Origin of the sequence: Pseudomonas sp. Z3-6, from assembly GCF_051131985.1 — a bacterium.
GTDB classification, from domain to species: Bacteria; Pseudomonadota; Gammaproteobacteria; order Pseudomonadales; family Pseudomonadaceae; genus Aquipseudomonas; species Aquipseudomonas zanjanensis.
Genome location: NZ_CP071644.1, coordinates 6,261,674 through 6,492,359 on the forward strand (window position 1 = coordinate 6,261,674; position 230,686 = coordinate 6,492,359).

At 61.7% G+C, this 230,686-nt stretch carries 195 protein-coding genes, 2 tRNA genes, 4 pseudogenes and 1 riboswitch (2 of these 202 cut by a window edge); of the genes and pseudogenes, 89 read left to right on the forward strand and 112 right to left on the reverse strand.

What is annotated here, in order from left to right:
- Positions 1-216, forward strand: the final stretch of a protein-coding gene (locus tag J3P88_RS27065) for a FecCD family ABC transporter permease (RefSeq protein WP_434572668.1). It extends 795 nt beyond the left edge of the window; the window shows 216 of its 1,011 coding nt (coding positions 796-1,011); its start codon lies beyond the left edge, outside the window; it ends in the stop codon at positions 214-216.
- Here the strand turns inward: J3P88_RS27065 and J3P88_RS27070 are convergent.
- The gene (locus J3P88_RS27070) at positions 191-1,726 is read right to left on the reverse strand and encodes a class I SAM-dependent methyltransferase (RefSeq protein WP_434572670.1); all 1,536 of its coding nucleotides are present in this window, start codon (positions 1,724-1,726) and stop codon (positions 191-193) included. The genes J3P88_RS27065 and J3P88_RS27070 overlap by 26 nt on opposite strands.
- Positions 1,727-1,997: 271 nt before the next feature.
- On the opposite strand from J3P88_RS27070, the gene urtA reads away from it, so the two are divergent.
- From urtA to ureC, 11 genes are all read left to right on the forward strand, one after another.
- Positions 1,998-3,263 (forward strand): urea ABC transporter substrate-binding protein, encoded by a 1,266-nt coding sequence (gene urtA, locus J3P88_RS27075; RefSeq protein WP_186730036.1) that lies wholly within the window; start codon positions 1,998-2,000, stop codon positions 3,261-3,263.
- Between the two features lie 167 nt (positions 3,264-3,430).
- Positions 3,431-4,933 (forward strand): urea ABC transporter permease subunit UrtB, encoded by a 1,503-nt coding sequence (gene urtB, locus J3P88_RS27080; protein WP_434572672.1) that lies wholly within the window; start codon positions 3,431-3,433, stop codon positions 4,931-4,933.
- On the forward strand, positions 4,933-6,012 hold the full coding sequence (urtC, locus tag J3P88_RS27085; RefSeq protein ID WP_434572674.1) for an urea ABC transporter permease subunit UrtC: 1,080 nt from the start codon (positions 4,933-4,935) through the stop codon (positions 6,010-6,012). Before urtB ends, urtC begins: the two co-directional genes overlap by 1 nt.
- A complete protein-coding gene (urtD, locus tag J3P88_RS27090; protein ID WP_250964081.1) occupies positions 6,009-6,869 on the forward strand; it encodes an urea ABC transporter ATP-binding protein UrtD in 861 nt (286 codons plus the stop codon). Before urtC ends, urtD begins: the two co-directional genes overlap by 4 nt.
- Before the next feature lie 133 nt (positions 6,870-7,002).
- Complete coding sequence (gene urtE / locus J3P88_RS27095; protein WP_434572676.1) at positions 7,003-7,701, forward strand: urea ABC transporter ATP-binding subunit UrtE; 699 nt, start codon at positions 7,003-7,005, stop codon at positions 7,699-7,701.
- A 30-nt stretch (positions 7,702-7,731) separates the two neighbouring features.
- A complete protein-coding gene (locus J3P88_RS27100; protein ID WP_434572678.1) occupies positions 7,732-8,574 on the forward strand; it encodes an urease accessory protein UreD in 843 nt (280 codons plus the stop codon).
- Between the two features lie 196 nt (positions 8,575-8,770).
- On the forward strand, positions 8,771-9,073 hold the full coding sequence (gene ureA, locus J3P88_RS27105) for an urease subunit gamma (protein ID WP_003186301.1): 303 nt from the start codon (positions 8,771-8,773) through the stop codon (positions 9,071-9,073).
- Between the two features lie 9 nt (positions 9,074-9,082).
- A complete protein-coding gene (locus J3P88_RS27110; protein WP_434572680.1) occupies positions 9,083-9,616 on the forward strand; it encodes a GNAT family N-acetyltransferase in 534 nt (177 codons plus the stop codon).
- A 7-nt stretch (positions 9,617-9,623) separates the two neighbouring features.
- Complete coding sequence (locus tag J3P88_RS27115; RefSeq protein ID WP_053118001.1) at positions 9,624-10,157, forward strand: GNAT family N-acetyltransferase; 534 nt, start codon at positions 9,624-9,626, stop codon at positions 10,155-10,157.
- Entirely contained in the window at positions 10,154-10,462 is a 309-nt protein-coding gene (locus J3P88_RS27120; RefSeq protein WP_046064368.1) for an urease subunit beta, read from the forward strand. The genes J3P88_RS27115 and J3P88_RS27120 overlap by 4 nt, the downstream gene beginning before the upstream one ends.
- A 156-nt stretch (positions 10,463-10,618) precedes the next feature.
- Positions 10,619-12,319, forward strand: coding sequence for an urease subunit alpha (ureC, locus tag J3P88_RS27125; protein ID WP_063325175.1), 1,701 nt, complete (start codon positions 10,619-10,621; stop codon positions 12,317-12,319).
- A 145-nt stretch (positions 12,320-12,464) separates the two neighbouring features.
- On the opposite strand, the gene J3P88_RS27130 is transcribed toward ureC, so the two are convergent.
- From J3P88_RS27130 to J3P88_RS27140, 3 genes are all read right to left on the reverse strand, one after another.
- Entirely contained in the window at positions 12,465-17,513 is a 5,049-nt protein-coding gene (locus J3P88_RS27130; protein ID WP_434572683.1) for an NEL-type E3 ubiquitin ligase domain-containing protein, read from the reverse strand.
- Positions 17,514-17,624: 111 nt separating this feature from the next.
- Complete coding sequence (locus J3P88_RS27135; protein ID WP_434572685.1) at positions 17,625-17,924, reverse strand: chaperone modulator CbpM; 300 nt, start codon at positions 17,922-17,924, stop codon at positions 17,625-17,627.
- A gap of 288 nt (positions 17,925-18,212) precedes the next feature.
- Positions 18,213-19,151: a DnaJ C-terminal domain-containing protein gene (locus J3P88_RS27140; protein WP_434572687.1), complete on the reverse strand. Its 939-nt coding sequence runs from the start codon at positions 19,149-19,151 to the stop codon at positions 18,213-18,215.
- Positions 19,152-19,446: 295 nt separating this feature from the next.
- Here J3P88_RS27140 and J3P88_RS27145 point away from each other — a divergent pair, with 295 nt between their 5' ends.
- Positions 19,447-20,721, forward strand: coding sequence for an Hsp70 family protein (locus tag J3P88_RS27145; RefSeq protein WP_434572689.1), 1,275 nt, complete (start codon positions 19,447-19,449; stop codon positions 20,719-20,721).
- A 135-nt stretch (positions 20,722-20,856) separates the two neighbouring features.
- Here J3P88_RS27145 and J3P88_RS27150 read toward each other — a convergent pair whose 3' ends face one another.
- The 4 genes from J3P88_RS27150 to J3P88_RS27165 form a co-directional block, all read right to left on the reverse strand.
- Positions 20,857-21,870, reverse strand: a complete 1,014-nt coding sequence (locus J3P88_RS27150) for an AI-2E family transporter (protein ID WP_186707795.1) — start codon at positions 21,868-21,870, stop codon at positions 20,857-20,859.
- A 233-nt stretch (positions 21,871-22,103) separates the two neighbouring features.
- On the reverse strand, positions 22,104-22,376 hold the full coding sequence (locus tag J3P88_RS27155) for a PsiF family protein (RefSeq protein ID WP_186707797.1): 273 nt from the start codon (positions 22,374-22,376) through the stop codon (positions 22,104-22,106).
- Between the two features lie 206 nt (positions 22,377-22,582).
- Complete coding sequence (locus tag J3P88_RS27160; protein WP_434572692.1) at positions 22,583-23,473, reverse strand: alpha/beta fold hydrolase; 891 nt, start codon at positions 23,471-23,473, stop codon at positions 22,583-22,585.
- A gap of 118 nt (positions 23,474-23,591) precedes the next feature.
- Complete coding sequence (locus tag J3P88_RS27165) at positions 23,592-24,230, reverse strand: FMN-dependent NADH-azoreductase (protein WP_434572694.1); 639 nt, start codon at positions 24,228-24,230, stop codon at positions 23,592-23,594.
- Between the two features lie 138 nt (positions 24,231-24,368).
- Between J3P88_RS27165 and J3P88_RS27170 the strand changes: the two genes are divergently transcribed.
- Both J3P88_RS27170 and J3P88_RS27175 read left to right on the forward strand, forming a co-directional pair.
- A complete protein-coding gene (locus J3P88_RS27170) occupies positions 24,369-25,310 on the forward strand; it encodes a LysR substrate-binding domain-containing protein (protein WP_411386364.1) in 942 nt (313 codons plus the stop codon).
- Between the two features lie 57 nt (positions 25,311-25,367).
- Complete coding sequence (locus J3P88_RS27175; protein ID WP_434572696.1) at positions 25,368-25,898, forward strand: ferritin-like domain-containing protein; 531 nt, start codon at positions 25,368-25,370, stop codon at positions 25,896-25,898.
- Positions 25,899-26,027: 129 nt separating this feature from the next.
- On the opposite strand, the gene J3P88_RS27180 is transcribed toward J3P88_RS27175, so the two are convergent.
- Entirely contained in the window at positions 26,028-28,103 is a 2,076-nt protein-coding gene (locus tag J3P88_RS27180; protein ID WP_434572698.1) for an AsmA family protein, read from the reverse strand.
- A gap of 376 nt (positions 28,104-28,479) precedes the next feature.
- Here J3P88_RS27180 and J3P88_RS27185 point away from each other — a divergent pair, with 376 nt between their 5' ends.
- The 11 genes from J3P88_RS27185 to J3P88_RS27235 all read left to right on the forward strand — a co-directional run bounded on the left by J3P88_RS27185 (position 28,480) and on the right by J3P88_RS27235 (position 37,493).
- Complete coding sequence (locus J3P88_RS27185) at positions 28,480-28,974, forward strand: hypothetical protein (RefSeq protein WP_186707810.1); 495 nt, start codon at positions 28,480-28,482, stop codon at positions 28,972-28,974.
- Positions 28,975-29,131: 157 nt separating this feature from the next.
- On the forward strand, positions 29,132-29,764 hold the full coding sequence (locus tag J3P88_RS27190; protein WP_434576625.1) for a TetR family transcriptional regulator: 633 nt from the start codon (positions 29,132-29,134) through the stop codon (positions 29,762-29,764).
- 275 nt (positions 29,765-30,039) lie between these two features.
- Positions 30,040-30,570 (forward strand): hypothetical protein, encoded by a 531-nt coding sequence (locus J3P88_RS27195; RefSeq protein WP_434572701.1) that lies wholly within the window; start codon positions 30,040-30,042, stop codon positions 30,568-30,570.
- Positions 30,567-31,976: a PAAR domain-containing protein gene (locus J3P88_RS27200; RefSeq protein WP_434572702.1), complete on the forward strand. Its 1,410-nt coding sequence runs from the start codon at positions 30,567-30,569 to the stop codon at positions 31,974-31,976. The genes J3P88_RS27195 and J3P88_RS27200 overlap by 4 nt, the downstream gene beginning before the upstream one ends.
- Positions 31,973-32,362 carry a hypothetical protein gene (locus tag J3P88_RS27205; RefSeq protein ID WP_339478432.1) on the forward strand — a complete coding sequence of 130 codons (390 nt, stop codon included), beginning with the start codon at positions 31,973-31,975 and terminating at the stop codon, positions 32,360-32,362. The genes J3P88_RS27200 and J3P88_RS27205 overlap by 4 nt, the downstream gene beginning before the upstream one ends.
- Positions 32,363-32,856: 494 nt before the next feature.
- The gene (locus J3P88_RS27210) at positions 32,857-33,240 is read left to right on the forward strand and encodes a DUF6124 family protein (RefSeq protein ID WP_434572704.1); all 384 of its coding nucleotides are present in this window, start codon (positions 32,857-32,859) and stop codon (positions 33,238-33,240) included.
- Positions 33,241-33,728: 488 nt separating this feature from the next.
- On the forward strand, positions 33,729-34,229 hold the full coding sequence (ureE, locus tag J3P88_RS27215) for an urease accessory protein UreE (RefSeq protein ID WP_057448286.1): 501 nt from the start codon (positions 33,729-33,731) through the stop codon (positions 34,227-34,229).
- Positions 34,226-34,900: an urease accessory protein UreF gene (locus tag J3P88_RS27220; protein WP_434572707.1), complete on the forward strand. Its 675-nt coding sequence runs from the start codon at positions 34,226-34,228 to the stop codon at positions 34,898-34,900. Before ureE ends, J3P88_RS27220 begins: the two co-directional genes overlap by 4 nt.
- Before the next feature lie 9 nt (positions 34,901-34,909).
- Entirely contained in the window at positions 34,910-35,524 is a 615-nt protein-coding gene (ureG, locus tag J3P88_RS27225) for an urease accessory protein UreG (RefSeq protein ID WP_060739393.1), read from the forward strand.
- 30 nt (positions 35,525-35,554) lie between these two features.
- Positions 35,555-36,127 carry a HupE/UreJ family protein gene (locus J3P88_RS27230; protein WP_434572709.1) on the forward strand — a complete coding sequence of 191 codons (573 nt, stop codon included), beginning with the start codon at positions 35,555-35,557 and terminating at the stop codon, positions 36,125-36,127.
- Positions 36,128-36,359: 232 nt separating this feature from the next.
- Entirely contained in the window at positions 36,360-37,493 is a 1,134-nt protein-coding gene (locus J3P88_RS27235) for an AGE family epimerase/isomerase (protein WP_434572711.1), read from the forward strand.
- Between the two features lie 137 nt (positions 37,494-37,630).
- Here the strand turns inward: J3P88_RS27235 and J3P88_RS27240 are convergent, their stop codons facing one another.
- The 8 genes from J3P88_RS27240 to amaB all read right to left on the reverse strand — a co-directional run bounded on the left by J3P88_RS27240 (position 37,631) and on the right by amaB (position 47,720).
- Positions 37,631-38,395 carry an SDR family oxidoreductase gene (locus J3P88_RS27240; protein ID WP_186707822.1) on the reverse strand — a complete coding sequence of 255 codons (765 nt, stop codon included), beginning with the start codon at positions 38,393-38,395 and terminating at the stop codon, positions 37,631-37,633.
- A gap of 852 nt (positions 38,396-39,247) precedes the next feature.
- Positions 39,248-39,964: an ABC transporter ATP-binding protein gene (locus tag J3P88_RS27245; RefSeq protein WP_018606262.1), complete on the reverse strand. Its 717-nt coding sequence runs from the start codon at positions 39,962-39,964 to the stop codon at positions 39,248-39,250.
- On the reverse strand, positions 39,961-40,833 hold the full coding sequence (locus tag J3P88_RS27250) for an ABC transporter ATP-binding protein (RefSeq protein WP_434572714.1): 873 nt from the start codon (positions 40,831-40,833) through the stop codon (positions 39,961-39,963). The genes J3P88_RS27245 and J3P88_RS27250 overlap by 4 nt, the downstream gene beginning before the upstream one ends.
- A complete protein-coding gene (gene livM, locus J3P88_RS27255; RefSeq protein WP_186707824.1) occupies positions 40,830-42,110 on the reverse strand; it encodes a high-affinity branched-chain amino acid ABC transporter permease LivM in 1,281 nt (426 codons plus the stop codon). Before livM ends, J3P88_RS27250 begins: the two co-directional genes overlap by 4 nt.
- 2 nt (positions 42,111-42,112) lie before the next feature.
- Positions 42,113-43,027 carry an ABC transporter permease subunit gene (locus J3P88_RS27260; RefSeq protein ID WP_053117953.1) on the reverse strand — a complete coding sequence of 305 codons (915 nt, stop codon included), beginning with the start codon at positions 43,025-43,027 and terminating at the stop codon, positions 42,113-42,115.
- Positions 43,028-43,280: 253 nt separating this feature from the next.
- A complete protein-coding gene (locus J3P88_RS27265; RefSeq protein WP_186707826.1) occupies positions 43,281-44,417 on the reverse strand; it encodes a branched-chain amino acid ABC transporter substrate-binding protein in 1,137 nt (378 codons plus the stop codon).
- A 370-nt stretch (positions 44,418-44,787) separates the two neighbouring features.
- A complete protein-coding gene (gene amaA / locus J3P88_RS27270) occupies positions 44,788-46,071 on the reverse strand; it encodes an L-pipecolate oxidase (RefSeq protein ID WP_434572717.1) in 1,284 nt (427 codons plus the stop codon).
- Between the two features lie 158 nt (positions 46,072-46,229).
- Entirely contained in the window at positions 46,230-47,720 is a 1,491-nt protein-coding gene (amaB, locus tag J3P88_RS27275; protein ID WP_434572719.1) for an L-piperidine-6-carboxylate dehydrogenase, read from the reverse strand.
- 179 nt (positions 47,721-47,899) lie between these two features.
- Between amaB and J3P88_RS27280 the strand changes: the two genes are divergently transcribed.
- From J3P88_RS27280 to nadE, 3 genes are all read left to right on the forward strand, one after another.
- Positions 47,900-48,808, forward strand: coding sequence for a LysR family transcriptional regulator (locus J3P88_RS27280; protein ID WP_411386352.1), 909 nt, complete (start codon positions 47,900-47,902; stop codon positions 48,806-48,808).
- 247 nt (positions 48,809-49,055) lie between these two features.
- On the forward strand, positions 49,056-50,282 hold the full coding sequence (pncB, locus tag J3P88_RS27285; protein ID WP_186707835.1) for a nicotinate phosphoribosyltransferase: 1,227 nt from the start codon (positions 49,056-49,058) through the stop codon (positions 50,280-50,282).
- Positions 50,283-50,286: 4 nt separating this feature from the next.
- Positions 50,287-51,114 (forward strand): ammonia-dependent NAD(+) synthetase, encoded by an 828-nt coding sequence (nadE, locus tag J3P88_RS27290; RefSeq protein WP_411386351.1) that lies wholly within the window; start codon positions 50,287-50,289, stop codon positions 51,112-51,114.
- 262 nt (positions 51,115-51,376) lie between these two features.
- On the opposite strand, the gene azu is transcribed toward nadE, so the two are convergent.
- Positions 51,377-51,823: an azurin gene (gene azu, locus J3P88_RS27295; protein ID WP_434572722.1), complete on the reverse strand. Its 447-nt coding sequence runs from the start codon at positions 51,821-51,823 to the stop codon at positions 51,377-51,379.
- Positions 51,824-52,164: 341 nt separating this feature from the next.
- Between azu and J3P88_RS27300 the strand changes: the two genes are divergently transcribed.
- Complete coding sequence (locus J3P88_RS27300) at positions 52,165-52,752, forward strand: TIGR00730 family Rossman fold protein (protein WP_434572724.1); 588 nt, start codon at positions 52,165-52,167, stop codon at positions 52,750-52,752.
- Positions 52,753-52,820: 68 nt separating this feature from the next.
- Positions 52,821-53,006 carry a hypothetical protein gene (locus J3P88_RS27305; RefSeq protein ID WP_186707843.1) on the forward strand — a complete coding sequence of 62 codons (186 nt, stop codon included), beginning with the start codon at positions 52,821-52,823 and terminating at the stop codon, positions 53,004-53,006.
- 73 nt (positions 53,007-53,079) lie between these two features.
- On the opposite strand, the gene J3P88_RS27310 is transcribed toward J3P88_RS27305, so the two are convergent.
- The 14 genes from J3P88_RS27310 to rnr all read right to left on the reverse strand — a co-directional run bounded on the left by J3P88_RS27310 (position 53,080) and on the right by rnr (position 72,106).
- A complete protein-coding gene (locus J3P88_RS27310; RefSeq protein WP_434572726.1) occupies positions 53,080-53,457 on the reverse strand; it encodes an NUDIX hydrolase in 378 nt (125 codons plus the stop codon).
- Between the two features lie 149 nt (positions 53,458-53,606).
- Positions 53,607-54,500, reverse strand: a complete 894-nt coding sequence (locus J3P88_RS27315) for a transglutaminase family protein (protein ID WP_434572728.1) — start codon at positions 54,498-54,500, stop codon at positions 53,607-53,609.
- Positions 54,500-56,986 (reverse strand): circularly permuted type 2 ATP-grasp protein, encoded by a 2,487-nt coding sequence (locus tag J3P88_RS27320; protein ID WP_186707849.1) that lies wholly within the window; start codon positions 56,984-56,986, stop codon positions 54,500-54,502. Before J3P88_RS27320 ends, J3P88_RS27315 begins: the two co-directional genes overlap by 1 nt.
- 208 nt (positions 56,987-57,194) lie before the next feature.
- Positions 57,195-60,488, reverse strand: coding sequence for a DUF2126 domain-containing protein (locus tag J3P88_RS27325; protein ID WP_434572730.1), 3,294 nt, complete (start codon positions 60,486-60,488; stop codon positions 57,195-57,197).
- Between the two features lie 174 nt (positions 60,489-60,662).
- Positions 60,663-61,124 (reverse strand): hypothetical protein, encoded by a 462-nt coding sequence (locus J3P88_RS27330; RefSeq protein WP_434572732.1) that lies wholly within the window; start codon positions 61,122-61,124, stop codon positions 60,663-60,665.
- Entirely contained in the window at positions 61,121-62,041 is a 921-nt protein-coding gene (locus J3P88_RS27335; RefSeq protein ID WP_434572734.1) for an NAD synthetase, read from the reverse strand. The genes J3P88_RS27330 and J3P88_RS27335 overlap by 4 nt, the downstream gene beginning before the upstream one ends.
- A 284-nt stretch (positions 62,042-62,325) precedes the next feature.
- Positions 62,326-64,626, reverse strand: coding sequence for a YgiQ family radical SAM protein (locus tag J3P88_RS27340; RefSeq protein ID WP_186707857.1), 2,301 nt, complete (start codon positions 64,624-64,626; stop codon positions 62,326-62,328).
- A 189-nt stretch (positions 64,627-64,815) separates the two neighbouring features.
- A complete protein-coding gene (gene dnaB, locus J3P88_RS27345) occupies positions 64,816-66,213 on the reverse strand; it encodes a replicative DNA helicase (RefSeq protein WP_027911801.1) in 1,398 nt (465 codons plus the stop codon).
- A 117-nt stretch (positions 66,214-66,330) separates the two neighbouring features.
- Complete coding sequence (gene rplI, locus J3P88_RS27350; protein WP_003186385.1) at positions 66,331-66,777, reverse strand: 50S ribosomal protein L9; 447 nt, start codon at positions 66,775-66,777, stop codon at positions 66,331-66,333.
- 18 nt (positions 66,778-66,795) lie between these two features.
- Positions 66,796-67,689: a hypothetical protein gene (locus J3P88_RS27355; protein ID WP_024618455.1), complete on the reverse strand. Its 894-nt coding sequence runs from the start codon at positions 67,687-67,689 to the stop codon at positions 66,796-66,798.
- Between the two features lie 36 nt (positions 67,690-67,725).
- Complete coding sequence (gene rpsR / locus J3P88_RS27360; RefSeq protein ID WP_002551829.1) at positions 67,726-67,956, reverse strand: 30S ribosomal protein S18; 231 nt, start codon at positions 67,954-67,956, stop codon at positions 67,726-67,728.
- A gap of 28 nt (positions 67,957-67,984) precedes the next feature.
- A complete protein-coding gene (gene rpsF / locus J3P88_RS27365) occupies positions 67,985-68,413 on the reverse strand; it encodes a 30S ribosomal protein S6 (protein ID WP_003186395.1) in 429 nt (142 codons plus the stop codon).
- A gap of 307 nt (positions 68,414-68,720) precedes the next feature.
- Positions 68,721-69,479, reverse strand: coding sequence for a 23S rRNA (guanosine(2251)-2'-O)-methyltransferase RlmB (gene rlmB / locus J3P88_RS27370; RefSeq protein ID WP_060739416.1), 759 nt, complete (start codon positions 69,477-69,479; stop codon positions 68,721-68,723).
- The gene (gene rnr / locus J3P88_RS27375) at positions 69,476-72,106 is read right to left on the reverse strand and encodes a ribonuclease R (RefSeq protein WP_186707859.1); all 2,631 of its coding nucleotides are present in this window, start codon (positions 72,104-72,106) and stop codon (positions 69,476-69,478) included. The genes rlmB and rnr overlap by 4 nt, the downstream gene beginning before the upstream one ends.
- Before the next feature lie 227 nt (positions 72,107-72,333).
- Here rnr and J3P88_RS27380 point away from each other — a divergent pair.
- Positions 72,334-72,420 (forward strand) — tRNA-Leu (locus tag J3P88_RS27380).
- Positions 72,421-72,596: 176 nt separating this feature from the next.
- Positions 72,597-72,683, forward strand: a tRNA-Leu gene (locus J3P88_RS27385).
- Positions 72,684-72,906: 223 nt separating this feature from the next.
- On the opposite strand, the gene J3P88_RS27390 is transcribed toward J3P88_RS27385, so the two are convergent.
- The 13 genes and pseudogenes from J3P88_RS27390 to J3P88_RS27450 form a co-directional block, all read right to left on the reverse strand.
- Complete coding sequence (locus J3P88_RS27390) at positions 72,907-73,791, reverse strand: methyl-accepting chemotaxis protein (RefSeq protein ID WP_434576627.1); 885 nt, start codon at positions 73,789-73,791, stop codon at positions 72,907-72,909.
- 21 nt (positions 73,792-73,812) lie between these two features.
- Positions 73,813-74,505: pseudogene (locus tag J3P88_RS27395) on the reverse strand (methyl-accepting chemotaxis protein); the annotation flags it as partial.
- A 486-nt stretch (positions 74,506-74,991) separates the two neighbouring features.
- Entirely contained in the window at positions 74,992-76,284 is a 1,293-nt protein-coding gene (locus J3P88_RS27400; RefSeq protein ID WP_003186407.1) for an adenylosuccinate synthase, read from the reverse strand.
- A 54-nt stretch (positions 76,285-76,338) separates the two neighbouring features.
- The gene (locus J3P88_RS27405; RefSeq protein WP_186707978.1) at positions 76,339-77,526 is read right to left on the reverse strand and encodes an ATP phosphoribosyltransferase regulatory subunit; all 1,188 of its coding nucleotides are present in this window, start codon (positions 77,524-77,526) and stop codon (positions 76,339-76,341) included.
- A 326-nt stretch (positions 77,527-77,852) separates the two neighbouring features.
- A complete protein-coding gene (gene hflC, locus J3P88_RS27410; RefSeq protein ID WP_053117908.1) occupies positions 77,853-78,722 on the reverse strand; it encodes a protease modulator HflC in 870 nt (289 codons plus the stop codon).
- The gene (gene hflK / locus J3P88_RS27415; RefSeq protein ID WP_186707980.1) at positions 78,722-79,894 is read right to left on the reverse strand and encodes an FtsH protease activity modulator HflK; all 1,173 of its coding nucleotides are present in this window, start codon (positions 79,892-79,894) and stop codon (positions 78,722-78,724) included. Before hflK ends, hflC begins: the two co-directional genes overlap by 1 nt.
- An 85-nt stretch (positions 79,895-79,979) precedes the next feature.
- Positions 79,980-81,281, reverse strand: a complete 1,302-nt coding sequence (gene hflX, locus J3P88_RS27420) for a ribosome rescue GTPase HflX (RefSeq protein ID WP_053117904.1) — start codon at positions 81,279-81,281, stop codon at positions 79,980-79,982.
- Between the two features lie 12 nt (positions 81,282-81,293).
- Positions 81,294-81,554, reverse strand: a complete 261-nt coding sequence (hfq, locus tag J3P88_RS27425) for an RNA chaperone Hfq (RefSeq protein WP_003186419.1) — start codon at positions 81,552-81,554, stop codon at positions 81,294-81,296.
- A 91-nt stretch (positions 81,555-81,645) separates the two neighbouring features.
- Entirely contained in the window at positions 81,646-82,617 is a 972-nt protein-coding gene (miaA, locus tag J3P88_RS27430; protein WP_434572740.1) for a tRNA (adenosine(37)-N6)-dimethylallyltransferase MiaA, read from the reverse strand.
- Positions 82,617-84,530, reverse strand: a complete 1,914-nt coding sequence (gene mutL, locus J3P88_RS27435) for a DNA mismatch repair endonuclease MutL (protein ID WP_434572742.1) — start codon at positions 84,528-84,530, stop codon at positions 82,617-82,619. The genes miaA and mutL overlap by 1 nt, the downstream gene beginning before the upstream one ends.
- Positions 84,527-85,957, reverse strand: coding sequence for an N-acetylmuramoyl-L-alanine amidase (locus tag J3P88_RS27440; protein ID WP_186707988.1), 1,431 nt, complete (start codon positions 85,955-85,957; stop codon positions 84,527-84,529). Before J3P88_RS27440 ends, mutL begins: the two co-directional genes overlap by 4 nt.
- A 3-nt stretch (positions 85,958-85,960) precedes the next feature.
- On the reverse strand, positions 85,961-86,428 hold the full coding sequence (tsaE, locus tag J3P88_RS27445; protein ID WP_186730683.1) for a tRNA (adenosine(37)-N6)-threonylcarbamoyltransferase complex ATPase subunit type 1 TsaE: 468 nt from the start codon (positions 86,426-86,428) through the stop codon (positions 85,961-85,963).
- A pseudogene (locus tag J3P88_RS27450) lies at positions 86,416-87,914 on the reverse strand (NAD(P)H-hydrate dehydratase). Before J3P88_RS27450 ends, tsaE begins: the two are co-directional and overlap by 13 nt.
- 63 nt (positions 87,915-87,977) lie before the next feature.
- Here J3P88_RS27450 and queG point away from each other — a divergent pair.
- Positions 87,978-89,057 (forward strand): tRNA epoxyqueuosine(34) reductase QueG, encoded by a 1,080-nt coding sequence (gene queG, locus J3P88_RS27455; protein WP_434572745.1) that lies wholly within the window; start codon positions 87,978-87,980, stop codon positions 89,055-89,057.
- Here the strand turns inward: queG and J3P88_RS27460 are convergent.
- Both J3P88_RS27460 and orn read right to left on the reverse strand, forming a co-directional pair.
- On the reverse strand, positions 89,039-89,653 hold the full coding sequence (locus J3P88_RS27460; RefSeq protein ID WP_186708082.1) for a TRIC cation channel family protein: 615 nt from the start codon (positions 89,651-89,653) through the stop codon (positions 89,039-89,041). The two genes, queG and J3P88_RS27460, sit on opposite strands and share 19 nt — an antisense overlap.
- 233 nt (positions 89,654-89,886) lie before the next feature.
- Positions 89,887-90,429 (reverse strand): oligoribonuclease, encoded by a 543-nt coding sequence (gene orn / locus J3P88_RS27465; RefSeq protein WP_186730685.1) that lies wholly within the window; start codon positions 90,427-90,429, stop codon positions 89,887-89,889.
- Between the two features lie 109 nt (positions 90,430-90,538).
- Here orn and rsgA point away from each other — a divergent pair, with 109 nt between their 5' ends.
- A complete protein-coding gene (rsgA, locus tag J3P88_RS27470; protein WP_072407102.1) occupies positions 90,539-91,570 on the forward strand; it encodes a small ribosomal subunit biogenesis GTPase RsgA in 1,032 nt (343 codons plus the stop codon).
- 220 nt (positions 91,571-91,790) lie between these two features.
- Here the strand turns inward: rsgA and motB are convergent, their stop codons facing one another.
- Positions 91,791-92,837 carry a flagellar motor protein MotB gene (gene motB / locus J3P88_RS27475; protein ID WP_434572748.1) on the reverse strand — a complete coding sequence of 349 codons (1,047 nt, stop codon included), beginning with the start codon at positions 92,835-92,837 and terminating at the stop codon, positions 91,791-91,793.
- Between the two features lie 3 nt (positions 92,838-92,840).
- Positions 92,841-93,692 (reverse strand): flagellar motor stator protein MotA, encoded by an 852-nt coding sequence (gene motA, locus J3P88_RS27480; protein ID WP_186707998.1) that lies wholly within the window; start codon positions 93,690-93,692, stop codon positions 92,841-92,843.
- A 166-nt stretch (positions 93,693-93,858) separates the two neighbouring features.
- On the opposite strand from motA, the gene J3P88_RS27485 reads away from it, so the two are divergent.
- From J3P88_RS27485 to J3P88_RS27510, 6 genes are all read left to right on the forward strand, one after another.
- Complete coding sequence (locus tag J3P88_RS27485; protein WP_434572750.1) at positions 93,859-95,397, forward strand: HDOD domain-containing protein; 1,539 nt, start codon at positions 93,859-93,861, stop codon at positions 95,395-95,397.
- A 42-nt stretch (positions 95,398-95,439) separates the two neighbouring features.
- Positions 95,440-96,255, forward strand: a complete 816-nt coding sequence (rhdA, locus tag J3P88_RS27490; protein WP_434572752.1) for a thiosulfate sulfurtransferase — start codon at positions 95,440-95,442, stop codon at positions 96,253-96,255.
- 19 nt (positions 96,256-96,274) lie between these two features.
- Positions 96,275-97,135 carry an archaetidylserine decarboxylase gene (gene asd, locus J3P88_RS27495; RefSeq protein WP_186708005.1) on the forward strand — a complete coding sequence of 287 codons (861 nt, stop codon included), beginning with the start codon at positions 96,275-96,277 and terminating at the stop codon, positions 97,133-97,135.
- A gap of 107 nt (positions 97,136-97,242) precedes the next feature.
- A complete protein-coding gene (locus J3P88_RS27500) occupies positions 97,243-98,463 on the forward strand; it encodes an O-antigen ligase family protein (protein ID WP_434572754.1) in 1,221 nt (406 codons plus the stop codon).
- Entirely contained in the window at positions 98,453-99,031 is a 579-nt protein-coding gene (locus tag J3P88_RS27505; RefSeq protein ID WP_434572756.1) for a serine acetyltransferase, read from the forward strand. Before J3P88_RS27500 ends, J3P88_RS27505 begins: the two co-directional genes overlap by 11 nt.
- 90 nt (positions 99,032-99,121) lie before the next feature.
- Entirely contained in the window at positions 99,122-100,882 is a 1,761-nt protein-coding gene (locus J3P88_RS27510; protein WP_186708011.1) for a molecular chaperone, read from the forward strand.
- A gap of 171 nt (positions 100,883-101,053) precedes the next feature.
- Here J3P88_RS27510 and serB read toward each other — a convergent pair whose 3' ends face one another.
- Positions 101,054-102,268, reverse strand: a complete 1,215-nt coding sequence (gene serB, locus J3P88_RS27515) for a phosphoserine phosphatase SerB (RefSeq protein WP_053117868.1) — start codon at positions 102,266-102,268, stop codon at positions 101,054-101,056.
- 133 nt (positions 102,269-102,401) lie between these two features.
- Here serB and J3P88_RS27520 point away from each other — a divergent pair, with 133 nt between their 5' ends.
- Positions 102,402-103,916 carry an AhpA/YtjB family protein gene (locus J3P88_RS27520; protein WP_434572759.1) on the forward strand — a complete coding sequence of 505 codons (1,515 nt, stop codon included), beginning with the start codon at positions 102,402-102,404 and terminating at the stop codon, positions 103,914-103,916.
- Positions 103,917-104,172: 256 nt separating this feature from the next.
- Here J3P88_RS27520 and J3P88_RS27525 read toward each other — a convergent pair whose 3' ends face one another.
- The 9 genes from J3P88_RS27525 to J3P88_RS27565 form a co-directional block, all read right to left on the reverse strand.
- Positions 104,173-104,880: a PqiC family protein gene (locus J3P88_RS27525; protein ID WP_186708017.1), complete on the reverse strand. Its 708-nt coding sequence runs from the start codon at positions 104,878-104,880 to the stop codon at positions 104,173-104,175.
- A 179-nt stretch (positions 104,881-105,059) separates the two neighbouring features.
- Complete coding sequence (gene parC, locus J3P88_RS27530; RefSeq protein ID WP_411386333.1) at positions 105,060-107,324, reverse strand: DNA topoisomerase IV subunit A; 2,265 nt, start codon at positions 107,322-107,324, stop codon at positions 105,060-105,062.
- Between the two features lie 10 nt (positions 107,325-107,334).
- Positions 107,335-107,856, reverse strand: coding sequence for a retropepsin-like aspartic protease family protein (locus J3P88_RS27535; RefSeq protein ID WP_434572762.1), 522 nt, complete (start codon positions 107,854-107,856; stop codon positions 107,335-107,337).
- Positions 107,853-108,839 (reverse strand): esterase-like activity of phytase family protein, encoded by a 987-nt coding sequence (locus J3P88_RS27540; RefSeq protein ID WP_434572764.1) that lies wholly within the window; start codon positions 108,837-108,839, stop codon positions 107,853-107,855. Before J3P88_RS27540 ends, J3P88_RS27535 begins: the two co-directional genes overlap by 4 nt.
- Positions 108,839-110,743, reverse strand: coding sequence for a DNA topoisomerase IV subunit B (gene parE, locus J3P88_RS27545; protein ID WP_053181455.1), 1,905 nt, complete (start codon positions 110,741-110,743; stop codon positions 108,839-108,841). Before parE ends, J3P88_RS27540 begins: the two co-directional genes overlap by 1 nt.
- A 41-nt stretch (positions 110,744-110,784) precedes the next feature.
- Positions 110,785-111,393 (reverse strand): YqiA/YcfP family alpha/beta fold hydrolase, encoded by a 609-nt coding sequence (locus J3P88_RS27550; RefSeq protein ID WP_198726995.1) that lies wholly within the window; start codon positions 111,391-111,393, stop codon positions 110,785-110,787.
- Between the two features lie 1,456 nt (positions 111,394-112,849).
- A complete protein-coding gene (gene cpdA, locus J3P88_RS27555) occupies positions 112,850-113,665 on the reverse strand; it encodes a 3',5'-cyclic-AMP phosphodiesterase (protein ID WP_186708027.1) in 816 nt (271 codons plus the stop codon).
- 99 nt (positions 113,666-113,764) lie between these two features.
- On the reverse strand, positions 113,765-114,217 hold the full coding sequence (locus J3P88_RS27560) for a DUF1249 domain-containing protein (protein WP_092205313.1): 453 nt from the start codon (positions 114,215-114,217) through the stop codon (positions 113,765-113,767).
- Positions 114,208-114,825 (reverse strand): NUDIX domain-containing protein, encoded by a 618-nt coding sequence (locus J3P88_RS27565; RefSeq protein ID WP_186708029.1) that lies wholly within the window; start codon positions 114,823-114,825, stop codon positions 114,208-114,210. The genes J3P88_RS27560 and J3P88_RS27565 overlap by 10 nt, the downstream gene beginning before the upstream one ends.
- Positions 114,826-115,039: 214 nt before the next feature.
- Between J3P88_RS27565 and J3P88_RS27570 the strand changes: the two genes are divergently transcribed.
- On the forward strand, positions 115,040-115,786 hold the full coding sequence (locus J3P88_RS27570) for a DUF3298 domain-containing protein (protein ID WP_186708031.1): 747 nt from the start codon (positions 115,040-115,042) through the stop codon (positions 115,784-115,786).
- On the opposite strand, the gene cytX is transcribed toward J3P88_RS27570, so the two are convergent.
- Entirely contained in the window at positions 115,755-117,047 is a 1,293-nt protein-coding gene (gene cytX, locus J3P88_RS27575; protein ID WP_434572768.1) for a putative hydroxymethylpyrimidine transporter CytX, read from the reverse strand. The two genes, J3P88_RS27570 and cytX, sit on opposite strands and share 32 nt — an antisense overlap.
- 171 nt (positions 117,048-117,218) lie before the next feature.
- On the reverse strand, positions 117,219-119,108 hold the full coding sequence (thiC, locus tag J3P88_RS27580; RefSeq protein WP_186708035.1) for a phosphomethylpyrimidine synthase ThiC: 1,890 nt from the start codon (positions 119,106-119,108) through the stop codon (positions 117,219-117,221).
- A gap of 161 nt (positions 119,109-119,269) precedes the next feature.
- Positions 119,270-119,375: riboswitch (TPP riboswitch) on the reverse strand.
- A gap of 156 nt (positions 119,376-119,531) precedes the next feature.
- On the opposite strand from thiC, the gene J3P88_RS27585 reads away from it, so the two are divergent.
- A complete protein-coding gene (locus J3P88_RS27585) occupies positions 119,532-120,971 on the forward strand; it encodes a TolC family outer membrane protein (RefSeq protein ID WP_186708037.1) in 1,440 nt (479 codons plus the stop codon).
- Positions 120,972-121,159: 188 nt separating this feature from the next.
- Here the strand turns inward: J3P88_RS27585 and waaA are convergent, their stop codons facing one another.
- The gene (gene waaA, locus J3P88_RS27590; RefSeq protein WP_434572770.1) at positions 121,160-122,434 is read right to left on the reverse strand and encodes a lipid IV(A) 3-deoxy-D-manno-octulosonic acid transferase; all 1,275 of its coding nucleotides are present in this window, start codon (positions 122,432-122,434) and stop codon (positions 121,160-121,162) included.
- Between the two features lie 22 nt (positions 122,435-122,456).
- On the reverse strand, positions 122,457-123,347 hold the full coding sequence (locus J3P88_RS27595) for a LysR family transcriptional regulator (RefSeq protein ID WP_434572772.1): 891 nt from the start codon (positions 123,345-123,347) through the stop codon (positions 122,457-122,459).
- 103 nt (positions 123,348-123,450) lie between these two features.
- Here J3P88_RS27595 and J3P88_RS27600 point away from each other — a divergent pair, with 103 nt between their 5' ends.
- The 4 genes from J3P88_RS27600 to J3P88_RS27615 all read left to right on the forward strand — a co-directional run bounded on the left by J3P88_RS27600 (position 123,451) and on the right by J3P88_RS27615 (position 127,028).
- Positions 123,451-123,783 carry a DMT family transporter gene (locus J3P88_RS27600; RefSeq protein ID WP_046065574.1) on the forward strand — a complete coding sequence of 111 codons (333 nt, stop codon included), beginning with the start codon at positions 123,451-123,453 and terminating at the stop codon, positions 123,781-123,783.
- Between the two features lie 260 nt (positions 123,784-124,043).
- On the forward strand, positions 124,044-125,219 hold the full coding sequence (locus tag J3P88_RS27605; RefSeq protein WP_434572775.1) for an NAD(P)/FAD-dependent oxidoreductase: 1,176 nt from the start codon (positions 124,044-124,046) through the stop codon (positions 125,217-125,219).
- The gene (locus J3P88_RS27610) at positions 125,216-126,028 is read left to right on the forward strand and encodes an aldo/keto reductase (protein WP_186708045.1); all 813 of its coding nucleotides are present in this window, start codon (positions 125,216-125,218) and stop codon (positions 126,026-126,028) included. Before J3P88_RS27605 ends, J3P88_RS27610 begins: the two co-directional genes overlap by 4 nt.
- Positions 126,029-126,062: 34 nt before the next feature.
- Positions 126,063-127,028, forward strand: a complete 966-nt coding sequence (locus tag J3P88_RS27615; RefSeq protein ID WP_053117832.1) for a hypothetical protein — start codon at positions 126,063-126,065, stop codon at positions 127,026-127,028.
- A 164-nt stretch (positions 127,029-127,192) separates the two neighbouring features.
- Here the strand turns inward: J3P88_RS27615 and hldE are convergent, their stop codons facing one another.
- From hldE to J3P88_RS27650, 7 genes are all read right to left on the reverse strand, one after another.
- Positions 127,193-128,614, reverse strand: coding sequence for a bifunctional D-glycero-beta-D-manno-heptose-7-phosphate kinase/D-glycero-beta-D-manno-heptose 1-phosphate adenylyltransferase HldE (gene hldE / locus J3P88_RS27620; protein WP_186708047.1), 1,422 nt, complete (start codon positions 128,612-128,614; stop codon positions 127,193-127,195).
- A 94-nt stretch (positions 128,615-128,708) separates the two neighbouring features.
- Positions 128,709-129,311 carry an adenylyl-sulfate kinase gene (gene cysC, locus J3P88_RS27625; RefSeq protein WP_434576629.1) on the reverse strand — a complete coding sequence of 201 codons (603 nt, stop codon included), beginning with the start codon at positions 129,309-129,311 and terminating at the stop codon, positions 128,709-128,711.
- Between the two features lie 80 nt (positions 129,312-129,391).
- On the reverse strand, positions 129,392-130,825 hold the full coding sequence (locus tag J3P88_RS27630) for a PIG-L deacetylase family protein (protein WP_434572778.1): 1,434 nt from the start codon (positions 130,823-130,825) through the stop codon (positions 129,392-129,394).
- Positions 130,826-130,862: 37 nt separating this feature from the next.
- Positions 130,863-131,759: a GNAT family N-acetyltransferase gene (locus J3P88_RS27635; RefSeq protein ID WP_434576631.1), complete on the reverse strand. Its 897-nt coding sequence runs from the start codon at positions 131,757-131,759 to the stop codon at positions 130,863-130,865.
- Positions 131,759-133,549, reverse strand: a complete 1,791-nt coding sequence (msbA, locus tag J3P88_RS27640) for a lipid A export permease/ATP-binding protein MsbA (protein ID WP_434572780.1) — start codon at positions 133,547-133,549, stop codon at positions 131,759-131,761. The genes J3P88_RS27635 and msbA overlap by 1 nt, the downstream gene beginning before the upstream one ends.
- A gap of 133 nt (positions 133,550-133,682) precedes the next feature.
- Positions 133,683-134,879: an O-antigen ligase family protein gene (locus J3P88_RS27645; RefSeq protein WP_434572782.1), complete on the reverse strand. Its 1,197-nt coding sequence runs from the start codon at positions 134,877-134,879 to the stop codon at positions 133,683-133,685.
- Positions 134,880-135,986, reverse strand: coding sequence for a capsular polysaccharide export protein, LipB/KpsS family (locus tag J3P88_RS27650; RefSeq protein WP_434572783.1), 1,107 nt, complete (start codon positions 135,984-135,986; stop codon positions 134,880-134,882).
- A gap of 153 nt (positions 135,987-136,139) precedes the next feature.
- Between J3P88_RS27650 and J3P88_RS27655 the strand changes: the two genes are divergently transcribed.
- Positions 136,140-136,772, forward strand: a complete 633-nt coding sequence (locus J3P88_RS27655; protein ID WP_434572785.1) for a toluene tolerance protein — start codon at positions 136,140-136,142, stop codon at positions 136,770-136,772.
- Between the two features lie 8 nt (positions 136,773-136,780).
- On the opposite strand, the gene J3P88_RS27660 is transcribed toward J3P88_RS27655, so the two are convergent.
- From J3P88_RS27660 to glnE, 11 genes are all read right to left on the reverse strand, one after another.
- Positions 136,781-138,067 (reverse strand): capsule biosynthesis protein, encoded by a 1,287-nt coding sequence (locus tag J3P88_RS27660; protein ID WP_434572787.1) that lies wholly within the window; start codon positions 138,065-138,067, stop codon positions 136,781-136,783.
- Complete coding sequence (locus tag J3P88_RS27665) at positions 138,064-138,969, reverse strand: glycosyltransferase family 2 protein (protein WP_186708063.1); 906 nt, start codon at positions 138,967-138,969, stop codon at positions 138,064-138,066. Before J3P88_RS27665 ends, J3P88_RS27660 begins: the two co-directional genes overlap by 4 nt.
- Positions 138,962-140,710: a carbamoyltransferase C-terminal domain-containing protein gene (locus tag J3P88_RS27670; protein WP_186708065.1), complete on the reverse strand. Its 1,749-nt coding sequence runs from the start codon at positions 140,708-140,710 to the stop codon at positions 138,962-138,964. Before J3P88_RS27670 ends, J3P88_RS27665 begins: the two co-directional genes overlap by 8 nt.
- A 366-nt stretch (positions 140,711-141,076) precedes the next feature.
- Entirely contained in the window at positions 141,077-142,537 is a 1,461-nt protein-coding gene (locus tag J3P88_RS27675) for a lipopolysaccharide kinase InaA family protein (RefSeq protein ID WP_434572790.1), read from the reverse strand.
- Positions 142,537-143,289, reverse strand: a complete 753-nt coding sequence (locus J3P88_RS27680) for a lipopolysaccharide kinase InaA family protein (protein WP_434572792.1) — start codon at positions 143,287-143,289, stop codon at positions 142,537-142,539. The genes J3P88_RS27675 and J3P88_RS27680 overlap by 1 nt, the downstream gene beginning before the upstream one ends.
- Positions 143,286-144,020, reverse strand: a complete 735-nt coding sequence (locus J3P88_RS27685) for a lipopolysaccharide kinase InaA family protein (RefSeq protein WP_250962795.1) — start codon at positions 144,018-144,020, stop codon at positions 143,286-143,288. The genes J3P88_RS27680 and J3P88_RS27685 overlap by 4 nt, the downstream gene beginning before the upstream one ends.
- Entirely contained in the window at positions 144,020-144,826 is an 807-nt protein-coding gene (rfaP, locus tag J3P88_RS27690) for a lipopolysaccharide core heptose(I) kinase RfaP (RefSeq protein WP_186708074.1), read from the reverse strand. The genes J3P88_RS27685 and rfaP overlap by 1 nt, the downstream gene beginning before the upstream one ends.
- A complete protein-coding gene (locus tag J3P88_RS27695) occupies positions 144,823-145,947 on the reverse strand; it encodes a glycosyltransferase family 4 protein (RefSeq protein WP_186708076.1) in 1,125 nt (374 codons plus the stop codon). Before J3P88_RS27695 ends, rfaP begins: the two co-directional genes overlap by 4 nt.
- Entirely contained in the window at positions 145,947-147,005 is a 1,059-nt protein-coding gene (gene waaC, locus J3P88_RS27700; protein WP_186729492.1) for a lipopolysaccharide heptosyltransferase I, read from the reverse strand. Before waaC ends, J3P88_RS27695 begins: the two co-directional genes overlap by 1 nt.
- Position 147,006: 1 nt before the next feature.
- A complete protein-coding gene (waaF, locus tag J3P88_RS27705; protein ID WP_186708080.1) occupies positions 147,007-148,041 on the reverse strand; it encodes a lipopolysaccharide heptosyltransferase II in 1,035 nt (344 codons plus the stop codon).
- A gap of 799 nt (positions 148,042-148,840) precedes the next feature.
- Positions 148,841-151,780, reverse strand: coding sequence for a bifunctional [glutamate--ammonia ligase]-adenylyl-L-tyrosine phosphorylase/[glutamate--ammonia-ligase] adenylyltransferase (gene glnE / locus J3P88_RS27710; RefSeq protein ID WP_434572795.1), 2,940 nt, complete (start codon positions 151,778-151,780; stop codon positions 148,841-148,843).
- A gap of 382 nt (positions 151,781-152,162) precedes the next feature.
- Here glnE and aceE point away from each other — a divergent pair, with 382 nt between their 5' ends.
- The 5 genes from aceE to msrA all read left to right on the forward strand — a co-directional run bounded on the left by aceE (position 152,163) and on the right by msrA (position 161,935).
- Complete coding sequence (aceE, locus tag J3P88_RS27715; RefSeq protein ID WP_053117793.1) at positions 152,163-154,808, forward strand: pyruvate dehydrogenase (acetyl-transferring), homodimeric type; 2,646 nt, start codon at positions 152,163-152,165, stop codon at positions 154,806-154,808.
- Positions 154,809-154,819: 11 nt separating this feature from the next.
- A complete protein-coding gene (gene aceF, locus J3P88_RS27720; RefSeq protein WP_434572797.1) occupies positions 154,820-156,448 on the forward strand; it encodes a dihydrolipoyllysine-residue acetyltransferase in 1,629 nt (542 codons plus the stop codon).
- Positions 156,449-156,935: 487 nt separating this feature from the next.
- A complete protein-coding gene (locus J3P88_RS27725) occupies positions 156,936-158,327 on the forward strand; it encodes an alkaline phosphatase D family protein (RefSeq protein WP_434572798.1) in 1,392 nt (463 codons plus the stop codon).
- A 182-nt stretch (positions 158,328-158,509) separates the two neighbouring features.
- Entirely contained in the window at positions 158,510-161,203 is a 2,694-nt protein-coding gene (locus J3P88_RS27730; protein ID WP_434572799.1) for a putative bifunctional diguanylate cyclase/phosphodiesterase, read from the forward strand.
- A gap of 84 nt (positions 161,204-161,287) precedes the next feature.
- Positions 161,288-161,935, forward strand: coding sequence for a peptide-methionine (S)-S-oxide reductase MsrA (msrA, locus tag J3P88_RS27735; protein WP_186706022.1), 648 nt, complete (start codon positions 161,288-161,290; stop codon positions 161,933-161,935).
- 273 nt (positions 161,936-162,208) lie between these two features.
- On the opposite strand, the gene J3P88_RS27740 is transcribed toward msrA, so the two are convergent.
- From J3P88_RS27740 to J3P88_RS27750, 3 genes are all read right to left on the reverse strand, one after another.
- Entirely contained in the window at positions 162,209-163,048 is an 840-nt protein-coding gene (locus tag J3P88_RS27740; protein WP_186706023.1) for a 23S rRNA (adenine(2030)-N(6))-methyltransferase RlmJ, read from the reverse strand.
- A gap of 81 nt (positions 163,049-163,129) precedes the next feature.
- The gene (locus J3P88_RS27745; protein ID WP_434572802.1) at positions 163,130-163,861 is read right to left on the reverse strand and encodes a DUF4123 domain-containing protein; all 732 of its coding nucleotides are present in this window, start codon (positions 163,859-163,861) and stop codon (positions 163,130-163,132) included.
- Positions 163,858-165,903 (reverse strand): type VI secretion system tip protein VgrG, encoded by a 2,046-nt coding sequence (locus J3P88_RS27750; RefSeq protein ID WP_434572803.1) that lies wholly within the window; start codon positions 165,901-165,903, stop codon positions 163,858-163,860. The genes J3P88_RS27745 and J3P88_RS27750 overlap by 4 nt, the downstream gene beginning before the upstream one ends.
- 266 nt (positions 165,904-166,169) lie before the next feature.
- On the opposite strand from J3P88_RS27750, the gene J3P88_RS27755 reads away from it, so the two are divergent.
- Complete coding sequence (locus J3P88_RS27755) at positions 166,170-166,664, forward strand: DUF2165 family protein (protein WP_186706026.1); 495 nt, start codon at positions 166,170-166,172, stop codon at positions 166,662-166,664.
- 71 nt (positions 166,665-166,735) lie between these two features.
- On the opposite strand, the gene putP is transcribed toward J3P88_RS27755, so the two are convergent.
- Positions 166,736-168,220: a sodium/proline symporter PutP gene (gene putP / locus J3P88_RS27760; protein WP_186706027.1), complete on the reverse strand. Its 1,485-nt coding sequence runs from the start codon at positions 168,218-168,220 to the stop codon at positions 166,736-166,738.
- Positions 168,221-168,682: 462 nt separating this feature from the next.
- Between putP and putA the strand changes: the two genes are divergently transcribed.
- Positions 168,683-172,636 (forward strand): trifunctional transcriptional regulator/proline dehydrogenase/L-glutamate gamma-semialdehyde dehydrogenase, encoded by a 3,954-nt coding sequence (gene putA / locus J3P88_RS27765; protein WP_434572805.1) that lies wholly within the window; start codon positions 168,683-168,685, stop codon positions 172,634-172,636.
- Positions 172,637-172,938: 302 nt separating this feature from the next.
- A complete protein-coding gene (locus tag J3P88_RS27770; protein ID WP_434572807.1) occupies positions 172,939-174,741 on the forward strand; it encodes an acyl-CoA dehydrogenase in 1,803 nt (600 codons plus the stop codon).
- Between the two features lie 208 nt (positions 174,742-174,949).
- Here J3P88_RS27770 and J3P88_RS27775 read toward each other — a convergent pair whose 3' ends face one another.
- Both J3P88_RS27775 and J3P88_RS27780 read right to left on the reverse strand, forming a co-directional pair.
- Positions 174,950-175,252 carry a cell division protein ZapA gene (locus J3P88_RS27775; protein ID WP_186706030.1) on the reverse strand — a complete coding sequence of 101 codons (303 nt, stop codon included), beginning with the start codon at positions 175,250-175,252 and terminating at the stop codon, positions 174,950-174,952.
- The gene (locus J3P88_RS27780) at positions 175,249-175,479 is read right to left on the reverse strand and encodes a hypothetical protein (RefSeq protein ID WP_434572809.1); all 231 of its coding nucleotides are present in this window, start codon (positions 175,477-175,479) and stop codon (positions 175,249-175,251) included. Before J3P88_RS27780 ends, J3P88_RS27775 begins: the two co-directional genes overlap by 4 nt.
- A 324-nt stretch (positions 175,480-175,803) precedes the next feature.
- Between J3P88_RS27780 and J3P88_RS27785 the strand changes: the two are divergent.
- The 5 genes and pseudogenes from J3P88_RS27785 to selO all read left to right on the forward strand — a co-directional run.
- A pseudogene (locus J3P88_RS27785) lies at positions 175,804-176,460 on the forward strand (MCP four helix bundle domain-containing protein); the annotation flags it as partial.
- 303 nt (positions 176,461-176,763) lie between these two features.
- A pseudogene (locus tag J3P88_RS27790) lies at positions 176,764-177,363 on the forward strand (methyl-accepting chemotaxis protein); the annotation flags it as partial.
- 282 nt (positions 177,364-177,645) lie between these two features.
- Positions 177,646-179,388 (forward strand): potassium/proton antiporter, encoded by a 1,743-nt coding sequence (locus J3P88_RS27795; RefSeq protein WP_186706033.1) that lies wholly within the window; start codon positions 177,646-177,648, stop codon positions 179,386-179,388.
- Positions 179,389-179,422: 34 nt separating this feature from the next.
- The gene (gene mscK, locus J3P88_RS27800; RefSeq protein WP_186706034.1) at positions 179,423-182,785 is read left to right on the forward strand and encodes a mechanosensitive channel MscK; all 3,363 of its coding nucleotides are present in this window, start codon (positions 179,423-179,425) and stop codon (positions 182,783-182,785) included.
- A 37-nt stretch (positions 182,786-182,822) separates the two neighbouring features.
- Positions 182,823-184,286 carry a protein adenylyltransferase SelO gene (gene selO, locus J3P88_RS27805; protein ID WP_434572812.1) on the forward strand — a complete coding sequence of 488 codons (1,464 nt, stop codon included), beginning with the start codon at positions 182,823-182,825 and terminating at the stop codon, positions 184,284-184,286.
- A gap of 162 nt (positions 184,287-184,448) precedes the next feature.
- Here the strand turns inward: selO and J3P88_RS27810 are convergent, their stop codons facing one another.
- From J3P88_RS27810 to J3P88_RS27820, 3 genes are all read right to left on the reverse strand, one after another.
- On the reverse strand, positions 184,449-184,850 hold the full coding sequence (locus tag J3P88_RS27810) for a helix-turn-helix domain-containing protein (protein ID WP_434572814.1): 402 nt from the start codon (positions 184,848-184,850) through the stop codon (positions 184,449-184,451).
- Between the two features lie 236 nt (positions 184,851-185,086).
- Positions 185,087-185,365, reverse strand: coding sequence for a hypothetical protein (locus J3P88_RS27815; RefSeq protein WP_434572815.1), 279 nt, complete (start codon positions 185,363-185,365; stop codon positions 185,087-185,089).
- Between the two features lie 247 nt (positions 185,366-185,612).
- Positions 185,613-186,518 (reverse strand): LysR family transcriptional regulator, encoded by a 906-nt coding sequence (locus J3P88_RS27820; RefSeq protein WP_217884362.1) that lies wholly within the window; start codon positions 186,516-186,518, stop codon positions 185,613-185,615.
- 204 nt (positions 186,519-186,722) lie between these two features.
- Here J3P88_RS27820 and ycaC point away from each other — a divergent pair, with 204 nt between their 5' ends.
- Both ycaC and trxC read left to right on the forward strand, forming a co-directional pair.
- Positions 186,723-187,349: an isochorismate family cysteine hydrolase YcaC gene (ycaC, locus tag J3P88_RS27825; RefSeq protein WP_018603387.1), complete on the forward strand. Its 627-nt coding sequence runs from the start codon at positions 186,723-186,725 to the stop codon at positions 187,347-187,349.
- Between the two features lie 174 nt (positions 187,350-187,523).
- On the forward strand, positions 187,524-187,946 hold the full coding sequence (gene trxC, locus J3P88_RS27830; RefSeq protein ID WP_434572817.1) for a thioredoxin TrxC: 423 nt from the start codon (positions 187,524-187,526) through the stop codon (positions 187,944-187,946).
- 152 nt (positions 187,947-188,098) lie between these two features.
- Here trxC and J3P88_RS27835 read toward each other — a convergent pair whose 3' ends face one another.
- On the reverse strand, positions 188,099-188,869 hold the full coding sequence (locus tag J3P88_RS27835; RefSeq protein ID WP_186706040.1) for a ParA family protein: 771 nt from the start codon (positions 188,867-188,869) through the stop codon (positions 188,099-188,101).
- 360 nt (positions 188,870-189,229) lie between these two features.
- On the opposite strand from J3P88_RS27835, the gene J3P88_RS27840 reads away from it, so the two are divergent.
- From J3P88_RS27840 to queC, 21 genes are all read left to right on the forward strand, one after another.
- Positions 189,230-189,949: a beta-ketoacyl synthase chain length factor gene (locus J3P88_RS27840; RefSeq protein WP_186706041.1), complete on the forward strand. Its 720-nt coding sequence runs from the start codon at positions 189,230-189,232 to the stop codon at positions 189,947-189,949.
- Positions 189,925-190,734 (forward strand): lysophospholipid acyltransferase family protein, encoded by an 810-nt coding sequence (locus J3P88_RS27845; protein WP_186729476.1) that lies wholly within the window; start codon positions 189,925-189,927, stop codon positions 190,732-190,734. The genes J3P88_RS27840 and J3P88_RS27845 overlap by 25 nt, the downstream gene beginning before the upstream one ends.
- On the forward strand, positions 190,715-190,972 hold the full coding sequence (locus J3P88_RS27850) for a phosphopantetheine-binding protein (RefSeq protein ID WP_411386297.1): 258 nt from the start codon (positions 190,715-190,717) through the stop codon (positions 190,970-190,972). Before J3P88_RS27845 ends, J3P88_RS27850 begins: the two co-directional genes overlap by 20 nt.
- Before the next feature lie 8 nt (positions 190,973-190,980).
- The gene (locus tag J3P88_RS27855) at positions 190,981-191,235 is read left to right on the forward strand and encodes an acyl carrier protein (protein WP_186706044.1); all 255 of its coding nucleotides are present in this window, start codon (positions 190,981-190,983) and stop codon (positions 191,233-191,235) included.
- Positions 191,232-191,777 carry a hypothetical protein gene (locus tag J3P88_RS27860; RefSeq protein ID WP_434572820.1) on the forward strand — a complete coding sequence of 182 codons (546 nt, stop codon included), beginning with the start codon at positions 191,232-191,234 and terminating at the stop codon, positions 191,775-191,777. Before J3P88_RS27855 ends, J3P88_RS27860 begins: the two co-directional genes overlap by 4 nt.
- Entirely contained in the window at positions 191,774-193,453 is a 1,680-nt protein-coding gene (locus J3P88_RS27865) for an AMP-binding protein (protein ID WP_434572822.1), read from the forward strand. Before J3P88_RS27860 ends, J3P88_RS27865 begins: the two co-directional genes overlap by 4 nt.
- A gap of 146 nt (positions 193,454-193,599) precedes the next feature.
- Entirely contained in the window at positions 193,600-194,334 is a 735-nt protein-coding gene (locus tag J3P88_RS27870; RefSeq protein WP_434572824.1) for a glycosyltransferase family 2 protein, read from the forward strand.
- The gene (locus J3P88_RS27875) at positions 194,331-195,275 is read left to right on the forward strand and encodes a glycosyl transferase (RefSeq protein ID WP_186706048.1); all 945 of its coding nucleotides are present in this window, start codon (positions 194,331-194,333) and stop codon (positions 195,273-195,275) included. Before J3P88_RS27870 ends, J3P88_RS27875 begins: the two co-directional genes overlap by 4 nt.
- Entirely contained in the window at positions 195,256-196,800 is a 1,545-nt protein-coding gene (locus J3P88_RS27880; RefSeq protein ID WP_186729472.1) for an HAL/PAL/TAL family ammonia-lyase, read from the forward strand. The genes J3P88_RS27875 and J3P88_RS27880 overlap by 20 nt, the downstream gene beginning before the upstream one ends.
- The gene (locus J3P88_RS27885; RefSeq protein ID WP_186706050.1) at positions 196,793-197,218 is read left to right on the forward strand and encodes an acyl-CoA thioesterase; all 426 of its coding nucleotides are present in this window, start codon (positions 196,793-196,795) and stop codon (positions 197,216-197,218) included. Before J3P88_RS27880 ends, J3P88_RS27885 begins: the two co-directional genes overlap by 8 nt.
- Positions 197,215-197,808, forward strand: coding sequence for a LolA family protein (locus J3P88_RS27890; protein ID WP_434572827.1), 594 nt, complete (start codon positions 197,215-197,217; stop codon positions 197,806-197,808). The genes J3P88_RS27885 and J3P88_RS27890 overlap by 4 nt, the downstream gene beginning before the upstream one ends.
- Positions 197,792-200,131: an MMPL family transporter gene (locus tag J3P88_RS27895; RefSeq protein WP_434572829.1), complete on the forward strand. Its 2,340-nt coding sequence runs from the start codon at positions 197,792-197,794 to the stop codon at positions 200,129-200,131. The genes J3P88_RS27890 and J3P88_RS27895 overlap by 17 nt, the downstream gene beginning before the upstream one ends.
- A 23-nt stretch (positions 200,132-200,154) precedes the next feature.
- A complete protein-coding gene (locus tag J3P88_RS27900) occupies positions 200,155-201,414 on the forward strand; it encodes an NAD(P)/FAD-dependent oxidoreductase (protein ID WP_434572831.1) in 1,260 nt (419 codons plus the stop codon).
- Entirely contained in the window at positions 201,411-202,139 is a 729-nt protein-coding gene (locus J3P88_RS27905; protein WP_434572833.1) for a class I SAM-dependent methyltransferase, read from the forward strand. Before J3P88_RS27900 ends, J3P88_RS27905 begins: the two co-directional genes overlap by 4 nt.
- A complete protein-coding gene (locus tag J3P88_RS27910) occupies positions 202,136-202,618 on the forward strand; it encodes a DUF3261 domain-containing protein (protein ID WP_434572835.1) in 483 nt (160 codons plus the stop codon). Before J3P88_RS27905 ends, J3P88_RS27910 begins: the two co-directional genes overlap by 4 nt.
- Before the next feature lie 196 nt (positions 202,619-202,814).
- A complete protein-coding gene (locus J3P88_RS27915) occupies positions 202,815-204,011 on the forward strand; it encodes a beta-ketoacyl-[acyl-carrier-protein] synthase family protein (protein ID WP_434572836.1) in 1,197 nt (398 codons plus the stop codon).
- Complete coding sequence (locus J3P88_RS27920) at positions 204,008-204,475, forward strand: ApeP family dehydratase (RefSeq protein ID WP_186706057.1); 468 nt, start codon at positions 204,008-204,010, stop codon at positions 204,473-204,475. The genes J3P88_RS27915 and J3P88_RS27920 overlap by 4 nt, the downstream gene beginning before the upstream one ends.
- Positions 204,472-205,200: a 3-oxoacyl-ACP reductase FabG gene (fabG, locus tag J3P88_RS27925; protein WP_186706058.1), complete on the forward strand. Its 729-nt coding sequence runs from the start codon at positions 204,472-204,474 to the stop codon at positions 205,198-205,200. Before J3P88_RS27920 ends, fabG begins: the two co-directional genes overlap by 4 nt.
- The gene (locus tag J3P88_RS27930) at positions 205,200-206,426 is read left to right on the forward strand and encodes a beta-ketoacyl-ACP synthase (protein WP_434572839.1); all 1,227 of its coding nucleotides are present in this window, start codon (positions 205,200-205,202) and stop codon (positions 206,424-206,426) included. The genes fabG and J3P88_RS27930 overlap by 1 nt, the downstream gene beginning before the upstream one ends.
- A gap of 32 nt (positions 206,427-206,458) precedes the next feature.
- Positions 206,459-206,905 (forward strand): excinuclease, encoded by a 447-nt coding sequence (locus tag J3P88_RS27935; RefSeq protein WP_250962275.1) that lies wholly within the window; start codon positions 206,459-206,461, stop codon positions 206,903-206,905.
- Between the two features lie 680 nt (positions 206,906-207,585).
- Entirely contained in the window at positions 207,586-208,281 is a 696-nt protein-coding gene (queC, locus tag J3P88_RS27940) for a 7-cyano-7-deazaguanine synthase QueC (protein WP_434576634.1), read from the forward strand.
- Between the two features lie 41 nt (positions 208,282-208,322).
- On the opposite strand, the gene J3P88_RS27945 is transcribed toward queC, so the two are convergent.
- A complete protein-coding gene (locus J3P88_RS27945) occupies positions 208,323-209,201 on the reverse strand; it encodes a queuosine precursor transporter (RefSeq protein WP_434572841.1) in 879 nt (292 codons plus the stop codon).
- Positions 209,191-209,790, reverse strand: coding sequence for a helix-turn-helix transcriptional regulator (locus tag J3P88_RS27950; protein WP_434572843.1), 600 nt, complete (start codon positions 209,788-209,790; stop codon positions 209,191-209,193). The genes J3P88_RS27945 and J3P88_RS27950 overlap by 11 nt, the downstream gene beginning before the upstream one ends.
- Before the next feature lie 435 nt (positions 209,791-210,225).
- Here J3P88_RS27950 and J3P88_RS27955 point away from each other — a divergent pair, with 435 nt between their 5' ends.
- Positions 210,226-210,570, forward strand: a complete 345-nt coding sequence (locus J3P88_RS27955; protein WP_434572845.1) for a DUF6124 family protein — start codon at positions 210,226-210,228, stop codon at positions 210,568-210,570.
- Positions 210,571-210,597: 27 nt separating this feature from the next.
- Positions 210,598-210,849 carry a hypothetical protein gene (locus tag J3P88_RS27960; RefSeq protein ID WP_434572847.1) on the forward strand — a complete coding sequence of 84 codons (252 nt, stop codon included), beginning with the start codon at positions 210,598-210,600 and terminating at the stop codon, positions 210,847-210,849.
- A 77-nt stretch (positions 210,850-210,926) separates the two neighbouring features.
- Here the strand turns inward: J3P88_RS27960 and J3P88_RS27965 are convergent, their stop codons facing one another.
- The 3 genes from J3P88_RS27965 to J3P88_RS27975 form a co-directional block, all read right to left on the reverse strand.
- Positions 210,927-211,112, reverse strand: coding sequence for a hypothetical protein (locus J3P88_RS27965; RefSeq protein WP_434572849.1), 186 nt, complete (start codon positions 211,110-211,112; stop codon positions 210,927-210,929).
- Between the two features lie 200 nt (positions 211,113-211,312).
- Positions 211,313-212,641 carry a PAAR domain-containing protein gene (locus J3P88_RS27970; protein WP_434572851.1) on the reverse strand — a complete coding sequence of 443 codons (1,329 nt, stop codon included), beginning with the start codon at positions 212,639-212,641 and terminating at the stop codon, positions 211,313-211,315.
- Positions 212,642-212,718: 77 nt separating this feature from the next.
- Positions 212,719-213,252 carry a hypothetical protein gene (locus tag J3P88_RS27975; protein ID WP_434572852.1) on the reverse strand — a complete coding sequence of 178 codons (534 nt, stop codon included), beginning with the start codon at positions 213,250-213,252 and terminating at the stop codon, positions 212,719-212,721.
- Between the two features lie 398 nt (positions 213,253-213,650).
- Between J3P88_RS27975 and J3P88_RS27980 the strand changes: the two genes are divergently transcribed.
- Complete coding sequence (locus J3P88_RS27980) at positions 213,651-214,625, forward strand: alpha/beta fold hydrolase (protein WP_434572854.1); 975 nt, start codon at positions 213,651-213,653, stop codon at positions 214,623-214,625.
- 145 nt (positions 214,626-214,770) lie between these two features.
- On the opposite strand, the gene J3P88_RS27985 is transcribed toward J3P88_RS27980, so the two are convergent.
- Positions 214,771-215,214 (reverse strand): DUF2846 domain-containing protein, encoded by a 444-nt coding sequence (locus J3P88_RS27985; RefSeq protein ID WP_186706062.1) that lies wholly within the window; start codon positions 215,212-215,214, stop codon positions 214,771-214,773.
- A 123-nt stretch (positions 215,215-215,337) separates the two neighbouring features.
- Entirely contained in the window at positions 215,338-216,243 is a 906-nt protein-coding gene (locus tag J3P88_RS27990) for a LysR substrate-binding domain-containing protein (RefSeq protein ID WP_434572856.1), read from the reverse strand.
- 141 nt (positions 216,244-216,384) lie between these two features.
- Between J3P88_RS27990 and J3P88_RS27995 the strand changes: the two genes are divergently transcribed.
- Entirely contained in the window at positions 216,385-217,641 is a 1,257-nt protein-coding gene (locus tag J3P88_RS27995; protein WP_434576636.1) for an MFS transporter, read from the forward strand.
- A 211-nt stretch (positions 217,642-217,852) separates the two neighbouring features.
- Here the strand turns inward: J3P88_RS27995 and gspM are convergent, their stop codons facing one another.
- From gspM to hemE, 14 genes are all read right to left on the reverse strand, one after another.
- Entirely contained in the window at positions 217,853-218,308 is a 456-nt protein-coding gene (gspM, locus tag J3P88_RS28000; protein ID WP_434572857.1) for a type II secretion system protein GspM, read from the reverse strand.
- Positions 218,308-219,411, reverse strand: coding sequence for a type II secretion system protein GspL (gspL, locus tag J3P88_RS28005; protein WP_434572859.1), 1,104 nt, complete (start codon positions 219,409-219,411; stop codon positions 218,308-218,310). The genes gspM and gspL overlap by 1 nt, the downstream gene beginning before the upstream one ends.
- Positions 219,411-220,256: a type II secretion system protein GspK gene (locus J3P88_RS28010; protein ID WP_434572861.1), complete on the reverse strand. Its 846-nt coding sequence runs from the start codon at positions 220,254-220,256 to the stop codon at positions 219,411-219,413. The genes gspL and J3P88_RS28010 overlap by 1 nt, the downstream gene beginning before the upstream one ends.
- The gene (locus J3P88_RS28015; protein ID WP_434572863.1) at positions 220,253-220,786 is read right to left on the reverse strand and encodes a type II secretion system protein GspJ; all 534 of its coding nucleotides are present in this window, start codon (positions 220,784-220,786) and stop codon (positions 220,253-220,255) included. Before J3P88_RS28015 ends, J3P88_RS28010 begins: the two co-directional genes overlap by 4 nt.
- Positions 220,779-221,165, reverse strand: a complete 387-nt coding sequence (gene gspI, locus J3P88_RS28020; RefSeq protein ID WP_434572865.1) for a type II secretion system minor pseudopilin GspI — start codon at positions 221,163-221,165, stop codon at positions 220,779-220,781. The genes J3P88_RS28015 and gspI overlap by 8 nt, the downstream gene beginning before the upstream one ends.
- On the reverse strand, positions 221,158-221,625 hold the full coding sequence (gene gspH / locus J3P88_RS28025) for a type II secretion system minor pseudopilin GspH (protein ID WP_434572867.1): 468 nt from the start codon (positions 221,623-221,625) through the stop codon (positions 221,158-221,160). Before gspH ends, gspI begins: the two co-directional genes overlap by 8 nt.
- 2 nt (positions 221,626-221,627) lie before the next feature.
- Complete coding sequence (gene gspG, locus J3P88_RS28030; protein ID WP_434572869.1) at positions 221,628-222,086, reverse strand: type II secretion system major pseudopilin GspG; 459 nt, start codon at positions 222,084-222,086, stop codon at positions 221,628-221,630.
- Between the two features lie 3 nt (positions 222,087-222,089).
- Positions 222,090-223,298, reverse strand: a complete 1,209-nt coding sequence (gene gspF / locus J3P88_RS28035; protein WP_434572871.1) for a type II secretion system inner membrane protein GspF — start codon at positions 223,296-223,298, stop codon at positions 222,090-222,092.
- A 4-nt stretch (positions 223,299-223,302) separates the two neighbouring features.
- Positions 223,303-224,721: a type II secretion system ATPase GspE gene (gspE, locus tag J3P88_RS28040; RefSeq protein WP_434576637.1), complete on the reverse strand. Its 1,419-nt coding sequence runs from the start codon at positions 224,719-224,721 to the stop codon at positions 223,303-223,305.
- Between the two features lie 50 nt (positions 224,722-224,771).
- Complete coding sequence (gspD, locus tag J3P88_RS28045) at positions 224,772-226,697, reverse strand: type II secretion system secretin GspD (RefSeq protein ID WP_434572872.1); 1,926 nt, start codon at positions 226,695-226,697, stop codon at positions 224,772-224,774.
- A gap of 8 nt (positions 226,698-226,705) precedes the next feature.
- Complete coding sequence (locus J3P88_RS28050) at positions 226,706-227,233, reverse strand: type II secretion system protein N (protein ID WP_434572874.1); 528 nt, start codon at positions 227,231-227,233, stop codon at positions 226,706-226,708.
- Positions 227,230-227,778 carry a cytochrome b gene (locus J3P88_RS28055; protein WP_434572876.1) on the reverse strand — a complete coding sequence of 183 codons (549 nt, stop codon included), beginning with the start codon at positions 227,776-227,778 and terminating at the stop codon, positions 227,230-227,232. The genes J3P88_RS28050 and J3P88_RS28055 overlap by 4 nt, the downstream gene beginning before the upstream one ends.
- 67 nt (positions 227,779-227,845) lie before the next feature.
- Complete coding sequence (gbpA, locus tag J3P88_RS28060; RefSeq protein WP_434572878.1) at positions 227,846-229,309, reverse strand: N-acetylglucosamine-binding protein GbpA; 1,464 nt, start codon at positions 229,307-229,309, stop codon at positions 227,846-227,848.
- 328 nt (positions 229,310-229,637) lie between these two features.
- On the reverse strand, positions 229,638-230,686 hold the 3' portion of the coding sequence (hemE, locus tag J3P88_RS28065; RefSeq protein ID WP_434572880.1) for a uroporphyrinogen decarboxylase. The gene runs 19 nt beyond the window's last position; only the last 1,049 of its 1,068 coding nucleotides appear in the window; its start codon lies beyond the right edge, outside the window; it ends in the stop codon at positions 229,638-229,640.

Sequence of the window (230,686 nt, forward strand, 5' to 3'; positions counted from 1 at the left end):
GGTTTTGTCGGGCTGATGGTGCCGCACATTGCCCGGCGCCTGGTGGGCGCCGAGCATCGGCGGCTACTGCCGGCTTGCGTGCTGCTCGGCAGCCTGTTCCTGGTGTGGGTGGACGTGGCGGCCCGCACGTTGATCGCGCCGGAGGACTTGCCGATTGGGGTCGCCACAGCCGCTATCGGCGGACTGTTCTTTATCGGTCTGATGCGCCGTCGCTGAAAAGATGCTTCTTTTTGTAGACGCCGAATAGCTCGGTCCCAAGGCCTCCATTGCGAAAATGCTCGAGCTCCGCTCGCACCAGTTCAATCACTAAGGCCCGGTCTTCAGCTTGTTCAAGATTGAAATTCCCGCTGTAGGCAAGATTCACCATTCGCCAGAGGAAGCAGTTGGTGCGGTAAACGTCTACCGGCTTCAGCCAACGCTCAAGGAGCGCGGTAATCTCCTCGCTTCGAATCCCCTCGAAACAACCAATCGAATGGTCCTTGTCCGGAATGACAGCATCGACAACCTGAGTGTCGGCATTGAGTCGGTAGCGCGCCGGCAAGGAAGAGAATACGGCGTCAGCGGCGATTATTGCGTCGGGCCACAAGCGATTGCCATTACGTCCCACGGCCTCCCCCACACTCCAGAACTCTCCATCATTTTTCAAACTACGGGAGATAAAGCGCATGACCTTTTCCAGTTCTACCAAATGATGCAATGCCGACACACAAATAATGACATCCCACTGTTCACCGGTAGGCACCAGGTTATTCGCATCCGCCACGATCAAATCGAGGTGGATCCCTGGCGGAAACTGCTTTGCGGCGATTTGAAGCAGATCTTCATTGATATCCAGCAACGACCATTCCACGCCTTCGGGAACAGCCGCTGACAAACCGGCCTCTATCCGCGCGGCGCCACTGCAGATCGACAAGACCTTTATCGCCCCGTGGTCCGTGACTTTCCGGCGTAGCCTCGCTTGAAAATCAGGCGGCATTTGCGGGACGTTCACCCTCAGCAGACGCGTCGCATAAGCGTAGGCGGCCTCTCCTTCAAACGGCTCCAAAATGACCATGTCAGCCGGCGCACCAGGCCCTTGCGCCTGAACCGGTCCATTTAATCGGCGGACGGCGCGAGCAACGCCCATTGCCGTTTCACTCTGTCGCTCCTGGACGTTTGCATAGAACTCATTTCGGTAGACGCTGCTGAAGTGTGCGATCTCGTTTTTCATGCGCATGGGTTGATGGGTTTTCGCCAGAAGCGCTTTTATTTCCCACTGTCTGGCTATGCACAGGTCAGCGATCGCCAGCCAATCTGCCGTTGGATCGTTCTTCGCCCCAGGCCCACACGCTACCAGGAGACGGCCACGCTTGCCCGCCAACCAAGCCAGATCCAAATCCACCGTCCTCCATTCCGACGCGGTATAGCCTCCGCCAACATGAAACGTTCCAAGTTGAAATTCGGCTTGAGCTTGATCATCGAAAAAAACAACTGAGCAGGTGAGGCCATCCGAACTGATGCTGGGTAGAGCCGCCGAAAAACGAACGTGCAAGGTTGTATCAGCAAACACCTGCAACTCGCTGCTTCGAAGGTGCTCTCCAGCGGTGAGAATCAGCGAATACCTGCCTTCTCTCAAATGCGTCACATGCATCCATTTCGGGTGCTCGGCCGGTTTAACGCCAGGCAATACGTCAAAAACCGCCGTCTCGTCGAGAAGAAAACTGCTCGTAGCGCCAGAATCATTCAAACGGATTTCCCCTGTTCAGAATGGCAGAAGAGTCAGCATAGTCGGGCGGTCGAAAATCTCACCTTGAATTGGCCCACATCCACGCCCCAATGCGGAGCGCCGTATTGCACCAGCGTCCGCGAGATGGTCGTTGATGGTGCATTGTCGTTTCCTCTCCCGCCGCCAACCCCGCATTTCAAAGCTCTTTGCCCGACCGGGCACATCCCTTGCAAAAGCGCCTTCAGCGTTTGCATCTGCCACCTAAAACTCATAAGTCCATGGAGATCGCACAATGAAGCGTCGTAGCTTGATCAAGGCTTTTACACTCTCGGCAAGTATTGCCGCGATGGGCATGGCCTGGACCGTCCAGGCCGCCGAGACCATCAAGGTCGGCATCTTGCATTCGCTGTCCGGCACCATGGCGATCTCCGAGACGTCCCTCAAGGACATGGCGTTGATGACCATCGACGAGATCAACGCCAAGGGTGGTGTGAACGGCAAGAAGCTCGAAGCGGTGGTCGTGGACCCGGCGTCGAACTGGCCGCTGTTCGCCGAAAAGGGCCGGCAGTTGCTGACCCAGGACAAGGTCGCCGTGGTGTTCGGCTGCTGGACCTCGGTGTCGCGCAAATCCGTGTTGCCGGTATTCGAAGAACTCAATGGCCTGCTGTTCTACCCGGTGCAATACGAAGGCGAAGAGATGTCGCCCAACGTGTTCTACACCGGCGCGGCGCCAAACCAGCAGGCAATTCCGGCGGTGGAATACCTGATGAGCGAAGAAGGCGGCAGCGCCAAGCGTTATTTCCTGCTGGGCACCGACTACGTCTACCCGCGCACCACCAACAAGATCCTGCGTTCGTTCCTGCACGCCAAAGGCGTGGCGGACAAGGACATCGAAGAGGTCTATACCCCGTTCGGCCACAGCGATTACCAGACCATCGTGGCCAACATCAAGAAATTCTCGGCCGGTGGCAAGACCGCGGTCATCTCCACCGTGAACGGCGACTCCAACGTGCCGTTCTACAAAGAACTGGCGAACCAGGGCCTGAAGGCCACCGACGTACCGGTCGTGGCGTTCTCGGTGGGCGAAGAAGAACTGCGCGGCATCGACACCAAACCACTGGTGGGCAACCTGGCGGCGTGGAACTACTTCGAATCCGTGGATAACCCGGCGAACAAGAAATTCGTCGATTCCTGGAAAGCCTACGCCAAGGCCAAGAACCTGCCGGGCGCCGACAAAGCGGTGACCAACGACCCGATGGAGGCCACCTACGTCGGCATCCACATGTGGGCGCAAGCGGTGGAAAAAGCCAAGTCCACCGACGTCGACAAAGTCCGCGAAGCCCTGGCCGGCCAGACCTTCGCCGCACCGTCGGGCTACACCCTGACCATGGACAAGACCAACCACCACCTGCACAAGCCGGTGATGATCGGCGAGATCCAGGCCGACGGTCAGTTCAACGTGGTCTGGCAGACCGAAGGGCCGATCCGCGCGCAACCGTGGAGCCCGTTCATCGCCGGCAACGACAAGAAGCCTGACTATGCGGTGAAGAGCAACTGAGCCCATGGGTGTCGGGCTTGAGCATGACGCTCAGGTCCGACACAACTCCCTTGTGGGAGCGGGCTTGCTCGCGAATGCGGAGTGTCAGTCAAAGTTGTTCTGCCTGACCCACCGCCTTCGCGAGCAAGCCCGCTCCCACAAAAGAAGTTTTGCGCAAGGCCAACAATATGCCCACCGCCCTCTACCGCCTCATCCTCGCCCTGGCACTGCTGTTGCCACTGACGACCCATGCCGGCGACGCCGAAGACTTCGTCGCCGCCAACCCGACCCAGCAGGCCAAGCTCCTGGAAGCCTGGGCCGCGCAGCCGGAGCCTGAGCGTGTCGAACTGATCAACGCCCTGCAACAAGGCCAGTTGACCGTCGACGGCCAACCCAAGACCCTGCGCCTGAACAACCGCTTGCGCGGGCTGATCGAAACCGCCCTGGCCAGTCATCAATTACTCGCTGTGGATGCCCGCGTACGCCTGGCCGCCGCGCAGCAACTGCAAAAAAGCGCCCGCCCGGCGCAACTGGCGTTTCTCGATCGGCAATTGGCCGGCGAGCAGGACGAAGACGTACACGCCGCCCTGAGCCTGGCCCTGGCGAACCTGCAACTGGTGGACACCAACCCCAACGTGCGCCTGGCCGCCGTCCGCCTGCTGGGGGAAACCGGCGACCCGCTGGCCCGCACCCGCCTGGAAGGACTGCTCGAACCCGGCGTCGAAACCGATGCCGCCGTGCGCACCGCCGCTGAGACCAGCCTCAGCCAGGTCAAGCGCAAGCTCCTGGTGGGCGAATTGCTGGGCCAGGCGTTCAGCGGCATGTCCCTGGGCTCGATTTTGCTGCTCGCCGCCCTCGGCCTGGCGATCACCTTCGGCCTGCTGGGGGTGATCAACATGGCCCACGGCGAGATGCTCATGCTCGGCGCCTACTCCACCTACGTGGTGCAGATGCTGTTCCAGCGCTTCGCCCCGAACGCCATCGAGTTCTATCCGCTGATCGCTTTGCCGGTGGCGTTTTTTATCACCGCCGCCATCGGCATGGCCCTGGAGCGCACGGTGATCCGCCACCTCTACGGACGGCCGTTGGAAACCCTGCTCGCCACCTGGGGCATCAGCCTGATGCTGATCCAATTGGTGCGCCTGGTGTTCGGCGCGCAGAACGTCGAAGTCGCCAACCCAGCGTGGCTGTCGGGCGGGATCCAGGTGTTGCCGAACCTGGTGTTGCCGTACAACCGCATCGTGATCATCGCCTTCGCGCTGTTCGTGGTGGCGCTGACCTGGCTGCTGCTGAACAAGACGCGCCTGGGCCTGAACGTCCGCGCGGTGACCCAGAACCGCAACATGGCCGCCTGCTGCGGCGTGCCCACCGGGCGCGTGGACATGCTCGCCTTCGGCCTCGGCTCGGGCATCGCCGGGCTCGGGGGCGTGGCCCTGAGCCAGATCGGCAACGTCGGGCCGGACCTGGGCCAGAGCTACATCATCGACTCGTTCCTGGTGGTGGTGCTCGGCGGCGTCGGCCAGTTGGCCGGCAGTGTGTTCGCCGCGTTCGGCCTGGGCATCGCCAACAAGATCCTTGAACCGCAGATCGGCGCCGTGCTCGGCAAGATCCTGATCCTCGCGCTGATCATTCTGTTCATCCAGAAGCGTCCGCAAGGCCTCTTCGCGCTCAAAGGACGGGTAATCGACTGATGAACCAGCCCCTGATGCTCACGGCCACGCAAAAGGCCGGCCCCAAAGTCACCCTCGCCGTCGGCGCGCTGATCCTCGCCGTGCTGCTGAGCCTGCCGCTGCTGTCGCTGCTGGCGGCGGACCATCCGCTGCACGTCTCGGCCTACACCCTGACCCTGGTGGGCAAGATTCTCTGCTATGCCATCGTCGCCTTGGCGCTGGACCTGGTCTGGGGCTACGCCGGCTTGCTCTCCCTGGGCCACGGTTTGTTCTTCGCCCTGGGCGGCTATGCCATGGGCATGTACCTGATGCGCCAGGCCGCCGGGGATGGCTTGCCGGCATTCATGACCTTCCTGTCGTGGTCCGAGTTGCCCTGGTACTGGGCCGGCACCGACAGTTTCCTCTGGGCGATGTGCCTGGTGGTGCTGGCGCCGGGTTTGCTCGCCTTGGTGTTTGGTTTCTTCGCCTTCCGCTCGCGGATCAAGGGCGTGTATTTCTCGATCATGACCCAGGCCCTGACCTTCGCCGGAATGTTGCTGTTCTTCCGCAACGAAACCGGGTTTGGCGGCAATAACGGCTTCACCAACTTCCGTTCGATCCTGGGTTTTGGCATCACCGAGCCAGGCACCCGGGCGGTGCTGTTTTTCGCCACGGTGTTGCTGCTGGTGACGAGCCTGTTCATCGGCTGGCGCCTGGCCCGCAGCAAGTTCGGCCGGGTGCTGACCGCCCTGCGCGACGCGGAAAACCGCCTGATGTTCTGCGGCTACGATCCCCGGGGGTTCAAGCTGTTCGTCTGGGTCTTGAGCGCGGTGTTGTGCGGTTTGGCCGGGGCGTTGTATGTGCCGCAGGTGGGCATCATCAACCCCAGCGAAATGTCGCCGACCAACTCCATCGAAGCCGCCGTGTGGGTCGCCCTCGGCGGGCGCGGCACGTTGATCGGGCCGTTGCTGGGCGCCGGTGTGGTCAATGGCATGAAGAGCTGGTTCACCGTGGCGTTTCCTGAGTATTGGCTGTTCTTCCTCGGCGCCCTGTTCATCGTCGTGACCCTGTACCTGCCCAAAGGTGTGATCGGGCTGCTGAAGAAAAGGGGCGAACAATGAGAATCACTCCAACGGCGGATTTCATGCTCGAACCGATTCTTGAACCCAACAAAGATCAAGGCAGCAGCCGCGACGCCATCGGCCTCGGCCAGGCGGCCGGCGTGGGCCTGAACACCCGCCACGGCACCATCCTGACCCTGGAAGACATCAGCGTCAGCTTCGATGGTTTCAAGGCCTTGAACGATTTGAACCTGTACATCGGCGTCGGTGAGTTGCGCTGCATCATCGGCCCCAACGGCGCGGGCAAAACCACGTTGATGGATGTCATCACCGGCAAGACCCGCCCCAGCCACGGCAAGGCCTGGTTCGGCGAGACCCTCGATCTGACGACCATGAGCGAAGTACAGATCGCCCAGGCCGGCATCGGTCGCAAGTTCCAGAAACCGACGGTGTTCGAAGCCCTGAGCGTGTTCGAGAACCTGGAGCTGGCGCTCAAGACCGACAAATCGGTGTGGGCCAGCTTGCGGGCAAGACTGACCGGCGAGCAGCACGACCGCATCAACGAAGTGCTCGAGACCATCCGTCTCACCACCTCGGTCAACCGCGCCGCCGGGCTGTTGTCCCACGGCCAGAAGCAGTTCCTGGAGATCGGCATGCTGTTGGTGCAGGACCCGCAATTGCTGCTGCTCGACGAACCGGTGGCGGGCATGACCGACGCGGAAACCGAGTTCACCGCCGAGCTGTTCAAGTCCCTGGCGGGCAAGCATTCGCTGATGGTGGTAGAGCACGACATGGGCTTCGTCGGCGCAATCGCCGACCACGTCACCGTGTTGCACCAGGGCAGCGTGCTGGCTGAAGGGTCGCTGGAACAGGTGCAGGACAATGAGCGGGTGATCGAGGTTTACCTCGGTCGCTAGATCGACAAACACGTTCCCCCTGTGGGAGCGGGCTTGCTCGCGAATGCGCAGTGTCAGTCAAAGTTGTTCTGCCTGACTCACCGCTTTCGCGAGCAAGCCCGCTCCCACAAGGGACTTAAGGGGAATTCAAGACATGCTGCAAGTCGACAAACTGCACCAGTACTACGGCGGTAGCCACATCCTGCGCGGCCTGTCGTTCGACGCCAAGGTCGGCGAGGTGACCTGCCTGCTGGGGCGCAACGGCGTGGGCAAGACCACCCTGCTCAAATGCCTGATGGGCCTGCTGCCGGCCAAGGAGGGCGCGGTGAATTGGGAAGGCAAGGCCATCACCACGTTCAAGCCGCACCAACGGGTGCACGCCGGCATTGCCTACGTGCCCCAGGGCCGGGAGATTTTTGGGCGGCTGACGGTGGAAGAAAACCTGCTGATGGGCCTGTCGCGCTTTCCGGGTTCAGAAGCCAAGGAAGTGCCGGCCTTTATCTACGAACTGTTTCCGGTGCTGCTGCAGATGAAACAACGCCGGGGCGGTGACCTGTCCGGCGGCCAGCAACAGCAGCTCGCCATCGGCCGGGCCCTGGCCAGTCGGCCGCGCCTGCTGATCCTCGACGAGCCCACCGAAGGCATCCAGCCGTCGGTGATCAAGGAGATCGGCGCGGTGATCAAGAAACTGGCGGCCCGGGGCGACATGGCGATTTTGCTGGTGGAGCAGTTCTACGACTTCGCCGCCGAGCTGGCCGATCATTACCTGGTGATGTCCCGGGGCGAGATCGTGCAGCAGGGGCGCGGAGAAAATATGGAAGCCGAGGGTGTGCGCGGGCTGGTTACGATCTAGTCTTAGCGTCCCGACGATCATCAGAAAATCATGAATCTACCTGTATCGCCTCAAGCCCTGTTCACCCCCAGCTGGCATGCCGAGCTGGACTTGGGTTACGCCCGATTCGGCGACTGCACACGCCCGGTACAGCGCCGCCACAAAGGCCCGTTGCGGGTGCAGAAGCACTTGTACGCCGAAGGGCCCGAGGTGTGCCAGCACATCATCGTCCACCCGCCCGGCGGGATTGCCGGCGGTGATCGCCTGGACATCTCCGCCCAGGTCGGCACGGGCGCCTGGGCACAACTGACCAGCCCCGGCGCGGCCAAGTGGTACCGCGCCGCCGGCCCGGCGTACCAGCAACTGACCCTGAGCGTGGCCTCCGGCGCGACCCTGGAATGGCTGCCCCAGGAAACCATCGTCTTCAGTGCGGCCCAGGCCGAGCTCAGCACGGGCATCGACCTGCACGGCGATGCCCGGTTGTTCTACTGGGACATGGTTGCCCTCGGCCGACCGGCCAGCGGCGAGCGGTTCGACCTGGGGCACTTTCAATCGCGGCTGGATATTCGCCGCGACGGTGAGTTGTTGTGGCATGAGCGCCAACGCATCGTTGGTGCTGATGGGCTGCTCGACTCGCCCATCGGGCTGGGCGGCGATCCGGTGTTCGCCACGTTGCTGGTGACCGGCGAGATCGACAGTGAACTGCTTGAACGCTGCCGATCCCTGGGCCATGCCGTGCGCGGCGACCTGACCCAACTGCCCGGTTTGCTCGTGGCCCGTTGCCTGGCGAGCGAGGCGCTGCTGGCGCGGGGGTGGTTGATTGAGTTGTGGCGTTTGCTCAGGCCTGCATTGCTCGGAAGAGAAGCCATGCCACCGAGAATCTGGAGTACCTGAATTTGCTTTTACCTGTGGGAGCAATGGTATGAAGCATGAGTTTCTGTGGGAGCAAAGCTTGCTCGCGATGGCCACGCCTCGGTCGACCAGAAAGACCGCGTTATCGTTCATCGCGAGCAAGCTTTGCTCCCACAGGCCTGTTCCCACTGGTAGCTGTGTTTAACGCAAAAATTTTATCTGCCCTTATGGATTGCACATGGACCTGACCCCACGCGAAAAAGACAAGATGCTGATCTTCACCGCCGGCCTCGTCGCCGAACGGCGGTTGGCCCGGGGCTTGAAGCTCAACTACCCGGAGGCCATGGCCTACATCTCCGCCGCGCTGCTCGAAGGCGCCCGCGACGGCCAGACCGTCGCCGAGCTGATGCACTACGGCACCACGCTGCTGAGCCGCGAGCAGGTGATGGAAGGCATCCCGGAAATGATTCCGGAAATCCAGGTGGAGGCGACGTTTCCCGACGGCACCAAACTGGTCACCGTCCATCAACCCATCGCCTGAGGCCACGCCATGACTGCCCACGTTCGTGACGCCCATGCCGCCGACCTGCCGGCGATCCGCGACATCTACAACGACGCCGTGCTCAACACCACAGCGATCTGGAACGAACAAGCCGTGGACCTGGGCAATCGCCAGGCCTGGTTCAGCGCCCGGCAAACCCAGGGCTACCCGGTGCTGGTGGCCGTCGACGCCGAGGACAACGTGCTCGGCTACGCTTCCTTCGGCGACTGGCGGCCGTTCGACGGCTTCCGCCACACCGTGGAGCATTCGGTGTACGTGCGCAGCGATCAACGCGGCAAGGGCCTTGGCCCGCTGCTGATGGACACGCTGATCGAACGCGCCAGGGCCTGCGACAAACACGTCATGGTCGCCGCCATCGAAAGTGGCAACGCAGCGTCGATTCGACTGCATGAGCGGGCCGGTTTCGTGATCACCGGGCAGATGCCCGAGGTGGGGACCAAGTTCGGCCGCTGGCTGGACCTGACCTTCATGCAGTTGAACCTCAACCCCGGGGCGCTACCGCCTGCCGTCAACAAGGAGTGAAACGCCAATGAACGCCGCCCAGTTGCGTCGAGTCCACGCCGAGAGCTTTGCGCATTATCGCCAGGGCCTGATCGATCTGTTGCTCGACGCCGTCGGCTACGGCGCCAGCGTAGGGTTCATGGCCGATCTCGATGCCGTCCAGGCCCGCGCCTATTTCGACGAGGTCCAGGCCAGCCTCAACCAGGGCCACCTGCTGCTGTGGGTGGTGGTCAAGGATGAACAAGTGCAGGCCAGCGTCCAGCTTGCCCTGTGCCAGAAGCCCAACGGCCTCAACCGTGCCGAAGTGCAGAAGCTGCTGGTGCGCGGCGAGGCGCGCCGCCGGGGCCTGGGCCAGCAATTGATGAGCGCCCTGGAACTCGGCGCCCGCCAGCACAAGCGTGGCCTGCTGTACCTCGACACCGAAGCCGGTTCCGAGGCCGAGGCGTTCTACCGCGCCATGGGCTACACCCGCGTTGGTGAACTGCCCGACTACTGCCAGAGCCCGGACGGCACCTACAGCCCGACCGCCATTTACTACAAGACTTTGGGGCAACCGCAATGATTCCAGGGCAATACCAGGTCCAGCCTGGCGACATCGAACTCAACGTCGGCCGCCGTACCCTCACGCTGAACGTCGCCAACAGCGGCGACCGGCCCATCCAGGTCGGCTCGCACTATCACTTTTTCGAAACCAACGACGCCCTGACCTTCGACCGCGCCGCCAGCCGTGGCATGCGCCTGAACATCCCGGCCGGCACTGCCGTGCGCTTCGAACCGGGCCAGAGCCGCGAGGTGGAGTTGGTGGACCTGGCCGGGCACCGCCGGGTGTTCGGGTTTGCCGGGCGGGTCATGGGCGAATTGGACTGAAGCGCCTCTGTGGCGAGGGAGCTTGCTCCCGCTGGGCTGCGCAGCAGCCCCAAAAACCCAGGGCCGCTGCGCGCTGGAGCGCCAGCCCGGCCCAGCGGGAGCAAGCTCCCTCGCCACAATGGACTGCATACGACTTAAGAACCTCAAGGCGAGCACATGAAGATTTCGAGACAAGCCTACGCCGACATGTTCGGCCCCACCGTCGGCGACAAGGTCCGCCTGGCCGACACCGAGTTGTGGATCGAAGTGGAGAAGGACTTCACCACCTACGGCGAAGAAGTGAAGTTCGGCGGCGGCAAGGTGATTCGCGACGGCATGGGCCAGAGCCAATTGTTGGCCGCCGAGGTCGTCGACACGCTGATCACCAACGCGCTGATCATCGACCACTGGGGCATCGTCAAGGCCGATGTCGGCCTCAAGGACGGGCGCATCGCCGCCATCGGCAAGGCCGGCAACCCGGACATCCAGCCCGACGTGACCATCGCCATCGGCGCCAGCACCGAAGTGATTGCTGGTGAAGGCATGATCCTCACCGCCGGCGGCATCGACACCCACATCCACTTCATCTGCCCACAGCAGATCGAAGAAGCGCTGATGAGCGGCGTCACCACCATGATCGGCGGCGGCACGGGTCCGGCCACCGGGACCAACGCCACCACCTGCACGTCCGGGCCGTGGCACTTGGCGCGCATGCTCCAGGCCGCCGATGCCTTCCCGATGAACATCGGCTTCACCGGCAAGGGCAACGCCAGCCTGCCGGAGCCGCTGATCGAGCAAGTCAAGGCCGGCGCCATCGGCCTGAAGCTGCACGAAGACTGGGGCACCACCCCGGCGGCCATCGACAACTGCCTGAGCGTGGCCGACCAGTACGACGTGCAGGTGGCGATCCACACCGACACCCTCAACGAGTCCGGTTTCGTCGAAACCACCCTGGCCGCGTTCAAGGGTCGCACCATCCACACCTACCACACCGAAGGCGCTGGGGGCGGACATGCGCCGGACATCATCAAGGCCTGCGGTTTCCCCAACGTGCTGCCCAGCTCCACCAACCCGACCCGGCCGTTCACCCGCAACACCATCGACGAACACCTGGACATGTTGATGGTCTGCCATCACCTGGACCCGAGCATTGCCGAGGACGTGGCGTTCGCCGAAAGCCGCATTCGTCGCGAGACCATCGCCGCCGAAGACATCCTCCACGACCTCGGCGCCTTCTCGATGATCAGCTCCGACAGCCAGGCCATGGGCCGCGTCGGCGAAGTCATCACGCGCACCTGGCAGACCGCCGACAAGATGAAAAAGCAACGCGGCGCCCTGCCCGGCGACGGCGAAGGCAACGACAATTTCCGCATCAAGCGCTACATCGCCAAGTACACCATCAACCCGGCGATCACCCACGGCATCAGCCATGAAGTGGGTTCCATCGAGGTGGGGAAATGGGCCGATCTGGTGCTGTGGCGCCCGGCATTCTTCGGCGTCAAGCCAACGCTGATCCTCAAGGGTGGGGCGATTGCCGCCAGCCTGATGGGCGATGCCAACGCCTCGATCCCGACACCGCAACCGGTGCACTACCGACCGATGTTCGCCAGCTTTGGCGGCTCGCGACATGCCACCAGCCTGACCTTCATCAGCCAGGCCGCCGCCGAGGCCGGGTTGCCGGAACAGCTTGGGCTGAAGAAAAGAATCGCCGTGGTCAAAGGCTGCCGCGATGTGCAGAAAACCGACCTGATCCACAACGACTACCTGCCGAGCATCGACGTCGACCCGCAGACCTATCAGGTCAAGGCCGACGGCGTGTTGCTGTGGTGCGAACCGGCCGAGGTGCTGCCGATGGCGCAGCGTTATTTCCTGTTCTGAACAACACCATTTTGTGGCGGGGGCGCTTCTGTGGCGAGGGGATTCAGCCCAACGGGGCGGTGCGACGTTTCGCTGAATCCCCTCGCCACAAATGAGTCCCCCACCACAGTTTTCATTCCGGCCTGAAGTGCCGGGTCAGATTCGCTTACAGATCGGTACCTGCCGTCAGCGTATCCAGCTCATCTTGAGTCAACGACTGGATCAGTTCCGCCTCCTTGATCTTGCGTTGCAAATCCAAGGCCTCGGACTGGCTGACATAAGCCGAATCTTCCAGCGTTCCGGCGGCCTTCGCCTCATCCAGTTCAATCTGGCGAGTGATGAAAGGCTCGCTCAACACCTGGAAGGACGACGCGTATGCCTGCTTCACGTAATCGACCCAGAAATCCCGGCCTGCCAACGACTGGAACTCGCTAGGTGAGTCATCCAGGGCGAGAATATCGGCCGCCGCCGTGTCGAGCATGGCCTCGGTAACATTGGCCATCTGGATAAATCGTCCGCTTTTTGGCTGCCCCGGCAACGCCAGGCGATCCTTGAGGCCCACTCGGTAAGCCAGGCGAACCTCAACCTCTTCTATCAGCCTCAACTGCTCGACCCGCTGAACGGCCGTGAGATTGCGGTTGGCATTCACCGCATCGCGACGTCCCTGAATGTCACGCAGGGCAATGCGTTCCACTTCATCGAGGCGAAACAGTCCCCTGGCCAGCCGGATCAAGGTTGCAGGCTCATCTGCCCCGGCAGTCTTGGCGTTGTGGATCATCAGTTTGATTTCAAGATAGCTGAACGATAACGATGCACGATCCTCGCACGCCGGCTCGCCGGCCAGTTCGAACAGCTGACGTCGCAGATCCGTGGATTCGCTGGCCGCTTCGAGCATTTGCCAGACACGGCCCTGGAGGTCCGAATAATTTTCCTCGCCTTGATAAGACTCGGCCAATCGGTTCAACAGCTCAAAGAACTCCAGGGATCGAGGTTCGCTCTCCAAGCTACGCCATATTGCCTGCCTGCTGCGCCGTTGATCGCCAGGCAAGTTTCGCAACCATGGCTCAACGTTGTCTGGCCTCGCCACCACGCGCGGTTCAAGCTCGAACGCGCCCGGTCGGCGCAAGATGACCCATTCGGGATGAGACTCACGGAGGTCCAACCAATAATTACGCAAGCGAGCCGCGGTGTCCTCCCCAATCGGATTACCTTGGATAAAAGTCATTCCATTGAGGCGTGCCGCGGCGTGAACCTCATCGGCCGGCGGGTCGATCAATGAGTCCGGCACGTCGAGCAACCGGTTGTCACGCAAATCAAGCAGCTCCATCGGCTGATTACGCAGCCCGGTGGGCCAGGTGTCGATGCCGGTTCCCCTCAACATCAATCCACGCAAGTCGGGCATTCTGCTGAAATCCGGCAACCGTGCCAGAGGGTTCCGGTCCAGTTGCAATATTTTGAGCCGAGTGAGGTTGCCAAGAATCTCTGTTTCGCCAGGCATCAGGCTGATCCGGTTCGATTGCAAGTACAGCCTGGTGAGACTATCCATCGTTTCCAGAGAGGGCGGGAGCTCACTTATCCGGTTGTGGGACATGTCCAACCAGCGAAGGGAGGAGAACCCAAAGAGAAAATCCTCGCTCACTTGCGACAACCTCATGCCTCGCAACTTCAACGAAGCCACGTGGCCGAAGTCAGCCGTCAGTTGCGGCAAGACGCCTACCTGGAGTCCGGAAAGATCGAGTTCGTAACCTAACCTGCTGCCATCCTGCGCGGACACGCTCGGCGCCTGACGTCTCCAGCAGCGCTTGATCCGTCGAGCCGCCTCGGCCTTGAGCTCTGCAGGTATCGGCAGAGGCCGGTCATGACCGACCTCGATCAATGTGCCAGAGGTTACCCATCGATCCAGATCCCGCTTCAGCATGTCCAGTTGCACTTTACGGCGCTGAAGCTCTGCAACGGCGCCATCACCCAATGAATCCAGCAAGGCTCGCACTTGCGCCGGCCTATAGTCCGGGTACAACTCGAGCACTCGCGACTCGGGCGATCGCACCAGTCCCAATCGCTCCCGCAGGCCGCTCATGGGATAACCCAACCTGTCCGACGCCAGGCGCATCGGCGATTGAAAAAACGGTTTGACCGGACGCTGCTTCAGCGTTTTTGCCAACACATCCCGCCCCAATGGCGCAGCGCCGATAGCCTCTTTCAAAAGCCCATCCTGATGAATGGAAGGCCTGCCCATGGCCTGGCGCTCGGCATCCGGAAGGGCGCGCTGCAAAGCCACGTAGAGGTTATCCCAATTGCTTAGGTCATTGCCGGCGTTGTCGTAAGCCTTATACAAGTTGTCGCGCTTGACCAGGGTCTTGAGCTGCGTCGACTCTTGCGGCCCGATACTGTCGATCAACGCGCCTGTAGTGCTGTTGTCGCGCAACTCGATACGCACCGTGTCGCTCCAGCCGGACAAGGTTTTCAAGGTGGCCAGGGCCAGTCGAGGCGTGTCCGGCGTGGCCAGCGTGTCCTGGTACAACCCCTCGTAGGCCCGGTTCAAACGCACCTTCTGCTGGAAATGACGCAGCTCTTCGGCGATGCGCGGTGGGATGGGTTTGGTCTGGAACGCGTCGGCGAAACTCCAGCGGGCCATCTGCTGGACTTCCACATCGCTGGCATGGTTCATCATCTGGTCGATGGCCGCTGCGGGGACCGAGGGGAACCGGGACTTGATCAGCGTGACACGCGGGTCGCTCGACACATCGCCCTTGGCGTAGTAGTCATTGAACAGCTGTGCTTTCTCACGCACCGCCACCTCGGCAAGGTTTCTTCTGAATTGCCGGACCCGGGCTGGCATATTCGTTTTCGCAATCGCCGGAGTCGTGCCGGCCAATAGATCATCACCCGCGGCATCCACCGCTTCGATCAGATTCCGGGGAAAAGACGATGTGTAGATCTTCGCGTCGGTGATAAGGACATCACGCAGCGGAGCTGCTCCGTCCGGGTCTGCGGCATGCTCCCAGAGGAGCTTGCCCGAAGGATCCACCACCTTGAGCTTCAAGCCCTTAGGCCACGGGCCGTAACTTGTCAGCAGATGTAGTTGGATCATTGGACTGGCCTGCTCATGCAGCAGCGGGTCCTCGCTGTTTATCTGCGTGACGAAATTATCCACCTGGCGGGAGATGTCGAAGCGTTTGATCGTGTCCGCCAGCGCCACAGGCAACGGTTCACCTTCGACATGCAGCCGCCGCAATACAGCTTCGGTCGTACCGCTGGCGACGCGGATCTGCTCCAGTTGCGTATCGCTGAAGCCCTTGACGCCATGGCCGAGCCGGCGCATGAGGGGCGTCCCCTCCCAGCTCTGGGGTTGTTCCAGCTCGTGGCTCCAGGCACCGCTGCCGTTGTGTGTCAGTGCGGGCTGATACGCATCGGGGCGGGAGGGATGGCGAATGCGATAACGATCGGTCGCGCGCTCCCGTTGCACCTCATAGTTCGTACCGTCCAATGGCAGGATTCGCCGGCCATTGACCCGATGCAGCCCAAGGCCATCCGGGGTCGAGGACACAGGCGGCTGCAGCTCGCTCTCGTAGCTCGCCAGGTCGGGGCGCCAGAGGCGCGATTCGCCATTGGCCAGCGTAACAGGCTCCAATTGATTCACAGTTTCCGACGGCACGATCCGGGGCAACACTTTGGCGCCTGCGGCGGCAAAGGCGACGTTGAGCGCCAGGCTCGAAAAGTGTGCCCACATTTCCTGGACCTCATCCTGCTCGAAACTTTCAATGCCTTCGAATGCCTCGTCAAGCATCTCCACCGCCCACACGGTCATCATCACCGGCCCAAGGCCTGGCACCACGAATGCGGCCATGTTGAGCACGTCCAGCAACGTGTTTTTCCAGCTGTCCAGACGCGCCATGCGGGCTTTCTTATCTTCCTCACCGGTAGGCACCGCCGTTGCGCGCGCGTCCGCCAGGATCTTCGCTATCTGCCTGTGGCGTAACGTTTCCCATAACGGGTCACGCAGTAGCGACGCCTCCATGGGGAGGCTGCGCAAATCGACCTTGGGCACAAAATCAGCGTGTAGATTGGCCTGTGGAGAAGGGCGATAAAAATGGTTGAACCGTTCGAAAAAGCCCCCTTGCTCGCGCACGGGCACGAAACGGCTAAAAAAACGACGGTACTCAACGCCGTGCAGACGGCGTCGCAGCTCCACCATGAACTCGGCGCTGGACGTGTACTCCTTGACGGGATGTTCCGGATCGTCCGGCAGGTAGGCCACCACCCGTTCGACCCGGTTGCTGCGCTCGCGCTCCGGGCCAATCAGCAAGGGGCCGACCAATTCGACGTCGAGGACTTTGAGCGACGCAACAGTCACTGCTCGGCCATCCAGCTTGACTCCGCTTTGACCGCTGATCACCTGCTGGAGCATTCGATAAGTGTCCTGGCGGATATCCGACTTCGACCAAGCGATTTCAGTGCTGATAGCCAGTAACTGTCTGTGATGCTCGCGCAGTTGCTGATCCAACTGGCTCCGGGCCGGACCATCGTTGGGTTGCAGGATTGCCTTGATATGCGCCTGATATTGTTGCCCTAAGTCCAGCTTGCGGCATAGCTTGATGAACGCTTCGGGGGCAATCGGCAAGGCTCCCGCACGGACGGACTGCAGGGTATGACTCAACGTGCCGTCGACGGACATCGGCGTCGTGGTGATGAAGTGGCAGTCATCACAGTCCAGCTTGTGCTCTTCTTCGGGTTCGAAATTGGCCAGCGCCGCGTCCAGTAGCGAGCTGCCCCGGTACTGGTAGGTATCGAACGCTTCCCCCGTCAGACGGTGGAGCAGGTCGCTGCCCAGATCGGTACGCGTCTTGAGGGCGAACTTGCGGGCGAAGTAAACCTTACGCACGTCAAGGGTGCGCTTGAAAGTCTGCTCGATAGCCACGCGAAGCAAGGGTTCGGCAAAATCCCGGATATCCCGGACACTGCCCAACGCTGCGTCGACCTGGTTCATGACCTTGCAGTACTGCTCATGGCTACGCTTGAGGCCGGCCCTGGCCTGGTGGGTGGCTTTCAAATACCAGTCTGGTATTTGCAACGAATGGTTGCCCAGCGCCACTTGCCGCTGAAGGCTGGCTGCGATGTAACAGGGGGAAACGCGGTTCTTGAGCAAATCGTAATGCTCACCGCGCGTTTCGGAAGACGAAGTCTTTTCGGGGCTGATAACAATGGTTTCAGGCATACCGGATCATCCTTGATGTGGAAAACCCGAAGCCTAGCCAGTGCCCTGGCGACGAATGTGGTAACTATTTACCGCATGTGCGACAGGACATGACATGCAAGACACATGTCGTCAGTCCACCCAACGCCCCAGTTGCTGTCGCAGCCTGCGGTTCTCGCTACGCAGTTGTTGCACTTCTTCCAGCAAGTCCAGCGCCAGGGCGACGCCGTCCCATTCCAACTCCAACTCGCGCCGCAGCTTCGCCGCGCGTCGCGCCAGGACCAGTTCGTAATCGGTAAAACGCCAATCCGTCGGGGCCGCGCCGTGGGGCTCGAGGATTCCATGCTCGACGATTTCGATCACATGGACATCGGCCAATGCGGCGGCTTCGCAGAATTCCAGCAGGTTCAGTTCAATGATCGGGGTGTTCATGGTCTGCTTCTCCCAATGCTTTAACTGTCGAGTCTAGCCAGGATTGTGGCAAGGCTGGCTGTGGCTGTGGCTGTGGCTGTGGCTGTGGCTGTGGCTGTGGCTGTGGCTGTGGCTGTGGCTGTGGCTGTGGCGAGGGAGCTTGCTCCCGCTCGGCTGCGCAGCAGTCGTAAAACCTGCCTACCGGTTTTTCCTGGCGCACCGTGTCGAATGGTTCTGGGGCTGCTTCGCAGCCCAGCGGGAGCAAGCTCCCTCGCCACGGGGTTGTGTTGCCAGGCCTGTGATTACCGGTCAGAAATTCTCCCGCGGGTCGAACGCGGCTTTCTTCGCCAATTCAGCCCACAGCGCCTTGACCGCTTCGTCGCCGGCCTTGGGCATCACGGCCTTGAGTTGCACGAACAGGTAGCCGCGCTCGCCGGCCTTGTTGCGCAGGCCGTGGCCCTTGGCGCGCATGCGCTGGCCGTTCTGGCTGCCGGCCGGCACCTTGAGGTTGATCTTGCCGGTGAGGGTCGGCACCGCGACCTCGGTGCCCAGCGCCAATTCCCATGGCGCCAGGGGCAAGGTGATGATCAAGTCCTGGCCTTCGACGTCGAACTTGGGGTGCGGCGCGAAACGAATGGTCAGGTACAAGTCACCATTGGCGCCACCACCGATTCCCGGCGCGCCCTGGCCCTTGAGGCGGATACGCTCGCCATCGGTCACGCCCAGCGGGATCTTCACGTTCAGGCTCTTGCTGGTGTTGCTCACGTGCTGGCCCGCCGCGTTGTATTGCGGCACCTGGAAGGTGACCTTCTTCGACTCGTTCGACAGGGTTTCTTCCAGGAAAATCGGTAATTCCATTTCCACGTCTTGCCCTCGACGGCCGGCGCTGCGACCTGACTGTCCGCCGCCGAAACCCGGCCCGCGATTACCGAAAATCGAACTGAAGAAGTCCGAGAAATCCCCCGTGTCCTGGCCACCGAAACCGCCCCGGCTCTGCCAACCCGGCGGGCCCTGGAACGGCTGGCCATGCTGGCCATAGCGGCGCAGGTCGTCGTACTCGGCGCGCTTGTCGGCGCTTTTCAGCGCTTCATAGGCTTCGGAGACGTCCTTGAACTTGGTCTCGGCGTCTTTTTCCTTGCTCACATCCGGGTGGTACTTGCGCGCCAGCTTGCGGTAGGCAGCCTTGATCGTGCTGTCATCCGCCGTCGGCTCAACACCCAGGATCTTGTAATAGTCTTTGAAGTCCATCTAAGCATCACCATCCGTTATCGATGTCGCACCGCCACGCACAGCTTGCCCGGATGACCGGACAGCGGGTTGACCGACCTCAAGATTGGGACCGGGCGGCACGTCAGAAGTTTATCGGCAGCCGGTGGCGGTTCTTGTGCCCACCCTGTGGCTACCAGGCTCATGCCAGCAAGTTTGGGGGTGCAACGCTGTCTTTCAAGGCCAACGATTGCGAATTAGCAGATAACCGGCCTTCGAATCCGCGCCGCACTGACATACACTGCGCGGCCGTTTTTTCAACTGGAACCCGAAAGACATGAAAAACGCATCCCCGGCCCGTGCCTGCGGCATCGACTTTGGCACGTCCAACTCCACCGTCGGCTGGCTGCGCCCCGGCATGGAAACGTTGATCGCGCTGGAGGACGACAAGATCACCCTGCCCTCGGTGGTCTTTTTCAATCTCGAGGAACGCCGCCCGGTGTACGGCCGCCTGGCCCTGCACGAGTACCTGGAAGGCTACGAAGGCCGGCTGATGCGCTCGCTCAAGAGCCTGCTGGGTTCCAAGCTGATCAAGCACGACACCAGCGTGTTGGGCACGGCCATGCCGTTCAAGGATCTGCTGGGGCTGTTCATCGGCCAGTTGAAGCAACGCGCCGAAGCCGCCGCCGGTCGGGAATTCGAAGAAGTGGTGCTGGGGCGCCCGGTGTTTTTCGTCGACGACGATGAACTGGCCGACCAGGAAGCGGAAAACACCCTGGTGGACGTTGCCCGTGCCATCGGCTTCAAGGAAGTCTCCTTCCAGTACGAGCCTATCGCAGCGGCCTTCGATTATGAATCGACCATCGAGAAAGAAGAGCTGGTGCTGATCGTCGACATCGGCGGCGGGACCTCGGACTTCTCCCTGGTGCGCCTGTCGCCCGAGCGGCGTATGCATGACAACCGTCACGCTGACATCCTCGCCACCGGTGGCGTGCACATCGGCGGGACCGATTTCGACAAGCAACTCTCCCTGGCCGGCCTGATGCCGCTGTTCGGCTACGGCAGCCGCATGAAAAGCGGTGCCTACATGCCCACCAGCCACCACATGAACCTGGCGACCTGGCATACCATCAACGCGGTGTACTCGCAAAAGTCCACCCTGGCCCTGGGCAGCATGCGCTACGACATCGAAGACACCGGCGGCATCGACCGGCTGTTCAAGCTGATCGAACAGCGCGCCGGGCACTGGCTGGCGATGGAAGTGGAAGAAACCAAGATCCAGCTGACCCACGCCGACCAGCGCCATTTGCTCCTGGACCGGATCGAGCCGGGCCTGAGCGTGGACCTGAGCCGGGCGATGTTCGAGTCGGCCATCGACGGCCTGCTGGAGCGGGTGCGCGGCAGCGTCACGCAGTTGCTCAACGACGCCAACGTGCGGGTCGATAAGGTCGACACGGTGTTCTTCACCGGCGGTTCCAGCGGCATCCCGGCGCTGCGCAACAGCGTCTCGGCGATGCTGCCCCAGGCGCGGCATGTGGAAGGCAATATCTTCGGCAGCATTGGCAGCGGGTTGGCGATCGAGGCGATGAAGCGGTATGGGAGCCAGGTCTGATCCGAGACCGAGGCGCCCCCTTCGCGAGCAAGCCCGCTCCCACAGTTTGACCGAGTTCTTTCAGAAGAAATGCGATCGAACTGTGGGAGCGGGCTTGCTCGCGAAAGCGGTAGATCAATCAACACAACTTCCGGATCAAACCATCCCCACCTGCTTCAACTCGCTCTTGAGGTACGCATAATAAATCGGCCCCGCCACCACCCCCGGCAAGCCGAACGCGGCTTCGAACACCAGCATCGCCATGAGCAATTCCCAGGACTTGGCGCTGATCTGCCCGCCAACGATACGGGCGTTGAGGAAGTATTCGAGCTTGTGGATCACGATCAGGTAACCCAGCGCCGCCACCGCCACCCAGATCGACAACGACAAGGCGACGATGGTGATCAGGGTGTTGGACATCAGGTTGCCAATCACCGGCAGCAGCCCCAGCAGGAACGTCATCACGATCAGGGTCTTGGTCAGCGGTAGCTGGATGCCGAACAGCGGCAGCACCACCGCCAGGAAAATCCCGGTGAAGAAGGTGTTGAGCAGGGAAATCTTGATCTGGGCGAAGACGATGTTGCGAAACGCCTTGACCAGCAGGTTCAGGCGATCGAACAGCGCTGCGGCCAGGGGCTTGCGCTTGGTCAGGTCGGGAATGCGCTGCAGGGCAACGATGGCCCCCAGCACCATGCCGATCAGCAAGGTCACGAACATGTGGGCAGCGTCCTTGCCCACCAGTTGCAGGTCGCTCAGGTGCTTGCTCACCCAGTCGCCGATTGCCACTCGAAACTCGGCAGCGCTGGCCGGTAGGTAGGCGTCGATGAACGGCGGTAATTGTCCACGGGCGCGGTCGACCACCGTCATGAACTTGTCCAGGGACGCGCCTGGGTTTTCTGCTTCATGGAGCAGGAAACTGAAGGCCCCGGCGAAAATCAACGAAAGCACACTGACCACCAGCGTGCCGAGCAACGCCACTGCCAGCCAGCGGGCACGGCGGCCTTCGATCAGGCGCTGCAACTGCGGGGTGAGCATGTTGACCAGCTCGAACACCAGCAGCCCGGCCAGCAAGCTCGGCAACAGGCGCAGCGGCAGCACCAGCAACAACCCACCAAAAATGATCACCCAACTGATCACCAACAACACATGACGCTGAGAAAACGTTGGCATACAGCCTCAGGACAAAACCGCGTGAAAGGATCGGCAGTCTGCCAGCGATCCGCTGGCAGCACTAGGGATTGTGTCGGCCGACCTTCGTCGCAGTTCAGGGCTTTTTTGTAACTTTTGCGTCGGCCCCATCGCGAGCAGGCTCGCTCCCACAGTGGATCGGCGTTGGCCTGCCCATGTGGGAGCGAGCCTGCTCCGGGCGGCGATCCGACGATGGGGCCCCACAGATCCAACACTTATTTTTTCTTCAGGCACTCACTCATGAACGCCTTTCGCGCATCGCCCTTCAGCGCCTGCTCGGTGGCGGTGGCGTTGCAGCTTTTCATGCGCTCCTGCGGGGTAGCCTTGAGGCAATTGCTCATGAACGCCTTGCGCTCGTCGCCCTTGAGCGCCTTGGCGGTGGCGTCGGCATTGCAGGTGGTCATCTTGCTCTGCTGCGCCGTCTCGGCGAAGCCCTGGGAACACAGCAGCAAACCGATCATCAACAAAGGCACACGAAGCATCTTCATGGTGTTTCTCCTGGCTGCCACACGAGGGGGTGGCGATGGGGTGGAGTGTAGACAACGCCTGTTACACCTCCCAAGAGATTCTCGGCGCCTGAACAACCGCTTTCGCGAGCAAGCCCGCTCCCACATTCGATCGAGTTTCTTCAGAAAGAATGCGGTCAATGTGGGAGCGGGCTTGCTCGCGAAGAACGATAACGCGGTCCAACGGGCTACACCCCGGCAGCCTTCAACCGCTCGGCATGCTCGACAAACAACCGAATCGGCTCGGCCCCCTTGCCCACCAGCCCCAGCGACTGGTTGACGATGTCGAAGTGGTCCAGCGGATAGTCGTCGCCGATGACCGTGCCCAGGTGGGAGCTGTAGCGTCCGACCAAGCCGTCGCATTGCCCCGCTTCCCGGACAAAGGTGCGGGCAAATAAACGGCACGTGCGGTGGGTGCCGTCGAACAGGTTGCGCCCTTTATCGGTGATGCCCGGCTGCAAGGTGCCGGACCACGAGTAATAGCGCACGCCATTGACCTCTTCCGGCCCCTGCCCGCCCCAAGTGACCGGCAAGCCCTGTGGATAACGTTGGTTGAACAGCGCCACGCCAGCAGTGGTCAGGGAGACGTGGGACGCTTGGAGGTCCACCGGCAGCTTCGGCCCGCGATAGCCGGTGTCCAGCAGGCTCATCAGGACGTTGATCAGGCGTAGCACGGCACTGAGCATGCGGCCCTTGGCGCTGTCGGCCGGGTAATGGCGCTGCAGGTAATCAGCCAGTTCGGAACCGTGGTTGGGGCCGGCCACCGACGTGACCGACGCCACCAGGTCCGGACGCTTGGCGGCTGCATAACGGGCGGTGAGGCTGCCCTGGCTGTGGCCGATCAGGTTGACCTTCTGCGCACCGGTTTGCCGCAGGATGTCGTCGATCACTGCCAGCAACTGCTCGCCGCGCACCTCGGACGAATGCAACGGCGAAACCTTTACCGCCACCACCACGGCCCCACCGCGACGCAACGCCGAGACGATGCCATACCAGTACGGATACAGCACCAGACGGATGAACCCGAGCATGCCTGGGACCAGCACCAGAGGGTAACGAGTGGCGCAGCGTTGCGACATGGCGACATCCTTGATCAAGAGGGGTCAGCATCGGTACTGATGATGACCAGTCTATGACACCCGGATGAATCCGTGGCGAGGGCGCTTGCTCCCGCTGGGCTGCGCAGCCGCCCCTTTCTCAAAACGTCCGCGCCAGCGCCAGCAAACGCTCCTCGGCCTCGGCGCAGGACAACGCAAAACTGCGCTCGGCCGACTCTTCGCCTTCGGCGGCCACCACCGTCACATCGGTGATGCCGATGAATCCCAGCACGGTGCGCAACAGCGTGTCGGCGTGGTTCATGCTCTCCAATTGGCCGCCGGGGCCAAAACCGAAATCACCGCGACTGGTCACGATCAGCGCCTTCTTGCCCAGCACCAGCGGCTCGTAGTGCGACACGCCGTTATCCAGGCTGTGATTGAACGTCAGCCCGATGCGCACGATCTGGTCGATCCAGGCCTTCACGCCGCTGGGCACGCTGAAGTTATGCATGGGCGCGGCGATCACCAATCGGTCATGGGCTTGCAGCTCCTCGACCAAGGCGTCGCTCAGGGCCAGGTCCGCCTGCATGATCAACGGTCGATTCTGGGGCTCGGGGTAGAACGCCGCCGCGATAAAGGCTTCGTTGACCGGCGGTATCACCGTCCGTCCGACCTCGCGGCGGGACAATTGGGATTGCGGGTTCGCGGCCTGCCACGCCGAAACAAACGCCTCGGCCAGGCGCCGGGAATGAGAACGCTCGCCACGGGGACTGCCATGCACCACAAGAATCTTGCTCATCTGAATCTCCTTTTATGCGGCTACAATCAACACTGCTTGTGCGGCGCAGATTGAAGCCCGATGCTGCCAGCAGACAAATGAGCGTTAGCTCATCTGGATGAGTTAATTTCATCCGTAGCGTTTTTCAGGAGAATCCGAATGTTCGCCAACCTGCCGCTCAACGCCCTGCGCGCCTTCGAATCCGCCGCGCGGTTGCTCAGTTTCAAGGCGGCTGCGGCGGAGTTATCGGTGACGCCTACAGCGATCTCCCACCAGATTCGAGCGCTGGAGAGCTGGCTGGGGCTGGTCCTGTTCGAACGCCTGCCCCGCCAGGTTCGCCTCACCGACGGCGGGCAACGCTTGTTCCACAGCTTGCACGGGGCCTTGCTGGAAGTAGCGCAAAGCGTCGATACCTTGCGCCCGCAACGCAGCACCACCCACCTGACCCTGTCCACCACCGCCGCGTTTGCCGCCCTGTGGCTGGTGCCTCGCCTGGGGCGCTTTTATGCGCGCCACCCGAACATCAACGTGCGCCTGGACACCCATTGCGAGGTGATCGACCTGCACCAGGACGCCAGCGTCGACCTGGTGGTGCGCTACAGCCTCGACGCCTACCCGAACCTGTACGGCATGTGCCTGTTCGATGAAAGCTTCGGGGTCTATGGCTCGCCTGAACAGGTGGCCCTGGCGGCCCGGCAGCCGCCGACGCTGATCAGCGTGCGCTGGCACAACTCCAAGCTGTACGCCCATGGTTGGGATGCCTGGTGCGCCCAGGCCGGGGAAACCTGGCTCACCCGTCAGCCGTGCATCCGCGAGTACGACGAGGAGCACTACGCCTTGCAAGCCGCGATCGCCGGGCAGGGCCTGGTGCTGGCGAGCAATATCCTCGCGTCGCAAAGCATCGCCAGCGGCTTGCTGGTGGGCTATCGCCCGGACGTCCAGGTCAGCGGCGCCGGCTATAGCGCCCTGTGCGTCCCGGGCCGCGAACGCCATCCGCCGGTGCGGGCGTTCTTCCAGTGGTTGGGGGAGGAGGCGCGACTGTCCGGTTATGCGCTGAAAAATTCAGTAAAACTTTTTCAAGACCGCGTCACTCACATTTAGAGTGATCGCGCCAGCACAGCGTGACGCCTCAACCGGATCAGCCTCCAGGAGAACGAGATGAGCGACATGCACTTATCCGATGTAACCACCCTGCGCGAACGGGCACGGCAGAACGTGCAGAACGGCGCCGTGACCGAAGGCTACTGCGCCGATCGCCAAGAGGTCATACGCCTGCTCAACGAAGCGCTGGCCACCGAACTGGTTTGCGTGTTGCGCTACAAGCGCCACTACTTCATGGCCACCGGTCTCAAGGCCAGCGTGGCCGCCAGTGAGTTCCTCGAGCATGCGAACCAGGAAGCCGAACACGCCGACACACTCGCCGAGCGCATCGTGCAGTTGGGCGGCGAGCCGGAGTTCAACCCCGACCTGTTGACCCGCAATTCCCACGCCCAATACATAGCGGGCAACACCCTCAAGGAAATGGTGTACGAGGACTTGGTGGCCGAACGGATCGCCATCGACAGCTACCGGGAAATCATCCAATACATTGGCGAAAAAGACCCGACCACCCGGCGCATCTTCGAAGACATCCTGGCCCAGGAAGAGGAGCATGCCGATGACATGGCCGATATTCTGGCTGATCTCTGATACACCTGAGGGCCCCTTCGCGAGCAAGCCCGCTCCCACAGTTGAACCGCATTTCTCTGAAGGAACTTGGTCAACTGTGGGAGCGGGCTTGCTCGCGAAAGGGCCCTAAGCTTCATAACAATTCGCCGGCTACCGGGTCGGCTTGACCGTCACCGGCGCCTTGCCCGCCTTCATCTGTTCCAACAGCGGCGCGCACTGGTTCGGCTCTCCGCCGCTGGGCGCCACCAGCGCCAGCAATCCGGCCGCCGGCGCGGCGATCACGCCCAACGCCACCATCCCGGCACCGCGCAGCATCAGGGGTACGGCCTTGACCCCAGCGGCGGGCTTGGAGAACGTGCCCCGCACATACAAGGGCGAACGCAGGGAAATCAGGCGCCAGCCCTTGGACTCTGGAGTGATGGTCAGGTCCAACTTTTCACTCGCCATATTCGCCGTGCCGTCGATGTAGATGATCGCGTTCTCGGTATCGAACACGAACAGGCGCGTGGTCGCCAGGCCCGTCTTGATGTCGAAGTCGGCTGCCGCGCAGTTGATCTTCACTTCCTTGTCGCCAAAGATTTTCCCTACCACGTAGTTACCAACGTTCAGCCCCGCCAGCTCCATCAATTCCCGACTGATGGCGCCATCGTTGATGAGCATTTTCAGCGTGCCGTTGGAGGTGCCCAGCAACGCCGCCACCGAATTGCCGCGCCCGGCGATGTCGGCATCGCCATTCAATTCGCCGAAGCTGGTTTTCATCGGCTCGAAACCCGGGAACAATTGCTTGAGCTTGAACCCCCGCGCCGTCAGCTTCGCCTGGCCTTCCAGCGGCCGGGTGCGCCCGTTGAGGCGGATCTGTGCATCGAGGCGGCCACCGGCCACACCGAAACGCAGGGGCTCAAGACTCAACTGCCCGTCGTTGAGCACCAGATGGGTATACAGGTCGGTGAACGGCAGCTGCTCGCTATGGACAATGCGTTTGCCGGTGAACTCCACATCGGCGTCCATCACGCGCCAACGCTCGGTGCGAAACTCTTCTACGGGCAAGACCTTGCCGGTCGGCTGTTTGCTGGCGCCGCCGCGGGCCTTTTGCTCGGTGTTGGAGTCAGCACCGATCAACGGCGCCAAGTCGCTGAACAGCAGTTGATTGGAGACCAGCGCGCCACTGAGTTTGGGCCGCGGCTGACTGGCGACGTAAGCCAGGTCGCCATGGATATCGCTGTCGCCGATCTTGCCGTTGAACCCCTCATAGCGAAACAGCGCCCCACCCGGGTCATGCAGTTTGGCGATCAAGCGGCCATCGGTGGCGTAAGGCGGTGAGTCCGGCAGGGTCACGCCGGTCAGTGGGTAGAGCTGGGCGAGGCTGGTGCCCGCCAGTTTCAGGCGCAAGTCCAGGGCCCCGAGGTTCAGCGGATCGGTGAGGGTGCCCGCCAGTTCGACACGGGTGTCACCGACCTTCGCCTGGGCCTGGAGTGGAAAAGGTCGTGACGCATCCTTCAGTGCCAGCAAGCCACCGACCTTGCCGGAGCCGGTCAGGTTTTGCCCGTGATACTGCCCGTTGACCTTGAAGGCGAACGCGTAGTCCTGTGGCGTCGCGCCTTGGTCCTGGGCTTTTTTCGCGGCTTTGTCACCGACGATATCGCTGAACGGAATGGGTTTGCCCAACGGGTCGATCAACAGGTCGAGGCGGGTCTTGAGTGTCTGGTCGTCAAGGGTGACGTGCCCCTTGTCGAAACCAATGGCGCCAATGTCCACCACCCAGCTGGACGGCTCCGCGTCCGGGTCTTTCGGATCGAATTGGAAGGTCCAGTTGGCGCGACCGTCCGCCAGGCGTTGCAGATTGGCGTTGGGCTCCACCAGGTCGATGCGTGGAATCACCACTCGCCGGGCCAGCAAGGCCAGAGGCGAAACGCGCAGCTCGACACGCTTGAGCGTGACCATTTGCGGCGTTTTCGACCAATCCGGGTTACCCAGGCTCAAATCTTCGGCCACCACATGGGGCCACGGCAACCAGGCGCGCCAGCCACCTTCTTCCGGCTCACGCTGCCAGATCACCGCCAGGTTGCCGTTGATGGCGAAGGGACGATGCAATTCCTCGGAAACCTTGGCATTGAGCGGGGGCTTGATGCGGTTCCAGTCGAAGAAGGCGATGACCAGCACCAGCACCGCCAGCAGGACAACAAGGCTGGCAAAGCTCCAGGCGAGGATTTTCGAGGTGCGCGTCATGCACAAGGCTCCTGATGACAAGTCAGCGTCCGCAACCGCGGCGCTGTTTTAAATACGAACCTGCACCGGTTCGTCATGAAGGGTTGGACTGGCGAAACGGCCAACAGGTGCCGATGAACGGCACAAAAAGATGCCAGGATTCTGACTGATCGGCCAACAAACTGTTACCGCCCCCGCACATTTGCGAGGCAGCGATGGGTACAAAATACCCACCACGGTGCAAAACAGCACCTTGGAAACGCCCGTTCTAGAGCCTTCGCCGCGAACAATCAATTCCGTTGATTATTACCATTGCGTTTATGAACTTTTATATCGACTTATCGAGAGTAGCATTGCCCTCGTACCCACTTTATCGCCCTTCCAAGGAGCAACGATCATGAAACGCCAATTACTGATGAGCCTGTCCCTTTCACTGCTGGCCTCTACTGCCTTCGCACTGCCAGCCTCCGAACAAGCCACGCCACAGGTCAAGGACAGCCATTCTGTCTACAGCCAGACGGTTGCCGAAGGTGGACGTGATCGCCTGGAAGAAAAAGGCCTGGCCGAAGACGGTTATGACCGTACCAAGCAGAGTGATACCGTGGCAGCTGACGGTTCCGACCGCACTCCAGGTCAAACCCTGGCAGCTGATGGTTCCGACCGCACTCCAGGCCAAACCTTGGCAGCCGACGGTTCCGACCGCACTCCAGGCCAAACCTTGGCAGCCGACGGTTCCGACCGCACTCCGGGTCAAACCCTGGCAGCCGATGGTTCCGACCGCACTCCAGGCCAAACCCTCGCTGAAGACGGTTCTTCGCGCACTAAAATGGGCGATACCGTGGCCGAAGGCGGTGGTGATCGTGTGATCGAACGCAACAGCACCGTGAGCTGAGCCCATGGTGGCCCAGAAAAAAGCCCGATTCCTGCAATCGGGCTTTTGACTTTTCAAGCCCTTCGTTTTCCCCGCCCGATCCCCCTCTACCGTTCGACGTCGGCAAAGCCGATTTGCTAGAGTGCACCGCTCCCGTGAATCAGAAGTCAGCCTTGTGATGCTGCCCCGCGCCGAACAGAAACAACAGACACGCATTGCCCTGATGGACGCAGCCCGTCATTTGATGGAGTGCGGCCGGGGATTCGGCAGCCTGAGCCTGCGAGAAGTCGCCAGGACGGCGGGCATCGTGCCCACCGGGTTCTATCGGCACTTCGAGGACATGGACCAACTGGGCCTGGCACTGGTCAGCGAAGTCGGCCAGACCTTCCGCGAAACCATCCGCCTGGTCCGCCACAACGAATTCGTCATGGGTGGCATCATCGATGCGTCGGTACGGATCTTTCTCGATGTGGTTCAAGTCAACCGATCCCAATTCCTGTTCCTGGCCCGCGAGCAATACGGCGGCTCCCTGCCGGTGCGCCAGGCCATTGCTCAATTGCGCGAAGACATCAGCTCGGACCTGGCCGACGACCTGGCGTTGATGCCCAAGCTGCAGCACCTGGACCTGGCCGCCCTGGGCGTGATGGCCGATCTTATCGTCAAGAGCGTGTTCGCCACCCTGCCGGACATCATCGACCCACCCGCCCAAGCCCTCCCCGAACACCTCACGCCCCAGGCGAAGATGACCCAGCAACTGCGATTCATCTTCATTGGCCTCAAGCATTGGCAGGGGCTGGGCAGTACCGAATAACTGTCAGCATGCCTCCTTTGTGGGAGCGAGCCTGCTCGCGATAGCGGCGTCTCAGCCCCCTGATTGCTCACCTGGCACACCGCCTCCCGAAAAACCACGCAACAGATACTTTCGATGTAGGAAAAGGTGCATCTTGGCCTACGAACTTTCCTATTCGCTGCAAATGCGCCCCACGCCGGGATTGCCCGCTATCAGCGGCTCATCGTCTTATTCATCGCTTCCAAGACCTGTCAACGCGGCCTTGCGTACGACGTCTTTGTATAGGAGCCATGAAAATGACTGCACCCTTGCTATCCCACCACACCAATGAAGCCTCTCTTGAATACCTGAGCCATCTCGACGATCCCTACTTTGAGCCGGATCGGTTGGAGGGTTGCGTCGAAGAAGTCGCGACACTGCTTAGACAACAACAGGCTTACGTCAAAGCCCATCCGCCACTCGGTATTTACCGACTGGCCGCCGAGGGTAGTCAGACCCGGGACGGCGGAACGATCCAACATGCTTCATCACCGTTTGAATTCAAGATGGATGGCCGCACGCTACGCGCCGCCCAGAAAGGCGATCACGTCGTGTATGCCGATGGCAGCACGGCGCGGATCGTCACCGGGGCCGGTGAAAGCAACAGCGATGTTGCACTGGTCGGCAGCCGTCTGAGCAACGGCGACGAAATCATCAATACGCCCCAAGACATAGCGGTTCTCATCGTCCGCAAAGGCGTGTCGAACGCAGAAGATTTTTTGCCCGCAGTAGGGCCAGCTGAGGGCCGCCGTCTGCGCCGGAATGAGATGAAGGAGAACATGCAATGACCGAGGGTTACTTCATCGGTCAGGGCGACAAGACCTCTTGCGGCGGGAAAGTGCTGGATGGCGATGACAGGGTCAACATGTTTGGCCTGCTGCATGCCCGCGAAGGTGACCGCGTCTCGTGTGGAAAGGACGGGAAAACTTATCAGATCAAAGGTGGCATCGGGCACATTGTCAGCCATGGCAAACACATGGCCGGAACGCTCGATAGCCATAGTACCTGCCCCTGCAAAGCGCAACTGATCCCTTCGGTATTCTGGGCCACCTATGAAGGTGCGAATTCTGCACCGCAAGCCAGCCGAGCCGCTCAGCCGGCTCCACAGCCCGCGACCAGCGCTCCAACTGCTTCACGCCAATCGTTTTCAGCCCCATCAATCAACCCTCCGCCCCCAACATCTACCCGCGTAGAACCCCAGGAACCGGGATTCTACGTTGTGCCCAAAAGCGTGACCCGCGAAGCGCTGGAGGCCACGTTGTTCCCGTCACCCGACCCGGCGGTGATGCGCAAATTCCGCGCATTGAATCCTTATCGCGATGTGGTCAAGGCCGGTTCGATGATCGTGCTGAGCGATCCGAACAATCACCTATGCACCCGCGAAGAGGCGCAGGTGATGGCGGCGGCGCAAACAGTGAATACCGCGCTCGATGACCTGACCGCCGAGCAAGCCGACTTCATGCACCGCCACGCGGCTGAGATCGCCAGCTTCACCGGCCAGACCTCTACTTGGCTTGGCGTAAGCGCGGTGATGATGGAAAAACACCTGACCAGCTTGCGCGACACGCTGCAAGCCATGGAACGCTTGCACCAGGAAAGCTATCGCCAACACGGCCACCTCAAATCAGCGCAGTTTTTCACCGAGCGTAAGCTCCTGCTCGCCCAGCTGGATGCCCACCTGCTGAACTCCACCCGCCTGCGCGGCCATACGACCCTGGGCGACCATCCCAAACTGAAAACCGCCCTGGGCATTTCGAGCCGTAGCTTAGTGCACCACTGGAACAAGGCCGGAGCACCGGGGCAGATACCGGGGTATGCGACCCACGTCGAGAGCACCAGCCGAGCAGCGAAATATATGCAGATGGGCGGGTATATCGGGATTGGAGTTGGTGGGGTGTCTTCGTTATTAGCTGTTCAGGACGTGTGTAACGGAGGCTCTGAGGCGGCTTGTGAGAGAATTAAGTTCACTGAAGGAGGAAAATTCGGCCTATCTACCGTTGGTGGCGCTTGGGGTGGAAATTTAGGTTTATCAGCCAGCGGGCCGCTTTGCTTGGCGCTTGGAGCCTCTACTGGTATCGGAGGTGTGATTTGTGTCGCGGCCGTAGTGGGCGTTGGTGCTTGGGCGGGTACAGCTGTTGGAAGTATGGGAGGCGAAAAAATAGGTGACGTTATGTACGAGATAGCTTTGCCATGACGCTGGGGGAGTTCTGGAACTCTTCGCTGTCTGACTGGATTGTGTTGGCTATGATCCCTATGAACCTTGCGTGCTTGACATTCAGTTTGTACCTAATTCGCCATCATTTGAACCCCATGATGGATGCCTTGAAAAACAGCCGCTTCATATACCTTTGGGCTCCCGCTTGGCGAAATCGAGGCTACTTTGGGGGATTTGTGCTGCTGAGTAAAATTGCCGGGATGGTGATTTTTTCAAATGCGTATATCCGCATCGGGGATGTGGACCCCGTTGATGTCAAACATTTCCCACCCTATCTGAAACGTCTTCTCATCATTGATAGAACGTTGATGGCTTTTACTTTGGCATGGATGGGCATCGTAGCCGTGCTGATCAAGCTCAGATAACACCTGGGTTCCAAGTCGAACCAAGCTCAATCTCGATCCACATTCACTGTGAGAACGAGTTCCCATAGTTGATGGCTACTTGCCCCCTCGCTCCACCAGACATTCAAAATCGCAACTTTCGGCAGCCCCTACGCAATTTCTGTAGGAGCTGCCGACGGCTACGATCTTCCGGTGCTTTTCCCCGCCAAACCCTCGGACATTTCCTTCAACACGCGGGGCTGTTCATGAACTAGGCAGCGCTCTATGGCGCGGCTAACCTCTGTTCGTCATCGCAAAAACGGTGATACGGACGTGCAAGTCCGGTCTAGGAGCGTATTCGTTATGGCTATTCGCCGAGCATTTTTCTATGCTCGCTGACTATTATGGCGGCTGCGCGTGGGAGATCTTCGGGTCTGCCGGGTTCCTGGACCGGTCTTGCACACCTACGTACAGCTGCCACCCATTTTTCGACGTGCAATCGGAGGGTGCCGGCTCCACTTCCAGGAATTTTCACTATGTTCAAAGCAACTCCGAATCCGCCAAAAAGCGGCCACAAATCCCGCGTCCAAGCGCAGGAAGAAAAAAAGCTCGATGACGCCGCCACCCGCGCCCTCGACTACTACCTCAAGCCCAAGCCCACCTCACCGCCCGAACCCGATAAAAACCAGCTCTTCATCGTGTCCCCTCACATAGACACCGAAACCCTGCTCGCCAACGCCTCCGAAGACCTGCTCTCCATCAGCACCATCGCCGCCGACCTGGCCGACGATGTGGACGACTCACGCCGCTGCGTCGCCTTGGCGATCAGTCGCATGGCCGATGGGGTGCAGTTGCTGGTCGAGCGGGCGTTGGATCATCTGGAAACCAAGGAGATGGCGGCGCCTGGGGCCAAGGGATAGCGCCTTGCTTTGATGCGAGCTGGGCCGACGCCATCGCGAGCAAGCTCGCTCCCACAGGGTTTTGTGTAGAGCCGAATATCAAGTTCAACACCAATCCATTGTGGGAGCGGGCTTGCTCGCGAAAGCGGTGGATCAGACATATTGATGTCGACTGACACGCCGCCTTCGCGAGCAAGCCCGCTCCCATAGGGTTCTGAGTCGAACCGAATCTCAAGCTCAACACCAATCCATTGTGGGAGCGGGCTTGCTCGCGAAAGCGGTGGATCAGACATATTGATGTCGACTGACACGCCGCCTTCGCGAGCAAGCCCGCTCCCACAGACGCTTTTGTGTTGGTCGCAAAATGGTGCACAGCCCCACGACGCGCACCAACATGGCACGCAATCCGCCCCATCCTGAAACGCCATCCCCAGATATTTCCTACACCCCCTTCGATTGGCAAGCCCCTTGCTCTAAACACAGCACCGTTCATTGCTGGAAGCACTCCGATGCTGGTGATTCACCGCAGAATCGACACTCAACCGCGCTGGGACGCAGAGCTGCACCTGACCTTCGACGCCCGCAGCAAAAGCCGTCTGCGCTGTTTCAGTGCCGAAGGTGAAGACGTCGGGTTGTTCCTGGAGCGAGGCCAGCCGCCGCTGTACGACGGTGAGTGCCTGCAGGCCGAAGATGGGCGCATCGTGCGCGTTTGCGCCCGCGCCGAACAATTGCTGCATGTCACCTGCGCCAATGCCTTCGAACTGACCCGCGCCGCCTACCACCTGGGCAATCGCCACGTGGCCCTGCAAGTGGGCGATGGCTGGTTGCGCCTGCTGGACGATTACGTGCTCAAGGCGATGCTCGAACAACTGGGCGCCCGCGCCGAAGCCATCGAAGCCCCGTTCCAGCCGGAACACGGCGCCTATGGCGGCGGCCATCATCATTCCCGGCACGGCGACGAAGACTTCAACTACGCGCCGCGCCTGCATCAATTTGGCGTGCGCACATGAACCCGGCCTGGGCGCTGCTGCGTCTGGCCAGCCCGCAGTTGCCGATTGGCGGCTACAGCTACTCCCAGGGTCTGGAAATGGCGGTGGACAACGGCCAGGTGAAAAAACCCGACGATGCGCGGCGCTGGATCAGCGACCAATTGCTGTTGAACCTGGCACGCTTCGAAGCGCCCCTGCTGCTGGCACACTGCACCGCAGCCGCCGCTAACGATTGGGACACGCTGCGGCAACGCTGTGAAGAGCACCGCGCCAGCCGGGAAACCCGCGAGCTGTACCAGGAGAGCCGGCAGATGGGCTACTCGTTGCAACAATTGCTCGCGGGCCTGCCGGAACTCGACCGCGCCGCGCGAGGCTTTCTCGAACAGCACAGCGAACCGCACCTGGCACTGGGCTGGGCCCTGGCCGCCCGCGCCTGGCAGATCGCCCCCCAGGATGCCCTCGCCGCCTGGCTGTGGAGCTGGCTGGAAAACCAACTGGCGGTGCTGATGAAAACCCTGCCCCTGGGCCAGCAAGCGGCCCAGCGCCTGACCAGCGAACTGCTGCCGCTGTTGCAACAGGCCCAGCACGACGCCTCGAACATCGACCCCGACCATTACGGCAGCGCCGCGTTTGGCCTGTCCCTGGCGTGCATGGCCCATGAGCGCCAGTACAGCCGTCTGTTCCGTTCCTAGGAGACACACATGAACACACAACCTCTGCGCGTCGGTATCGGCGGCCCGGTGGGCTCCGGCAAGACCGCCCTGACCCTGGCCCTGTGCCTGGCTCTACGTGAACGCTACAACCTGGCGGTGGTCACCAACGACATCTACACCCGCGAAGACGCCGACTTCCTGGTGCGCAACGAAGCCCTGGCGCCGGAGCGGATCATCGGCGTGGAAACCGGCGGCTGCCCGCACACGGCGATTCGCGAAGATGCCTCGATCAACCTCGAGGCGGTGGACCAGTTGAACCGGCGCTTTCCGGGCTTGGACCTGATTCTGGTGGAGTCGGGCGGCGACAACCTGTCGGCGACCTTCAGCCCGGAGCTGTCGGACCTGACGATCTATGTGATCGACGTTTCCGCCGGGGACAAGCTGCCGCGCAAGGGCGGGCCGGGCATTTGCAAATCCGACCTGCTGGTGATCAACAAGATCGACCTGGCGCCGCTGGTGGGCGCGTCCCTGGAGATGATGGACAGCGACACCCGGCGGATGCGCAACGGCAAGCCCTTCGTGTTCAGCAACCAGAAGACCGGCCAGGGCCTGGACGACATCATCGCCTTCATCGAGCGCCAGGGTCTGCTGAGCGCCGCCTGATTTTCCGACTGACCACAAGGAAGCTTATCCATGACCTTCAAACGCCTCTTCGGTGCTCTTGCCCTGCTGCTGACCCCGGCCCTGGCCTTCGCCCACCCCGGCCACGGCGACAATGGCCTGATCGCCGGCCTCGGCCACCCCATCGGCGGGCTCGACCATTTGCTGGCGATGCTGGCGGTCGGCTTGTGGGCCGCACAACAACAAGGCGCCGCGCGCTGGGCGCTGCCCTGCACCTTCGTGGGTACGATGCTGCTGGGCGGCCTGCTGGGCTTTGAAGGCCTGAACCTGCCGGCGCTGGAAAGCGGGATCGCCGCCTCGGTGTTGGCCCTGGGCCTGGCGGTGGCACTGGCGGTACGTCCACCGTTGAGCCTGGCGGTTGGCGCGACGGCGTTGTTTGCACTGTTCCACGGTGTGGCCCATGGCTTGGAACTGCCGGACATGTCGAGCCCGTGGGCCTATGCGGTGGGCTTCGTCGCAGCCACGGCGGCGCTGCATGGCGCCGGGTTTGCACTGGTGCGGGTGCTGCCACGCGCGGCGACGCCATTGGTTCGGTTGGCTGGAGCAGCTTCGGCGGGGGCTGGGGTGTGGTTGTTGGCGGGTTGATTCTTTAGCGCCTTCGAAGACGCCTTCGCGAGCAAGCCCGCTCCCACAGTTAGGTCGGTGTACGCCGCCTCCTGTGGGAGTGAGCCTGCTCCCGCAGCTTGATCGCTGTACACCGTACCCTGTGGGAGCGGGCTTGCTCGCGAAGGCGGCCTGATAGCCACCCCATCTCCCCAGGCCTGCCACTCTGCTACCATGTCGCGCAATCGCCCCCAAGCCGTGACGACGTCCGCCCATGCCTGATGCTTCCCGCCCCGCTCCCCCGCCTGAATTGACCGCCCTGTTCGCAACAGTGCGGCAGCATTTTCACGACGTGATCGTGCCGATGTGGCAAGGCCCGGGCTGGAATGCCGAACTGGCGCTGCCCTATGAATCCCTGGATGCCGAACATGCGCCGCTGCCGCCCCAGCGCTACCGGGCCATGGCCTGTGCGCGACAACTGTATGTGTTTGCGAGCCTGATTGGCGAAGTGCCCCAGGCCGAGGAACGGGCCAGCGCACTGTTCCGCTCGCTCCAGCGTCATTTCCACGATGCCGAACATGGCGGCTGGTTCTACAGCATCGACCCGCGAGGCGCGCCGCTGGACACCGGCAAGGACCTCTATACCCACGCGTTTATCCTGTTCGCCTGCGCCCATTACTGGGGCAAGGTCCGCGAACCGCTGGTGGAATCGGTGCTCAACGCGAGCCTGGAAGTCATCGCCCGGCGCTTTGCCAGCGTCGACGGTCTCTACGAAGCCAGCCTCAAGCGCGATTGGTCGACGACGGGTTCCGGCCCTTTGCAAAACCCGTTGATGCACCTGGCCGAAGCGTTTCTCGCCACCCTCTCGGTCCGCGAAGATGCCAACGTCCGCCAGGCGTTGCTGGACTTGTGCGACGGGATGGCCAAGCACTTCATCGATCCGCAGCAGCGGGTCATGATGGAAAAACCGCTCAAGGCTGTGGATAACTGGTTCGAGCCGGGCCACCAGTTCGAATGGTATTACTTGCTGGCCTCATCGCCGCTGTTGCGCAACGGCAAGTTGCACACCGCCCTGGAGCGCAGCTTCGGCCATACCGAACAACGCGGCGTCGATCCGGATTCCGGCGCGGTGTGCGCGATGCTGGCGGTGGACACACAAGCAGGCCCACGGGATGCCACCCAACGCATCTGGGCCCAGGCGGAATACCTGCGGGCGCTGACTTTGCGCCCGGACAATCAGGGGGCATTGCTACATCAACTACAGGCGTTGCGGCAACAATTCCTGCATGGCAAAGGCTGGAACGAATGCCTCGACGCCGACGGCATTGTCAGCCGCCGGGACATGCCGTCCACCACGCCGTATCACCTGCTGACCTGCTATCGCGGGCTGGCCGATTATCTGGCTTGACCCCCACTGTGGCGAGGGAGCTTGCTCCCGCTGGGCCGCGCAGCGGCCCTAAAAAGCTTACGACTGCTTCGCAGCCGAGCGGGAGCAAGCTCCCTCGCCACAAGGGCTCAACATTTCCAGCTCAAGTACGTCAGCGGTCAGGCCTTGTTACGCTCAATCGCAAACCCAGCCCAGGTCTGGCTCACCGGCATCAGCTCCAGGCTGTTGATGTTGATGTGCGCCGGCGTGTTGAGCACCCAGAAAATCGTGTCGGCGATGTCTTGTGGCTGGATCGGCTCGGCGCCGGCATAGGTCGCGTTGTAACGCGCCTGGTCGCCACCGAAGCGCACCAGGGAGAATTCGCTTTCGCACAGGCCCGGCTCGATGTTGCTCACTCGCACGCCCGTGCCTTGCAGGTCGCAACGCAGGTTCAGGGAGAACTGTTTGACGAACGCCTTGCTCGCGCCATACACATGGCTGCCCGGATACGGGTAGTTGCCGGCAATGGAACCCAGGTTGACGATCCCGGCGCCACGGCCGTGGGCGATCAGGCGCGGCAACAGCAGGCGGGTGCTGTAGATCAGCCCTTTGACGTTGGTGTCGACCATGGTGTCCCAGTCATCGAGGTCGCACTTGGGCGCCGGGTCGACGCCCAGGGCCAGGCCGGCGTTGTTGATCAGCCCGCGCAACGTGGCGAAGGACGGCGGCAGGTTGGCGATGGCCTCTTCCATGGCCTTGCGATCGCGTACGTCCAGGACCAGGCCATGGACTTCGGTCTGCTTCGACAGCTCGGCACAAAGGGCATTGAGGCGTTCTTCACGACGACCGGTCAGCACCAGTTTCCAACCGGCCTCGGCAAAACGTCGGGCACAGGCTTCACCAAAACCGGATGTCGCGCCGGTGATAAACAGAGTGTCAGACATCGTGTTCTCCTTGTTGGAACTTCAAAAGCCGTTGAATGGAATCGGCCCACAGCATGCCCGGCCTGATACGTCGGGGGCAAGGTTTGCACACGTGCTTTTGGCCCACATCTGCTCATAAAACAACCAATCCGCGCCAGACCTTGCCCAGCAAGGCCCGCAGCCGGTTGCCCGCACCTTATCCACAGGCACGTCCACAGTAATCGGGGGCAAGTGCAAACCCCACAGGCCGCTGTGCATAAGGCTTTGCGGGGTATTTGGAAAATTTTTTCGCTTGACCCTGCAACTCAGGTTGTGCAACGCAAGTTATCTGCTATAAGTCAGCGCCCCAGAGGCGATGGCTCCAAGCCAGTAACCACGGCCCTCAGCGCGGTCTTTCCAGAGTTTAATCACAGACTTATCCACAGGATTACCGATAGACTTCCGGGCCCATTCCAGTGCTCACAAAACTGTTGACAACTGCCGCTCACGCTTGACCGAAAACGCCTGATCAAAAAACGATCACAGCCCTGCAAGCCACGTAATCAAAGGCTTTCAGCCAGCTACTCCCACGTTACCCACAGCCAGTTCCACAGCAAACGGGGACAAGTCAAAACCGTGACAAAACAACTGTTTGCGGCGACTTTATGTCGCGGTTTCGCAGGGGCTCAGGATTGTTGTCCACAATTCCTGAAACCATACAAATTCCCCCTGTGGGAGCGGGCTTGCTCGCGAAGGCGGCGTGTCAGTCGACATCAATATGTCTGATCCACCGCTTTCGCGAGCAAGCCCGCTCCCACAGAGGGATGGTGGTGTTTGGGAGAGATAAAAAAACCGGCGATTCACTCGCCGGTTTTTTTCATTGCTTCAACCGCCTCAATGCCCACCCAGGTACGCGTTGCGCACCTCTTCGTTGGCGAGCAGTTCCTTGCCGGTGCCGGTCAGGCGGATTTCACCATTGACCATCACATAAGCCCGGTCCGACAGCCTGAGGGCGTGGTTGGCGTTCTGTTCCACTAGGAAAATGGTCATCCCGGTGGAGGCCAGTTCACGCAGGGTGGCGAAGATCTGTTTCACCACGATCGGCGCCAACCCCAGGCTCGGCTCATCGAGCAACAACAACTTCGGCCGGCTCATCAATGCCCGGGCGATGGCGAGCATTTGCTGCTCGCCGCCGGACATGGTCATGGCCCGCTGGTTGCGGCGCTCCTTGAGCCGCGGGAACAGCTCGAACATGCGTTGCATGTCTTCGCTGGCGTATTTGTCACCGATGGGAATGGTGCCCATCAGCAGGTTTTCCTCGACCGTCATGTCGGGGAAAACCCGCCGCCCTTCTGGCGACTGCGCGATGCCGTTGGAGGCGATGTAGTGGGAGGACTTGTGGGTGATGTCCACGCCCTGGTAGATGATCTGCCCACCCGCCGCGCGGGGCTGGCCAAAGATCGACATCAACAGCGTGGACTTGCCGGCACCGTTGGAGCCGATCAAGCTCACGGTCTCGCCTTCGCCAATGTGCATCGAGACTTTCTTCAGGGCCTGGATCGGCCCGTAGAACACGTCCAACTCCTTGAGTTCGAGGATAGGTCCACTCATACCAGTTCCTCTTCGTCGGCACCCAGGTAGGCCGCGATCACCTTCGGATCGTTGCGAATCGCCTCGGGACCACCCTCGGCGATCACGTTGCCGTGGTCCAGCACCACGATGTGGTCGGAAATGCTCATTACCATGCCCATGTCGTGTTCGATCAGCACCACGGTCAGATCATGCTCATCGCGCAGCAGCCGGATCATCGCGCTCAGCGCTTCGGTTTCCTGAGGGTTGAGGCCGGCGGCCGGTTCGTCGAGGCAGATGATCTGTGGGCGCGTGCACATGGCCCTGGCGATTTCCAGGCGGCGTTGCTGGCCGTAGGAAAGCTCGCCCGCCAGACGGTTGGCGCAATCCACCAGGTCCACCACTTCCAGCCAATAGAACGCATGGTCCAGGGCGTCGCTTTCGGCCTTGCGATAGCCCTTGGTGTTGAGGATGCCCGCCACCAGGCTGCGGTTGATCCACATGTGCTGGGCCACCAGCAGGTTTTCCAGCACCGACATTTCCTTGAACAAACGAATGTTCTGGAAGGTACGCGCCAGGCCGGCGCGGTTCACCAGGTGGGTGCCGCCGAACATCTTGTAGTACAGCCGGCTGGCGAAGGATTTCGGCGAGACGAAGTCGGTCGGGCGGAACGCTTCGCCCAACAACTTGATGACGTTGGTCTGCTCGCCGCGCACGTTGAGTTCAATCTTGCCGCCCGAAGCCTTGTAGAAACCGGTCAGGCAGTTGAACACCGTGGTCTTGCCCGCACCGTTGGGGCCGATTAGCGCGAAGATCGAGTTGCGCTTGACCTGCAGGCTGACATCGCTGAGGGCCTTGATGCCACCGAACTGCATCATCAGGTTTTCAACTTTGAGTACGACTTCGCTCATGGCGCTACCCCCTTGCGCGGCGTCACACCGGTACGGCTGATACGGATCAAGCCGCGCGGGCGCCAGATCATCATCAACACCATCAGTACGCCGAACAGCAGCACCCGGTATTCAGAGAAACTGCGCAAAAGCTCCGGCGCCACGGTGAGCACGAAGGCGGCAATCACCACGCCGACCGTCGACCCCATGCCGCCCAGCACCACGATCGCCAGGATCAACGCCGACTCGAAGAAGGTGAACGACGATGGGTTGACGAAGCCCTGGTAACTGGCGAAGAACACCCCGGCCAGGCCAGCCGTGGACGCGCCGATGGTGAAGGCCGAGAGCTTGACCAGCACATGGTTCAGGCCCATGGAGCGGCAGGCGATCTCATCCTCGCGCAGGGCTTCCCAGGCACGTCCGACCGGCATGCGGGTCAGGCGATGCTTGATGTAGAGCACCAGCAATACCGTGATGAACAGCACGATGTAGATGAACAGGAATTTGATGTTGGGGTTGTAGTCGAGGCCGAAGAACTCATGGAACGGCACCCCGCCATCTTTCGCTCGCCGGCCGAACTCCAGGCCGAAAAAGGTTGGCGACGGCACGGGCATGCCATTCGGCCCGCCAGTGAACGACAGCCAGTTGTTCAGCACCAACCGGATGATCTCACCGAACCCCAGGGTCACGATGGCCAGGTAGTCACCGTGCATTCGTAACACCGGGAATCCCAATATGCACCCCGCCATCGCCGCCGCGATGGCCGCCAGCGGCAATACGGTCCAGAAACCCAGCCCCAGGTATTGGTAGCCCAGCGCCAGGCCATAGGCACCGATGGCATAGAACGCCACGTAACCCAGGTCGAGCAGCCCCGCCAGGCCGACCACGATGTTCAGGCCCAGGCCCAGCAACACGTAGATCAGGCCGAGAATGACCACGGTGAGCACGTATTTGTTGGCGAAGAACGGAAACACGATGGCAATCACGATCAGCGCCGGGATGATCCAGCGCAGGCGCGACTTGTAGTCCGGCGGCAGCACATGCACGCCGGAGCCGGTGCTTTCGAAGCCCTGGAGAATCTTCAGTCCCTTGGGGGTTTGCAGGAACAGGCTCAAGGCAAAACGGCCGATCATCACGATCGCCACCAACCAGCCGACCCGGGCCGGTTGAAGGTTGAAGCTGTAGCCGTCGAGCACCACGCCGACAATCGGCCCGAACACGATCAGCGAGATCAGGCCGGCCAGGATCGCGTCGATGACGCTCTGTTTGATATCAAGCGGTTTATTGGCAGCAGACATACTTATACCTTCGCCACGAGTGGGCGACCCAGCAGGCCTTGGGGACGGAAGATCAGGATCAGCACCAGCAGCGAGAAACTGAACACGTCTTTGTAGTCAGAGTTGATCAGACCGGAGAACAGCGACTCGGAGATCCCGAGGATGATCCCGCCGAGCATCGCCCCAGGCAGGGAGCCAATGCCGCCGAGTACCGCTGCGGTGAACGCCTTGATGCCGATGATGAAGCCGGCATAGAAGTCGAACGTGCCGTAGTTCATGGTGATCAGCACGCCGGCCAGGGCCGCCATGGCTGCACCGATGATGAAAACGTAGGAAATCACCCGGTCGGTGTTGATCCCCAGGATCGAGGCCATCTTGCGGTCTTGCTGGGTGGCGCGGCACATGCGCCCGAGCTTGGTGTATTTGATGATGTAGGTCAGCGCGGCCATCCCGGCGAACGCAGCGACCAGGATGAAAATCTTGGTGTAGGTGAGCTGGACGAAACCGCTGCCGATGTCGACGCGCATGGCGCCTTCGAGCAGCGTCGGGATCCCTTGTTGGCGGGCGCCCTGGCTGATTTGTGCATAGTTCTGCAAGATCAGCGAGATGCCGATGGCACTGATCAGCGGTGCCAGCCGGGTGGAGTTGCGCAGGGGTTTGTAGGCGACGCGTTCGATGACCCAGCCGTATACGCCGGTGACCACGACCGTGAACACGAGGGTGCCAAGGATCATTAGCGGAAAGGATTCAATACCGAAGTAAGCCAGCAGAGCCAGACTGATTGCCGCGAGGTAAGCGGAAATCATGTAAACCTCGCCATGGGCGAAGTTGATCATGCCGATGATGCCGTAGACCATTGTGTAGCCTATGGCGATCAGACCATAGACCGACCCGAGGGTCAGGCCATTGATCAGTTGCTGCAGGAAAATACCATCCATAACGCAATCTCACGCAGTGAGACAGCACATCCCGGGGACGCGACGACGGGTTCGAAGCCCAGCGCCAAAGGATGTGCGGCTCGTAGAAAAAAACAGACGGGCCTTTGGCTAATGCCAATCAGGACAGGGTGAACACAGTCTCCGTGGCGAGGGAGCTTGCTCCCGCTGGACTGCGCAGCAGTCCCCTTTTTGGGGCCGCTACGCGCCCCAGCGGGAGCAAGCTCCCTCGCCACAGGCTAGTCATCCCTTCAAATTACTTCTGTTTTTCCAACTGGTGGTATTTGCCGTCCTTGTCCCACTGGTAGACCACGTAGTCGGAGACTTTCAGATCGCCCTTGGTGTCCCACTCCTTCTTGCCCATCACGGTCTGGACAGGGTTGGCCTTGAGCCACTTGGCCGCATCCTCGCCTTTGTTGGACTTGGCGCCGTTGAAGCCGGCGGCCAGGGCCTGGACCGAAGCGTAGGCGTACAGGGTGTAGCCTTCAGGCTCGGTGCCATTCTTGCGGAACTCCTCGACCACGACCTTGCTGTCTGGCAGCAGGCGCGGGTCGGCGCCGAAGGTCATGTACACGCCATCGACGTATTGCGCGCCGCCAGCGGTGGTGACCAGTTCGTCGGTAACGATGCCGTCATCGGACATGAACTTCACATCCTTGAGGCCTTGCTCACGCAACTGGCGAACCAGCGGGCCGGCTTCTGGGTGCAGGCCACCGAAGTAGACCACGTCGGCGCCAGCCCCACGGATCTTGGTGACCACGGCGCTGAAGTCTTTCTCGCCACGGGTCAGGCCTTCGTACAGCACCGGGGTCACGCCGCGCTTGATCAGTTGTGCCTTGGTGGCATCCGCCAGGCCTTGGCCATAGGTGTCCTTGTCATGCAGGACAACGACTTTCTTGCCCTTGAGCACGTCGACGATGTAGTCGCCGGCCACGATGCCCTGCTGGTCGTCACGACCGCACATGCGGAACATCGCGCTGAGGCCGCGCTCGGTCACGGCCGGGTTGGTCGAGCCGGGGGTGATGGCGATGATGCCGGCTTCGTCGTAGACCTCGGAGGCCGGGATGGTGTTGGACGAGCAGAAGTGCCCGACCACGCCGATCACCTTGTCCTGGTCAACCAAGCGGTTGGCCACGGCCACGGCCTGCTTGGGCTCGCAAGCATCGTCGCCGGCAACCAGTACGATCTTCTCGCCATTGACGCCACCTGCTTTGTTGATGACATCGGCCGCTGCCTGCGCACCCTTCATGTACTGCTCGCCAAATGCAGCGTTGGCGCCGGTCATCGGCCCCGCCACACCAAATTTCACATCAGCTTGAGCAAACGCAGAAACACCCAATGCAGCTGCCACTGCGAGGGCCAGGAAACCTTTCTTGTAAAACGTCTGGGACATGAGGTGGTGCTCCAAGGTTTTTTTTAGTTGGCACTGCGACTTCATTTCACTGAAAAGCTCAGAGCAAGGGCCGTGCCATCGGTTTTTTATTCTGAAAAAAGTCGCTGCTTTATTGTTATTTCGACTGTTTCGAGCCCTTTTTCATGGGGCGTGCAACCGTCTAAACCGCACGAGGTGCAACCTTTTATTTAAATGGGTGAAACCCTCCGTGAGCCATCATTGCAACCATCACACGAAACGGCGTGCAACCACTGTGTAACAACCCACGTCACCGAACTGCACACTGTCGGTGCGCGACTGCTACAAGCCGCACCATAACAGGCTAGACGCTACGCCGGAAAACGCGGGTTCCAGCAACAATTTTCAACACTCAAATGACGATCCGCAGGCACTGGCCCGCGTGATACAGCGAAAAACCGGCCTCATACAGGCAACTGCGCAACCCCACCCCGGCCAGTGGCTGCATGGGCGCGAACGGGATCGGCAGGGCCTGGGCGTTACCATGGCAGAGGTAATCGGCGAACGCCTTGCCGACCACCGTACCGGTGGTCACGCCTCGGCCGTTGTAGCCGGTCACGGCCACCAGCCCGGGGGCCGGCTCGAACAGGCGCATCAGATGATCGGGGGTGAAGGCGATGCAACCGGTCCAGGTGCATTCCCACTCCACCGGCTTGAGATAAGGAAAATAGTGTTGCTGTACTCGGTCGGCCCAGGCCTTGAGGAACCAGGTCGGCTTGCGGTTGCCGTTGCCCAGGCTGCCCAGCAGCAAGCGGCCGTCCTTGTCCCGGCGGATGCTGCTCAGCACCTGGCGGGTATCCCACGAACCCTGGCCGCCTGGCAGGATGCGGCGGGCGGCCTCGTCGGTCAGCGGGACCGAGGCGACCTGATAGTAATAGCCAGGGAAAAAATTGCGCCGCAGCTCGGTCCAGTCGCCCTCGGTGTAGGCGTTGGAGGCAATCACCACCTGCTCGGCCAGCACCGAACCCTGGGCGGTTTGCACCGACCAGCGCTGGCCTTGGCGTTCCAGGCGGGTCACCGGGGAATGGTCGAACAACTGGCCGCCCAGGTCCGTTGCGGCCTTGGCCAACCCGCTGGTGTAGGCCATCGGGTTGAGCGTGCCGGCGCGGCGGTCGAGTAATGCCGCAGCGATTTTCGAGGTGCCGGTCGCCTCCGCGCAGGCCTGGCCGGTGAGCAACTCCACCGGGGCGCCACGGCGTTTCCATTGTGCTTCGCGACTGCGCAGGTCGGCCTCGCCCCGGGCGTTATGGGCCATGTGCAGGGTGCCTTCGCGACGCAACTGGCAATCGATGCTGTATTTATCGATGAGACTGAACACCAAGGCTGGCGCAGCCCCCAGCATGCGGTTGAGCTGGCTGCCCACCGCCTCGCCGAACCCGGCCTCGATGTCATCCGGCGGGATCCACAGCCCGGCGTTCACCAGGCCGACGTTGCGTCCCGACCCGCCCTGCCCGGCCCGATGGGCTTCCAGCACAGCCACGCGCTTGCCTTGTTCGAGCAAGTGCACCGCCGCCGACAGCCCGGTGAAGCCTGCGCCGATCACACAGACATCCACCGTGATTTCACCGGTGAGCGCCGTGTTTTCAGGCCTTTGCGGCGTCAGTTTTTCCCACAGACATTCTTCGCGTAACGGCATTGCCAGACTCCAAAAAAGAAACCTAACCACTACACCATTCCATTTGTGGGAGCGGGCTTGCTCGCGAAGGCAGTGGGCCTGTCGACACTAATGTTGAGTGACAGTCCGCTTTCGCGAGCAAGCCCGCTCCCACATGGGATCACCGCTTGGCTCAAGCCTTAATCGAAGGTAATCCCCTGCGCCAACGGCAACTCCAGCGAGTAATTCACGGTGTTGGTCTGGCGGCGCATGTAGCCGCGCCAGGCGTCGGAGCCGGATTCGCGACCGCCGCCGGTTTCTTTTTCGCCGCCGAACGCGCCGCCGATTTCCGCGCCGCTCGGGCCGATGTTGACGTTGGCGATGCCACAGTCGCTGCCCACGGCCGACATGAACTGCTCGGCTTCACGCACGTCGGTGGTGAAGATGCAGGACGACAGGCCTTGGGGCACGGCATTGTTCAAGTGCAGGGCCTCGGCAAAGTCCTTGTAGCCGACCACATACAGGATCGGCGCGAAGGTTTCATGGCGCACCACATCACTCTGCTCGGGCATCTCGACGATGGCCGGCGAGACGTAATAGGCATTCGGGAATTGGTCTTCAAGCTGGCGCTTGCCACCAAACACACGACCGCCTTCGCTCAAGGCCTGCTCCAGCGCGTCCTGCATGCCCTCGAAGCTGTGCTTGTCGATCAGCGGCCCGACCAGGTTGCCTTCCAGCGGATGGCCAATGCGCACTTTCGAATAGGCGGCCTTGAGGCGGGTGACGATCTCTTCCTTCACCGACTCATGGGCAATCAGGCGACGCAGGGTGGTGCAACGCTGGCCGGCGGTGCCGACGGCGCTGAACAGGATGGCGCGCACGGCCATGTCCAGGTCGGCGCTCGGCGCCAGGATCATGGCGTTGTTGCCGCCCAGCTCCAGGATGCTGCGGGCGAAACGCGCAGCGACTTTCGGCGCCACTTCACGGCCCATGCGGGTGCTGCCGGTGGCGCTGATCAACGCCACGCGCGGGTCATCCACCAGGGCTTCACCGGCATCGCGGCCGCCGATGATCACCTGGCTCAGGTACGGTGGCGCGTCGCTGAAGTTCTCCAGCACGCGCTCGAACAGCGCCTGGCACGCCAGGGCGGTGAGCGGAGTCTTTTCCGAGGGTTTCCAGATCACCGAGTTGCCGCAGACCAGGGCCAGCGTGGTGTTCCAGGCCCAGACCGCGACGGGGAAGTTGAAGGCACTGATCACCCCGACCACGCCCAGCGGATGCCAGGATTCACGCATGTGGTGGCCCGGGCGTTCGGAGGCGATGGTCAAACCGTACAACTGGCGGGACAGGCCGACGGCGAAGTCGCAGATATCGATCATCTCTTGCACTTCACCCAGGCCTTCCTGGGTGATCTTGCCGGCTTCCCAGGACACCAGTTCGCCGAGATCGGCCTTGTATTCACGCAACAGATCGCCGAATTGACGCACCAGCTCGCCGCGACGCGGGGCCGGCACCTTGCGCCACAGGTCGAAGGCATGCTCGGCACGGCTGACCTGCTGCTCGACCTCAGCGGCGCCTTCCCAGTTCACGGCACCGATACGACTGCCATCGATAGGCGAATGCACCGGCTGTGCGCCGCCCTGGTACAAGGCCGGATTGACGCCCAGACGATCAAGCAATGCAGCAACCATGGGTAACTCCTCTAAACGAGCGATAAAAGATTGGCAGGCGGGCAATTACCCTCTGCTCAGGCCTCTAGTTTTAGCTGGCTCGAGTCTTGCCAACAAACGACCATTAAGCGAGATATCATTCCGTTTATTCATGCTGCCCCTGACTCGATTTATAGAGCAACAAGAAAAAGGCCCTCGTCATGCTCAATAAGCGCTATTTACCGTCGATCACCGCCCTCCAGTGCTTCGAAGCCGTGACCCGCCACCTGAGCTTTACCCGTGCCGCCGAAGAGCTTCACCTGACCCAGAGTGCCGTCAGCAAACAGGTCGCCCAGCTCGAGGAATTGTTGCAGCACCTGCTGTTCCGGCGCGTGCGCCGTCGCTTGCAGCTGACACCGGCCGGGGATTTGTATCTGGGGGAAGTACGAAAAATCCTCACCCAGGTGGAGATGTCTACCCATTACCTGCGGTCCTACGGTGGCGACACCGAAGTCCTGCGTGTTTCCACGCCCCCGACCTTTGGGGCTCGCTGGCTGGTCCCGCGCCTGAAAGGCTGGCGCCTGCGTCATCCGAAAATTCATCTGGACCTGTGCAGCGAGCAGGAAGCCGACGACTTGCAGCAGGGGCGCAGCGACCTGGCGTTCTACTTCGGCCAGGGTTCACGTCCCGGCACCGAGTCCCTGAGACTGTTCGACGAGGAGCTGGTGCCAGTCTGCGCGCCCGGCAGCCTACCCGGCCAGCCCTTCACCGACCCGACCCAATTGGCCGAGTTGGTGCTGCTGCAAAACGCCTCGCGACCCCAGGCCTGGCACGACTGGTTCGACAGCCAGGGCTACCACACCGAACACAGCTACCACGGCCCGCGTTTCGAAACCTTCTACATGTGCATTCGCGCCGCCCAGGTCGGCTGTGGCGTCGCCCTGCTGCCACGGTTCCTGGTGGAAGAAGAACTGGCCGACGGCAAGCTGGTCATCCCCTGGCCCCACGCGATGCCCAGCACCAGCGCCTATTACCTGGCCTATCCGGAGCATTCGGCGGAAGTACCCAAGGTGCGGCTTTTCGTGGAGTGGATGCTGGAGCAGATCGCCAGCCCGGAGGTACCGCAATAACGGCACCCCACACAAAACCCGTGGCGAGGGAGCTTGCTCCCGCTCGGGTGCGAAGCACCCGCAAAAAAAGGGGAGCGCTTCGCACTCCAGCGGGAGCAAGCTCCCTCGCCACAGTAAGCGCGCTCCCGCAAAGGTCTGAGGACTGTTAAAAAATCGCTGGCAAAACCCACCACGGTTATGCGCCACTAGCCGTTCACTGAACTGCCGAACTTCGCTGCCCACGGCTGCGGCCTGTCTGGAGAACCCTATGAGCGAGAGCGTATTTGCCGATCGTATCGTGCAGAACCTGCTCGACACCGACTTCTACAAACTGACGATGATGCAGGCGGTGCTGCACAACTACCCCAACGTCGAAGTCGAGTGGGAGTTCCGTTGCCGCAACAGCGAAGACCTGCGTCCGTACCTGGCGGAGATCCGCTTCCAGATCGAGCGCTTGGCGGAGTTGAACCTGAGCGCCGACCAGCTCGGTTTCCTGGAGCGCATCAGCTTCCTCAAGCCGGATTTCCTGCGGTTCCTGGGGCTGTTTCGCTTCAACCTGCGCTACGTGCACACCGGCATCGACAACGGCGAGCTGTTCATCCGCCTGCGCGGACCGTGGCTGCATGTGATCCTGTTCGAAGTGCCGCTGTTGGCCATCGTCAGCGAAGTGCGCAATCGCTATCGCTACCGTGAAGTCGTCCTGGAACAGACCCGCGAGCAGCTGTACCGCAAGTTCGACTGGTTGAGCGCCAACGCCAGCGCCGATGAGCTGTCCGAGCTGCAAGTCGCGGACTTCGGCACCCGTCGTCGGTTTTCCTTCCGCGTTCAGGAAGAAGTGGTCAACGTCCTCAAGCACGATTTTCCCGGGCGTTTCGTCGGCACCAGTAACGTCCACCTGTCCCGGGAACTGGACATGAAACCCCTCGGCACCATGGCCCACGAGTGGATCATGGCCCATCAGCAACTGGGCCCGCGGTTGATCGACAGCCAGATCGCCGCCCTCGATTGCTGGGTGCGTGAATACCGAGGCCTGCTGGGTATCGCACTCACCGATTGCATCACCATGGACGCCTTCCTCAAGGATTTCGATCTGTTCTTCGCCAAGCTGTTCGACGGCTTGCGCCATGACTCGGGCGACCCGGTGATCTGGGCTGAAAAAGCCATTGCCCACTACCACAAGCTCGGCATCGACCCGATGAGCAAGACCCTGGTGTTCTCCGATAGCCTGACATTGCCCAAATGCCTGGAGATTTTTCGGGCGTTGCGTGGTCGCATTAATGTCAGCTTCGGTATCGGCACCCACCTGACTTGCGACATCCCGGGTGTCGAGCCCATGAGCATCGTGCTTAAAATGATCAGCTGTGCCGGGCAACCCGTGGCCAAGATTTCCGATGAGCCCGGCAAGACCCACTGCAAGGACCCGAATTTCGTCGCCTACATGCGACACGTTTTCCAAGTACCTGCCGCCCTTTCAGACGCATCAAGCAAGGAGTGAATTCATGCAAGCCGTACAGCGTGAGATTGCTGAACAGCTCAAGGTCCAGCCACCGTTCGCCAATGACGCCGCCCTCAAGGCCGAAATCGCCCGGCGAGTGAGCTTTATCCAGGATTGCCTGGTCAATTCCGGGCTCAAGTCCCTCGTGCTGGGCATCAGCGGGGGCGTCGACTCGCTGACCGCCGGGCTGCTGGCCCAACGCGCCATGCGCGAACTGCGGGAGAAAACCGGCAACGCGGCCTACAAGTTCATCGCCGTGCGCCTGCCGTACGAAACCCAGTTCGACGAACATGAAGCCCAGGCCTGCGTGGACTTCATCGACCCGGACGAGCGCCATACCGTCAATATCGGCCCGGCGGTCAAGGCCTTGGCCGAGCAAGTCGCGGCGTTCGAGGGCAAGGCGGCGGTGTCGCGGGATTTCGTGCTAGGCAATACCAAGGCGCGGATGCGCATGGTGGCGCAGTACACCATCGCCGGCGCTGAGCAGGGCCTGGTGATCGGTACTGACCATGCGGCTGAAGCGGTCATGGGTTTCTTCACCAAGTTCGGTGACGGTGCCTGCGACCTGGCACCGTTGAGCGGCCTGGTGAAAAACCAGGTCCGGGCCATCGCCCGGGATTTTGGCGCGCCGGAATCGCTGGTGGAAAAAGTCCCCACCGCCGACCTTGAAGACCTGTCGCCCGGCAAGCCGGATGAAGCCTCCCACGGCGTGACCTACGCCGAGATCGATGCGTTCCTGCACGGCCAACCGGTTCGCGAAGAGGCAGCCAAAATCATTTGCGACACCTATCGCAAGACCGAGCACAAGCGCGTGATGCCGTACGCCCCGTAATCACCGCGACGGTGTGACAATCCCTGTGGGAGCGAGCCTGCTCGCGAAGGCGTCGCATCAGCGACGTCATTGCTGACTGACACACCGCTTTCGCGAGCAGGCTCGCTCCCACAGGGGGCTTCATCGAATACAAGAGTTGTGTCGGATCAAGTTTAAAATGTGGGAGCGGGCTTGCTCGCGATAGCGATGGGTCAGCTTGCATTGATATGGAATGCGCTGACGCCATCGCGAGCAAGCTCGGCTCCCACAGGATAGGCGGTGGTTACTTCAGGGTAACGGTGCCCTTCATCATCGAGATGTGGCCTGGGAACGAGCAGAAGAAGCCGTACTTCTCGGAAGCACTGAGTTTCGACACGTCGAAGGTCACCGAGTCGGTTTCCTTGGCCCCAATGAGTTTGGTGTGGGCGATGACACGAGTATCACCGTCCTTGAGGTAGTTCTTGTCGATACCGGCGCTCAGACCATCGGTGGCGATCGGCTGCATGTCAGCCTCCTTGCTCAGCACCCAGTTATGGCCCATGACGTTTTTTGGCAGGCTGCCCGAGTGCGTCAGCTCAACGGTGAACGTCTTGCAGCTCTTGTCGATTTCGATGGCCTTGGTGCTGAAGGACATCTGGTCGGTCGAGTCGATGGTGGTCTTGCACTCCGCTGCCATCAGTTGGCTGCTGGCCAGTGTCAACAGGGATACTGCTACAAGTTTGGCAAACATCGTGAATCTCCAAGGCATGGTTAACAAAATTCCGTCAAAGGAAAAGACTGCCTGATTTTCCGGCAAGTTCCTATGACCTGAGTCAAAGATTGTATACAACTTAAGCCTATCAGCCTGATGGACAGAATCAACCAGCCAGAAGTATGAGGCGGCCCTATGATCAGGCCCATCATCTTCTGGAGCGATCATCATGAACGTCAATAGCCTGCTGTGCAGCTTGCTCGCCGCCTACGCCTGCGGCGCGAGCGGTACCTACGAAAAGCCCCGGCGCGAGGTTTAAGTCCTTTGCGCAACACAGGCCAGGCTTTACTCTGGCGCGGTGACTGACCACGGAGTAAAGCATGTCCATCGCGTCTGTTTGTGTATTTTGCGGCGCCAGCACTGGCACCACTCCCGCGTATCGTGAAGCGGCGCAGGCCCTCGGCCGCGCCTTGGCGGAACGAAAACTGACCCTGGTCTACGGCGGCGGCGCTGTGGGACTGATGGGGATTGTCGCGGATGCGGCCCTGGCCGCTGGCGGCGAAGTCATCGGCATCATCCCGCAAAGCCTGAAGGACAAGGAGATCGGCCACAGCGGCCTGACCCGCCTGGAAGTGGTGGACGGCATGCACGCCCGCAAGGCGCGCATGGCTGAACTCAGCGATGCCTTCATCGCCCTGCCCGGCGGCCTCGGCACGCTGGAGGAGTTGTTCGAAGTCTGGACGTGGGGCCAGCTTGGCTACCACGGCAAACCGCTGGGGCTGCTGGAAGTGAACGGTTTCTACAGCAAGCTCACCGCTTTTCTCGATCATATCGTCGGTGAAGGCTTCGTCCGCGCGCCCCATCGTGACATGCTGCAAGTGAGCGAATCCCCGCAGAACCTGCTCGATGCCCTGGACGAATGGCAACCGTCCGTGCAGCCAAAGTGGGCCGAACAAAAACCCAGCTAACGGCTCGGCCCCGATACAGGGCAGAATATGCGCCGCTCAACCTCACCTTCGACCCCAGAGGATCGCCCATGGCCAAACCCAATTATTCCTTCGCCAAACGTCAGAGAGACTTGGCCAAGGAGCAGAAGAAAGAGGAAAAGCTCCAGCGCAAGAAAGCAACCGCCGATGAAGCAGCACTGAACCCCGACGCCGAGGGTGAAGTGGCGGCAGACGATGATGTCGATGCACCGAAAGATCAGGCTCCCGACGCCTGACTCCTCCAGGGCCCGATGATCCGATCCGGCCCCCCGGTTTTGTGTCCAGGACCGGCAGCCTCGCTGCCGGCCCTCACAACCTCAGCGCCTTGATAATCGACAGGCGATAACCCGCAGGCAGGTTCACCGGCAATTGGTCCGGCGCGAACAGCCCGATCTCCTTGTGCTCATGACTGATGGTCGGCACGAAACCGCCCAGCAACTGGCAGCGGTACGTGGAGATGAAGACGTGCTTGCCGGCAATGACCTCGAACAGGTACGAATCCAGCGGCTCCCCCACACTCACCTCGACCGCCAGCTCCTCGGCGATCTCCCGCGCCAGGCATTGCGGCGCCGTTTCGCCCAGCTCGATCCGCCCGCCGGGCAGCTCCCACTCATCCCGCTCGTTGAGCATCAGCACAACCAGGCCTTCGAGGGATTGCAGCACGCCTTTGATGGATACCGGGAACATAACGGGACTCGCTGTTAATGAGTGTTTCCTGTGGCGAGGGAGCTTGCTCCCGCTGGGCCGCGTAGCGGCCCCCCAGGTATTTGAGCGGTTGCTGCGCAACCAAGCGGGAGCAGGCTCCCTCGCCACAGGTATTTCACTGGGCAATTGATTCATGACTCCAACGGCATCACCGTCACCCGCACTTCGGGATCATGCGTACCGCCCCCCAAGATCACCCCGCGCAACGGCGACACATCGGAAAAATCCCGGCCCCAGGCCAAGGTGATGTGTTCCAGCGCCGGCTGTACGTTATTGGTCGGGTCGAAATCCACCCAACCCAATACCGGGCAATACACCGAGACCCAGGCATGGGACGCATCGGCGCCAATCAGCCGGGGCTGGCCGGGCGGTGGCTGGGTCAGCAGGTAGCCGCTGACGTAACGTGCCGCCAAGCCGCGAGAGCGCACGCAGGCCAGCATCAAGTGGGCGAAGTCCTGGCAAACCCCCCGTCGCCGCTCCAGCACCTCCACCAACGGCGTCGCCACCTGGGTCGCCTCGGCATCGAAGGTGAATTCCTCGAAGATCTTTTCCATCAGCGCTCGAACGCCCATCATCAACGGTCGCCCTGGCGCAAAGCAGCTTTCGGAGAATTCGACGAAGCTGCGCTTGAGGTGCACGTAGGGTGACTCGAAACGGTAACGGCACGCCTCCAGCAATGGCGCCGCCAATGGCCGGCCCGTGTAGGTCAGCGCGTTACAAGTCGACTCCCAGGCCGGGGACAGGTTGAAATCCAGCTCAGGGCGGGCCAGCACCTCGACGCTCAGGCGCGCATTGACCAACAATTCATCATGGGGCCGCTCGAAGGCCAGGCGGGTCAGCGGATTGCCGAACACATCCTGTTCATCGCGCCGGGTCGTCGGTTCCGGACTGATGAGTAACTGCCGCTCAGTACAACGCTGCCAATCACAGGCCCGTGGCCACAGATGGGCAAGCTGCTGGGCCAGGGACACCGGGCTGTCGTAGTGGTAATGGGTGTCGTGGAGAATCTGGTAACGAGCGTTCATCAGACGGACACCGTGCGTTGGCTGACATCATCGACATGGGCGAAATGACGCAAGGCCAGGCGATCGGACACCTGGCCGCTGACATCGGCCACTTCCTGCAACAGGTCGGCCAGCCCATCGAGTGCGGCGCGCAGGCTGGCTTCACCGAACAACGGGTTCTCCAGGCAACGCAGGTCAAAGCGCGACAGGCGTGCGACCAACTCCGGCAAGGCGGTTTCCCGGGGCGCGGCGAAATCATCGTTCAAGCGCTTGAGGGTGCGGGTCACCAGTTTCAATTGGAAAAGCACCGCGTGGGGGTTCTGTTCGTCCAGCAGCAGCAAGTCCAGCACCGGGATCAGCTGGGCCACCGCCAAATAGCGCGAGCGGTAGGTGATGCTGCTGTTACCCAGTTCCAACAACCACTCCAGCCCGGCCTGGTCGAAGACCGCATCGCTGCGAAGGAACGCCGCCAGGCTGCTGCTGAGAAACTGCAGGCGCTCCAGGCGCCGACCGATCATCAGGAAGCGCCAGCCTTCGTCGCGGGTCATGTCGTCCAGGGCGAAGCCGGACAGCGCCGCCAGGGACATCACCAACCGATTGAGGAAGTCCAGCAACTCGCCGAAATCCGCCTCCTCGGTTTCCAGCTCCATGGCTTCGCGCTGCAATTCCACCAGCGCCTGCCAGTTCTCCCGGGACAGCTTGCCGCGCACCTGCGAGGCGGCCCACTGCAAGCGCTGCAGGTTGGAACGCAGGCTGAACGACCAGTCGTCCCCCAGCAGCGCCGCCAGCAAACGCTCGGGCAATTCGCCCTCTTCGGGCAGCAGCATCAGGCTTTCGCCCAAGGCCACCGCCGATTCCAAGGCCTGTGGATCATCGCCGTCGACATAACGCGCCAGCATGATCCGCAGCAACCGCGCGCTGCCATCGCAACGCTCGCAGTAGCGGCCGAACCAGAACAGGTTTTCCACCACCCGCGAAGGCAGATACGGATCACGTCGAACCAGGTCATGAACCCCTACGGTTCGCTGGGCCTTCCATTGTTCACCGCCGGGGGCCTGCTCACTCAGCACCCAGGTGTCCTTGCTGGCGCCGCCGCGCTGCATCGACACCACTTCGGCGTCGGCCTCGGCGGCCACCCGGGTCAGGCCACCCGGCAGGACCCGATAATCGTCTTTCCCGGACACGGCATACATGCGCATGCCGATTGCCCTCGGCTGGATCTGGCCATCTTCGGCCTGCCACACCGGCGCCTGGGACAGCTGCGCCAGTTCCTGGGCGACATAGGCATAGGGCCGTGCCTGCATGCGCGCCGCCAGTTGGGCGCGCTGCGCCTCGCTCAGGTCGCGACCGAACACCGGGCTGAAACTCTGGGAGGGAAACGCCGGCTTGATCAACAAGTGCGGCAATTTTTCCAGGGCCTGGGCCAGCACCGGCGGCTCGCCGCACCACCAGGTGGCGATGGACGGCAGCAGCAGTTCTTCGCCGAACAGGTACTGGTTGATCTTCGGCAGGAACCCCAGCAGGCCCGGCGATTCCAGCACGCCACTGCCCAGGGCATTGGCCACCAGCACCCGGCCCTGGCGCACCGCTTCGAGCAAGCCCGGCACGCCGAGGGCCGAATCGGTGCGCAGCTCCAAGGGGTCGCAGAAATCGTCGTCGAGCCGGCGCATGATGGCATGGACCCGGCGCAGGCCGCTGAGGGTCTTGAGATAGACCGTGGCGTCGCGGACGGTCAGGTCGCCGCCTTCCACCAGCGGATAGCCCAGTTGGCGCGCCAGGTAAAGATGCTCGAAATAGCTTTCGTTGAACCGCCCCGGTGTCAACAGCACCACCAGCGGCGACTCGCCGTCGCTGGGCGCTTGTCGCGCCAGGGTTTCCTGCAAGGTGCGGAAAAAACCGGACAGGTGCCGCACCTTGAGGTCGCGGTACAAGTCGGGGAAGGCGCGGGAAACGATCGTGCGGTTTTCCAGCGCGTACCCGGCCCCCGAAGGCGCCTGGGTCCGGTCCGCCGTGACCCACCAGCGACCATCGGGCGTGCGTGCCAGATCCACCGCGTACAAGTGCAGGAAGCTGCCGTCCGGTGGCGCGATGCCCTGGCAAGGCCAGAGGAAATTGTTGTGCCCGAAGACCAACTCCGCCGGCAACAACCCTTCACTGATCAGCCGCTGCGGCCCATACAGGTCGGCCAGCACCGCATTGAGCAGTCGCGCACGCTGGGCAATCCCAGCTTGCAGATGTTTCCATTCCTGCGGGTCGATCACGTGGGGCAGCAGGTCCAGTTCCCATGGCCGGTCGGCGCCTTTCGGATCGGCGTAGACGTTGTAGGTCACGCCGTTTTCCTGGATCTGCCGGGCCAGCAGGGCCTGACGCTGCAGCAGTTGGGCCGGCGTGCTGCGCTGCAACTGGTCGAACAGCCGCCGCCAGTGCGCACGCACCGCACCGCTGTCGTCCAGCAATTCGTGATAGGTGCCCGTCGTCAGCGGGTAACGGTCAAGCAGGTCAGGCATGGAAAGCTCGGCAGACAGCAATGAAAGGTGAGACTAGCGCAAGCGCATGACGCCCGGATAGGTGTGTTTGTGTTGGATCCGACCTGGGCTTTGAGACTGCAATCATTGTGGCGAGGGAGCTTGCTCCCGCTGGGTTGCGCAGCAGCCCCAAGATTTTACGGTCGCTGCGCAACCGAGCGGGAGCAAGCTCCCTCGCCACAAGGTCCACCTAGCGCTTTGGCGCCCCTGGAAAACGTCGCAGATCGAGCGTGAGCGGAAACTCGTCATCCACCGCCAGGCTCGGTATCGGCAGTTTCCCCGGTGTATGTCCGAGCCGGAAGAAACGCGCCATGCGCCGGCTCTCGGCCTCGTTGGCGTTCACCGGCAGGCTGTCATAGTTGCGCCCGCCCGGATGGGCCACGTGATACTGGCAGCCGCCCACGGAACGTTGCATCCAGGTGTCGAGCACGTCGAAAACCAACGGCGCATGCACCGGGATGGTCGGTTGCAGGCAGTTGGCCGGTTGCCAGGCACGGAACCGCACCCCGGCGACGAACTCGCCGACTCGACCGGTCGGTTGCAACGGCACCGCAACGCCGTTGCAGGTCAGCAGGTAGCGTTGCGGCGCCAGGCCGCTGAGCTTGACCTGCAAACGCTCCAGGGACGAATCCACATAACGCACGGTGCCGCCCACCGCGCCCTCTTCTCCCAGCACATGCCAAGGTTCGAGGGCTTGGCGCAATTGCAGCTCGATGCCGCTGACCGCGTAATCGCCCACCTTGGGAAAACGGAACTCCAGGTGCGCGGCGAACCACTCGGCCCGCAGCGGGTAGCCGACGGCGTTCAGTTCGTGGATGACGTCGGCAAAATCCTGCTCGATAAAGTGCGGCAACAGGAAGCGGTCATGCAGCTCGGTGCCCCAACGCGCCAGTTTCTCCGGCGCATACGGCTCGCGCCAGAACCGCGCCACCAGTGCCCGCAGCAGTAACTGCTGGGCCAGGCTCATGCGGGCGTGGGGCGGCATCTCGAACGCACGCAACTCCAACAGGCCGAGACGCCCGGTGGCGCCGTCCGGTGAATAGAGCTTGTCGACGCAGAATTCGGCACGGTGGGTGTTGCCGGTCACGTCGATCAACAGGTTGCGCAGCAAGCGGTCCACCAACCACGGCGGGCATTCCTCGCCGGACTGGGGCATTTGCGCGAAGGCGATTTCCAGCTCGTACAACGCGTCGTTGCGCGCCTCGTCCACGCGGGGCGCCTGGGACGTCGGGCCGATGAACAATCCGGAAAACAAGTAGGACAACGACGGGTGGTTATGCCAGTAACTGATCAGGCTGCGCAGCAGGTCGGGACGCCGCAGGAACGGTGAATCCGCCGGTGTCGCGCCACCCAGTACGAAGTGGTTACCGCCACCGGTGCCGGTGTGCCGGCCATCGATCATGAATTTCTCGGTGGTCAGCCGGGTCTGTCGCGCTTCTTCGTACAAAAACTCAGTGCGTTCGACCAGTTCATCCCAGCTCGCCGAGGGCTGCACGTTGACCTCGATCACACCAGGGTCGGGGGTGATGCGGAAATTGCTCAGGCGCGGATCGCTTGGCGGCTCGTAGCCCTCCAACAGCACCGGACAGTGCAACTCCTCAGCCGTCGCCTCGATGGCACTGACCAGCTCCAGGTAATCCTCGACCCGCTCCAGCGGCGGCATGAACAAGTAAAGCCGGCCTTCGCGGGCCTCGGCACAAAAGGCGGTGCGGGTCAGCCAGTCGGCGGATTTGTCGATCTCCGGGACACGTTCCTGCTCGGCCGCCGGCTCGCCGTGACGCGCCAACTGCTCGGTGCCGGGCAGTTCGGGCAAGTCCTGGTTCGGGTCGGTGGGATGGATGAACGGGTACTCGGCCGCCGTCACCCAAGGCTGGGACGCCAGCGGCAAGCGATAGCCCAGGGGCGAATCCCCCGGCACCAGGCGACAGTGGTTGTCCCGCAGGTACCAGCGACCGCTTTGCCATTGATCGCCCTTGGCGGTGCGGGCCAACGGCAGGACCTGGCCGATGACCTTGTCCAGGCCCTGGCTGAAGACCTTGCGCAACCGCGCACGCTCCAAGGCATCCTCCAGGCGCGGGTCTTCGGCCGTGACGTTCGACGGCAACGCACCCTCGCGCCAGAGGTAATAGAAATTATCTTCGTAGGCAGGAAACACGAACCGCGCAGGGATTTTCAAACGCTCGGCAACGCTTGCCAGGAAGCGTCCAGCGAGTTCGCCATCGGCGCCGTAATCTTGCTGCTCGTCGGCGATCAACGCGCTGTTGTGCCAGATCGGCACCCCGTCACGCCGCCAATAACAGTTCAGCGACCAGCGCGGCAATTGCTCGCCGGGGTACCACTTGCCCTGGCCGAAATGCACCAGCCCCTTAGGCGCATAGTGGTTGCGCATGCGCTGGAACAGCTCGGCGGAGAGCCGACGCTTGTCCGGCCCAAGTGCCGCGGTGTTCCACTCGGCGCCATCCGGGTCATCGATGGAGACAAAGGTCGGTTCGCCCCCCATGGTCAGGCGCACGTCGCCCTCCAGCAGGTCGGCATCGATCTGCCGCCCCAGGGCCTGGATCGCCAGCCATTGGGCATCGGTGTAAGGCTTGGTTACCCGCGGCGCTTCCCAGACACGCTCGACGGACATTTCGTGGCTGAACTCGCACTCGCACGGCTCCACCAGGCCGCTGATCGGTGCCGCCGAGGACGGATCGGGACTACAGGCCAACGGGATGTGGCCTTCACCGGCGAACAACCCAGAGGTCGCATCCAGGCCGATCCAGCCGGCACCGGGCAGGTAGACCTCGCACCAGGCATGCAGGTCGGTGAAATCCACGTCGGTGCCGGACGGGCCATCGAGGCTCTTCACGTCGGCGGTCAACTGGATCAGGTAACCGGAGACAAACCGCGCGGCCAAGCCGAGGTTTCGCAGCAACTGGACCAACAGCCAGGCCGAGTCGCGGCACGAGCCGGACGCGTGCTCAAGGGTGTGCTCCGGGGTCTGGACACCGGGCTCCATGCGGATCAGGTAGTTGATGTCTTCGCTCAGGCGCTGGTTGAGCGCCACCAGGAAATCCACCGCCGGCAACGGCGTGCGGTCGATGCCCTCCAGATAGGCCTGGAACTTCGGCGTCAATGGCAGGGTTTCCAGGTAAGGCGCCAGCTCCTTGCGTTCGTCAGCCGCGTAGGTGAACGGAATCTTCTCGGCGTAGGGCTCGAGGAAGAAGTCGAACGGATTGAACACCGCCATTTCCGCCAGCAGGTCGACTTCGATCCGCATCTCCCGGGTTTTCTCGGGAAACACCAACCGCGCCAGGTAATTGCCCTGGGGGTCCTGCTGCCAGTTGATGAAATGCTGCTCGGGCGAAACCTTCAGCGCATAGGAAAGGATCCGCGTGCGGCTGTGGGCCGCCGGGCGCAGGCGAACGATCTGCGGGCCGAGTTCGACCGCGCGGTCGTAGCGGTAATGCGTGACGTGATGCAATGCGACATGGATCGACACGACGTGCCTCCTGCGAGCCTGAGCGGTAACGAAAGCGGCGCAAGACTTATGCCATGCAGGCAGGCCGGACACTTTCTTTGTCTACTCAAGGCAGTAGAGCACTAAAAACGCGCGATGCCCGAATTCATCTGCAACGCAATGCACATAAATGCGGCGCTGGCCGTGCGAATTGACTCAACGGCGCGGGCGTGGGGCCTTGGCGGCCTGGATGATGAGTTCGCGCTGACGGCGGACTTCTACCAGTTTGCCGCGCATCTCCCGGTGGCGTCTGCTGTTGAGCAGCAGCAACGCAAGCAACGGGAACAGCAGGCTCAAACTGTAAATCAACCTATCAGGCCGATAAGCGATCGTGGGCAGGACGCCAAAAAAACACAGCCCCAAGACCCCAACCATCGGCCACATCCAAACGGGGCGCCCACGAGCAATCATGAAGTTGCAATGCACGATGACAAGCGTAAGCGCGACGCCCCCAAAAAAAGACCACTTCACGTTATCCGCCAATGAAAGATCTTGAAAATAACTTTCAAAAAAAAGGGGAACAGCAAAAACCAGAGCGAAGACCGACGCAAATATCGCCCCCATGAAGACCGGAAAATATTGGATGAGAAAAACCCGAACACTGGGCTGTCCATTCATTCTTCGATCTCCTCGTACAACCCCACTGCAATGGTCCGGACGTTCCCGGAAATCGCGCTTCCAGTGAAGCCGATGGCAGCTCCCAAGGCATCCCGAATCTGTGTGACGGTGGCATGCCTGATTTGAGTGGGCGTAAAGCGCTTGGGTAGCTCGCCAGACAACTGCTTGAGTTTGAGCAGTTTGGAGGTCAGGCGAGGGTCCTGGATACTCAGCAACTCTTTGGTCAGCTTGGCTCGCTCCTGTCGATTCAGGCCCCGGAGCACCTCCCTCACACTTTTGCCCGTGGCAGCTTTATTCAATCTGACCAGTTTGAGAGTCGTCAGCGACGATGCCCCGACCCCAACCAACGCCGCGGCATCCAACACAATCATGGTGTTCTGGTACCACGCCTCACTGTCGAGCTGATCGTTTAGTGCCGGGTTACTGATTTCATTGCGCATGCGATAACCGCTCGCAAAACATTGCGCAGTGCTGGCCGCGGCGGCGGTATAACCCAACACAGCAATCGCGGTGCTTGCCCCTGCTGAAAATGGGATAGCTACAGAACCGCTGAGTACCACGACCCAACCGATAACGGCCCCCGCGCACGACAAGGACGTATTGATCGCTTCGCCGACCAATCGCGATTCCCGTGGATTGTCCTGGACCTGCTGAGCAAACTGAGCCGGCGCGATGTATTTCTGTGCCTCGCGCAAAATGATCCGCTTGGGCTTGATGCTGCAGATCGGCTTGAACTCACGCAGGGTCACTACATTGAACTCGGCGTCGATATACACCACGCCTGCACCGACGATACTCGGATCGGCATCAATGGAGGCAAACAGGCGTGGTAGGTTGATTTGGCTTTCAATGCGGCGGCGGGCCATCATTTGGGAGATGCTGCTGTCCATGCCGATGCCGGGTAACGGAGTGCTCATATGAATCGTCCTTGAGAATCGGAAGAAGTAAGTCTTTATCCACACACAATACTGTGGCGAGGGAGCTTGCTCCCGCTCGGCGGCGAAGCCGTCGTAAACCGGGCGGCACGGTCTATCTGGAAACCTTGTATGGGATTGTTTGGGGCCGCTTCGCAGCCCAGCGGGAGCAAGCCCCCTCGCCACAAAGGCTATGCGGGCGCCACGATAACAAACGGCCAGCACCGCCGCTAGAAAGCAAAACGCCAGCACTCAAGGCTGGCGTTTTTTGCGGGGCTGCAAGGCGATCAGCGCGGCACGACGGGCTTGCGCGCTGGTTTCGGTCCTTTGCCCTTGGCGGCATCCTTGCGTTCCTTGGCGGCCTGCTGGTTGCGGGCGAATGCCGCGGCCTTGGCCTGCTCGCGCTTGTCCCATGGGTTGCCACCGTCGCTGGCTCGCGGCGGCAGGCCGGTGTGCTGGGTCAGGATCTTGGTGGTTTCCTTGCCCACCTTGTGGCTGCCGGCTGGCGTCGAGTTCTTGCGACGGGCGCTCTGGTAGCTGTCGGTGGCCGGCTGGTGCAACGGAATCAACTGGTTCTTGCCCGGCCCGATCAGGTCGGCGCGCCCCATGCGGGTCAACGCTTCGCGCAGCATCGGCCAGCCTTTCGGGTCGTGATACCGCAGGAAAGCCTTGTGCAGGCGGCGCTGCTCCTCGCTCTTGACGATGGTCACCCCGTCGCTCTTGTAGGTGACCTTGCGCAGCGGGTTCTTGCCCGAATGGTACATGGCGGTGGCGGTGGCCATCGGCGACGGATAGAACGCCTGCACCTGATCGGCCCGGAAACCGTTGCCCTTGAGCCACAGCGCCAGGTTCATCATGTCTTCGTCGGTGGTGCCCGGGTGGGCGGCGATGAAGTACGGAATCAGGTACTGCTCTTTCCCGGCTTCCTTGGTGTACTTCTCGAACATCCGCTTGAACTTGTCATAGCTGCCGATGCCCGGCTTCATCATCTGGTTGAGCGGACCTTCCTCGGTGTGTTCCGGGGCGATCTTCAGGTAGCCGCCGACGTGGTGGGTCACCAGCTCCTTGACGTATTCCGGCGATTCGACTGCCAGGTCGTAACGCAAGCCAGAGGCAATCAGGATCTTCTTTACCCCAGGCAATGCCCGGGCGCTGCGGTACAGCTGGATCAGCGAAGAATGGTCGGTGTTCAAGTTCGGGCAGATGCCAGGGAACACGCACGACGGCTTGCGGCACGCGGATTCGATTTCCGGGCTCTTGCAGGCAATGCGGTACATGTTCGCGGTCGGCCCGCCGAGGTCGGAAATCACCCCAGTGAAACCTGGAACCTTGTCGCGGATCTCTTCGATCTCGCGAATGATCGACTCTTCGGAACGGTTCTGGATGATCCGGCCTTCGTGCTCGGTGATCGAGCAGAAGGTGCAGCCACCAAAGCAGCCGCGCATGATGTTCACCGAGAAACGGATCATCTCGTAGGCAGGGATCTTCTCCTTGCCGTACGCCGGATGGGGAACACGTGCGTAAGGCATGCCAAACACGTAGTCCATTTCTTCAGTGGTCATCGGAATGGGCGGCGGGTTGAACCAGACGTCGACTTCGCCGTGCTTCTGCACCAGCGCACGGGCGTTGCCCGGGTTGGTTTCCAGGTGCAGCACGCGGTTGGCGTGGGCGTAGAGCACCGCATCGCCACGAACCTTTTCCACCGATGGCAGGCGAATCACGGTCTTGTCGCGGGTCATTTTCGGGCTCGCCAGGATCTGCACGACCTTGGCTTCGCTCGGGTCTTCAACCGGACCCTTCTCTTGCTCGATGGCGCAGGCTGCGGTGTCCTGGGTATTCACGTACGGGTTGATGATCTTGTCGATCTTGCCCGGACGGTCAATGCGCGTGGAATCGACTTCGTACCAGCCTTGCGGCGTGTCACGACGGATAAACGCAGTGCCGCGCACATCGGTGATGTCTTCGATCTTGTGGCCATAGGACAGGCGCTGGGCGACTTCGACAATCGCCCGCTCGGCGTTGCCGTAGAGCAGGATGTCGGCGCAGGCGTCGATCAGGATCGAGTTGCGCACCCGGTCCTGCCAGTAATCGTAGTGAGCGATGCGGCGCAGGGACGCTTCGATGCCGCCGAGCACGATCGGTACATGCTTGTAGGCTTCCTTGCAGCGCTGGCTATAGACCAGGCTCGCACGGTCCGGCCGCTTGCCCGCCAAACCACCCGGGGTGTAAGCGTCGTCGGAGCGGATTTTCTTGTCGGCGGTGTAGCGGTTGATCATCGAGTCCATGTTGCCGGCCGCGACGCCGAAAAACAGGTTGGGCTCGCCAAGCTTCATGAAGTCGTCTTTGGACTGCCAGTTCGGCTGGGCAATGATCCCGACACGGAAGCCCTGGGCCTCCAGCAAACGGCCAATGATCGCCATGCCGAACGACGGGTGATCGACGTAGGCATCACCGGTCACGATGATGATGTCGCACGAATCCCAGCCGAGCTGATCCATCTCCTCCCTGCTCATGGGCAGGAACGGCGCCGGGCCGAAACATTCGGCCCAGTACTTGGGATAGTCAAATAACGGCTTGGCTGCTTGCATGTCGATGACCGGTATAAAGGATGAAAAATCGCGGGCGCGGAATATAGCACAAAAAATAACCAATTCCGACGGCTATGGTCGGAAATTGCGCACTCCCCTGTGGGAGCGGGCTTGCTCGCGAAGGCGGTGTGTCAGTCGCCACTGAGGTTTCTGGCACACCGCCTTCGCGAGCAAGCCCGCTCCCACAGGTTATTCGTCGTCATCAAAATTGTAGCTACCCGGCGCCAGGTTTTCGAAACGCGTGTATTTGCCGATGAACGCCAGGCGGATAAAGCCGATCGGGCCGTTCCGCTGCTTGCCGATGATGATTTCGGCGATGCCCTTGTGTTCGGTCTCGGGGTGATACACCTCGTCCCGGTAGACGAACATGATCACGTCGGCGTCCTGCTCGATCGCTCCGGATTCCCGCAAGTCGGAGTTCACCGGGCGTTTGTTGGGGCGCTGTTCCAGGGAACGGTTCAACTGGGACAGGGCGACCACCGGGCAGTTGAATTCCTTGGCCAGGGCCTTGAGGGAACGGGAGATCTCGGAAATCTCGTTGGTCCGGTTGTCACCGCTGGAACCGGGGATCTGCATCAATTGCAGGTAGTCGATCATGATCAGCGCAATGTCGCCGTGCTCACGCACCAGGCGCCGGGTCCGGGCGCGCATTTCCGACGGGCTGATGCCCGCCGTATCATCGATGAACAGCTTGCGGTCGTTGAGCAGGTTGACCGCCGAGGTGAGGCGTGGCCAGTCGTCGTCTTCCAGTTGGCCGGAACGGACCTTGGTCTGATCGATACGCCCCAGGGACGAGAGCATACGCATGATCAGCGATTCGCCTGGCATCTCGAGGGAGTACACCAGCACCGCCTTGTCGCTGCGCAGCACGGCGTTTTCCACCAGGTTCATCGCAAAGGTGGTCTTACCCATGGACGGACGACCGGCGACGATGATCAGGTCGGACGGTTGCAGGCCGCTGGTCTTCTCGTCGAGGTCGGTGTAACCGGTGGACAGGCCGGTGATGGCGTTGTCGGTGTTGAACAAGGTGTCGATACGGTCGATGGCCTTGGTCAACAGGTCGTTGACACTCACCGGGCCACCGGTTTTCGGCCGGGCCTCGGCGATCTGGAAGATCTGCCGCTCGGCTTCGTCAAGGATCTCGGCGGCGGTGCGGCCTTCCGGGTTGAAGGCACTGTCGGCGATCTCGGTGCTGATGCCGATCAACTGGCGCAAGGTCGCCCGCTCGCGCACGATCTGGGCATAAGCCTTGATGTTGGCGACCGACGGCGTGTTTTTCGCCAGTTCACCCAGGTAACCCAGGCCGCCGACCTGGGACGTCTGCCCTTCCTTGTCCAATTGCTCGGCCAGGGTCACGACGTCGATCGGCATGTTCTGATCGGCCAGACGGGCGATCGCACGGAAAATCAGGCGGTGGTCATGCCGGTAGAAATCGCCATCGGAGACTTGATCGAGCACACGTTCCCAGGCGTTGTTATCCAACATCAGGCCGCCCAGCACGGCCTGTTCGGCCTCGATGGAATGCGGAGGCACCTTCAGGGCAGCGGTTTGCAGATCGTATTGCTCGGGGGCGGTGATTTCGTTCATGGCCACGTCTGGTTATGAAAATCAGGAATTGCAGAAAGACAAAGGGCACGACCTGTAAACAGGATCGTGCCCGATGTTACCGGCAAGCACCCAAGGGTGCCAGCCGACAGGTGTTGCTTAGGCTGCTACCACGACAACGCGTACGGTGGCTTCAACTTCGGCGTGCAGGTGCACGGCTACGTCGAATTCACCTACGTTGCGGATGGTGCCGTTCGGCAGACGAACTTCGCTTTTCGCAACTTCAACGCCGGAGGCGGTCAGTGCGTCAGCGATGTCGTGAGTACCGATCGAACCGAACAGCTTGCCTTCGTCGCCAGCGGTGGCAGTGATGGTCACTTCCAGCTCGGCCAGTTGGGCAGCACGGCTTTCAGCCGATGCTTTACGGTCTGCGGCGGCTTTTTCCAGCTCAGCGCGACGCTCTTCGAACGCAGCCAGGTTGGCAGCGGTCGCAGCGGTGGCTTTGCCGAAAGGCAGCAGGTAGTTACGACCGTAGCCGGCCTTAACGTTTACTTTATCGCCCAGGTTGCCCAGGTTGGCGATTTTTTCCAGAAGGATCAGTTGCATGTGAAAATCCTCTAACTTTTAACCTTCACCGTTCGCGTTGTCGGCGTCTTTCGGCGCCATACGACCGCGAAAATCAATCAGGCTGTCGACGATGGCCAAGACCACCAGCAACGGATAGATCAGCTGCATGAACAGCAACAACGTGACGTACAACCCCACCAGCCAGAACCTGGCCAGTCGCTTTTGCGCCACCAGCCCGTGAATCAGGGCCAGGGCGGCAAAGACCAGCGGTACACTGCACAACGGCGTGAGCATCGCCATCTGCGGACCGAAGTTCGGCCCCAGAAGCATGCCCGCCAACAGCAACATCGCCAGCCCAAGCGGGAAACGGATGGCGCGAAACTCGCGACCAAAACCACCCGGGTTGTACAACAACGCCTGCCAGTAGCGCCCGATAACCAGGCTCAGCACACTGACGATTTGCAACAAGGCCGCAATCAGTCCGGTCAGGACGGGGGCGATCAGGGACGCGAAACGCGCCTGCTCTTCTACCGACATCTGCTGGTAGAGATCACCGAGCGCCTCGGGCAGGATTTTTATCAAAGCCTGCGACAGCATCTCGATCTGGGGTGCGAAAGCCACCCCGAGCACCACTGAAAACACCACGCCTATCGCTATGCTGACCAGCAGCACGCGGTTCCAGGATTCGCTAGCGCGCAACACCAACGCCAGCGCCGAAGTCCCCAGCAGTACCATGACTGCACGCGGGTCCGCGGAATACAGCCACCAGAGCAAGGCCGGCAGCAGTCCTAGAGCAAGAACGCCCAAGGCGTCCCTCAATCCGCGCCGCAGGAGTACAAGACTCCCGGCGGCAGCACCCAACCAATACAACAACGGCAATGCCGCGCATCCAGCCACTACCAGAGTGGCCTGCATACGACCGCGCATGATGAACTCAGCTAAGGCGCGCATGCATTCAATCCCTTACTACTCGTCGACTGCCCGGTCTCAGCGGCCGTGGCTGTCGGTGTAGGCCAGCAGGGCCAGGAAGCGGGCGCGCTTGATAGCGGTGGCCAGCTGACGCTGATAACGAGCTTTGGTACCGGTGATACGGCTTGGAACGATTTTGCCGGTCTCGGATACGTAGGCTTTCAGAGTGTTGAGATCTTTGTAATCGATCTCTTTCACGTCTTCAGCGGTGAAGCGGCAGAATTTACGACGACGGAAGAAACGTGCCATGTGATTGGCTCCTTAAAAGGTCCGTGGATTACTCGTCAGCGTTATCGCTGTTGTCGCTGTCGCTATCGCTGTCATCGCCATCGGCGCTGTCAGAGTGCTCAGGACGGTCGCGACGCTCACGGCGCTCACTGCGGTTTTCTTCAGCCTTGAGCATCTCGGATTGGCCAGTGACGGCTTCTTCGCGACGGATGACCAGGTTACGGATCACTGCATCGTTGTAGCGGAAGTTGTCTTCCAGCTCGGCCAGAGCCTTGCCAGTGCACTCAACGTTCAGCATCACGTAGTGAGCCTTGTGAACATTGTTGATTGCGTAGGCCAGTTGACGACGGCCCCAATCTTCCAGACGGTGGATTTTGCCGCCGTCTTCTTCGATCAGCTTGGTGTAACGCTCAACCATGCCGCCGACTTGCTCGCTTTGATCCGGGTGGACCAAAAAGATGATTTCGTAATGACGCATGAATGCTCCTTACGGGTTGTAGCCTGCCGCTCAAAAACGGTCAGACAAGGAGTGAATGACACTTATGGACTTGAGGACGCTAGACACATAAGTGCCTGCCATCACAGCAAGGGGCGCAATTGTAGAGAAGGGGCGAAGGCGGCGCAAGGCAATTGGCGATTATTTGAACAACCGCTGATTTCCACCTCAACACAAAACAATGTGGGAGCGGGCTTGCTCGCGAAAGCGGTCCGACATTCAACATATTTGCCGAATGACGCTCCACTTTCGCGAGCAAGCCCGCTCCCACAATTGATTTACGCCTGGATCAAGGCTTTTTGGCGACAGCCTTGACGCTACGCTGGCGCAGCGCCTCGAACAGGCACACGCCGGTGGCCACCGAGACGTTGAGGCTGCTGACGCTACCGGCCATCGGCAACTTGACCAAATAGTCGCAATGCTCGCGGGTCAGGCGGCGCATGCCCTTGCCTTCGGCGCCCATGATCAGGATCGTCGGGCCCGTCAGGTCCTGGTCATAGATGCTGACCTCGGCCTCGCCCGCCGTACCGACGACCCACAGGCCGCGCTGCTGGAGTTTTTCCAGGGTGCGCGCCAGGTTGGTCACCGCCACCAACGGAATCACTTCCGCCGCGCCGCAAGCGACTTTACGCACCACCGGCGTCAACGTCGCCGACTTGTCCTTGGGCACGATGACCGCCAATGCTCCGGCGGCATCCGCCGAACGCAGGCAGGCGCCGAGGTTGTGGGGATCGGTCACGCCGTCCAGCACCAGCAACAGCGGAGCGCCTTCGGTACGGTCGAGCAGCTCGTCGAGCATGGCTTCGCCCCAGACCTGGCTCGGACTGACGTCCGCGACCACGCCCTGGTGAACGCCCTCGACCCACGCGTCCATTTCACGACGCTCGGCCTGACCGATGGCAACCTTGTTTTGGGTAGCCAGTTCGACCAGCGCTTGCACACGCGGCTCGCTGCGACCTTCCGCCAACCACACTTGCTTGACACGCTTGGGGTGGTGACGCAGCAGGGCTTCTACGGCGTGCACGCCGTAGATTTTTTCCAGACTCATGACTTGGCCTTAGGTTTGCGCGACCCGCCGCTTTTCGCGGGGGCCGAACCCGCTTTTGGCGGGCCTTTACGGTGTTTGCTTGGCTTGCTCGACGACTTTTCCGCCCCGTGGGACTTTCCCCCAGACGCCGCTTTACCACCGCTCTTGGCTTCGTTGAGCAACTGCTGCTTCAACTCGCGACTCTTGCGCAGTTCGGCGTTTTTCGCCGCTGCGTCGCTGGGGCGGTAGGCTTCGGGGGCCTTGTCCTTGGTAGACGAACGGCGACCAGCCTTGGCTGGCTCAGGCGCTGCGGTTTTTGCCGGGGCACCCTTGCCCTTGCTCGCAGGCGCTGCGGTCTCGCTGCCGCGCTTTTTACGGCCAGTCGGCGCTTCGGCCGGCTTGTCGGACATGCCGAAGTCGATCTTGCGCTCGTCGAGGTCGACGCGCATGACCTGCACTTCCACGGTGTCGCCCAGGCGGAAGCTGCGACCGGTGCGCTCGCCCGCCAAGCGGTGATGCACAGGATCAAAGTGGTAGTAATCACCCGGCAAGGCGGTGACGTGCACCAGGCCCTCGACATAGATATCGGTCAGTTCGACGAACAGACCAAAGCCGGTCACAGCCGTGATCACGCCAGGGAACGACTCGCCCACGCGATCCTTCATGAACTCGCACTTGAGCCAGTTCACCACGTCGCGGGTCGCTTCGTCGGCACGGCGCTCGCTCATGGAGCACTGCTCGCCCAACTGCTCCAGGGCCGCTTCGTCGTACGGATAGATCCGTGCCTTCGGAATGGTCATGGCACCGGCGCGCTTGACGTGCGGGGTGTTCTGCTTGGAATGGATCACGCTGCGGATCGCGCGGTGCGTGAGCAGGTCCGGATAACGGCGGATCGGCGAGGTAAAGTGGGTGTACGCCTCGTAATTCAGACCGAAGTGGCCCTGATTGTCGGCGCTGTACACCGCCTGGCTCAGGGAGCGCAGCATCACGGTCTGGATCACATGGTAATCCGGACGGTCCTTGATGCTGGCCAGCAGTGCCTGGTAGTCCTTCGGCGTCGGGCCGTCCTTGCCTTTGTGCAGGGACAGGCCGAGCTCGCCAAGGAAAGCGCGCAATTTTTCCAGGCGCTCCGGCGGCGGGCCGTCGTGCACGCGGTACAACGCCGGAATCTCGTGTTTCTTGAGGAATTCGGCAGTGGCCACGTTGGCCGCCAGCATGCACTCTTCGATCAGCTTGTGCGCATCGTTACGGGTGGTCGGGGTGATCGCGGCGATCTTGCGCTCGGAACCGAAGACAATCCGGGTTTCCTGGGTCTCGAAATCGATCGCGCCACGCACGTGACGGGCACCCAGCAACACCTTGTACAGCGCGTACAGTTGCTTGAGGTGCGGCACCACGCCAGCGTATTCGGTACGCAGGGCCTTGGCTTCACTGGTCTTCGGCGTTTCCAGGATGGTGCTGACCTTGTTGTAGGTCAGGCGCGCCTGGGAGTGGATCACCGCTTCGTAGAACTGGTAGTCGGTCATTTCGCCGGTTTTGGAGATGGTCATCTCGCACACCATGGCCAAACGGTCGACTTTCGGGTTCAGCGAGCACAGGCCGTTGGACAGCTGCTCAGGCAGCATCGGGATCACGCGCTCAGGGAAATACACGGAGTTGCCGCGCACCTGGGCTTCGTTATCCAGGGCCGAACCGATCTTCACGTAGCTGGACACGTCGGCAATCGCGACGAACAACTTCCAGCCGCCGGAGAACAGGCGCAGCTTGCCGGGCTTGGCTTCGCAGTACACCGCATCGTCGAAGTCGCGGGCATCTTCGCCGTCGATGGTGACGAACGGCAGATGGCGCAAGTCGATGCGTTTTTCTTTATCTTTCTCTTCGACTTCCGGCTTGAGCTTGGCGGCTTCCTTGAGCACAGCGTCGGGCCAGACGTGAGGAATGTCGTAGGTGCGCAACGCAACGTCGATCTCCATGCCCGGCGCCATGTAGTTGCCGACCACTTCAACGATATCGCCCTGGGGCTGGAAGCGCGCAGTGGGCCAGTGGGTGATTTTCACCTCGACGAACTGCCCCACCTTCGCGGCGCCATTACGGCCCGGGGTAATCAGCACTTCCTGCTGGACCTTCGGGTTATCCGGCACAACGAAACCGATGCCGCCTTCTTCGAAGTAACGACCAACGATACTTTCATGGGCGCGGGACACCACTTCGACGATCACGCCTTCACGGCGACCGCGGCGGTCCAGGCCGGACACACGAGCCAGGGCCCGATCGCCGTCGAACACCAGGCGCATTTGCGCCGGGCTCATGAACAGGTCGTCACTGCCATCGTCCGGGATCAGGAAGCCGAAGCCGTCACGGTGACCGGCGATGCGACCGAGGATCAGGTCGAGCTTGTCCACCGGCGCATAGGTGCCGCGCCGGGTGTAGATCAGTTGAGCGTCGCGCTCCATGGCGCGCAGACGGCGGCGCAGGGCTTCGAGTTGGTCCTCGGTGGTCAGACCGAACTCTTCGACCAACTGCTCGCGGCTAGCAGGCGAACCCCGATCGGCGAGATGCGCCAGGATCAGTTCACGGCTAGGAATAGGGTTTTCATATTTTTCCGCTTCACGAGCGGCCTCGGGATCGAGGGACTGCCAATCGGCCATTAGAGAGTTTTCACCTTGTCTATATGCGGGTTAGTTTGGCATAGGCTTAATGAAACGGGAAATTTCAAGCAATCGATAGCGTTTCCAGCGTCATTTGGCCAGCCCTTTGGCACCCCAGGAAGCACCGCTCGTGAAATTTAGCGGTTTTTTTCTCCGCAGGGGTTTACAGTTAAAAACACGCTCCGTATAGTGCGCGCCATCGACGACGTACACACGTTGCCGATACTGCCCAGATGGTGAAATTGGTAGACACGCCAGCTTCAGGTGCTGGTGACCGCAAGGTCGTGGAAGTTCGAGTCTTCTTCTGGGCACCAATTTCGAGCAGCAGGTCAATGGCTTGCAAGCTCAACAAAAACCCGCGAAAGCGGGTTTTTGCATTTCTGCCCCTTGGATTTGCGCTTGGCAATTACTAAAACAAAAACAGGGGTTTACAGATCAAAACGCGCTCCGTATAGTGCGCGACATCAACAGCGGCAACGCTGAAGATGCTGCCCAGATGGTGAAATTGGTAGACACGCCAGCTTCAGGTGCTGGTGACCGCAAGGTCGTGGAAGTTCGAGTCTTCTTCTGGGCACCAATTCAAGCTTCAAGGTTAAGGCCTTGAACCTCACAGAAACCCGCGAAAGCGGGTTTTTGCGTTTCTGGGGCTGCCAGATTATTGGCTGACGACTCGAATGTATCCGAGCCACTAAAGCCGCCTTCGCGAGCAAGCCCGCTCCCACAGGAGATTGAGTACTCATGAGTACACCATCAACTGTGGGAGCGGGCTTGCTCGCGAAGGGGCCAGCCTGATCAGCCCATCAAGCCCTGAACTGCCCCAGGCTCGCCTTCAACTGCGCCGCCAGGCTGTCCAGCACCTTACCGCTGGCGGTGGTCTCGACCACGGCCTGGGCCGCTTTTTCAGCCTGGGCATGGATCGTCTCCACCCGCCCACGCACCGCTTGCGCGCCCTGGGCTTGATGGGCCGCCGCCTGGGTCGCCAGACCGATGGCCGCATGCACCTGCTCGACGGACGCCTGCACCGACTGCTGCAGCCGCGCGCTGTCACGCAACACCAACAAACCTTCGCTGGCCTGACGCCCCGCCTGGCCAATGGCGGCCACCGCCTCGCGAGCGCCTTGCTGCAAGGCCACGATGTGCGCCTGGATATCGCCCGTCGAGCTCTGGGTCTTGCTCGCCAACGCCCGCACCTCGTCCGCTACCACCGCAAACCCGCGCCCGGTTTCCCCGGCCCGCGCCGCCTCGATGGCCGCGTTCAGGGCCAGCAAGTTGGTCTGCTCGGCAATGCCATGAATCACCGTCAGCACCACTTCAATCTGTTCGCTCTGCTGCGCCAGGCGCTCGATCACTTTCGCCCCGGTGTCCACCTGGCCGGCCAGCGCCTCGATCAAGCCGCCGACCTTGGCCGAAGTCCGGGTGTTTTCATCGGTGGCCTGGCGGATTTCCACCACTTGTTGCAGCGCCGCCTGCATTGCCTGACTTTCCGATTGAGCTTCGTCAGCCATTTGCGACAGCGCACGCAGGCTCTCGGCCACTTCATCGCGCTGCATCCCGGCCGCCGCGTCGGCGCCGGAGTTGCGCAAGGTCATCGCGCCGATTTCCACGCCGGTACGCTGGGCCACATCGCCCGCCTCGCGCACGATGGGTTGCAACTTATCCACAAAGCGATTGACCGCCGAGGCCATGTCGCCGATTTCGTCCTTGCTGTTGATTTGCACACGCTTGGTCAGGTCACCCTCGCCCGCCGCCAGGTCGTTCATGGCGGCGATCAGCAGCTTCAAGCGATTGACCACTCGACGCCCCAGCACCACGACCAGCAGCGCCAGCACGCCGAAGCCCACCAGCGCCAAGCCCAGGCCGATGCGCCAGCGCAAAGTGCCTGCGGCCTCCTGGACAGTGGAGGCGGTATTGGTTTGCATCTGCGTGGCCGTGGCCTGGGCCGACTCCAAGCGACCGCGCATGGCGGTGGCGCTGTCAGCCGCCGCGCCTTTGAGACTGTCGCCGACCAATTGGTCGCTGCTGGCGATCAAGGCCGAGAAGCGCTGGTCCAACGCCTTTAGGTCGGTTTCAACGGAAGCCGTGGAAACCCCCATCAAGACCTTGCCGATCTCTACGCCGTTGGGGTTGATCGAGGCTTCCAGGTAATACACTGACGGATCGTTTTTCGCCGCGTCCAGCACCTTGTCCAACGCCCGCTCGCCTTGGCCCTTCTCCAGCAGCGCCTTGTTGATCGGGTTTTCCCGGTTCAGGTAGCGAGTCAAGTGCTCACCATTGGCGTCGTCATAGATGACGAACAGCACGTTGGGATTGCGCTGGGCCCGACGGGCGAATTCAGAGAGGGTGGGCACGTCGTTATCCCACATGGCGCGCGGCGCAACGGACGCCAGGAGTTGCGCCATATCATTGGCGGAATCCCTCAAGTCCTTCTCCAATGTCCCACGCAACTGCGCCTGCTCGTCCTTCAGGCGAGCGGACAGCCCGGCGTTCAGTCGCTGGCGGGTATTGGCGGACAAGCTGTCCAGGCTCGACGTGACTTCGCGCCCGGCCTGCTCCAGCTCGGTGGAAAGCTTCTGGCTGTCCGCCCCCAGCCGCGTGCCAAGGTCAGCTTCCAGCGCCGTGACGGTGCTTCGGGTCAGCGCAACGGCCACCAGCACCTGCACCAAAAGGGCGATACCCAGGGTAACGAACACAGGCCGCAATAAACGGCTTTGTAACAGTGAGAGAACGGCCGACACGTGAAATCCCTCTACCAAACGCCATTAATTTGATGGCACTCGGAAAAGCGGTGCCTTAATGGAGTTGCTTAGCAAGTGTCGTGCCGCCCGGCAGGCAGAAACGACAAAGGGCCCTAATGAGGGCCCTTTGTGTGTTACATCAACGACTTATCAGGCAAACGGATGACGCAGAACGATGGTTTCGTTGCGGTCCGGCCCCGTCGAAATAATGTCGATCGGCGCACCGACCAACTCTTCGACGCGCTTGATGTAGTTGCGCGCGGCCACCGGCAGCTCTTCCAGGGTCTTGGCGCCCACGGTCGATTCGGTCCAGCCCGGCATCTGCTCGTACACCGGCTCCAGGCCGATGTAGCTGTCGGCGTCGGTCGGTGCGTCGATGACAGCGCCGTCCTGGTTCTTGTAGCCCACGCAGATGTTGATGGTTTCCAGGCCGTCCAGCACGTCCAGCTTGGTCAGGCACAGGCCCGAGATGCTGTTGACGTCGATGGCGCGACGCAGGATGACGGCATCGAACCAGCCGCAACGACGGGCACGGCCGGTGGTGGCACCGAACTCGTGGCCACGCTTGGCCAGGAAAGCACCGACGTCGTCGAACAGCTCAGTCGGGAATGGACCCGAACCGACGCGCGTGGTGTAGGCCTTGGTGATGCCCAGGATGTAGTCCAGGTACATCGGGCCGAACCCCGAACCGGTGGCGATGCCGCCGGCGGTGGTGTTGGAGCTGGTGACGTACGGATAGGTACCGTGGTCGATGTCCAGCAGCGAACCCTGGGCACCTTCGAACATGATGTCCTTGCCGGCGCGACGCAGCTCGTGCAGCTCGGCGGTGACGTCGAGCATCATCGGCTTGAGCAGCTCGGCGTATTCCATGCACTCATCCAGGGTTTTCTGGAAGTCGATGGCCGGTTCTTTGTAGTAATTGACCAGGACGAAATTGTGGTAGTCCAGCAACTCACCCAGCTTGGCGGCGAAACGCTCACGGTGGAACAGGTCACCGATGCGCAGACCACGACGGGCCACCTTGTCTTCGTAGGCCGGGCCGATGCCACGACCGGTGGTGCCGATCTTCAGCTCGCCACGGGCCTTTTCACGGGCCTGGTCCAGCGCAACGTGGTAGGACAGGATCAGCGGGCAGGACGGGCTGATACGCAGGCGCTCGCGCACCGGTACGCCTTTTTCTTCCAGCTTGATGATTTCCCGCAGCAAGGCGTCGGGCGCAACCACCACACCGTTGCCGATCAGGCACTGGACGCCTTCGCGCAGCACGCCCGACGGAATCAGGTGCAGGACGGTTTTCTCACCGTCGATGACCAAGGTGTGGCCTGCGTTGTGGCCACCCTGGTAGCGCACTACGGCGGCAGCATGTTCGGTCAGCAGATCAACGATCTTGCCTTTGCCCTCATCACCCCACTGGGTGCCCAGGACTACGACATTCTTACCCATAACACTTGTCCTCATTCGCGCAAACTTGGTGCCGGCTTCGGCCGGCGGGAAAACTCAAGAAGCCAGCGGCAATACTTGCCAAAGCCCGTTCTGCTGAATCAATTGCCGGTCGCAGTCCGCTTCACGGGCGGCGGCCAAAGGTTGCCCTGGCAAAGCCTGGACAACACGCTGACCCTCACTGCGCAACTGGCAGACCGCCTGCCAGAGTGCCGCATCCGTACTGTCAGGCATCCAGATACCGCCAGACGGTAGCTCGACTTCAGCACGCCCCAGGGTCACCAGGGTTTTCAAATCGGTGGAGAAACCGGTCGCCGGACGGGCACGACCAAAGTCAGCGCCGATGTCGTCATAACGGCCACCCTGGGCGATGGACTGCCCCACGCCCGGTACGAACACCGCGAACACGACACCGGTGTGGTAGTGATAACCGCGCAACTCGCCCAGGTCGAAATACAGCGGCAACTCGGGGAAGCGCACCGACAGACGCTCGGCAATCGCCAGCAAGTCGTCCAGCGCGGCCAACACCGGCGCCGGTGCATGGGCCAGGCGTTCACGGGCCGCGACCAATACTTCACGTCCGCCGCACAGGTCCACCAGCGCCCGCAGCATGCCCGACAGATCGGCCGGCAGGCCCTCGGTCAGGCTGATGACTTCGTCGATGGCCTTGCGCTGCAGGGCATCGAACAGTTGCTGTTCAACTTCGCCGGACAAACCGGCCGCACGGGCCAGGCCGCGATAGATACCGACATGCCCCAGGTCCATGTGGACATCCGGCACGTCAGCCAGTTGCAGCATGGCCAGCATCAGGCTGATGACTTCCACGTCGCTGCTCGGGCTGGCATCGCCATACAACTCGGCGCCCAATTGGATCGGGCTGCGCGAAGAGGACAAGGCGCGCGGCTGGGCATGCAGCACACTGCCGGCGTAGCACAGGCGGCTCGGGCCCTCGCGGCGCAGGGTGTGGGCGTCGATGCGCGCCACTTGCGGCGTGATGTCGGCACGAAAGCCCATCTGCCGACCCGACTGCGGGTCGATTACCTTGAAGGTGCGCAGGTCCAGGTCCTGGCCCGCGCCGGTGAGCAGGGATTCCAGGTACTCGATATGCGGGGTGACGACGAACTCGTAACCCCAGCTCTGGAACAGATCCAACACCTGCCGACGCGCCACTTCGATACGCGCAGCTTCCGGTGGCAGTACTTCTTCGATGCCATCTGGCAGCAGCCAGCGGTCTACCGTTGCCATTACGCCATTCCCCTATGGTCCGGGCGGCCAGCTTTCGGACTGGCCTTGAGTGAAGCAGAAAATGCCTGCGCCAGGCGCGCAGCTTGGGCAAAAAACGCGCAAGAGCGACGTGACGAATGGCCCATCATCGGCCTCGCCCGGCACTTTCCTCGAAAAACCTGTCGAGTCGTTCAACCCGACGCCTGCACCTATAAAACCGCAATCGAACGTGCAGACGCAAAAAAGCCGGGAATTTCCCGGCTGCCGCATCATACACACGTTTTCCCAAAGGATCACCCCGCCCGACGTTTTAGCCGCCGGGCGGAGTGTCTCAGGTCAACGCCGCATCAAGGCTTGGACTTTTCCAGGTAGTGGAAGAAGTCGCTGCTTGGGTCCAGGACCAGGACGTCGGATTTGTTCGCGAAGCTTTCACGGTAGGCACGCAGGCTACGGTAGAACGCGTAGAACTCCTGATCCTGACCATAAGCCTTGGCGTAGATCGAAGCGGCCTGGGCATCACCATCACCACGGACCTCTTCCGATTCACGATAGGCTTCGGCCAGCAGCACGCGGCGTTGGCGATCGGCGTCGGCACGGATGCCTTCGGCCAGCTCGTTACCCTTGGCGCGGTGCTCGCGAGCTTCACGCTCACGCTCGGTGCTCATCCGCTCGAACACGCTGCGGTTCACTTCCTTCGGCAGGTCGATAGCCTTGACCCGGACATCGACCACTTCGATACCCAGCTCTTTTTCCGCCATCGCATTCAGCGAACGGGTGATGTCGGCCATGAGCGCATCACGCTCGCCGGACACCACTTCATGCAGCGTGCGCTTACCGAACTGGTCACGCAGGCCCGATTCCAGACGACGGGACAGACGCTCGTCGGCGATCTGCTTGAGGCCCGAGGTCGCGGTGTAGAAGCGCTCGGCATCCTTCACGCGCCACTTGGCGTAGGCGTCCACCATCACGGCTTTCTTTTCCAGTGTCAGGAAGCGTTGCGTCGGCGCATCCAGCGTCATCAGGCGAGCGTCGAACTTGCGCACCTTGTTGACGTACGGCACCTTCACATGCAGCCCCGGCTGGACATCAGCCTGGACCACGCGACCGAATTGCAGCAACACCGCGCGCTCGGTCTGAGCCACGATGTAGAAGCAGTTCCAGGCAGCGATCGCCACGACGACACCGACAATAAGGGCGATCAGCGATTTATTGCTCATCAGCGACTCTCCCTGGTACGTGCTTGCTGTTGTTGCAGGTCCGCCGCCGCACGGGTGCTGGCCTCATTGCTGGCCGCCGTCGAACTGGCCGGTGGCGTACTGGTGTTTCGACCGCTCTCGACCATCTTGTCCAGCGGCAGGTACAGCAGATTGCTCTGGCCGTTCTTGTTGCCGGTCACGAGGACCTTGCTGGTGTTGCTGAAGACTTCCTGCATGGTGTCCAGGTACAGACGCTGGCGGGTCACTTCAGGGGCCTTGCGATATTCGGCCACCAGCTTGGTAAAGCGATCGGCCTCACCCTTGGCACGGGAGACCACTTCATCGCGGTAACCGTTGGCATCCTCGATAATGCGCTGGGCTTGGCCACGGGCTTCCGGCACGACGCCGTTGGCATAGGTTTCGGCCTGGTTGCGCGAACGCTGCTCGTCTTCACGGGCACGGATCACGTCATCGAAGGCTTCCTGGACCTCACGCGGTGCCGCTGCGCTCTGGACGTTGACCTGGGTGACGGTGATACCGGTGCGATAGGTATCGAGGAAACGTTGCAGACGCTCCTTGATTTCGCTCGCCATCAGCTCGCGACCTTCGGTCAGCACCTGGTCCATGGCGGTGGAACCCACCACATGGCGCAAGGCACTTTCGGTCGCGTGCTGCAAGCTGATCTCCGGCTGGTCGACGTTCAGCACGAAGTCCTGCAGGTTGGTGATCTTGTATTGCACGGTCAGCGGCACTTCGACGATGTTCTCGTCTTCCGTGAGCATCTGGCCCTGCTTGGTGTACGCCCGCTCACGCGTGACGTTCTCCATGTACTTCTGGTCGATCGGCGGGAAATAGATGTTCAGGCCCGGGCCAACCGTCTCGTAGTACTTGCCGAAGCGCAGCACCACGGCTTGCTCCTGTTCGTCCACGACATAGACCGCGCTGTACAGCCAGACAGCCGCCAGCACGACGAGGCCGATGCCGAGCAGGCCGAAACCGCCGCCCTTGCCCGAGCGACCACCGCCCTCATCGCCGCGTTTTTTACCACCACCGAACAAACCGTTCAGGCTTTCCTGCAGCTTTCGGAAGGCCTCGTCGAGATCCGGCGGCCCCTTGCGGTCGCCGTTGTTACGACGCTTGCCACCCCAAGGATCCTGATTATTCGAGTTGCCACCCGGCTCATTCCAAGCCATAGCGCTCTCCATCTGATAAAGCAAAGACGCACCCACGGCGCGCCGACCAATGCTACAGAATGCCTGACACCGCTTTCTCAGGCTTTTATTGCAAAGTGTGTTGCTCGATGAATTCCATCGGTTGCAGCCCTTCGCGACTGACCAGCCGGTTGAGCTCCGACCGAGGCAGGCGAACAGCCAGCAGGCAGACACCTTCTTCGTCGTGTTCTTCTTTTTGCACGGCCCCCAGCTCGAAAAACTGCGCACGAAGCCGGGCGAAACGTTGCGGCAACTTCAGGGTGCCGACAAACAGATCATTGCCCAACAGCTCGGCCACGGCCTGCTTGAGCAGGTCCAGGCCGGTGCCGTCACGGGCCGACAGCCAGACCCGTTGCGGCTTGCCATCGGCATCGCGCTGGATCTGCGGCTCCACGCCTTCGAGCAAATCGAGTTTGTTGTATACCTCGAGGATCGGCAAGTCCTGGGCTCCGATCTCGCCCAGCACTACCATCACCTGCTCGATCTGCAGCATCCGATCCGGCTCGGCGGCATCGATCACGTGCAACAGCAGGTCGGAGTTGCTCGACTCTTCGAGCGTAGCCCGGAAAGCCTCGACCAGCTTATGCGGCAGGTGACGGATGAAGCCCACGGTGTCGGCCAGCACGATCGGCCCGAGGTCGTCCAGGTCGAGCCGTCGCAGGGTCGGGTCGAGCGTGGCGAACAACTGGTCGGCGGCGTAGACGTCGGATTGGGTGACATTGTTGAACAGGGTCGATTTGCCGGCGTTGGTATAACCCACCAGTGAAACCGTCGGGATATCCGCGCGCTTGCGACCGCGGCGCGACTGCTCGCGCTGGCTGCGGACCTTTTCCAGCCGCCCCTTGATCTGGCGCAGGCGAACCCGCAACAGGCGTCGGTCGGTTTCCAGCTGGGTTTCACCCGGGCCGCGCAGGCCGATACCGCCTTTCTGCCGCTCAAGGTGAGTCCAGCCGCGAACCAGCCGCGTACTCATGTGCTCAAGCTGGGCCAGTTCGACCTGGAGCTTGCCCTCATGGGTGCGGGCGCGCTGGGCGAAGATATCGAGGATCAACCCCGTGCGGTCGATCACGCGACACTCGAAGACACGTTCGAGGTTACGTTCCTGACTGGGCGTGAGGATGTGATTGAAAATCACCAGATCGACCTGCTCGGCCTTGACCAGGTCGCGCAACTCCTCGACCTTGCCACTGCCGATCAGGAACTTGGCGGTTGGCCGATGACGCGGCACGTTGAAAAACGCGACGGTCTCGGCGCCGGCCGAAAGTGCCAATTCCTGAAACTCCTGCGGATCTTCGCGCGCCTCAGGGTCCTGTCCATCCAAGTGAACGAGAATGGCTCGTTCACCACCACCGTGGCGCTCAAAGAACAAAGGAGGCTCCTATCAGGCGTTACCCGGTTCAGCGTCACCGCCTTCGGATTCGGTTGCGCTAGGCAGACGAATTGGACGAACGGGCACCACTGTCGAGATCGCGTGCTTGTAGACCATCTGGCTGACGGTGTTTTTCAGAAGGATGACGAACTGGTCGAAAGACTCGATCGTGCCTTGCAGTTTGATCCCGTTGACCAGATAGATGGACACCCCAACTTTCTCTTTACGTAAAGTGTTCAAGTAAGGGTCTTGTAGCGAATGCCCTTTTGACATGTGCCGCACTCCTTTAAGGATCAATAATAAAAATCGGAATCAGATGGCTTGGGCCGTCACACCCCCAAGGATAGACGGCAATTGCAAGGACTCAGCTCAATATGGAGATGGTCCCGAGGTATTTCAAGGCGCGTGGCAGATTGTCGCAATCGAGACTGTCGAGCCAATGCAGGTCAGTCCAGCTGCGCAGCCAGGTGAACTGGCGTTTCGCCAATTGGCGCGTGGCAATGATCCCACGCTCCTGCATCTCGGCTGACGTCAGCTTGCCGTCCAGGTAATCCCAGACTTGTCGATAACCTACCGCACGTATAGACGGCAACCCGGCATGCAGGTCACTTCGCTCACGCAGGGCTACGACCTCGTCTATGAACCCCTGTTCCAACATTAATGTGAATCTTTGTTCAATTCGCCGATGCAGCACTTGCCGGTTCGCCGGAGCGATGGCCAGATTCGCGACAGTATAGGGCAATTGTTGCAGTCCCGAAGCGGCTGCTTCAGTACTTTGCGCAGTTTGTCGCTGGCGCAGGGCAGTCATGCTCTGGCCACTGACCCGATAAACCTCCAGGGCTCGACTCAGTCGCTGCGGGTCATTGGGGTGAATACGCGCTGCCGATTCCGGGTCGATGACCGCCAATTGCTCGTGCAAGGCTTGCCAGCCGAGGCGCGCGGCCTCCTCTTCGATCTGCGCGCGCACTTCGGGATCGGCCGCCGGCATGTCCGCCAGCCCCTCGACCAAGGCCTTGTAATACAGCATCGTGCCGCCCACCAGCAGGGGGATCTTGCCCCGCGCGGTGATTTCGGCCATGGCCTGGAGCGCGTCACGGCGGAAATCGGCCGCCGAATAGGACTCGGCCGGGTCGAGGATGTCGATCAGGCGGTGGGGGAATTCGGCCAGCAACGCTTTCGACGGCTTGGCGGTGCCGATGTCCATGCCCCGGTAGACCAAGGCCGAATCGACGCTGATCAATTCGCAGGGCAGGACCTTGGTCAACTCGATGGCCAAGTCGGTCTTGCCGGCGGCGGTCGGGCCCATCAGGAAAATCGCGGGTGGCAACGGGTTCATCAACGACCGCGCAGGAACAGTTTGTCCAGGTCGTCCAGGCCCAATTGGGTCCAGGTCGGCCGGCCATGGTTGCATTGACCACTGCGTTCGGTGTTTTCCATGTCCCGCAGCAGACCGTTCATTTCCGGCAGGGCCAGGCGCCGGTTGGCGCGGATCGCGCCGTGGCAGGCCATGGTGCCGAGCAGTTCGTTCAGGTGCGCCTGGATCCGGTCGCTGGTGCCATATTCCATCAAGTCCGCCAGCACGTCACTGACCAGGCGATTGGCCTCGGCCTGCTTCAGCAACGCCGGGATCTGGCGGATCGCCAGGGTTTCCGGGCCCAGGCGCTGCAATTCGAAGCCCAGGCGCTGGAACCAGGCCACATGTTCTTCGGCGCAATCGGCTTCGCGCTGGCTGACGGCCAGGGATTCGGGCACCAACAGCGGTTGGCCGCTCAGGCCTTCGCTGGCCATGGCAATTTTCAGGCGCTCGTACATGATCCGCTCATGGGCGGCGTGCATGTCCACCAGGACCAGGCCCTGGGCATTTTCCGAGAGGATATAGATGCCCTTGAGTTGCGCCAGGGCGTAGCCCAGCGGCGGGATATCGCCCTGGCCATCGGGCATCGCCGCCGCGCCGGCTTCCGGCAAGGGCTTGAAGAACTCGCGATAGGCCGCCTGGGCCTCGGCTGCGGGCACAGTGGATTGTGGACGCGGGGTGTATTGATACTGATAGCCGCCGCCAGCGCCGCTGCCGGCCGTGTTGTAGCTCGGCTGAGGCTGGGGTTGCTCCAGCAATGCGTTGGCCGCCAGGCGCATTTCGCCCTGGGGCCCGAATTCGCCCGCCTCCAGCCCCGTTGGCCGGACCATGCCCGCCACTGCCGCTGGCGCCGCCAGTTGATCTTCCGGACGTACATCGCCCAAGGCGCGGTGCAAGGTGCCGTAGAGGAAATCGTGGACCATGCGCCCATCACGGAAACGCACCTCATGCTTGGTCGGGTGCACGTTGACGTCCACCACCGCCGGATCGACTTCAAAAAACAGCACGAAGGTCGGATGCCGGCCATTGAACAGCACGTCGCGATAGGCCTGGCGCACCGCGTGAGCCACCAGTTTGTCGCGCACCGCCCGGCCGTTCACGTAGAAATACTGCAGGTCCGCCTGGCTGCGGGAGAACGTTGGCAAACCGACCCAACCCCACAGGTGCAGGCCATTGCGCTCCACCTCGATGGGCAAGGCCTGCTCCAGGAAACCCGCTCCGCACACCGCGCCCACGCGCCGGGCGCGGGCTGCATCGTCGCGGGCCTCGTGCAGGCTGAGGATAGTCTTGCCGTTGTGGCGCAAATGGAACGCCACGTCAAAACGCGCCAGGGCCAGGCGCTTGATGACTTCTTGCAGGTGATCGAATTCAGTCTTCTCGGCCTTGAGAAATTTGCGCCGCGCCGGGGTGTTGAAGAATAAATCGCGCACTTCCACCGAGGTGCCCACCGGATGGGCCGCGGGCTGGACGCGAGAGGCCATGTCGCGGCCTTCGGTCTCGACCTGCCAGGCCTGCTGGGCGTCGCGGGTGCGTGAGGTGAGGGTCAGGCGCGACACCGAACTGATGGACGCCAGCGCTTCACCCCGGAAACCCAGGCTCATGACCCGCTCAAGGTCTTCCAGGTCGCGGATCTTGCTGGTGGCGTGACGCGCCAGGGCCAGCGGCAGGTCGTCGGAGGAAATACCACCACCGTCGTCGCGCACCCGCAACAGCTTGACGCCACCTTGCTCGACATCCACATCGATGCGCTTGGCTCCGGAGTCGAGGCTGTTTTCCAGCAACTCCTTGATGACCGATGCCGGACGCTCGACCACTTCCCCGGCGGCGATCTGGTTCGCCAGCCGAGGGCTGAGCAGTTCGATGCGGGCGGTGCTGCCGATCACTTCGTCACTCATTGCTTGACCGCCACTTCGTTGCCCGGAATGGTCAAGGTCTGGCCAATCTTGAGCTCATCGCTCTTGAGATTGTTGGCGCTGCGCAAGGTGGCGGGCGACACCTGGTAGCGCACGGCAATCATCGCCAGGGTTTCGCCAGGGTTGACGCGGTGGTCCCGTGGCCCCTGGGCGATCTTGCCGGAATCCCGCAGCCAGGCGATGTAGGTGCCCGGCGGTGGGTTCTGCTGGAAGAACTGTCGCACGCCGCTGCTGATGGATCGGGCCAAGGCCTGCTGGTGGCTGGAGGACGACAGCTTGGACGCCTCGTTTGAATTGGAGATGAAGCCGGTCTCCACCAGGATCGACGGGATGTCGGGCGACTTGAGCACCATGAACCCGGCCTGTTCGACGCGCTGCTTGTGCAGCGGCGTGACACGACCGATGTTGCTCAGGACTTTCTGGCCGACGTTCAAGCTGGAGGTCAACGAGGCGGTCATCGACAAATCGAGCAAGACACCGGCAAGCATGCGGTCCTTGTCGTCGAGGCTGACGTTGCCTGCACCGCCGATCAGGTCGGAACGGTTTTCGCTGTCGGCCAGCCAACGGGCGGTCTCGGACGTGGCGCCACGGTCGGACAGGGCAAACACCGAGGCCCCGAACGCGGCTTTCGAAGGCGCGGCGTCGGCGTGAATGGAGACGAACAGGTCGGCGCCCTTCTTGCGGGCGATCTCGGTACGACCGCGCAAAGGAATGAAATAGTCGCCGGTGCGGGTCAGTTCGGCGCGGAAGCCTTTCATGCCGTTGACCTGGCGCTGCAATTCACGGGCGATGGCCAGCACCACGTCTTTTTCACGTTGCCCGCGCGAGCCCGAGGCCCCCGGGTCCTCGCCGCCATGACCGGCATCGATCACCACGATGATATCGCGCTTGCCGGCCGGGGCCGGTGGCAGCTTGAGCGCAGGCTCGGTCGGGGTCACCGGCACCGCGGGCACCGTGGCAACCTTGGTCGGCGGCGGTGGCGGTGGGTCGGCATCGGCCGGGTTGTCGAACAGGTCCACCACCAGCCGGTTGCCGTACTGGGCGTTGGGGGCCAGGGTGAAGCTTTTCGGGGTCACGGCTTTTTTCAGGTCGATGACCACCCGCAGGTCGGTGGGCGTACGCTGGGCCGAGCGCATCGCGGTAATCGGCGTATTGGCGGTAGCGACGTTCAATGGCGCGCCCAGGGAGGCACCGTTGATGTCGATCACCAGGCGATCCGGGGCGGTCAGGGTGAATACGCTGTGCTGCACCGGCCCCGTCAGGTCGAACACCAGCCGTGTGTTGTCCGGCGCCCGCCAGAGGCGAACGCTGTTGACCTTTGTCTCGGCCACAGCATCGACGGCCAGTGCCGTAAGCAACAGTCCTACGACAGCAACCACCGCGCGAAAGCGCATACCAAACCCCATCATCAATTAGTTTTCCAATGCCAAAGCGGCACACCACGACTCACCACGGGCGCCTTGCGGCGTCAGTTTCAGCGAACGCCCGCCGTGCTGCGCGCCAATGGTAATGGTCAGGTCGGGCTTTGGCAAAAAGCCTGCACCCTTCTGGGGCCATTCGATCAGGCACAAGGCGTCATCTTCGAAATAATCGCGAATACCAAGGAATTCCAGCTCCTCAGGATCCACCAGTCGATACAGGTCGAAATGGAAGGCACGAATGTCGCCGATCTCGTAGGGTTCGACCAAGGTGAACGTGGGGCTCTTGACCGAGCCGACGTGCCCGAGGCCGCGGATGATGCCACGGGACAAGGTGGTTTTCCCCGCGCCGAGGTCGCCTTCGAGAAAAATCAGGCCGTGGCCGGCAGTGATCTGCGCGATGCGGGCGCCAAATTGTGTCATGGCTTGTTCGTCCGCCACGTACAGGGTTACTTCAGACACGGTGATGCTCCTCCAACAACTGACGAATGGCCGGGATCAGATCGGTCGCCGCCAACCCCCGGCCCGAGCGACCGACCTTGGCACCGGCATTGGCATGCAGCCAGACCGCCAGGCACGCGGCCTCGAAGCTTTCCATGCCCTGGGCCAGCAAGGCCCCGACCACGCCAGCCAGCACATCCCCCAGGCCGGCGGTGGCCATGGCCGGATGGCCCTGGCCGCAGACTGCCAGGCGACCATCCGGGCTGGCAACCAGGCTGCCGGCTCCCTTGAGGATCACCGTGGCGGTGTATTTCTGGCTCAAGGCATGAGCCGCCGCCGGACGATCGGCCTGCACCTGGGCGGTGGATATCTCCAGCAGCCGCGCCGCCTCGCCCGGATGCGGGGTGATCACGCAATGTTCAGGCAGACGGACGTCGCCGGCGCTCAGCAGGTTCAGCGCATCGGCATCCCACACTTGCGGCAGTGGCGCATTGGCTGCGGCCGATAACAGGCTACGTCCCCAGGCAGCCTGGCCCAGGCCCGGCCCGACCACCAGCACGCTGGCCTGCTGGAGCAAGCCCATCAATTGGTTCGCCGAATGGGTGCCCTGCACCATGACTTCCGGCAAACGCATCAGCGCGGCGGACACATGCTCGCTGCGGGTCGCCATCGAAATCATGCCCGCCCCGCAGCGCAGCGCGCTTTCGGCGCTCATCTGGATGGCGCCACCAAAGCCCCGGTCGCCACCGATCAACAGCACGTGACCGAACTTGCCTTTGTGGGAAGTGGCGGCGCGAGGTGTCAGATGCCGCAGATTGTGAGGTAGGAGCAGTCGGGCATTGGCCGGTGCTGCTTCAACGATATCCGGATCGGCGTGCAGGTCATTGAATACCAGCTCACCCACCCGGTCCGCCGCTTCGCCCGTGAACAACCCCAGCTTCAAGCCAATGAAGGTCACGGTCAGGTCGGCCGCCACTGCCGTACCCAACACCCGGCCGGTGTCGGCACACAAACCCGAGGGAATATCCACCGCCGCGACCGGCAGGCCGCTGACGTTGATCGTATCGATGGCCTGCACATACGGCTCACGCACATCGCCACTCAGGCCCGTGCCAAGCAACGCGTCCAGCAGCACGCCACGCAACTCGGCTTCATCCGACCACGGTTCCATCGGCACGCCCACCGCCACCGCCTCGGCGTGGGCATTGGCCGCGTCCCCCTGCAATCGCCGGGGTTCGCCCACCGTCAGCACCCGCACCGACCAGCCGGCACGCCGGGCCAGGGTCGCGACCAGGTAACCATCGCCGGCATTGTTGCCATGGCCGGCCAGCACGGTCAGCTCATGGGCGTCAGGCCAGCGTCGGACGATCGCGCGCCAGGTGGCACGGGCAGCGCGCTGCATCAATTCGAAGCCAGCAGTACCCGCGGCGATCAGTTGTGCGTCGAGGGCCCGGACCTGCGCGGCGCTGTACAGCGCGTCGGGAAAATCATCTTTAGTGTGCGGCATGCGTCTTCGGGCTCCGATGTCTGGCAGAATTATACGCATCTCAGCTCTGGTTTCTCTCGCCTCATGCCTGCCATTCCCACAGACCTCCCCGCCCTCGCCCAATCCATCAAGGAATGGGGCCGCGAGCTGGGTTTCCAGCAGGTCGGCATCAGCGGCCTGGACTTGGCCGAGCATGAGCAACACCTGCAACGCTGGCTCGAGGCCGGCTACCACGGCGAAATGGACTACATGGGCGCCCATGGCAGCAAACGCTCGCACCCTGAGGAGTTGGTGCCGGGCACATTACGCGTGGTGTCCCTGCGCATGGATTACCTGCCGGGCGACACCCAGATGGCGCAGATGCTCGGCCAACCGGAAAAAGCCTACGTCTCGCGTTATGCGTTGGGCCGCGATTACCACAAATTGATCCGTAAACGCGTGCAACAATTGGCGGAAAAAATCCAGGCGGTCATCGGTCCCTTTGGCTACCGCGCCTTCGTCGACAGCGCGCCGGTCCTGGAAAAAGCCATCGCCGAACAGGCCGGCCTGGGCTGGATCGGTAAAAACACCCTGGTATTGAACCGCAAGGCCGGCAGTTATTTTTTCCTGAGCGAGCTGTTCATCGACTTGCCGCTGCCCATCGACCCGCCCCACGGCACCGAACATTGCGGAAAATGCACCGCGTGCCTGGACATTTGTCCGACGAATGCCTTCGTCGGACCCTACGTGCTCGATTCCCGCCGCTGCATTTCCTACCTGACCATCGAGCTGAAAAGCGCCATTCCCGAAGAGTTGCGGCCACTGATCGGCAACCGGGTGTTCGGCTGCGACGATTGCCAGATTGTCTGCCCGTGGAACCGCTTCGCCCGTCCGTCGGGGGAAAGCGATTTCAAGCCGCGGCACAACCTGGACAATGCCGGGCTGGCCGAGTTGTTCCTGTGGGACGAAGACACATTTCTCAGCAGCACCGAAGGTTCACCGCTGCGCCGTGCGGGTTACGAACGCTGGCTGCGCAATCTGGCGGTGGGCCTGGGCAATGCGCCGTCGACGATTCCCGTGCTGCAAGCGCTGGAGGCGCGGCGTGACTATCCGTCGGAGCTGGTGCGAGAGCATGTGGAATGGGCGTTACGCCAACATGCCGAGCGTCAGACTTCGTCGTTGTAGACGAACTTCGGCATTTCCCAGTGAAAGCGAATTGCCAGGAGCCGCAGCAGGAAACCGCCAAACAAGGTGATGAGGATCGCCTGCTCGTTCGGCAGTTGCAGGAAGACACACAGCAGATAACACCACGCCGCGGCAAACGAGACGCTGGCGTAGAGTTCGCGACGGAAGATCAGCGGAATATCGTTGCAAAAGATGTCCCGCAGAATGCCACCGAACACCCCGGTAATCACCCCGCTAACCGACGCCACCAGCATGCCATGGCCCATTTCCAGGGCCGTCATGCAACCGATCAGCGTGAACGCCACCAGGCCCACGGCGTCGAGCACCAGGAACAGTGAGCGCAGATGGCGCATCCAGCGCGCCATGAACACCGTCAACATCGCCGCCGCGGTGGTCAGCACCAGGTATTCCGGATGCTTGACCCACGTAAGCGGGTAATGACCGAGCAACACGTCACGCACCGAGCCGCCACCCAGCGCCGTGACACAGGCGATAAGCACCACGCCGAACCAGTCCATGCCCCGCCGCCCGGCAGACAAGGCGCCGGTCATGGCTTCAGCGGTGATGGCGATCAGATAAAGCATCAGCAACATGATGGCGGTCCATACGAGGAGGCGCGCAGTCTAGCCAGTTTGGGCTGGCACCAAAAGAGGGCAGCCATTGACCATGCCAAACAAGGAACCTGCGGCCAGGAGATCTGTGGGAGCAAGGCTTGCCCGCGATGAAGGCGATGCGGTCTTCCGGGACCGAGTCGCCTGTTTCGCGAGCAAGCTTTGCTCCCACAAGTCCTGCTCCCAAAACTCTCTCGCCAGCCGCTTGAAGGGGCGACTCAGAACTTGATGAAGTGCTTGCGGTAATGCTGCAACTCGGCAATGGACTCGCGGATGTCGTCCAGGGCCAGGTGGGTGCTGCCTTTCTGGAAGCTGTCGCGCACTTGCGGTGCCCAGCGGGCGGCCAGTTCCTTGAGGGTGGAGACGTCCAGGTTGCGGTAGTGGAAGTAGCTTTCCAGGGATTTCATGTGGGTATAAAGGAAGCGACGATCCTGGCAGATGCTGTTGCCACAGATCGGCGACTTGCCCTTGGGCACCCACTGCTCCAGGAACGCGAGGGTCTGGGCTTCGGCTTCGGCCATGCTGATCTTGCTCTCGCGCACCCGTTGGGTCAGGCCCGAGCCGCCGTGCTGGCGGGTGTTCCACTCGTCCATGCCGGCCAGGATCTCGTCGCTGTGATGGATCGCGATCACCGGGCCCTCGGCCAGGGTGTTGAGGTCGCTGTCGGTGACGATGGTGGCCATTTCGATGATGACGTCAGTGTCAGGGTTCAGACCGGTCATTTCCAGGTCGATCCAGATCAGGTTCTGCGGGTTTTGCATAGGGAGGCTCCTCGGCGTAGCCACGCAGTTTAGCCTAGGCAGCCCCTTGGGCGTGCTAAACTCGCCGCCGTTTTACCCTATTCGCTGTATTTCTTCATACGGAACACCCATGGCCAAACGCCAACTCAATCGTCGTCAAAACTGGCGCATCGAAAAGATCCAGGGTGAGCGCGCCGCCCGCGCCGCCAAACGCGAATCCAGTGCTGTCGAAGCCCTGGAGGGTGGCGACCTGGGTCCTGAACAGACCGGCCTGGTGATCGCCCACTTCGGCGTGCAGGTCGAGGTCGAGGCCCAGGAAGGCGAACTGGCCGGCCAGGTGTTCCGCTGCCACTTGCGCGCCAACCTGCCGGCGCTGGTGACGGGCGACCAGGTGGTCTGGCGTGCCGGCAACCAGGGCATCGGCGTGATTGTCGCGCAACTGCCGCGCCACACCGAGCTGTGCCGCCCGGACAGCCGGGGCCAGCTCAAGCCCGTGGCCGCCAACGTCGACATGATCGTTATTGTGTTCGCGCCGTTGCCCGAGCCCCACGCCAACCTGATCGACCGCTACCTGGTGGCCGCCGAGCACGCCGGCATCCGCCCGTTGCTGCTGCTCAACAAGTTCGACCTGATCGACGAACACAACGCCCCGGCGCTGAACGCCCTGCTGTCGGTCTACCGGGACTTGGGTTATCCGGTGCTGGAAGTCTCGGCCCACCACGGTAACGGCATGGAACAATTGCAACAGCAGTTGGACGGGCGCATCAGTGTGTTCGTCGGCCAGTCCGGCGTCGGCAAGTCTTCGTTGGTCAACAGCCTGCTGCCGGAAGTCGAGACCCGCGTCGGGCCGTTGTCCGAGCTGTCCGGCCAAGGCACCCACACCACGACCACGGCGCGGCTGTTCCACTTCCCTGGTGGCGGTGAACTGATCGACTCGCCGGGTATCCGCGAATTCGGCCTGGGCCACGTCAGCCGGGCCGATGTCGAAGCCGGGTTCATCGAGTTCAACGAGCTGATCGGTACCTGCCGCTTCCGCGACTGCAAGCACGACCGCGAACCCGGTTGCGCCCTGCTCAAGGCCCTGGAAGAAGGTCGCGTGCATCAGCAACGGATGAACAGCTACCGCTCGATCATCGCCAGCCTGCCGGAAAGCAGCTACTGACCTGCACGCAGTATCAAGCCGATCACTCTTGTGGCGAGGGAGCTTGCTCCCGCTGGACTGCGAAGCAGGCCCCAACAGTCTCCAGCCAGACCGAGTTGTCCGGTCTTGCGACTGCTGCGCAGCCGAGCGGGAGCAAGCTCCCTCGCCACAAAGGCAAGCAATCCTCAAGTAAACAGTGGACCCACAAAAAAGCCGACATCGAGGTCGGCTTTTTTGTGGGTCACTGCGCCGGCGGTTCGGCCGGCTTCGGCGCCGCGTCGTCGAACAGGTTCAGGCGCTCGCGCAACTCATGGGCCGGTACGGGTTGCTGGTCCGCCGGCAACGCATTCGGATCGACCGCTGCACCTGGTATAGCCTGTGGAGCTGGCACTTCACCCGGTGCACCCTCACCCGGAACCGAATCGGGCGCCGGATCGTCGGTTTGTGAGCCCTCGATGGCTTTCTGCGCCTTCTTGGTCAACACCACGATGTCGATACGCCGGTTGACCGGGTTGAACGGGTCCTTGCGGTCGAACAGCGCCGAAGAGGCATAACCGACCACCCGTGCCACCTGCTCGTCCGGATAGCTGCCGGCCACCAGGGCGCGACGGGCCGCGTTGGCGCGGTTGGCGGACAATTCCCAGTTTCCGTAGTCACCCTTACCGATGTAAGGCTTGGCATCGGTATGACCACTGATGCTGATTTTGTTCGGCACCGCCTTGATGGTGTCGGCCATGGCCAGCAGGATATCTTCGAAATAAGGCTTCAGACGTGCGCTGCCAGAATCGAACATCGGCCGGTTCTCGGCGTCCATGATCTGGATGCGCAAGCCATTCGGGGTAATTTCGAACAGGATCTGGTCCTTGAACTTCTGCAGTTCCGGGCTCTCTTCGACCTTGTTCTGCAATTCCTGCAGCAGCAACTCCAAACGCTCGCGCTCGACCTGCTCGGCCATGCCCTCGACCTGCTCGGAATCCACCGTGACCTTGTCGGGCTGGGGCTGGGACTTGACCTCGGGATTGAGGGTCGTGTCCGGCGCCAGGGTCGGTGAGCCGCCCAGGTCGATGATGTAGGGCGTGCCGCTTTCGGAAAAGCCGACCGGGTCCTTGAAGTAACCGGCGATGGCGATCTTCTGTTCCGGGGTTGCCGTGGACAGCAGCCACAGCACCAGGAAGAACGCCATCATCGCCGTGGCAAAGTCGGCGAAGGCAATTTTCCAGGCACCGCCATGGTGCCCGCCGGCAATGCGCTTGATGCGCTTGACGATGATCGGCTGGTTATTTTCCATGACTTAGCGACCGCGAACCGCTTGTTCCAGCTCGGCGAAGCTTGGACGGTGCGCCGGGTACAGGACCTTGCGACCGAACTCCACCGCCAGCGATGGCGGCATGCCCGAGGCCGAGGCCACCAGGGAAGCCTTGATGGCTTCGTAGACGTTGAGTTCTTCCTTGGCATCATGGGCCAGGGAATGGGCCAGCGGGCCGAAGAAGCCATATGCAGCCAAAATACCGAAGAAGGTACCTACCAGCGCCGCACCCACGTGCAGGCCGATGGACGCCTGGTCGCCTTCGCCCAGGGAGGCCATGGTCACCACGATCCCCAATACCGCCGCGACGATACCGAAGCCTGGCATGCCGTCGGCGATGCCGTTGACCGCGTGGGACGGGTGCTCCAGGTCTTCCTTGAGGCTGTACAGTTCCATGTCGAACAGGCCTTCGAGCTCATGGGGCGCCATGTTGCCGGACGACATGATGCGCAGGTAATCACAGATGAACGCCGTCATGCGGTCATCCTTCAGCACCGACGGATACTTGGCGAAAATCGGGCTGGCGGCGGCGTCTTCGATGTCGCCTTCGATCGCCATCATGCCTTCGCGGCGACTTTTATTGAGGATTTCGTAGATCAGCCCCAGCACCTCCAGATAGAAGGTGTGGCTGAAACGCGAGCCGAACATGCTCAAGGACTTCTTGAGCACGTGCATCGTCATATAGCCGGGGTTGGCCTGCAAGAATGCACCGAGGGCCGCGCCACCGATGATCAACACCTCGAAGGGTTGGATCAGGGCGGCGATCTTGCCGTGGGAGAGCACGTATCCGCCGAGCACGCTCGCGAACACGACAATGATGCCGATAATTTTAGCCATAGATAGAAAGTACTTACTTAAGTCGGGTTCAAGGTCATATTCGGAAGCTGAAAAATCTCTTCTTCTACTTATCGGCAAAACTGCGCCAGACTATAGGCTGTTCTGGCGAAAAGCCAATTAGCCCCGTTCCGGGCGTAGAGAATTCATACGATGATCACGTCCAGCCATGACTAACGAAACCAAGGTTCCAACGCCCCGACCGACCACCCTCGACGGCTGGGTGAAGCTGCTCAACGGCGTGCATCTGCCGGTGCCCCAGGCCAGCCACGACCTGGTCTGCAAGGCCCTCGCCGATAGCCGTCGCTCATTGCGCGACATCGCCGACCTGATGCAGGACAGCCCCGCGCTGGCCCTGAGCGTCATCCGCGAGGCCAACCATCACACCCATGGCAGCCTCGCTGAGCCTGCGGAAAATCTCGAAGTGGCCATCAACCGCCTCGGCCTCAAGCGCACCGAGGAGTTGCTCGCCCGCCTGCCGTCATTGCCGGGGCACGAAATCCCTGTTGCCTTGCGCCAACTGCAATTGATCAGCCAGCACGCCACGCAACAGGCCAATGGTTTTTTCGCCAGCCGCCTGGCGCGGCTGTGGCAAGACATCCACTGGGGCAGCCTGTTGTTCCTGTCGCCGCTCTGGCCGTTGGCCTTGACTCACCCACGGTTGCTCGGGGAATGGGAATTGCGGGTCGTCCATAAAGGCGAGTCCGCACGCAAGGTCGAGCGCGAACTGTTCGGCGTCCGCCTGCTGGAGATCTGCCTGGCGCTGGTGGAGACCTGGCGTTTGCCGATCTGGGTGGCGCAAGGTTATCGCCTGTTGATCAACGAACGCCGCGAACTGGTGAAAGTCCTGCGCATCGCCCGGGACAGCGAACATCCGCTGCGCCAGCAGAATCGCCTGGACGACGACCCAACCCTGCGGCGCTGGCTCAACCAGCCGGCCAACACCGTGTTGCTGGCCAACGGCCTGGCCCTCGCGGCGCAGCAGGCCTGGGACAGCCCTCACAACACTCGCTGGCAGTACCTCACCAGTTTGTATCTGCAAATGTCGATGGATGAAATCCAGCAGCAGTTGCACCAACAAGCCGCCAACAGCGCACGTCATCACGCCATGCCGGACCTCTGGCACCCGGCCGTGGCGCTGATCTGGCCTTGGGGCAGCCGCCGTATCCACCCCGGCTTGCTGCCCGCCGCGCCGCCCAGCGCCCAGGACCTGAGCCAGTGGCGCAAGCAATGTTCCGCCATGCTGGTGGAGCCGAGCCCCTTCCTCAACGCCATGCACCTGACCACGTCGGCACGGGACGCCCTGGTGGCCTGTGGCATGCGCCGGGTGATGATCCTGATGGCTGACCGCAGCCAGACCAGCGTGCGCGCTCACCAGACCGCCGGTTTGCCCAAGGAAGCTGCGGCCATGAGCTTTACCATCAGCCAGAGCAAAATCTTGCAACGATTACTGGCCCAGCAGGCCCAGGTTCGCCTGAACCCGGACAACAACGCGCAGTTTTCGGCGCTATTACCGCCGGGCCTGCGCAGCCTGTTCCGCGGCGAACACCTGCTGTTGCGCTCACTGACCTGCAATGGCCGGGTGATCATGCTGGTGGCGGTGGACCAGGGCGGCGGGCCGTTCTCGGACGTGACCGTGCAAGCCTTCGGCAAAACCGTGCAATGCATCGAAAGGGCCCTGCATACCTTTACCAACCGCGGCCGCTGAACTTGATACAATCCTTTCCCTTTGCGCCCCTGGAGACCTCACATGCCTGACTTCTCTGGCTTGCCGTTGGTGATCGAGCCGAGCGAGCTGCTGCCGCGCCTCGACGCCCGCGAACTGATTCTGGTGGACCTGACCAGCGCCGCCCGCTACGGCACCGGGCATATCCCTGGCGCACGTTTCGTCGACCCCAAGCGCACCCAGCTCGGCCAACCGCCGGCGCCGGGCCTGCTGCCGGCCAAGGCCGACCTTGAAGCCCTCTTCGGTGAGCTCGGGCACCACCCGGATGCGGTCTACGTGGTCTATGACGACGAAGGCGGCGGCTGGGCCGGGCGGTTTATCTGGCTGCTGGACGTGATCGGCCACGGGAACTACCACTACCTCGACGGCGGCTTGCTGTCGTGGCTGGACGAGGGCCTGCCCGTGTCCATCGACGTCCCTGCGCCCGTTGGTGGGCCGGTCAGCCTGACACTGCACGACGCGCCCACCGCCACCCGTGAGTACCTGCAAAGCCGTCTCGGCGCTGCCGACCTGGCCATCTGGGACGCGCGCGGCCCGCTGGAATACTCCGGCGAAAAAGTCGTCGCGGCCCGGGGCGGACACATTCCCGGTGCGGTCAATTTCGAATGGACCGCCGGCATGGACAAGGCGCGCAACCTGCGCATCCGCAAAGACATGCCGCAAATCCTCGAACGATTGGGCATCACCCCTGATAAAGAAATCATCACCCACTGCCAGACTCACCACCGCTCTGGCTTCACCTACCTGGTGGCCAAGGCGCTCGGTTATCCACGGGTCAAAGGCTATGCCGGTTCCTGGGGCGAATGGGGCAACCACCCCGACACACCCATCGAGCTTTGAAGGTTCTTAAGGACAGTTAATGAAAAACCGTTTATTCATCCTCACCCAATACCTGCTGCCCCACCACCTGCTGTCGCGGCTGGCCGGCTGCATTGCCGAATGCCGCGTGCGCTGGTTCAAGAACGCCTTCACCACGTGGTTTGCCAAGCGCTACCAAGTGGACATGTCCCAGGCCCTGGTGGAAGACCTGACGGCCTACGAGCATTTCAACGCCTTCTTCACCCGCGCCCTGAAGGACGGCGCCCGCCCGCTGGACGAAACCCCGGGCGCGATTCTCAGCCCCGCCGACGGTGCCGTCAGCCAGCTCGGCCCGATCGAGCACGGCCGGGTATTCCAGGCCAAGGGCCACAGCTTCAGCGTGCTGGAACTGCTGGGCGGTGACGCGGCCAACGCAGCGCCGTTCATGGGTGGCGATTTCGCCACCATCTACCTGTCTCCCAAGGACTACCACCGCGTGCACATGCCATTGGCGGGCACCCTGCGGGAAATGGTCTACATCCCCGGACGGATTTTTTCGGTCAACCAGACCACTGCCGAAAACGTGCCGGAGCTGTTTGCCCGTAACGAGCGCGTCGCGTGCATTTTCGACACCGAGCGTGGACCGATGGCCGTGGTGCTGGTGGGCGCGATGATCGTGGCCTCTATCGAAACCGTCTGGGCCGGGCTGGTGACGCCGCCCAAGCGCGAGCTGAAAACCTTCCGTTACGACGAAGCCGCACGTGCGCCGATTCATCTGGAAAAAGGTGCCGAACTGGGGCGCTTCAAGCTGGGTTCGACTGCCATCGTGCTGTTCGGTCCGGACCAGGTGAAATGGGCCGAGGACCTGGTGGCCGGTTCACCGGTGCAGATGGGTCAAGGACTGGCACTACCCAACGCTTGATGAGATAGCTAGCGGCGCAATCAACATGAGTCGCTACCCTCGCCGACGCTGCCACACTACGCCTTGGAGTTTTGTCCTGGCCCCCTTTCACTACCCTTGGAATAGGTATGACACGTTCGGCTTTTTCCAGATTCACCTTGCTTGTCTTGATGATCGGCTTCACTGCGCACCTGACGGGACTGCTGTTCATTACCGACGGCAGCACTTACACCACGATATCCAACGCGAGTCTTTTTATACCCGCGTTGCTTTTATGTGTGCTCGATGCGCGCCTACGTCAAGGCATTGTCCAAAAGCCCTACTGGCCGGTACTGCTGGTACTGGTCTTTTCGCTGCTGGTAGCGCTGCTGAATCCCGGGTCCGAAGCCTCCGCCTACGGACAATTCAAAACCGTGTTGTACGTAATGTTGTACCTGAGCGCGATTCATATACTGGCCCGGGAAGAACTGCTTGAAAAAAGCCTGACGCTTGCCTTTGTGATCGCGGGTTTATTTGCGATTGCCGGTTTGATCATCCACTTCACCCAGCAAGACCAGAACATTTTTTTCTCTGGCAAACGTTTATACAAATTGGGCTATGGCAACTATGCCAACTTCAAGAACCCCATCATTGCGGCGCTGTATTACGGCTTTTTCGGCATTTACGGGTTCCACTTGTTAATGACCAAAACCTTCGGGCCGTGGGTCAGAACGTTGTTCATGGCCTGTGTGCTAGGCCTTTCGCTGTACCTGTTCTGCACGCTTTCAAGAGCCGTCTGGCTTGGATATGGCTTGGCAATCGCTACGAGCATTCTTCTTCACCATAGTTTGAGGTCGAGGAAATGGTTGTGCCTGGCCGGCTTAATATTCCTTGCCGTGTCGGTATGGCTATGGCCCGTCATTGTCACACAGCAAAGTCGTGGTTTCAGCCTTCGCGACGTGATCTGGACAGGCTGGTTGGACCGCATTGACGAGTTCTGGCTGTTTGGTGCCGGGGCGGGCAGTAATTTTGATATCTGCATATCCGAAGTGCATTGCTACAACCAAGTCCACAATCTCTTCCTGCAGTATTTTTACGAATTCGGCGTGACAGGTGCAGTACTGTTATTGCTGGCCATCGCCTATGTTTTCAAGCGCGCGATCGACAGGAAGACCTGGCACCATCCCGTCGGTTCGGTAGGCTTGCCCCTGCTTATCTTTGGGGTTGTAACGGCTCTATTCGACTACCACACGGTGTTCAACAGGCCTGGCGTCTATTGGATCGTTTTCTGGCTGCCTATTGGAATGATTCTGTCCCAGAGGTTCGTACCCAGCACACCTCGCGGCAAAGAGGGCGTCGATGCTTCTTGATATTTTCCGATCAGCCAAACGCTACTGGCATATCGAAATCCTCGGCGGTCTCGATAAACCGTTCAGGTGGAGACGGCTTTACCAAAAATGTCAGCGCATCAACAGGTACCGCTACCTTTTCTGGTTCCGCCTGGCATACGCCATGCACCAGCAGGACAGCAAATTCTGGAGACGGCGCGGCAAGCTGCTCAACGAACGCATCAGCCGCCAGTTCAATGTAGAGATCATGCTGGGCGCCACCGTCGGGGAAGGCCTATGGATTGCCCATCCGAATGGAATCGTCATCACATCGCACGCCATCATTGGAAAAAATTTCAAGATCTGGCAGAACTGCACGCTGGGTATCAAGGGGCAAAGCGATGCCGCAGTATTGCGCATTGGCGACGGCGTCCGGATACATGCTCATGCCTGCATCATCGCTGACCATTTGGAGCTGGGTGACAATGTGATCATTGGCGCAGGCGCCTTCGTCAACAAGAGCATCCCGGCCAACCACCTGTACATCACCCGAAGCGTTGGTGAAATGAAGGAATACGATCCCACTTCAATGGGCCGCCTGCACGACTAGTCACCAGGGGTCGCGGTAGCATGATCTTTCGGCTACACCTGCTAGAGTTGGATACATCCTTTTCGTTTCCCGCCGGAGCCCGTCCACGGCATGAATGAGACCAGCCCTCTCCAGCTATTGCGCGTCCTGACCCCGACACAATCACGCCTGTCGTTCTGCGATGCTACGCCAAAGGACCTCAAGCGCTGGATCGCCAACCTGCCCAAGGCCAACATCGGCGAGACTGCCCGCCTGCTGTACCAGGCCCTTGGCGAACTCAACCAACTGCTCACCCCCAGCGACAATCGCCTGCAACTGCTCGAACTGCTGCGGCCCGAGGTGTACTACGTCTGCAAGCACCTGGAGCGGCACTTCCTGCAACAGGCCATCGTGCTGGACGATCGCTCGCGCAAGATCGTCAACCTGTGCCAGGCCCTGCAAACCCAACTGGCGATGGGCTACAAACAGATCGTGGCGCGTATCGCGTCCAAATACACCAAGGACCGCGCCCGCCTGCTGAGCACCGCGTTGCAACGGGCGCTGCATGCCCTCAACGGCCCGCTGCTGCGTGCCAGCCAACTTTACAGCCCTGTGCCCGAGGGACTTTGGCTCGATCTGCATCAGTTGTACCGGATCGCCTGCCAGCACCGGCTACAGCACCTGAGCGTGAGTGACGAACTGGCCAGCCAGGTTCATCAACTGAATGCCGAGCAAACCTATGTCGTCGCGCTGTTGCTGGGCGCATCACGCAGCAATCAGCTGCGCCAGAGCCAGATCGGGCGACTGACCGAAACGCTCGAATCCTGGAGCCAGTGGGTCAAGCTGGACCCTGCCACCAGCGCTACCAGCCTGTTCGCGGTCGCTCCGGAGCTGGATGTCGGGCCACGCTATCGCTCCAAGTTCCGCGCCGAACAACAGCCGACCTTGCAGGGCTTCGATCCACAGCCACTGGTGCGGGCAATTGCCACACATTTGGAACAGCCTGCCGCTAACACCTTGCCAGTCCCTGGCGGCATGAGTGCCGACACCTTGCACCACCTGCAAGCCGCCTGGGGCGAAGCGGCTGAGCGCAGCTTCCAGCGCACCGAGGGCAATGGCACGCTGACGCTGTGCGTAGGCATGAGTGCGCTGCACTACTACCTCGGCGGTGAGCGCTCGTTCAACGAAATACTGAAAAGCCCGACTGCTCGCAAAGCCCGCTTCGAAGCCACGCCAAGCAAGACCAACGACACCTGGAGCCAGGCTTTCGACGCCGCCCCGACAGGCGACAACGACCTGCTGCCCTACGAAGAAATCGAATACCCGGTCAACCCGAGCGATGACGACGGCAGTCACTCCGACAACCAGCATCACTTCCCCACCTACGACCTGCCGATCATCAACCACAGCCCTGGCGGCTACTGCCTAGGCTGGCCCAAGGAAGTGCCGGAACAACTGCAAGCCGGGGAAATGATCGGCATCCGCGACGCCAGCGACCAAGCCTGGAGTGTCGCCGTGGTGCGCTGGATCCGCCAGGTGCGCAACGGCGCCATGCAAATGGGTATCGAACTGGTCGCCCCCCATGCCCAGCCGTGCGGACTGCAGCTGGTGCGGGACGAAAATGATCACGGCCATTATCTGCGCGGGCTGCTGCTTCCCGAGATCAGTGCGATTGACCTGCCCCCGACCATGATCGCCCCACGCCTGCCGTTTCAGGAGGGCCAGCGGGTATTGATCAACACCAATGGCCAGGAACGCCGCGCCGGCCTGGACCGACGAGTGACCAGCACGCACAGTTTCAATCAGTTTTCCTACCACCCGGAAGACTCGGCCGAAACCGGGGACGGCGGCGATCAGGAAGGGAATTTCGATTCGTTGTGGAAGTCGCTGTAGACAGCGCACGAACGCTTCGTGGCGAGGGAGCTTGCTCCCGCTGGCCTGCGCAGCAGGCCCAATACGGTCAGACTGACATCCCCGGGCGTGTCAGGTTTCGGGGCCGCTTCGCGCCCCAGCGGGAGCAAGCTCCCTCGCCACAAAAGCATGCGCTCCAAACCGGCGTGTGATTCAGAGCTGCCCGTCCCGATCCCGGAAACCCAGCAGGTACAACACCCCATCCAGCCCCAGGGTGGAAATCGCTTGCCGGGCCGACTGCTTGACCAGCGGCTTGGCACGGAACGCCACGCCCAGGCCCGCGATCGCCAGCATCGGCAAGTCGTTGGCGCCGTCGCCCACGGCGATGGTCTGCTCCAGGCGCAGGCCTTCTTTTTCCGCCAGTTCGCGCAGCAGGTCCGCCTTGCGCTGGGCATCGACGATCGGCTCGACGGCCACGCCGGTCACCTTGCCGTCCACCACTTCCAATTCGTTGGCAAACACGTAGTCGATGCCGAGCTTGGCCTGCAATTGCTTGGCGAAGTAAGTGAAGCCACCGGACAGGATGGCGGTCTTGTAGCCCAGGCGCTTGAGTTCGGCGAACAGGGTCTCGGCGCCTTCGGTCAGGCGCAGGGAGGCGCCGATGGAGTCGAGCACGCTGACGTCCAGGCCTTGTAGCAGGGCCAGGCGCTCCTTGAAGCTGGCGCGAAAATCCAGCTCGCCGGCCATGGCTCGCTCAGTGATGGCCGAGACCTTGTCGCCGACGCCGGCCGCCTTGGCCAGTTCGTCGATGACTTCAGCTTCGATCAGCGTCGAGTCCATGTCGAACACTGCCAGGCGGCGGTTACGGCGGAACAGCGAGTCTTCCTGGAAGGCGATGTCGACGTTCAGCTCCTGGGCAACGCTGAGGAACTCGGCACGCAACGCCTGGGGGTCGGCGGGCTCGCCGCGCACCGAAAACTCGATGCAGCCCTTGCCCTTGTCGGCCGGCGTGTCCAGGGGCATGCGCCCGGACAAGCGGTCGATGTGGTCGATGTTCAGGCCATATTGGGCGGTGATCGAGCTGACGCGCTGCAATTGCTCGGCGGTCACCTTGCGGGTCAACAGGGTCACGATGTGGCGCTTCTTGCCCTGGCCGGCCACCCACTGCTGGTAATCGTCCTCGGACACCGGGGTGAAGCGCACCTGCTGGTCGAGCTTGTAGGCGGTGAACAGGATGTCCTTGAGCACGGACTTGCTTTGTTCGGCGTCCGGGATTTCCACCAGGATGCCGAACGACAGCGTGTCATGGATCACCGCCTGACCGATGTCGAGAATGTTCACACCACCCTGGGCCAGAACGCCGGTAATGGCCGCAGTCAGACCCGGACGGTCGCTGCCAGTGATGTTTATCAGGACGATTTCGCGCAAGGCGCACCCCCGCAGGTGGAAAAAAACCGCATTCTACCCACATTCAGTGACCATCGGGCACCGCCAGTGCTTTGCCGGTCATGGGGCTGTCGCTATACTGCGCGTCAATTTCACGGACAAAGAGCCGAGCTCAGTGAACCGGCCCACGCCAGTCAAAACCGACAACTTCTTCCTGCTGATCTTCCGCGCACTGCGTCACCGTCGTGTGCCGATTGCATTGCGTATTGCCAGCCATAACGTAATCCTGGTCGCCCTGGCCCTGGTCATCTATGCCTGCGTGATGGGTTTGCAATTCAAGCAGGCGATGCACGAGCAGGCCGATGCCCTGGGAGAAAGCCTGACCACCCAGACCGCCACGTCCGCCACCGAGCTGCTGGTGTCCAACGACATCCTCAGCCTCAACGTGCTGCTCAACAACCTGACCAAGAACAAGCTGGTGGCCCACGCCGCCATCTACAGCGTGGACAACCGCATCCTCGCCGAGGCCGGGCAGCGGCCCAAGCCTGGCCTGCTGGGCGAGTCCGGCGGCATGTACCAGAGCAAGATCACCTTCCAGGACGTGAGCGCCGGGCAACTGCGCATCAGCCTGGACATGGACCAGTTCCAGCAACCGATGACCATCAGCCTGCAAAGCATGGGCATCCTCAGCGCGATCCTGCTGGCACTGGCATTGGCCTTGAGCCTGCGCCTGGGGCGGCACATCTCCACGCCGCTGTTGCAATTGCGCGTCTGGCTGCGGGACATCGACGAACACACGCCCGCCACCCAGCGCCAGGACGAAATCGGCGACCTGGCCCGGCAACTGCACGCCAGCTTCGCGCCGGAACCTGAGCCGGTGCCGGAACCTGAAGACATTGACTACGTGGACGACGAGGCCGAGCCGGGTTTCGAAGTGCGTAACCTGCGCGATCCGGGCTTCGACGAAAGCCAGCCGATGCCCGCCTCCAAACCGGCACCACGCCATGTGGTACGCACGGCAGAGGACGAGGAAGACGATGACGCCTTCGCCGACCTGCGTGACGAATCCGTCGAGGGAGCACCTCGACCGGTCGCCAGGCCTGTTGCCTCGGACCTGCCCCAGCACAGCGCCGTATTGGCCGTGCAGTTGGGCGCCCAGGATCAACTGCGCCGCCTGCCCCAGGCGCGCCTGAAGGAGTTGCTCGAGCGCTACCGCGACTGCCTCGACCAGGCCGCATCGCTCTATCAGGGCGAATTGCATACCCTGAACGACGGCAGCACGCTGATGCTGTTCCACACCGAAGACAGCGGCGACGATTACCTGACCAACGCCATTTGCTGCGGTGAGTTGTTGCGCGCCTTGGGTCACCAGTTGCAGATCGAAGTCGCCGACAGCGGCATTACCCTGCAATTGCAATTGGGCCTGACCTTGGGTGATGGCTTGTTCGGCCTGAGCCAGATCGAGCTGCTGCTGACCGAAACCGCCCAGGACGCCCTAGCACTGTCGCAACACAGCCGCAACCTGCTGCTGGTGGAGCGCAAGATCAATGACGACGCCCTGATCCGCCAACGCGCCCGCATCCGCCCCATCGCCAGCCCCGAAGGCGCGTGCTGCGTGGAGCGCTTGATGGAGCCTTACCCGTCGATGCTGGAGCGGCAACTGGCGCGGATGCATGAGCGCCAGGTCTGAATCCCGGTACCTGAAATAACAAGCCCGCAGATAAGTGATTGTCTGCGGGCTTTTTTGTTGGCGTCACTGACCTCTTCGCGAGCAAGCCCGCTCCCACAGTGAATCTCCATGGACCACAAGATCTACGTCCCACTGAAAATCCAGTGTGGGAGCGGGCTTGCTCGCGAAAGGGCCAGCACAGACACCAGAGATTCCGAATGGCAGAAACAACAAAGCCCGCATCACTGCGGGCTTTGTCGTATATCCGGTCCAGGCATCAGAACCTGAACACTTCCATGTCCGTACGAATTGGCAAGGCCATGGGGATCTTGTCCTTTTCCTTTTCCACCGGTTTGGCCGGGGCAGGCGCGGACTTACGGGGCACTGCTTCAGCGACAGGCGGCTGGTTGGCCAACGGCTTGAGCGACACGGACAGCTGTTCGGCCAGGCGTTGCAGAAGCACGCCCTGGGCCTGGACCTGCGCCGCGGTGGTGCCGGCATGGACCTCTTGCAGATGTACGATGCGGTTTTCACGCACCTTGCCACGACGGTCGATCAACCGCCATTGGGCATCGAGCACTGCCGGCTGATCCTTGCCCGAGTCCAGGCGGGTAATCGACAGCAGCACTTGTACATCCGGAGTGAAGCCCTGGGTTGCTGGGGCCAGCACCACGCGCTGGCTGTCCAAATGCCCGGCGACCTGGCGCAGCAGCAATTGATCGATGTCAGAGGACAGGCTGCCGGCCCAACGGCCGTCAGTGGCGGCTTGCAGGCTGCCGTCCGGTTGACGTTGCAACAAGGTTTCACGCTGCAGGTAGTCAGCGATCAGAACCGGGCCGAGCAATACGGCCATGCCTGTGCTTTGCGCAGGCTGGGACGGGGTTCCGCTGTCCAGTTGGTACAGCGACACCGGCTGGTTCATGCTGCAGCCCGCCAGGCCAAGCAGGCCGGCGAGCCACAAAATAGGGAGGCGCAGAGCAGTCATCGTTCCGTCCAGGTGGCAGCCACAAGGCTTGCCACAGTGAAAAAATACTCGGTCATTATGAAGAACGCTCGGCCACGCCGGCGCTTGAAAGGGCCTATCATCCGTGAATATGCGCGCCGACTCCAGCGCGAAAGCAACGATCTGCGGCATTTAATCGCAGACCGGGCCCTCTAGTACGCCTAACTGAGGTTTTCGACGAGCAGCGCATCGACCCGCTGAAACCCTCTCGGAAGCTTATTGCCCCGACGACCACGTTCACCCTTGTAATGCTCAAGATCGTCTGCTTTCAACGAAAGCGTGCGCTTGCCTGCCTGCAGCACAAGCGTCGCACCCTCCGGTAATACTGCAATATCCGTGACAAATTCCTCACGACTGGCGACCCGTTCGCCGGAAATACCAATAATCTTGTTGCCCTTGCCTTTACCCAGCTGTGGCAGGTCACTGATCTTGAACACCAGCAACCGACCTTCGGTGGTGACCGACGCCAGCCAGTTGCTCTCCCGATCGGCAACCGGGCGCGGCGCAATCACCTTGGCGTTGTTCGGCAGGCTCAACAGCGCCTTGCCCGCCTTGTTCTTGGCTTGCAGGTCCTCGCCCTTGACCACGAAACCGTAACCCGCGTCCGATGCGATTACGTAGAGCCCATCATCATCAGGCATCAGCACGCATTCAAAAGTTGCACCCGGTGGCGGTGTTAAACGACCGGTCAGCGGTTCGCCCTGGCCGCGAGCCGATGGCAGGGTATGGGCCGGCACCGAATAACTGCGTCCGGTGGAGTCGACGAACACCGCAAACTGGTTGGAGCGCCCGGCCGCCAAGGCCTTGAAGCCGTCCCCGGCCTTATAGGAAAGCCCCGTCGCGTCAATATCATGACCCTTGGCCGAACGCACCCAGCCTTTTTCCGACAGCACGACAGTCACTTTCTCGTTCGGCAACAGATCGTGTTCGCTCAGCGCCTTGGCTTCAGCACGCTCGACGATCGGCGAGCGACGGTCGTCGCCGTAAGTTTCGGCGTCCTTGAGCAGCTCGGTGCGCACCAGCTTCTTGAGCTTGGCTTCGCTGCCCAGCAAGGCTTGCAGCTTGGCCTGCTCCTTGAGCAACTCATCCTGCTCGGCCCGCAGCTTCATCTCTTCCAACCGCGCCAACTGCCGCAGGCGGGTATCGAGGATGTAGTCGGCCTGGATTTCGCTCAGGGCGAAACGCTCGATCAGGCTGGCCTTGGGGTGCTCCTCGGTACGGATGATGTGGATCACTTCATCCAGGTTGAGGTAGGCGATCAGCAAGCCGTCCAACAGGTGCAGGCGGCGCTCGACCTTGTCCAGGCGAAATTGCAGGCGCCGGCGCACGGTCTTGACCCGGAACTCCAGCCACTCCACCAGCAAGGCCCGCAAGTTCTTCAACTGCGGCTTGCCATCCAGGCCGATGATGTTGATGTTGACCCGGTAGCTGGACTCCAAGTCGGTGCTGGCGAACAGGTGCTGCATCAGCGCGTCGTGGTCGACCCGGCTGTTGACCGGGATGATCACGATGCGGCACGGGTTTTCGTGGTCGGATTCGTCGCGCAAGTCAGCCACTTGCGGCGCTTTCGACGGTTTTGCCTGCATCATCGCGGCAATCTGTTCCAAGACCTTGGCCCCGGACACCTGATGCGGCAGCGCCGTGACAATGATGTCGCCATCTTCGATGTGGTACACGGCGCGCATGCGCACCGAACCACGACCGGTCTCGTAGATTTTCAGCAGGTCTGCGCGCGGGGTGATGATTTCGGCTTCGGTCGGATAGTCCGGGCCCTGGATATGCTCGCAGAGCTGCTCCACCGTGGCTTTCGGTTCGTCCAGCAGACGCACGCACGCCGTGGCCACTTCCCGCAGGTTGTGGGGCGGCACGTCGGTGGCCATGCCCACGGCGATGCCGGTGGTGCCATTGAGGAGGATATTCGGCAAACGTGCTGGCAACACCAGGGGTTCGTCGAGGGTGCCGTCGAAGTTCGGCCCCCAGTCCGCGGTGCCCTGGCCCAGCTCGCTGAGCAGCACCTCGGAATAACGCGACAGCCGCGCCTCGGTGTAACGCATGGCCGCGAAGGACTTGGGATCGTCCGGCGCACCCCAGTTACCCTGGCCGTCCACCAAGGTGTAGCGGTAGCTGAACGGCTGGGCCATCAGCACCATGGCTTCGTAGCAGGCCGAGTCGCCGTGGGGGTGGAACTTACCGAGCACGTCACCGACGGTACGCGCCGATTTCTTGTGCTTGGAATCCGCATCCAGCCCCAGTTCACTCATGGCGTAGATGATCCGCCGCTGGACCGGCTTCAAGCCGTCGCCGATGTGCGGCAAGGCGCGGTCCATGATCACGTACATGGAGTAATTGAGGTAGGCATTTTCGGTGAAGTCAGCCAGCGATCGGCGTTCTACGCCGTCTAAGCTGTCTGCAAGAATGTCGCTCATGCGGGCCTCATCAGTTCGTTGTCTGGCGCAGCAGCATGGTGCCGTCGCGCTGGGTAAATTCAAGTTTGTTCAGGGCGCTCATGCCCAGCAGCACTTGCGTGCCGCCCAGGCCCGGCGCCACCAGGGCACGGACATCGCGCAGCACGATGTCACCCAATTGCAGCCGGTCGATGCGCGTGCGGTAGCCCTCGCTCACACCATTGGCGGTGCTCAAGGTCACGCCGAAACCTTTTTCCAGCTTGAGGCGTTCGGCCAATTCCAACGGAATCGCCACGTCGGTGGCACCGGTGTCGAGCATGAAGTCCACCGGCTGGCCGTTGATCTGGCCGCTGGCGACGAAATGCCCCTGCCGGTTGCCGACCAGCTTCACCTCGATAAATCCTTCGCCTTTTTGCGAATGCACCTGGGCATTGGGGTTCAGTTCCCGCTGCTCCCACTGGGCAAAAAACCGTGTTGCCAGAAACAGCGCCGCGCACCAGGCCAGGATCATCAGTACCCGGCCGGCGCGCTTGCCCGGTGGTTGCTGGCTCACGGCGAGGCGCTCCAGCCACCGTCAGGCGCGGCGAAGCGCCAGACAATCGGCCGCTGTTCTCCATCGGCCCGCTTACCGTCGTTGTTGTCCTGGCCGATCCAGGCTCCGTCGGCGTCCACCACCAGCGCTTCGGCCAGCCCATAAGGCTGGGGATAACGACGGCTATCCTGCAACGCCTCGGCGGCGAACGACCAGCAACGTTCCACCTGGGCGGTCTGCGGGTCACGCCGGCAGATCTGGTAGGCATTGCGCTCCAGGGTAAACAGCTTGCCATTGAACAATGACAGGTCGGCGAAATCCCGGGAAACCGCCTTGGCCTTGGGGAACTGCGCCGGCTGCATTTCCTGGCCCGCTTCGCTGAGCAAGACACAATTGCCGTCGCAGTCCCACACCGTTTGCTGGCGCTTGATCAACAGCAGGCCGCGACGCTCACGCTCGGCCGCCAACCACAACTGGTCGCCGGCCGGGCTGACCGCAAGGCCTTCGAACAAGGCGTTGAAGTGCAGCAACATGCCACTGCCCCGCGCCTGCCGGATCATCGTCGGGGCAATTTTCAGCCAGGATGCGGCCCCCGTCGGCGGTATGTACAGCACGGCGGCATGAGACTCGCTGACCACATAACGATTGCCGGCGCTGTCACAGCTGATGCCTTCGAAATCCAGCTCGCCACCGCGCAGGAACGACGCCGCCCAGGTTCGCGATCTCAAGCCCCAGGGCAAACCGCTGTCCGGTACCTCCGGCACCTCGATTCCAACCGCCTCGGCCTGCCAGACCAGCGCCTCGGAGGGCATGAGGCGATAGATCCGGTCATCATCGCGATCGGACACGGTCCACATCTCGCCGCCGCACAGCGCCAGCCCGGACAGGTTGCCACCGCGCATGCCGTCGACGGCATGCTCGGACAGCAGCTTCAATTCCGGCGCCGGCCCTGCGACCACCATCCCCGCCCACAGCCACAACGCCAGGGCGAAACCGTTGCGCATCAGGCCAGCACCTCGGCCAGGTCCCCTTTGGATTCAAGCCAGGACTTGCGGTCGCCGGCGCGTTTCTTGGCCAGCAACATGTCCATCATTTCCGAAGTCGCTTCAAAATCATCCAAGGTCAACTGCACCAGGCGGCGGGTATTTGGATCCATGGTGGTTTCGCGCAACTGCGGCGGGTTCATCTCACCCAGGCCCTTGAATCGGGTGACCTGCGGCTTGCCCCGTTTCTTCTCGGCCACCAGGCGGTCAAGGATGCCGTCGCGCTCGGCTTCGTCCAGGGCGTAGTAGATTTCCTTGCCCAGGTCGATGCGGTACAGCGGCGGCATCGCCACGTAGACGTGGCCGGCGTCCACCAGTGGGCGGAAATGCTGGACGAACAAGGCACAAAGCAGCGTGGCAATGTGCAGGCCGTCGGAGTCGGCGTCGGCGAGGATGCAGATCTTGCCGTAGCGCAGCTGGCTCATGTCCTCGGCGCCCGGATCGACGCCAATGGCCACGGCGATGTTATGCACTTCCTGGCTGGCCAGCACTTCACTGCCGTCCACTTCCCAGGTATTGAGGATCTTGCCCCGCAGCGGGAGGATTGCCTGGAACTCTTTATCCCGCGCCTGCTTGGCCGAGCCGCCGGCGGAGTCACCTTCCACCAGGAACAGCTCGGAACGCATCGGGTCCTGCCCGGCGCAATCGGCAAGCTTGCCCGGCAAGGCCGGCCCTTGGGTGATGCGCTTGCGCTCGACTTTCTTGCTCGCTTTCAGACGACGACCGGCGTTGTTGATCGCCAGCTCCGCCAGGGCCAGGCCGGTTTCCGGGTTGGCGTTGAGCCACAGGCTGAACGCGTCCTTGACCACGCCGGAAACAAACGCCGCCGCTTCGCGAGACGACAGGCGTTCCTTGGTCTGGCCGGAGAATTGCGGTTCCTGCATCTTCATCGACAAGACGAAGGCGATGCGCTCCCAGACGTCTTCCGGCGCCAGCTTCACGCCGCGAGGCAGCAGGTTGCGGAACTCGCAGAACTCACGCATGGCGTCGAGCAGTCCCTGGCGCAAGCCGTTGACGTGGGTACCGCCCTGAGCCGTGGGGATCAGGTTGACGTAGCTTTCCTGGACGCTTTCGCCGCCTTCGGGCAGCCACAACAGCGCCCAGTCCACGGCTTCCTTGTTACCGGCCAGGCTGCCACAGAACGGCTCGTCGGGCAGGCGTTCGAAACCGCTGACCGCATCTACCAGATAAGAGCGCAGGCCGTCTTCGTAATGCCATTCGACTTTTTCGCCGGTGGCCTTGTCCTCGAAACTGACCAGCAGCCCCGGGCACAATACGGCCTTGGCCTTGAGCACGTGCTTGAGGCGGCTGACGGAAAACTTCGGCGAATCGAAATACTTCGGATCCGGGGCGAAATACACGCTGGTCCCGGTGTTGCGCTTGCCGACAGTGCCGACCACTTCCAGCTCGGTGGCCTTGTAGCCGTCGGCGAACGTCATCTGGTATTCATTGCCGTCACGCTTGACCCGCACCCGCACCTGGGTCGACAAGGCGTTGACCACGGAAATACCCACCCCGTGCAGACCGCCGGAGAACTGGTAGTTCTTGTTGGAAAACTTGCCGCCGGCGTGGAGCTTGGTGAGGATCAGCTCGACGCCCGACACACCTTCTTCAGGGTGAATGTCCACCGGCATGCCGCGGCCGTCATCGCTGACTTCCAGCGAGTGATCGGCGTGCAGGATGACCTGCACCGACTTCGCATGCCCGGCCAAGGCTTCGTCGACACTGTTGTCGATGACTTCCTGGGCGAGGTGGTTCGGCCGACTGGTGTCGGTGTACATGCCGGGGCGCTTGCGCACCGGGTCGAGGCCCGAGAGGACTTCGATGGCGTCTGCGTTATAAGAGCTAGCGCTGGGAGTGGCCATGGGGTCTCGTCGTCAGTGTTCAATGAAAAAGGGGCGATGGCTCACAGCGACGTGAAGTCGATCGCCTGGTACAAATCGGCGCCAATGCCGGCAAAACTCAACAATGCCGGTAACTGCTGGGCAAACCCTTGGAAACTGTGGTCGCCGCCGGCCTGGATGCGCAAGGCACAGGCGCGGTAATACTGCTGGGCGTGGCGATAATCCAGCGTTTCGTCACCGGTTTGCAACCATACCTGAAACCGCTGCGGATCCCGGGGCGCCGGCACTTCCAGCTCGGCCAGGGCCGTCACGTGGTCGTGGGTCAATTCCCAGGTTTCGTCGGTGTATAAATTCTTCTGCGTACCCAGGTACCCGTCGAACATCCGATGCGGGCTCACGGCAGGATTGACCAACAGGGCCTTGAGCCCGTGGCGCTCGGCCAAGTGAGTCGCATAGTAGCCGCCGAGCGAGCTGCCGACCAGCAGCGGCCGCCCCAGTTCTGTAATCGCCTGTTCCAGCTGACCGATGGCCTGGCGGGGGTGGTGATGCAGGGCCGGCACCTGTAGCTGGTCGCTGAGGCCAAGGCGTGCCATCACTTCGACCAGTTGGCAGGCTTTGGTCGATGCTGGGGCGCTGTTGAAGCCATGGATATAAAGGATCGAACCCGACATTGCCGACTCCCTGGGTGCTGGGCAAAGGCCGGAGTTTACAGGGAGATTGCGGGGGTTGGGGGGATTTGACCGTGTTGTCGCCCTCTATGAACCGTCGATCACAGCGCCTGTGGGAGCAAAGCTTGCTCGCGAGGCGGCCTTGTAGCCAACCTGTTTCTCCCGGTTGTACTTCGATCAAACTGTGGGAGCGAGCCTGCTCGCGATGGCGGCCTGACAGCCGGGCAGGATTTTGTTGACCGGGTATATATCCATTTCTGCGGTAACGGCCACTTAGGGTTCCGCCCTGACGGCGGCTCACTTTTGAAAAGCGCAAAAGTAAGCAAAACGCTCCTGCCCCACCACTCGGTGCCTCGCTAGGGCTCGGCATGCCCTCACTCCGGCATTGCTCCGTGGGCCGCCGCGAAGGGCCATCCATGGCCCAGCGCGGCTAACCCGGCATCCATGCCGGGTTGCCCACTCCACAATGCCTGCGTTCGGCCAGCGTGGTTAACGGGGCGCCGAGATCAACGTCCACCACGAGGCGGCCTTAGAGCCGACCTGGTTCTTGGTGAGACCGCGTTTCCCCTGTGGGAGCGGGCTTGCTCGCGAATGCGTCGGGTCAGCCAACATCAATCTTGATAGCACACCATTTTCGCGAGCAAGCCCGCTCCCACAGAGGATTTATAGTGAATGCGATACCTGAGAACAACTCCGAAAAAATGTGGGAGCGAGCCTGCTCGCGATGGCGGTGAACCAGCTTGCATCAGCGTTGGATGTGCCGCCGTCTTCGCGAGCAAGCCCGCTCCCACACAGATTTTGGGTCGTTTATAAGATCAGTGTCCACCGCCGATCCCTGTGGGAGCCGAGCTTGCTCGCGATGGCGGTGGGGCTGCTTGCATCAGTATTGGATGTGCCGCCTTCGCGAGCAGGCTCGCTCCCACATTGGGTCAGTGGTGACCTATGGATTTGCGACCACCGCCGATCCCTGTGGGAGCGGGCTTGCTCGCGAAAGCGGTGGGCCAGCTTGCATCAGTATTGGATGTTCCGCCGTCTTCGCGAGCAAGCCTGCACAATCGGATCGGGTATGACCGGAGAATCAGGTCGGCTGTCAGGCCGCCTCGCGAGCAAGCTTTGCTCCCACAGATCTCCCACAGTTCTGACGGGTGTACGACTAGGAGAGCCAGGTCGGCTATAAGGCCGCCTCGGCTTGGCTTTTGATCTTGGGGCCCCGTTAACCACGATGGCCGAACGCAGGCATTGCGCAGTGGGCATCCCGGCATGGATGCCGGGATAGCCGCGCTGGGCCATGGATGGCCCTTCGCGGCGGGCCCACGGCGCAATGCCTTCGTTCGGGCATGCCGAGCCCTAGCGAGGCACCGAGTGGTGGGAACCCTAAGCAGCCGTTATCGCAGAAATGGATATGTACTCAATCAAGCCTTCGCGAGCAGGCTCGCTCCCACAATAAACAGGATCGAACTCAGTACCCGTTGGAGCCATAGTCCGGGGTAAACGCAAACCCAACCACCCGCTCAACCCCCGTCTCCAACCGCCCATCCGGCAAAAGCCGCAACCACCGATACCCCGGTGCCTGCGAGCCCACCGCAAAATCCTCACTCCCCGGCTCAAACTGAATACAAGTCGAAGGCGAAGCCAACAAACGAACCCCCTCGCGCACCCGGTCTATCTCCTGATGCACATGGCCCCACAACACCGCCCGCACTTGGGGAAACCGATCCAACACCGCAAACAGCGCCTCCGGATTACGCAACCCGATCGGCTCCATCCACACACACCCAATCGAAACAGGGTGATGATGCAGACACACCAGATGATGCCGCTCCGGCGCCTCGCTCAAGGCATTGGCCAACAGAATCAACTGCTCCTCAGCCAAAAACCCCGGCACCGAACCCGGCACGGCCGAATCGAGCATCGTCACCCGCCAATTGCCAATGTCCACCACCGGATCGAGCAACGCACTCTTGACCGCCGCCTCAAGCATCACCTGCGGCTCATCATGGTTGCCGGGAATCCACCGCGCCGGCGCGTCGATTCGTGCAGTCAGTTGCCGAAACGCCTCATAGGATTGCAGCGTGCCGTCCTGGGACAAATCCCCGGTAGCGAGCATCAGGTCAATGTTCGGCTGCTGCTTGAGCACCAAATCAATGACTGCCCGCAAACTGTCACGGGTATTCATGCCCAGCAACGAGGCATCGGCCTCGGCGAACAAATGGCTGTCGGACAGTTGGACCAACAACGCCGCATCGGCCGTGGTCAAGCTGGATACGCTCGGCAAATCGCTTTCTCCCAGGCGCAATCACGCCGTTGCATGAAGCGGCAATTATGCTGGGGGACGATCGAAAGGGGAAACCCGCGAACCGGAACCGGTTCACAACTACCGAACGACTTCGAACTCGTGGCCCAGCGCCAGGCAATGACTCAGCCATTCGCCCAGGAACAGGTTCAACTGGGCTTTTTCATCGGGCTGGTGCATTGACGCATTGGGATAAGGATAGATGCCACGAAAGCGTCGTGCATGTTCGGCGCTGACGACTTCGGCCATGCGCGCGTCGTGATAGACCTGCACTTCCAGTTGCGGCACCGGCAGCCAGGGCAGGCTGTGCTCCTGGCGCACTTGCAAGGTGGTGGTGTAGGGACAGGCCTGCAGCACTTCCAGGGCCAACACGCCAAGCATCTGGTCGCCGTGGGTCACGGCGATGCGGCGTGGCAGCGGATCGTTGCGCATGTCTGGCAACAAGCGCATCAGGCGGGCGTAGTTGGCCTCGCAGGCGGCCTGCAATCCCACCAGATCGACGCGATAGCGGTCGCGCAGCTTGTTCAGGACCATAGCCCCCTCACTTCATCGCGATTCAAGGCCAGCCATTGCAAGGCAATGATGCTGGCCGCGTTGCAGATACGTCCGTCGCGCACGGCTTGCAAGGCATCTTCGTAGGCCCAGGCCTTCACCCGAATGTCCTCGGCTTCCTCCAGAAGGCCATGCAGGCCGCCTGCCCCCGTGCTGTCGCAACGCCCCAGGTACAAATGTACGAATTCATTGCTGCCGCCCGGCGATGGAAAGTATTGGGTCATCGGCCAGAGCGCAGCGAAGACAAGCCCAGCTTCCTCCTGCGCTTCGCGATGAGCAACCTCTTCCGGTTGCTCATCCTTGTCGATCAGCCCGGCCACCAGCTCTACCAGCCAGGGGTTGGTGGTCTTGCCAATGGCCCCCACGCGAAACTGCTCGATCAACACCACTTCATCGCGCTGCGGGTCGTAGGGCAGCACACACACCGCATCATGACGCACGAACAATTCACGGTTGATCTCACGGCTCATGCCACCGGCAAACAACTCGTGGCGCAAGACGAGGCGGTCGAGCTTATAGAAACCCTTGAAGCAGGTCTCCCGCTTGACGATGTCCACGGCGTTCGGTGTGGCGTTGGCGAAATCGGTCATGACAATCCTCGTGTGCAGTCGATCAATACGAGGTTCCAACCTCGGCTTCGCGCCATCCTAACGCGCTCGAACCCTTTGGGGCAGCCCCCTGCCAGTGATCGGGATGGACGGCTGCGCTTAAAATCACTCTAATGAGCTTAGTGGCGAACTGATTGCCTTGCCGACAGTCGAAGCGGGTAACTTTTTGCCTTTCCGTGTTTCATGAAGGACGCCCATGTCGCTTTTCAAAACTGCCTCCGTGGCCGCCATTGCCCTGACCCTGGGCGCTTGCCAAAGCCTGTTCCAACCCAACTATCGCGCGCCGCTGGAGACCACTCGCGACGCTTCGGAACAACTGCAACAAGGTTGCGCCAGTGCCGACTGCCCGTTGGTGAACATCGATACCCTGCACTTTCCGGCCGAACCCGCCCTGGATGGCATCATCGAAAAACGCCTGCTGCAAATGACCCGCACCACCGCGGACGCCCCGGTGGCGCCGACGCTGGCGGCCTATCGCGAGCAGTTCCTGCGCAACGCCGCGCCAGGCAACAGCAGCTATTTGCAGGCCAAGGTACGTGAGCAACATGACGGCCTGGTGATCATCGAACTGTCCAGCTACCTGGACACCGGCGGTGCCCACGGCACGCCGGGGCGCGGTTTCATCAACTATTCGCGCCAGCAGCACAAGGTGCTGACGCTGTCGGACATGCTGCTGCCGGGCCAGGAAGAAGCCTTCTGGAAAGCCGCGCAAGTGGCTCACAACAGCTGGCTGATCAGCACCAAGCTGGATCAGGAACCCGAGTTCCTGAAACAGTGGTCCTTCCAGAAAACCCCACACATCGCGCTGACCTACGGCGGGGTGATCCTCAAGTACGAAGTGAGCACCATCGCGCCATACGCCCTGGGCCACATCGAACTGAAGATCGCCTATCCACGCCTCAATGGCATCCTCAAGCCCGAGCTGTTTCCCGGCCGTAGCTGAAGGCCCGGCCCAGCAACAGTTGCAGCAACCCTGCCAGGATCAACGATGGCAGGGTTGCGCCGACGTCCGGATAGAAATTGGCCAGCAGGTGATAGGTGCTCACCCCACCCAACCAGGCCAACAGGGCCGGCCAGCGCAACGCGGCTGACACCACTTGGCTGCTGCGTTTGCGCAGGATGAAGTGGTCCACCAACACCACGCCGAACAGCGGCGCGAACACCGAGCCGATCAGCAACAGGAAGTTCTGGTACTGCGCCAACGGTGCAAAGCAGGCGATCAAGGTGCAGATGACACCAATCGCCAAGGCCAGGTGCTCGACCTTCAACCCCGACAACATGCCTGTCGATACCGCCGCCGAGTGGATGTCGGCGAAGGCATTTTCCGACTCGTCCAGCAGAATCAGCAACAGCGGAATACCCAATCCAGCACCCGCCAGGGCCAGCAGCAACGCGTTGACTTCACCGCTCGGCGCGAACGCCAGGGTGTAGGCCACGCCCAGGCTCATCAGCCAGAAATTACCGATGAAGAAGCCCACCGCCGTACCGCCGAAGACGTTTTTGGCGCGCTTGCCGAAACGCGAGTAGTCGGCGATCAGCGGCAACCACGACAGCGGCATCGCGATGGCGATATCGAACCCCACCGCCAACGGCATCGAACCATCGCCCGCCTGGGCCCACAGCGTGGCCAGGTCAGCCTTGGCGAACAGGTTCCAGGTCAACCAGATGCAAGCCGCCAGCAGCAACCAGATGCCCCACTTGCGCAGAACCTTGCGCACAAAGGTCAGCGGCCCGCTCACGGCGAGCAAAGTGGCCAGGGCGCCGAAGAACAGCGTCCACAGCAGTGGGTTCGAACCCAGGCTGCCTTCGCTGAAAGCCCGGGCACCCAGCAGGCTGGCGGCGTCGCGCATGACGATGATTTCGAACGAGCCCCAGCCGATCAGCTGCAGCAGGTTCAATACCGCCGGCACGCTCGCGCCCTTGCTGCCGAGGCTGAGCTTCAGCGCGGCCATGGCCGACAGGCCAGTGTCGCTGCCGATCACCCCGACCGCCGCCAGCAGCAGGACGCCCACCAGCGTGCCAAGGAAAATCGCCAGCAACGAACCGCTCAGGCCCAGGCCCGGCGAGAGCAAGGCACCGACCTGCAAGACCATCAGGCCGATGCCGAGGGAAAACCACAGGGAAAACAGATCGCGGGCGCCGAAGACGCGTTTGTCCAGGGGCACGGCGGTGTCGGGGGAGTAGGTGCTGGGTTGGATGTTCAAGGGTGGTTATCTCAGGGGGATATTTGTTGTTCTGATGATCGCTTTCGCGAGCAAGCCCGCTCCCACAATGGACCTGTTGTGATCACAAAATCCGTGTCCACCAGCGATCCATTGTGGGAGCGGGCTTGCTCGCGAAGGCGGCAGCAAGGTCACCACCGCCTTCAGCTCAAATCACACTTTCTTGTAAAGCTGACTTCCTTCCTTCTTGAACCGCTCAGCCTGCTCCGCCAAGCCCTGCGCGACATCGACATCCACCGCTTCAATACGCTGGTTCGCCGCGTACTCGCGCACTTCCTGGGTGATTTTCATCGAGCAGAATTTCGGCCCGCACATCGAGCAGAAATGCGCCACCTTGGCCGAGTCCTTCGGCAGGGTTTCGTCGTGGTACGAGCGGGCGGTGTCCGGGTCGAGGCCGAGGTTGAACTGGTCTTCCCAACGGAACTCGAATCGCGCCTTGCTCAGGGCGTTGTCGCGGATCTGCGCGCCCGGGTGGCCCTTGGCAAGGTCGGCTGCGTGGGCGGCGATCTTGTAGGTGATGATCCCGGTCTTGACGTCATCCTTGTTCGGCAAGCCGAGGTGTTCCTTCGGCGTGACGTAGCAAAGCATGGCGCAACCGAACCAGCCGATCATCGCCGCACCGATGCCGGAGGTGATGTGGTCGTAGCCCGGCGCTATGTCGGTGGTCAGCGGGCCGAGGGTGTAGAACGGCGCCTCGTCGCAGCACTCGAGCTGCTTGTCCATGTTCTCTTTGATCAACTGCATCGGCACATGGCCAGGGCCTTCGATCATGCATTGCACGTCGTGCTTCCAGGCGATCTTGGTCAGCTCACCGAGGGTTTCCAGCTCGCCGAACTGCGCTTCGTCGTTGGCGTCGGCGATCGAACCCGGACGCAGGCCATCGCCCAGCGAGAAGCTGACGTCGTAGGCCTTCATGATTTCGCAGATGTCTTCGAAATGGGTGTAGAGGAAGTTTTCCTTGTGGTGCGCCAGGCACCACTTGGCCATGATCGAACCACCACGGCTGACGATACCGGTGACGCGCTTGGCGGTCATCGGCACATAACGCAGCAACACGCCGGCGTGGATGGTGAAGTAGTCGACGCCCTGTTCGGCCTGCTCGATCAGCGTGTCGCGGAACAATTCCCAGGTGAGGTCTTCGGCCACGCCGCCGACTTTTTCCAGGGCCTGGTAGATCGGCACGGTGCCGATCGGCACGGGCGAGTTACGGATGATCCACTCGCGGGTTTCATGGATGTGCTTGCCGGTGGACAGGTCCATGACCGTGTCCGAACCCCAACGGATACCCCAGGTCAGCTTCGCCACTTCTTCTTCGATGGACGAACCCAGCGCACTGTTGCCGATGTTGCCGTTGATCTTCACCAGGAAGTTACGGCCGATGATCATCGGTTCCAGTTCGGTGTGGTTGATGTTGGCCGGGATGATCGCGCGGCCCCGGGCGATTTCGTCACGCACGAATTCCGCGGTGATGACCTTCGGCACGCTGGCGCCGAAGCTGTGGCCGGCGTGTTGCTGGTCAAGCAGGCCAGCGGCGCGGGCCACTTCCAGCTTCATGTTTTCGCGGATGGCGACGTATTCCATCTCGGCGGTGATGATGCCTTTGCGCGCGTAGTGCATCTGGCTGACGTTGGCACCCGGCTTGGCGCGACGCGGATTGTTCACGTGGGCGAAGCGCAGCTTGGTCAGCTCGGGGTCGGCCAAGCGCTCCTGGCCGAAGTTGGAACTCAGGCCCGCCAGGCGCTCAGTGTCGCCACGGGCTTCGATCCATGGCGAGCGCACGTCGGCCAGGCCTTTGCGCACGTCGATGATCACGTTCGGGTCGGTGTACGGCCCCGAGGTGTCGTAGACCACCACCGGCGCGTTGATTTCACCGCCGAAGTCAGTGGGGGTCACGTCGAGGCTGATTTCGCGCATGGGCACGCGGATATCCGGGCGGCTGCCCTGGACGTAGATTTTTTGCGAGCGGGTAAAGGGCTGAACCGATTGCTGATCGACTTGGGCCGATTCACTGAGGTTGGTCGCGTTTTTTGATTTTGTCGTCATCACGGGCTCTCCAGACACACATCCAGGCAGTGGATTTTTGTCGGAGCGAACCTGTAACGAATGGACGCGTCCCTGCACGGAAGTGCGGACGCTGTGCTTGCTGCTCGAGTGCGTTCAAGGGTCGAACGACATCCCGGACGAAGCACAAGAGGACTCGCCGGGTGACGAGAAATCTTGTTCCCTACGCAGGCGCTAACCTGATCAGGTTCAACGGGATCCGAAATTATTCGATCTCAGCCTCATAGCAAGGCACCCCGACAAGAACCCGGCCAGTCTAGACACAACCACGACAGAACGCCATCGCCCGGGCAAAAGGCGTGATGAATGGCGCATATACAGGATTGTTGCCGTGCCCAGGCGCAACTACACTCGCTACGCCGCGCGCCTGTTATGCGCATTCAATTTGAACGTAGGGATCGCCTCATGTTGCGCAAACTCTCACTGGCCCTCGCCGTGTCTTGTGCGTCCAATGGAATGGCCTGGGCCGCCGAAGCGCCTTTATCCACCCTGACCGACCTGGTCAGCGTGTACCAGGAAGCGGTGGACAACAACGCCGACCTGGCCGCCGCCCGCGCCCAGTATGGCGCCCAGAAGGAAGTGGTGCCCCAGGCCCGCGCCGGGCTGCTGCCCAACCTTTCGGCCGGTGCCGACCTGAACAACACCCGTACCGAGCTCGACCAACCGGCGATGACCGCCACCCGCAGCTCCACGGTCTACCAGGCCACGCTGTCCCAGCCGATTTTCCGCGCCGACCGCTGGTTCCAACTGCAAGCGGCCAAATCGGTCAATGAGCAGGCATCGCTGCAGTTGTCTGCCACCGAGCAGAACCTGATCCTGCAAAGCGCCGAAGCCTATTTCAATGTGCTGCGCAGCCAGGACAACCTGGCCTCGACCAAGGCCGAGGAAGCCGCGTTCAAGCGCCAGCTCGACCAGTCCAACGAACGTTTCGACGTGGGCCTGTCGGACAAGACCGACGTGCTGCAATCCCAGGCCAGCTACGACACCGCGCGGGCCAACCGGATCATCGCGCAACGCCAGGTCGAAGATGCCTTCGAAGCGCTGATCACCCTGACCAACCGCCAGTACAACTCGATCCAGGGCGTCGTCCACACCCTGCCGATCCTGCCGCCGGCGCCCAACGACGCCAAGGCCTGGGTAGACACTGCCGCCAAGCAGAACCTCAACCTGCTGGCCAGCAATTACGCCGTCGACGCCGCCGAAGACACCTTGCGCCAGCGCAAGGCCGGCCACGCGCCAACCCTCGATGCAATCGCCCAGTACCGCAAAGGTGACAACGACGGCCTCGGCTTTACCAACCCGAGCCCCACCGGCCAGCGCTACGGCGGCGACGCGGAGCAACGCACCATCGGTCTGCAATTGAGTATTCCGATCTACAGCGGCGGGCTGACCAGCTCCCAGGTTCGCGAGTCCTATTCGCAACTCACCCAGACCGAGCAGCAACGCGAAGCCCTGCGCCGCCAGGTGGTGGAAAACACCCGCAACCTGCATCGCGCGGTGAACACTGATGTGGAACAGGTCCAGGCCCGGCGCCAATCGATCATCTCCAACCAGAGCGCGGTGGACGCCACGGAAATCGGCTACCAGGTGGGCACTCGGAATATCGTCGATGTACTGGACGCCCAGCGCCAGCTGTACACCTCGGTGCGCGACTACAACAACGCCCGATATGACTACATCCTCGACAACCTGCGCCTCAAGCAGGCCGCCGGGACATTGAGTCCAGAGGACCTGCAAGCCCTGTCCCGCTACCTCAAGCCCGACTACAACCCGGACAAGGACTTCCTGCCGCCGGACTTGGCACAGGCGGCGGCACAGCAGTTGCGCTCGCGGCCAGCGCAATAACCTACCGACCTCACTGGCAACGAGGACTTCCTGGGGCGGGGCGGCCTACCTGTGGCGACGGAGCTTGCTCCCGCCGGCCTGCGAAGCAGGCCCAAAACCGGTCACTGCGTTCTGCCAGGCAGAACCGTAGTGCCCACTTTACGGCTGCTTCGCAGCCGAGCGGGAGCAAGCTCCCTCGCCACAAAAGCTCAACCCATCGACCTACCTAACCCCTCCAGCAACCGCTGCAACGCGCCCTGATTGCGACGCATCACCGCAAGCCCCGCCTCGGCCATGCGCTGGGCGTCCCGGGGCAGTTCGAACAGGCGCTGGACCGCCAGGGCCAGGCTTTCGGCGTCCTCCACTTCCGCCAGCGCACCGGCGGCACGCAGTTGCGCGGCGATTTCAAGGAAGTTGAACAGGTGCGGCCCACTGAGCACCGGTTTCGCCAGGGCCGCCGGTTCGAGCAGGTTGTGCCCGCCATTGGGCACCAGGCTGCCACCGACAAACGCGCTGTCGGCCAACGCATAGAGAAACAGCAGTTCGCCCATGGTGTCGCCAAGCAACACCGAAGCCTGGGCGGTAACCGGTTGCCCACCGGAGCGCCGCACCGTGACCAGACCCTCACTTACACACAGTTGATGCACTGAGTCGAAGCGTTCGGGGTGACGCGGCACCAGGATCAGCAACGCATCGGGATAACTGTCGAGCAGCCGACGATGGGCGGCCAGCACCACTTCGTCCTCACCCTCATGGGTGCTGGCGGCGATCCACACCGGGCGGTCCATCGCGTGCCACTCACGGCGCAAGGCACTGGCACTTTCGAGCAACTGCGGATCGATGGTCAGGTCGAACTTGATCGAGCCGGTGACCTCGACGGTTTCCGCCCGAGCCCCCAATTGGCGAAAGCGCTCGGCCTCGGCTTCGGTCTGTACGGCGAACAGGCTCATCTCGGCGAGCATCGGCCGGGTGAGCTTGGGAAAGCGGGCATAACCCCGCGCCGAACGCTCCGACAGCCGCGCGTTGGCCAGGGCCACGGGAATGCCGCGCCGGGCGCATTGGTGAATGTGATTGGGCCACAGCTCGGTTTCCATGATCACCGCCAGGGATGGGCGCACCCGGTCGAGAAAACGCTTGGCCGCACACGGCAAGTCATAAGGCAGATAGCAATGCTGGATGCGCGGCTCGTTGGCGAACAGCGCCCGGATCCGCTCCGATCCGGTGGGCGTCATGCAGGTGACGGTGATTGGCAGCTGTGGATAACGTTGCAGCAAGGCGCGGATCATTGGCGCGGCGGCAATGCTTTCGCCCACCGACACCGCGTGCACCCAGATGCCCCCTGGGGCCATGACCGGCAGCCCCCAGGAGAACCGCTCGCCAATGCGCCGGGCATAAGCCGGCGCCTTGCGGGCCCGCAGCCACAGCCGAATCGCTACCAGTGGCAGCCCCAGATAAAACAACGCGCTATAGAGAGTTCTGTTCATGGCGGCGGAGTTTATCGGTTTTTCAGCCGATCGCCTGCAACTGCACGGCAAAACGTTCCGCCAGCCAACGAGCGGCCGGGCCCAGGGGTTCATCGCGGCGCCAGACCAGTTCCACCACCAGGGCCGGCGGGGTCCATTCGCTGTTGAGCTCGATCATATCGCCCAGGTACGCCGGGTATTGCACCACATGCCGTGGCAGCCACGCCCAGCCCAGGCCACTCCTCAGCCATTCGGCCAACACATAGAAACTGTCGGCCCGCCAGACCTGCGGACTGGCCTGCTCGCTACCGGGATAGACACTCGATTGAGTCGCCATCAGCAACTGGCGGTGCCGGGCCATGTCCCGGCAGCTCACATACGCATGGTTCGCCAAAGGATGGCCCCGGCTACACACCGTGACCATCTCGACGCTGCCCAGCACCCGGCGCTCCAGCGCCTCGGGGATCTGGTCGTGATAGAACAGCAAGCCGAGGTCGGCGCGCCGCTCCACCAGTTTGCGCGCCACGTCGCCCTGGGCGGCGCTGGCCAGTTGCACTTCGAGGGTGGGGAATTGCTCGGCCAGGGCCGCCAGGCTGTCGATGACCGGCTGATAGGGCATGGCCTCGTCCTGGGCCAGGCGCAGCGACGCTTCCTGCCCGCGCATCAAGGCCAGGGCGCGGCCATTGAGGCGCTCGCACTGGCGCAGCACTTCCCTGGCCTCCTCAAGCAGCGCCACGCCCGCATCGGTGAGTTTAGGCTGGCGGCCGCTGCTGCGGTCGAACAGGCTCACCCCCAAATCGTCCTCCAACAAGGCAATCGCACTGCTGATGGCCGATTGCGCCTTGCGCTGGCCCCGGGCCACGGCGGAAAACGAACGTTTCTCGGCAACTTCGGCAAACAACCGTAATTGCTCCAGGTTCCACTGCACGTTCATGGCTCAACCTATCTCCAATACAGATAGGTAATGACTTTACCGCATCTGAGTGATCTCTAGAATGGCCACATCGAAAGACGCAACCGCCAAAGAGGAATCGCCCATGAACGCCTACTACTACCTGGCCATTGCCATCTGCGCCGAAGTGATCGCCACCGTTTCGATGAAAGCGATCAAGGGCCTGAGCACACCCCTGCCCTTGCTGCTGGTCATCGTCGGCTACGCTACCGCTTTTTGGATGCTGACGCTGGTGGTGCGCACCGTACCGGTGGGCGTGGCTTATGCAGTCTGGGCCGGGCTGGGGATTGTCATGGTCAGCGTGGCGGCGCTGTTCATCTACGGGCAAAAACTGGACGTGCCGGCGATGCTGGGGATGGCGTTGATTGTTCTTGGGGTTGTCGTGATCCAACTCTTTTCCAAGACTGCTGGGCACTGAAAACACTGCCATTGAGTTGGAACACACCGATATTGAGCTGGAACGCACTTGTGGCGAGGGAGCTTGCTCCCGCTGGGCTGCGCAGCAGCCCCAAAAAGCTTGGGACCGCTACGCGCCCCAGCGGGAGCAAGCTCCCTCGCCACAAGCAAGCTCCCTCGCCACAAAAGCGTTGCTCCCATGTGGCCGACGTTGATCGCCAACAAATGCCCTGCGCAGCGAGTCTGTATACTGCGCCCTCGTCTTGAACACTGAGGTCGCTCATGTCATCCGTTATTTCCACCGACATTCTGATTGTCGGCGCAGGCGTCGCCGGCCTCTGGCTGAACGCCCGCCTGCGTCGCCAGGGGTTCTCGACTGTGCTGGTGGAAAGCGCCAGCCTCGGCGGCGGGCAGAGTGTCAAATCCCAGGGCATCATCCATGGCGGCGCCAAGTACGCCTTGCATGGCGCCCTGACCGGGGCCTCGGAAGCCATCGCCGACATGCCGCGCCGCTGGCGCGAAGCCCTGAAGGGTGAAGGCGAGCTGGACCTGTCCGGTGTGCGCATGCTGTCCGATGCCCATTACCTCTGGTCTCCCGGCACCCTGGCCGGCAACCTCACCAGCTTCTTCGCCAGCAAGGCCGTGCGCGGACGAGTGGATCAGGTCAAGGGCGATCAACTGCCGCCGGCCCTGCAAGACAAGCGCTTCAAGGGCAAGGTCTATCGCTTGGCCGAACTGGTGGTCGATGTCCCCAGCCTGATCGCGCGCCTGGCGGAGCTGGCCGGCGACAGTCTGTTGGCCGGGCAGCGCATCGAGCCACTGCGCGAAGCCGGTGAGCTGGTCGGGCTGAAGGTCGACGACCGCGAGATCCGTGCCCAGCGCATTATCCTCAGCGCGGGCGCGGGCACCGCCGACCTGCTCAAAGCCCTGGGCCTGGACAAGCCGGCCATGCAAACCCGGCCGTTGCACATGGTCCTGGTCAAGGGACCGAGCCTCAAGCCGCTTTATGCCCATTGCCTTGGCGGCGGACCGAAGCCACGCGTCACCGTGACCACCCACCCCGCCGCCGATGGCCAATGGGTCTGGTACCTAGGGGGCGACCTTGCCGAAGGTGATGCCGTCGCCCGCGAGCCCGCCGAGCAGATCGCCGCCGCGCAGAAAGAACTCGGCCAACTGTTGCCCTGGGTCGACCTCAGCACCGCGCAATGGGCCACGCTAAGGGTTGACCGCGCCGAACCGCTGCAATCAGGCCTGACCCGCCCGGATAACGCCTTCCTCGCCGAGCAGGAGCGCCTGCTGGTGGGCTGGCCGACCAAACTGGCCCTGGCCCCGGACTTCGCCGATCGGGTGTTCAACGCGCTGCAACGCGATGGCATCCAGCCCAGCCACCCGGCCCCGCTGCCGGACCTGCCGAAGCCGCCCATGGGCGTACCTGCCTGGGAGCAACTGCTGCCATGATCCAAGCGACCCTGCATGACCTCTATCGCCCCCTCGGCCATAACGGCCCGCGGGTTTCCCCCCTGGGCCTGGGCACCGTCAAGCTGGGCCGCGACCAGGGCGTCAAATACCCCAACGGGTTTCAGATTCCCGATGACAACGAAGCGCGCATGCTGCTCAAACTGGCACGTGACCTGGGTATCAACCTGATCGACACCGCGCCCGCTTACGGCCGCAGCGAAGAACGCCTTGGCCCGCTGCTGCGCGGCCAACGCCAGGACTGGGTGATTGTCAGCAAGGTCGGCGAAGAATTCAGTGACGGCCAGTCGCGCCATGACTTCAGCGCCGCCCATACCCGATTCTCGGTGGAGCGCAGCCTCAAGCGCCTGGAAACAGACTATATCGACCTGGTCCTGGTGCATTCCGACGGCAACGACCTGGCGATCCTCAACGACAGCGAGGTCTACCCGACGCTGGCGGCGCTCAAGCGCGAGGGCAAGATCGGCGGCTTCGGTTTTTCCGGCAAGACCGTCGACGGCGGCCTCAAAGCCTTGGAGCAAGGCGATTGCGCGATGGTCACCTACAATCTGAACGAACGAAACGAAAAGGCTGTCATTGACTACGCCAGCAAACACGGCAAAGCGATCCTGGTGAAAAAAGCCCTGGCCAGCGGCCACGTCTGCCTGAGCCCCGGGGTAGACCCGGTTCGCGCCAGTTTCGAACTGTTGTTTGAGCATCCTGGGGTCGCCAGTGCTATTGTCGGCACCATCAATCCGCTGCACCTCGCCCACAACGTCGCGACCGTCGCCACGGTCCTGCGTAAACACTGACGCCGCCCTACGCGGCCTGAAGGAAGGAGCCGACATGCCGCGTACGCTCATCAGAAAGAACCCAAGCAACTTCAAGACCCTGCCCCTGTTCGTCGAAGCGACCCCCGAAGGCCTGACTTACCAGAGTGTCGGGATGCCGCTGAATTTCGCCCAGACCTTGCAGCGCCGCCGCCCTGTCGCGGTGGCCGACGCCGAGCGTTTTTCCCTGGAGCTGGCCAACCTGGGCGTCTCGGTGCGCCTGACGCTGCATTGGCAGAACCGCGATTATTGGGTGTTGGTACGCCAGCGTCGGCAGGATCGCGGCGACGTGGTGCTCAAGCTGATTTCGGGCTATGTCCCGGCCCACGAACTGAACCTGCCGCTGCTCACCGCCATCAGCGAAATTGCCGAAGAGTGCCTGCTGGAAACTCCTGAAGGCTGGCTAGGTGGACGCTTCAACGACACCTGGCTGCCGGCCCCCTACGCCACGGCCCTGCATTACCGCGAAGCCTTGCCGTTTCGCCTGACGCCGCTGTCGGGCTCGGCCCGCCCGGTGCGCAGCGCCAATCTGCAGCTGATCGAGCGGCCACGGGCCTACGTGCACCTGCCGACGGCATCGCTGCAATTGATTTATGACTTGCGCCTGGATGTGCCCAAGGAAGCCAAGTCCCTGAGCCTGTTTCACGTCGATGAACGCTTGGAAGGTGACCAACTGGTGGCCCGCCTGGACCGCAAGCGCCCGGACCTGTACCTGATGCCCTTGCAGGACGGGCAGCCCTTGCCCGAGCTGTACACCTTGAAAAAGGATCAGCTGCACCCGGCCAGCACCCGTGGCCTGTACCTGGCGGAAAGTTTCGCCCGGCAGGACGGCTGGCTGGTGCGGGACGAGCGGATTCGCTGGAAGGACTGGCTGCGCCAGCAAGGGCTGACGCCACCGGGCAAGGAGTCGGGCCTGACCCGACTCAAGGGCAAGGCCCGGCAGTTGCTCAAGAAGATCGTGCCGCGCAAGGTGGCTCGTTAGAAACCACACGACTCAGAGCGCTTTTGTGGCGAGGGAGCTTGCTCCCGCTGGGTTGTGCAGCAACCCCATTTTTTATGGGCGCTTCGCACCCAAGCGGGAGCAAGCTCCCTCGCCACAAGAAAGCGCCCTAGCAACAACAGCCCCCAGGCGCTACAAATTACGACTCAGTTATTGCGGATCTTTTCCACAATCGCCGTCGTCGAGCTGTTTTCCACCAGCCCCAACACTTTCACGGTACCGCCGTAGGCCGTGACGATGTCCGCGCCCACGACCTGATCGATCCCGTAGTCACCGCCCTTGACCAGCACATCCGGCTTGACCTGGCGCAGCAGGTTTTCCGGCGTGCCCTCGCTGAAACTGATCACCCAGTCCACCGCGCCCAGGCCAGCCAGGACCGCCATGCGCCGGTCAACGCTGTTGATCGGACGCCCGGGTCCTTTGAGACGGCTGACGGAGGCATCGTCATTGACCGCGACGATCAGGCGATCGCCCTGGGCCCGGGCCTGCTCGAGGTAGGTCACGTGGCCGGCGTGCAGGATGTCGAAGCAACCGTTGGTGAAGACAATGCTTTCGTTATGGGCGCGGGCGTCGTCCACCGCCAGCAGCAACTGCTCCAGGCCCAGCACGCCGCGCTCGGAGCCTTCCTCGCGCTGGATGGCGCGACGCAGCTCGGGGGCGCTGATGGCGGCCGTGCCAAGCTTGCCGACGACAATGCCTGCCGCCAGGTTCGCCAAGGCCACCGCGTGGGGCAATTCCTCACCGGCAGCGATCGCCGCGGCCAGGGTGGAAATCACCGTGTCGCCGGCGCCCGTCACGTCGAACACTTCACGGGCACGGGCCGGCAGGTGCAACGCCGGGTGATCGGGGCGCAGCAAGGTCATGCCGTGCTCGCCACGGGTCACCAGCAAGGCACCGAGGTCGAGGTCTTGCATCAACTGCGCGCCTTTGCTCACCAACTCATGCTCATCGACGCAACCGCCGACGATGGTTTCGAATTCGCTGAGGTTCGGCGTGATCAGGCTGGCGCCCCGGTAGATGGAAAAATCCTTGCCCTTGGGATCGGCCAGGACCGGGATGCCACGGGCACGGGCGGCCTGGATCAGCGACTGGTGGTTTTTCAACGCGCCTTTGCCGTAGTCCGACAACACCAGGACCTTGACGCCTTCGAGCAGCTTGTCGACCTCGGCACCGAGGGCCAGGGGATCGGTGGCGAACGGCTCTTCGAAATCGATACGCAGCAGTTGCTGGTGACGGCTCATGACCCGCAGCTTGACGATGGTCGGCTGGTGCGCAACGCGCTGGAATATCGCGCGTACGCCCGCCCCCTTCAGGCTGTTGGTCAGGCTGTCGGCGGCCTCGTCGTCACCGGTGACACCCACCAGGGACGCCGGCGCCCCGAGGGCAGCGATATTCAAGGCAACGTTGGCGGCACCACCGGGGCGGTCCTCGATGTGCTCGACCTTGACCACCGGTACCGGCGCCTCAGGGGAAATCCGTGAGGTACCGCCATGCCAGTAGCGGTCGAGCATGACATCGCCGACCACCAATACAGGGGCTTGATCGAATCGCGGCATGGACAACTTCATGGAGCATCCCACATACAAAATGAACAGGGGCGCGATATTAGCACAGGGTTGAGGAAGGCTCTTGCACGGCTGCAACCGGATGCAATAGCCGCTTTCAGGGGCAACGCCGTACCAATGCCCACAACCGCTCGCAGGCCTCGCTCAGCGCCAGGCCGCCCGTGTCGATATTGCCCTCGGGGGCCAGGGGAGCTTCGTACGGGCTGTCGAGGCCAGTGAAATTCTTCAAGCGGCCGGCACGCGCTTCCCGATAAAGCCCCTTTGGATCCCGCTGGGCACAGACCTCAAAGGACGTGCTGACATAGACTTCCAGGAAGCTGCCCTCGGGAAACAACTTGCGCGCCGCCTCACGGTCGGATCGAAAGGGTGAGATGGCCGCAACGATGACAATCAACCCTGCGTCGACCATCAACCGCGCCACCTCGGCGATGCGTCGGATATTCTCATTGCGCGCTTCAGGCGTCATGCCCAGGTCACTGCACAAACCCCGGCGCAGGTTGTCACCGTCAAGCAGGCAGGTGTGAAGCCCCTGCTCGTGCAGCCGCACTTCCAGCGCATTGGCCAGTGTCGACTTCCCCGCCCCGGAAAGCCCGGTCAGCCAGACGCATAGCGGTTGTTGGCGTTTGATCGCGGCCCTGGCCTCGGGGGAAACCGTCGAGGCGTGAGGCGAATTCTGTTGATGTGTCGATACCTTTGACATCTTTTCCATGAATCAAGCATCTCCCAGCGCTGCCGGCTGCTCAAAAGTAAAGCACAGGCGGGCTCGGGCACGTCAACGAATCAGGAGCGGCTGGCCTGGCGATCATCCTGCGACGAGGCGTCCAAGTGCCGAACCCAGAAAAGCTCATGCCGCCGGACCGCCTTGCGGAAGAACTCGTCTTCTCCGGTGCGCGGCCAGCGGCGCCCGGCCAGCAGGCGCTGGATGGCGCGGCGCAAACGCCGCTTGAACGGAGGACGCCCCTGCAAGTCATGTTGCATGCCCAAGGCCATGGCCTTGTCCATACGGGTGGAAGCGTCCAACGACGGACTCCACAACCCATCGGCCGGCAAGGGTTCGATGGCCGGCGGCAGCGCAATGCCATGGCCTGCCGGCCCCATCGGCCAGCGGTCGTTGTCGTGCAGATGATTGGCATAGAGCAGCAAGGTCCGCGGCCGCCAGGCACTGAGCTCGATCGCCTCCATCAGCGCTCGGGTGCTGGCGACATGATCGCTGTGCGGGTCCAGCTCGGGATGCGGCGTCAACACCACCTCGGGCCGGTGATGTTCGAGCAGACGTGCCAGGTCGGCCACCAGGTTGCGCCACGTCGGCAAGCCATCACTGTCACCCGGCAGGCTCAAGGCATTGAACCTGCGGACCTGGCGGATATCGCTCTCGCCTGATTCCCGCGAGCCGAAGCCTTGGTCCGGTGCCTTCGCCATGGCTTCCAATTGCAGGCAGTAATAACCCAGCTGCACGCATTGCTGTTGCGCCACGCCTCCCCATAACGGCACGGCCAGGCTGTCCCAACTGCGCAAGCGCCCCTTGAGACGAGCGGCCTCGGCGGGGTCCAGGCCCATGTCGCGATAGCGCTCGGCTTCGATTTCCCCTTGGGTCAGCGTCACGATAGCCACATCGCTGGCACGGCTGTACAGCCCGAATGCAGCGAGCTCGGCATCATCGGCGTGGGGCGCGACGATGAGCAGGCGCTGCTGGCCGAAATCCGGATTGCTCAGCACATGCAACGTAGCCTGCGGGGCAATGCTGCAAAAACGCCCGCGCAATGCCAGGGTGCCATCCGCGAGTGCCGAACCTTGTCCGGACAGGTTGAGAAAACGCTCGCCGAAAACGCCCCGTTCGAGATCCTGGCGATCATCTCCAATCCAGACTTGGGGGTCGAGGAAGCGTCCCAGCCAATGGCTTTTTACCCGTACCTGCAAGATCAGCGTCTGCCCGGCCTCGAATTCGCCCGTGAGTTGCAGCTTCCCCCCCATCAAACTGACGGGAAACCGAGGCGTACCTGGCGGGAAGTCATAGCGATAATCGTCCCCCGGGGCATAGAACAGATGGTCGGAGAACCAGGCTTCGTGGGCAACCCAGCCCAGCAGGAGAAATGCCGGCAACGACCACCACGAAACCGTAAAACCGAGCACCAGCGCCGCCAGCAGCACGCCAGCGAGTACCAGGCGCTTGCGTTGACGATGGCGTTTGAGCAGTTGCTGCTTGCGTGCGCTCACGGTTCTCTTCTCTCTCTCATGGGCTGCGTGTGCTCCCTCAAACCTGATAGACCGGAACCCGGTTGCACCAGCGATCCTTGTATTCGCGATCGGCGCGGCCGAACGAGTAGCGCAGCGGCTTGCCCGTTGCCCGGGCGAGTTCCCACTCTGTCTGGGTGTTGACGAAACTGAGCACGCTGCCCGGACTGAAGTCGCGGCTCTGCGGATCAACCCCGCCATTGATATATTCCAGGCTGAACCAGCCGGGCGCCTCGACCCGATACAGAATCTGGATCGCCACTGGTTCGTCATTCAGATAAATCAGCGACCCAGTCATGAATTCGCGCATCAGGCTGAACACCTCGGCCAGATGCGTCTTGCCCGGGACTTCGAAATTCCAGCGACGCTGGAACAGGTCGGCGTACACGGCGGCCTGTTCGCCGGGGGTCAGTTCGAGCATGGGCCGGATACTGCCCCCCGCGTCTTCCAGCAGCCGCTGTTCGCGGCGCTGGTTGTAGCGGAACTTCTTGCTGTAGTCCTCTGGCTCGCGCGCCAGCGCCAGGCCTTCCGGTTGCTCGACGAGGCCAGTGACGTGCGGGGCATTGAGTTCGGACACATACCGCACGCGGTGCCGCAGGCGAACCTGGGCGCCTTGGCTGACGGGCAGGATGACCTCGGCATTGCCCAGGTCGAGCATGCCACGCTTGCCCTCACGCTTGAGCACATCCTTGGATAGCGCCACATGCCGCCCCCAGGTGGGCATGGCGGCGCGCAGTTGGCCATCGACGAGCCATCCAAGGTAGCGCACCGGAATACCCACCAGCCCGGCCAGGCGCTCGACCACATCGGGGTGTGTCGCCACGCTGCCGCCGAACTGATGCCAGGCTTGGGCATAAGTCGCTGCGTCTATCGGGGCCCACCCGTTTTCTCGCCAGGCCCGCCAGTAACTCAGGATCAAACGAAGGACTCCTTCGCCGGCTCGTCGGCGCCCTCGACGAAATCCTTTTCGTGCAGGCGTGCATAGAAACCATTCAGCGCCAACAGCTCGGCGTGGGTGCCGCGCTCGACGATACGGCCCTTGTCCATCAGCAGGATCAGGTCGGCTTTTTCGATCGTCGACAACCGGTGGGCAATGACGAGCGTGGTGCGTCCTTTCATCACCTGGTCCAGGGCGGCCTGGATGTGGCGCTCGGACTCCGTGTCCAGGGCCGATGTCGCCTCATCGAGGATCAACAGCGGAGCGTTCTTGAGCAACGCCCTGGCAATCGCCAGGCGCTGGCGCTGGCCACCGGAAAGCAGCACGCCGTTCTCGCCCACCAGCGTGTCGTAGCCCTGCGGCATCTGCTCGATGAATTCGGCGGCGTAGGCATCTTCGGCCGCCCTGCGGACATCTTCGAACGGTGCACCGGCGAGATCGCCATAGGCAATGTTGTTCGTCACGCTGTCGTTGAACAACGTGACCTGCTGGTTCACCAAGGCAATGTGTCGACGCAGGTTGTTCAGCCGGTATTGCTCGACATCCACGCCATCGAGCAGTATCTGCCCCTTGTCGTGGTGATAGAAACGCGGGATGAGGTTGGCAAGGGTCGACTTGCCGCTGCCCGAGCGCCCTACCAGGGCGATCATCTGGCCTTCTTCGGCAGTGAAGGAGATATCGTCGAGCACGAGCTTTTCCGTGCCTGGGTATTGGAAGCTCAGGTTGCGCACTTCCAGGCGGCCATTGACCCGGGCCATCTCCTGGGTCCCCGTATCGACTTCAGGCTCTTCGTCGAGTTGCTCGAAAATGCTCTCCGCCGCGGCAAGCCCTTTCTGGATCGTGGCGCTGACTTCGGACAACTGGCGGATAGGCTTGGGTAGCAAGCCGGCGGCGGTGATATAGGCCACCAGCTCACCTGCCGAGGCATCGCCACGCAGGTAAAGCACCAGGTACATCAACACGGCCATGCCGATGTAGATCACCAGTTGCAGCATCGGCGTGTAGATCGACTGGGTGCGCGTCATGCCCAGGCTGCGGTTCATGTTATCGGCACTGGCCTTGTGGAACCGTTCGATCTCATAGCCTTCGCCACCGAAGCTGCGCACCACGCGGTAACCCTGGATGGTTTCCGAGGCCACATGGGTCACATCGCCCATCGCCACTTGGATTTTCTTGCTTTGCTTGCGGAATTTCTTGCTCGCGCTGCTCACCAGCAGGGCAATGACCGGCAGGATCGCCAGCAACACCAGGGTCATTTTCCAGTTGCTGTAGAGCAGATAGCCGAACAGGAACACCACGGTCAACCCCTCCCGGATGACGACCTTGATGGCATCGGTGGCGGCGCCGGTGACCATGGTCACGTTGTAGGTAATGCGGGAAATCAGGTGACCGGAGTTGTGGTTGTCGAAGTAGCGGTTGGGCAAGGTCAGCAGGTTATCGAACAACGCGCAACGCAGGTCATGGACCACACCCCGGGCGACCTTGGCCAGGTAGTAGTTGCCCAGGAAAGAACCGATACCCTGGTAGACCGCGATCAGCACGATCAGCAGCGGCACCCCCAGTACCAGCGACACACCCATGAACTGGGTGTCATTGGGCTTTTGCAGTGCGTCGAGGAAATGCTTGAGCATGTCCGCCAGCATCGGCTGGCTGGATGCGAACAACACGAAGCCAACGATACTGACGGCGAAAGCGCCCCAATACGGGAGTACGTACTTTAGCAATCGCACGTAAATCTTCATGCTCGATTGCTGGTCGGAATTGGCCATTCGGTGCGCCTCGCACGTTTGAAAAGACAGACAAGCTGCAGATTGTAACAGCGAACCAATTGCAACATTGGCCCAGCCAGGACGAAGGAGTGGGAGTGCCGTCAGGAGGGCTCCTCACGGCACGGCCGCATGGTCAGGAGGCAGGAGCACTCCCACTGGGAACCTCGATGTCGGGGTGACCCCGAGCCGCCAATACTATGCTCAGCGCAATGGGCAGCCAAGTAATCAGCCAGTCCGCGTTGGGCTTGAGCCATAGGCCAATGCCATCTGTCAGTAATGACACGCCGGAGAAGACCCACAGTATCAGCAGCACCTGACCCAGCGGTTGCGCACGCGAAATCCAACCACGCCAGCCCGCAGCCAGCCATAGCAAGCCATACAACATCAGGCCAGGCACACCGAGACGTACACCGGTATCCAGGAAAAGGTTATGGGGGTGCTTGAATGGTCGCCGGATTTCGGCGATAGGAATGAGATATTCATGGAAACCCAGCCCTGTTGCCCAATGCTCCAGCATCAATCGAATGCCAGCGCCCCATAGCTCTGGACGGTAGGACACACCACGCTGCAGAAAGATTTCCGGCGCGAATACAGCGATCAATGCGATCGCGGCAATCACTGGAGCGATCAATGCTGCGGTCAGTCGCGACGGTCGCGCCACGCCCACCATCAGCAGACCGGCCAGCAGGCCGACCCATACACCACGGGTCTGGTTGAAGCCCAAAAATACCGCGTACCCCAAGGCAGGAATGATCAGAAGCATCATCACCCAAGGGCTGAAACGTTTGGTCTGCAACATGAATGTGCCGATGATCGCAAGGGCTCCCACCGCATGCGCGGCAGGGATGGCGGTGTCCCACAAACCGATGGCAAGTACTCGCGCGCTGAAAGGCCGGGCGCTGAACGGATAGAAATAGACCCAAGAGGCCAAAGCAAAAAAACCGCCCACGATAGATGCATACAGCAACATCGACTCGAACCGCCATGCACGGTTCTGTGCCGCCAGCAATATGCCAGACAGCGTCAGTGTCACATAGATCGTGACCTTGACCTTGCCAAGGACGTTCTCTCCTCCCTCGATCCAAAGCACCAGCAACGTCCAGGCCATGAACAATGCGTAGAACACGCACTCGGGCTGCTTGAGCAACAACCGAAAATCCCGACGGAACAACGCCAGCAAGGCAGGCAGCCACAGCAGGAAAATCAACAACTGGTGATAAAGCTTGTTTTCCGGCAGTACCCAAGCACCACATAGAAGAACCAGAAAGCCAATGGATGCCCATGCCACCAGGACATCCTGGTCGATAAGTCTTTTTATATTTTTGAACATTCAGGTTCTGCTCAAAATCCGATCGGCGACCCGTTGCAATTGAGCCTGATCGGCATTTTTCCAGCTGCCCTTGATGCAGTAGCTCTCGGAAAGATAATGAAGGAAGTTGCGCCTCAAGCGCTCATCGAGCGGCCATTGCGGGAATCCACGGGCCAGCGCCATGACCTGGTCGGCATTATCAGCATGCATCACCAGCCCTTCCACATTGAAAAAGGCTTGGCCAAGCGTGAGCACGGGCTTGCCCAGCAGCAGGCTTTCCAGCCCCACGGTCGAATTGACCGTGATCACGAACTGACTGGCCTCGATCAACTGTTGCGTGGCATTGCCGTTGGCGAAGAGCAGGCGTTCATGGGTGCGCTCGTGCAGCTCGGGGTAGGTCTCGCGGCTGGACGGGTGCTCCTTGAACACCACTGTCATGCCTGTCTCCTCGGCGAGTCGCTCGCCTAAGGCAAACATATCGCGCATGTTCCTGATCCAGGGGGAAAACAGGCGGACCTGACTGTCGCGATCATCCTGGAACGGAATGAAGACGAACTGCGCTGGCAGCATGATCGGGGCCGGTCCGGCGCTGCGTGGCGCACGAGGAATCAGCACCGGCGCAGCTTGGCTTTCTGGCACTGGATGCGGGTAATCAAGGTAGAAACTTGCGTCGCGCGGAACCGCGTTCAGATAGTTCACGCCACGCGGATCCACCGTGGTGGTGTCGGGCAACAGGCCGTTTTCGAAGAAGAAGGTCTTGCAACCGGCCGGCGCCAGTGCCGCCAGCAACCGGCAGTAACGATGGGCGCCGTTCCAGAACGCCAACGCATCGGGGCGCTCCCGGTCAAGCAAGGCCTGGGCGCGCAGCGCCATCCACAGGAGTTCGAGGCGTAGCAACAGGCGATACAGCGCGCCATTGTTTTTTTTCTTGACCCGACGCTCCTCGCATTTCTCTTCGATCAGGCTCGGCCAATCGATGCGCGAAACAATCCTGGAAATTCGCAGAGACCTTGGCCAGGGCATGTGTTGAGGAGAAACGACTTTACCTTGCAGCTCGGTTTCGTTGAGCAAGCGATTGAAATAAAGACCCTGGTGCTTGGCCAGGGAAATGAACAGCGTTTTCGTCATGGAATATCCAGAAAGACGGCGCCAGGCGAGCCGTGAACAAGGCGAACGCCCCGGTGAAAATTGACGCGACTATACCACAGCGGTTTTTGCCGCCTGCACACTGCGCTAACATACCCGGCTGCCCCTCCCATCGGGCCAAGCCTTGGAGCCTTGATGCAAACGCTCGATCCTACTGTTTACCTCGACCTGCGCGAAGGTGCCGATGTCCTCGAAGCCGATCGCCAAGGGGATAAAGTGCTGCGCCTGGCCGATGGCTCGATACTCAAGCTGTTCCGGCGCAAGCGTCTGCTGACCTCCGCGCTATGGTCGCCGTATGCCAGGCGCTTTGCCGACAACTGCCAGGCCTTGCACGAGCGCGGGATTGAGTGTCCGCGGGTTCGCCAGGTCTTTCGCATTCCCTCCATCGAGCGTGACGCGGTCCATTACGACCCGCTGCCTGGTCGCACCCTTCGGCAATTGCTGGACGGGGATGCCCCTGCCGACCTTCAGGCACGACTCGGTGAGTTCATGGCTGGCCTGCACCAGAAGGGCATCTATTTTCGCTCCGCGCACCTGGGCAACGTCGTGCTGACACCTGAAGACACGCTGGGGCTGATCGACGTCGCCGACCTGAGGGCCTATGGCAAGCCGCTGCGCAAAGGGCTGCGCCTGCGCAACTTCAAACACATGTTGCGCTACCGCCAGGATCGCGAATGGCTGCTCAGGGACAATCGGTTCCTGGAGCACTACCTCAGCCATCAGCAAACCTGCAACGAACGGGAGCTGAGGCTCGCGCTCGGTACCTGAATCGCCAGTCAGCCGGCGGCAGGCAGCCTGGATAATTCGAAGTCCTGCGCGGGATCTCTGTCGCGCAACAAATCATCGACCAGCTCGACGGTTTTTGCCAACCCCTTGGAACCGTGCACCAAGTGATAATCGGCAAAGCCGCGGGCCCTGACCACGCAATCCGTATAATCGCGCTCTAGCGCTTGCAACTGCTGGGAAAAAGCCTGCTCGTCGCGCACTTGCGGCCCGAAGAACAACGCGTGGGAAAAAATATCCACATCGTTGCCAGCATTCACATGTATCACCGGCCGGCCTGCCAGCCCCGCCTCGATGCCGGCATTGGACATGATATTGACGACTACGCTTGCCTGGGCAAGCGCCTGTGCCAGCGAGCAGTCGATATCCAGCAGCTCAATGTTGGCGAATCGCGTCGCCGCGTCGATCCAGAATTGCGCCTTGCTGCGCGGGTGGCGCTTGAACAGCAGGCGATAATGCGGATTGCGCCCGGCCCAATCGCGCAGCAGCCGATAGGTATCCTCATAACCGGACTCTTTTTCTCGATCAGGCCCTACCCCCAAGACCAACAATGTCTTGATGCAGGGATCAGCGACGGGCAGGTCATAGCTTTCATCGACAAGGTAGGAACCGACCAGCACCACCGTCGACTCACCGAACCGCAGCCGACGCTCTTGCAAGGCTTCCAGCGAACTGCGCCCGAAAACGCCGTAATAATCGTAGTCGTTCATGCCCAGCCGGCGGGATGACTCCAACGTCGTGGCATGGGCCAGGTGCAGCAACCGGGCACCCCGCGCGGCCAACGCCAGGCGCAGGAACGGCGCGTGGAGACTGCCATTGCGTTCGTTGATCAATACCTTGGGTTGATAGGTCTCCACCAGCCATTGGGCGTGGGCGGCATAGACCAGGTAACGCAGGGGGACGGCCTGTGGCGGCGCCACGAGCATGCGCTGGGCGCACGCGTCGGCGGGAGCGCGCAGCGCGGCCTCCGTCAGTTGATGGCCGCGCTTGCGCAGGGCATCGATCAGCACGTTCTTGCGCTGCAGCGCCATGGACTTCGGGGCCGAATGCAACAGCAGCACTTGGCAGGGTGCCGCGCCTGTCGGACGCTTCAGGCACGCCTTGGCGCGCAGTCCAATCGCGATATCCACCAGCACATCACGAGCCAGTCGCAACAGACTGCCAAGGCGACCGTGACGCTCGCGTAGCACTTTCCAGCGATAGCGGTCCAGTTCACGCGCCTTTCGGGCCCAGCTTCCGTCGGCCTGGAACCTATTGTCGTCAGACCTCGAGGGGCTCACTTGAACAACAACCGGATGGCCTTGCGCGTGTAGGACCAGCGCGTGATAGACCGAAGATCGGTACGAATGGCCTGGGCATAAAAAACCTTGGCATTGGCATAGTCGCCGGCACTGTAGCAATCGCGGAACAACGACAGGCATCGCTGGGCCATGAAGGCTTGGCGCAGGTCCTGCAGTTCCTGCGGCATGCGTACCGGGGAAAACACTTCGTCCACCATGCCCACGCCCGCCGCCAGGCTCTGCCTGAGGTCATGGCGCATGCTGTCGCCGTGCTTGTAGATCAGCGCCAACGGCTTTGGGAGTACGGTGCACGGAAAACGCGCCAGCACCTGGGCAAACACCGGGATATCCTCGACGTTGCGCAGATGCTCTGGGTAGTTGCCCGGCCCGAATACGTCGCGATGCATTGCACAGGCGCCGTTGGACAGCGTCACCGTCTTGTCCAGCAGATAACCCCGAACACGCCCACGCGGGGTGGCCGGTAGTGGTTTTACTTCATGCTCGACGCGACGTCCGTCCGCAAACACCGACCAGTGGCCGCCGATGACCAGGCGAGTCTCGGGATGACTGGTTATATGCTGGGTCACCGCGGCAAGGGCACCGGGTGCCATCTCATCATCGGCGTCGAGGAAGATCAGGTATTGCCCCCGAGCCTCCTCAATCCCGCGGTTGCGGACCGACGACAAACCGCCGTTGGGCTTGCGCAGGGCTCGGAAGCCCCCGGCATGTTCGGCCTGCAATTGCGCCAGGACCTGGGGCGTTGCATCGGTGGAACCATCGTCGATCACCAACAACTCAGCCTGGGCTTCGCTCAACTGCGCAATGACTGAATTCACCGCACGAGGCAAGGTCTCGGCGTAGTTGTAGGCCGGAATGATGACACTGACCAGCACCTCAGTCATAAGCGTCCACACCGTCCTTGACCACCAGAATGTCTTCCATGATCAGGTACTGCAGGTCGGAACCGAAGAACATGTTCAGCGCGTCGGTCGGCGAGCAGATCATCGGCTCGCCACGACGGTTGAGCGAGGTGTTCAGCGACACGCCGTTGCCAGTCAGGACTTCCAGGGCCTTCATCATGTCGTAGTAGCGCGGGTTGTATTCACGCTTGAGCACTTGGGCGCGGGAGGTGCCGTCTTCATGGACGACTTCCGGCACGCGGGTTTTCCATTCCTCGGCCACTTCAAAGGTGAAGGTCATGAAAGGGGCCGGGTGGTCGACCTTGATCATCTGCGGCGCAACGGTGTCGAGCATCGACGGGCAGAACGGCCTCCAGCGCTCGCGGAACTTGATCTGTTCGTTGATGCGATCGGCCACGCCGCTGGCGCTTGGGCACCCGATGATCGAGCGTCCGCCCAAGGCACGTGGGCCAAACTCCATGCGCCCCTGGAACCAGGCCACGGGGTTGCCGTCGACCATGATCTTGGCGATGCGCTCCGGGGTGTTGTCGATTTTGCGCCACTCAGGCTTGCTCGGATGACGAGCGCACGCGGCGATCACATCTTCGTTGCTGTAGGCGGGGCCGAGGTAGACGTGTTCCATCTTCTCCACCGGCACGCCACGGGCGTGGGACACATAAGCCGCCGCCCCCACCGCCGTACCGGCGTCGCCGGAAGCCGGTTGCACGAACAGCTCCTTGACGTCGTCACGGGCGATGATCTTCTGGTTCAGCTTGACGTTCAACGCACAACCACCGGCGAAGGCCAGCTTGCCGGTTTCCTTGAGCACGTCGCCCAGGTAGTGGTCGATCATTTGCAGTGCGAGCTTCTCGAACAGCGCCTGCATGCTCGCCGCGTAGTGGATGTACGGTTCGTCGGCAATGTCGCCTTCACGTTTCGGGCCGAGCCACTCGATCAGCTTCGGCGAGAAGTAGAAGCCCTTGCCCTTCTCTTTATAACGGCGCAGGCCGATGACGTTGGCGTAGTCGGTGTTGATCACCAATTCGCCGTTTTCGAACGAGGCCAGGCGCGAGAAATCGTACTTGCTGGCATCGCCGTAGGGCGCCATGCCCATGACCTTGAATTCGCCATCGAGCATTTCGAAACCGAGGAACTCGGTGATCGCGCCGTACAGGCCACCCAGGGAGTCCGGGTCGAAGAATTCCTTGATCTTGTGGATCTTGCCGTTTTCGCCATAGCCGAAGAAGGTCGTGGCGTACTCACCCTTGCCGTCGATGCCCAGGATGGCGGTTTTTTCCTGGAAACCCGAGCAGTGGTAGGCGCTGGAAGCGTGGGCCAGGTGATGCTCGACCGGTTCGATCTTGATCTTTTTCGGATCGAAGCCCAGTTGTTCCAGGCACCAGACAATCTTGCGGCGATAACGCTTGTAGCGACGGTTGCCCATCAGGATCGCGTCGAGGGCGCGGTCCGGGGCGTACCAGTAACGCTTGGCGTAGTGCCAGCGCGCTTCGCCGAACAGGCTGATCGGGGCGAAGGGGATCGCCACCACATCAACGTCGGAAGGCTTGATGCCGGCCTGCTCCAGGCAGAACTTCGCCGACTCGTAGGGCATGCGGTTCTTTGCATGTTTATCGCGTACGAAGCGCTCTTCCTCGGCCGCCGCGATCAGCTTGCCGTCAATGTACAGCGCTGCGGAAGGATCATGGCTAAGGGCGCCGGACAGGCCAAGAATCGTCAATGCCACAGGGTCTAGCCTCTTATGTCTGCATACGGGCGACAAGCGCCGCGAAAAATGGATGTGCCGCGCACCAAGGGTGCGGGGCAGCTAAAGGGCGGGATTATAGCTTAAAAGCGGCCTTAAGCCTCTAGCGGTGAGTGGCGAACGTGCAGCAGACGATTGCTTGGCGCTGTTTGCAGGGCAGCGCATCGCACCTGTGGCGAGGGAGCTTGCTCCCGCTCGGCGGCGCAGCCGTCGTAAACCGGTTGATGCGGTTTTCCTGTGGGAATGCGCCGGCCTTTTGGGGGCCGCTGCGCAGCCCAGCGGGAGCAAGCTCCCTCGCCACAGGGGCATCGGCGACCTCAAGTGAGCTAAAGGGTCTTCATCTGTGGTTCATAGGGCGGACGAAGCGCTATCGACCGTTTTGGGCAACCGCTGATCGATCACCCGATACAACCCACTGTCCTGCGGCCAATTGCGCATGAACCTGGCCCGATCCCGGGCGTAGGCCGGGGCGAAGCTGGCCTGGCTACGGTGCTGGCACATGGAGTCCAGGTCGATCAGCGCCCAGCGGTCGTCTTGCCAGAACAGGTTATGCCCTTTGAAGTCACCGTGACTGATGCGCTCGCGAATGAGGTCGGCGAACAAGCGATCCAGTGCCAGCAGCTCCGTCTCGGGGGCTTCGCCGCTCTCCACGTAAGGGGCGAAGCGCTCGATGATATCCGGGCCAGGCAGGTGCTCAGTGACCAGATAGGCACCACGACGCAGCCACAGGAAACGCTTTTCCAGCAGCGCCAGCGGCTTGGGCGTGGCGATGCCGAGGAAGGCCAGGCGATGGCCTTCGCGCCAGGCATGCCAGGCACGGCTCGGACGCCAGAAGCGCTTGAGCCAATGGGCGAATCCCTTGATGTTGTAGCGCTTGATGATCAGTGTGCGGCCGTTCGCGACCACTTTTCCAACACTCGCCGCGCCGCCGGTCTTGTACAGGTGGCCTTGGTCGAGCAAGGCATCGGCCTGCTCGAGCACTGGCATCATCGCGGCCTGTTCTTCACGGCGGATCGCCCGCAGCCCGAACGGCCCGCGCTGCACACTGAAAAGGCTGCACTCGCGCCCGACTTTTTCAAGAAAGTCCTTCAGCCGCCAGGCGTGCACATTGTCGATCTGTTTTTGCAGCGCTTCCATGGGCAGCGCGTGTTCAGCGTTGCCCAGCAAGTAATGCACCAGTAATTCTTCGTTGAACGGCTCGATGGATTTGGGAAGCTGGGCGAAAAACACGCCCAGATTCTCCAGCACCTTCTGCCGCGACAATGGCTGGCCGGGGGTTTCGACGCGAATGCCGGCGCCATCGATAAGATAAAGCTTGCCGCCGTGGCGCAGCAGATTGTCCAGGTGCAGGTCTTCCTGCCACAGGCCTTTGCTGTGCAGCCGCGCAATCGCATCCAAGGCCTCGGCCAGCACCGCCGTTTGCTCATCCGCCAGTATCGGCAGATGTTCGACCTGCTTCCAGGCGTCACCAAGGCTCTCGGCATCTTCCAGAAGCTCGAACAGCAACCAACCACCTTCGCCCTCCTTCAAGCCATCGGCCAGTAGCAATGGCGTCGTCAGCCCCTGCTCCGCCAGCAGGCGAACGCCTTGAAGCTCACGCTGGAAATGTCGGGGTGCCTTGCTGCCCACCAGCAACTTGGCCAACACCGGGCGGCCTCGCCATATGCCGGCGCCCACGTAGCGCTGCCCTGGCAAAACCCGCAGTAGCGTCAACAACTGCAACTGCGCCGGGCCGGCGGCGTCCGCCAGCTCCAGGTTCAGGGGCAGGCCAGGATTGCGACCGGCATTTTTCAGTTCGGACAAAAGCATCAACGAGCCTCCTTGTCGCTACGTCGGGCGGCCAGCCGGGTCATCCAGCTGTCGACCAGAGCGCTGTCGAGCGGCTGCTCCAGATAAACAGACAGCAATTGGCGCACATCGTCGCTCTTCCAGGCGCCTGCCCGTCGCAACAGCGGCTCGAGGTCCTTGACCCGGTCACGTTGGCCGAACAACAGCGGCCGGGTTTTCTCCAGGTCAATCAGCTGTGCCTGGTAGTGACCGTCGATGGCTTGCAGGAAAATATGCTTGGGATAGAAACAGCCATGCATTTGATGGGCATTGTGCAGGCGACGCGCCAAGTGACCACAGGCTTGAAGGATGCCTGTACGTTGTCCGGCACTCAGCGTCAACCAGCGCTGCAGCAGTGAATCAAGGTCATCCCAGCCGTCCAGCGCACGCGTCAGCAGGACCGCCCGCGCCTCGCCGTTCACTTTGCGCTGACCGTAGAACACCGCTTGCAGCGCGGGAATGTGCAACTGCCGATAACGGCTGATATTGCGAAATTCCCGGGAAAAGCTCGGTTCGCCAAACGGGTGGGACCAAGTCCGGGTCAGGTAATTGCTCTGGCGCTTGAGGTAATAACCCTGCCCTTCCAGTTCCAGGCGGAACACGCTGCTCCAGCCATCGCCCGAGGTGTTGGGTTCGTCCACCGCGTCCAGTTGCCGCGCCCACAAGGCCTCGAAGCTGTCCAGGCCATGACGTTGCAACAACGCCCGGTCTTCAGCGGCCAAAAAATCAGTCATTCACGCCCCTCGAAAAATCTCACCACGTGGCGGATGCGCTTCTTGTCGCACGCATCGAGCCGGTCGCGCTGGCGATATTGCAGGTAAAAACGCAGGCGCTGCGTGGCCGACAAATGGTATTTGGCCACTTTGTCCAGGCACGCCAAGTCCTTGGTGATACGGTACTTGAGCCAGAAACCGCGCCAGAAATCGCCGTTCGGGCAGTCGATCAGAAACAGCTGCGAACGGTCGTCGATGAGCAGGTTGCGCCATTTGAGATCGTTATGGGTGAAGCGGTGGTCGTGCATGGTTCGCGTATAACCGGCCAGTTGCCGGCTGACGTTATCGACCCAGGCACGGTCCGCCAGCCTCGGATCGTGGCGCTCGGCGAGGGCCGAGAGGTCTTCGGTATGCGGCAGTTCGCGGGTGATCAGCGCGCCACGGGCATAGGTCGCGCCGTTTCGCTCCAAGCCCCAGCCCACGACTTCAGCGGTGGGGATGCCCCATTTGGCGAAGCGCTTGAGGTTCTGCCATTCGGACTTGACCCGTGGCTTGCCCAGGTAGCGCCGCAAGCCTTTGCCGGCCCCGACGTAGCGCTTGACGTAATAATTCACGCCGTTGCGCTGTACCCGGATCACCTCGGACAACGGGTCGCGGGTCAAGCGCTCCCCTTGCAACGCGAACACCGCTTCGAGGCTGCCAAAATCCTCTGCCAACTCGGCATATGCCGGTTCCAGATTCCAACCCGACATCAGAGCGCGTCCCCGTACCGCTGCTTGCGGGCATACAGTTTGTTGGCCTTGCCTTCGAGCCAGGCCAGCAGCGAAGCCTCTTCGGCGAGGATTCGACGCAGCGGCTGTTGGAAATAGCCCTTGAGAAAACGCAGTTTGTCGCGGCGGGTCAGACCGATGTCCAGTGCCGAAAAATATAGCGCCGCCAGGTCCTTGTTGCGCCAGCGAGTGGTGATGGCAGGACGGGTCTGGGCGCGGTGCAGGTCGATCACCGAGAGCTTGAAATCCCCGGGCGTCACCGGCTTGTCGGTGTGCAGGAGGAAGTGGCAGATGTAGCAGTCACGATGGTTGACCCCGGCGCGGTGCATCATGCCGGTCATGCGCGCCACTTCGGCGATCAGCGCCCGCTTGAGCGTCGGCTGCGGCGGCTGCTTGACCCAGTCGATGCTGAAGTCTTCGAGGCTGACGGTCGGCGCCAGCTCCTCGGTGACGATGAACGAGTGCTGGTCCGCCGGGTTGCTGCCCTTTTCGCCGTAGGCGACCGCCGTCATGGTCGGCACACCCGCTTCCTGCAAGCGCTGAATCGCCTTCCACTCCTGCCCCGCGCCGAGTACCGGCAGCTTGGCGGTGAACAAGTTCTTGAAGATCTCGCCCCAACCGATTCCGCGGTGGATCTTCACGAAAAAACCGCGACCGTCCACCTCCGTGCGCAAGGTGCGCCGGGCCTCCAGTTCGCGATAGACCTCGCCCTTGAGCGCTTCGACTTCGGCGAACGCATCGCGCCCAGCCCAAAGGCTCTTGAACGGTTCGGCCAGCATCAACTTCATTGCGCGTGCTCCGCCAATATCACATCCGCCGCGTGCTGCGGCATGCTGTAGAGGTCGGCCGTCTCGGCGAAGGCCAGACCGTTGCGGCTCCAGGCCGCCCGTGCCTGGGCGTCGTTCAACATGCGCCCCAGGTAGTCGGTGAGCTGGGCTTGTTCGAACGGCTCATCCAGCACCAGGCCACTGTCGGCCTCGGCGATGTAATGGGCGTACCCACACACCGCGCTGACCAGCACCGGCAACCCGGCCACCAGTGCTTCGAGCAATACGGTGCCGGTGTTCTCGTTGTACGCCGGGTGGATCAACAGGTCGGCGCCCAGCAGGAAACGCGGGATATCGCTGCGGCCCTTGAGGAACCGCACGTTGTCGCCCAGGCCCAGCGCGGCGCTTTGCAGTTGGAATACTTTGGGGTCGTCCTGGCCAATTACAAACAGCCGGGTGCGTTTTCTCAGCTCGGCTGGCAACGCGGCCAGGGCCTTGAGGCTGCGATCCACGCCCTTGGTCTTGAACCCGGAGCCGATCTGCACCAGCAGCAGGTCGTCGTCGGCCAGCTCGAATTCGGCCCGGAACGCGGCGCGGATCTCGTCGGCGTCGGCGGGCCGGCGACGGTCCTGGGCGATGCCCGGCGGCAGCAGGTGGAAACGTTCCAGCGGCGTGCCGTAGTGCTTGATGAACAGCGGCTGCTGGACTTCGGAGATCATCAGGACTTCGGTCTTGGCATCCTTGGCGAACACGGCCCGCTCATACTCGGCGAAATGCCGGTAGCGGCCCCAGCGCCGGTACAGCGAATTGCGCAGGTTCTGCGCCTTGTCTTCGAAGCAGCCGTCGGCGGCGTAGTACACGTCCAGGCCGGGCATCTTGTTGAAGCCAATCAACCGATCCACCGGGCGCTTGGCCAGGTCGGCCTCCATCCACGCACTGAGTTTCTCGTTGCGACGATGATTGAACAGCGCCTTGACCGGTGCCACCAGCACCTCGAAGCCTGGCGGCACGTCACCTTCCCAGATCAGCGTGTAGACGCGGATCTGGTGGCCGCGTCGCTGACACTCCAGGGCGATGCGCATGAAGTCACGCTGCAGGCCACCGAAGGGGAAATACTTGTAAAGGACAAAAGCCAATTGCATCAGCGCGGCTCCTCAGCCAATAACGTGCTCAGGTGGCTGGCAACACGCTCGGGGTTCAGACGCGTGAAGCACAGGGGCTGCTCGCGTTTCAGGTCAAACCGCCGGGCATCCTCGGCGGTTGGCGGATAAGTGCAATGTTTCTGCATGCACGGCGCACAAGGGAAATCACTGGCGAGGTGAATCTGGCCCCTGCCATAGGCGCCGGTCAGCACCGGATTGGTTGGGCCGAGCAAGGAAATGGTCGGCACGTCCAGGGCCGCGGCCAAATGGCCGAGACCGGTGTCCACGGCCACGCAAGCCTGGGCCCCGGCAAGCACCTTGCCCATGCCGCCGAGGTTCAGCTTCGGCAGTACCAGGGCGTTGCGCAGCCCGTTGGCGATGCGTTCGGCCCGGGCCTTCTCGGCAGGGTTGCCCCACGGCAGTTTGACGACCACGCCGAACTGGCCCATGCGCTCGGTGAGCTGGCGCCAGTAAAGTTCGGGCCAATGCTTGGATTCCCAGGTCGTGCCATGCAGGAACACCACATAAGGGTAAGGACGCGGCAATTCGACCAGTCGGTCGATGTCGAGGCCATAGCTGCCTTGGGTTTTCGGTAAGTCATAGCCCAGCGCCAAGGCGAACAATTGACGCACCCGCTCGACCGCATGTTGACCACGGGCCACGGCCAGGCGACGCGAATAGAAGCGCGCCGCGAGGGGCTCACGCGCAGAGTCCTTATCCAGGCCAGCCACCGGCGCCTTGACGTAGCGGGTCAGCCAGGCACTTTTCAACAGGCCTTGGGCATCGATCACCAGGTCGTACTTTTCGGCGCGCACGCTCTGCTTGAAACGTCGCCATTCGCCACTCTTGATGGTCTGCCAAAGGTTCTTGCGCCAGCGACGGATCGCCACGGGAATGACTTTGCCCACGGCCGGGTGCCAGGTGGGGATTTCGGCAAAGCCTTCTTCCACCACCCAGTCGAACTTGATGCCGGGAATCGCCCGCGCCGCGTCGGTCAGCGCCGGCAACGTGTGGACCACATCCCCCAGCGAAGAGGTCTTGATCAGCAATACCCGCAAGTTACCGGACCTCCACGGGGGTGCCCTGCAAACGCTCCAGGGCCTCGTTCACCGACGGCGGCATGAGCTGGCGCAGGCAGTTGTAATGACCGAAACGGCAGGTACGATCGAAGCATGGACTGCACTCGATGCCCAGGCGCACGACTTCGACCTGGTCGGCCAACGGCGGCGTGAAGCCTGGCGAGGTGGAACCGTAGACCGCCACCAACGGGCGGTTCAGGGCCGCAGCCACATGCATCAGGCCCGAGTCGTTGGAGACCACCGAATCGGCGCAGGACAGCAGGTCGATGGCCTCGGCCAGGGACGTGTCGCCACTGAGGTTCACCGACTCTTCCCGAAGACCCGGGATCAGCCGCGAGCGGATGTCCTCGCCCACCGGGTGATCTTTTTTCGAACCGAACAGCCAGACTTGCCAGCCTTCGCGAATTTTCGCCTCGGCCACCTGGGCGTAGTGCTCCGCCGGCCAGCGCTTGGATTCGCCGAACTCCGCACCTGGACACAGGGCGAGCACTGGGCGATCCAGGCTCAGGCCGAACTTGGCCAGCGCCGCGTCACGGGTCACCGGGTCGATCCGCAGGCTCGGCCGCGGATACGGCTTGGGCAACTCGGAGCCAGGTTCGTAGGCCAGGGCCATGAAGCGCTCGATCATCAACGGATAACGTTCTTTGTCCAGCTTGCGCACGTCGTTGAGCAGGCCGTAGCGAAACTCGCCACGCCAGCCGGTGCGCTTGGGGATGCCGGCGAAGAACGGCACCAGCGCCGACTTCAACGAGTTGGGCAACAGAATCGCCTGGTCGTACTGACCGGCCAGGGATTTACCGATGCGCCGACGGGTCGCCAGCTCCAGCGCGCCGTGGCCGAGCGGGAAGCTCAAGGCCTTGCGCACTTCGGGCATACGTTCCAGGATCGGCCGGCTCCACTCAGGGGCCAGGACGTCGATTTCGCACTGCGGATGACGCTGTTTCAAACACTGGAACAGTGTCTGCGCCATCACCATGTCACCGACCCAACTGGGCCCAACGATCAAAATATTCATGTGCTTTCCAAAAACGATACGGGGAGGCCTACGCCTCCCCGCCTCGAGAATCACTGTGGCTTAGGTCGTTGCCTGTTGCCCTAATCTACAACACACCGCCAATCAACTGTGGCAGTACTCATCTGTTTCAAGTACCGCGCAGCACCGCCAATCCACTGTGGGAGCGGGCTTGCTCGCGAAAGGGCCAGCCCATCCAACATCATTGTCGGTTGACACTCCGCTTTCGCGAGCAGGCTCGCTCCCACAGGGGGCCTGCATACGTTTCCAACACCGTGCAGCACCGCAAATCCATTGTGGGAGCGAGCCTGCTCGCGAAGAGGCCAGCACATCCAACATCAATGTCGCCTGACACTCCGCTATCGCGAGCAGGCTCGCTCCCACAGGGGGCCTGCATACGTTTCCAACACCGTGCAGCACCGCAAATCCATTGTGGGAGCGAGCCTGCTCGCGAAGAGGCCGGGACATCCAACATCAATGTCGCCTGACACTCCGCTATCGCGAGCAGGCTCGCTCCCACAGGGGTTCTGCATACGTTTCCAACACCGTGCAGCACCGCAAATCCATTGTGGGAGCGAGCCTGCTCGCGAAGAGGCCGGCCCATCCAACATCAATGTCGCCTGACACTCCGCTTTCGCGAGCAGGCTCGCTCCCACAGGGGCCCTGCATACGTTTCCAACACCGTGCAGCACCGCAAATCCATTGTGGGAGCGGGCTTGCTCGCGAAGAGGCCGGGACATCCAACATCAATGTCGCCTGACACTCCGCTATCGCGAGCAGGCTCGCTCCCACATTTAAAGCTTCAGCTCAGCCCCAGCTCCCGCCAGATCCGCACTACCTGCCGGCGCTCATCCACGAACTGATCGCCTGCGATCACCCCGGCATCTTTCTGCAAGGCTTGGCGGTGAGCGGCGGAGCGGTAGGCTTTGTAGGCCTCGCGCAACAGCGTCGCGTCTTCGGACGGCATCAACCCGACTTCCTGCAACCCGTCCAGGATGCGGATGTTATCGGTGTAGCGCACCAGCGACGGATGCTCTTCGGACCACGCCAGGGCCGCGTATTGCACCATAAATTCAATATCGACGATACCTCCGGCATCCTGCTTGAGGTCGAAGGGCGCCGCGGCCTCGAAGGCATTCGGCGCGGTCCCGGCGGCGGTGGCCTTGCTGCCAAGGTTGTCACGCATCTTGGCGCGCATCTCGCTGACTTCCTGGCGCAGCGTCGGCAAGTCACGCTTGCGTCCCAACACCTGGATGCGGACCTTTTCGAACGCCTGGCCCACGTCCTGACTCCCCACCAGCACACGGGCTCGCACCAGCGCCTGATGCTCCCAGGTCCAGGCTTCGTTCTCCTGGTAGCGGGCAAACGCCCCGAGGGAACTGACCAGCAACCCCGACGCCCCGGACGGTCGCAGGCGCATATCCACTTCATACAACTGCCCGGAGTTGGTCTGGGCGGTCAGCAGGTGAATGATCCGCTGGCCAAGCCGGGTGAAGAATTGCGCGCCGTCGATGGGTTTCGGGCCGTCGGTTTCTGCCTGCGGGTCGCCATCGTGGATGAACACCAGGTCCAGGTCGGAACCATGGCCCAATTCCAGGCCGCCGACTTTCCCATAACCGACAATAATGAAGCCCGGGTCACACAGGCTGCCGTCGGTGCGCAACGGCACGCCGTGCTTGGCGGCCGTCTGGCGCCAGGCCAGGGCCAGCACTTGTTCGAGAATCGCCTCGGCCAGCCAGGTCAGGTAGTCGCTGACCTTCATCAACGGCAGGCTGCCGGCGATTTCCGACGCCGCCACCCGCAGACGGTGCGCCAGCTTGAAATGCCGCAACGCCTCCATTTGCTGCTCCAGATCATCCTCGGGAATGCGCGTCAGGCGCTCACGCAACTCCGCCGCCAATTCCGGCGCCAGGGGCGGCTTGAACAGCCGGCCCTCGTTGAGCAACTCATCGAGCAGCAGCGGGAAACGGGTGATTTGCTCGGCAATCCACGGGCTCGCCGCGCACAGCGTCAGCAAGCGCCGCAGGGCCCCGGGGTTTTCCGTCAACAACACAAGGTAGGCCGAACGGCGAGCCACGGCTTCTACCAAGGGCAGCACCCGCTCCAACACCAGGTCCGGATCGGCATGCTCCACAGCCTGGGCCAGCAGGCGCGGAATGAACGCATCCAGGCGTTCGCGCCCCAAGCGCTGCATGGCGCGCAATTGCGGGCTGCCGCGCAGGACGGCCAGGGCCTTGAGGGCTTTGGGCGCATCGACGAAGCCGCCCTCTTCCAACTGACGGCACGCCACTTCTTCATTCTGGCTGTCTTCCCACAACGGCAACCATTCGCCGCCGACCACCACTTCGCTTTCACCACCCTCTTCTTCATCCGGGTCGGCGATGACCTGGCCGAAATGCCAGGCCACGCGCCCGCGCCAGTACATCAATCGCTCATGAAAGGCCGACCAGTCGGCAAAACCCAGCATGAACGCAATGCGCGCCTGATCCTGCGGGCTGTCCGGCAGCATCTGGGTCTGGCGATCGGCAATGGCCTGGATCGCATGCTCGGTATACCGCAGGAATTCGTAGCCCTGGCGCAGCTCATCGATCACCTTGGCCGGCAGGTAACCCTGGCCCTCCAGGGTGTTCAACACCTTGAGCAGCGGTCGCTGCTGCAAGCTCAAGTCGCGTCCACCGTGGATCAGCTGGAACGCCTGGGCAATGAACTCGACCTCGCGAATGCCGCCCGAGCCCAGCTTGATGTTGTCGGCCATGCCCTTGCGCCGCACCTCCTGCTGGATCAACTGCTTCATGGTGCGCAGCGCTTCGATGGCGGAGAAATCCAGGTAACGGCGATAGACGAACGGACGCAGCATGTCGAGCAGTTGCGCGCCGGCCACCTGGTCGCCGGCCACCACTCGCGCCTTGATCATGGCGTAGCGCTCCCAATCGCGGCCCTGGTCCTGGTAATACTGCTCCAGGGCATTGAAGCTCAGCACCAGCGCACCGGCCGAGCCGTAGGGGCGCAGGCGCATGTCGACGCGGAACACGAAGCCGTCGACGGTCATCGGGTCGAGGGCCTTGATCAGGCGCTGGCCGACGCGGATGAAAAATTCCTGGTTATCCAGCGGCCGCTTGACGCCCACGGTTTCACCGCCCTCGGGGTACGCGAAGATCAGGTCGATGTCCGACGACAGGTTCAGCTCCACCGCCCCCAGCTTGCCCATGCCGAGGATGACCATCTGCTGCGGCTCGCCGCTGCGCCGCCCGGTGGGCGTGCCGAACTGCTGGCTGAGGCGCTGATACAACCATTGGTAAGCCTGGTCGATGCAGGTGTCGGCCATGTCCGAGAGGTCGCGACAGGTCTGGACCAGATCGGCCTGGCGGGTCAGGTCGCGCCAGATGATCCGCACTTGCTGGCGGGTACGTTGGCGGCGCAGGACGCGGCCCAGTTCGTCTTCGGTTTCGGCGGCCTGGACGGCGGCGCCGATCTGCGCACACATTTCGCCGGGTGCCAGGCTACGGTCCAGTTCGCCGCTGCGCACCAGCTCCATGAGCATCACCGGGTCACGAACACTCTGCTCGATGACAAAGTCGCTGGCGGCGGCAATGCGGTTGAACGCCTCCCAGCGTTGCGGGGTCCAGGCCGACAGCCCATGATCGTCGTCGAGGCAGGCGACCGCCGCACGGAACGACTGCTCGGCACGACTGACCAATGACTGGAGAATCGCAGGTACTTCGACAAGCGAAGGCAGGCTCATGGTCTATCCTTGATCGGCGCGGGAAAGGCTGGATGTAGTGTTTTTTCAAAAGACACTACCTGATCGACTGTCGAACAAAGATGATAAATAGCTGAAAATCTGATTTTATTGGCAGCCGGCATCAAGTTTTTACCTGTTCGAGTTGGCTAAAGACCAACAGTAACGATTATTCTCACAACGAAACGAGGGGCCACGAGCCGCTCAGGTGTAGTTTTACTACTCGTCTATACATTCGAAAGGCTGAAACGGCCGACGATTTGTAGTAAAACTACACGCCGCCGAAACAACCTTCGGCAATCCAAGAATTTATATCGTCTGCCCACAAGGCCAGTCGCAAACTCAGGCAACCGATTCTGGTAGCCTTTCCGCCCTGGAGCAAGCCATGCAAGACCTCGATCCCGTCGAAACCCAGGAATGGCTGGACGCCCTGGAATCGGTTCTCGACAAAGAAGGCGAAGACCGTGCTCATTATCTGATGACCCGTATGGGCGAACTCGCGACCCGCAGCGGTTCGCAACTGCCCTACGCCATCACCACGCCGTACCGCAACACGATCCCCGTTACCCACGAAGCACGCATGCCTGGCGACCTGTTCATGGAACGCCGCATTCGCTCGCTGGTACGCTGGAACGCGTTGGCCATGGTCATGCGTACCAACCTGAAAGATTCTGACCTGGGCGGTCACATCTCCAGCTTCGCCTCCAGCGCGACGCTGTATGACATCGGCTTCAACTACTTCTTCCAGGCCCCGACCGACGAACACGGCGGCGACCTGATCTACTTCCAGGGTCACGCATCGCCAGGCGTCTACGCCCGTGCGTTCATGGAAGGCCGCATTACCGAAGACCAGATGAACAACTTCCGCCAGGAAGTGGACGGCAACGGCCTGTCCTCGTACCCGCACCCTTGGCTGATGCCGGACTTCTGGCAGTTCCCGACCGTTTCCATGGGCCTGGGCCCGATCCAGGCGATCTACCAGGCACGCTTCATGAAGTACCTGGAAGCCCGTGGCTTCATCCAGCCAGGCAAGCAGAAAGTCTGGTGCTTCATGGGCGACGGCGAGTGCGACGAGCCGGAATCCCTGGGCGCAATCTCCCTGGCCGGCCGCGAGAAGCTGGACAACCTGATCTTTGTCATCAACTGCAACCTGCAGCGCCTCGACGGCCCGGTTCGCGGCAACGCCAAGATCATCCAGGAACTCGAAGGCGTGTTCCGTGGCGCCCAGTGGAACGTCAACAAAGTCATCTGGGGCCGCTTCTGGGACCCACTGCTGGCCAAGGACGTCGACGGTATCCTGCAACGTCGCATGGACGAAGTCATCGACGGCGAATACCAGAACTACAAGGCCAAGGACGGCGCGTTCGTCCGCGAGCACTTCTTCAACTCGCCTGAACTCAAGGCCATGGTCGCCGACCTGTCCGACGACGAGATCTGGAAGCTCAACCGTGGCGGCCACGACCCGTACAAGGTCTACGCGGCGTACCACCAGGCGGTCAACCACAAAGAACAGCCGACCGTCATCCTGGCCAAGACCATCAAGGGTTATGGCACCGGTGCCGGCGAAGCGAAGAACACCGCGCACAACACCAAGAAAGTCGATGTCGACAGCCTGAAGTTGTTCCGCGACCGCTTCGACATTCCGGTCAAGGACAGCGAGCTGGAAAACCTGCCGTTCTTCAAGCCTGAAGAAGGCAGCGCCGAAGCCCGTTACCTGGCCGAGCGCCGTGCCGCACTGGGCGGTTTCGTGCCACAGCGTCGCGCCAAGAGCTTCAGCATCCCGACCCCGCCACTGGAAACCCTCAAGGCGATCCTGGACGGCTCGGGCGACCGTGAAATCTCCACCACCATGGCCTTCGTGCGAATCCTCGCGCAACTGGTCAAGGACAAGGAAATCGGCCAGCGCATCGTCCCGATCATCCCGGACGAAGCCCGTACCTTCGGTATGGAAGGCATGTTCCGCCAATTGGGCATCTACTCGTCCGTCGGCCAGCTCTACGAGCCAGTCGATAAAGACCAGGTGATGTTCTACCGCGAAGACAAGAAGGGCCAGATCCTCGAGGAAGGCATCAACGAAGCGGGCGCCATGAGCTCCTTCATTGCCGCCGGTACTTCGTACTCCAGCCACAACCAGCCGATGCTGCCGTTCTACATCTTCTACTCGATGTTCGGCTTCCAGCGTATCGGTGACCTGGCCTGGGCCGCTGGCGACAGCCGTACCCGTGGCTTCCTGATCGGCGGTACCGCCGGCCGTACCACGCTGAACGGTGAAGGCCTGCAGCACGAAGACGGCCACAGCCACATGCTGGCCGGGACCATCCCGAACTGCCGCACCTATGATCCGACCTACGGCTACGAGCTGGCGGTGATCATCCAGGACGGCATGAAGAAGATGACCGAAGAGCAACAGGACGTCTTCTACTACATCACCGTGATGAACGAGTCCTACCAGCAGCCAGCCATGCCGGCCGGCGTGGAAGCAGGCATCGTCAAGGGCATGTACCTGCTCGAGGAAGACACCCGCGAAGCGGCGCACCATGTCCAACTGATGGGCTCCGGCACCATCCTGCGCGAAGTGCGTGAAGCGGCGAAGATCCTGCGTGAAGAGTTTAACGTCGGTGCCGACGTCTGGAGCGTCACCAGCTTCAACGAACTGCGTCGCGACGGCCTGGCCGTAGAACGCAGCAACCGCCTGCACCCTGGCCAGAAGCCAAAGCTGAGCTACGTCGAAGAGTGCCTGAATGGCCGCAAAGGTCCGGTCATCGCCTCCACCGACTACATGAAGCTGTTCGCCGAGCAGATCCGCCAGTGGGTGCCTTCCAAGGAATTCAAAGTGCTGGGCACCGACGGTTTCGGCCGTAGCGACAGCCGCAAGAAGCTGCGTCACTTCTTCGAAGTCGACCGTAAGTTCGTTGTGTTGGCAGCCCTGGAAGCCTTGGCTGACCGTGGCGATATCGAACCTAAAGTGGTGGCCGAAGCCATCGCCAAGTTCGGCATCGATCCAGAAAAACGCAACCCACTGGACTGCTGAGGAGAATTTTCGTGAGCGAACTCATTCGCGTACCTGACATCGGCAGCGGTGAAGGTGAAGTAATTGAACTGTTTGTGAAGGTCGGCGACCGTATCGAAGCCGACCAGAGCATCCTGACGCTTGAATCGGACAAGGCCAGCATGGAAGTGCCTGCGCCGAAGGCCGGTGTCATCAAGAGCCTGAAAGTGAAGCTGGGCGACCGCTTGAAGGAAGGCGACGAACTGCTGGAGCTGGAAGTCGAGGGCGCCGCTGCGGCGCCTGAAGCGGCCGCCCCTGCGGCTGCCCCGGCAGCGGCTGAAAAGCCTGCCGCCGCGCCGGCTGCCGAAGCGGCTCCCGCTCCCGCTGCGGCGCCTGCCGCTGCCAGCGTCCAGGATATTCATGTCCCGGACATCGGTTCGTCGGGCAAGGCCAAGATCATCGAAGTGTTGGTCAAGGCTGGCGACACCGTCGAAGCCGACCAGTCGCTGATCACCCTGGAATCCGACAAGGCCAGCATGGAAATCCCATCGCCGGCCGCCGGTGTGGTGGAAAGCGTCGAGGTCAAGCTGGACGACGAAGTCGGCACCGGTGACCTGATCCTGAAACTGAAAGTAGCCGGCGCCTCGGCACCTGCCGCGCCTGCGCCAGCCGCCAAGGCTGAAGCCGCTCCAGCACCAGCCGCCGCGCCTGCGACCAAGGCTGAAGCAGCCCCTGCTCCTGTCGCCGCTGCGCCTGCGCCTAGCGGTGCCAAGGTGCATGCCGGCCCTGCGGTGCGTCAGCTGGCCCGTGAATTCGGTGTCGAGCTGTCCGCCGTAGGCCCGAGCGGCCCTCACGGTCGCGTGCTCAAGGAAGACGTGCAAGCCTACGTCAAGGCCATGATGCAGAAGGCCAAGAACGCACCGGCCGAAGGCGCCACCGGCGGCGCGGGCATCCCGCCGATCCCGGCGGTGGACTTCAGCCGCTTCGGCGAAACCGAAGAAGTGGCCATGACTCGCCTGATGCAGATCGGCGCGTCGAGCCTGCACCGCAGCTGGCTGAACATCCCGCACGTGACTCAATTCGACCAGGCCGATATCACCGAGCTGGAAGCTTTCCGCGTCGCGCAGAAAGCCGTGGCGGAAAAGGCCGGCGTGAAGCTGACCGTGCTGCCACTGCTGCTCAAGGCCTGTGCACACCTGCTCAAGGAACTGCCGGACTTCAACGCCTCCCTGGCCCCAAGCGGCAAGGCTGTGATCCGCAAGAAATACGTGCACATCGGCTTTGCCGTCGACACCCCGGAAGGCCTGCTGGTACCGGTCATCCGCAACGTCGACCAGAAGAGCCTGCTGCAACTGGCTGGCGAAGCCGCTGCCCTGGCCGAAAAAGCCCGGAACAAGAAGCTCACCGCCGACGACATGCAGGGCGCCTGCTTCACCATCTCCAGCCTCGGCCACATTGGCGGCACCGGCTTCACGCCGATCGTCAACGCGCCGGAAGTGGCGATCCTGGGCGTCTCCAAGGCCACCATCCAGCCAGTCTGGGACGGTAAAGCCTTCCAGCCGAAGCTGATGCTGCCACTGTCGCTGTCCTACGATCACCGAGTGATCAATGGCGCCGCCGCCGCACGCTTCACCAAGCGTCTGAGCGACTTGCTGGGCGACATCCGCACCATCCTGCTGTAACACCGGGCGGCCCTCCCTTGGGAGGGCCATTCGGCGCACCGTTTCCGAGCGCCACGCTCGTACCTCAACCCCGTCCGTTTGGCGGGGCTTTTTTTGCCTGGAATTCAGACCTGTGGGAGCGGGCTTGGTGGGAGCAAGGCTTGCCCGCGATGAAAACACCGCGGTCTCTTGAGTGCTGCGGTGCCTGGATCGCGAGCAAGCTTTGCTCCCACCAGGCTCGCTCCCACAATGGATTTGTGGCGCTGCACCTTAACTTGAAACCAACCAAGCCCCCCCCCCTGCGGGAGCGAGCCTGCTCGCGATGGCGGTAGGTCAGGCGACGCGGTAATTTCCTACCGCCCAAGTTTTAAATGACTACGCCCCCTGTAGTCATTCCCCACAACCCGCGCCCCCTTCCCTATCGATATTTATCGCCCACCGAGCTTTAGCATCGAACCGCCAAGGCACCTTGATGGGTGTCCCATTAAAACTTCGAATGGATTCGAATATGTTCAAACCTACCGTCGGCCCGATTGTCGGGCACACGACCACGGACCATGCCCGGATATTCCTGCGCGGTGATCATGGCAACAGCCAGGTATTTGCCGGCATTCGCCACCGACGCCGAGGGGACACAGGCTGGTCGATAGGGCAATTTGTCCAACTGAAGGCCTACCGCGACATGTCCGATGTCATCGTGTTGAAAGGTCTTCAACCCGACACCGCCTACGAATACCAGGCCGGCTGGTTCAGCCCCCTGAGCCCGACCCATACCGTGCAAACCATCCAGGAACTGCCCTTGCAATGGCCCAGGAACACCTATTGCTTGCGCACGCCGACCGATAAAACCGATGCGCCGCGGACTTATATCGTGGGCTCGTGTCGCTACTTGCGGATCGTCGCCAATACCCCGCTGCTACCCGCGCTCGGGGATCGCACCTTTGCCGGCATCAATCGTGTCGTCGAACAAGCCGACCCGCCGATCAGCGCGGTAGTGATGACCGGCGACCAGGTTTACCTCGATGACCTGAATGTCATCGGCCCGGACCGAACCTATGAAAACATTCTCTTCAGATACCGAACGGTATTTGCCCAGCCGCAGATCCGCAAGCTGATGGCTGGCACCCCGACCTACATGATCCTCGACGACCATGAAATCGAAGACAACTGGCCCGCCAGGAGAACCGCCCAGGACGACCTCCTGTATGCCAATGCCATGAGCGCTTATCGGTTTTACCAGGCCAGCCACGGGCCCGTCCATGAACTGTCGGGCGACGGAACATTGAACAGGGCGTTGACCCGCTACTGGTACACCTTTGCCCACGGGGATATCCATTGGTTCGTTACCGACAGCCGGACGCAACGCAACCTGTCGGCGGACGACCGGCGCATCCTCGACCAGGAACAGGAACAGGCCCTGCTTGAATGGCTTGTCAGCAGCCCCGCCCGGGTCAAGCTCGTCGTTACCAGTGTGATGTTTTTCCCTGACCACAAGCGCAATGACGGCGATGCCTGGCAGGCGTTTCCGGCACAACGGCTGCGACTGCTGGACAGCATCCGTCGCCAGCGGATCAAAAACGTAGTGTTCATTTCGGGTGACGTCCACGGTTCCATGACCAGCCGGCTGCGGCACAGCGAGGATCCTGATTTCGAGGTCAACACCGTCGTTTCCTCGCCCTTCTACAACAGCAAACTGCTGCCTTTTGCAAAAGCCGCGGATTTTATTTTCCATCGGCCCATGGCCCGCACGGACAACGGTGAGTACCGCTATGAACTGACCAGCGAAGTGGTGAGCCAGGACAACTTCGCCCGCCTGCAGGTCACGGCGCAGAGCCTCCAAGTCACCTTCCACGACCGTGACGGCAGGCCCTTGCAGACGGTCGATATCCCGCTGCGATGAACTTCCATGCCCTCTGATCGGCTGGCGACTGGAGAAATCCCGTTGTCGGCCGATAAAAGGTTTATAGCACTTGGCCTTCATCTCTCTTGTCAGCCAGTGCCGCAATGATGCAACCTTGCGCCAATCCGTAATAACGAGGGCGTCAGCCCGGCGCGATCAGCATTTTCGAAGCGAGTTTCCCCATGAAAAGCCAACCCGATGCCGCCAGCCGTATGGCGGCCGAGGTAGTGACGCAGTTACCGGTGCCCGCGCGGCTCGGTATGCTGCGTTTCGAACGGCTGAATGAAGCTAGCTGGGCGCTGTTGTTCCTCGACCCCAATTGCGAGCGACACTTCGGCCTGCCGGCGGTAGAGCTGTGCTCGCTGGTCAGCTCGCCCTACGCCAGCCTGATGGAACCCGAAGCGCGCTATCAACTGCATGACGCCATCCAGCAGCAGTTGGCCCAGGCCGCGCATTACCAGATTCGCTACACGCTCCACACCGCCAAGGGGCCGATGAACGTACTGGAGACGGGCGAAGCCTATAAACAGCACAATCGCCACCTGCTGCGCGGCTACCTGCTGGTGGTGGACGATTTGCTGCAAAGCGAACCCTCCATGCCGGCCCTGGACCTCGAAACCCAGAACTCGCGCCTGCAGATCGCCCTGGAACTGAACCAGCGCGCCCAGCAAGAACAGCTCCAGCACCTGGACCGCGTACGTGCCCAACAGGACCTGATCCTGCTGCTGACCCGCCAACGCTACAGCGCCAACAATTCCCTGCTCGAAGCGGCCGAACTCATCACCCGCAGCGCCTGCGACATCTACCAGATTGATTGCGCCAGTATCTGGAACCTCGACGATGGCAAGCTGGTGCCGATTTCCGCCTATAACCGCGCGTCCCAGGAATATTTCCTGCCAGCGGTGATCGACGCCAACGAGTTTCCCGACTACATGGAGGCGCTGCAGACCTGCCGCGCCATCGACGCCCACAATGCGATGCGCGACCCGCGTACCCGGGAAATGGCCGGGAACCTGCGCGCTCGCGACGTCAATGCCATTCTCGACGCCAGCGTGCGTATCGACGGCCAAGTGGTGGGCGTGCTGTGCCTGGAACAAGTGGGCGCCACCCGCGCCTGGCAGTCGGATGAGATCGCCTTTGCCGGCGAGCTGGCGGACCAGTTCGCCCAAGTCATCAACAACCACAACCGACGCACCGCCACCAGCGCCCTGCACCTGTTCCAACGGGCCGTGGAGCAGAGCGCCAACGCGTTCCTGCTGGTCAATTGCGACGGCGTGGTGGAGTACGTCAACCCGAGCTTCACCGCGATCACCCAGTACACCACCGAGGAAGTCCACGGCCAGCGCCTTTCGGAACTGCCGGCCCTGGAAAACCTCAGCGAACTGCTGTTCGATGCGCCCTCGGCACTGGCCCAGAGCAACAGTTGGCAGGGTGAGTTCAAGAGCCGGCGCAAGAACCTGGAGCCCTACTGGGGCCAGTTGTCGATTTCCAAGGTCTACGGCGACAACCGCGAGTTGACCCACTATATCGGCATCTACGAAGACATCACCCAGACCAAGCTGGCCCAGCAGCGCATCGAGCGCCTGGCGTACACCGACAACCTGACCAACCTGGGCAACCGCCCGGCGTTCATCCGCAACCTCGATGAACGCTTCGCCCGGGACAGTGACTCGCCCATCAGCCTGCTGCTGGTGGACATCGACAACTTCAAGCGCATCAACGACAGTCTCGGCCACCAGACCGGCGACAAACTGTTGATCAGCCTGGCCCGGCGCCTGCGCAACAGCTTGAGCCCCAGTGGCAGCCTGGCGCGCTTCGCCAGTAACGAATTCGCGGTGCTGCTGGACGACACCGATCTGGAGGCCGGGCAGCAGATCGCCAGCCAGTTGCTGATGACCCTCGACAAACCGATGTTCGTCGACAACCAGTTGATCAGCGTGACCGGTTCCGTGGGCCTCGCCTGCGCGCCGCTGCACGGTCGCGACCCGCAGACCCTGATGCGCAACGCCGGCCTCGCCCTGCACAAGGCCAAGGCCAACGGCAAGCATCAGGTCCAAGTGTTCACCGAAGCACTGAATGCCGAGGCCAGCTACAAGCTGTTCGTGGAAAACAACCTGCGACGTGCCTTGACCCAGAACGAACTGGATGTCTTCTACCAGCCCAAGCTGTGCCTGCGCAGCGGTCGCCTGTTGGGCATGGAAGCGCTGCTGCGCTGGAACCATCCGGAAAAAGGCATGATCCGCCCGGACCAGTTCATCAGCGTGGCCGAAGAAACCGGCCTGATCATCCCCATTGGCAAATGGATCGCCCGCCAGGCCTGCCGGATGAGCAAACAGCTGACCGCCGCCGGCCTGGGTAACCTGCAAGTGGCGATCAACTTGTCACCCAAGCAGTTCTCCGACCCGGACCTGGTCGCCTCCATCGCCAGCATCCTCAAGGAGGAACAACTGCCGGCGCGGCTGCTGGAGCTGGAGCTTACCGAAGGCCTGCTGCTGGAAGCCACCGAAGACACCCACTTGCAGCTCGACCAGCTCAAGCGCCTGGGCCTGACCCTGGCCATGGACGACTTCGGCACCGGTTATTCGTCCCTCAGCTACCTGAAGAAATTCCCGATCGACATCATCAAGATCGATCGCAGCTTCATCCATGAGATCCCCGACAACCAGGACGACATGGAAATCACTTCGGCGGTGATCGCCATGGCCCACAACCTGAAACTCAAGGTCGTGGCCGAAGGCATCGAAACCGCCCAGCAACTGACGTTCCTGCGGCGTCATCGTTGCGACGTCGGCCAGGGCTACCTGTTCGACCGGCCAATCCCTGGCGCGGAGCTGATCGAAAAGCTCAAGCGCTACCCGCGCGGGCCTCTGGTCTGACAGCTGCGTATAGCTTGCGGCGGCTTTTCTGAGGCACACTGACGGTCTATTTCGCTCAACTCCATCTGACTGAGAGGACTGATCATGGTCTTGCGCTCGGAAATCCTGGTGAATAAAAACGTGCTTCCTACTCCTGATCAAGCTCTGCCTGGCCGTGAAACCCCGATGACCGTGCCGGAAAAACACTTCGTCCACGACGCGCCCCTACTGGGCCCGTTTGCCATGGACGTAGACTTCGCAATCTTCGGCCTCGGTTGCTTCTGGGGCGCAGAGCGCAAGTTCTGGCAGCGTGAAGGCGTGGTCAGTACCGCGGTGGGTTACGCCGGCGGTTTCACGCCGAACCCGACGTATGAAGAGGTCTGCTCGGGCCTTACCGGCCACAGCGAAGTGGTGCTGGTGGTCTACGAGCCAGCGAAAGTCAGCTACGAAGAGCTGCTGAAGATGTTCTGGGAACTGCACAACCCGACCCAGGGCATGCGCCAGGGGAACGACATCGGCACCCAGTACCGTTCGGTGATCTATGCCACGAACCCGGCTCAACTGGCAGCGGCCAGACACAGCGAGCAAGTCTTCCAGGCTGAGCTGACCAAGGCCGGCAAAGGCACCATCACCACCGAAATCGAAGAAGCGCCGACGTTCTACTTCGCCGAGGCCTATCACCAGCAATACCTGGCGAAGAACCCTGAAGGCTATTGCGGGATCGGCGGCACCGGCGTGACCTGCCCGATCTGACTACAAGCTTCGCGAGCAGGCTCGCTCCCACAGGTCCAGCGGCATATCCAAATGTTGCATGCACACCAGGGCCAATGTGGGAGCGAGCCTGTGGGAGCAAGGCTTGCCCGCGATGCAAACACCTCGGTGTAGCTGGTAGACCCAGGCGATGCCATCGCGAGCAAGCTCGGCTCCCACAGGGGCCCGGGGCGGGCACGATAAGGGGGTACACCCCAAAAGCCATGTGGGAGCGGGCTTGCTCGCGAAGGCGCCCTTCCAGACGCCATCAAACCATCAGCTCTCAGCGATCAACCAATCCATCTGCCACCCACCTTGGGTCTGCCCGAGCTTTTTCGACAGCCACGGCAGCAGCTCACGCAACTCTTCTTCCAGTCCCCACGGCGGGTTGGCAATCGCCAGGCCGGAACCGTTCAGGCTGTTGGGCGTCGCCAGCGGGTGCACCAACAGTTCCACCCGCAACAGCTTCGGCGCGCCCGTGCCAGCCAGGTCCTGGTAGAAGCGGCGCAACATCCGCTGGTCCTTCACCGGGTACCAGATGGCTGCCACCGTCTGGCGCATCCGGCCAATCGCCTCCTTGAGCGAGGCGGCACAGCGCTGCATTTCGTCAAGCTGTTCGAAGGGTGGATCGATCAGCATCAGCGCACGCTTTTCCGCCACCGGCAGCAACGCCCGCGGCACATGCCAGCCTTCACCCAGGTGCACCACCACGCGACGGTCGCCTTTCATGTTGTCCTTGAGCAACACGCCGTCTTCCGGATGTTTCTCATTAAGCAGCACACGGTCCTGAGGCCGGGTCAGGCGCCGCGCCAGCTCCGGCGAGCCCGGGTAGTAGCGCAATTGGCCGTCCGGGTTCATCTCGTGCAGCACTTTCATGTAGTCGGCAGTCAACGGCGGCAGGTCGCCCTCGCCCCACAACCGCGCGATGCCTTCCAAATACTCACCGGTACGATTGGCCTGGTCGCCCTGCAAGTCATACAGCCCGGTGCCCGCGTGGGTATCGAGGTAGGCAAAGGGCTGTTCCTTGCGCGACATCAGCGCGATGAGGCGGGTCAAGGTCAGGTGTTTGAACACGTCGGCGTGATTGCCGGCGTGGAAGGCGTGGCGATAATTCATGGCGGCTCCTGCGAAGGGCGACGAGTTTACCTTGAAGCGCGCCGAACGTCAGGGGGTGGCAGCCCGGCGGACACGCCACGATCAGCCTAGCTCGCGCAGCAAGTACGCCTGCAAGGGCGCCTTGGGCGCGGCAAGCGGCTTCGATCGCTGAAGAAAGTGGGCAATCTTGCACCGCAGGATGCGCTGGTCGACCCGCTCACACAGAGACGGATGCTCTTCGCCCAGCCATGTGAGCAAGTTATCCACAAGACACTCCGTCGGCGCCTCGGCCATGGCTTCCAGCAGCGCCACCGGTACGTCCCACCAAGGAAAAATCCGGGCCGGCCGCTGGGCATCTCCCACGAACTCAAGGGATCGACCGTTGATCAGGCAACGGTTGATCACCGGCAAGAGCTGCCCGGCGTCCACCGCCGTCGATTGCAGGATCGGCCCCATGAACCGCCCATCCCAAAAGCGCAGGAAAACCGCCTTGCCACCTGGCAGCAACACCTGGGTGAGCCCACGCAAATGCTCGGCAAGGTCTTCCTGGTCGGCACGCGACACTGCCAGCCACCCCCAATCGAGTGAATCGGTGGCCGCTATCCAGTCAAGGAACTCACTGTCTGCGCGAACAAGCCCCACATAGGGCATGACCGCTTCCCACCCGGCATACGGCGTGTCGGCCCAGATCGGTGTGGGTGTCGCGCCAATCGAGCGCCGCCAGGCCGATAACGCCCCGGCGCTGCTGGCGTTGCTGAATATAGCGAAAAGCTGCTCGGACGCCAGCAACGGATGGTGCTCAAGCCAGGCGCGGGGCGTTTGATCGCTGTTCATGGGCGCTCCTGTATGTCGACAGATGTGTGAAAGCCCGACGGCACTGCGCAGACGCCGTTTCTGCAACGTTCACATTCCTCGCAGAACGGCGCCGAGCCTTGGAAACTGAGGATTTGCGCCAGGGAAAGCCGAGGTGCCGCCGCAGGGACCGGCTTTCCGGCGCTGCCCGGCGAAACCGCTGCCGCGCCCATGACCGCCATCGGCGCCCCACCGACCTCGATCGGCACGCTGCTGAAAATCCCGTCGGCGCCAATGTTGATCCAATGGCCGCCAGCCTGCAGGGTCACACTGGCGCCAGCCTCCAGGACCACTTGCTGGCCGGCGCTGACATGAAACTGCTGGCCGGCGTTCAAGACCTGACTGGTCACACGGATATGCCGATCGCCACTCACCAGCAAGTGATCGTCCTGGCGGACTTCAGCCCGGCGCCTTCCGTGGGTCACGCGCTGCTCATCGGCCTTGAGCTCGTGCCGCGCCGTGCCGGTGACGACGATACTGCGCTCGTGATCGACCCGCACCCGCTGGTCGTGCAGCACATGCTGGGTCCAGTTTCGCTGGGCCCGCAGGTAGATCTCCTCGGCCCCCTTGCGGTCCTCGATGCGCAGCTCGTTATAGCCTTCCCCACCAGGGCTGCTCCGGCTGCGCCAGATACTGCGGGTGTTGTCCGCCGGCAGTTCCAGCGGAACCTGGTTGGCGCCATTGGGCAGGCAACCGACCACCAACGGCTTGTCCACGTCGCCATCGATGAACCCCACCAGCACTTCCATGCCGACCCGGGGAATCATCACTGCACCATAGTGATCATGGGCCCAGCCCGTGGCCACGCGCAGCCAGCAACTGGAATGCTCATCGCGCCGGCCGTGACGATCCCAGACCAGTTGCACCTTGACCCGCCCGAATTCATCGCAATGGATCTCGCTGCCCTGCGGCCCGGTCACCACCGCTGATTGATAGCCGTGGGCATGGGGCTTTTCGTGCTGCAAGGACGGACGAAAGAACACGTCCCATGGCGTGGCGAGGAAGGTATTTCTATAACCCTGGAATTCATCCGGACTGGAGGAGGCTGTTTCTTCCAGCACCTGGGGTTGACGGCCATGATGGTTGATCTGGGTCAGGAGCCACAGATCGTTCCACTGTTCCCGGGGATGGTCCTTGATGCGCATGAAATGCCCGCTGACGAAGGCGCTGTCATCGCTGTCGCCCTGTGCCACGCGATAATTGGCGCCGTGACGCTCAAGGGTGCGTCGGGTCAGGTGCTTGCCATCGTCACGGTCGCAGAACCCACCAGGGTACCGATAGTCCTCAAGAACAGGACGTTGCCGATTGCAGAGCTCGGCTTGCAATGTCACGCCAGGCTTGCGGAAGTCGTAGTCGCGCAACGTCACGGCCGTGGTATGGGTCTGAATTTGCACCGCCAAGCGCTTGATGGCCGGCGCGTCGGCAGCCATGCCGCTGTCGGAAAGGTACAGCGTCGATTCGGGCAGGCAAGGAAACACGGTCTGGTCATCACCGAACACCAGCAGATGACCGTCAGGGCGGTGGCGAAAATGGTAGTGGATACCGACTTCAGCGCAGACCCGCTCAATGAACGCCAGGTCGCTTTCACCGTACTGCACACAGTATTCACGCTCGGGGTATTGCCCTGCGAGGGTGAATTCGTAGGCACCCGCCAGGATCCCGTGATCCTTCAAGACTTGGGCGACGATAGCGGGCACGCTCAAGTGCTGGAAGATCCGCTGGTTGATACATTGGCGCAAGTAGGCCAGGCGTGGCACCAAGGTGACCTGGTAGCGAGTCAGGCGCTTGCCCGAGTCGCCTTGGGCGACGCTATAGAGCTGACCGTGTATGCCACCCTCCCGGTCGTCGAACCCCAGAAATGCCTGACGATGCAGAAGCTCTTCCAGTGCCAGGTCGGACCGTTCGCTGACCAGTTCCAGGTCAAAACGATAGGGCTGGCTGATGGCTTCCGTGCCCTTGAACTCAAGCACCTTGAGCTCGCTCGGCGGGTTGTCGAGCGTCAGCGTGAATCGCGGCGGGAACATCCTATGTGCCTCTGCTGAATGGAGGCGGATGATTCTGCATGAGCACCAGGGACGTGTATTGGAGGCGCAAAAAAACAGATTTGCCCTACATCCAAGAAGCTAAAAGCTGCTAAGCGTGATGCATTTTCCGATAGACATTCGAAGCATCACGACCAACCGCTACCGTCCTACAAACGAATCAGCAGTTTCTTGCAACGTGCTCGATCTCTTGCCAACAGTGGGCGTGATAACGTGCGCCGGTCGCAAAAAAGCAAAGGACGCAGGACATGACGACACGCTACGCAAAAATCGCAATGACCCTGGCACTCGCTGCATTCGCCTTCCTGACGGTGTTCAACAACCTCACGGACTACCGCTCCAACTTCAATTTCGTCCAGCATGTACTGAGCATGGACACCACCTTCCCCGACAATGCCGCCCGGTATCGCGCCCTCGATAAACCGTGGATGTGGCACGGCGCCTATTGGCTGATCATCTTCGGCGAGGCATTGACGGCGGGGCTGCTGGGCTACGGCGCAGTGAAACTGTGGCAGGCACGCCGGGCCGAGGCCGGGGCATTTGCCCGCGCCAAACGATGGACCGTGGCCGGCTTGACGGTCGGTTTCTTCGTCTGGTTCTTTGGTTTCATGGTGGTCGGCGGCGAATGGTTCCTGATGTGGCAATCAGAAATCTGGAATGGCCAGGACGCTGCGTTCAGGTTCTACATGGCGATCCTGGGCGTGTTGATCTTTCTCAACCAGCCTGATGCCGAGATGAAGTGATATCCGTGGCGAGGGAGCAAGCTCCCTCGCCACATTGGATCACCTGCGGGCTCAAGGCCGCGCAGAAAGTCTTACTGGTTCAGACGGAAATCTTTCTCGGCCGCTTCGAAGCGCTGCACCATACCGGTGGTAGGCGTGCCCATCTTGCTGACGAAGTAGATAGCCAGGCTGGCGAAGATGAAGCCTGGGATGATTTCGTACAGACCCAGCAGCTCGAAATGCTTCCAGACCACGACGGTGATCGCGCCGACCAGGATACCGGCCAGGGCGCCGTTGCGAGTCATGTTCTTCCAGACCACGGAGATCAGGACCACCGGACCGAAGGCGGCACCGAAGCCGGCCCAGGCGTAGCTCACCAGGCCCAGTACGCGGTTTTCCGGGTTGGCGGCCAGGGCAATGGCGACCAAGGCCACCAGCAGCACCATGGCGCGACCGACCCAGACCAGTTCCAGCTGGGAAGCGCTCTTGCGCAGGAAGGTCTTGTAGAAGTCTTCGGTCAGGGCACTGGAGCACACCAGCAGCTGGCAGCTCAGGGTGCTCATCACCGCCGCCAGGATGGCCGACAGCAACACGCCAGCAACCCAAGGGTTGAACAGGATCTTCGCCAGCTCGATGAACACGCGCTCAGGGTTTTCGGTCACGGGACCGGCCACTTCAGGGTGCGCCGAGAAGTACGCGATACCGAAGAAGCCCACGGCCACGGTGCCGCCCAGGCACAGGATCATCCAGGCCATGGAGATACGACGCGCCTTGGCAATCGACTTGACCGAATCCGCCGCCATGAAGCGCGCCAGGATGTGCGGTTGACCGAAGTAGCCCAGGCCCCAGCCCATCAGCGAGATGATGCCGATGAAGGTGGTGTTTTTCAGCATGTCGAAGGACGTAGGATCTTTCGCTTCGATCGCCAGGAACGTGGTGTCCACGCCGCCGGTGGCCAACAGTACGATGATCGGCGTGAGGATCAGCGCGAAGATCATCAGGGTGGCTTGTACGGTGTCGGTCCAGCTCACCGCCAGGAAACCACCAACGAAGGTATAGGCGATGGTCGCGGCAGCACCGGCCCACAGCGCGGTCTCGTAGGACATGCCGAAGGTGCTTTCGAACAGACGGGCACCGGCCACGATGCCGGAAGCGCAGTAGATGGTGAAGAACACCAGGATCACCACCGCAGAGATGATCCGCAGCAGGCCGCTCGTGTCTTCGAAACGGCTGGAGAAGTAATCCGGCAGCGTCAGGGCGTCACCGTTGTGCTCGGTCTGCACTCGCAGGCGACCGGCCACGAACAGCCAGTTCAGGTAGGCACCGATGACCAGGCCGATGGCGATCCAGCTTTCCGACAGGCCGGACATGTAGATGGCACCCGGCAAACCCATCAACAACCAGCCGCTCATGTCGGAAGCACCGGCGGACAACGCCGTGACCACGCTGCCGAGGCTGCGACCGCCCAGGATGTAGTCGGAAAGGTTATTGGTGGAGCGGTAAGCCATCAGGCCGATCAGGACCATGGCTGCGATGTAGATCACGAAAGTGATCAAGGTGGGATTACTAACACTCATGAGTTACGCCCTGGCTTTGTTTTTATGATGCGGTGGCAGTTGAAAGCGTCGACAACGCTGAAGTTGTAGCAACGATTTGCAGTCCCGCGAATTTATGACTGATGTTTCCCCAGGAAAGCCATCAGCCGATGCCCCTCGGCTTGGAACCGGTTGCACCTTGGCCGCGAATGCTATTCAACAAATCAAATAAGGTGCAACCAGTTTCGCTCGAATAAGTTGCACCTGATCGGTTTTGTCGCGAAATCGCTGTTTTTTGCTCCCTTTTAGTGCAGTGAACGGCCCTTCTCTAGAAGCCAAAGCACTAAGGCGGTGCAGGAACGACCGGGCAGTATTTACTTCCAGATGAGCTGCCTGTCATTTCGAGAAAAAAAGGGTTGCACCCGGTTGCACCTCAATCAGCGCGCAGCTAATCTTGCCGCCAGCTGATGCCACGCCATACGTGGTAAACATGAGGATAAAAATATGGCTACCACCACCCTTGGGGTCAAACTCGACGACCCGACCCGCGAACGCCTCAAGGCGGCCGCAACCTCGATTGATCGCACGCCGCACTGGCTGATCAAGCAGGCAATTTTCAATTACCTGGAAAAACTCGAGGGTGGTGCAACCCTGACCGAGCTGAACGGTTCCCCTCGTGCCGACAGCGACGACGCTGGCGATGTACAGGTCGACCACGCTCACCAATGCTTCCTCGAGTTTGCCGAGAGCATCCTGCCGCAATCGGTCCTGCGCGCCTCCATCACCGCTGCTTACCGTCGCCCGGAGCCGGAAGTGGTGCCGATGCTGATGGAGCAGGCCCGACTGCCGGCCGAAATGGCCGAAGCCACCAATAAGCTGGCGGCGTCGATTGCTGAAAAACTGCGTAACCAGAAGAGTGCCGGCGGCCGTGCCGGTATCGTTCAGGGCCTGTTGCAGGAGTTTTCCCTGTCTTCCCAGGAAGGCGTGGCGCTGATGTGCCTGGCCGAGGCGCTGCTGCGCATCCCGGACAAAGGTACCCGCGATGCCCTGATCCGCGACAAGATCAGCACCGGCAACTGGCACCCACACCTGGGCAACAGCCCGTCGCTGTTCGTCAACGCCGCCACCTGGGGCCTGTTGCTGACCGGCAAGCTGGTCGCCACCCACAATGAAGCAGGCCTGACTTCGTCCCTGAGCCGCATCATCGGCAAGAGCGGCGAGCCGATGATCCGCAAGGGCGTCGACATGGCCATGCGCTTGATGGGCGAGCAATTCGTCACCGGCGAAACCATCGCCGAAGCCCTGGCCAACGCCAGCAAGTTCGAATCCAAGGGTTTCCGCTATTCCTACGACATGTTGGGTGAAGCCGCACTCACCGAACATGACGCCCAGAAGTACTTGGCCTCGTACGAACAAGCCATTCACTCGATCGGCAAAGCCTCCCATGGTCGTGGGATTTATGAAGGCCCGGGCATTTCCATCAAGCTCTCGGCCCTGCACCCGCGCTACAGCCGCGCCCAGTACGAGCGCGTCATGGAAGAGCTGTACCCGCGCCTGCTGTCGCTGACCCTGCTGGCCAAGCAGTACGACATCGGCCTGAACATCGATGCCGAGGAAGCCGACCGCCTCGAACTGTCCCTGGACCTGCTGGAGCGCCTGTGCTTCGAGCCGCAACTGACCGGCTGGAACGGCATCGGTTTCGTGATCCAGGCGTACCAGAAGCGTTGCCCGTATGTGATCGACTACGTCATCGACCTCGCCCGTCGCAGCCGCCACCGCTTGATGATTCGCCTGGTAAAAGGCGCGTACTGGGACAGCGAGATCAAGCGCGCCCAGGTCGAAGGCCTGGAAGGCTACCCGGTCTATACCCGCAAGGTGTACACCGACGTGTCCTACATCGCTTGCGCCCGCAAGCTGCTGTCGGTGCCGGAAGTCATCTACCCGCAGTTCGCCACGCACAACGCCCATACGCTGTCGGCCATTTACCACATCGCTGGTCAGAACTATTACCCGGGCCAGTATGAATTCCAGTGCCTGCACGGCATGGGTGAACCGCTGTACGAACAGGTTGTAGGCAAGGTCTCCGAAGGCAAGCTGAACCGTCCGTGCCGTGTGTACGCCCCGGTCGGCACCCACGAAACACTGCTGGCCTACCTCGTACGTCGCTTGCTGGAAAACGGCGCGAATACTTCGTTCGTCAACCGCATCGCCGACCAGTCGATTTCCATCCAGGAACTGGTCGCCGATCCAGTGGCCAGCATCGAGCAGATGGCAACCCTGGAAGGCGGTTTCGGCCTGCCGCACCCGCGCATCCCACTGCCACGCGACCTGTACGGCAGCGACCGCGCCAATTCCAGCGGCATCGACCTGGCGAACGAACATCGCCTGGCATCGCTGTCTTGCGCCCTGCTGGCTACCGCCCATAACGACTGGAAAGCCGTGCCGATGCTCGGTTGCGCCGCTAGCGAAGAAAGCCCGGCAGCGGTGCTCAACCCGTCCGATCACCGCGATGTGGTTGGCCATGTGCAGGAAGCCACGGTTGCCGACGTCGACAACGCCATTCAGTGCGCCCTCAACGCCGCACCGATCTGGCAGGCCACGCCACCGGCCGAGCGCGCTGCGATCCTCGAGCGTGCCGCCGACCTGATGGAAGGTGAGATCCAGCCGCTGATGGGCCTGCTGGCCCGCGAAGCCGGCAAGACCTTCGCCAACGCGATTGCCGAAGTACGTGAAGCCGTGGACTTCCTGCGCTACTACGCAGTGCAGGCGCGCAACGATTTCACCAACGACGCCCACCGCCCATTGGGCCCGGTGGTCTGCATCAGCCCGTGGAACTTCCCGCTGGCGATTTTCAGCGGCCAGGTCGCTGCCGCTCTGGCCGCCGGCAACCCGGTTCTGGCCAAGCCCGCCGAACAGACGCCACTGGTGGCGGCCCAGGCGGTGCGCCTGATGCTCGAAGCCGGTATTCCGGAAGGCGTCCTGCAACTACTGCCGGGTCGCGGCGAAACCGTCGGTGCCCGCCTGGTGGGTGACGAGCGCGTCAAGGGCGTGATGTTCACCGGTTCCACCGAAGTTGCCCGCCTGCTGCAACGCAACATCGCCGGACGCCTGGACAACCAGGGCCGTCCGATCCCGTTGATCGCCGAGACCGGTGGCCAGAACGCGATGATCGTCGATTCCTCGGCGTTGACCGAACAAGTGGTCATCGATGTGGTGTCGTCGGCCTTCGACAGCGCCGGCCAGCGTTGCTCGGCCCTGCGGGTCCTGTGCTTGCAGGAAGATTCCGCCGACCGCGTCATCGAAATGCTCAAGGGTGCCATGGCCGAATCGCGCCTCGGCAATCCTGAGCGCCTGTCCGTGGACATCGGCCCGGTGATCGACGCCGAAGCCAAGGCCGGCATCGAGAAACACATCCAGGCCATGCGCGACAAGGGTCGCGCCGTGTACCAGATGGCAATCGTCGACAGTGACGAGTGCAAGCGCGGCACCTTCGTGATGCCAACCTTGATCGAACTGGAAAGCTTCGACGAGTTGCAGCGTGAAATCTTCGGCCCGGTGCTGCACGTGGTGCGTTACAAGCGCAAGGAGCTGGATCAGTTGATCAACCAGATCAACGCTTCCGGCTATGGCCTGACCCTGGGCGTGCATACCCGCATCGACGAGACCATCGCCAAGGTCATCGACAATGTGCATGCGGGCAACGTGTACGTGAACCGCAACATTGTCGGCGCCGTGGTCGGTGTCCAGCCGTTTGGTGGCGAAGGCCTGTCGGGCACCGGCCCCAAGGCCGGTGGTCCGCTGTACCTGTACCGCCTACTGTCGATGCGTCCTACCGATGCGATCCAGCAATCCTTCGTCCGTGGCGATGCGCTGGCGGCGCCGGACCTGCGTTTGCGTGAGGCCATGGGCAAACCGCTGGCGGCGCTGCAAGCCTGGGCTGACAGCCAGAAGCTCGCCGAACTGAGTGCCCTGTGCGTGCAGTTCGCGGCTCAGTCGCAAAGCGGTATTACCCGTCAGCTGACTGGCCCGACTGGCGAACGCAACAGCTACGCCATCCTGCCGCGCGAGCACGTGCTGTGCCTGGCCGACGTGGAAGGCGACCTGCTGACGCAACTGGCGGCGGTATTGGCCGTGGGCGGCTCGGCCGTGTGGCCGGAAACCGACACCAGCAAGGCTGTGTTCGCACGCTTGCCGAAGGATATTCAGGCGCGCATCCAGCGGGTGGCCGACTGGACCAAGGACGATGTGCTGTTCGATGCGGTCCTGCATCACGGGGACTCGGACCAACTGCGCGGCGTTTGTCAGCAAGTGGCCAAGCGCGCCGGCGCCATCGTCGGTGTGCACGGGTTGTCCCAGGGCGAAACCAATATCGCGCTGGAACGCTTGGTTATCGAACGCGCGCTGAGCGTCAACACCGCTGCGGCGGGTGGTAACGCCAGCCTGATGACCATCGGCTAAATGCTGTAAGCCAGGCACCTGCAATAGGTGCCTGGCAATCCGAAACACCTGTGGGGAGCTTTGTGGGAGCAAAGCTTGCTCGCGATCCAGGCACTGCAGCACCCAAGACACCGCGGCGCTTTCCTCGCGGGCAAGCCTTGCTCCCACAAGCTTTGCTCTCATAAAGCTTTGCTGCCATAAGCAGCTCCCACACTTTTTTTGATTAGCGTCACCCTCGCTCCTCCATCACCCAAATCAATCATCCTGTTCAGCCTCCATCCCCACGCCTAGACTCGGCCCATTCCAAAAAAAGGTAGGCCGCCATGTCCGAGACGTTGCTCAGTTCCCGCAATCTGGCTTTCGAGCTGTACGAAGTCCTCGATGCCGAGGGCCTGACTCAGCGCGAGCGGTTTGCCGAGCACAATCGCGAAACCTTCGACGCAGCCCTCGGCACGGCCCGCAGCATCGCCGAGAAATTTTTCGCGCCTCACAACCGCAAGAATGATGAAAACGAACCGCGCTACGAGAACGGCGAGGCGATCCTGATCCCCGAGGTGAAACCGGCGGTGGATGCCTTCCTGGAGGCCGGCTTCCTCAACGCTGCACGCAGTTTCGAGGCCGGAGGCATGCAATTGCCAACACTGCTGTCCCAGGCCTGTTTCGCGCACTTCCAGTCGGCCAATGCCGCGTCGACCTCTTACCCGTTCCTGACCATGGGCGCGGCGAACCTGATCGAAAGCTTCGGCAGCGACGAGCAGAAGCAGCGCTTCCTGCAACCGATGATCGACGGCCGCTTCTTCGGCACCATGGCCCTGACCGAACCCCATGCTGGCTCATCGCTGTCGGATATTCGTACACGCGCAGAACCGGCGCCCGACGGCACCTATCGACTCAAAGGCAACAAGATCTTTATCTCCGGTGGCGATCATCCGCTGTCGGAAAACATCGTGCACATGGTCTTGGCGAAATTGCCGGATGCACCGCCGGGCGTGAAAGGCATTTCGTTGTTTATCGTGCCCAAGTTCCTGGTCAACGACGACGGCAGCCTCGGCCCGCGTAACGACGTGCTGCTGGCCGGGTTGTTCCACAAGATGGGCTGGCGCGGCACCACGTCCACCGCGTTGAACTTCGGCGACAACGGCGAATGTGTCGGTTACCTCGTCGGCAAACCGCACCACGGCCTGAGCTATATGTTCCAGATGATGAACGAGGCGCGGATCGGCGTCGGCATGGGCGCGGTGATGCTCGGTTACGCCGGTTACCTGTATTCCCTCGAGTACGCCCGCGAACGCCCGCAGGGACGGGTGCCCGACAGCAAGGACCCGACCACCGCCCCCGTGGCAATCATCCAGCACGCCGACGTGCGGCGCATGCTGCTGACCCAGAAGGCCTACGTCGAGGGTTCGTTTGACCTGGGCCTTTATGCAGCCCGGCTGTTCGACGACACCACCACCCTGGAAAGCGAAGCCGAACGTCGGCGCGCCCATGAACTGCTGGACCTGCTGACCCCCATCGTCAAATCCTGGCCCTCGGAGTTCTGCCTGAAAGCCAACGAACTGGCAATCCAGATTCTCGGCGGGCACGGCTACACCCGCGAATACCCGGTGGAGCAGTACTACCGCGACAACCGCTTGAACCCGATCCATGAAGGCACCCACGGTATCCAATCCCTGGACCTGTTGGGACGCAAATTGGCGCAGAACGGCGGTGCCGGTCTCAAGCAGTTGATCCGCCTAGTGGCCGACACCACGGAGCGGGCCCAGGCGCACTCATCGCTGACGCCGCTGCGCCAGCCGCTGGAAGCGTTGGTGGCGCGCCTGCAAACCGTCACCCTCGGTTTGCTGACGGACTTGGCCCAGGGCAAGGTCAACGGCAGCCTCGCCAACTCGGCGCTGTACCTTAAGGTGTTCGGGCACATGGTGATTGGCTGGCGCTGGCTGGAACAGGCGATTCGTGCCGAGGAAGGCCTGGCCAAGGGCAACGCGGCGGACAGCGACTTCTATAGAGGCAAGCTGCAAGCGGCGCGCTATTTCCTGACCTGGGAAGTACCGGGGTGTCACCATGAGCTGGCGATTCTCGAGGCGCGGGATGATACGTGCCTGGGGATGCGGGATGAGTGGTTCTGAGCCAGTGCTTGTGGTGTGGCTGACATCCAATCGCGAGCAAGCTCGCTCCCACAGGGACAGGCGTGAATACAGATTTTGTGTTCACCAATATCTAACTGTGGGAGCGGGCTTGCTCGCGAAGGCGGTGGATCAGGCAAATCAATTGCAACTGACATACCGCCTTCGCGAGCAAGCCCGCTCCCACAATTAGCTCACGGCCAGACCTTGGTCAGACCTGCTGAATCGTCTTGGCAATCACCTCGACCGTGGCGCTGACCTGCTCTTGGTAACGGTCGAGTTCCGCTTGATGCTGCTTCTGCATTTCCATCTGCTGCGAACACAGGTTCATCGCCGCCAATACCAGCAGGCGATCACCGATCAGCGTCGGGTATTTCCTTTTGGTATCGGCCAGTGCGGCCTTGAGCATCGAAGCGGCGTCCAGCAGGGCCTGTTCCTGCCCGGCCGGCGCTTTGATTGAATAGTCTTCTCCCAGGATCGAGATGACCGTCACCCCGTCGGCGCCGTGCTTCATGCGCTGACAGGACCGGCGCTGGCGCGCTCGATCAGGGCCTGGATGCGGGCCGTGGTGGCGCCGTGCAGTTCTTCCTGTTCCATCAGGCTCAGTTGCAGGCTTTCGTTTTCATCCTTGGCCTTGGCAAGTTCCGCGCTCAGGGTTTCGTTCAGGCCGGTGAGTTGCAGGTTCTGTTGCACCAGGTCATTGACCAGTTGCTCCAGCTGGCTGAGGGATGCTTCCAACATATTGATTTCCAGGCTTTTCCAAGGGGCGCGTACGATAAAGAAAAGTCACCGCCGATGCCACGCTTTACGCAGTGGCGGCGCTTCGCTCGCGAGCTGTAGAGACTGCGATTCAAGCATCTGGTTCCTACCCTTCGTCGCACGGCGACCGCTGCACTGCGACAAAAGCACGCACGGCACTCAAGACTTCGGTCGCTGGACCGATAAGTCAGTGAAACCAGTCACAGCCCCGCACGGACGCGCTTCTTCACGGTAACTTCCATGTCCCTACGTAATATGAACATCGCGCCGCGGGCGTTCCTGGGGTTTGCCCTGATCGGCGCCCTGATGCTGGCCCTTGGGGTGTTTGCCCTCAGCCAGATGAGCAAGATTCGGGTATCTGACGACAACATCGCCCAGAACAGCGTCCCCAGTATCAAGGCCCTGAACGACTTCACCCAGCTCACCCTGCGTTTGCGCGTGTTGTCCTATCGCCTGCTGACCAACCGCGAAGCGGATACCCAGCAAAAAACCCTGGATCTGTTCGAGCAGCGCAACCAGCAGGTCCGCGCCGCACAGACGGCCTATGAAAAACTCATCAGCGCGCCTGAAGAACGGGCCGCGTATGAGCAGTACGTGCAGCTGCTCAATCAGTACCGCCAGCTCGAAGAGCGGATGAAAACCCTGTCGCGCAACAATCAGGTCAACGAACTGCAAGCGCTGCTCAACACCGAGCTGATGAGCAATTCCGACGCCATCAACGCCGTGCTGGCTCGTTTGACAGACATCAACAACCAGCAAGCGGAAGCATTCAATAAAAACACGGCGCAACAATATTCCACCGCGTTCAACTGGGTCGTCACCCTGCTGGTCATCGCCACCGGCCTGACCGTGCTGTTCGCCTGGCTGCTGACCAACAGCATCACCAAGCCGATCGCCAACGCATTGGATGCCGCCGAGGAAATCGCCAAGGGCAACCTGACCCGGCCGATCACCGTTGACGGCAGCGACGAAGCCGGCCGCCTGCTGCGGGCGATGTCGACCATGCAGGAAAAACTGCGCGACACCCTGCAACGAATCTCCGGCTCGGCCACACAGTTGGCGTCCGCCGCTGAAGAACTCAACAGCGTCACCGACGAAAGCGCCCGTGGCCTGACCCAGCAGAACAACGAAATCGAACAGGCCGCCACGGCGGTCAACGAAATGACCAGCGCCGTGGAAGAAGTCGCCCGCAATGCGGTCAGCACGTCGGAAGCGTCCAGGAACGCCACTACGTCCGCTGGCGACGGCCGCGACCTGGTGCAGGAAACCGTCGGCGCCATTGAACGCATGAGTGCCGACGTACAAAGCACTGCCTCGTTGATCGGCAACCTGGCCAACGAGTCCCGGGATATCGGCAAGGTTCTGGATGTGATCCGCGGCCTGGCCGACCAGACCAACTTGCTGGCCCTGAACGCCGCCATCGAAGCCGCTCGCGCCGGTGAGGCCGGACGAGGCTTTGCCGTGGTCGCCGACGAAGTCCGTGCCCTGGCCCATCGCACCCAGCAGTCGACCAGCGAAATCGAACGCATGATCGGCAGCATCCAGAGCGGCACCGAACAGGCCGTGGATTCGATGCGCAACAGCACCGAACGCGCCGAATCGACGCTGAACATCGCCCGCGGCGCCGGCATGTCCCTGGACACAATCAACAGCGCCATCGTCGAGATCAACGAACGCAACCTGGTGATCGCCAGCGCCGCCGAAGAACAGGCCCAGGTGGCCCGTGAAGTGGATCGCAACCTGGTGAACATCCGCGACCTGTCGGTGCAATCGGCCACCGGCGCCAACCAGACCAGTGCCGCCAGCGCCGAACTGTCGCGTCTGGCCGTGGACCTGAACAGCATGGTTGGGCGGTTCAGCCTTTAATCCGCGCAGTTGTTGATCGCTCACCAAATGTGGGCGATCAACTATCCGGCTTTTGTGGCGAGGGAGCTTGCTCCCGCTGGGTCGCGCAGCGGCCCCGTCCTGAAAAGCGACGACTGCTTCGCAGCCGAGCGGGAGCAAGCTCCCTCGCCACATGGGCTGCACCCAGAACCCGATCTCCCAAACCTTTTTTGACAGCATCACATTTCAACAGGTTAGAATCGCTGGCACGCAGACTGCATGGTCAGTTTGCGCCCGTCCTTCAGTTCTCCCGGAGTAACGCCTTTGACTGCAACGACCATCAACAGCCTGTTCTTGATCGGCGCGTTGCTGGTAGGTGCGAGCATCCTGGTGAGTTCTCTTTCGTCCCGCCTGGGCATTCCGATCCTGGTGATCATCCTGGCCGTGGGCATGGCGGCCGGTGTCGACGGCGCCGGTATTCTTTTCGATAACTACGCCACGGCCTATCTGGTCGGCAACCTCGCGTTGGCGGTCATCCTGCTCGATGGCGGCTTGCGTACGCGGGTGTCGAGCTTTCGCGTGGCGCTGTGGCCGGCGTTGTCGCTGGCGACGGTCGGGGTGTTGATTACCACCGGACTGACCGGCCTGGCGGCGGCGTGGCTGTTTGACCTCAATCTGATGCAGGGCTTGTTGATCGGCGCCATCGTCGGCTCCACCGACGCCGCAGCGGTGTTCTCGCTGCTGGGCGGCAAAGGCCTGAACGAACGGGTCAGCGCCACCCTGGAAATCGAGTCCGGCAGCAACGACCCCATGGCGGTGTTCCTCACCGTCACCTTGATCGGCATGCTGTCCAGCGGTGAAACCGGCCTGCACTGGAGCTTGTTGGGGCATCTGGTGCAAGAGTTCGGGATTGGCGCCGTGATCGGCCTGGGCGGTGGCTGGCTCATGCTGCAGATGGTCAACCGCATCAACCTGGCCAACGGGCTCTACCCGATCCTGGTTATCAGCGGCGGCCTGGCCGTGTTCGCCCTGACCAACGCCCTGCACGGCAGTGGCTTCCTGGCGGTGTACCTGTGCGGCCTGGTACTGGGCAACCGTCCGGTGCGCAGCCGCCATGGCATCCTGCACATGCTCGATGGCATGGCATGGCTGGCGCAGATCGGCATGTTCCTGGTGCTGGGGCTGCTGGTCACGCCCCACGACCTGTTGCCGATCGCCCTGCCGGCCCTGGGGCTGGCGTTGTGGATGATCCTGTTTGCCCGCCCGCTGTCGGTCATGGTCGGCCTGCTGCCGTTCAAGGCGTTCCATGGTCGTGAAAAAGCGTTTATCTCCTGGGTCGGGCTGCGCGGCGCGGTGCCGATCATCCTGGCGGTGTTCCCGCTGATGGCCGGCCTGCCCCAGGCGCAGCTCTATTTCAACCTGGCATTTTTTATCGTGCTGGTTTCGCTGCTGGTACAGGGCACGAGCTTGCCGTGGGTCGCCAAGTTGTTGCATGTGACCGTCCCGCCCGAGCCACTGCCGATTTCCCGGGCCGCGCTGGAAGTGCACGTCACCAGCGAGTGGGAGCTGTTCATCTATCGCCTGGGCAAGGAAAAATGGTGCATCGGTTCGCCCCTGCGGGACCTGAAAATGCCCGATGGAACCCGCATCGCGGCCCTGTTTCGTGGCCAGCAATTGCTCCATCCGTCGGGTAGTACGGTGCTGGAAGTCGATGATTTGCTGTGTGTTATCGGCCATGAACACGATTTGCCAGCCCTTGGAAAACTGTTCAGCCAGGCACCGCAACGAGGCTTGGATTTGCGCTTCTTCGGCGACTTCGTACTCGAAGGAGACGCCCAGCTGGCCGCGGTTGCCGCACTCTACGGGTTGAAGCTGGACGGCATCGATCCAGACATGACCCTGGGCCGCTTCATTGCCCAGAAAGTGGGCGGTGCGCCAGTAGTCGGCGACCAAGTGGACTGGAACAATACCCTGTGGACCGTCGCGGCCATGGACGGGAACAAGATCGGCAAAGTGGGCGTCAGATTCCCCGAAGGAAGTCGCCCGGGTCCCGGCTTGTTCCTCTAAACTGCTCCCACTCTCACTTGCTTGACCGGTCTCTATGCCTACCCTGCGCTCCTTTTTCGCCATTGCCCTGCTCGGCCTGAGTCTTTCCATCTGCACGGTGCACGCCGCCGAGCCGCCCACCAGTGCCTCGGTACAGGCCAGCCTGGACAAGATCGGCGACCGCAAACTGCCGGAAGCCGACCAGAAAGCCCTGCAGGCCGTGTTGCAGAACACGCTGACCCAGCTCAACAACAAGGCTGATTACGAACAGAAGCTGCAGGCACTCAAACAGCAACTGGCCACGGCGCCCAAGCAGAACATCGAGAACCAGCGCGAACTGGCGCGGCTCAAGGGCACCACGGTGGTGCCGGTGGCGCAACGCTATGCCAACTTGCCGATTCCCCAGCTCGAACAAATGCTCACGGAGCGCTCCACCCAGCAGAGCGACCTGCAAAAAGCCCTGGCCGATGCCAACAGCCTGGTCATCACCGCCCAGACCCGCCCCGAGCGCGCCCAGGCGGAAATCTCCACCAGCCAGACCCGCATCCAGCAGATCAACACGATTCTCAAGGCCGGTCGAGATGCCGGCAAGGCCCTCAGCGCCGAGCAGCGCGACCAGCTCAACGCCGAGTTGGCGGCACTCAATGCGCTGATCCCGCTGCGCCGCCAGGAACTGGCCGGCAACAGCCAACTGCAGGACCTGGGCAACGGCCAGCACGATCTGCTGATGGAAAAAATCGCCCGCATGGAGCAGGAAATCCAGGATCTGCAGAACCTGATCAACCAGAAGCGCCTGGCCCAGTCCCAGGAGACAGTGACCCAGCAGTCCATCGAAGCCCAGAAGGCCGGTGGCAGCAGCTTGCTGGCGACCGAAAGCTCAGCCAACCTGAAGCTCTCCGACTACCTGCTCAAAAGCACCGACCGCCTCAACGAAGTCACCCAGCAGAACCTGCAGACCAAGCAATTGCTGGACAGTGTGACCCAGACCGACGCGGCCCTGGACGAACAGATCAGCGTGCTCAAGGGCAGCCTGCTGCTCTCCAAGATTCTCTACAAGCAGCGCCAGACCCTGCCGCGCCTGAAGCTGGACCAGACCCTGGCCGACCAGATCGCCGACATCCGCCTGTACCAGTTCGAAGTCAGCCAACAACGTGAGCTGCTGAACAACCCCAGTGCCTATGTCGACAACCTGCTGGCCTCGCAACCCTCGGAACAAGCCACGCCGCAACTGCGCAAGACCTTGCTGGAGCTGGCACTGACCCGCGTCGACCTGCTGGAGCGCCTGAACCGGGAGTTGAGCGCGGTACTCAACGAATCCATCACCTTGCAGCTCAACCAGAAGCAGCTGCTCAGCACCGCCCAGAACCTGCGGGCGACGCTTGAAGAGCAGATGTTCTGGATTCCCAGCAACAAGCCGCTGGATTTCGAATGGATGCGTGCCGTGCCGACGCGCCTGGAGAAACAGATCGACTCGCTGCCTTGGGCGTCGAGCCTCAGTGAACTGGCCGATGGCCTGACCCAACGCCCGTTGCTGTTCCTGCCCCTGGTGCTGCTGATCGGCGTGCTGCTGTGGCGGCGCAAGAATCTCTATGCCCGCTTGAACAAGGTTCACCAGGACGTCGGCCACTTCAAGCGCGACAGCCAGTGGCACACGCCCCAGGCGATCCTGATCAACATCCTGCTGGCCATGCCGGTAGCCCTGGCACTGACCCTCTGCGGTTATGCCTTGCAGATCGACGCACGCGGCCAGAACGCCAACCTCGGCGCGGCGCTGCTGCAGATCGGCCAGGCCTGGCTGGTGTTCTACACCGCCTATCGGGTGCTGGCGCCTGGCGGCGTGGCCGAGTTGCATTTCCGCTGGGAGAAACCCCAGGTCGAATTCCTCCAAGGCTGGATTCGCCGGCTCGGGCTGGTGGTACTGGCATTGGTGGCCGTGGTAGCGGTGGCCGAATTGCAACCTTCGACCCTGGCCGATGACGTGCTCGGCATGCCGGTGGTACTGACCTGCTACGCGCTGATGGCGTGGCTGCTCAGTCGCCTGTTGCTGAGCAGTCCGACGCACAAGAACACTTCGCTGTTTCGCAAGGCCGTCGGGGTGCTGTTCACCGCGCTGCCGATCGCCCTGTTCGTGGCGGTGTGCTTCGGCTACTACTACACCGCGCTGAAACTCAGCGACCGACTGATCAATACCTTGTACCTGCTGATGTTCTGGCTGGTGATCGAAGCCACCTTCGTGCGCGGCCTGTCGGTCGCGGCGCGGCGCCTGGCCTACCAGCGCGCCCTGGCCAAGCGCCAGGCGGCCAAGGAAGCCGGCGACGGCGAAGCCGTGGTCGAAGAGCCGACCCTGGATATCGAGAAGGTCAACGAGCAATCCCTGCGCCTGATCCGCCTCGCCCTGCTCGGCGGCTTCATGGCCGCGTTGTATTGGGTCTGGTCGGACCTGATCAGCGTATTCTCGTACCTGGACAACATCACCCTCTACGAGTACACCAGCGGTACCGGCGTCAACATGAGCATGGTGCCCATCAGCATTGGTGACATGCTCGGCGCGCTGATCATCATCGGCATTACCTTCGCCCTGGCACGCAACCTGCCGGGCTTGCTGGAAGTGTTCGTGCTGTCAAAGCTCAACCTTGCCCAAGGCAGCGCTTACGCGACCACCACGCTGTTGTCCTACGTCATCGCCGGCGTCGGTTTCGTCACTACGCTCTCTACCCTGGGCGTGAGCTGGGACAAGCTGCAATGGCTGGTGGCGGCACTGTCGGTAGGCCTGGGTTTCGGCATGCAGGAGATCTTCGCCAACTTCATCTCCGGCATCATGATCCTGTTCGAGCGCCCGGTGCGCATCGGCGACACCATCACCATCGGCAACCTGTCGGGCACGGTCAGCAAGATCCGCATTCGCGCGACCACCATCACCGACTTCGATCGCAAGGACATCATTGTCCCGAACAAGACCTTCATCACCGGGCAACTGATCAACTGGTCGCTGACCGACACCGTGACCCGCGTGACCCTGAAGCTGGGCGTGGACTATGGCTCGGACCTCGACCGAGTGCGCGAACTGCTGCTCAAGGCCGCCCGCGACAACCCGCGCGTGCTGAAGGAGCCAGAGCCGATCGTGTACTTCCTGAACTTCGGTGAAAGCACACTGGACCATGAACTGCGCATGCACGTACGCGACCTGGGCGACCGCAACCCGGTGCTGGACGAGATCAATCGCTTCATCAACCGGGAATTCAAGAAGGAGCACATCAACATCTCCTTCCGGCAGATGGAAATCTATCTGAAGAACCTGCAAGGCCAGGAATACAAGCTGGTGCCTGCCGAGCCCGACAAAAAGACCATTCCGCCCGTGCCCTCGGCTGTCGCCAGCATCAAGCCGGTGCCTGAGCCGCCGCAAGGCACACTCGACTGATTGCGGGTTGCCTGCGAGCGTCCCGCCGGAGAAGGCCATGAAAACGCTGGAAACGCTGACCTTCGATAACCGTTTCGCTCGCCTGGGCGACGGTTTCTCGGCCCACGTGCTGCCCGAGCCCATCGACAATCCACGGCTGGTGGTCGCCAGCCCGGCGGCCATGGCGTTGCTGGACCTCGACCCCGCTGAAGCCGACGCACCGCTGTTCGCCGAGATCTTCGGCGGCCACAAGCTCTGGGCTGAAACCGAGCCTCGGGCGATGGTGTATTCGGGGCATCAGTTCGGGCATTACAACCCGCAATTGGGTGATGGCCGCGGGTTGCTGCTGGGCGAGGTGTACAACGAGGCCGGCGAGCACTGGGACCTGCACCTCAAGGGCGCCGGCCAGACGCCGTTCTCACGCATGGGCGACGGGCGCGCGGTGCTGCGCTCCTCGATCCGCGAATTCCTCGCCTCGGAGGCCTTGCACGCCCTGGGCATCCCCACCACTCGCGCCTTGTGCGTGATCGGCTCGGACACCCCCGTGTGGCGCGAAAAACAGGAGCGCGCCGCCATGGTGCTGCGCCTGGCGCCGAGCCATGTGCGTTTCGGCCATTTCGAATATTTCTACTACACCAAGAAACCCGAACTGCACGCAGCCCTCGCCGAGCACGTCTTGAACCTGCATTTTGCCGAGTGCCGTGAGCAGCCGGAGCCGTACCTGGCGATGTACCGCGAAATCGTCGAGCGCAACGCCGAGCTGATTGCCAAATGGCAGGCCTACGGTTTCTGCCACGGCGTGATGAACACCGACAACATGTCGATCCTGGGCATCACCTTCGACTTCGGGCCGTTCGCCTTCCTCGATGACTTCGACGCCAACTTCATCTGCAACCACTCCGATGACCAGGGCCGCTATTCATTCAGCAACCAGGTGCCCATCGGCCAGTGGAACCTCAGCGCCCTGGCCCAGGCCTTGACCCCTTTCATCAGCGTCGACGCGCTGCGTGAGACCCTCGGGCTGTACTTGCCGCTGTACCAGGCTCACTACCTGGACTTGATGCGCCGCCGCCTCGGTTTGACCGTCGCCGAAGAGGATGACCAGAAACTGGTGGAACGCCTGCTGCAACTGATGCAGAACAGCGGCGTCGACTACAGCCTGTTCTTCCGTCGACTCGGCGACCAGGCGCCCGAGCAAGCCATTGCCACCCTGCGCGACGACTTCGTCGACCTCAAGGGCTTCGACGCCTGGGGCGAGCTCTATACCGCCCGCGTCAACCGCGAAGGCCCCGTCGATCAAGACCAACGCCGCGCCCGCATGCACGCCGTCAACCCGCTGTACGTGCTGCGCAACTACCTGGCACAGAAAGCCATCGACGCCGCCGAATCAGGCGACTACGACGAAGTCCGCCGCCTGCACACTGTCTTGAGTCACCCATTTGAAGAACAACGGGGCATGGACAGCTACGCCGAGCGCCCGCCGGAATGGGGCAAACATCTGGAGATCAGTTGCTCGTCGTAGCGCAGGCCCTGGCTAAAACAGACCTCCCACCAAACACATAACCCTGTGGCGAGGGAGCTTGCTCCCGTTGGGTTGCGCAGCGGCCCCAAGCCCTCAAAAGCGACGACTGCTTCGCAGCCGAGCGGGAGCAAGCTCCCTCGCCACAGTTAGTGCGCCAAGCCATCAAATAAAGGTCTCAACCGATACGCCGAAGCGCTCCGCCAGCCAGCGGATCTGCCTTAAATTGAGCTGACGCTTGCCGCTCAATATCTCCGATACCACCGACTGGGTACCGACACCCGGCAAGTCGCTCTGGCTCTTCCCATGCTCGCGCATCAGATAACGAAGCGCCTCAACGCCAGTGGCCTTGGGCATCGGCCGGTGTTGATGATCCCAGGCCTCGATCCATTCACCGATAATGTCCACCAGGCTCGTCAGCGGATGGGCTTCCTCTTCGCCAACCAACTCCAACAATTCATCGAGCGCTGCGACCAACCGGTCGTAATCCTCTTCGCTCCTGGGCTTACGCAGCAAGGGAGACACAAACTCCCAATGGGCGGCGACTTGTTCGATCAGTGCACTCATCCCTTTTCCTCATCGCATTTTGCTATGGACGAGTTAAACAAAAATCGCATTTATCGCAAATTGCGATAAGGCTAGGAAGAAAGATGACAGCTTTTACGGCGAGGATTGTCTGGACGAGAGTCATCGCGAGCAAGCTCGCTCCACAGGGGTGGGGTGTTGTCGCAAATATCGCGGTCACACAGCCATCCATGTGGGAGCTTGCTCGCGATGGCAATCTTCAATTTATCGCAGGTTACTCACCCAACCTTATCGTTCCCCTGCTCAGGCGTCTCGATCCCCGGCTCTGCCTCTTCAACCCCCTTCTCCCTGGGTTTTGCCGGCGGCTTTTCCTCGGGATAACCGGGCATGCCGCGGGCGTCTTCCGGGGTCAATTCGTCCCGATCATGTCGACGGTCGGTGGCGTAGGCCGGGGCGGCGTTGGGGTCCTCGTCGCGGCCGGCGGTGCCGAGAACGAAGCCGTCGTCGTTGGGGTTGTCCACTGTTTGGGGAGTGGCTGGGTCTTGAGGATGGCTCATGGGACCTCCTGAGTCTGCAAACAGGTACGTGGTGTCTTTTTGAGGCCGTGACAGCGTTTCAGTGCGGCGCACCTGATGAATGGCCCCTTTGATAAATGTCCTTGGAAAAGCCTGGAGTGTGAGTTCCTGTGGGAGCGGGCTTGCTCGCGAAGGCGGCGTATCAGACACATAGATGTTGACTGACACACCGTCTTCGCGAGCAAGCCCGCTCCCACAAGGAGAATCCGGTGGCATTACTGTCTCCATCCTACGCCATATCACTGTGGCTGAACTCCTCGGCCAGAAAGTCGATCAGCGTACGAACCGACGGCAGCAACCCGCGGCGCGAGGCGAAGATCGCATGGACGATCCCGCACTTGGGCGTCCAGCCCGGCACCAGTTCCACCAGCCGGCCGGCCGCGATGTCTTCGCGCACCACCACGGTGGGCAGGTGGGCGATGCCGATGCCTGCCAGCACCGCATGACGCAGGGCCAGCAGGTCGTCGGTGACCATGCGTGGCGCGTGACGGATCAGCGCGCGGGTGCCATCCGGGCCGAACAACTCCCACTGGTATTCCCGCTGCGCCGCGCCCCAGTGCACGCTGGGCAAGCCGTTGAGGTCCGCCGGGGAGGCCGGTGAAGACAAGCGCTCGAGGAACGCCGGGCTGCCCACCAGGCATTGGGTGCTGTTGCTCAGCACCTTCATGACCATGTCGGTGTTTTCCAGCGGCGGAAAGCGCACCCGCAAGGCGATATCGAACCCTTCATGGATCAAGTCGACCCGGCGGTTGGTGCTCTCGATGAACAACTCCACCCGCGGGTACTTGAGCATGTAGCGGGTCAACATCGGCCCGACCCAACTGTTGAGCAGCGCCGTCGGGCAACTGATGCGCACCAGCCCCTGGGGTTCGGAGCGGTTGCGCTCGATCACTTCCGCCGCGCTCTCGGCCTCGACCCGCATCGCCAGGCAGCGCTGGTAATAGGCCTGGCCGATCTCCGTCAGCGTGCAATGGCGGCTGGTGCGATGGAGCAACCGTACCCCGAGCCGCTCTTCCAACTGGGCGATACGCCGGCTGAGCTTTGACTTCGGCATGTCCAGCGCCCGGCCGGCCGCGGCGAACCCACGGTGCTCGACCACTTGGGTGAAATAGTAAAGCGTGTTGAGGTCTTCGATGATCGTTCTCCAGATAGAACGCTAAGGCTGATTTTCGCAGTCTAGCGCTTCAAAGGTGCCAGTTTTAATCTACACCCATCGAAACGCAACACGGATTCAAACCGGCGCTTCGGCCAGATGTGTCACCCAATAATCGCTGCACCGAATTCAAAACCTTAACCACGCCGAAACCTTCGGCAAACAAAACTTAATGAGGGCTACGCCATGACTACTTCCTACAACCGTCTCGACAAAGATAACGCCGCCGTTCTGCTGGTCGATCACCAAGCCGGTCTGCTGTCGCTGGTACGCGACATCGACCCGGACCGTTTCAAGAACAACGTACTGGCCCTGGCTGACCTGGCGAAGTACTTCCAGCTGCCGACCATCCTCACCACCAGCTTCGAAACCGGCCCCAACGGCCCGTTGATGCCCGAGCTCAAGACCCTGTTCCCGGACGCGCCGTACATCGCCCGTCCTGGCCAGATCAACGCTTGGGACAACGAAGATTTCGTCAAGGCAATCAAGGCCACTGGCAAGAAACAACTGATCATCGCCGGCGTCGTCACCGAAGTCTGCGTAGCCTTCCCGGCCCTGTCAGCCCTGGCCGAAGGTTTCGAAGTGTTCGTGGTCACCGATGCATCTGGCACGTTCAACGAACTGACCCGTCAATCGGCCTGGGACCGCATGTCTTCCTCCGGTGCGCAATTGATGACCTGGTTCGGCCTGGCCTGTGAACTGCACCGCGACTGGCGCAACGACGTGGAAGGCCTGGCGACCCTGTTCTCCAACCACATCCCGGACTACCGCAACCTGATGACCAGCTACAACACGCTGACCAACGCAAAATAACTGGCAACACTGAACTAAATGTGGGAGCGGGCTTGCTCGCGAAGACGGTGTGTCAGTCGACATCTATGTGTCTGACACACCGCATTCGCGAGCAAGCCCGCTCCCACAGGTTTTTGCAGCGGTTTCTATATAGTGTTCAATCTGTGCAATTGCTTTTTCGAGGAGAACGTCCCGATGCTGATCCCCTGCCCCCATTGCAACGGGCTCAATCGCATACCCGCCGAACGCCTGGGCGACCAGCCCAAGTGCGGGCGCTGCAAGGCCCAGGTGTTATTGAGCAAGCCGTTCGAACTCAAGCAAGGCGACTATGCCAGCCAGATCAAAGGCGACCTGCCGTTGCTGGTGGATGTGTGGGCCGATTGGTGTGGGCCATGCAAGTCCTTCGCGCCCGTGTTCGAACAGGCCGCCGCGCAAGTGGCGGGCAAATGTCGGCTGGCCAAGCTCGACAGCGAGGCCAACCAGCAGTTGTCGGCACAGTTGGGGATCCGCTCGATTCCCAGCCTGATTCTGTTCAAGGATGGCCGGGAAGTGGCGCGCCAGAGTGGGGCGTTTCCCTTGCCTCAATTGATGAGCTGGTTGCGCAGCCAGGGGATTTGAAGCCATGAGATGAATGTGTGCGAGCTTTGTGGGAGCAAGGCTTGCTCGCGATCCAGGCGCTGCGGTCCTCAAGAGACCGCGGCGTTTTCATCGCGGGCAAGCCTTGCTCTCACAAAGCCCGCTCCCACATCTTGGTTTTGCACAGGTCAGATTCAGGCGCTTTCCAGCAGGCTATGCAACTCCATGAACTGTTGGGTCAGTTTGTGTCGCGGGTCGAGGTGGATCAGCGGCAGGCTGGCCTGGTGGGATTCGCGCATGCGCACCGAACTGCTCAGGTACACCGGCAACACCGGCAGGCCTTCGGCGATCAGTTCGTCGAGAATCTGCTGCGGCAGGCTGGCGCGGGCCTGGAACTGGTTGACCACGATACCTTCGACTTCCAGGCCTTCGTTATGGTCGTCCTTGAGCTCTTCGATTTCCGCCAGCAGGCCGTACAGGGCCTGACGGGAAAAACTGTCGCAGTCAAAAGGTATCAACACCCGATCAGCGGCGATCAGCGCCGAAACCGCATAGAAATTCAAGGCTGGCGGGGTGTCCAGGTAAATCCGGTCGTAATCCTCCTCCAGCTCTTCGAGCAATTTGCGCAGCTTGTTGATCTTGTGCTTGGCCTCGAGCTTGGGCTGCAGGTCCGTCAGCTCCGCCGTGGCGGTGATGACATGCAGGTTGTCGAAGGGTGTTTCGTAGATATCCACCTTGTTCTTTTTCGAGAACGGCCCGGACGACAGGGTCTGCTTGAAGAAATCGGCAATGCCCATGGGGATGTCATCGCCGGTCAGGCCAGTCAGGTATTGAGTGGAGTTGGCCTGGGCATCCAGGTCTATCAATAGCGTGCGATAGCCTTCGCTGGCGCTGACCGCCGCCAGATTGCAGGCGATGCTGGACTTGCCCACGCCACCTTTCTGATTGAACACCACACGCCGCATGTCAAAACCTCCGTGTATCAAAGATTCCCGAGTGTAGTAGGGCGCGACACCGCTTAGCTACCTTCTGCGTAGAAGGACTACAGCGACGGTGGCTTTTCCAACGATTCAGGCGTCAATTAAGTCCAGTCAATGACAGGAACAACCGACAGACAAACTCGCGATGATCGCGACAATGGTCTTGCCTGGCACTGAGCGGACCAACCCGTACGTTTTTGCTGGACAAAATGTAACCAGTATTTGCTACAAGCCAACCGCACCGGGATAATGCGCGCCACTTGGGTCGCAAGGCCATGCAGGGTTGGACGCGGGTCAAACCACTGAACCGTGACAATAAAAGCCCGCAGGGGTGGGGTGAAGTTTGTGATCAATTTCAATATCGCCCAATGGCGCGCATGGGCCCCTGGGCTCGAAAGCGTGGATGATTGGCAGGCATGGAGCCGACAGCCGGTCGTATTGCCAGCCAGCGATGCCGCCCCTGACGTCTCGTTCCTGCCCGCCATGCAACGCCGGCGCCTCAGTCGCCTGGCGCGGATGGCCTTCAGCGTCGGCTGGCCACTGGCCGAGGGCCGTCCGGCCCTACCGTTGGTCTTTATTTCCCGTCACGGTGAAACCCCGCGCACTTTCGAGATTCTGAAGGACCTGGCGGCCGACCTGCCCTTGTCGCCGACCCAATTCAGCCTGTCGGTCCATAACGCGGTGATCGGCCTGTGGTCGATCATGCGCGGCGAAACCAGCGAAATGACCGCCCTGGCCGCCACGGGCGATGGGTTGGAGCACGGCGTGCTGGAGGCCGCAGCGCTGTTGAACGAAGGCTCGCCGGCGGTGTTGCTGGTGATTACCGAAGAACAACCGCCGCAGGTCTACGCACCGTGGGTCGATGACGTGCCTTTTCCCTATGCCGTGGGCCTGCTGCTGACCCCGGGCGACGATTGGCAACTGGACCTGTCCGCACAGGCCGACCACTCGCCTGGCGGCGACTGGCCCCATGCCCTGGATCTGTTGCGTACCCTGCTGAACAACGAAACCACCTGCCAACATGCCTGGAAGAATCGTGTATGGACCTGGCAACGCAACCGGTGACCGGCAAACATCGCGACGCCTATTACTGGCGCTTGGTCGCGACCGCCGCCAGCTTCGCCCTGTTCGGGCTGGGCGGGCTGTGCCTGCGTTTGCTGGTGTTCCCGTTGCTGGCCTGGTTGCCCGGGGATGCCAAGGCCCACCGACAAAGGGCTCGTCGCACCGTCGGGCGGTTGTTCTGGTTCTTTATCCGATTCATGGCCCGCACCGGGGTGCTCACCTACCAGATCGATGGTGCCGAACGGCTCGGGCGTCCCGGGCAGATGATCATTGCCAATCACCCGTCGCTGATCGACGTGGTGTTCCTGATCGGGCTGGTGCGCGACGCCAACTGCGTGGTCAAGCAAAGCCTGTGGGAGAATCCTTTCACCCGTGGCCCATTGCGTTCTACCCAATACATCAGCAACGACGGCAGCATGGACATGCTCGATGCCGCCAGCGACGCCTTGCAAAATGGCCAGACGCTGATCGTCTTTCCCGAAGGGACGCGCACCCAGCCAGGCCAGGTGCCGGCCTTTCATCGGGGGGCCGCGGCCATTGCCCTGCGGGGTGCGAAAATCCTCACGCCCGTCACGATCAAGGTCAACCCCACGACCCTGACCAAGGCCGAACCCTGGTATCGCATCCCTCGGTGTCGCGTGCACTTCAGTTTTCACGTCGGGGCCGATATAGACCCACAGGCGTTCGCTGCGCTCGGCCCGCCACCCCAGGCTTCGCGCAGGCTCAACGATTTCTTGCATCACTATTACATCAAGGAGCTCGCCGAAGATGAGCGATCTGCACCGTGACATCAAACAGCTGATCATCGAAGCCCTTGGCCTGGAAGACATCGGCATCGACGACATCGGCGACGATCAGACCCTGTTCGGCGAAGGCCTGGGCCTGGACTCGGTGGATGCCCTGGAGCTTGGCCTGGCGATCCAGAAAAAATATGGCATCAAGATCGACGCCGACGCCAAGGACACCCGTAACCATTTCAGCAATGTGGCAAGCCTTGCGGCCTTCGTCACTGCAAAAAGCGCCTGAGACCGACCATGCAAACTCGTGACGACATTTTCAACACCCTGCGTGATGCCCTGGTCGAACTCTTCGAACTGGACCCAGCACGCGTGACGCTGGAATCGAACCTGTACCAGGACCTGGAGATCGACAGCATCGATGCGGTCGACCTGATCGATCACATCAAGCGCCAGACCGGCAAGAAAATCGCAGCCGAAGAATTCAAGTCGGTGCGCACCGTCAATGACGTGGTCGAGGCGGTCTATCGACTGGTCCAACCGGCCGCATGACCCGGCTGATTGGCCTCGGCCTGCTACTGGCAGGCCTGCTGTACCCCTTTGCGGTGTATTTCGGCATGGAGCATTTCGCCCCGTGGCAGTTCGGGCTGCTGCTGGGGAGCCTGTGGCTGGCCCGGGCGTTGCTTGGCAAGGGCGGCGCCGGCAGCCGCTGGATGGCTGTCACGGCGATCGGTTTTTGTGTGTTGCTCGCGCTGTTCGACAGCCCGCTCCTGCTGCGCTGGTACCCGGTGCTGATCAGCGGGTTCATGCTCGGGCTGTTCGCCCTGAGCCTGAAATACGGCCCGCCGATGATTGAACGCCTGGCCCGCCTGCGCGAACCGCAGCTGCCGGCCAAGGCCGTGGTGTATACCCGCCAGGTCACGGTGGCCTGGTGTGTGTTTTTCCTGTGTAACGGTTTGCTCGCCGCCGCCCTGACCATTTGGGCGCCGCTGAGCTGGTGGATGTTGTACACCGGCCTGATTTCCTACGGATTGATGGGGCTGCTGTTTGCCATTGAATGGCTCATACGACAACGGGTAAGAGGCCGCCCATGAATTGGATAACACTTGAGCAGATGTTGCTCAGGGCTCAGCCGGAACGCACCGTTACGGTCGCTCCGGCGCTGGATCACTCGCAACTGCGGGACGCGGCGTTGTGCCTGGCGGCCGGCCTGCAAGCCCGGGGCGCGCGGCATGTGGCGGTGCACCTGGACGATGCCGCCGACCTGGCCATCGCCCTGCTCGGCGCTTGGCGTGCCGGGGTGCGGGTCCTGCTGCCCGCCGACCTGCAAGCGCAGACACGCCAGCGCTGGGCGGCGGACGTGGACCTGTGGTTGACCGACCAGCCCGGCGACACCCATCCCGGCGACGTGCGACACGCGCCGATGGATGGCGCCGAACTCGACCTCGATCACTGCTGGCTGAGCCTGTGCACCTCCGGCTCCAGCGGCGAGCCCAAGCGCATCGAGAAAACCCTGCGGCAGTTGAGTAACGAAGTCCAGGCCCTGGAACAGCTGTGGGGCGCCGACCTCGGCCCGGCCTGCATGATCGGCAGCGTGGCCGCCCAGCACATCTACGGACTGCTGTTCCGGGTGCTGTGGCCGCTGTGCGCCGGGCGTCCATTCATGCGTCGGCAACTGGCGTTTCCCGAAGACCTGCAACGGGCCAGCCGCGAACAACCGGCGTTCGCCTGGGTCGCCAGCCCGGCATTGCTCAAGCGCATGGGCGACAACCTCGATTGGCCGGCCTTGAGCAGCGTGCGTCGAGTGTTTTCCTCTGGCGGCGCCTTGCCCTCCGAGGCCGCACAAAGCTTGCAGCGACGCCTGGGACAATGGCCGACGGAAATTTTCGGCAGCTCGGAAACCGGCGGCATCGCCTGGCGCCAGGGCGGCGGATTGTGGCAACCCTTTGCCGGCGTCGAGTTGAGCCAGGACAGCGACGGCGCCTTGCTGATCGCTTCGCCCTATCTGCCGGCCGGGCATGTGGAACACACCGCCGACGCGGCGCGGATTGCCGACGATGGGCGCTTCGAACTGCGCGGACGCCTGGACCGTATCGTCAAGCTTGAAGAAAAACGCATCTCCCTGCCAATGCTGGAACAAGCACTGGTGGCCCACGACTGGGTCAGCGAAGCGCGATTGGGCGTGGTGCAGGAGAATCGCGCCTCCCTTGGCGCGCTGGTGGTGCTGAGTGATGCCGGCCTGCATGCCTTGCGCAACCAGGGCAGACGCGCCGTTACCGAGGGCCTGCGCCGGCACCTGAGCGCCCACTGCGAAACCCTCGCCCTGCCACGGCGCTGGCGCTGGCTGCGGCAGTTGCCGCTCAACGCCCAGGGCAAGTTGCCCCAGGCCGAGGTCGAGGCGCTGCTGCTGGCGCCACGTCCAAAAGGCCCCGAAGTCCTGGAGCGAGTCGAAACCGATGGGGAGTGGAGCCTGCAATTGATCGTGCCGCCAGACCTGGCGTACTTCAGCGGTCATTTTCCCACCGCGCCGGTGTTGCCAGGCGTGGTGCAGGTCGACTGGGCCCTGAGCCTCGGCCGACAACTGCTGGACCTGCCGCCCCGATTTGTCGGCATGGAAGTGCTGAAATTCCAGCAACTGGTGCGCCCCGGCGATGAAATCCAGCTGCACCTGCGTTTCGACCGCGAGCGCGGCAAGCTGTACTTTGCCTTCCGCAATGACACGGCGGCGTGCTCCAGTGGGCGGATTGTGTTGGGGGGCAACAATGCTTAGGCATCTGCACAAATCACTGTGGCGAGGGAGCTTGCTCCCGCTGGGCTGCGAAGCAGCCCCTGGTTTTGCAAGAGCGAGCGCTTCGCACTCGAGCGGGAGCAAGCTCCCTCGCCACAAAATGCTCCTTAGCCACCGAGACATGCCGCATGCATAACCCCTGCGCCGTCATCCCGGTCTACAACCACGAAACCGCCATCTCGGCGGTGGTCACGGCGTTGCTCGCCAACGGCCTGCCCTGTGTGCTGGTGGATGACGCCAGCAGCCCGGCGTGTGCCGCGGTGCTGGAACGGTTGGCCGAAGGCGAGCAGGTGCATCTCCTCAGGCTGGCCGTCAACCAGGGCAAGGGCGGTGCAGTGATGGCCGGCCTGCGCGAAGCCTCGCGCCTGGGTTTCAGCCATGCGCTGCAGGTGGACGCCGACGGACAGCACGATCTTGGCGACGTGAAGACGTTCATCGAGCAATCCCGGGCCCACCCGGACGCGGTGATCTGCGGGTATCCGCACTACGACGCCAGCGTGCCGAAAGGCCGCCTGTATGCGCGCTACCTCACCCACGTCATGGTCTGGATCAACAGCCTGTCCCTGCAAATCCGCGACTCGATGTGCGGCTTTCGGGTCTATCCCTTGGCACCGACCCTGGCCGTGATCGACTCGGCCAACATCGGCAAGCGCATGGATTTCGACTCGGACATCCTCGTGCGCCTGGCCTGGCGCAATCAGCCGATGCACTGGCTGCACACCCGGGTCCATTACCCCCAGGATGGGGTTTCGCACTTTCGCCTGTTTCACGACAACGTGCTGATTTCCAGCATGCACACCCGGTTGTTCTTCGGCATGCTGGTGCGCTTTCCCCTGATTCTCTGGCGACGGTGGCGGGCATGAGTCTTCAGGCAGACAAACAACATTGGGCCGACCGCCAGGAGCGCGGCAGTTACTGGCTGATGAAACTCACCGCCCTCGCCGCCAAGGTGCTCGGCCGGCGCTTGCTGACGCCGGTGCTGTACGGCATCGTCCTGTACTTCTTCATTTTCGGTCGTAGCGCCCGGCAGGCAGCCTGGCAATACCAGCAACGCCTGGCCGACTGGAGCGCACGTCCCGAATTGCGCCCGACCCGCTGGCGGGTGTTCGGGCAGTTCATGGCCTTTGCCGATTCCCTGCTCGATAAACTCGACGTCTGGAACGGTAAGCTGAGCATCGACCAGATCGAAATCGTCGACCCGGCGCTGTTGCGCAATCATCTGCGCGATGCCCGCGGACAAATGCTGGTGGGCGCGCACCTGGGCAACCTGGAGATGTGCCGGGCCCTGGCCGAGCTGGGCGAGAAAGTCACCATGAACGTGCTGGTGCACACCAAGCACGCCGAGCAGTTCAACCGCTTGTTGGGCGAAGCCGGCGCCACGCACCTGCGGCTGATCCAGGTCAGCGAACTGGACCCGGTGATCATGTTGCAGCTGAGCGAACGCCTGGAGCGCGGCGAATGGCTGGCGATTGCCGGCGACCGCGTGCCGCTGCACGGCGGGCGCAGCGTGACCGTGGATTTCATGGGTCACCCGGCGGCATTCCCGCAAGGCCCCTGGCTGCTGGCCGGCCTGCTCAAATGCCCGGTCAACCTGCTGATGTGCCTCAAGCACGAGGGGCGCTATCGCGTCACCCTCGAACCCTTCGCCGATGCCGTGACGTGGAAGCGCAACGAGCGTGAGCAAGTGATCGCCCACTGGGCCGCCCGCTACGCCGAACGCCTGGCGCAGTACTGCCTCCAGGGCCCGCAACAGTGGTTCAACTTTTACCCTTTCTGGAAGACCGATGACGATGCCCACTCTTGAGCCGGTAACCTTCGGCGAACGCCCCTTGCGCATTGAAGACGTGCTGGCCCTGGCCAACCGTCAGGCACCGACGCAGTTGCAAGATGACCCGGCGTTCCGCCTGCGCATCGCCAAGGGTGCGCAATTCCTCGATTCCCTGCTGGACAAGGAAGGCGTGATCTATGGCGTGACCACCGGTTACGGCGACTCTTGCGTGGTGGCCGTGCCGCTGCACCACGTCGAGGCCCTGCCCCGTCACCTGTACACGTTCCACGGCTGCGGCTTGGGCAAGCTGCTCGACGCCCAGGCCACTCGCGCCGTGCTCGCGGCGCGTTTGCAGTCGCTGTGCCACGGCGTGTCGGGGGTGCGGGTGGAACTGCTGGAACGCCTCCAGGCCTTTCTCGAACACGACATCCTGCCGCTGATTCCGGAAGAAGGTTCGGTGGGCGCCAGCGGCGATTTGACGCCGCTGTCCTACGTCGCCGCCACGCTTTCCGGCGAACGGGAGGTCATGTTCCGTGGCGAGCGCCGCCTGGCCGCCGACGTGCACCGTGAACTGGGCTGGACGCCGCTGGTGCTGCGGCCCAAGGAAGCCCTGGCGCTGATGAACGGCACCGCGGTGATGACCGGCCTGGCCTGCCTGGCCTTCGCCCGCGCCGACTACCTGCTGCAACTGGCGACCCGCATCACCGCGCTGAACGTGGTCGCCCTGCAAGGCAACCCGGAACACTTCGATGAACGCCTGTTCGCCGCCAAACCACATCCGGGGCAGATGCAAGTCGCCGCGTGGCTGCGCAAGGACCTGGCAATCGACGCGCCGACCGCGCCACTGCATCGCCTGCAAGATCGCTATTCCCTGCGCTGCGCCCCCCATGTGCTCGGGGTATTGGCCGACAGCCTGGGCTGGCTGCGCGGGTTCATCGAAACCGAACTCAACAGCGCCAACGACAACCCGATCATCGACGCCGAAGCCGAGCGCGTGCTCCATGGCGGGCATTTCTACGGCGGGCATATCGCCTTCGCCATGGACAGCCTGAAGAACCTGGTGGCCAACGTCGCCGACCTGCTGGACCGGCAACTCGCGCTGCTGGTGGACGAGCGCTACAACCATGGCCTGCCGAGCAACCTTTCCGGCGCCAGTGCCGAGCGAGCGATGCTCAACCACGGCTTCAAGGCCGTGCAGATCGGCACCAGCGCCTGGACCGCCGAAGCCCTGAAAAACACCATGCCGGCCAGCGTGTTCTCGCGCTCCACCGAGTGTCACAACCAGGACAAGGTGAGCATGGGCACCATCGCCGCCCGGGATGCGATCCGCGTGCTGGAACTGACCGAACAAGTGGCCGCCGCCACCTTGCTCGCCGCCAACCAGGGCGTCTGGCTGCGCAGCCGGGCCGAAGACGCACGTCCACTGCCACCGGCCCTGGCCGCCATGCACCAGCAACTGGCCGAGGATTTCCCGCCGGTCATCGAAGACCGCGCCCTGGAAGGCGAACTGCGCCTGTGCCTGCAACGCATCGCCGAGCAACACTGGAGGCTGCATGCGTAGCCAAGGTGTTTTGCACGTCGACACGCAGATCGTGGTGCCATTTTTCGACGTCGATTCAATGAACGTGGTCTGGCACGGCCATTACGTCAAATACCTGGAAGTGGCCCGCTGTGCCCTGCTCGACCTGATCGGCCACAACTACAATGACATGCTCGAATCGGGGCATGCGTGGCCGGTGATCGACCTGCAGTTGCGCTACGTACGCGGTGCCGTGTTCGGCCAGGCCCTGACCGTGCGCGCCAGCCTGGTGGAGTGGGAAAACCGGCTGAAGATCAATTACCTGATCAGTGACGCCGCGACAGGCGAACGCTTCACCCGGGCCAGTTCAGTGCAAGTGGCCGTGGACATGGCCACTCGCGAGATGCTGCTGGCCTCGCCACGGGTCTTTGTCGAAGCCGTCGAGAGGAAACTGTCATGAAGCGCCTGTTCATCTGGCTGCTGCTGTGCAGCCTGTCGCCGCTGGCCCAGGCGTTCGATCTACAGCGATTAAGTGACCAACTGGCCCGCCCGGAGGTGATCCACGGCCAGTTCATCCAGGAAAAACACCTGCGCGCCCTGCCCCAGCCCCTCACCAGCAAGGGCCGCTTCGTGCTGGCGAAAAACCACGGGCTGCTGTGGTTGCTGCAGACCCCACTGCAACAGGACTACCGCATCACCGCCCAGGGCATCGCCCGGCGGGACGGCAATGCCTGGCAAATGCTGCCGAACAAGAGTGCCGGCGCCGAGCAGAACCGGTTGTTCCTGGCGGTATTGCAGGGCGACAGCAGTGGCCTGCAACGGGATTTCGAGCTGAGCCTGTCGGGCGAGCCGCAGCAGTGGAAGCTCACCTTGACCCCGCGCTCGGTGCTGCTCAAGCAAGTCTTCAACCAGATCAACATTGACGGCGGCGAACTGGTCCAGCGCATCGAATTGCTGGAAACCCAGGGCGACAGCACCGTGCTGCGCATGCTGGACGCTACCGCCGCGCAACCTTTGAGCGAAGCGGAGCAACATGATTTTGCCGAGTGAACGGATGCTGCCCCGGCTGTTCCTGATCCTGCTGCTGGCGGTGCTCGCGCTCGCCGGCTGGCAATGGCGCAACGGCGCGCCGCTGTCGGCCAACCTCATGGAGCTGGTGCCGGGCACATCGCCCGACGCCCTGGAACTGATCGCCGAGCAGCGCATGCAGGAGCCGCTCAACCGCGAGGTGCTGGTGCTGGTCGGCCATACCGATCGCCAGCAAGCCATCGCCCTGGCGCAAACCCTGGGCGAGCAATGGCAGGCCAGCGGCCTGTTCGACAAGGTGCAGTGGACGCTGCAGGCCGACGTGCCGGCGCTGCGCACGCAACTGCTCAACGGCCGGCTGGCGATGCTCTCGGCGGCGGACCGGGAGCAATTGATCGAGCAGCCCCAGGCGTTCATCCAGCAGCGGGTGCAGGCCTTGTTCGATCCGTTCAGCGGTTTCAGCCTGGTGCCGAACCAGGACGATTGGCTGGGCCTGACCGGGCGTATCCAGAACAGCCAGCCACAACGCGGCGCGATCCAATTCGACATCGGCAGCGGTGCATTGGTCGCCGATGCCGAGGGTAAAAGCTGGGTGATGCTGCGGGCCCGCGCCCAGGGCAACGCGTTCGACATGAACCTGCCGCTGCAAGTGGCCGAACTGCTGCAACGCAGCCGCGACCAGGCGAGCCAGGCCCAAGGGCAATTGCTGGCCGCCAGTGGCCTGCTGTACGCCGCCAGCGGCCAGCAACAGGCGTCGCGGGAAATCACCTGGGTCGGCGGTGGCGCTACCATCGGCATCCTGCTGTTGCTGTTGCTGGCTTTCCGGCGCTTGCGCGTGTGGCTGGCGTTCGTGCCGGTGCTGGTCGGCATGCTGTTCGGCGCGGTGGCGTGCGTGGCGTTGTTCGGACGCATGCATGTGATGACGTTGGTGCTGGGTTCGAGCCTGATCGGTGTCGCGGTGGATTACCCGCTGCACTACCTGTCCAAGAGCTGGAGCCTCAAGCCGTGGCGCAGCTGGCCGGCCTTGCGCCTGACCCTGCCGGGGCTGAGCCTGAGCCTGGCGACCACCTGCATCGGCTACCTCGCCCTGGCCTGGACGCCGTTCCCGGCCCTGACCCAGATCGCGATATTCTCCGCCGCCGGGCTGGTCGGCGCCTACTTGACCGCGGTCTGCCTGTTGCCGGCGCTGCTCAAAGGCGCAGACCTGCGTCCGGCCCAGTGGCCGCTGCGGCTGTGCGAATGCCTGCTCCAGATCCGCCAAGCGTTATTGGCAAGGGTGCCCACGCCGGTGCTGCTGGTGCTGTTGCTGAGCTTCTGCGCGGGCGGCCTCTGGCACCTGACCACGAAAAACGACATCCGCCAATGGATCGGCACGCCCCAGCACCTCACCGACGAAGCCCGCGACATCGCGCGCATCACCGGCTTTCAGCCCACCAGCCAGTTCTTCCTGATCCGCGCCGATGATCAGCCCCAACTGTTGGAGCGCCAGACCGCCCTCAACGAGCGACTGGACCAGTTGATCGCCCTGGAAAAACTCCAAGGCTACCTGTCACTGAACCAACTGATAAGCCCGCCCGCCGACCAGCAGAAAGTGCGCCAAGCACTGGCCCGATTGCCGGACTTCTGGCAACCGCTGCTTGACCTGGGCGTGCCGCTCGCCGCACTGCAAGGGGAGCTGGCGCAATTGCAGGCCTTGCCGGTGACAGACATCGATGCCGCGCTGGCCGGCCCCCTGGCCGAGCCGTACCGCACACTCTGGCTCGGCCCCACGGCGCAAGGCGTGGCCGCCATGATCAGCCTGCAAGGCTTGAACGATGCCGCGCTGCTGCGCGTGCAAGCCTTGGACCTGCCGGGTGTGCAACTGGTGGATCGCCTGGGTGACCTGAACCGGGTCTTCGCCGCCACGCAGGTCAGCGCCGCCGAGTTGAAACTGGCCTCCTGCGTGCTGATTGTGCTGCTGCTGATCTGGCCTTTCGGGGTTAGCGCGGCCTTGCGCATCGTTGCCCTGCCGTTGCTGGCCGCGCTATGCAGCCTGGCGAGCCTCGGCTGGCTGGGACAACCACTGACGTTGTTCAGCCTGTTCGGCCTGTTGCTGGTGACGGCCATCGGCGTCGATTACGCGATCCTGATGCGCGAACAGATCGGCGGTGCCGCCGTGAGCCTGCTGGGCACCCTGCTGGCAGCGGTCACCACCTGGCTGTCGTTCGGCCTGCTGGCATTGTCCAGCACACCTGCGGTGAGTAACTTCGGCCTGGCGGTGAGCCTGGGGCTGGCCTTCAGTTTCATGCTGGCGCCGTGGGTCGGGCGCCAGGAACACCCTATACCTGCTCAAGAAGATCAACGATGACCCAGGATATTCAAGGAATCCCCATGCCTGTCACTGAAACGGAATATCGCCAGGTCGTCATCATCGGTGCCGGCCCCTCCGGTGCCATCGCCGCCGCCCTGCTCAAGCGCAAGGGCCACGATGTGCTGGTCATCGAGCGCCAGCTATTTCCACGGTTCTCCATCGGTGAGAGCCTGTTGTCCCATTGCCTGGATTTCGTTGAAGAAGCCGGCATGCTCGACGCGGTGAATGCCGCCGGCTTCCAGCGCAAGAACGGCGCCGCGTTTGCCTGGGGCGAACGCTACAGCGCCTTCGATTTTGGCGAGACCTTCAGCAACGGCAAGCCCACGACTTTCCAGGTGCAACGCGCCGACTTCGACAAGTTGCTGGCCGACCAGGCCGCCCTGCAAGGCGTGGAAATCCGCTACGGCCAAGCGATCACCAGCGCCGACTTCAGCCTCGCCAAGCCACGCCTGGGCGTGCAGCGCGAAGACGGCAGCGAGTACCGTGTCGAAGCCGACTTCGTGCTCGATGCCAGCGGCTATGGCCGCGTCCTGCCGCGCCTGCTGGACCTTGAGGCGCCGTCGAACTTCCCGGTGCGCCAGGCCGTGTTCACCCACATCGAGGATCGCATCGACGCCCCGGCGTTCGACCGGGAAAAAATCCTCATCACCACCCACCCGAGCAAACGCGACGTGTGGTTCTGGACCATTCCGTTCAGCGGCGGACGCTGCTCGGTGGGCGTGGTCGCGGCGGCGGAACATTTCGCCGGCCGCACCGACGACCTCGATGCGTGCCTGCGTGGTTTCATCGACGAAACCCCGAGCCTGGCCGGCGTGCTGCAGAACGCGGTGTGGGACACTCCGGCGCGGACCATCGGCGGCTACTCGGCCAACGTCAAGACCCTGCACGGCCCCGGCTTTGCCCTGTTGGGCAACGCCGCGGAATTCCTCGACCCGGTGTTCTCCTCCGGCGTGACCATTGCCATGCGGTCGGCGAGCATGGCCGCCGACGTGCTCCACCGTCAGCTGCAAGGGGAAAGCGTGGATTGGCAAAGTGAATTCGCCGAACCGCTCAAGCGCGGCGTCGATACCTTCCGCTGCTACGTCGAAGGCTGGTACGCCGGGACGTTCCAGGACGTGATTTTCTACACTGAAGGCTCTGACGACATCCGCCGCATGATCAGCTCGATCCTGGCCGGCTACGCCTGGGATCAGCGCAACCCGTTCGTCAGTGAACCCAAGCGGCGCCTGCGCATGCTCTCGGAAATCTGCGCGAGCCCGGCGCCGAGCCAGCAACCATGAGCTACCTGAGCGACAACTACGTCGAAGAAACCCGCTTCGGCTTCTGGTTCCTGCGCAGCCACACCTGGCAGCACCATGTGTTGCGCGTGGCGATCAACGACCTGCGCAGCCTGTTCAGCACCGCGCTGCCGGCCAACCCGGTACTGCTGGACGCCGGCTGCGGCCAGGGCAAGTCGTTCCAGTACCTGCGCCAGGCGTTCGCACCACAAAGCCTGATCGGCGTGGATGCCGACCCCCACAGCCTCGACCTGAGCCGGGAGGAAGCCGCGCGCCAGGGCATGGCCGTGGAGCTGATCGGCAGCGACTGCGCGACCTTGGCAGTGCCCGACGCCAGCGTCGACCTGCTGTTCTGCCACCAGACGTTCCATCATTTGGTCGAACAGGAAAAAGCCCTCGCCGAGTTCTACCGCGTCCTCAAGCCCGGCGGCTATTTGCTGTTCGCCGAATCCACCGAAGCCTACATCGATACCTGGGTGATCCGCTGGCTGTTCCGCCATCCGATGCACGTGCAGAAAAGTGCCGCGCAGTACCTGCAGATGATCCGCGATCAAGGGTTCCAGTTCGAAGAACGCAACGTGTCCTACCCGTACCTGTGGTGGAGCCGTGCCAAGGATTTCGGCCTGCTGGAGCGCTTCGGTCTACGCCGGCCCAAGCCCTTTGGCGAACGTGAGGAAACCTTGGTCAACGTGGTGGCGCGCAAGCCTTGCGAAGGGGCTGCAGGATGATCCGTGGCCTGTTGATCGCCTGTGTGTTGCTGCTCAGTGCCTGCGCCAGCCAGGCACCACTGCCCGCCCGCACGCCAACCCTGGCACTGCCGATGCAACTGCACGTCGAGCGGACAATGGCCGGCCAGCGTCAGGACTGGTTGCTGGTGGTCCAGCGCGAAGGCAACGGCATCCGTTGGTCGATGATGGACCCGTTGGGCATTCCCCTGGCCCGCCAGCGCCTGGTCGATGGCCAGTGGCAGGCCGACGGTCTGCTGCCCCCCAATGCCGAGGCCCGGGAGTTGTTCGCCGCCCTGCTGTTCGCCCTGACGCCTGAGGTCGAGCTGCCCGGCAACTACCCGGCGGCGCGACAACAGGCCTCGCAACGGAGCCTCGAGAATCGTTGGCAGGTGCGCTACATACAACCGCTGGATTTTGAAATGAGCCTGCCCCAAGGCCTGCGCTACCGCATCACATCGTTGACCGAGAACGCCCCATGACTCATGCCGATCAGCCAAGTGGCTACCACGGGAAAACACATAAACCGTGGCGAGGGAGCTTGCTCCCGCTGGGTCGGTCCGACGCCTCGGGCGCAGCAGCCCCAAAACAGGGCCGCTTCGCGCCCCAGCGGGAGCAAGCTCCCTCGCCACAGGATTATTGCTCGGCTTTATTTCTCTTACTGACTGGCATTAGCCCATGACCGCCTATTTGAATGCCCTCGGGGTGATCTGCGCCCTGGGTCGCGACAAACACACCGTCGCGCGCAACCTGTTTGCCGGAGACTGCTCGGGCGTGCGCAGCGAGGCTGGCTGGGTGGCCGAACGGGCCTTGCCGGTCGCCGCGGTGCCCGGTGAACTCGCGTCCATCCCCCCGGCCCTGGCAGCGCAACGCAGCCGCAACAATCAACTGCTGCTGGAGGCAGGGCTGCAAATCCGCGCCGAGATCGACCAGGCCATCCAGGCCTACGGTCGCGCCCGCATCGGCATCGTCCTGGGCACCAGCACGTCGGGTATCGATGAGGCCAGCCAGGGCATCGCCCATTACCTGCGCGAGCAACGCTTCCCTGACGGCTATGACTACCAGCAACAGGAGCTCAGCGCGCCGGCCAACTTTCTTTCCGACTGGCTCGGCCTCAGTGGCCCGTCCTACGTGATTTCCACGGCCTGCACCTCCAGCGCCCGCGCCTTGATGAGCGCCCGGCGCCTGTTGGACCTGGGCCTGTGCGATGCCGTGCTGTGCGGTGGCGTGGACAGCTTATGCAAATTGACCCTCAACGGTTTTTCCGCACTGGAGGCGGTGTCGAACGAGCGCTGCAATCCGTTCTCGGTGAACCGCAGCGGCATCAACATCGGCGAAGCAGCGGTGCTGTTTCTCATGAGCAAGACGCCAGGCGAGGGTGTACCGATTGCCTTGCTCGGCGACGGCGCCAGTTCCGATGCCCACCATATTTCCGCGCCTGAGCCCAGCGGTCGCGGCGCGCGCCAGGCCATGGAAAAAGCCCTGCGCTGCGCCGGCCTCGACGCCAGCCAGATCGATTACCTGAACCTGCACGGCACGGCCACGCAACACAATGACGCCATGGAAAGCCAGGCCGTGGCCGGGCTGTTTCCGGCGGGCGTGCCCTGCTCGTCCACCAAGCCCATGACCGGCCATACCCTCGGTGCGGCAGGGGCGTTGGAAGCGGCGTTCTGCTGGCTGGCCCTGAGCACCGAAAACACCGCCCTGGCCCTGCCGCCGCATGTCTGGGACGGCCAGGCCGATCCTGCCCTGCCGGCGCTGGACTGGGTCACCATCCACACCCGCCTGGACCCGGCCACCCCGCGTCGCCTGATGAGCAACTCATTTGCCTTCGGCGGCAACAACGTCAGCCTGATTATCGGAGACGCCCCATGATTGACTGGCCGCTCGCCGAACTGCTGCCCCATGCCGGCGACATGATCCTCATCGACCGGATCCTGTCGTTCGATGACGAACAGATCCACACCCACGCCACCGTCACGTCCGGCGGCTTGTTCAACCGCGACGACGGTGCACTGCCGGCCTGGGTCGGCATCGAGTTGATGGCCCAGAGTGTCGCGGCGTTTGCCGGTTGCCACGCACGCCAACGCGGCGATGCCGTGGCGCTGGGTTTTCTGCTCGGCACCCGCAAGTTCGAATGCAACGTCGACTGTTTTCCCCTTGGCACCGAGCTGAGCATCCATGGCGTGCGCTCCCTGGAAGACGACAACGGCATGGGCGTGTTCGAATGCCACATCCACGCGCCAGGCATCCATGCCACGGCCCGGCTCAATGTCTTCCGTCCGCCCCAGGCCGCCCATTACCTTCATGAACCGCCCGCAACAGGAAACCCGTCATGACTGAATCCGTACTGGTCACCGGCTCCAGCCGTGGCATCGGTCGCGCGATCGCCCTGCGCCTGGCCCAGGCTGGGCATGACATCGTGCTGCACTGCCGCAGCGGCCGCGCCGAGGCCGAAACGGTCCAGGCCCAAATCCAGGCCCTGGGCCGCAACGCCCGGGTGCTGCAATTCGACGTGGCCGACCGCGCCGCCTGCAAGGCCGTTCTCGAAGCCGACGTGGAAACCCACGGCGCCTATTACGGCGTGGTGCTCAATGCCGGCCTGACCCGCGATGGCGCCTTCCCGGCCCTGAGCGAGGACGACTGGGATGTGGTGATGCGCACCAACCTCGACGGTTTCTACAACGTGCTGCATCCGGTGATGATGCCGATGATCCGTCGCCGCGCCGCCGGGCGGATCGTCTGCATCACCTCGGTTTCCGGGCTGATCGGCAATCGTGGCCAGGTCAACTACAGTGCCTCGAAGGCTGGGTTGATCGGCGCAGCCAAGGCATTGGCAATCGAGTTGGGCAAGCGCAAGATCACCGTCAATTGCGTCGCGCCGGGGTTGATCGACACTGCCATGCTCGATGAAAACGTACCCGTGGAAGAACTGATGAAAATGATCCCCGCCCAGCGCATGGGCACCCCGGAAGAAGTGGCGGGCGCGGTGAACTTCCTGATGTCCGCCGAAGCCGGCTACATCACCCGGCAGGTCCTGGCCGTCAACGGAGGCTTGTGCTGATGAAGCGCGTCGTCGTCACCGGCATGGCCGGCATCACGTCCATAGGCAGCGACTGGGACACCATCGCCGCCAACTTCGCCGCCAACCGCAGCGGCATCCGGCGCATGGATGAGTGGGACCGTTTCACCGAACTGAACACCCGCCTGGCCGGGCCCATCGACGACTTCCAGGTTCCGGCCCACTGGACCCGCAAGCAACTGCGCAGCATGGGCCGGGTCTCGCGCCTGGCGGTGGGCGCGGCGGAACAGGCCCTGGCCGATGCCGGCCTGCTGGGCGACGAATCGATCAAGGACGGGCGCATGGGCGTGTCCTGCGGTTCGTCCACCGGCAGCACCGACGAGATCAAGGCGTTCGGCAACATGCTGCTCAACAGCGTGGCCGAAGGGTTGAACGCCAACTCCTACGTGCGAATGATGCCCCACACCACGGCGGCCAACATCAGCATCTTCTTCGGACTGACCGGACGCCTGATCCCGACGTCCAGTGCCTGCACCAGCGGCAGCCATGGCATCGGCTATGCCTACGAAGCCATCAAGTTCGGCCGCCTGCCGTTGATGCTCGCCGGCGGCGCGGAAGAACTGTGCCCGACCGAAGCGATGGTCTTCGATGCGCTCTATGCCACCAGCCTGAAAAACGATGCGCCGCAAACCAGCCCGCGGCCCTACGACAAAGGTCGCGATGGCCTGGTGATCGGCGAAGGCGCCGGCATGCTCGTGCTGGAAGAACTGGAGCACGCCCTGGCCCGGGGCGCACGGATTCACGCCGAGATCGTCGGCTTTGGCAGCAACGCCGACGGCCAGCACGCCACCCGCCCCGAACTGATCACCATGCGCCGGGCCATGGAACTGGCCTTGGAAGACGCCGGCCTCGAACCCTCGGCCATTGGCTACGTCAATGGCCATGGCACCGCCACCGAACAGGGCGACATTGCCGAAACCCAGGCCACGAGCAGCCTGTTTGGCGAACACATGCCCATCAGCTCGCAGAAGAGCTTCCTCGGCCACACCCTGGGCGCCTGCGGAGCGCTGGAGTCCTGGTTCAGCATCGAAATGCTGAACCGCGACCTCTACGTGCACACGTTCAACCTCGATGAAGTCGACCCCCAGTGCGGCCAGCTCGATTACCTGCGCAACGAATTCCGGCCGATGAGCCATGAATACGTGATGAACAACAACTTCGCCTTCGGAGGGGTCAACACCTCGCTGATTTTCCGCCGCTGGCACTGAATAACCGCTATCCCTGGTCAAGGAGACTGATGATGTCATTGAAGAAAATCGCTGTTACCGCCGCCCTGTTGCTCAGCGCCATGCCGACCCTCAGCCAGGCCCGTGATACCACGCTTTACCTGCCTTTCGACAAAGTCGTCAACGAAGCCATCCGCACCGGCAAGATCGACCGCAGCGTGAAGTTTTACCTGGCGGGCGACGAGCCTCAGGGCAAAGTCAGCGTGCTCAGCGCAGGCGAGGTCACCAATAAAAAAACCAATGCCTTCAACAAATCCGACGTAGAAGCCTGCGAATGGGTAGTGCAATCGGCGCTGATCAGCCTGCACCAAGCCGCCAAGGCCGCGGGCGCCAACGCCGTTATCAACATCGTCAGCTTCTACAAGCGCAACGAACGCCGGGATGCCACCACCTATGAATGCCACGCCGGCGCGATCATGGCCGGTGTTGCGTTGAAAGGGGATCTGGCGAAGGTGCAATAAAAAGCGCCTGGAGCTGTGTAGGAGCGGTAGGAGCTGACGAGTGCAACGAGGCTGCGATCTTTCCTCAGATATTTAGTCCCAAAAAGATCGCGGCCTTCGGCAGCTCCAAGGCCGATAGCGGTGGGGCAGCGCCGATGAGGCTGATGTGCCGCCGTCATCGCGAGCAAGCTCAGCTCCCACAGGGTTCATTGGTACACCCAAACATTGCCGACACCCCAGATCCACTGTGGGAGCGAGCCTGCTCGCGAAAGCGGTGGGTCAGCACCGGTAATGTTGGCTATACAGCCATCATCGCGAGCAAGCTCAGCTCCCACAGGGTTCATTGGCACCCCCAAACATTGCCGACACCCCAGATCCACTGTGGGAGCGAGCCTGCTCGCGATAGCGGTGGGTCAGCACCGGTGATGTTGGCTGTACAGCCATCATCGCGAACAAGCTCAGCTCCCACAGGATCTGGCCCTGACACCGCCCTTGTGGCGAGGGAGCTTGCTCCCGCTGGGCTGCGCAGCAGCCCCAAACCACCGCAAGAAATCAAATACCGCAAGCGCATCCCAGGACGCCAAAAAGCAAAACTCGGAAAACGGAGCACCACATTTCCGAACCTTCCCACACCAAACCCCTTGAACTTCGCGCTACGGTCACATCCCAACCAAAAGCCGGGAATTCCAAGGATGAATGAAGTGACCAAGAAAGCCGTGATCGTTTTCAGCGGCGGCCAGGACTCCACCACCTGCCTGATCCACGCGTTACCGAAGTACGACGAAATCCACTGCATCACTTTTGACTATGGGCAACGCCATCGAGCAGAAATCGAAGTGGCGAGAGACCTCGCCCAGCACTTTGGCGTTGCGGCCCATAAGGTACTGGACACGACCTTATTGAACGAGCTGGCTGTCAGCAGTTTGACCCGGGATAACATTCCCGTCCCGTCGGCGAACAGCGCCAAAAATGGCCCACCCAATACATTCGTGCCGGGCCGCAATATTTTGTTTTTGACGTTGGCGTCTATTTACGCTTATCAGGTGGGGGCTGAAACGGTGATTACTGGCGTGTGCGAAACGGATTTTTCGGGATATCCGGACTGTCGGGACAGTTTCGTCAAAGCCATGAACACCGCCATTGAATCCGGCATGGATTACAAACTGCGCATCGAGACACCGTTGATGTGGCTGAATAAAGCCGAGACGTGGGCGCTGGCGGATTACCACAATCAACTGGAGTTGATCATGAACTGCACCCTGACTTGTTATAACGGAATAGTGGGGAATGGATGTGAGGATTGTGATGCCTGCAGTCTTCGCGCAAAAGGGCTGAATGAATTCTTGGAAAATCGCAAAAAAATCACAGGCACATTTAAAAGCAAGCTAGGGTTATAAACTTAGAAGAGCCTGCGGCTATCTACCGATAGCCGCCCTGCTCAGGCAGGTTGAGCGCCGACAACGTATTTCTTGAATAGCGACCTTGCTGCATAAGCGGGGAAAATATTAAAAATGGCAAAACACATCTTTATAGCTATTTGCACATAGACTATCTTCAGTATTTCGTCATTCGCCAGCGCCCCATAAAATGCAATAAAGCAAAAAAGAAAACTGTCTATGATTACCGCAAAACAGGTGCTAAGCAGCACCCGCAAAAACAGATACCTTGAGTTAGTCAACTCTTTTATCTTACTTAACAAATATGAATTGATGTATTCAGAAAACAAAAATGAGATAGATGAAGCAACGAGCGCCGACAACACATGATCTATGACTTTTTCATAAGGGGCCTCAAGGTGCCAACCTGCCAAACCCGGAAGCCAGCTAGTAAAACTCAGCAATACTAGAATGAAGGCGTTGCTCGCGAAAGCAAAGTATATAGCTTTCCTGGCAAGCCTGAGACCGTAAGACTCATTTAATATATCAACCACAAGAAATGTCAACGGATAAAGAAACACTCCAGGAGTTACCACTATATCCAAAGCCTCTATATACACCAACTTGGCCGCAGCAACGTTGGTAAAAACGTATAACGCAAACAGCGCTAGATTCAGAACAACATAAGTCATCCATGAACGCTCGTGACGATCATTAACGTCATACACCGTCAACGTATTCTCTCCCGAATAAAACTTTCTATACACCTCCTTCACTTCCACCTTACTTAAATCATCTACAATTTCACTTTTCAACAAATCGGCCAGCTTTACCTTTAAAACTCTGCCGGTCGAAACGACCATTATGACAGCAAGATTTTTATTTTTCTCGAAGCCCAGCAGCTTATATTTGCCATTCTCGACATCCTTGTTATAGACCATTGAATCGCTCCTCGATTATGCTTCCAACAATCAAATCAGTATCATTTTCATGGTAGTTCTCCCTAACCACAAAAAGCCTTTTTGTCTCCTTATTACAAACCAAGGTCTCCCCTTCGCCATTCAGCTCTCCCTTCTTTACTATCAGTAGATCTCCTAAATCGTACATCCCGTCGATGTCTGCTTCAAGACGCACACCAATCAAATTGCTGGCTGCACCAAAGTAATAGGTCAAAGGAAAAATGGTGACCAACTCGCCAATCCTTTTACTCATGACCTGCACTAACTGATTTTGTTTAATTACCGGAACCGCTGCCGGATTCATATTTCCGTATAAAGAAACGGTACTCTCTATTACTTCCCTACCCTCCAAATCAATAGTCTCGATCTCTTTGTAAGACACGCCAAAGAAATCAGATATTTTCCGAATGGTAGATTGCTGTACGTTAATCACCCTGCCTTCTAGAATATTATATATGGTGGTCCTGGTCAGCCCACTGGCATTGCATAAAGAGATCCGCGTCTCACCGCGACTTTTCATGAGGTACCTAATATTATTTTTTAGATTTTCTGTTCTCGCTCTTTTATACATACGCCCTTCACCATCTTCATACTATTGCGACAAGCACAGCTCCACAAATGTGCTCAGATAGGCACTTTACGGAAGCGGCATCTTACACACCTTGACTTCCAGAAAAAACAAACAGAACACAAAAACATCTCTGCGGGTTCGTTGAGAGCATGTGCAACAACCACAGCAGGGATATTTCCTACAAACAAGAATAATCTTTCTTACAGAAACATTAACCTTTTTAGAAAATCATCCTCACCCACCTGAAACGATCAAAAAATGCAAAATTAAACAGCCTGTAAGAATCATTTATTTACACAGATGTTCAATATTATGATTAATAAAATTGAATTTTCTGGTAATAAATAGACCGGACCGTCACCCCCAACGTATGGCTATCACCCTCCCTGTATGACGCGGGGTTGGCGCCTTCTTAAGTATTGCAAGGAGCTGCAAATGAAAAAGGTCACCTTAGTCGCCCCGCCCCTCGAAGACGCTGCTACCGAACACCTCACTCCCATCAGCCGCCACAATCAGGAGCAACCTGAGCACGTCAGCCACGTCTTCACCATCCTCCCCAACGTCGACACCCAATCCCTGCTCTGCCACGCCAGCGAAACCCTCGCCTCGCTGAACGTCATGTCCACCGACCTCGCCGGCGAACTGCAAGGCGCACAACGCAGCATGGCAATGGCCCTGCAACAACTGACAGAGCTGGGCGAGTTGCTGGTCAATCGTGCTTTGGAGAACCTGGAGCCACCCGTAGGCTTGCCGGACGCTTCGTTAAACACTCAACGTTAACTCTCTTGAACCCACGAAGGTTTTGCCATGGAAAGATACAGGCCTGTCACCGGCATCGACTGCACCATCGCCTCGTTATTGATCGACACCGAAGCGCCCCTGGATGTCTTGCATGAAACCGCGACCGATCGCATACGCGCCGCCACTCAACTCCTTGAAAACCTAGCGTTCGAAGAGGGTGCCTACAGTGAATTGGCTCGCGTGCTGGTGATTTCTTTGCGTGAGGGTTGCGATTTGCTGGATGTCGTCGGCCGACGTCTGCAGACGCAGACAACTTGAAAAGAAAAGGCGCCTTACGGCGCCCTTCGAAACATCAGCTCTTAACTCATAACTTCCTCTGATTCATTTTTTCCGTCTCATTTGAACTTGATCAGCAGGGCCACAACAGCCATCCCAGTGAAGGAAATAATCGTCACCGTCACCTTGACGATCAAAAGACGCTTCAAATAAGGCGGGAAACTCTCGATATCGGCAGGATCCACATCGCCAATGCGGATATATGCCCTTGGCCATACCACCATACCGGCAATTGAAATGATCAATACGCACCCTCCAAACCAGCCTCGCCCCCGCCATGCGGGGCCCCATAGATATATGTAGCGGCTGTTTTTCAAGGCCTCCATCATCGCATCCAGATGTCGGTGACTTAGGTATAAGCTAAATATGATACCGACAAACGCTAGCAGGAATGGACTAATCACAATCCAGAAAGCTAGCCAAGATTTCCAGAACTCAGCAGCTATCACGGCAAAGTCTTTTCATACAATATTTCACCTCCTATTTCACCTCCCTTACTACCAATCGTTGTCCCCACCCATGCACCAGTCCCTATCACTGCGGCAACACAAAAAACGCCCCCAATCCCTGTTGAAACACCAAGCGCCAGGCAGATCGGCCCGCTTGCTAATTTGCCTATCTCTCCACCCGCCATACCACCAAGGGTTGAACCTCCGAATTTCCCCCCTTCAGTAAACCTGACCCGCTCGCAAGCCTCCCCTGATCCCCCGTTACAAACCTCTTGAAGCGCCAGTAACGAAGACACCCCGCCAATCCCAATACCGATGTACCCGCCTGACTTCATGTACTTCGCAGCCCGGCTGGTCGCCTCCACATGCGTGGCATACCCCGGTATCTGCCCCGGTGTTCCGGCCTTGTTCCAGTGGTGCACTAGACTGCGGCTCGAAATGCCGAGGGCGGTTTTCAGTTTGGGATGGTCGCCCAGCGTCGTATGGCCGCGCAGGCGGGTGGAGTTCAGCAGGTGGGCATCCAGTTGAGCGAGCAGTAGCTTGCGCTCGGCGAAGAATTGCGGCGATCTAAGATGGCCGTATTGACGAAAGCTGTTCTGGTGCAAGCGTTCCATGGCCTGGAGCGTATCGCGCAGGTTGCTCAGGTGTTTCTCCATCATCACCGCGCTGACGCCCAACCAAGTCGAGGTCTGGCCGGTGAAACTGGCGATCTCAGCCGCGTGGCGATGCATGAAGTCGGCTTGCTCGGCGGTCAGGTCGTCAAGGGCGGCATTCACCGTTTCCGCCGCCGCCATCACCTGCGCCTCTTCGCGGGTGCATTGATAGTTGTTCGGATCGCTCAGCACGATCATCGAACCGGCCTTGACCACATCGCGATAAGGATTGAGTGCGCGGAATTTGCGCATCACTTGCGGATCGGGTGCGGGAAAAAGGGTGGCTTCCAGTGCTTCACGGGTCACGCTTTTGGGCACGATATAGAAGCCCGGCTCCTGCGGTTCAACGCGGGTGAATGCCTCGAATGTTGGGTTGCTTGAAGGGGGGACGCCCGATTGGCGCGACGTAGCGAGAGCGCCGGTAGCAGGCTGTAAAACCGGTTCAGCGGCTCGGCTGGCTTGCGGTGCAGCGTCGGCGTTTCTGTAGGTGGCCGAGTGCAGCGATGGAATCAACTGAGCATTACAAGGGCAACTGCTGACGCTGTCCAACGTGCCAGCGTTACGCCGGCCATTGCTGGTCATGCCCGAGATGCCGCCCACAATCTGATAAGTCTTTCCGTCCTTGCCACAAGAAACCGGATCACCTTCACGGGCACGGGCGATACCATTCATTCTGTTGTGCGCATCCCCATCCATGACTTGGCCGCCACAGGTGGTTTGGTCGCCCAGTCCAATGTAACACCCCCTGTTCATTGGGCTTTCTCCTTTGCGTCACCTGCATGCAAGCGATGAACCTCCGCCAACCTAAGCGCAGGCAAAAAATCCTCCGCCATCGGTACGCCTTCACGCACGATGATCATGAAACGTTTCTGAAGCGTATTGATGATCTCGTCGCCATTGCTCAGGCGGCTGCCGACCAGTGCAATGTCGCTATTGTTTTTCCCGGCGCCGGTGATGATCCGTGCCGTGCTGCCATCGGCGTACACCACCTCATCGCCTTTCTGCGCGGCGCGTACCTTCCAGCCATTGTCCAAGGTGAACGTCAACGACGATGACACTTGCTGGATCGTTCCGCCGTCACGCGTCTGGCTTCCCTCGGTGGCCACTCGGTAGATGGCGATTGGCGGATGAGCTTCGACAAAGGCTTTTTGTCGACTCACGAATGCCGCGACGTCTTCGCCGTAACCCTCAAGTAGCCGGGGCTCCAAGTACAAGTCATCCAGATGACGAAGTGCTTCATGGGAGATTTCGTTGGTGTAGGGGGCATCCAAAGATGAGTGCATTTCCAGGGACCTCATTCATGGGCTTCAGGCTGCATCCCTTGCACTGGAAAGGAGCGCTGAGCCGGCGGCTTCGGAATGGTGAATAAGACGTTGTAGCGCGGGCGAGTCGCAACCCCTGCGGAGTGGTCTGCGCAACGAATCGGAAGCGTCGTAACTGGAAATGCGCGCTTTCCTACAGCCGAAGGTATTCGACACAGCTTTTCGTCCCGCCCCGCTCCTGCTGATACCAATCGAAGCTGCACTCTTTGCCGCTTGTCGGAACTGTCAACTCTGACAGTTTCGATGGACTTCCCCATGGCTTCAGGCTTTTAGCGGTTATCCAGGTCAACACTCGCTAAAACTGTTCGACCTTAATGAGCTGCAATTCGCATCTCAAGAAAATTAACTTGGCTCCAAACATGGATGAAAAATTGATCAATACAATCGCCTGGTCGGGCCGCGCAGCCATGTCTTCCAAACACGCAACAGCGTCTTCGGCGGAACCAAACAGCGTCGTTGTCGATGGCGCGACATTTACCCATGCCTATGTGTCCGTGAACGGTATTCGCCTCCACTACCTCATGGGCGGTGATGGGACGCGCCCGATATTGTTGGTGCATGGGTTCCCGGGCAGTTGGCGGAGCTGGGAGCCATTGATGGGCGCATTGGTGCATGCCGGCTTTACCCCCATCGTTCCTGATTATCGCGGCGCTGGCGAAACGGGTATTTCAGTCGGTGGCTACGACAAAAAAAGCATGGCCCATGATCTGCACGAACTGGTCACCCTCTTGAACATCAAGCGAGTCGATATCATTGGCCATGACATAGGCTTGATCATTGCCTACGCCTACGGGGCGCTTTATCCGGATGAAACCGGGCACATCGTATTAATGGATGGTTTTATTCCTGGCATTCCCGGGTGGGAGTCTGCCTACAACGGGATTTCCACAGCCGGCATTGCCAGTAAATGGCACTTTCGCTTCTTTGGTAAAGCGGCCCTCGCCCTGATTGAAGGGCAGGAGAAAACCTACCTGGACATGTTCTTCGATGACTTCGCACTCGCGCGCAACGCTAAAGTCAGTAACGAGGTGCGACAGGCGTTGGTGCGAGACTACTCCAGGCCTGGACGCATGGAAGCGGCCTTCAAGCTCTATTCCGCCTGGATAGAGCATGATGCGAACGACAACGTGGAATTTGCCAAGCATAAATTGACTGTTCCGCTACTCACCATCGGCGGCGACCACTCGAGAGGAAAAACCTTGGCCGAGCAGGCCCTGTGCATTGCGACACAACCGCACTCATTGATATTGGTCAATACCGGCCATTGGGTGCTGGAGGAGCAAACGCAAGCGACCAGTGAGGCAATCCTGGCGCTCCTCACAATAAAAAAATGACAAGTGCGCCCACTATCAAATCAACAAGCCTGCGACTGTCTGGAGGATGACCGAAAGAGAAAGCTCCCCAGGTTCATGATGGAGTCATGAACGAGGAAGGCGCCTTTCGGCGCCCTCTCAAACAGCACGAATCAAGACAGCCGGGTTATTGCGCTTGAATCAACTTGCTTTCCGCCACGCCGGCACGGCCGGTTTTATCATCGACGACCTGCAGGTTGTTACGAGCCTTGATGAAACCCACTTTCACTTCCTGCCAGACGAAATAGTTCTTGCCGGCCTCTGCGCTGAGCTTGAGCTCTGAATCGTTTTCCGCAGATGAGACCAGCGTCTGCTGGCCAGCCGGTACCGTTAGCATCAAGTACGACTTGGCAACGGTCTGTCCGACGGCTTTGCCGTTGAGTGTTACCGGCATTTTTACCCCGGCACCCATGCTCTCGTTGCGGTAAACGTAGATATTCGCTTTGTCAGGGACAGTCTGGAAGGTTTTCGCCTGCGCATCCTGGGTGTCATCCGCCATTTTTACCGAAGCACACCCTGTGGTCAGCGCGGCGACTGCCAGCAAGGCGGTAAAGGTCAACTGCTTGAACATCCTGTTTCTCCATGATTGGGTTGGTCGAACAATTGAATATCGGCCGAGACGTTGGAAAACTAAAGCAATCTTCATATGCCGGCCAAGGGTGGATGCTGCCATGGCGCCTGGCAACAGCAAGCCTCAAGCCCAGACAGGTAACGCCACCCCATCGGTCAACAACGCCACAAACGCCGCCGCCATCGGCGAACGCTGGTCCTTGCGTTGCACGAGCCACACCGCCGACACCGCCGCCGGGTCGAGTAGCGGGCGATAAACCACCCCATCGATACGCATCCGCTGGTAGGACGCCGGCAATACCGAAACGCCCAGCCCCGCCGCGACCAAGCCAATGATGGTCATGGCTTCACCGGCTTCCTGGGCGAAATGCGGGCTGAAACCGGCGTCGCGGGCCAGGCTCAGGAGTTGAGCGTAGAGGCCGCTGCCGTAGCTGCGGGGGAAAAATACAAACGGTTCCTGGGCCAAGGCCGAGAGGAACAGACCATCGTCATTGCCTTGGGCCAAGGGATGCTTGGCGCTGAGCACGGCCACCAGCGGTTCGCGGCTGAGTTCGATTTCCGTCAAGGTGTCGGGCAGGGGCAGCGGGCGCATGATGCCCACCTCGATCACTTCATCGAGCAGTGCGTCGGCGACTTGGGTACTGCTCATTTCCCGCAGGTTCAGGTGCACCGCCGGGAAGCGTTGACGGAATGAAAAAATCGCCTGGGGGATGGTGGAATTGAACGGTGCCGAAGAGGTGAAGCCTATTTTCAGTTCGCCCAGCTCCCCCAGTTGGGCACGGCGGGCTACGTCGGCGGCCTTTTCGACTTGGGCCAGTACCCGTCGCGCCTCCTCGAGGAACAACCGCCCGGCCTCGCTCAATTCGACCCGACGATTGGTACGCTCGAACAACCGCGCACCAATCTCCTGCTCGAGCGCCTGGATCTGTTGGCTCAACGGCGGTTGGGAGATACCCAGGGCAAGCGCGGCCCGGCCAAAATGCAGTTCTTCGGCCACAGCGATGAAGTAACGCAGGTGACGCAGTTCCATGGGCCATCCAATAGGTCGTTTAACGACTTAAACAGGTCGAACAATATATTGGATAGAAACATTAGCCGGCTATATGCTTTTTTTCATTGCCTGCCTGATCGTGCTCTTGCGAGGTCCACCGTGAAAACTGCTGTCGCTCCACTGGCCCACGAAATTCCGCCGCGTGCGCAGGACGACCTCGCCGCCGAACTCAAGGACATCTACATCGAAAAGGGCACGCCGTTGTTCATGCGCACGGTGCTGGCGCTGTTCTGCGGTGGCTTTGCGACCTTCGCCCTGTTGTATTGCGTGCAGCCGATGATGCCGCTGCTGTCCAGGGAGTTTTCCATCAACGCGGCGCAGAGCAGCCTGGTCTTGTCGGTGGCGACCGGCCTGCTCGCCATCGGCCTGTTGATCACCGGTCCGATTTCCGACCGCATCGGCCGCAAATCGGTGATGGTCACGGCGCTGTTCGCCGCGTCGCTGTGCACGATTGCCAGCGCGATGATGCCGACCTGGGACGGTGTACTGCTGCTACGCGCCTTGGTCGGGCTGTCGTTGAGCGGGTTGGCGGCGGTGGCGATGACTTACCTGAGCGAGGAAATCCACCCCAAGCACATTGGCTTGGCGATGGGGTTGTACATCGCCGGCAACGCCATCGGCGGCATGTGCGGACGCCTGATCGCCGGGGTCTTGATCGATTTTGTCAGTTGGCACACCGCGATGCTGGTGGTAGGTGGCCTGGCGCTGATTGCGGCGGCGGTGTTCTGGAGGATTCTTCCCGAGTCACGCAACTTCCGTCCCCGTTCCCTGCACCCGCGCAGTCTGTTGGACGGTTTCACCCTGCACTTTCGCGATGCCGGGTTGCCGCTGTTGTTTCTCGAAGCGTTCGTGCTGATGGGCGCATTCGTGACGCTGTTCAACTACATCGGCTATCGCCTGCTGGCCGAGCCTTATCATCTGGATCAGGCCTTCGTCGGGTTGCTGTCGGTGGTGTACCTGTCGGGTATCTACAGCTCGGCAAAAGTCGGCGCACTGGCGGACAAGCTCGGTCGGCGCAAAATGCTCTGGGCGACCATCGCGCTGATGCTCGCTGGCCTCTTGCTGACCATGGCCACGCCGCTGTGGCTGGTCATCCTGGGCATGCTGGTGTTCACCTTCGGTTTCTTCGGCGCCCATTCGGTGGCCAGCAGTTGGATCGGCCGCCGCGCTCTCAAGGCCAAGGGCCAGGCCTCGTCGCTTTATCTGTTCAGCTATTACGCCGGGTCCAGCGTTGCAGGGACGGCGGGCGGCGTGGCCTGGCACCTGGGCGGCTGGAACGGGATCGGTTTGTTCATTGGTGGCTTGCTGGTGATTGCGTTGTGCGTGGCGGTGAAGCTGGCGAAATTGCCGTTGTTGCCGGGGAATGTGCAGGTCTAGCCATTGCTATCCACCTCCGGGACAGCGTGGCTACTGTGTGGCGAGGGAGCTTGCTCCCGCTGGGTGGCGCAGCCGCCCCAAAAACAGACACCGCGGTGCAACAGGTAAGCCCTGCAGACCGCTCTTCGGCTGCTGCGCAGCCGAGCGGGAGCAAGCTCCCTCGCCACAGAAGCTCATATTCTTGATCAAAAGTTGTTGTGCAATCAGTCGGTCATTGACGCAACACCACCCGCGCGCCCAACACACCATTCTCCACTTCCAAGGTCAGCGACCGAAGCCCCGCGCCCTCCCGCTCTTGTTGATCCAACCACTGGAGCAACGCACTCGCGTCACCACTGGCGGTGAGTCGCAACGAGTCGCCATCGACTTCCATTTCCGCTATGTCCAACCCCGCCGCCGTCGCACTCTCGTTGACGCGCACCGACAAGGGCCGGGTGCCGGCCGTTGTTTCCCGGCTGGGTTCGGCGCGCTGGATCCGGGCGCTCAGTTCGGCTTGTTGGCGATGCTGTCGTTCGGCAACTTCCAGTCGTTGCCGGGTCGGTTGCCAAATCGCGGTGTAGGCCAGCGTCACCGACAACAATCCGGCAAGCCCCAGCAACAAACCTTGCTCTCGGCGCGACAGGTTTCCCCAGGCCTGTTTCAAGACCCGCCATCCACCGATGTTCATCAACGGCTCTCCAGTGTAAGGATGGCCTGCACGCGGTTGTTTTGCTTGCTGGCGCTGCCCAGGGAGACGGGCAATCCGTTTTGCTGTCCGCGTTCACGCAGTTGTTCAAGCTCGACAAAACTGTTCGCCGTCAGCTGGAATTTCCAGCCTTCGCCTTCGCGAAAATCGATGCGCTGCACCTCAACGGTGCTGGCACCGATGACCTGCTCGGTCAGACGGGTCAGATGCGCAACCTGAGTGTCCGGACCTGGCCCACGCCGGCTCTGCAATGCCTGGAACTGCGCCGCCAGGTCGACGATCCGCTCCTGCTCCGGATGCAACGACCTGAATCGCTGTTCGCTTTGGACGTACAGACGCCGGGTTTCACTTTCAAGAAAGCCTATGCGCGCTTCACTGAAGGTCCAGGTGAGCATCAACGCGCCTAGCGCAGCCACCGAGGTGCCCCGCCACGGCAGCGGTTGGCGGCGCCGACGGAACTCGCCTTGCAACAGGTCAATGGGATGTCCGCCCGTGCTCAACAGCCACTCATCGATGCCTTGGCAGTCACGGTCCTCGTCCAGCCAGTGCATCTCCTCAGGCAAGCCAGGCTTGAGCGTTGCCAAGCCTTGTACCGACAACGACAACCGCGCCGACAGTCCTCCACCCAACAGCCAGCGCCCGAACCAGCGCACCCCAAACGCCTGGTCATCAGCAATCAGATCAGCATCGACATGCACCGCACGGGTATCGATGCCTTGTTCGGCAAGCAGCGCCAACAGCGCCTGGAACCGCGCCCGCGCCGTCACCATCAGCGGATAGCGGTGCTGACGGTCCCGCGGGCCGATGCTGATGTGCAGCGCCTCCAGGTTTTCACTCAGTTGCTCTTCGATGGCGAACGCCAGGGCCTGGGGCCGAGGGTGGCGTCGAGACGGCCATGGATCGCTGCGCAACCAGCTGCACATTTCCATCGGCAATAGCACGTCGACGGGCCGGCCGTTCAACTCGCCGGCCGCCTCGTGCAACGGCAGGCGACGACGCTCGCCGGTGGGCGACCACACGCAGCACGGCCAGTTGGCGCAAGGCGCGTCCAGCCCTTCGGCGGTCAGGTAAAGCCAGGCTTTCATCAAGGAAACTCGCTGGGGTTGAAGGGTAAGAAACGACGCTGACGAACCGTCCAGCGTCCACTAACAGAATCGCGCTCGATATCCGAGGTCAGGCGCAGACGGCTGTCGGCATGGATCACGCTCACAGTGATTCGAAACCAGCGGCTGCCCACGCCCAACCCACGGCTGTTGAGGCCGACTCCGGACAGCAACGGGTCGTTGGTAAACGCCTGCACGCTGGCGTATGGCGCGTGACGACGCTGGTTGACCAATGCCTGGGTGGGCCCGGCTTCCATCCCATCGAGGGTCATCAGCACACGCTGCGAGGCGGTATTGATGTTCAGCCGCGCGTCCTTGGGCAGCAACACCACCCAGGGCTCCAGGCGCCGCAGCGTCTGGCCGTCGACGCCCGGCAGCAGACGCAATTGACTCAACTCCTGAACCGGCCCGACCTGGGGCAACGTCAGTGGCGGCAGATCCAGCAAGGCCAGCAGGCGACTCCAGCGATCAAGGCTGACCTGATCGATTTGCCCCAGCGCCAGCAACGTGTTGAGATTCAGGCGCCCGGACAAATCCTCGATAGCGATGCGCAGCTCGGCGCCATCCACCTCCAACACGGGCTCGAGCCGAGCCCAATCCTGGCTCAGGTCAACGGGCCCGGACGACGTGATCCCACTGCCTTCCAACACCACCCGCGCCCAGTCTTCACCCGCCAACCCTAGTTGCCGCAACTGGACCTGTTGCAGTTGCTGCGCACTGCTGTGCAACAACAGGCGATGGCTGCGCAACAGGCCACCGACCAGCAGCAAGGCCAGGCTCAGCACCAGCAGCACGCTGATCAGCGCCACGCCGCGTTGGCGCTTCATGGCAGCGCCTCTGGCAACAGCAACACTCGACGGACCTGCTCGAAACGCCCCGCCGACACGATCAATTCCAGCGCCAGCGGCGCGCTGCCCCTCGCGGTTTCGCGGTGCCAGCCCCGCTGGCGATCGAATGCGCGCCAGCTCAGGCTGTGGACGTCGTCGAGCAGTTTCTGCCGCTGCGCAAGCGTCGTGCCTTCACCGACACTCTCGCGCCATAACGCACCGCCCTGGAGCTGATAGCTCACCGCTTGCCGTTCGCTGCGCGGCTGGTCCAATGGATTGCGCCAATGGCTGCGCTGCAACCGCAAGTGCCCCGGCGCGAGCACGACCGAGTCGACAACCGCCTGCCACACATCCCGTTCGATCACGCCGACAGCACGCTGCAAGGCCCGGATGTCGCGCTCATGCTGACCGGCTCCCTGCTGGGTCCGCACCACGCCATCGAACAGCCGCCAACTGGCCAGGCCGAGCAAGGCAAAAATGGCGATGGCGATGACCAGCTCCAACAAGGTGAAACCCGACTGCTTATTCATGATGGCCTCGGATCCACCCAATGGTGCGGTGCGCGACGGTCGCGCTATCGCCGCGGCTAACCTGGATCTCGACCTGCAACAGCCGCCCATCACGGGCCGGGGCAATCCGCTGTTGCAAGACCCAATCGCGGCGATCAAGGTACCGGCTCAGTCGCTGTTGTCCGGGCGCCGTGATAACTTGCAGGCGCAGTTCGCTCAACTGATTGTCCGCCAGCCAGGCGCCGAACAGACGGTCCTCCAGGCTAGCGCTTTGCTTGAGCACGAACTGGCTGGCCGAAAGCACGGCCGCCGCCAGCGTCGCGAAAATCGCCAGGGCAATCATGACTTCCAACAGCGTGAAACCCTGGCAACCGGCGGCCTGCCTGCGCGCGTTACTCATCGATCAGCAGCTCCGCCAGACCATCACTCGAGACCCGGGCAATCGCCTGCCCAGCGACTTTGATCAGCAGCCTGAACGGGCTGATCTCGTCACTGCTGAGCATCAGCAATTGCGGCGGGCCTTGAACGTCGTCGAGGCGCAGGACATGACCCTCCTGCTCCAGCCCGAGCGTCAGGCCCTCGGGCAATCGATGCAACGCCGATACCGCCGTCCAGTCCTGGGCTTCGAGCCGCAACGCCTGATAACCGTCGGGCTGCACACGCACCCCGTATTCCTGCCCGTCCAATACCGCCCGCTCGCGCAACTGCTGCACTACTGCGGCAAATTCCCAGGCCTGCTGCCGGGCTTCACGCGCCGGGCTCGGTCCCGTGGCGAAGCGGACCATGCCCGCCAGGACGCCGATCAAGACGATGACGACCATCAGCTCCAGCAAGGTGAAACCCCGGCAACGATGCTGCATGTTCACTCGACCCAATTGCCGATGTCGGCCGCCATCCCTTCACCACCCGACACGCCATCGGCGCCCAGGGAATAGAGGTCATAGCCGCCATCGAGGGATTTGTGCCCGGGATTGAGGTACTGGTAGGGCGTGCTCCAGGGATCGACCGGCAGGCTTTTCAGATAACCTTGAGGGTTCCAGCTCCTCGCCACGGGCGTGCCGGACGGGCGCTTGCTCAACGCCTCCAGGCCTTGTTGGGTCGAGGGGTAATGGAAGTTGTCGAGACGGTACATTTCCAGGGCCGTGGCGATTGCCTGGATGTCGGTACGGGCGGCTGTCACCTTGGCCTGGTCGGGGCGGCTCATGACCTGCGGCACCACGATGGCGCCCAGCACGCCAATGATGACCACCACCACCATGATTTCGATCAGGGTGAAGCCGCGTTGTGGATGACGGGCGGATCGGTTGCTTTGGAGTTTCATCGGTCAATTCACCAATTGGTTGAGACTAAGGATCGGTAGGAGAATGGCCATGACAATCAGCAGCACGACGCCGCCCATCAACACCAACATGGCCGGTTCGAATAGGCTCACCACCAGCGCAATACGCGCCGCGAGGCTGGCTTCCTGTTGTTCGGCGGCCCGGGCGAGCATGTTGTCGAGTTCGCCGGCCCGCTCACCGCTGGCGATCATGTGCAGCATCAACGGCGGGATATCGCCGCCCTGCTCCAGGCCACGCGTAAGCGTCCCGCCTTCGCGGACCGAACGGGCGACGTCGGCCATGCGGGCGCGGATCGTCAGGTTGCCGATCACCTGCGCGGCGATGTGCAAGGCATCCACTAAAGGCACGGCGCTTTTGCTCAGGATCGCCAGGGTGCTGGCGAATCGGGCCGCTTCCATCGCCCGCAGCACTTCGCCCAACACCGGCAGCCGCAGCAACACACGGTGCCAGCGCAGGCGCCACGCCGGTTGGCGCAGGCTCCAACGCCACAGCCCGAGCAGCCCGGCCAGCGCACCGAGCATCAACAGGCCATAGCGGCGCAAGCCATCGCTTACGGCGATCAGCGCCTGGGTCAGCCAAGGCAATGGCTGGCCGCTGTCGATGAAAATCTTCACCACATCTGGCACCACGTAGCCCAGCAGGAAGCCAACAATCGCGACACAGGCCAGCATCAGGATCAGTGGATACACCAACGCCAGTTGAATGCGCTGGCGCGATGCCTGCCGCGCTTGGGTGTAGCTCGCCAGCTGCTCCAACACTTGCCCCAGGTGCCCGGATTGCTCGCCCGCCGCGACCGTGGCGCAGAACAGCTCGGGGAAGGCCTGGGGAAAGCCCCTCAGGGCCGTCGCCAATGCGTGGCCTTCCATCACCCGGCTGCGCACCGCCGCCAGCAGGTGGGCGACGCGGCGCTTCTGGCTCTGTTGCGCCACCGCTCCCAGGGATTCTTCGAGGGGCAGGCCGGCCTGGATCAACGTGGACAACTGCAACGTCAGCAATGCCAGATCCGCCGGGCTCAAACGCGCTCCGGCATGCCGCCCGCCCAAGGTTCGCGGTTCCTTGGCTTCAGCCAGTTCGCTGGGCAGCAAGCCGCGCTCGCGCAGCAACTGGCGAGCATGGCGCGGGCTGTCGGCTTCCACACGGCCCTTGCAGCGGCGGCCCTGGGCGTCTTCGGCCCGATAGTCGAAGGTCGGCATGGTGCTAATCCTCCTGGGTGATACGCAGCAGTTCGTCGACGCTGCTCAGGCCTTCCAGCACCCGCTGGCGACCGTCCTGGAACAGGCTGCGGGAGGTCTTGCGCGCCTCGGCGGCCAGCACATGCTCGGTGGCGCCCTGATGAATCAGTTGCGACAGGGCGGCGCTGACATTGACCAGCTCATAGATCCCGAAGCGCCCGCGGTAGCCTTTCTGGCAGTGCTCGCAGCCCCGGGCCTTGAACAACCGGGGCGCGGCAGTGGCGTCGAGGCCCAGGCGCCGGCAGGTGGCGGCGTCCGCCACATAGGGCGTCTTGCAGGACGGGCACAGACGACGCAGTAAACGCTGGGCGACGATGCCAGCCAGGGACGACGCCAGTAGATAGGCATCCACGCCCATGTCCACCAGCCGCGTGACCGCGCCGACGGCGGTGTTGGTGTGCAGGGTCGAGAGCACCAGGTGCCCGGTCAGCGACGCCTGGACGGCGATTTCGGCGGTCTCGCGGTCGCGTATTTCGCCGACCATCACCACGTCCGGGTCCTGGCGCAAAATGGCCCGCAAACCGCGAGCGAAGGTCATGTCGACTTTCGGGTTGACCGGCATCTGGCCGATGCCCGGCAAGTGATATTCGATGGGGTCTTCGACGGTGAGGATGTTGCGGCTCTGGTCATTGATGCTGCTCAGCGCCGCGTACAGGCTGGTGGTTTTCCCCGACCCCGTGGGCCCGGTGACCAGCACGATGCCGTGGGGCTTGCCGAGCAACTGGCGCAGACTCGCCAAGGTGTCGTCGGGCAGGCCCAGGCGCTGCAGCTCCAGGCGCCCGGCCTGCTTGTCGAGCAGGCGCAACACCACGCGCTCGCCATGGGCCGAAGGCAGGGTCGAGACCCGCACATCGACCTCGTGCCCGGCCAGGCGCAACGCCATTCGCCCATCCTGGGGCACGCGTTTTTCGGCGATGTCCAGACGCGCCATGACCTTGATTCGCGACACCAGCAGGTTCGCCAGTTCCCGGCGTGGCCGGAGCATTTCCTGCAACTGACCGTCGATGCGCATGCGCACCGACAGGTACTGTTCGAACGTTTCCAGGTGCACATCCGAGGCGTGTTCGCGGACGGCCTCGCTGAGCAGCGCATTGATCAGCCGGATGATCGGCGCATCGCCCTGCTGCTCCAGCAGGTCGGTGGTCTGCGGCATCTGGTCGGCCAGGCTGAGCAGGTCCAGTTCCTCGTCCAGGCCTTGGGCGACCTGTTCGGCGGCGCTCTGGCCCTGGCGATAGACGCTGGCCAGGCGCGCAGCGAACTGTGCCGGCTCCAGTATCTGGATCGGCAAGTCCCGCCCGCACAGACGCTGCACTTCGGCCACGGTGGTGAGCGGTGTATCGCGGCGCATGACCAGGCTCAACGTCGGCCCCGCGCCTTCCAGCATCACGCCCAGGCGCCTGGCGAAACCAAAGGGCAACGGGGCTTGCGGGTCAGTCACAGGGCACCCGAGCGCCGTTGCGGATCAACCGCCGCGGCATCGGTGGATGACTCGAACAACTGATGGGCGTCCCGGGGCAGCAACAGCGAATTGTTTTTCCGCGAGCCGGGCTTGCTCAACTCCCGAAGCGCGTCATAGCGCTGGCGGCTGACCTCGGCCAGGTCTGCGTTGCTGCGCACGATGGTCGGGCGCAGGAACACCATCAGGTTGCTCTTGGTCTGGGTGTCGCGGTTCCAGCGAAACAACGCACCCAAATACGGAATGCTGCGCAACAGCGGTACACCGCTTTGCTGGGTGCGGACACTGTCGCGGATCAGGCCGCCGATCACGATGATCTCGCCATCGTCCGCCAGGATCGTGCTTTTCAAGGCGCGCTTGTTGGTGATCAGGTCGGAGGAGTCCACGCCGGAAACAGACGGCGCGATGTCCGAAACCTCCTGCTCCACTTCCAGGCGCAAGGTCGAGCCTTCGTTGATGTAGGGCTTGACCTTGAGGCTGATGCCGACGTCCTTGCGCTCCACGGTGGTGAACGGGTTGTCCGCGCCGTTGCCACTGGTGGCGTAGGAGCCCGTCTTGAACGGGACGTTCTGGCCCACGATGATTTCCGCTTCCTGGTTATCCAGGGTCAGCAGGCTGGGGGTGGACAGCAGGTTGCTGTGAGTGTTGCTCGCCAGCGCCGAGATCAGCGCACTGAAGCGGTCGCCGCCCAGCCGCAGGATCGCACCTTCCGGTCCTTTATCCAGCTCACTGAGGTTCAGGTTGCCGATAATCGGGATGTCGGTACCCGGAAAGTTGATAAACCCGGTCGCGCTGCCTCTGTCGAGCCCCCACTGCACGCCCAAGGCTTCGGTAATGTCCCCGGAAACCTCCACGATGGCCGCGTGGATAAGCACTTGGGCCCGAGGTTGATCCAGTTCACGGACGATGTTTTCAATGATACGAATCTGGGCCGGCTCGGCGATCAGCACCAGGGCATTCTGGCTTTCATCGGCCTTGATCATGAACGGGCGGGTGGCGGCAATGTCTCGCTGGCCAGCGAGCGCTGGGGTGGTTTTTTTATCCTGCCCGACGCCTTCCAGCACTTCGGCCAATTGCTTGGCATCGCTGTGGCGCAGGCGGATGACCCGGGCGTTGTCCTGGGATGCCGCAGCCGGGACATCCAGGCTCCGGGCCAGGTCGACCAGGCGCTGGCGCACCGCCGGCGGGCCGATGATCACCAGTCGATTGCTGCGGGCATCAGCGATCACCACGCCCGCCATGTCACCCTCGCGCTTGCCGACGGAGGCTTCCATCAGCGGCGCGATGTCCCCGGCCTGGGCATGCCGCAACCGCACCGCCACATGATTGCGGTTGCGCCCTGAGTCCAACTGCCGAACCACGTCGGCGAGGCGCTGGACATTGGCAGCGGTGTCGGTGACCACCAGGGCGTTGGACGATACCGAAGGGCCGACGTAACCATTGGCCGACACCAGGGGCCGGATCAACCCGGCGACGTCGGCGGCGATGCTTGATTGCAGGTCCAGGACCCGGGTGACGAACTGCGACGGCGTGGCGTTTTTTGCATCCGCGATTGCGGCGCGCGTCTTGGCATCGCTGACCGGGGTGATCAGGATGCGCTCGCCCTCGTCGATCACCGTGAAGTTATGCGCATCGAGGACCGAATAGAACAACCGACGCACACCTTCGCGGTCCAGCGCCTCGCGGGACATGACGGTGATACGCCCCGACACGCGGGGATCGAGCACCACGGTCTTGCCCAGGATCGCTGAGAACTCCTCGACCACGTCGCGCAGTTCCGCGTTGTTCATCGCCAGTTGCCACTGGGCCTCTTCGGCCTGCAGTAAACCGACGGGCATCAGCAGGCAGGACGCGGCGAGGCAGAACAGGACGCGCGAAACACGGCCCCGGATAAAGCTGTTCATGAATTCGATCACTCTAATTGCCCGGCCACCGGGCGTAGGTATTGCGAGGAGTGGATAGCCGCATGGCGCCCATCTTCGGGGTCCAGCTGGCGCAACAAGGGCTTGGCCGCCGGTTGCAGGGCCAATCGCTCTTCACGTCCATTGCGCCACAGCGTCACATGGCTGGTCTCGACCCGGCGCAGCACGCTGCCACTGGGCAAGCGCTCGCCCACCTGATAAATGCGCGGGCCGGCAGCGTCCGCGAGCAATGCCCGGGACAAGCCTTGATCGGCGACAAAACTGGCTTGCAACGTAATCGGTTCGGCGCTCGGGGCGTGGGCACCTTCGGGTGCCAGGCCTAGCACCGTGGCCACGGCCTGGACGTTGGGCACGTTGCGAACAGGAGCCACCGGCGGGGTGGTCAGCACCGGCACATCACGACCCAATACCTGGCGAAAGCGCCACTCTTGCCCGGCCAGGAAGATCCCGTACAGCAGCGGCAGGAGCACCAGCAGCAGCTTCGGCAGACGGCTGCCGACCCGAAAATACAGGCTCACCGTTGTGCGCTCTGGATCGTGCCCGCAGGCTTGGGCTTGGCGAAGGACATTCGCCGCACCACCCGGCGTCCGGAAAACTCGTGCCAGAGCACCGCGCACAGATGCAGCGCGACGAGCATCGAAAGCACCACGCAAGACAGCCTGTGGACGGTGTTGGCCAGGTCGATCAACACCGGATCAGCCAACGGCTGGGGGAATCGAACGAGGCCAAAGACACTGATGGGGCTTTTCATCATCAGCACACCGGTCACCAGTACGACACCGATGACCAGATAGATAAGCCCATGCACCGCCAAGGCCAGCCGCTTGTCCAATGAAAGCGTCGCGCCACGGGGCGCCAGCTCGCAAACGAACAGCCAGGCCCGCCATAGGAAAAACGGAATGAACAGCGTCGTCAGCGACACATTGAGTGAGCCGACCCACTGTTCGGTCGAAGCGGATACCGAGTTGGACGCCACATAAAAACCGGACGCCAGCGCCCATAAGATAATGACCGCCGACAACCAGTGCAGCAGCACACGTCGCCTGGAGTAAGGAATAGACATCACTGCGTTCTCATCTGAAAGCCCCAGGCAACCCGTACGGATCGGCTGGGGCTATGCCTGTCAGGACTTACAGCTTGTCCCAGGCGCTCTGCCAGGAGGCACCGACACCTGGCTCAAAGCCGTTCGCTGTCGGGGAGTACTGCTTGCAGTAGCCGGACGCGGGGAACGGCTTGCATTCGAAGACTTCGTCAGTCTTGGGCTGCAGCACTTTCGTGCCGGCGGTGTAGTCGTTGGCACCTTCAGGGAACACGAAGTCATACTCGATGTCGGCGCCCTCGCCGGTCAGGGTGACCGTCTGGGTCTCCTGGCGCGTGGTGCGGCCGTCTTCGGTGGTGCCCACCAGCGTCAGGGTATGAACCCCTGGGGCGCTGCGCACGTCCAGGCTCAGCGCAGTGCTGCCTTCACCCACCTTGCTCACGACACCCACTTGCTTGTTCTTCTCATCGAACAACGTGGCTTCGAGGTTCATCCGGCGGTTTGTCTGCGCGGCGAACGCCATGCTGACCCGACCTTTGTCGAGTACGTACTCTGGCTGCAGGGAGGAAATCCCCAAGCTGGCGCCCGTGTCTTCCTGCATGTCCAGTTGCACTTCATAGCGGGTCACACCGCTTTCTTCCTGGGCGTACAGGCTGTTGGCGCCCTTGATCGGCGTGATATTGCCTTCGTCGTCACGAACACCGGCACGAATCGGGGAATGGGCGTTGTTGATGGCTTCGGCCAGTTTGAACGACCAGTTTCCAGCCTCGCCTTCTTCGGCGTTGTCGATGCTGATCTCTACGCTGTATTGGGCATTTTCGCCGGTGGCGGAGAATGCCCGGGCCTTGACCTTGTCCCCTGCCAGCAACGGGGTGGATGGGGTAATGCTGCCCACCGGTTTCCAGCCGCCCGGCAATGCGGCTTCGGCGAGGATGTTCACATCCACAGGGTTATAGAACGCGTTATCGGTATCGCCCACTGTCCAGACGCCCAGGATGACGTGGTGACCCGATTTACTGTCAGGAATGACGCAGTTGTGTGGGGCACCGGCTACCGGGGGTTGATGACCACCATCCACCGTGCAGAACGGCGTGTTGTCGAACGAGGCGCGCTTGAGCGCTTCGTTCGGGTTCCAACCGTCGCGGGTAATGAAGTATTCGTGTTTGGTCGCAGGGTGCGCGGCGGAGTATTGCCATTGAAAGGTGATGTTGCGGTCCCTGATTTCAGTCAGGTGCCAGCGCGTGGCAGATTGCGCATCGAGGGCAGAAAAATTGGCTTTGCCGCCGCTGGCGATTTTGCCGTCGACAGGGCCTTGCAGCGGTGCACCACCGACGCCACTCGGGAAGCCCTTGAAGGTTTCGCCGGTACTCTGCGGTTCGTACTGCGCGCCGCCGCAGTTCAGGTTGACACCTTGCTTGCACAACAGCGCACGAGAAGGCGGTACTTCGACGAAGCCATGGGCCAGCACACTTTGGGATGCCGCCAGGGCCGACAACAGAACTAATGAAGACGCACACCCCGTTAATACATTGCCTTTGTTGAAGTTATTTTTCATATAAATTCCAGACTAGTCATCAAAATGAAAGACGTGTCACCGCCTGCTTGAAAGGCGCGCCGGACTGCTCAGCGCCCGCCCTTACAAGTGCCCGGAACTTTATAGAAACTTATGGATTCTCTATGTAGGATAAATCTCTCAACATAGAAGGAATGATCTCTGATTCGATTTCCCTTACATAATTAGAGAAACATCTTACGAACAAAAATGCCCAACAAACAAAAGCAAACAACCCAAAAAATAATCGACTGGTTATAGGTTGGACGGTTAACAGCGGACAAAAAAAATCCTGTCCGGCACGGGTCCGGACAGGCTGGGTGACGGGGAATCAAATGTGGTATTGCGCCGACAACTCATGCACCGCCCGCAGGAAAGCACCGGCGTGTTCCGGGTCGACTTCCGGGGTGATGCCATGGCCGAGGTTGAACACATGGCCGCTGCCACTGCCGTAACTGGCCAGGATCCGCCCGACTTCCGCGCGGATCGCTTCAGGCTTGGCGTAGAGCACGGTCGGGTCCATGTTGCCTTGCAAGGCGACCTTATGACCGACACGCTCGCGAGCGTTGCCAATGTCGCAGGTCCAATCCAGGCCCAAGGCGTCGGCGCCGGCCTCGGCAATGCTTTCCAGCCACAGGCCGCCGTTCTTGGTGAACAGGATCACCGGGACTTTGCGACCTTCGTGCTCGCGGATCAGGCCGCTGACGATCTTGCGCATGTAGGCCAGGGAAAACTCCTGGTACGCCGCTGCCGACAGGTTGCCACCCCAGGTATCGAAAATCTGCACCGCTTGCGCACCGGCCATGATCTGGCCGTTGAGGTAGGACGTGACCGACTGCGCCAGCTTGTCCAATAACAAGTGCATGGCTTGCGGGTTGTCGTAGAGCATCGCCTTGGTCTTGCGGAAGTCCTTCGACGAGCCGCCTTCGACCATGTAGGTCGCGAGGGTCCACGGGCTGCCGGAGAAACCGATCAGCGGCACACGGCCGTTGAGTTCACGGCGAATGGTGCTGACCGCATCCATGACGTAGCCCAGGTCCTTCTGCGGATCGGGAATCGGCAGGGCTTCGATGTCGGCCAGGGTGCTGACGACTTTCTTGAAGCGCGGGCCTTCGCCGGTCTCGAAGTACAGGCCTTGGCCCATGGCATCGGGAATGGTGAGGATGTCGGAGAACAGGATCGCCGCGTCCAACTGCGGGTAGCGGTCCAGCGGCTGCATCGTGACCTCGCAGGCGAACTGCGGGTTCATGCACAGGCTCATGAAGTCGCCCGCCTTGGCGCGGCTGGCGCGGTATTCCGGCAGATAGCGACCGGCCTGGCGCATCATCCACACCGGGGTGACGTCTACGGGTTGCTTGAGCAGGGCGCGAAGGAAACGGT

Coding starts and splice junctions, on each gene's coding strand:
- urtA (WP_186730036.1), top strand. CDS start 1,998: ATGAAGCGTCGTAGCTTGATCAAGGCTTTTACACTCTCGGCAAGTATT.
- urtB (WP_434572672.1), top strand. CDS start 3,431: ATGCCCACCGCCCTCTACCGCCTCATCCTCGCCCTGGCACTGCTGTTG.
- urtC (WP_434572674.1), top strand. CDS start 4,933: ATGAACCAGCCCCTGATGCTCACGGCCACGCAAAAGGCCGGCCCCAAA.
- urtD (WP_250964081.1), top strand. CDS start 6,009: ATGAGAATCACTCCAACGGCGGATTTCATGCTCGAACCGATTCTTGAA.
- urtE (WP_434572676.1), top strand. CDS start 7,003: ATGCTGCAAGTCGACAAACTGCACCAGTACTACGGCGGTAGCCACATC.
- J3P88_RS27100 (WP_434572678.1), top strand. CDS start 7,732: ATGAATCTACCTGTATCGCCTCAAGCCCTGTTCACCCCCAGCTGGCAT.
- ureA (WP_003186301.1), top strand. CDS start 8,771: ATGGACCTGACCCCACGCGAAAAAGACAAGATGCTGATCTTCACCGCC.
- J3P88_RS27110 (WP_434572680.1), top strand. CDS start 9,083: ATGACTGCCCACGTTCGTGACGCCCATGCCGCCGACCTGCCGGCGATC.
- J3P88_RS27115 (WP_053118001.1), top strand. CDS start 9,624: ATGAACGCCGCCCAGTTGCGTCGAGTCCACGCCGAGAGCTTTGCGCAT.
- J3P88_RS27120 (WP_046064368.1), top strand. CDS start 10,154: ATGATTCCAGGGCAATACCAGGTCCAGCCTGGCGACATCGAACTCAAC.
- ureC (WP_063325175.1), top strand. CDS start 10,619: ATGAAGATTTCGAGACAAGCCTACGCCGACATGTTCGGCCCCACCGTC.
- J3P88_RS27130 (WP_434572683.1), bottom strand. CDS start 17,513: ATGCCTGAAACCATTGTTATCAGCCCCGAAAAGACTTCGTCTTCCGAA.
- J3P88_RS27135 (WP_434572685.1), bottom strand. CDS start 17,924: ATGAACACCCCGATCATTGAACTGAACCTGCTGGAATTCTGCGAAGCC.
- J3P88_RS27140 (WP_434572687.1), bottom strand. CDS start 19,151: ATGGACTTCAAAGACTATTACAAGATCCTGGGTGTTGAGCCGACGGCG.
- J3P88_RS27145 (WP_434572689.1), top strand. CDS start 19,447: ATGAAAAACGCATCCCCGGCCCGTGCCTGCGGCATCGACTTTGGCACG.
- J3P88_RS27150 (WP_186707795.1), bottom strand. CDS start 21,870: ATGCCAACGTTTTCTCAGCGTCATGTGTTGTTGGTGATCAGTTGGGTG.
- J3P88_RS27155 (WP_186707797.1), bottom strand. CDS start 22,376: ATGAAGATGCTTCGTGTGCCTTTGTTGATGATCGGTTTGCTGCTGTGT.
- J3P88_RS27160 (WP_434572692.1), bottom strand. CDS start 23,473: ATGTCGCAACGCTGCGCCACTCGTTACCCTCTGGTGCTGGTCCCAGGC.
- J3P88_RS27165 (WP_434572694.1), bottom strand. CDS start 24,230: ATGAGCAAGATTCTTGTGGTGCATGGCAGTCCCCGTGGCGAGCGTTCT.
- J3P88_RS27170 (WP_411386364.1), top strand. CDS start 24,369: ATGTTCGCCAACCTGCCGCTCAACGCCCTGCGCGCCTTCGAATCCGCC.
- J3P88_RS27175 (WP_434572696.1), top strand. CDS start 25,368: ATGAGCGACATGCACTTATCCGATGTAACCACCCTGCGCGAACGGGCA.
- J3P88_RS27180 (WP_434572698.1), bottom strand. CDS start 28,103: ATGACGCGCACCTCGAAAATCCTCGCCTGGAGCTTTGCCAGCCTTGTT.
- J3P88_RS27185 (WP_186707810.1), top strand. CDS start 28,480: ATGAAACGCCAATTACTGATGAGCCTGTCCCTTTCACTGCTGGCCTCT.
- J3P88_RS27190 (WP_434576625.1), top strand. CDS start 29,132: ATGCTGCCCCGCGCCGAACAGAAACAACAGACACGCATTGCCCTGATG.
- J3P88_RS27195 (WP_434572701.1), top strand. CDS start 30,040: ATGACTGCACCCTTGCTATCCCACCACACCAATGAAGCCTCTCTTGAA.
- J3P88_RS27200 (WP_434572702.1), top strand. CDS start 30,567: ATGACCGAGGGTTACTTCATCGGTCAGGGCGACAAGACCTCTTGCGGC.
- J3P88_RS27205 (WP_339478432.1), top strand. CDS start 31,973: ATGACGCTGGGGGAGTTCTGGAACTCTTCGCTGTCTGACTGGATTGTG.
- J3P88_RS27210 (WP_434572704.1), top strand. CDS start 32,857: ATGTTCAAAGCAACTCCGAATCCGCCAAAAAGCGGCCACAAATCCCGC.
- ureE (WP_057448286.1), top strand. CDS start 33,729: ATGCTGGTGATTCACCGCAGAATCGACACTCAACCGCGCTGGGACGCA.
- J3P88_RS27220 (WP_434572707.1), top strand. CDS start 34,226: ATGAACCCGGCCTGGGCGCTGCTGCGTCTGGCCAGCCCGCAGTTGCCG.
- ureG (WP_060739393.1), top strand. CDS start 34,910: ATGAACACACAACCTCTGCGCGTCGGTATCGGCGGCCCGGTGGGCTCC.
- J3P88_RS27230 (WP_434572709.1), top strand. CDS start 35,555: ATGACCTTCAAACGCCTCTTCGGTGCTCTTGCCCTGCTGCTGACCCCG.
- J3P88_RS27235 (WP_434572711.1), top strand. CDS start 36,360: ATGCCTGATGCTTCCCGCCCCGCTCCCCCGCCTGAATTGACCGCCCTG.
- J3P88_RS27240 (WP_186707822.1), bottom strand. CDS start 38,395: ATGTCTGACACTCTGTTTATCACCGGCGCGACATCCGGTTTTGGTGAA.
- J3P88_RS27245 (WP_018606262.1), bottom strand. CDS start 39,964: ATGAGTGGACCTATCCTCGAACTCAAGGAGTTGGACGTGTTCTACGGG.
- J3P88_RS27250 (WP_434572714.1), bottom strand. CDS start 40,833: ATGAGCGAAGTCGTACTCAAAGTTGAAAACCTGATGATGCAGTTCGGT.
- livM (WP_186707824.1), bottom strand. CDS start 42,110: ATGTCTGCTGCCAATAAACCGCTTGATATCAAACAGAGCGTCATCGAC.
- J3P88_RS27260 (WP_053117953.1), bottom strand. CDS start 43,027: ATGGATGGTATTTTCCTGCAGCAACTGATCAATGGCCTGACCCTCGGG.
- J3P88_RS27265 (WP_186707826.1), bottom strand. CDS start 44,417: ATGTCCCAGACGTTTTACAAGAAAGGTTTCCTGGCCCTCGCAGTGGCA.
- amaA (WP_434572717.1), bottom strand. CDS start 46,071: ATGCCGTTACGCGAAGAATGTCTGTGGGAAAAACTGACGCCGCAAAGG.
- amaB (WP_434572719.1), bottom strand. CDS start 47,720: ATGGTTGCTGCATTGCTTGATCGTCTGGGCGTCAATCCGGCCTTGTAC.
- J3P88_RS27280 (WP_411386352.1), top strand. CDS start 47,900: ATGCTCAATAAGCGCTATTTACCGTCGATCACCGCCCTCCAGTGCTTC.
- pncB (WP_186707835.1), top strand. CDS start 49,056: ATGAGCGAGAGCGTATTTGCCGATCGTATCGTGCAGAACCTGCTCGAC.
- nadE (WP_411386351.1), top strand. CDS start 50,287: ATGCAAGCCGTACAGCGTGAGATTGCTGAACAGCTCAAGGTCCAGCCA.
- azu (WP_434572722.1), bottom strand. CDS start 51,823: ATGTTTGCCAAACTTGTAGCAGTATCCCTGTTGACACTGGCCAGCAGC.
- J3P88_RS27300 (WP_434572724.1), top strand. CDS start 52,165: ATGTCCATCGCGTCTGTTTGTGTATTTTGCGGCGCCAGCACTGGCACC.
- J3P88_RS27305 (WP_186707843.1), top strand. CDS start 52,821: ATGGCCAAACCCAATTATTCCTTCGCCAAACGTCAGAGAGACTTGGCC.
- J3P88_RS27310 (WP_434572726.1), bottom strand. CDS start 53,457: ATGTTCCCGGTATCCATCAAAGGCGTGCTGCAATCCCTCGAAGGCCTG.
- J3P88_RS27315 (WP_434572728.1), bottom strand. CDS start 54,500: ATGAACGCTCGTTACCAGATTCTCCACGACACCCATTACCACTACGAC.
- J3P88_RS27320 (WP_186707849.1), bottom strand. CDS start 56,986: ATGCCTGACCTGCTTGACCGTTACCCGCTGACGACGGGCACCTATCAC.
- J3P88_RS27330 (WP_434572732.1), bottom strand. CDS start 61,124: ATGAATGGACAGCCCAGTGTTCGGGTTTTTCTCATCCAATATTTTCCG.
- J3P88_RS27335 (WP_434572734.1), bottom strand. CDS start 62,041: ATGAGCACTCCGTTACCCGGCATCGGCATGGACAGCAGCATCTCCCAA.
- J3P88_RS27340 (WP_186707857.1), bottom strand. CDS start 64,626: ATGCAAGCAGCCAAGCCGTTATTTGACTATCCCAAGTACTGGGCCGAA.
- dnaB (WP_027911801.1), bottom strand. CDS start 66,213: ATGAACGAAATCACCGCCCCCGAGCAATACGATCTGCAAACCGCTGCC.
- rplI (WP_003186385.1), bottom strand. CDS start 66,777: ATGCAACTGATCCTTCTGGAAAAAATCGCCAACCTGGGCAACCTGGGC.
- J3P88_RS27355 (WP_024618455.1), bottom strand. CDS start 67,689: ATGCGCGCCTTAGCTGAGTTCATCATGCGCGGTCGTATGCAGGCCACT.
- rpsR (WP_002551829.1), bottom strand. CDS start 67,956: ATGGCACGTTTCTTCCGTCGTCGTAAATTCTGCCGCTTCACCGCTGAA.
- rpsF (WP_003186395.1), bottom strand. CDS start 68,413: ATGCGTCATTACGAAATCATCTTTTTGGTCCACCCGGATCAAAGCGAG.
- rlmB (WP_060739416.1), bottom strand. CDS start 69,479: ATGAGTCTGGAAAAAATCTACGGCGTGCACGCCGTAGAAGCCCTGCTG.
- rnr (WP_186707859.1), bottom strand. CDS start 72,106: ATGGCCGATTGGCAGTCCCTCGATCCCGAGGCCGCTCGTGAAGCGGAA.
- J3P88_RS27390 (WP_434576627.1), bottom strand. CDS start 73,791: ATGGCCTCGGCGGTCAATCGCTTTGTGGATAAGTTGCAACCCATCGTG.
- J3P88_RS27400 (WP_003186407.1), bottom strand. CDS start 76,284: ATGGGTAAGAATGTCGTAGTCCTGGGCACCCAGTGGGGTGATGAGGGC.
- J3P88_RS27405 (WP_186707978.1), bottom strand. CDS start 77,526: ATGGCAACGGTAGACCGCTGGCTGCTGCCAGATGGCATCGAAGAAGTA.
- hflC (WP_053117908.1), bottom strand. CDS start 78,722: ATGAGCAATAAATCGCTGATCGCCCTTATTGTCGGTGTCGTCGTGGCG.
- hflK (WP_186707980.1), bottom strand. CDS start 79,894: ATGGCTTGGAATGAGCCGGGTGGCAACTCGAATAATCAGGATCCTTGG.
- hfq (WP_003186419.1), bottom strand. CDS start 81,554: ATGTCAAAAGGGCATTCGCTACAAGACCCTTACTTGAACACTTTACGT.
- miaA (WP_434572740.1), bottom strand. CDS start 82,617: ATGAACCCGTTGCCACCCGCGATTTTCCTGATGGGCCCGACCGCCGCC.
- mutL (WP_434572742.1), bottom strand. CDS start 84,530: ATGAGTGACGAAGTGATCGGCAGCACCGCCCGCATCGAACTGCTCAGC.
- J3P88_RS27440 (WP_186707988.1), bottom strand. CDS start 85,957: ATGATGGGGTTTGGTATGCGCTTTCGCGCGGTGGTTGCTGTCGTAGGA.
- queG (WP_434572745.1), top strand. CDS start 87,978: ATGCCTGCCATTCCCACAGACCTCCCCGCCCTCGCCCAATCCATCAAG.
- orn (WP_186730685.1), bottom strand. CDS start 90,429: ATGCAAAACCCGCAGAACCTGATCTGGATCGACCTGGAAATGACCGGT.
- rsgA (WP_072407102.1), top strand. CDS start 90,539: ATGGCCAAACGCCAACTCAATCGTCGTCAAAACTGGCGCATCGAAAAG.
- motB (WP_434572748.1), bottom strand. CDS start 92,837: ATGGAAAATAACCAGCCGATCATCGTCAAGCGCATCAAGCGCATTGCC.
- motA (WP_186707998.1), bottom strand. CDS start 93,692: ATGGCTAAAATTATCGGCATCATTGTCGTGTTCGCGAGCGTGCTCGGC.
- J3P88_RS27485 (WP_434572750.1), top strand. CDS start 93,859: ATGACTAACGAAACCAAGGTTCCAACGCCCCGACCGACCACCCTCGAC.
- rhdA (WP_434572752.1), top strand. CDS start 95,440: ATGCCTGACTTCTCTGGCTTGCCGTTGGTGATCGAGCCGAGCGAGCTG.
- asd (WP_186708005.1), top strand. CDS start 96,275: ATGAAAAACCGTTTATTCATCCTCACCCAATACCTGCTGCCCCACCAC.
- J3P88_RS27500 (WP_434572754.1), top strand. CDS start 97,243: ATGACACGTTCGGCTTTTTCCAGATTCACCTTGCTTGTCTTGATGATC.
- J3P88_RS27505 (WP_434572756.1), top strand. CDS start 98,453: ATGCTTCTTGATATTTTCCGATCAGCCAAACGCTACTGGCATATCGAA.
- J3P88_RS27510 (WP_186708011.1), top strand. CDS start 99,122: ATGAATGAGACCAGCCCTCTCCAGCTATTGCGCGTCCTGACCCCGACA.
- J3P88_RS27525 (WP_186708017.1), bottom strand. CDS start 104,880: ATGACTGCTCTGCGCCTCCCTATTTTGTGGCTCGCCGGCCTGCTTGGC.
- parC (WP_411386333.1), bottom strand. CDS start 107,324: ATGAGCGACATTCTTGCAGACAGCTTAGACGGCGTAGAACGCCGATCG.
- J3P88_RS27540 (WP_434572764.1), bottom strand. CDS start 108,839: ATGCGCAACGGTTTCGCCCTGGCGTTGTGGCTGTGGGCGGGGATGGTG.
- parE (WP_053181455.1), bottom strand. CDS start 110,743: ATGGCCACTCCCAGCGCTAGCTCTTATAACGCAGACGCCATCGAAGTC.
- J3P88_RS27550 (WP_198726995.1), bottom strand. CDS start 111,393: ATGTCGGGTTCGATCCTTTATATCCATGGCTTCAACAGCGCCCCAGCA.
- J3P88_RS27560 (WP_092205313.1), bottom strand. CDS start 114,217: ATGGTCCTGAACAAGCTGCGCGACCGCTATCGCGTCGATCTGGTGGGA.
- J3P88_RS27565 (WP_186708029.1), bottom strand. CDS start 114,825: ATGACCGATTTCGCCAACGCCACACCGAACGCCGTGGACATCGTCAAG.
- J3P88_RS27570 (WP_186708031.1), top strand. CDS start 115,040: ATGTCGCTTTTCAAAACTGCCTCCGTGGCCGCCATTGCCCTGACCCTG.
- thiC (WP_186708035.1), bottom strand. CDS start 119,108: ATGACGACAAAATCAAAAAACGCGACCAACCTCAGTGAATCGGCCCAA.
- J3P88_RS27585 (WP_186708037.1), top strand. CDS start 119,532: ATGTTGCGCAAACTCTCACTGGCCCTCGCCGTGTCTTGTGCGTCCAAT.
- waaA (WP_434572770.1), bottom strand. CDS start 122,434: ATGAACAGAACTCTCTATAGCGCGTTGTTTTATCTGGGGCTGCCACTG.
- J3P88_RS27595 (WP_434572772.1), bottom strand. CDS start 123,347: ATGAACGTGCAGTGGAACCTGGAGCAATTACGGTTGTTTGCCGAAGTT.
- J3P88_RS27600 (WP_046065574.1), top strand. CDS start 123,451: ATGAACGCCTACTACTACCTGGCCATTGCCATCTGCGCCGAAGTGATC.
- J3P88_RS27605 (WP_434572775.1), top strand. CDS start 124,044: ATGTCATCCGTTATTTCCACCGACATTCTGATTGTCGGCGCAGGCGTC.
- J3P88_RS27610 (WP_186708045.1), top strand. CDS start 125,216: ATGATCCAAGCGACCCTGCATGACCTCTATCGCCCCCTCGGCCATAAC.
- J3P88_RS27615 (WP_053117832.1), top strand. CDS start 126,063: ATGCCGCGTACGCTCATCAGAAAGAACCCAAGCAACTTCAAGACCCTG.
- hldE (WP_186708047.1), bottom strand. CDS start 128,614: ATGAAGTTGTCCATGCCGCGATTCGATCAAGCCCCTGTATTGGTGGTC.
- cysC (WP_434576629.1), bottom strand. CDS start 129,311: ATGTCAAAGGTATCGACACATCAACAGAATTCGCCTCACGCCTCGACG.
- msbA (WP_434572780.1), bottom strand. CDS start 133,549: ATGGCCAATTCCGACCAGCAATCGAGCATGAAGATTTACGTGCGATTG.
- J3P88_RS27645 (WP_434572782.1), bottom strand. CDS start 134,879: ATGTTCAAAAATATAAAAAGACTTATCGACCAGGATGTCCTGGTGGCA.
- J3P88_RS27650 (WP_434572783.1), bottom strand. CDS start 135,986: ATGACGAAAACGCTGTTCATTTCCCTGGCCAAGCACCAGGGTCTTTAT.
- J3P88_RS27655 (WP_434572785.1), top strand. CDS start 136,140: ATGCAAACGCTCGATCCTACTGTTTACCTCGACCTGCGCGAAGGTGCC.
- J3P88_RS27665 (WP_186708063.1), bottom strand. CDS start 138,969: ATGACTGAGGTGCTGGTCAGTGTCATCATTCCGGCCTACAACTACGCC.
- J3P88_RS27675 (WP_434572790.1), bottom strand. CDS start 142,537: ATGCTTTTGTCCGAACTGAAAAATGCCGGTCGCAATCCTGGCCTGCCC.
- J3P88_RS27680 (WP_434572792.1), bottom strand. CDS start 143,289: ATGACTGATTTTTTGGCCGCTGAAGACCGGGCGTTGTTGCAACGTCAT.
- J3P88_RS27685 (WP_250962795.1), bottom strand. CDS start 144,020: ATGTCGGGTTGGAATCTGGAACCGGCATATGCCGAGTTGGCAGAGGAT.
- rfaP (WP_186708074.1), bottom strand. CDS start 144,826: ATGAAGTTGATGCTGGCCGAACCGTTCAAGAGCCTTTGGGCTGGGCGC.
- J3P88_RS27695 (WP_186708076.1), bottom strand. CDS start 145,947: ATGCAATTGGCTTTTGTCCTTTACAAGTATTTCCCCTTCGGTGGCCTG.
- waaF (WP_186708080.1), bottom strand. CDS start 148,041: ATGAATATTTTGATCGTTGGGCCCAGTTGGGTCGGTGACATGGTGATG.
- glnE (WP_434572795.1), bottom strand. CDS start 151,780: ATGAGCCTGCCTTCGCTTGTCGAAGTACCTGCGATTCTCCAGTCATTG.
- aceE (WP_053117793.1), top strand. CDS start 152,163: ATGCAAGACCTCGATCCCGTCGAAACCCAGGAATGGCTGGACGCCCTG.
- J3P88_RS27725 (WP_434572798.1), top strand. CDS start 156,936: ATGTTCAAACCTACCGTCGGCCCGATTGTCGGGCACACGACCACGGAC.
- J3P88_RS27730 (WP_434572799.1), top strand. CDS start 158,510: ATGAAAAGCCAACCCGATGCCGCCAGCCGTATGGCGGCCGAGGTAGTG.
- msrA (WP_186706022.1), top strand. CDS start 161,288: ATGGTCTTGCGCTCGGAAATCCTGGTGAATAAAAACGTGCTTCCTACT.
- J3P88_RS27740 (WP_186706023.1), bottom strand. CDS start 163,048: ATGAATTATCGCCACGCCTTCCACGCCGGCAATCACGCCGACGTGTTC.
- J3P88_RS27745 (WP_434572802.1), bottom strand. CDS start 163,861: ATGAACAGCGATCAAACGCCCCGCGCCTGGCTTGAGCACCATCCGTTG.
- J3P88_RS27750 (WP_434572803.1), bottom strand. CDS start 165,903: ATGTTCCCGCCGCGATTCACGCTGACGCTCGACAACCCGCCGAGCGAG.
- J3P88_RS27755 (WP_186706026.1), top strand. CDS start 166,170: ATGACGACACGCTACGCAAAAATCGCAATGACCCTGGCACTCGCTGCA.
- putP (WP_186706027.1), bottom strand. CDS start 168,220: ATGAGTGTTAGTAATCCCACCTTGATCACTTTCGTGATCTACATCGCA.
- putA (WP_434572805.1), top strand. CDS start 168,683: ATGGCTACCACCACCCTTGGGGTCAAACTCGACGACCCGACCCGCGAA.
- J3P88_RS27770 (WP_434572807.1), top strand. CDS start 172,939: ATGTCCGAGACGTTGCTCAGTTCCCGCAATCTGGCTTTCGAGCTGTAC.
- J3P88_RS27775 (WP_186706030.1), bottom strand. CDS start 175,252: ATGAAGCACGGCGCCGACGGGGTGACGGTCATCTCGATCCTGGGAGAA.
- J3P88_RS27780 (WP_434572809.1), bottom strand. CDS start 175,479: ATGTTGGAAGCATCCCTCAGCCAGCTGGAGCAACTGGTCAATGACCTG.
- mscK (WP_186706034.1), top strand. CDS start 179,423: ATGCCTACCCTGCGCTCCTTTTTCGCCATTGCCCTGCTCGGCCTGAGT.
- selO (WP_434572812.1), top strand. CDS start 182,823: ATGAAAACGCTGGAAACGCTGACCTTCGATAACCGTTTCGCTCGCCTG.
- J3P88_RS27810 (WP_434572814.1), bottom strand. CDS start 184,850: ATGAGTGCACTGATCGAACAAGTCGCCGCCCATTGGGAGTTTGTGTCT.
- J3P88_RS27815 (WP_434572815.1), bottom strand. CDS start 185,365: ATGAGCCATCCTCAAGACCCAGCCACTCCCCAAACAGTGGACAACCCC.
- ycaC (WP_018603387.1), top strand. CDS start 186,723: ATGACTACTTCCTACAACCGTCTCGACAAAGATAACGCCGCCGTTCTG.
- trxC (WP_434572817.1), top strand. CDS start 187,524: ATGCTGATCCCCTGCCCCCATTGCAACGGGCTCAATCGCATACCCGCC.
- J3P88_RS27835 (WP_186706040.1), bottom strand. CDS start 188,869: ATGCGGCGTGTGGTGTTCAATCAGAAAGGTGGCGTGGGCAAGTCCAGC.
- J3P88_RS27845 (WP_186729476.1), top strand. CDS start 189,925: ATGGACCTGGCAACGCAACCGGTGACCGGCAAACATCGCGACGCCTAT.
- J3P88_RS27850 (WP_411386297.1), top strand. CDS start 190,715: ATGAGCGATCTGCACCGTGACATCAAACAGCTGATCATCGAAGCCCTT.
- J3P88_RS27855 (WP_186706044.1), top strand. CDS start 190,981: ATGCAAACTCGTGACGACATTTTCAACACCCTGCGTGATGCCCTGGTC.
- J3P88_RS27860 (WP_434572820.1), top strand. CDS start 191,232: ATGACCCGGCTGATTGGCCTCGGCCTGCTACTGGCAGGCCTGCTGTAC.
- J3P88_RS27865 (WP_434572822.1), top strand. CDS start 191,774: ATGAATTGGATAACACTTGAGCAGATGTTGCTCAGGGCTCAGCCGGAA.
- J3P88_RS27870 (WP_434572824.1), top strand. CDS start 193,600: ATGCATAACCCCTGCGCCGTCATCCCGGTCTACAACCACGAAACCGCC.
- J3P88_RS27875 (WP_186706048.1), top strand. CDS start 194,331: ATGAGTCTTCAGGCAGACAAACAACATTGGGCCGACCGCCAGGAGCGC.
- J3P88_RS27880 (WP_186729472.1), top strand. CDS start 195,256: ATGACGATGCCCACTCTTGAGCCGGTAACCTTCGGCGAACGCCCCTTG.
- J3P88_RS27885 (WP_186706050.1), top strand. CDS start 196,793: ATGCGTAGCCAAGGTGTTTTGCACGTCGACACGCAGATCGTGGTGCCA.
- J3P88_RS27890 (WP_434572827.1), top strand. CDS start 197,215: ATGAAGCGCCTGTTCATCTGGCTGCTGCTGTGCAGCCTGTCGCCGCTG.
- J3P88_RS27895 (WP_434572829.1), top strand. CDS start 197,792: ATGATTTTGCCGAGTGAACGGATGCTGCCCCGGCTGTTCCTGATCCTG.
- J3P88_RS27900 (WP_434572831.1), top strand. CDS start 200,155: ATGCCTGTCACTGAAACGGAATATCGCCAGGTCGTCATCATCGGTGCC.
- J3P88_RS27905 (WP_434572833.1), top strand. CDS start 201,411: ATGAGCTACCTGAGCGACAACTACGTCGAAGAAACCCGCTTCGGCTTC.
- J3P88_RS27910 (WP_434572835.1), top strand. CDS start 202,136: ATGATCCGTGGCCTGTTGATCGCCTGTGTGTTGCTGCTCAGTGCCTGC.
- J3P88_RS27915 (WP_434572836.1), top strand. CDS start 202,815: ATGACCGCCTATTTGAATGCCCTCGGGGTGATCTGCGCCCTGGGTCGC.
- J3P88_RS27920 (WP_186706057.1), top strand. CDS start 204,008: ATGATTGACTGGCCGCTCGCCGAACTGCTGCCCCATGCCGGCGACATG.
- fabG (WP_186706058.1), top strand. CDS start 204,472: ATGACTGAATCCGTACTGGTCACCGGCTCCAGCCGTGGCATCGGTCGC.
- J3P88_RS27930 (WP_434572839.1), top strand. CDS start 205,200: ATGAAGCGCGTCGTCGTCACCGGCATGGCCGGCATCACGTCCATAGGC.
- J3P88_RS27935 (WP_250962275.1), top strand. CDS start 206,459: ATGTCATTGAAGAAAATCGCTGTTACCGCCGCCCTGTTGCTCAGCGCC.
- J3P88_RS27945 (WP_434572841.1), bottom strand. CDS start 209,201: ATGGTCTATAACAAGGATGTCGAGAATGGCAAATATAAGCTGCTGGGC.
- J3P88_RS27950 (WP_434572843.1), bottom strand. CDS start 209,790: ATGTATAAAAGAGCGAGAACAGAAAATCTAAAAAATAATATTAGGTAC.
- J3P88_RS27955 (WP_434572845.1), top strand. CDS start 210,226: ATGAAAAAGGTCACCTTAGTCGCCCCGCCCCTCGAAGACGCTGCTACC.
- J3P88_RS27960 (WP_434572847.1), top strand. CDS start 210,598: ATGGAAAGATACAGGCCTGTCACCGGCATCGACTGCACCATCGCCTCG.
- J3P88_RS27970 (WP_434572851.1), bottom strand. CDS start 212,641: ATGAATGGTATCGCCCGTGCCCGTGAAGGTGATCCGGTTTCTTGTGGC.
- J3P88_RS27975 (WP_434572852.1), bottom strand. CDS start 213,252: ATGCACTCATCTTTGGATGCCCCCTACACCAACGAAATCTCCCATGAA.
- J3P88_RS27980 (WP_434572854.1), top strand. CDS start 213,651: ATGGATGAAAAATTGATCAATACAATCGCCTGGTCGGGCCGCGCAGCC.
- J3P88_RS27985 (WP_186706062.1), bottom strand. CDS start 215,214: ATGTTCAAGCAGTTGACCTTTACCGCCTTGCTGGCAGTCGCCGCGCTG.
- J3P88_RS27990 (WP_434572856.1), bottom strand. CDS start 216,243: ATGGAACTGCGTCACCTGCGTTACTTCATCGCTGTGGCCGAAGAACTG.
- gspM (WP_434572857.1), bottom strand. CDS start 218,308: ATGAACATCGGTGGATGGCGGGTCTTGAAACAGGCCTGGGGAAACCTG.
- gspL (WP_434572859.1), bottom strand. CDS start 219,411: ATGAAAGCCTGGCTTTACCTGACCGCCGAAGGGCTGGACGCGCCTTGC.
- J3P88_RS28010 (WP_434572861.1), bottom strand. CDS start 220,256: ATGAAGCGCCAACGCGGCGTGGCGCTGATCAGCGTGCTGCTGGTGCTG.
- J3P88_RS28015 (WP_434572863.1), bottom strand. CDS start 220,786: ATGAATAAGCAGTCGGGTTTCACCTTGTTGGAGCTGGTCATCGCCATC.
- gspI (WP_434572865.1), bottom strand. CDS start 221,165: ATGAGTAACGCGCGCAGGCAGGCCGCCGGTTGCCAGGGTTTCACGCTG.
- gspH (WP_434572867.1), bottom strand. CDS start 221,625: ATGCAGCATCGTTGCCGGGGTTTCACCTTGCTGGAGCTGATGGTCGTC.
- gspG (WP_434572869.1), bottom strand. CDS start 222,086: ATGAAACTCCAAAGCAACCGATCCGCCCGTCATCCACAACGCGGCTTC.
- gspF (WP_434572871.1), bottom strand. CDS start 223,298: ATGCCGACCTTCGACTATCGGGCCGAAGACGCCCAGGGCCGCCGCTGC.
- gspE (WP_434576637.1), bottom strand. CDS start 224,721: ATGCTGGAAGGCGCGGGGCCGACGTTGAGCCTGGTCATGCGCCGCGAT.
- gspD (WP_434572872.1), bottom strand. CDS start 226,697: ATGAACAGCTTTATCCGGGGCCGTGTTTCGCGCGTCCTGTTCTGCCTC.
- J3P88_RS28055 (WP_434572876.1), bottom strand. CDS start 227,778: ATGTCTATTCCTTACTCCAGGCGACGTGTGCTGCTGCACTGGTTGTCG.
- gbpA (WP_434572878.1), bottom strand. CDS start 229,309: ATGAAAAATAACTTCAACAAAGGCAATGTATTAACGGGGTGTGCGTCT.